Genomic DNA, 226,034 nt, shown 5'->3' on the forward strand with positions numbered 1-226,034 from the left:
TCGCGGCGGTCGGCACGAAATGGATCGAAACGCTGATGCCTCCGGTCGTCACCGGATCGATCGTCTGCGTGATCGGGCTGAATCTCGCGCCGATCGCCGTGAAAGGCGTGAGCGGCAGCAACTTCGATTCGTGGCTGGCGCTCGTCACCGTGCTGTGCGTGGGCGGCGTCGCGGTGTTCGCGCGCGGCATGGCGCAACGGCTGCTCATTCTGATCGGCCTCGCGATCGCGTACATCATCTACGCCGTGCTGACGAACGGCATGGGCATGGGCAAGCCGATCGATTTCTCGGTCGTCTCGAACGCGGCGTGGTTCGGCATGCCGCACTTCACCGCGCCCGTTTTCAACGCGCAGGCGATGACGTTGCTCGCGCCCATCGCGATCATTCTCGTCGCGGAGAATCTCGGCCACATCAAGGCGGTCGGCGCGATGACCGGACGCAGCCTCGACAAGTACATCGGCCGCGCGTTCATCGGCGACGGCCTCGCGACCATCGTGTCCGGCTTCGCGGGCGGCACCGGCGTGACGACTTACGCGGAAAACATCGGCGTGATGGCGGTCACGAAGATCTATTCGACGCTCGTCTTCGTGATCGCGGCGCTCTTCGCTATCGTGCTCGGCTTCTCGCCGAAGTTCGGCGCGGTGATCCAGACGATTCCCGGCCCCGTGCTGGGCGGCGTGTCGATCGTCGTGTTCGGGCTGATCGCGGTGACGGGCGCGCGCATCTGGGTCGTCAACAAGGTGGACTTCTCGGATAACCGCAATCTGATCGTCGCGGCGGTGACGCTCGTGCTCGGCGCGGGCGATTTCACGCTGAAGCTCGGCGGCTTCGCGCTCGGCGGAATCGGAACCGCCACCTTCGGCGCGATCATTTTCTACGCGCTGCTGCGGCGGCGCGGATCGGGCGTGGTCTGATCCTTCTGCATGAACTCCGAAGCCCGAAGCCCCGGCACGGGCTTCGGGCGAATCAAGCCGCCATTCCCCGCTTGCGATTGACCATCGCCGTCTCCGACAGATCGATCTCGCGCATCAGCTTGTTCAACGTCTCGTCGTTGATGGCCTGATCGCTACGCAATCGCAGCAGTTCCGCGCGCTCGGCCCGCAGCGCGGCCATCTTGAGCCGCGTTTCCACGATCTCGCTTCTCTTCGCCGCCACGCGCGGCGCTTCGTCGTCGCCGAGCGATTCCAGCCGCCGCCGATACATGTTCATCACGCGCGCGGTCGAATCGGCGCAACGCGCGGATGCCGCTTCGTCCATTTGTTCGATGAGCACGTCGTGCGTATCGTCAATCGCGCGAATCGCCGCCTGCGCCGCGCGGCGGCGCGCCATGCGTTCCTCGGCGGCGTGCGGATTGCGCTCGCGTTTCGCGCCGCGCAGCATCACCGGCAAGCCGACGACGGCCACGAGCAGCGACACCAGAATCACCGCCGACGCGATGAAGATCGCGAGATCGCGGCCGGCGAGCGGCGCGCCGTTGTCGAGCGTGACCGGCAGCGACAGCACGCCCGCGAGCGTGACCGCGCCGCGCACACCGCCGATGGTCGTCATCGCGAGCGTGCGAACGCCGGGCGCGGCGCTCTCGATCCCCGACTTCGCCGCGCTGCGGCTCGCGAACCATCGCAGGCAATAGACCCACACGAAGCGCAGCGCATACAGCGCGATGACCGTCGCGAACACATAGCCGATCAGCATGCCCACGCGCGCGTTGCCGTCGCGATGCGCTTCGACCAGCGCCCGCCCGATGATGTGCGGCAACTGCAGCCCGAGCAGCAGGAACACCATGCCGTTGAAGACGAACTCGATCATCGTCCACGTGCTCGTCATGCGCACTCGCACCGAACTCGGAATGCTGGCGCGCAGGCTCTGGATGTTCATCATCATCCCCGCCGACACCGCCGCCAGAATGCCCGAGCAGCCCGCGCGCTCGGCGATCACATACGCGGCGAACGGAATCAGCACGGTGAGGATGACGCCGGCGGCGGGATCGTCGTCGTCGGAAATCCTGATGAGACGCGCCGGAATCTCCGTGACGGCATAGCTGATCGCCGCGCCGATCACGAGCCCGCCCGCCGCGATGATGACGAAGCTGATCGCCGCCGCCTGCAGCGAAAACACGCCGGTGAGCGCCGCCGCGATTGCGAACTTCAGCGCGACGAGACCCGACGCGTCGTTCATCAACGCTTCGCCTTCCAAAATGTGCATGAGGTTCGGCGGAATGCGATTGCGTCCGGCAATGCCCGTCAGCGCGACGGCATCGGTGGGTGAGAGCACGGCCGCGAGCGCGAACGCGACGGGCAGCGGCATTTCCGGAATCAGCCAGTGCAGGAAGTAGCCGAGCGCGCCCACGGTGATGAACACGAGCCCGAGCGCGAGCATGAGAATGGCGCGGCGCTGCATGTACAGCTCGCGCTTCGGAATGCGCCAGCCGTCCGCGAACAGCAGCGGCGGAATGAAGAGCAGCATGAACAGCTCGGGATCGAACGTGACGTGCAGCCGGAAGCCCGGCCACGCGAGCATCGCGCCGATGGCGATCTGGATCAGCGGAAGCGGCAGCTTGACCGGCAACAGCGAGAGGCCGACGCCCGACAGCGCCACGATCATCAGCAGGATGAGAACGGTAAAGACGATTTCCATGCGGGCAATGAGAAACACGGCACGCGCGCGGCGACCGTTTCGCTTTTCAATACGGGATGAGGCAAAAGTTTAGCCGCTCATTTCGCCGATGACATGCCCAGCGGCGCACCGATGCGGTGCGCATGCATGCGCAGATCGCTTGCCGGCGGTGCATGCGGGGCGCAAAACGCCTACGAATGCGATGCCGTCGCGAGCATGGACATTGCTTTATCCCCATCCACGGGACACGAGACTCCCGGCTTCATCACCGAGGGCTGTTCATGAAGACCACATCGAGCGGGACCGGCGCGGGGCCGGTGCAACGGATCGCCATCGGGCGCGCGCAGGCGAGGGCATCGACATGGTGATCGCCAATCCCGAGAAAACGACGATTTCCGCGCGCAGCTTCGAACTGGGCGTGATGTCGGGCCTCGACCGCTATTCCGTCGAACATGGTGAATGGACGCTGTCGAGCGTGTTCCAGCCGGTGTTCAGCCTTTCGCACATGCGCGCGGTCGGCTACGAAGGGTTGCTGCGCGCACACGATGCGCTCGATCGTCCCGTGCCGCCCGTCGATGTATTCGGGCAAGCGGCGCGCGTCGGCGAGGCGTTGCAGATCGACCGGCTCGCGCAGGCGCTGCATCTCGAGAACTTCAAGATGCTCGGCGCCGAAACCGAATGGCTTTTTCTCAACGTGCATCCCGGCGCGCTCACGGAGCCGTATCACGCGGCCGCGCTGCTGGCGAACCTCAAGCGCCTGCATATCGAGCCGCGACGCGTCGTGCTCGAAGTGCTGGAGCAGAGCGCCGAGGACATCGAGCGGCTCGCGCAGGCGGTGCAGCAGTTTCGCGATCAGGGCTTTCTCATCGCGCTCGACGACTTCGGCGCGGGGCATACGAACATCGAGCGGATCTGGCAGCTCGATCCGGATATCGTGAAGCTCGATCGCGTGATGCTCTCGCACGCCGGCCACAATGTTCACGCGCCGCTGTCCGAACGCACGATCAAGCAGCGGCGCAACATGGAGGCGGTGCTGTCGGGCATCGTTTCGCTGCTGCACGAGGCGGGCAAGCTCGTGCTGATAGAAGGCGTCGAGACGGAGCACGAAGCGCAGCTTGCGCTCGCGAGCGGCGCCGACTTCGTGCAGGGCTTTTTCTTCGCGCGGCCGCATCCCGGTCTGGCCGATGGCGCGCACGCGCAGACCATCATCAGCGATCTGACCGAGCGATACCGCCAGCAAACCGAAGCGCGCGAGCGGCGCGTCGCGACGCGGCTTCAGCCCTACGTGCGCGCGTTCGAACGCGCGGCGGAGCGGCTCGCGGCGGGCGAACCGCTCGACGAAGTCTGCTGGAATTTCCTCGCGCTCGACAACGCCGCGCGCTGCTTTCTGCTCGATCAGAACGGCCGGCAGTCGGGCCGCAACGTGGTGCTGCGCGCGGATCGCGCCGCGCACGAAGCGCGATTCCTGCCGCTCGTCGATGCGCAGGGTGCGAACTGGCTGCGTCGTCCGTACTTTCGCGCGGCGCTCGGCGATCCCGAGCGCGTGCACGTGACGAAGCCGTATCTGTCGATCAACGAGGCGATGCCGTGCGTCACGCTGTCCGTCGAAACGCGCTCGGGCGGCAAACGCTGCGTGCTGTGCGGCGACATCGACTGGCTCACGGACGACGAAGTCTGATCATTTCGCGACCACCACCGGAATGCCTTTAAGCGACGACGCGCCCTTCATCGTATCGATGGCGGCGTGCACCGCATCGCCCGTCGCCGCTTCGATGCCGAGCCGCGCGGCGATATCGCGTTCGCTGCGCTTGACCATAGCGACGTTCGCGAGCTTCACGTGACCGTAGCCGCGCACTTTCTCGAACAGCGCGGCGAGTGCTTGCACGTCCTTCGCGTTCGTCGCGTTCGCGGCGTCGAGCGTGGTGAGCGCGCGTTGCATCGTGAGTTCATAGTCGCGCGCGAGTTGTCGTTCCATGCGGCGTTCGAGCGTCTTGCCGAACGGATCGAGCGCCGTGCCGCGCAGCGCGCGCATCTTCGTCAACGCGCCGAACACGGGCCACATCCACTGGCCGAAGGTCTTCTTCTTCGGCACGCCGCCGTGCGACAGAACCGGCGGCGCGAGATTGAACTTGACGGTGTAATCGTCGCCGGGCGCGCCTTCGAATTGCGCGGCGAGCGCGGCGCGAAACGCCGGGTCCGCGTGCAGGCGCGCGACTTCGTATTCGTCCTTCACCGCGAGCAGCTTGTAGAACGTGATCGCGATGGCGCGCTTCACGTCTTCATTCGCCGATGCCTTGTCGAGCAGCGAACGATACCGCTCCACGTACTTCGCGCCGCCATAAGCGAGCAGCCGTTCCTCGCGGTCGCGGATGAGATCGGCGAGCGGCATCTCGGCCATCGCGATGCGCTTCGGCTGCGCGGATGCCGCGAGCGCATCGAGCGCGTTCATGTCCGCCGCCGCGAGACGGCCGATCGCGAACGCCAGCTTGTTCGCCGATACCGCGACGTTGTTCAGCTCCAGCGCACGCATCAGCGCGCCGAGCGACACCGGCACGAGGCCGAGCTGCCACGCGAAGCCGAGCATCAGAATGTTCGCGCCGATGGTGTCGCCGAGAAAACGCGCGGCGAGCGATTGCGCGTCGCACGTGCGCAGCGCATCGGCGGCGTTTGGGCCGGCGGCGTGGCGCATCTTGTCGACGAGCGCATCGGCGTGAAGGTTCGCGTCGGGATTCTGCACGAACGTCGCGTTCGGAATCGCGTGCGTGTTCACGACGATCTTCGTGCGATCGTGCCGCACCGTCTGCAACGCTTCCGGACTCGCGCCGACGACCATGTCGCACGCGAGCAGCAGATCGGCCTGCTGCGTGTCGATGCGAACCTGGTTCAAGAGCGCGTCGGTGGCGGCGAAACGCACGAACGACAGCACCGATCCGCCTTTTTGCGCGAAGCCCATGAAATCGAGCACGGACGCGCTCTTGCCTTCCAGATGCGCCGCCATGCTGATGAGCGCGCCGACCGTCACCACGCCCGTGCCGCCGACGCCCGTCACCAGAATGTCGTACGGCGCCTGGTCGAGATGCGCGCGCGGCAGCGGCAACGCATCGACGCGGCGCGCGAGTTCGGCGGGATCGAACGCATGGCCTTCGGCCTTTTTCAGCTTCGCGCCTTCGAGCGTGACGAAGCTCGGGCAGAAGCCGTTCACGCACGAATAGTCCTTGTTGCACGACGACTGGTCGATGCGGCGTTTTCTGCCGAGTTCGGTTTCGACCGGTTCGACGGACAAGCAATTCGATTGCACGCCGCAATCGCCGCAGCCTTCGCACACGGCTTCGTTGATGAACAGGCGCTTGTCCGGATCGGGAAACTCGCCCTTCTTGCGGCGGCGGCGCTTTTCCGCGGCGCACGTCTGGTCGTAGATCAGCACGGTCACGCCCGGCGTGTCGCGCAGGCGGCGCTGCACGGCGTCGAGTTCGCTGCGGTGATGGAACGTCGTGCCGTTCGGAAATTGATCGTGATGGCCGTCGTATTTCTCGGGTTCGTCGCTGACCACGACGAGCAGCGCGATGCCTTCCGCTTCCACTTGCCGCGCGATCTGCGGCACGGAGATGCTGCCGTCGACCGGCTGGCCGCCCGTCATAGCGACGGCATCGTTATAAAGAATCTTGTACGTGATGTTCGCCTTCGCGGCCACGGCCTGACGGATCGCGAGAATGCCCGAGTGGAAATACGTGCCGTCGCCGAGGTTCTGGAAGACGTGCGGCGTTTTCGTGAACATCGAATGCGACGCCCAGTCCACGCCTTCGCCGCCCATCGGAATGAGGCCGGTCGTGTCGCGCTCCATCCACGACGCCATGAAGTGACAGCCGATGCCCGCCTGCGCGACCGATCCCTCCGGCACTTTCGTCGATGTGTTGTGCGGGCAGCCCGAGCAGAAATAGGGCGTGCGCTTCACGGCATCGGCGATATTCGAGAGGATTTGCGGCGCGACGAGATCGACCACTTTCTCGCGCCGGTCGAGCGCCGGCTTGTGGCGCGCGAGCCATTGCGCGAAAACCGGCAGCACGCGCGACGGCCGCAGCTCGCCGAGCGCGGACAAGAGCGGCGCGCCGTCTTGCGTCGTTTTGCCGATGACGACGGGCCGCGCGCCGTCCACGCGGTTATAGAGATGATCCTTGATCTGCTGCTCGATGACCGGCCCTTTCTCCTCGATCACGAGCACTTCGCTCAAGCCCTCGACGAAGCTTTCGAGCCGCGTGGTTTCGAGCGGAAACGACAGCCCGACCTTGTAGATGCGCACGCCCGCACGGTCGAGATCATCGACGGTGAGTTCCAGCCGGCGCAGCGCTTCCATCAGATCGAGATGCGCCTTGCCGCACGTCACGATGCCGACGTTCGCACGCGGACTCGGCGCGATCCACTTGTCGATGCTGTTCGCGCGCGCGAAGTGGCGCACCGCGTCGAGCTTGGCGTGAAGGCGCGCTTCGATCGTCAGGCTCGGCAGATCGGGCCAGCGGTTGTGCAGCCCGCCCGCGGGCGCGACGAAATCTTCCGGCGCTTTCCAGAGCGTTTGCAACGCGTCGAGATCGACGGTCGAGCCGGATTCCACCGTCTCCGAAATCGCCTTGAAGCCGATCCACGCGCCCGAGAAGCGCGAGAGCGCCCAGCCGTACAGCCCGAATTCGAGCATGTCCGCGACGTTCGACGGATTCACCACCGGCATGTGCCACGCGATCATCGCCTGATCGCTCTGATGCGGCATCGACGACGACACGCAGCCGTGGTCATCGCCCGCGACGACGAGCACGCCGCCGTGGGGCGACGAGCCGTACGCGTTGCCGTGCTTCAGCGCATCGCCCGCGCGATCCACGCCCGGCCCCTTGCCGTACCACATCGCGAACACGCCATCGACGGTGCGCTCCGGATCGCTCTCCACGCGCTGCGTGCCGAGCACGGCCGTGCCGCCGAGTTCCTCGTTGATCGCGGGCAGAAAGCGCACATCATGCGACGCGAGTAGCTTCTTCGCTTTCCACAATTGCTGATCGACCATGCCGAGCGGCGATCCGCGATAACCGCTGACGAACCCGGCCGTGTTGAGATTCGCGGCGCGATCGAGCGCGCGCTGCATCAGCACGAGACGCACGAGCGCCTGCGTGCCGGTCAGGAAGATGCGCCCGCGCGTGGCGCTCAGGTTGTCGCTCAGTTGATAGTCGGAAAGGGCGGTGCCAAGCGTTGAAGCGGGGACGCGTGCGTTCATGGGCGTGTCTCGTTTTTAGTCTGTGAGGCAATACGCCATTCTTCGCCGACGATATCGGAATGTTTTTGCGCACTCGCTCCCATTCCGCCTGCATGGAGAAGCCACGCGATGTTTTTTGAGATAAGTGGGAGAAATCTTCTCGATCCGGCGCCGCTCCACGTAAACCCGGAGCCGATCCGCGCGCGTGGCGGCACGGTTTGGGACTAACCTGATCGACCGGAACGACGAGGAAAAGAGGATGTCGATGAAGCTCTTCTACTGGCCGAAGACGCGCGCCTTTCGCGCGCTGTGGATGCTCGAGGAAATGCGCTTGCCCTATGAACTCGCGCTCGTGAACATTCGCGCGGGCGCGCAGAACGACAGCGCGTTCTCCCGCGTCAATCCGATGTCGAAGCTCCCCGCGCTCGAAGACGGCCTCGTGCGCGTGGCCGAATCCGGCGCGGTGCTGCTGTATCTCGCGGACCGCTATCCGCAAGCGCGGCTCGGCGTGCCGCTCGCCGATCCGGCGCGCGGACGTTTCCTGCAATGGATGTTCTTCACCGGCTCATGCCTGGAACCCGCGATGGCCGAGCGCATGACCGGCGCAGAGGGCAACACGGTGAGCTTCGGTTGGGGCGATCTCGGGCGCGTCGAGCACGCGATCGAAAGTGCGCTCGAAGAAGGTCAGTGGCTGCTCGGCGAGCAGTTCACGGCGGCGGATCTGCTTCTGGCGAGCACGCTGCAGATCGGCTTTCTCGCGCGGCTGATCGAGCCGCAAGGCGTGCTCTTCGATTACGTCGAACGGGCGGTGGCGCGCGACGGCTACGAACGCGCCGCGGCGATCGATCATCGGGAAGCCGAACGGCTCGGCCTCAAGGCGCACGCAAAGCCGGCTGCGGATTAAGGGAACGCGCGCGGCTTCGGAATGCCCGCGCCGGCTTCGATGTCCGCGACCGCCCGCCCGCGCGCAAGATCGACGGCTTCGGCCGCGCTCGTCAGGCCATCGTCGCCGCCGACGGTCGTCCATGCCTTCACGGCGTGGTCCAGATGGCGAATCTCGTACTCGGCGTCCCAGCGCGCGCCCTGAAGCTCGATGGGTCTCACGTGGATCGAATAGACGCCGTAAAGGAAGACCTGTTCCGCCATGATGCCCTCCGATGCGTTCGGCCTGCGTTCTTCCGTTCTTCCGTCCTGCCGCTTACAGCTCGATTTCCCCGAGAATGCGATGCGCGAGCGCCCGCGCTTCGTTCAGCGCTTCGTGCTCGTTCTCCGACGACGCCTCGACTTCGTAGAGCGTCGCGTCGGTCGCTTCGCCGTCGTCGCGGGCAAGCGAGACGAGGCCCTGGAACTTGCCGTCATCGGTGGCGCGCACGCCGATCGTCGCCGTATAGATGCCTTTCGTGTACGTCGTGTCTTCCATGATCGATTCGCCTCGAGCCAGGAACGTAAACACAAAATTCATGCTAGCACGCAGATATGCGAAGCGTATGACGGCTGCGCGGCGGCTTTATCCGGCTAACAGTTCCTCGACTTCCGCGAGCGTCGGCGAATGCGCGCCCGAGTGCCGGCACGCCGCCGCGCCTGCCGCCAGCGCGAATTTCAGATGATCGGGCCACTCGCCGTGGCGCGACATGAGGCTGTAAAGCAGACCGCCGATGGACGCATCGCCCGCGCCGACCGTATCCGCCACTTCCACCGACGGCGGTCGCGCGCTGTAGCTTTGATCACCCGCGAAGAGCGTGGCCTCGGACGAGCCGCGCGTGACGAGCACGGTGGCTTGCGGATTCATCGCACGGATGCGCGCGAGCGCCTCCTGTTCGGGAATGCCGCGAAACAGCATGTGCAGGTCTTCGTCGGAGACCTTGATGAGGTCCGCCAAGCCGGCCATCTCGCGCAGGATCGGCTCATAGCCGTGCTCCATCAGGTTGCGGTAATTCGGATCGAAGCTGATCTTCACGCCGTGCTCGCGCAATTGCGCGGCAAGCGCCGCGAGCGTGCGCCCGAGCGGCTGGCGCACGAGACTGATGCAGCCGAAATGCGCCCACTTCACGCGCTCCATCCAGCCTTGAGGCAGCTTCGCCGGATCGAACGCGAGGTCCGCGCCGTTCTCGCCCATGAAGTAATAGGTCGGCGGCTGCGTCTTGTGCACGATGGCGAGCAGCGGCGGCCGTTCCACGCGCTGCATGAAGCGCATGTCGAGACCGGCGGCGGCGCTCGCTTCCCAGAGATCGTCGGAGAAATTGTCGATGCCGAGCGATCCGGCGCACGCGGTCGGCACGCCGAGCCGGGCGACCGCGCGCGCGACGTTCCAGCCCGCGCCGCCCGGACGCGACAGCCAGCTCGACTCGCCGGTGCGGATCATGTCCGTGAGGATGTCGCCGGCGGAAACGAATTGCGGGAAAGTGGTTTGATCGGTCGCCATCGTGTTCACCGTGCGTTGTGCGAGGAGCCGAGCGCGTTCAGCACTTCGTAGCACGCGCCCATCGTGTGGTAGTCGGTCTTGCCTGCGGGACTTTTTTCGTCGCTGTACTTGCGGTTGTCGCACGTGAGAATGCGATACCACGCGCCATGCTCGTGGTCGACGAAATGCGCCCAGCTATAGCGCCAGAGTTCGTCGTAGCAGTCCCAGAAGCGTTCGCTGCTCGTGCGCGCGCCGAGCAGCGCGGCGGCGGCGAAGCTCTCGGCCTGAACCCAGAAGTACTTGTCGTGATCGCAGATGCTGTCGTCGGGTCCGAAGCCGTAGTAGAGGCCGCCGTGACGGTTGTCCCACGCACGGCAGAAACCGGCGTCGAACAGTTCTATGGCGCGGGAGGCAAGCCACGGCAACGCGCGATGCCGTTCGAGAATCAGCAGCAGCTTCGCCCATTCTGTCTGATGTCCCGGCTGAAAGCCCCACGGACGAAAGATGTTCGAACTGTCCGATTCGTTGTAATGCCAGTCCACGGACCAGTCGCGATGGAAGTGCTCCCACACGAGCCCGTTCGACAGCCGCGCCTGACGCAGCGTGATGTTGCCCGCGATTTTTTCCGCGCGATCCAGATACAGCACGTGGCCGGTCGCTTCGTAGGCGGCGAGCAGCGCTTCGGTCGCGTGCATGTTCGCGTTCTGCCCGCGATAGTCCGAAAGCTGCCAGTCGGGCGTGGCTTCGTCGGCGTAAAGACCGGCGTTCGCGTCCCAGAAGCGGCGCTCCATCAGCGCGAAGGTTTCGTCGATCATCGGCCGCGCTTCGTCGATGCCCGCCATTGCCGCATGCGCGCACGCGAGCAGCACGAACGCGAGGCCGTAGCAATGGCGCGTGCCGTCGAGCGTGCGCTTCTGGCCGTCGCGCCACTCGATCTCCCAGTCGTAGCCTTCGTGTTGGGCGTCCCAATGGGCGTCGCGCAGGAATGTGAAGGCGTGGCGCGCGTCGTCCTGATGACGCGCGTCGCCGAAATGGCGATACGCCATCGCGTAGTTGAAAACGAAGCGCGTGCTGCTGACGAGATGGCGCGTGGTGCGGTCGTAGACGGCGCCGTCGTCCTTGAAGAAATGGAAGAAGCCGCCGGAGGGATCGCGGGCGGTCGGCGCGTAGAACGCGAGCGTGTCGCGCACATGCGAGAGCAGGAACTCGCGGCTGCGGAAGTCGATGGCCTGCTCGCTTGCGGCGCTGGCGACGGCGGCGGGTGGGGCGGTCAGGTTCATGGCGTGCGGATGTCCTCTTTCGTGCCCGAGCTCGCGCGAGCGATGAAATCGACGCTCATCAGCGAATCGGCCTGGGCAGGCGGGTTCGGGTGATCTTCGAGCAGCAGCTCGACGCCTCGCCGCCCGAGCGCTTCCTTGTCCACGGTCACGGTCGAAAGCGGCGGCGTGCTGTGCGCGGCGGCGGGGATGTCGTCGAAACCGACGAACGCGATGTCCTCCGGCACGCGCAAACCGTGCGCGAGACAGACGCGCATGGCGGCGAGGGCCGCTGCATCGTTATAGGCGAAAACAGCGTCGGGCAGCGGATTCGATTGCACGCGCGCCTCGGCGATCAGGCGTTCCATCGCGTCGGCGGCGGCGAGGTCGGCGGGCAGGCCGGCTTGCGCGGTGATTTCGAGCGTGGGATCGAAGAGCAGGCCGGCGTCGAAATACGCCTTGCGATACCCGAGCGCGCGCTGCGCGATGCTGTGATGCGCGAGCGATCCGCCGATGAACGCGATGCGCCGCCGCCCTGTGGCGAACAGATGCCGCATGGCAAGCGACGCGCCTTTCACGTTGTCGATGTTGACGGAGCGAAAGCCGGGCGCGCGAAGGTCGATCAGCACGATGGGCCGTGCAAGCGACTGCAGATGCGCGAGCAGTTCCGGCTCGACGAAGCCTGCGACCGCGATGGCGTCGGGCGCGTGCAGCCGCATCTGCTGCGCGAGGTCCTGCGTCGGACCGGCGGTGAGCACGGACGGCACGAGCCGGCGTTCGCGGCACGCCTCTTCGAAACCGTGCAGCACCTGCGAAAAGAACGGGCTGACCGCGAAGTTGTTGTGCTGACGGTGCAGCAGGAACGTGACGCGGCGAATGCGGGTGCGCAGTTGCGCGGAGTCATAGCCGAGCCGCTGCGCCACTTCGACGACGCGCTCGCGCGTGGCTTCCGACAAGCCGGGCTGGTTTTTGAGCGCGCGCGAAACCGTCCCGATCGAGACGCTTGCCGCGCGGGCGACATCGCGGATGGTAGTGGCCATCTGGGTGTTCTCTGTCCTGAAGCCGGAGCGCGCTGTTTATCGCGCGCGTGGGGTTCGCTTGATTCGCGGGATTGTATAGTAAAAGAACGCGGAATCGCGCTGACAACGGACTAGAGAAAACCAGTAAGTGTTTGTGTTTTGACAGCTTTTAACGTTCGTTTGATGTTTAGTAAAACACGAGAAACAACGTCATTTTTCCGGCTCGACCGCAAGCGGGGAACGCCGCGCTTCATATCAACACGACTTCGTAGCTTCGCGTCAGGCGCGCCAGCACATGCTCTGCAAGCACGGGCGCTTGACCCGTCGCCTTGTCCGGTTCGAGCTGACTCCTGAAGGCCTGCACCGCGCGCAGCTTCCGGGCGTGCGTCGCCTCGTCGAGCAGGATGCGGCGGGCGCGGCTCCACGGCACGCGCGAATCGTCCGGCGACGCCCAGTGCCACGTGCACACCGGTACTTCGACGAACGGCAGCCCGAGCGCATCCGCCGCGAGACACGCCGCGCGCCCGACCGCTTCGTGATCCGGATGTCCGTCGTAGCGCCACGGAGCGAAGACGATGTCATCGGGCTGCAGGCATTTGGAAAGGCCGCCCAGCAAGCCCGGCTCGATGCGCTCCGCCGCGCCATCCGGAAGACCGAGGCGCACCACCTGAACCTGCCGCAGATTGAGCCGCTGCAAGGCCTCGCGCGTTTCGAGCGGCCGCGCGGCAGCCAGGCGTTCCGGCGACCATTCGGTCGAGTGCGGATGGCTGGCGGCGCCGTCCGTCACCGCGACGATCAGCACGTTGCGGCTCCATTCGGACAGGCGCGCGAGCAGCCCGCCCGTGCCGAGCACTTCGTAGCCCGGATGCGGTGCGATGACGACGGCGCGTCCACCGAACGGCACCAGTTCCGCCGGTCCGACTTCGGGTAGCGCGCCGAGACCCGCCCAGCCTTGCCAGGTGGCTTCCGGCGTGCCGCTGCCGGACATCGCGCGATCGTGCGCACCCGTTTCGACGCGTTCGTCATGACGCCTGGTGCCGCGAGTCCTCATGATTGCCATGTCGTGCTCCCGGCTTCGTTGGGGCGCGTGGGGCGCACGAAGCGATGAAAGGAGTCATCGCCGGGAACGTCACGATCACGGCGATCGCAAGCAAAAACGCGCTGCGCAAATGATGTCGCGCGAGGTTGAGTGAACGAGGCAATCGGCATGATGCGGAGCATTCTCGGAAGAAGAGTTTTTGTAGGAGTCGCGTTGGCTCGTGTCATGAACCGAAGTGTGGCAAGGGCCATTCCCGAGCGCCATTCGTCCGAACGGCATAGGAAAAAGCGTCGGACGGAAGTCACGCGAAGTCGGCACGATGCTGCGAACGAGCATGGAAATTGGCCTATGCCATTCGGCCGAATCGACGGCTCATTGCCGATGCGTTCAAATGACAAAAAGGCCGCACGAGGCGGCCTTCGGATGAAGCGGAGGAAAGAACGATGCTGCCGGTTTCAGCGGCGCGCAGGAGCGCCGACGCCCTTGCTGCCACGTACCGGCTCGGCCATGGTCTTGCGCGAGCCCCAGCGCTGGGCGAGCACCGCGCAGACCATCAACTGGATTTGGTGGAACAACATGAGCGGGAGGACCACCGCGCCTACCGAGTGCGCCGCGAAGATGACCTTCGCCATCGGAATGCCCGAGGCGAGGCTCTTCTTCGAGCCGCAAAAGATGATCGTGATCTGGTCGGCGCGGCTGAAGCCGAGCCGTTTCGCCGCGAACGCGGTGATCAGCAGCGCCACCGCAAGCAGCACGATATTCACCGCAACCAGGCCGCCGAGCGCGGACAGCGGGATCGAATGCCAGATGCCTTCGTTGACGGCTTCGCTGAATGCCACGTAGACGACGAGCAGGATCGATCCCTGGTCGACGAACTTGAGCACGGCCTTGTGGCGGTCCACCCATTTGCCGATGGCCGGACGCAGCAACTGGCCCGCGACGAACGGCACCAGCAGTTGCAGCACGATATTGCCGACGGTATGCCACGGCGAACCGCCGGCGCCGGCGTGGTCGCTCACCATCAGGCTGACGAGCGCGGGCGTGATGAAAATGCCGAGCAGGCTGGAAGCCGACGCGCTGCACACGGCCGCCGGCACATTGCCCTTGGCCATCGAGGTGAAGGCAATCGACGACTGAACCGTCGAGGGCAGCGTGCACAGGAAGAGAATGCCGGTATACAAAGCGGGCGTGACGAGCGGACTCAGCACCGGCCTGAGCGCCAGGCCGAGCACGGGAAACATAACGAAGGTGCTGATGAGCACGAGCAGGTGAAGCCGCCAGTGCGTCGCGCCGGCGAGAATCGCCTCGCGGGAGAGCTTGGCGCCATGCAGAAAGAACAGCAGCCCGATGGCGACATTGGTGATCCAGTTGAACGCCACAGCCGCGCCGCCCCGGCAGGGCAGCAAGCTCGCGATGATGACGGTGCCGACGAGCGCCAGCGTGAAGTTGTCAGGAAGAAATTTTGGCCGTGCCATCAGAAGGATCTCGCACTCGGGCGGTTGCCGGGCGGCGCGTCGGTGCGACCCGCCGCTGCATCAGGGAAAACCATGATTTTCGCTCGCGTTCGATTGAATTGGCAAATTCATTTCTTCGATCGATTGATTCCATTTCCGCATGAACTGCACGGACGACGGAAATCAGCGCGATCAGCAGCAACTTTTGGTCCTCGTGGGGCCGTTGAAGAAGCACTGTTTTTCTTCTTATGATTTGCTGCCAATTCAGGACCGCGAAATAAAAAAACTCTGACGTAACATGGTGTTACAACCATGAGCGTGGCCTAACACTTTTTGGCTCGACGGTTCATGCGCGGCGAAATAAATTGTGGATACTCCGGTCGGCGGACCGCGCATCGTCCGATGCTGCGCCCGCCCGGCTCCAACAACGGCCGGTGTCACGCGTTATCGGTCCCGGCTGTTCGGCGTCGGTTGCGCGGGGAAAGACTCGTGTTGGATGCAGGCAGTTTCGACATGGCGCTCACTGGCATTCGCAAAACCACTCGGCTTCTCGCTTGTACCGCGCTCGCTGCGCTGGCGGCGGCGGGATCGCTCGCGCTCGCGGGTCCGCGAGTGGAATGGCTGTCGCCCGCGGTGTACGCGGATTCGCCGGACAATCGCCAGTCGCTGCACTACACGCCGGTCGCCGCGAAGGACGGGCTCACGCCCATCAGTGCCGAAGTGCGCCCCGGTCCGCAGGCCGAGCAGGCCGCGCCTTTCCGTGGCGCGGGATCGATCCGTGCCGACATCACGCGCTACAACCAGGAGCGCAGTCTGCCGCGTCCGCAAGGCCGCCCGTCGGATGACGGTCGCGCGCCCGCCAATTCGAACTTCCGCAACTGAGCGCGTCGGTGGCCGCGTAAGCGAACATCGGCCATAGCCGCTGAAAAGCAGTTATCCAAAAATAATTGGCGCGTCCAGCGCGCGTGTCACGGTGACGTAATCTCGCCACAGTGACGCATCACATTTCCCCTTAGACATTCCCCTCTTTTTTGCGCGCAAGGACAATGCGGCCTTCGGCTGATTGCGTGTATCCAGCAGTTTCCAAACTCCTTTCATCGCGTCCAGCGGCCCGCCGGCTCGAATGCTCCGGTGCGGTCCGTCACGTCGCTGCGGCGCGTGAACAGGAAAGCGACCGGCGGCGTCATCGGCGCCCATGCCCCGGAGTACCGGAACCGCTATACCCGCGATAACCAGAAACATTTTTGACCGGATAAATGGTCCGTAAAGATGGTGCCGCCTCACAAGCGCAACGCCCTCGCCCAGAAGCCCATTACGCCGGTCAGACGAGGCGAAGCAATGTCCCTCGCCCGCCACGCTTTTAATTTTTGACAAAGACAGGAGAGTTCATGAAGCCAACCGTCAACCGTGCGACGCAGAAATCGGTGAAAGCAACGGTCAAAGCGACCGCCGTCGCAGCGATGATCGGCTTTTTCGCGGCAGGCGCCGCGCACGCGCAGTCGAGCGTTTCGCTGTACGGCCAGGTCGACGAATGGGTCGGCGCAACCAAGTTTCCGGGCGGCGAACGCGCGTGGAACGTGAGCGGCGGCGGCATGTCGACGTCGTACTGGGGCATGAAGGGCTCGGAAGATCTGGGCGGCGGCTACAAGGCGATCTTCACGCTCGAGAGCTTCTTCCGCGCGCAAAACGGCCAGTACGGCCGCTTCCAGGGCGACACGTTCTTCGCCCGTAACTCGTATGTCGGCATTCAAGGCCCGATCGGTACGTTCACCGCCGGCCGCCTGACCACCCAACTCTTCGTCTCGACGATTCTGTTCAACCCGTTCGTCGATTCGTACGTCTTCTCGCCGATGGTCTACCACGTGTTCCTGGGCCAGGGCACGTTCCCGACCTACACGACCGACCAGGGCGTGACGGGCGATTCCGGCTGGAACAACGCGGTCCAGTACACGACGCCGGACTTCAACGGCCTGTCGGGCAGCGCGATGTACGCATTCGGCAACAACGCGGGCGATGGCCGCTCGAAGAAGTACAGCGCGCAGTTCCTGTACTTCCACGGCCCGTTCGCGGCGACCGGCGTCTACCAGTACGTCAACTTCAACGCGACGCCGGGCGACCTGCCGACGTCGAACGCGTTCGTCACGCCGGGCTTCAAGAGCCAGAGCGTCGGGCAACTGGGCGCATCGTTCGACATGAAGTACGTGAAGTTCTTCGCGCAGTACATGTACACGAAGAACGACATCGACAACGGCTCGTTCCACGTCAACACGGGGCAGGGCGGCGTGACGGTGCCGGTCGGCCCGGGCACGGTGATGGCCTCGTACGCGTACTCGCGCAGCAACGGCGGTCTGGACCAGACGCACAAGAGCTGGGCGGTCGGCTACGACTATCCGCTTTCGAAGCGCACCGACGTCTACGCGGCTTACCTGAACGACAAGTACACGAGCCTGTCGACGGGCGATACGTTCGGCGTCGGCATCCGCGCGAAGTTCTAAGCGCGCAGGGCCGGTTCGAACGAAAACACCGCGTCGAGTACGCGGTGTTTTTTCTCGTCGATCACAAAAGCATTCAGCGGATCCCGAGCCGCTTCTTCGTGTCGTCGTATTCCTGTTTCAGCCGCGCGACGAGCTCCGCCACGCTCGGCACGTCGCTCATCAGGCCGACGCCCTGGCCCGCGCCCCAGATGTCCTTCCACGCCTTCGCCTTGCTCGACCCGTCGCTGAAGTTCATCGCGGTCTTGTCGGATTCGGGCAGCGCGTCCGGGTCCAGCCCCGCGTTCACGATGCTCTGGCGAATGTAATTGCCGTGCACGCCCGTGAAGAGGTTCGTGTAGACGATGTCCGACGCGTTCGCATCGACGATCGCCTGCTTGTAGCTTTCGAGCGCGTGCGCCTCGCGGGTCGCGATGAAGCGCGTGCCCATATACGCGAGATCCGCGCCCATCGCTTGCGCGGCGAGAATCGAGCCGCCGTTGGCGATGGAACCGGACAGCACGATGGGCCCGTCGAAAATGCGTCGCACTTCGCCGACGAGCGCGAACGGCGACGTCGTGCCCGCGTGCCCGCCCGCGCCGGCCGCGACGAGAATCAGGCCGTCGACGCCCGCATCGAGCGCCTTCTGCGCGTGTCGCAGATTGATGACGTCGTGCAGCACGATCCCGCCATACGAATGCACCGCGTCGATCATTTCCCTGACCGGCGCGCGCAGACTCGTGATGAAGATCGGCACCTTGTGCTCGACGCACACGCGCACGTCATGTTCGAGCCGCGCGTTCGACTGATGCACGATCTGATTCACCGCGATCGGCCCGACCACGGCGTCCGGATTCGCCGCCTTGTGCTCGACGAGCGATGCCTGAATCTGCGTGAGCCATTCATCGAGCAATTCGGCCGGGCGCGCGTTCAGCGCGGGAAATGATCCGACGATGCCCGCCTTGCACTGCGCGAGCACGAGTTCGGGATAGCTGACGATGAACATCGGCGAGCCGATCACCGGCAACGCGAGGTTTTGCAGGACGGCAGGAAGGGCCATGCGCGAGTCTCCTGATTGTTTTCCGCGGCGCTCTTATTCGATGCAATGCAAGGATGCACCCGCGCATCGAATCAGAACGATCGTTCGATTATAGGCATGGCGCATGGCGCTTCGAACCCGGCAAATCCCGAGGAAGTCCTCGGTTTCGGGCGATCACCGTCGCCGAAGCCGTTGCGATGCGAACGCCGCGCCTACAATGAGCCGAACGCCACAACAAGAACACATCATGTCTTTTGGAGACTACGCGCCGTTTCGCATTGAAACCACGGAGTCGGGCGTCGGCATTGCCGGGGTCAAGGGCGGCGACGGTCCGCCGCTTCTGCTCCTGCACGGCCATCCGCAGACACACGAAATCTGGCACAGATGCGCCGACGTGCTCGCGCGCCACTTCACCGTGATCGCCACGGATCTGCGCGGCTACGGCGCATCGTCGAAGCCTGAGAGCGACGAGCATCACACGCCGTATTCGAAGCGCGCGATGGCCGCCGATCAGGTCGCGGTGATGCGTCACTTCGGCTTCGAGCGATTTCTCGTCTGCGCGCATGATCGCGGGGCGCGCGTCGCGCATCGGCTGGCGATGGATTTTCCCGATGCCGTCGATCGCCTGATGCTGCTCGACATCGCGCCGACGCTCGCCATGTACGAAGCGACGGACCGCGCATTCGCGACCGCGTACTTCCACTGGTTCTTCCTGATTCAGCCGTCGCCGCTGCCGGAACTGCTGATCGGCGGCAATCCGGACGCGTATATCGACCGCGTGATGGGCAACCGTCACGCGGGTCTCGCGCCGTTCGCGCCGCACGCGTTGCAGGCTTACCGCGATGCGCTGGCGCAGCCGGGCGCGGTCTTCGCGATGTGCGAGGACTATCGCGCGTCGGCGAGCATCGATCTCGAACACGATCGCGCCGACCTCGAACGCGGCCTGCGGATCGCGTGTCCGTTGCGCGTGCTGTGGGGCGAGGAAGGCGTGATCGAGCGATGCTTCGACGCGCTCGGCGAATGGCGGCGCGTTGCCCGCGACGTGAGCGGCCGCGCGCTGCCGTGCGGGCATTACATTCCCGAGGAACAGCCTGACATGCTCGTCGACGAGATGCTCGCGTTTTTCAGGGCGGATGCGTCCTGAAAGCGGAATCGGTAAAGACGACGCGCGGTCATCGGCTATTTAGCTAGCCGTTAAATTTCTGTAGGGAAAGCACCGATGCACGCACGATAGCGTCGGGTTAGGATGAATCTCGACGTTGATCACGTCTATGTTCGCCGCTTGCCGTAGCTGACAAGCGGCTTTCTTTTTGGCGCTTCACGCGGCCGCTATCACGCCGCCGTTCACCGTCACCGCGCCGCTCTTCGCCAGTTCCCCGACCAGTTTTTCCAGCAACGCGCGGCGCTCGTTCGGCGCGGCGAGCGCATCGGCGGCGGCGCGCATGGCGCGGGCATTCGTCGTCATTTCGAGAAGCGCGTCGAAGCTCATGGCGCGCACGTCCATCAGCTTGAACACGATCAACACCTTCAGCGCATTCTTCGCGTTGCGCGCGGGATCGGCCTGCAAGTAATCGAGCCGCGACGACGCGACATCCAGCGCCCGCGCGACATCCGAAAACGGCGCGCCGTGGCCGGGAATCACGATGTCGATATCGAGCCGCGCGATCAGATCCAGCACCGCGCGTTCTTCCGCGAAGCCGCTTTCGCCTTCCAGTTCCGGAAAGATCACGCCGAAGCCGTTTTCCCACAAGGCGTCGGCGCTGATGAGAATGCGCGCGTCGGCGCAATAGAGCATGAGCGAATGCGGATCGTGGCCCGGCGCGCCGAGCACGGACCATGACAAGCCGCCGAGCGCGAGCGCCGCGCCGTTTTGAATCGTGCCGCTGAAACCGAAGCGCTCGCAGCGCTGGCCGGTGGCGTCGAAGGTCAGCGCGTCTTCGTTCCAGTCGCGAACGGCTTGCGCCTCGCCGGACGGAATCAGCGTTTTGCACGCGTACGTGGCCTGAAGCAACGCGTTGCCGCCGCAATGATCCGAATGCAGATGCGTGTTCACGATCAGATCGAGCCCGCGCGCGCCGAGCTTTTGTCGCACGAGCGCGAGCGTTTGCGGCGCGTGCGCGACGTAACCCGTATCGACGAGCGCCGCGCCTTCTTCGCTCATGAACAGCACGTTGTTCGACGAGAGCCAGCCGCGCTCGAACACGGTCATCGATTCGGGCAGCGCGTTCATGGTGCGGCGTCCTTCGGCATCACGACGATCGTCGCCGTCGCCTTCATCACCGTTTCGCCGAACTGGTTGCGCGCGCCGCCTTCGAGTTTCACGAGATCGCCGCGCAGGCTCGCTTTCCATTTCGCGTCGATGACCTGCCAGCGCATCGTGATGACATCGTTCGCCTTCACGGCGCGCGTGAGCTTGATGTTGAACTCCAGCCCGAGCGGCTGCGCGTACTGCGAGAAATGCGTGGCGATCAACGCCATCAGATGCGCGGTCGGCTGCGTGCCCGAAGCGATCAGCGCGCCGAAACGGCTCGCGCGCGCGTAGGCGTCGTCGTGATGCAGCGGATTGCGGTCGTCCACGAGCGTCGCGAAATGGCGAATGGAATCGGGCGGCAGCGAAAGTGTCGCTTCGAACGATTCGCCGACGGTCACGATGCGCGCGCCCAGCCGACGGCTTTCGACGCGCGCAAGCACGGCGCGTTTCGCGTCGTCGTCATATGCGGACCACGCGGCGATTTCGTCGATGGTGCGGAAACAGCCGTCGCAGAAGCCGGTTTCCGCGTTCATGCGGCAGACATCGACGCACGGCGACGCCACGCCGTTCATCACGACGCCGTTTCGCGCAACGCGACATCGACCACCGGCGCGCCCGTCAACTCGACCAGCTCGCGCGGCGACAGGTTGAACACCGCATGCGGATGCCCCGCCGCGGCCCACAGGCTGTCGAGCGCGAGCAGGTCTTCGTCGATCAGCGTGACGGGCGCGACCGCGTGACCGATCGGACAAACGCCGCCAATCGCGTAGCCGGTCTTCTCGCGCACGAACTTCGCGTCCGCGCGGGCCAGCGCGCCGACCCGCGCCGCGACCTTCGCTTCGTCGACGCGATTCGCGCCGCTCGCGATCACGAGCACGGGCGCGTCGTCGTCGCGGCGTCGAAAGAGAATGGACTTCGCGATCTGCGCGATGGCGCAGTCGAGACCGGCCGCCGCTTCCGCCGATGTCTTGCCGGTCTCCGGCAGCATCACGACCGGATGCGGATGGCCGCGTTCCTTCAGCAGCAGCGCGACGCGGCGCGCGGATTCGGGGAGGGCGTCGATAGGAGTGGGTTCGATCATCGGTTGTCCTTTGTCATGCACACGCGTCGCCGCCGCGCTTTTTCGCGAGCAGCGCCTTGCCCGCACGCGATGCGCTCGGCTTGCCGATCGCGCGCGAAATGAAATCGCCGATCTCGACGAGTTCGTCCAGATTCACGCCGGTCTGGATGCCCAAGCCGTTCATCAGATACACGACGTCCTCGGTCGCCACGTTGCCCGTCGCGCCTTTCGCATACGGACAGCCGCCGAGGCCCGCGACCGACGCGTGAAAAATCTCGATGCCTTCGAGCAGCGCCGCATAGATGTTGCCGATGGCCTGGCCATACGTATCGTGAAAGTGGCCGGAAAGACGCTCGCGCGGGAACACCTTCGACGCCGCCGCGACGACTTCGCGCGTGCGCGCGGGCGTGGCGACGCCGATGGTGTCCGCGATGTCGATTTCATCGCAGCCGAGCGCCTTCATGCGCTCGACGACATCGACCACGGACGCGACGCTCACTTCGCCCTGATAAGGGCAGCCGAGCGCGCACGAGATGCTGCCGCGCAGCCGCAAGCCCGCTTCCTTCGCGGCTTTCGCGACCGGCTCGAAGCGCGCGATGCTTTCTGCGATGCTGCAATTGATGTTCTTCTGCGAGAACGCTTCGCTGGCCGCGCCGAAGATCACGATTTCATCGGCCTTCGCTTCGAGCGCGCCTTCGAAGCCGCGCATGTTCGGCGTCAGCACGGAATAGATGGTGCCCGGACGACGCTCGATGCCGGCGAGCAGCGCGGCGGCGTCGGCCATTTGCGGCACCCATTTCGGCGATACGAACGACGTCGATTCCACATTGACGATGCCCGCGCCCGCGAGCCGGTTCACCAGCTCGATTTTCGTTTCGGTGGGCACGAACGTCTTTTCGTTCTGCAGGCCGTCGCGCGGCCCGACTTCGACGATCTTCACTTTCGACGGGATCATGCTTGTCTCCTTCTCATTGAATGCGCCCGCGTTTCAATAGCCGCGCTTGAAATCCACTATGCCGCTGATCGTTTCGCCGCGCGCGAGCGCTTTGATCTTCGCGGCGATCTGCACGATGCTCTCTTCGCGCAAGGTTTCCGCCGAAATATGCGGCGTCACGCTCACGCGCGGATGCCGCCAGAACGCATGTTCCTTCGGCAGCGGTTCGGTGTGAAACACGTCGAGCATCGCGCCTGCGATCTGGCCGCTGTCGAGTGCGCCGATGAGATCGGCATCGACGAGATGCGCGCCGCGCGCCACGTTCACCAGATACGCGCCGCGCGCGAGCTTGCCGAACGCGCGCGCGTTCAGAATGCCTTCGGTATCCGGCGTATGCGGCAGCAGGTTGATGAGCATATGCGCGCCGTCGAGGAAGGCATCGAACTGATCCGGGCCCGCGTAGACCGCGACGCCTTCCAGCTCTTTCGCCGTACGGCTATAGCCGCGCACCGGCACGCCGAGCGCCACGAGCGCGCGCGCCACTTCGCCGCCGAGCACGCCCAAGCCCAGCACGCCGACGATGAAATCCTTGCGCGCATGTTGCGTGCGCTTCTCCCAGCGGCCTTCGCGTTGCAGCGCCTCGTATTCGTCGAACCGGCGCATGTAGCGCAGCACCGCGTACGTCGCGTATTCGACCATTTGCTGCGCCATGCCCGTGTCTTCGAGACGCACGAGCATCGCGCTGGGCGGCAGCGTGCCGGGTTCCTTGCGTTCGACATCGAGAATGGCATCGACACCCGCGCCGAGATTGAACACGGCTTTGAGATCCGGCCGGTTCGCGAACAAGTCGCGCGGCGCGCGCCAGACGACCGCGTAATCGGCGGGCGCGGTATCGCCCGGTTGCCACACGCGCACGTCCGCTTCCGGCAATTCGCGGGCAAAGCCGCGCAGCCAGGCATCGGTGTCGGTGTTCTGTTCGTAAAAGATGATCTTCATGCGGCTTCTCGTCGAGCTTATTTGGCGAAGAGCTGGCCGATGTCGTTGAACGCCTTGAATTCCAGCGCGTTGCCGCATGGATCGAGGAAGAACATGGTCGCCTGTTCGCCGACTTCGCCCTTGAAGCGGATGTGCGGCTCGATGATGAACTTCGTGCCCACGCCCTTGAGCCGTTCGGCGAGCGCGTGCCAGTCGCTCATCGACAGCACGACGCCGAAGTGGCGCACGGGAACGTCGTCGCCATCGACGTCGTTCTTCGCGGCGGGCCGCGCCTCGTCCGGCGACAGATGCGCGACCAGCTGATGACCGAAGAAATCGAAATCGACCCAGTCAGGCGAGCTGCGGCCTTCCGGGCAGCCGAGCAGTTCGCCGTAGAACGCGCGGGCGTTCTCGAGGCTCGTGACGGGAAAAGCGAGGTGGAACGGTTGCAGCGTGCGTTGCGTTCGCGAATGATCCGCGTGCTCGAAGCGGTCGGCGGATTCGTCGGGCAGATCGGACATAACGGCCTCCGTGTGGTGTATCGGCACATTCTACGGTGCCTGCTTGCGGCGTTCACGTCGCGCATATGGAAATGACGATTGAATCGTTCGCGCGCGGCGTGCGTCACGGGACAATGACGCCTGAACAGAACGCGGCGCGCGAGGCAGCCATGAACACTATCGACGATCCGATCCGGCGGCCCTTGCTCGTCACCGTGCCGGGGCTGCACGGCAGCGAGGGCGCGCACTGGCAAAGCTGGCTGGAGCGTCAGTACGTGGAGGCGTCGCGCGTGGAACAGGCCGACTGGGACGCGCCGCATCTCGATACGTGGGCGAGCGCCGTCGAAGCGCGGCTCGATGCGTTGCAGCGGCCCGTGGTGCTGGCCGCGCACAGCTTCGGCTGCCTCGCGACGGCGCATGCGCTTTCGCGCGGGCGTCTGGGGAATGTGCGGTCGAAGGTCGTGGGCGTGCTGTTCGTCGCGCCCGCGAGTCCGGCGAAGTTCCGCCTGGCCGGCCGCTTCGAGCCGATGCCGCTTGCGGTGCCCTCGATACTCGTCGGCAGCGAAACCGATCCGTGGATGCCCGTCGATCACGCGCGCGATCTCGCGCAGCAGTTGGGCAGCGCGTTCGTGAATTTCGGCGATGCCGGGCATATCAACACGGCGTCGGGCTACGGCCCGTGGCCACATGCGAAGTATCTCGTCGATACGCTCGCGCATTGGGCGCCGCCCGTCGAACTCGGCGCGGAAGACGTGTTCCTGCGCGAACACGCGTACGGTTGATGCCTCTCGCGTTCGGTGTTCGCTTCGATCACACTCGATGGCCGCGTTCGCGCGGCCTTTCGCATCTTTACTGCAATCGTTTTTCGGGGAAATACATGGCGGCATACAGGAAGTTCGCGCTCGCGGCGAGCGTGGCGATGTGCATGGCGGCGGGCGTCGCGCATGCCGAGACCACGTTGCTCAACGTCTCCTACGACGTGACGCGCGAGCTGTACAAGGACATCGACGCGGCCTTCGTCGCCGATTACAAGAAGCGCACGGGCGAAACGGTGTCGGTGCGCCAGTCGCATGGCGCATCGAGCGCGCAGGCGTTATCGGTGATGCAGGGTCTTCAGGCCGATGTCGTCACGATGAACCAGCCGAACGACATCGACCTGCTCGCGGAGCGCGGCCAGCTCGTGCCGGCGAACTGGCGCACGCGCCTGCCGAACGCCAGCGCGCCGTACACGACGACGATGGTTTTCCTCGTGCGCAAGGGCAACCCGAAGAACATCAAGGACTGGAGCGATCTGGCGCGGCCCGGCGTGCAGGCGATCATCGCGAATCCGAAGACATCGGGCAACGGGCGATATACGTATCTCGCGGCGTGGGGCTACAAGAAGCAGCAAGGCGCGACCGATGCGCAGGCGCAGGACTTCGAAAAAGCGATCTTCCGTAACGTGCCGGTGCTCGATACGGGCGGACGCGGCGCGACGACGACGTTCACGCAGCGCGGGATCGGCGATGTGCTGGTGACGTTCGAGAACGAAGTCGGACTGATTGAGAGCGGCGCGGGTGCGAAGGATTTCGATGCGGTGTATCCGTCATCGAGTCTGGTGGCGGAGCCGCCGGTATCGATCGTCGACAAGGTGGTGGACAAGCGCGGCACGCGCAAGGAAGCGCAGGCGTATCTCGACTTTCTTTATACGGCACAGGCGCAGGAGATCATCGCGCAACATCACTTGCGGCCGCGCAACGCGGACGTGCTCGCGAAACATGCAAGCGAGTTCAAGCCGCTGAAGACGTTCACGGTGGAGCAGATGTTCGGGAGCTGGCAGAAGGCGCAGCAGACGCATTTCGCCGATGGCGGGACGTTCGATCAGGTGGTGGTGGATAGAAAGTGAGTCGGCGTAGCGGTCGGTAGTTGGCGAGGGCAAATAGATAGGCGTGTCCTCGCCGCCGACCCTACCGAATCGTGCGTCCCCTGTTATCGCTCATAGAACGTCGTGGATGATTCGGGCCCTGCAGTCATCGAGTGATTTCTCGTCGTTTCGCATCACGCCGTAGGCATATCTGCAATAGACGGCGAGTTCGTCGCGAACATCAGGCGCTAACGCGTTGATGGGCAACGGATCGCCTTCATTCGCAAAAGGGTTGATGAATTTCCTTCTCAACGTCAGGCCCTTCTTGATGAAGTAGATCGCATGTTCGTCGTGGTCGATATACGAATAGTAATAGCCCACACCGAGCCATAGCCAGAGCAACAGCAATGTTGTGACGCTTAGGAGCAAGGCCACTGCCCTTCTTTTCATAAGCGATTATCCTCGCGGCGCACTTAGCGATAGCTCCGAACGCAGCAGCTTGACAATGTCCATTCCAAGATTGCCCGGGCAAGCTCGCCCTTTATGCGTTGCGATCTGTTGATACTCTCTATGCCCGCCCAGCCGTTCGACGTTGAAAAACTCCATGAGCACGGAACACAAGGCACGGCACGCCATAACCTGGGCGTGCGTGGGCTCGTCGTGCCAAAGAACCGTCCGGTCGGTGACGATTCCGCCGATATTTCTGAGCTTATCGATGAATGACAGGCGACCGTATTCCTGCTGGTACGCCTCGCCTGCCTGCACGAGGTTGGCTAGGAAAACGATCCCGATCTTGCCGGTGTTATCGCCCGCAACGTGTTCGCCGGTGAATCTGATATCCCGTGCCTCATAAATCTCTCCCTGACACGAGATTGCATAGTGATACCCGGCGTCATTGAATGGCGGGCTTCGGCCCATGTCCTCCGCCTGTACGCGTTGCATCTCCTGAATGGACGGCGCACCGCACGAGTAACTGCGGCCCGCGTGATGCAGAACGATATCGTGGTAATCCCAATGGCTTTCGCGCAACACACCTCTCGGCGGTATGGCATGCCATGAGGAGCGCTCGATCAGGCTGTAGCCACTTCGGGCGAGCGCCGTGATTATTGCTTGGCGAGTCGCGCCCCGGTTATTCACCGCGATCGAGATTGCCGAGGTACGGCTGCTCTCGGACGAAGTGCGGGTTTTCGTCCAATGACTGATGTTGTAATCCGAAGCCAATTCAACCTCCTTGCGCGGGAATGAGATTGCGCTTCGGCGATGAAAATATGACGTGTATATCGATGTCATGCGGGTCGTTGGTCTCGACCTTGGCGTAGCCATTCGCGTCCGTCTTGCATGCCTGTTCGACACCCGCCACTACCGCGATGATCTCCTGATTGCACAAGGGAAGAGCGGTTGCGCTGTCTGTCACGTAGAACCAGCTTGCGCAATTCTCGCTTTGTTCACTTGGAGGGACGACTGTCTGTGCAACACTCTCCGCGCTTTTCTTGGCGTCAATTACACCGAGGCTCTCAGCCAGATCGTCATACCATGCCTCGCCCGCAAGTTGCGCGAATATGCGTGGATTTTGCGGACAACCGCAGACGATCAGATCGCTGTCTAGCGCAATCTCACTGCCGCCAATGGTCATGCGACGCGGACCGCCGTCTTTGGCGATATAGCCCGTCGTTCGACAGATTGGGCAGTAGGCGGCCCCGTTGATAAGCGCGGCCTGGTGTCCGGCATTGCCGAACGTGAAGATCGGCCCATTTTGATAGCAGACTTCGCCACCATTGCTCAGTTTGTCGCCGGCAACAGCAATTCGGCGCATCATGACAGTAACTCGAACAACTGTTCGTTATGCTTATTTTGCCATGTATCGCTATCCTTGAATTCGAACGCTTACGCGTGTTGATCGGAATCGTCAGGATACGAGAGCAGAGGCAGTCTGCACATCAAGCGCCGACCGGAAAGCGCCGAAATTGACAAACAATGACAACGTCCGGAAGTAGCGGCAGACGGGCTTCGGCGGCATGCGAGTTTGATCGACCGCGCGCGGCGTGGAGTGCGCGGTTGACGCCAAATATAAGGGAGCCCGCAACCAACGCGAGCCCCTTCAACCCCTTACCCCGCGCTCACCCCATTCGCCGCTTCCGCCCGCATCCCCAGCCGGTCGATCAGCTTCCTGTCCGCTTCCGCTTGCGGATTGCTCGTCGTCAGCAACTGATCGCCGTAGAAGATCGAATTGGCGCCCGCAGCAAAACACAGCGCCTGCAACGCCTCATCCATTTGCTCGCGTCCCGCCGAGAGACGCACCATTGCCTTGGGCATCGTGATCCGCGCCACCGCGATCGTCCGCACGAATTCGAACGGATCGAGCGCCTCGGTGCCCGTCAGCGGCGTGCCCGCCACCTGCACGAGATTGTTGATCGGCACCGATTCCGGATACGGCTCCATGTTCGCCAGTTGCGAGATCAGCCCCGCGCGCTCGCGACGCGATTCGCCCATGCCCACAATCCCGCCGCAGCACACGTTGATGCCCGCATCGCGCACATGTTCCAGCGTGTCGAGGCGATCCTGATACGTGCGCGTCGAGATGATCTGGCCGTAGAACTCAGGCGACGTATCGAGATTGTGGTTGTAGTAATCGAGGCCCGCATCGCGCAAGGCCGACGCCTGATGCGCCTCCAGCATGCCGAGCGTCACGCACGTTTCCATGCCCATCGCCTTCACGCCGCGAATCATCTCCTTGATCGGCTCCAGATGACGATCCTTCGGATTGCGCCACGCCGCGCCCATGCAGAAGCGCGTCGCGCCGTTGGCCTTCGCGGTCTCGGCGGCCTTCAGCACGGCATCGACTTCCATCAGCTTGTCGGCCTTCACGCCGGTCTCGTGATGCACCGACTGCGGACAGTACGCGCAATCTTCCTCGCAGCCGCCCGTCTTGATGGACAGCAGCGTGGACAACTGCACCGCGTTCGGATCGAAATGCTCGCGATGCACCGTCTGCGCGCGATACAGCAAATCGTTGAACGGCAGCTCGTACAGCGCGACGACATCGGCGACGCGCCAGCGCGCGGGCGTCTGCGGCGGCGTCAGAGTTTGAGTGGCGATTTCGGCAGTGATGGTCTGCGTCATAGGTGTTCAGTCCTTGAGTTGAAGCCGGTCGAAGAGAAGGCGCGCGTCGAGATGATCGGCGGCGCGCGACGCATCGGCCGGCGCGATGTGAGGGATGACGCCAAGCATCGGCGCATCGATACGTTGTAGAAGCGTGCGAATGTTTTCGTCGGGATAAAGCATGTCGGGATCGACGCGATTCGCGACCCAGCCCGCGAGCTCGAGCCCGCGCGACGCGATCGCCTCCACGGTCAACAGCGCATGGCTGATGCACCCGAGCCGCATGCCGACGACGAGCACCACCGGCAGATTCAGCGCGACGGCGAGATCGGCGGTGTCGTGCGTATCGTCGAGCGGCACGCGAAAGCCGCCGACGCCTTCCACCACGACGATATCCGCCTGCGTCACCGCGAAGCGATGCGCCTCCACGATGCGCCCGATATCCAGCGACACGCCTTCGCGCGCCGCCGCGATATGCGGCGCGATCGGCTCGCGCATCATGAACGGCGTGCGAATCTCGGGCGGCAGCGCGACGTTCGCGGCGGCATCGAGCTGATCGGCGTCGTCGTTGTGCAGCACGCCGTCGCGAACGGACGCGCCCGAAGCGATCGGCTTCATCGCCGCGGCGCGCAGGCCCGCGCGCGCGAAGCCGTGAAGCAGCGCGGATGAAACGAACGTCTTGCCGATCTCCGTATCGGTTCCGGCGACGAATAGCGATAAAGCGGTCATAGCGTGATTAAAGCGTACTCAAAGCGTGATCGAGGCGCGCGAGGTCTTCGTCGCTGTGCGCGGCAGAAAGCGAAATGCGCAAGCGCGACGTGCCCGACGGCACCGTAGGCGGACGAATCGCGGGCACCCAGAGCCCTTGTGCATCGAGCGCGGCGGCGAGCGCGACGGTTTCATCGTTGCCGCCGATCACGAGCGGCTGCACCGCCGTCTGCGAATCGACCGGCAGCCAGCGCGTGCGCTTGAGCATCGCGCGCGTGGTGTCGATGAGCGACGCCAGATGCGCGCGCCGTGCATCGCCTTCATCGCTTGCAATGATGCGCACGCTCGCCGACACCGCATGCGCGACCGCCGGCGGCGACGCCGTCGTGAAGATATACGGCCGCGCGCGCTGCACGAGCCATTCGATGACCGTCGCATGCGCGCAGACGAACGCGCCCGCGACGCCCGCCGCTTTTCCGAGCGTGCCGACGTACACGAGATGCGGCGAGCGCAGCGCGTAATGCGCCAACGCGCCGCGCCCTTGCGGGCCGAGCACGCCGAAGCCGTGCGCGTCATCCACGACGAGCCACGCGCCGTACTTCTCCGCCACCTCGACGAGGCGCGCGAGCGGCGCGATATCGCCGTCCATGCTGAACACCGAATCGGTGACGATGAGCTTCGTCGCGGTCTGGTCGCGCGAGGCGTCGAGCATGGCGTCGAGCGCGTCGATGTCGGCGTGCGGATAAATCTGCGTCTCGGCGCGCGAAAGGCGAACGCCGTCGATCAGCGACGCATGATTCAGCGCATCCGAGAACACGAGCGTGCCGCGCCCGGCGAGTGTCGTCAGCACGGCGAGGTTCGCCATGTAGCCGGTGCTGAAGTAGAGCGCGCGCGGATCGTCGACGAAGCCGCCCGAGAACGCCGCCAGTTCGTCTTCGAGCTGCGCGTGCGCGCGCGAATGGCCGCCGAGCAGATGCGATCCGCCGCTGCCCGCGCCGTACAGCGACGCGCCTTCAGCCAACGCCGCGCGAATCGATTCGTGCGCGGCGAGGCCGAGATAGTCGTTGCTCGCGAAGCCGATCATCGCGCGGCCATCGACGGTCATGTGCGCGGAATTCGCGCCGTCGATGGTGCGGCGGCGGCGGCGCAAACCGCGCGCGTCGATATCGGCGAGGCCCTGTTTCAGCGCGTCGAACAGCACGTCCGATGTGCGCGTCATGCGGCCTCCGCGAGCGTCGCGTCGAGCGTGTCGCGCGTGCGTTGTGCGAGCAGCGCGAGTTCGTCGTCGGAGAGAATGTACGGCGGCATCAAGTACACCGTCGTGCCGATGGGACGCATCAGCAGCTCGCGTTGCAGCGCGTTCGCGAAGAAGCGGCGCGAGAAAGTCTTGTCGGCGATATCGACATCGAACGCGAAGATCGTGCCGCGCTCGCGCAGATTCTTCACGCGTTCGTGCTTGCCGAAGTGCGTCCGCAACGTCTCGCCCAGCAGCGCCGATTTACGCCGATTCTCTTCCAGCACCTTCGCGCTTTCGAAGAGATCGAGCGTGGCCAGCGCCGCGCGGCACGCGAGCGGATTGCCCGTGTACGAATGCGAATGCAGAAAGCCGCGCGTCACGTCGTCGTCGTAGAAAGCGGCGTAGATCTCGTCGCGTGTCAGCACGATCGAAAGCGGCAAGTAACCGCCGCTGATGCCCTTCGACAGACACACGAAGTCCGGCCACACGCCCGCCTGCTCGCACGCGAAGAAGGTGCCCGTGCGTCCGCAGCCGACCGCGATTTCATCGGCGATCAGGTGCACGCCGAATTCGTCGCAGAGCGCGCGCAATCGCGTGAGATACGACGCGTCGTACATCGCCATGCCCGCCGCGCACTGCACGAGCGGCTCGACGATGACCGCGGCAAGCTGCGTCGCGCGTTGCTCGAAGAGCGCGCGCATCGCGGCGATGGCTTCGTCCACGCCCACCGCCGCCGGCGATGCAACCACGTGCGCGTGACGGATCAGCGGGTCGTAGGCGTCCTTGAAGAGCGCGACATCCGTCACGCCGAGCGCGCCGATGGTCTCGCCGTGATAGCTGTTCGCGAGGCACGCGAACTCGCGCTTCTCGTTCTGGCCGCGATTGCGCCAGAAGTGGAAGCTCATCTTCAACGCGATCTCGACCGCCGACGCGCCATCCGACGCGAAGAACGCGTGGCCTAACGTGCGCTGCGTCAGCGCGGAAAGCCGCTCGGCCAGTTCGACGGCGGGCGCGTGCGTGCAGCCCGCGAGCATCGCGTGTTCGAGCGTATCGAGCTGATCTTTCAGCGCGCGGTTGATATCCGCATTCGCGTGGCCGAAGAGATTGACCCACCACGAACTGATGGCGTCGAGATAGCGGTTGCCCGCCGGATCGTAGAGCCACGCGCCCTTGCCGCGCGCAATCGGCACGAGCGGCACGCGCTCGTGATGCTTCATCTGGGTACACGGATGCCACACGGCGGCGAGCGAGCGCGCAACCCAATCTTGATTCGCTTCTGTGTTCAAAAACGGCTCCCAGGCCCGCGGGTGACGCGAGCCGGTACATCGGTCAGGCCGCAGGGCCTGCGCATTTCGAGGAAAGACGCGCGAGACATCGCGCGCTCCAATTATCCCGAAAATGTCCGCGCGCTTCCCTTTTCGACGGACTTTTGCGACGCGCATGCGCGCGCATCGGATGAGCGAAAACGCGATGTCGCGCGCATCGTCGGCGAACGCGACGCCTATGCGAACCATCCCGCCGCAAGATGCGAAAACGCCGGCGCGCGGGCCGGCGTTTGCGTTTTCCGTTGGTCAGCGTTCAGCGCGATGCCGTCTGCGTGTCGGCGGAGGGCGCGCCCTTCCAGACGACGGCGTCATCGACCGCGTAGAGGCGGCACGGATCGCTGCTTTGCTTCTGGCATCCGGCGATGGCGACGGACATCGGATCGTCGCCGCCTTCCGCCCACGACCACGCGCCCGAATCCGACACGGCGAACGCGCGGCTCGAATACTGGCTCAGGAAATTGCGATACCCGGCGCGTCCGCCTTCGTCGATGAACGGCACCGACTGCACCGAATCCAGGCTCGCGTAGCCCGACGCCTGCGGCGCGCGCGGCTCGGCGACCTGATACTGCACGGACGTCGGCATGCCGATCTGCGCGAGGAACGCCTTCACGCGCGGCCACCAGACCTGCACGCCGTCGCGATCGCCGACGAGCCGATGCGCGTCGCTCTTGTACGTGCCGAAGTCGACCATGCTCGCGCGCGCGCCGTGCGCGACGAACGCGTCGTACATTTGCGCGGAGAGATTGCCTTGCCAGACCGAGTCGTTGTCGCCGTAAAGCCACAGCGACGGCAGGCGCACGTGTTCGCCGTAAGCGCCGAACGCGTTGACGAGATTCTTCTGCCAGCCCGCGCATTCGTCCTGACGCAGCCCGCCGGAGAAATTGATGAGACCGCGCACGCCGGGCGCGGACATCGCGTCGCGCGCGCCGTAGGCGATGGACGTCAGCCCGCCGTGCGACGTGCCCGCCACGACGATATGCGTCTTGTCCACATACGGCTGCTGGCTCATGTACGCGACGGTGGCGGCGACATCGCGCGCCTGCGCGAAGCCGTTCGCTTCGACGTTGCAGCCGCGGCCGGCGTAGTCGCCGCCCGAGCCGGCGAAGCCACGACGATTCGGCACCACGACGACATAGCCGTGACGCACGAACTCGCGTGCGAGCGCGACCGGGCGGTTGCGCGGCTGCGCGTGGGCGTCGCCGGGAAGCTTGCCGTGATTGAAGACGATCATCGGGAACGGGCCCGCGCCGTCCGGCTTGAACACGGTGGTTTCGAGCGCGATGTCGTCTTCCGGCACGCCGATGACCGTCTCGTTCAGCCCATTGGCGACGACCGGCAGGCTCGGATCGAGCGCATCGGGAATCTGTCCGAAGACGGGAGCCGTGAGGCCCTCGGATTGACGCACGCCGCCGATCGGTTCGGCGCGCACGGCGGACGTGACCAACGCCGTCGCGAGCGAGCACAACATGCTGCATCCGACCAACCAGTTTCTGATCGCCATCCGTGAACTCCGACTGCATCCGATCGATGTTGATGTGCGTCGCCCCGGACTGTTGCCTGATCGAAGTCACAAACCTGTCGCGCTGCTCGCGGAGAGCAGTATCGAATGCTGGTTTCGGGAGTCATGCCCCAAAAAGGCACGACGAATGGCTTCAAACGGGCAATGCAGGCATTAAAGCGGGGCAACGCTCTTTACCAGTGCGCGAGAATGACAACGCGCTGGCGTAAAGAGAGATTACCCGTTCAAAATTGCACTGCACAATAAAGGAAACCCCGTAACCGCTTAATCTGAAAGGAGAAGTTCAGGAAATAAGTACCGCCGCGAATCGCGGTTATATTAAGAACATATTTACTTTTCTTTTATTTCTCCGTCGATATAAACCCAGCGGCCATTGGCATCGCGCGTAAAGCGGCTGGCTTCATGCAGACGATGAGCGCGTCCGTCCACCTTGTATCGCGCGACGAAGTCCACTTCCTCGTGATTCGCGTCGATCGCCGTGTGGCGCTTGATCTGCAGGCCGAGCCAGCGCGTGCCGGTGTCGGAGGCATCGAGGTCGGGCGGGCAGGTTGCCGCGTCCCACGTCGCGCGCAGGTACGCGGTATCGCCGAGCACGTAGGCGGTGTAGCGCGAGCGCATCAGTTCCATCGCGTTGGCGGGCGCTGCGTCGCCGTCGATGAAACGCCCGCAGCAATCCTCGTAGCGCGGCGCCCGCGCATTCGCCTTCTGCGCTGGCGACGCCCCGCCGCACGGGCATTCCACCGGCTTCATGCATCGACTCCCGGCATCGCGACATGACCCGGCTGGCTGCGCACGCGATCCAGCCACGCGCGGATCGCCGGATAGCGCGACAGGTCGAGACCGGCTTCATCGGCGACATGCGTGTACGCGAAAAGCGCGATGTCCGCGACCGTGTATCGCTCGGCGACGAAGAACGTGCGCGCGGCGAGATGCTGCTCCATCACGTCGAGCGCGCGATACGAACCGGCGGTTTTCTCGGGCAGACGCGGATCGTCGGGCTGCTTCAAAAACTGCCGGATGAAGCGCGCGACGGCCACGTACGGCTCGTGACTGTACTGCTCGAAGAACATCCACTGCAGCACTTGCGCGCGTTGCAGGCGGTCGTCGGGCATGAGCGGCGTGCCGTCGGCGAGATAGCAGAGAATGGCGTCGGATTCGGTGAGCGTCGTCGTCTCGTCGATGCACAGCACCGGCACCTTGCCGTTCGGATTGAGCTTGCGGAAGGCGTCGGTGCGCGTGGCGCCGTGCATCATGTCCACTTCATGCCAGACATACGGCAGCTTCAGTTGTTCGAGCGCGAGACGCACCTTGTAGCAGTTGCCGGACGCCGAAACGCCATGCACGTGATAGGTCATTCGGATGTTCCCGGTCGTATTGGTCGAATAAGTCGATGCGTCACCAGTCGAGCTTCGTGCCGTCGTACTGGATGAAGCGGCCGTTGAAGTCGTCGCGCAACGCACGCGCTTCCGCGATCACCGCGCGCATGCCGGTGACGCTGCGCGCGACGTCGATGGCCGCCGACGGCCCGCCCATCTCCGTGCGCACCCAGCCCGGATGCAGCGCGATGCACGCCGAATGCCGCGATTCCAGCGAAGCCACCTTCAGCGCCGAATTGAGCGCCGCCTTGCTCGCGCGATACAGCCAGCCGGTCGTGCCGCTCGCTTCGCTGATGCTGCCCATCTTGCTCGACACGACGGCGAGCACGCCGTGCGCCGCGTCCGTGAGCGGCAGCAGCACGGGGATGAGCTGCATCGGGCCGCGCACGTTGGTGTGCATGACGGCGTCGAAATCGTCGCTGCTGATGGTTTCCACGCTTTCCGTGCGCGGGCCGTACACGCCCGACACGATGATCGCGACATCGAGCCGCTCTTCGTCGAGCTGCCACGCGAGCGCGGCGATCTGCTCCGGCTGCGTCACGTCGAGCGAGAAGGTTTGCGCGCCGAGCGCGTCGAGCGTGGAGAGCGCGGCCTTGTCGCGCGCGGTGGCCAGCACGCGCCAGCCGTCGCGGCAATATTCGCGTGCGAACTCGTGGCCGATACCGCGTGATGCGCCGATGATCAGGGCGGTTTTCATGCGTTGTCCTTTGTGGATGGCTTCAGATCAGTTCGATGCCCATCGCCGTCGCTTCGCCCCCGCCGATGCACAACGACGCCACGCCGCGCTTCAACCCGCGCTTGCGCAACGCGCCGATCAGCGTGACGAGAATCCGCGCGCCCGACGCGCCGATAGGATGCCCGAGCGCGCACGCGCCGCCGTTCACGTTGACCTTGTCGTGCGGCAGGTCGTGTTCGCGCATCGCGGCCATCGTGACGACGGCGAACGCTTCGTTGATTTCGTAGAGATCGACATCGTTCGCGCGCCAGCCGTTCTTCTCGAAGAGCTTCGAGATTGCACCGACCGGCGCGGTCGTGAACAACGCGGGCTGCTGCGCGAACGTGCTGTGTCCGGCGACGCGCGCAACCGGCGTCACGCCGAGGCGCTTGGCGGTGGATTCGCGCATCATGACGAGCGCGGCCGCGCCATCCGATATCGACGACGAATTCGCCGCCGTCACCGTGCCGTCCTTCGCGAACGCGGGCTTGAGCGTCGGAATCTTGTCGATGTTCGCCTTGAACGGCTGCTCGTCGCGCGCGATGAGCGTATCGCCCTTGCGGCCTTGCACGGTGACCGGCGCGATTTCCCATTGGAACGATCCGTCCTCGTTCGCGCGTTGCGCGCGGCGCAGCGATTCGACCGCGAACGCGTCCTGCGATTCGCGCGAGAACGCATACGACGACGCGCATTGCTCCGCGAACGTGCCCATCAGGCGGCCTTTGTCGTAGGCGTCTTCGAGGCCGTCGAGGAACATGTGATCGAGCACCTGACCGTGCCCCATGCGCATGCCGCCGCGCGCCTTCGGCAGCAGATACGGCGCGTTCGTCATGCTTTCCATGCCGCCCGCGACGATCACGTCCGCCGATCCCGCGACGAGCATGTCGTGCGCGAACATCGCGGCGCGCATGCCGGAGCCGCACATCTTGTTGATCGTCGTGCAGCCGGTGGAAAGCGGCAGGCCCGCGCCGAGCGCCGCCTGACGCGCGGGCGCCTGGCCTTGTCCCGCGGGCAGCACGCAGCCCATGATCGCTTCGCCGACCTGCTCGGGCGCGAGGCCCGCGCGTTCGACTGCCGCGCGAATTGCCGACGCGCCGAGCTGCGGCGCGGTCAACGTGGCGAAATCGCCCTGAAACGCGGCCATCGGCGTGCGTGCCGCCGAAACGATGACGACCGGATCGCTCTGTGTCTCACTCATGTTTTAGCTCCTTGATGACGCCCTGAATGACGGCGGGAATGGCGCCGAGACGCGCCGCATCGGACGCGATGACGTCGTTCTCCGCCGCATGTGCGCCTTCGCGCGTCAACGCCGCGAGGCACGATTGATACGTCGGGTCCACTGCTTCCTGCGCACTGATCATCATGCCCATGTTGCGCAGACGGCCGTCGTGGACGCCGTAGGTCCAGCCGTGAACGGTGAGGTCCTGCCCGCGCGCCCAGGCGTCGTTGACGACGGTGGTGCGGCACACGTTGAGCGTCTGCTCGATCGTGTTCAGTTCCACGAGCCGGCGATGCCGCGCTTCGCCCATCGGCCATTCGTCGAGCAGCGCGGCGTGTTTCTCGCGCACGTCTTCGACGTGACGCAGCCAGTTATCCGCGAGTCCGACGCGCCGCCCGACGAGCGCCGCGCCCACGCCCGAGCAGCCGTAATGGCCGACGACCATGATGTGCTTCACCTTCAGGAGATCGACGGCGAACTGGATCACGGACAGCGCGTTCAGGTCCGAGTGCACGACCACGTTCGCGATATTCCGATGCACGAACACTTCGCCCGGCGGCAAGCCGATGATCTGGTTCGCGGGCACGCGCGAATCGGAGCAGCCGATCCACAGATATTCCGGCGCCTGCTGATGCGCGAGCCGCTCGAAGAACTCCGCGTCCTCCGCAAGCTTGCGCGTGACCCAGCTCTGGTTGTTGTCGAAGAGATGGGCGAGGGGATGAGCGGCTTCGTTGTTTCGGTCAGTCATGGTGATGTTCGTATTGCATGTTTCAAAGGATGCACCGCATGGCGCACGTCATGCGGCGCGCGCGGATGCCTTCTCGAAGCGTTCCGGATAGCGGATGCAGAATCGGATGGCTCCGTCGTAGGGAAAAAAGTCGGCGAGTTCGCCTCGTTGCAGTTGCTCCTTGTGACGCTGCCACAGCGCAGGGTCGAAGAAATCCGCGTGATGGCGCATGAACGCTTCGCGCACGCGCGGATCGCCGAGCAGGAACGTGCCGTATGTTTCCGGAAAGATATCGTGCGGACCGACGGTATACCACGGCTCGCCCGACAACTCGTCTTCCTCGTTGCGCGGCGGCGGCACGCTGCGCACGTTGCATTCGGTCAGATATTCGATCTCGTCGTAATCGTAGAACACGACGCGTCCATGCCGCGTCACGCCGAAATTCTTGTAAAGCATGTCGCCGGGGAAGATGTTCGCCTGAATCAGCTGCTTGATCGCATCGCCGAATTCCTTGATGCCGTGATCGATGTCGTCCGCATTGCCGTTCTGCAGGAAGAGATTGAGCGGCACCATGCGCCGTTCGATATAGACGTGCCGGATCACGAGCTTGTCGCCTTCGTATTCGATCATCGAGGGCGCTTCCTTCTCCAACTCGCGGATGAGCGCGTGATCGAGCCGCGCGACAGGCAGCGCGACGCTCGAATATTCGAGCGTATCGGCCATGCGGCCCAGCCGGTCGTGTCGCTTCACGAGCAGATACTTGTCCTCGATCTTCGCGCGCGTGGTGTCTTTCGGCGGCGGAAACGAATCCTTGATGAGCTTGAACACATAGGGAAACGACGGCAGCGTGAACACGATCATCACGAGTCCCTTGATGCCCGGCGCGATGATGAACTGATCGCTCGAATGTTTCAGGTGATGCAGCAGGTCGCGATAGAACAGGTTCTTGCCCTGCTTCTGCAGGCCGAGCGACGTGTAGATTTCCGCGTTCGGCTTGGCCGGCATGATGGTGCGCAGAAAGTGCACATACGCCGACGGCACTTCCATGTCGACGAGAAAGTACGAATGCGAAAAGCTGAAGATGATGAGCAGCTGTTGACGCTCGACGAGCACGGTATCGAGCGCGAGCAGGCCGGGCTTTGTATGACGGATGGCGATGGCGAACGGCAGCAAGGAATCGCCATGAATGATGCGTCCGACGATATACGCCGCCTTGTTGCGAAAGAAGAGCGACGACAGCACGTGAATCTGGAAATTCGGCGCGGGCGCGAAGTCGCCGAATGTATCCTTCAGCGATTGCATCACGCATTGCACGTCGCGCGTGAGGTCTTCGAACGGCGGCTGCAACTGAAAGTTCGTGACGATGCGCTCGAGCGTCGCCGCGAGGCCGTCCTTCTCCGGGTAATACGCGCGATACGTCGGCTTCGCGGCGGGCTCGTCGTTCTCGATGTATTCGGTCGAAATGGCCGGACGCACGAAGATGAAATCGTTGTTGAAGTATGAGCGATGCAGGATCTTGCAGCACACCGAGTTGAAGAACGTCTCGGCGCACTCCGGCTGCCGATGCGTCGTGAGCAAGCCGATGTAATGGAGCTTGATCTGCTGCCAGACGTCGTCGTCGATATTCTCCGCGTCGTACTCGTCTTCGAGACGCGCCACGCATTCCGCGACGCGTTCGTCATACGACGTGATGCGTTCGCGCGCGAGCTGCGACATCGCGCGCCAATCGCCCTGCTCGAAGAGCGTCTTCGCACGGACGGCGGCTTCGCGGAACACGCAGTAGTGCCGGTCGAAACCTTCGAGCAGCGTCTGCGCGACATCGAAGCCGATTTGCGACGAGAGCAGCTTGGGAAAGTGGTTCATGTCGGCTCACATCATGCGGCTTTCGAGCGGCGCGCGCGTTTGTCGATGCCCGCCGCGAGCAGCGCGCGGCCTTGCTCTTCGTAAGCGGCGAGTTCGTCGAGCGTCGTGTTCAGGTCTTCGAGCTGGCGTTGCAGCACTTCGCGATGCGCGGCGATGGTGTCGATGAACGCGCGAAGCTGCGTGGCGGTGCCGGTGGGGGAATCGTAGAGATCGAGCAGCGCGCGAATCTCCGACAGCGTGAAGCCGAGCCGCTTGCCGCGCAGCGTGAGCTTGAGGCGCGTGCGGTCGCGCGAGGAATACACGCGGCGCAGGCCGTTCGCGCCTTCGCGTCGCGGCGCGAGCAGGCCCTGATCTTCGTAGAAGCGGATGGCGCGCGGCGTGACGTCGAACTCGCGCGCCAAATCGGTGATCGTGTAATGCGTGGGCTGGGTCATCGGAAAACCGCCATGCGCCGGCGCGCGTGCAACGTTAGAATGACGTTTACGTTAGCGTCAACTCCGCCCGAATGCAACGCGGCGAGACCGCACTGCCGCGCGACCGCCATCCACCATCCAAAGGCACCGATGAACGCACTCGAACATCAGCTCGATTATGTATTCGCCGACGAATTGCCCGAGCCGGGCGGCGTGAAGGAAGTCGCTCCCGGCGTCTATTGGCTGCGCATGCCGCTGCCGTTCGCGCTCGATCACATCAACCTCTGGCTCTTGCGCGATGAGATCGATGGCGTGCAGGGCTGGACGGTCATCGATTGCGGCATTGCGAACGAAAGCATTCGCGCGAACTGGGAACGTGTGTTCGATACCGCGCTCGACGGTCTGCCGGTGCTGCGCGTGATCGTCACGCATTGCCATCCGGATCATCTCGGTCTTGCCGACTGGATTTGCGAGGGCGGCGACAAGCGGCGCTGGAACGTGCGTCTGTGGATCTCGCTCGGCGAATACGCGATGGGCCGCGTGATGGCCGCGGGCGATGGCTCGAACGCGGGCGGTGAGCGCGCCGCGGCGCATTTCGCGGCGCACGGCATGACCGACGAAGCATCGCTCGATGCGTTGAAGAAGCGCGACAGCTATTACCCGACGCTCGTGCCGTCGATGCCGCGCGAGTTTCGCCGTATCCGCGATGGCGAGCGTGTGCGCATTGGCGCGCGCGAATGGGAAGTGGTGTCGGGATACGGCCATTCGCCGGAACATAGCGCGTTGTATTGCGCATCGGACAAGCTGCTGATTTCCGGCGACATGGTGTTGCCGCGCATTTCGACGAACGTGTCCGTGTTCGCCATCGAGCCGGAAGGCAATCCGCTTGCGCTGTATCTGGAATCGCTCGGGCGATACGAAACCATGCCCGCCGATGTGCTCGCGTTGCCTTCGCACGGCAAGCCGTTTCGCGGGGTGCAGACGCGCATCGGGCAATTGCGGGAGCATCATCGCGCGCGGCTCGCGGAAGTGCGCGAGGCGTGCGCCGAAAAGCCATGCAGCGCCGCCGATATCGTGCCGATCATGTTCAAGCGCAAGCTCGACATTCATCAGATGACGTTCGCGCTCGGCGAAGCGCTCGCGCATCTGAATTTGCTTTGGCTCGATGGAACGCTGAAACGTCAGACCGGCGACGATGGCGTGATTCGCTTCGCGCCGGCCTGAGGTCACTTACTGCACGGAAACCGCCCCGAAGTTCTGCCGCCCGAACGGACTCACGTTATAGCCGCTGACATTGGCGCGCGTGAGGGCCGCTGCGGTCGGATAGACGAGCGGAATCCACAGCGCCTGATCGTGGATGATCTTCTGCGCATCCACATACGACTTCGTGCGCTTCGCGACATCGGGCGTGGCCTTGCCGTCCGCGATCAGCTTGTCCAGTTGCGGATCGCAGAAGCGCGCGAAGTTGATGCCCGACTTCACCGCGTTGCAACTGAAGAGCGGCGAAAGATAGTTGTCCGGATCGCCGTTGTCGCCGGCCCAGCCCATGAACAACATGTCGTGCTGACCCTGCTTCGCTTCCTTGATCAGCTCGCCCCATTCGATCACCTTTACTTGCGCCTTCACGCCGATCTTCGCCAGATCGGCCTGCAGCAACTCCGCGCCCGCCTTCGGATTCGGATTCAGCACGCTGCCGTTCGGACGCACCCAGATCGTCGTTTCGAAGCCATTCGGCAAGCCCGCATCGGCAAGCAGCTTCTTCGCGCGATCCACCGAATACGGATACGCCTGCACGTTCTTGTCATAACTCCAGGTGTTCGGCGGATACGGATTCACCGCAGGCGTCGCGGTGTTGTCGAACACGGTCTTCATGTAGGTCGTGCGATCGAACGCCATGTTCAGCGCCTGACGCACCTTCGGGTTATCGAGCGGCTTCTTCTGCGTGTTCAGCGCGACGAACGCGGTCATGAACGCAGGCGTTTCGCTGACCTTGAGCGACTTGTCCTTCTTTGCGTCGAGCACGTCCTGCGGCTTCGGCGACAGCGCGATCTGGCATTCGCCCGCCTTGATCTTCTGCGCGCGCACGGACGCATCGGGCGTGATGGCGTAGATGAGGCGATCGATCTTCGGCTTCGGTCCCCAGTACGAAGGGTTCACGTCGTAGCGGATGACCGCGTCTTTCGTATAGCTCTTGAGCACGAACGGCCCGGTGCCGATGGGCTTGCTGTTGATATCCAGCTGCTTGTTCGCCTTCAGCAATTCGTCCGCGTATTGCGCCGAATAGATCGATGCGAATCCCATCGTGAGGATAGGCACGAAGGTCGCGTTCGGCTCGTTGAGTTCGAACTTGACGGTCTGGTCATCCACTTTGCTCACGGCCTTGATGAGCTTCACGAGACCCATCGACTGCGCATGCGGAAAGCCGCTTGCGCCCGCCACCTTGTGCCACGGATTGCTGTCCGACAGCATGCGCTCGAACGTGAAGACGACGTCGTCCGCATTGAGCGGGCGCGTCGGCTTGAAGTAATCGGTCGTCTGGAACTGCACATTCGGCCGCAAATGGAACGTGTACGTGAGCCCGTCGCTCGATACGTCCCACTTCTCGGCAAGCGACGGCGCGACCTTCTTCGCGGCTTCGTCGTACGAGACGAGCGTGTTGAAGATGACGTCGGCGGAAGCGTTCGTCGTCACGAGCGAATTGAACTGCACGACATCGAAACCATCCGGGCTCGACTCGGTGCAGACGGTGAGCGGCTTGGCCATCGCGAGCATCGGCGCGGCCATGAAGACGACAGCGAATGCGGCTGTAAAGCGGTTGAGGCGCATGAAATCTCCCGTGACTCTCGGTCACACATCGGTGTTCTTGTTGCTTGAATGGCGTCAGACGCGCGATGCGAGCAAGCACCGCGCCTGCGCGCGTAGCTTATCCAACGAAACAATCGGCGACAACGAAGCATTGCGCATACCGGTATGCCATCGCGTGGCGGCATCGGCTTGCCGAAGACGGCGCATCACGCTACACTGCCCCGGTCTTTGGGGAGTAGCCTTCCTTCCGTCGCGAAGGAGAACGCGTCAACATCCTCGGCTCTACTGCCGTGGCGCGTTCGACCGGTCCGGTTTGGCGAGACCATTGATGCGCCATGCCGTTCCTGGCCGGACGGGCGTCGCGCATCATGGTTCGCTGACGTCCGGCCGTGGAATCATCGTCGTGTCCCCACAATCAAAACATTCATTCCTGATCCGCGCCGGCGTTCGCGCACGCGTGCTGCCCGAGTCTCGTCGTTCGATGCGGGGTGCCGCATGACAATGCTCTTCATCGAACTCGCGTTCATGCTCGCGATCATCCTCGTCGCATCCGAGCTGTTCACCAACGCGCTCGAACATCTCGGCGAGCGGCTCGGCATTTCGGAAGGCGTGACCGGATCGCTGTTCGCGGCGGTCGGCACGGCGCTGCCCGAAACCACGGTGCCGATCATCGCGCTATTGGGCGGCACCGCGAGCCGCGCGGTCAACGAAGAAATCGGTGTCGGCGCGATTCTCGGCGCGCCGCTCATGCTCGCGACGCTATCCACTTGCCTGATGACGCTCGCCATCATGAAATCGCGCGGCTTGCGCGGCGTCATCATGCCGGAGCGCACGGGCTTCACGCGCGACCTCAACTTCTTCCTCGTGGCATTTCTGATCGCGGCGGGCGCGATGTTCGTCCCGCATCACGCGTGGCAAGTGCGTGCGCTATTCGCGGTCGGTCTCGTCGCGCTGTACGTGATCTACGTGATCGCGACGTTCCGCGCATCGGCGAATCTCGTCGATAGCGGCCACGGCACCGAAGCGCCCGAAGCGCTTTTCATTTCGCGCGTGGGCCTGAAGACCAGTCTCGGCTCGATCATGCTCCAGTTCCTGATCGGCATCGTGCTGCTCGTCGGCGGCGCGAAGGGCTTCATTCATGGTGTGGAAGGCGTGTCGCAGGCGCTCGGCGTATCGGCGCTGCTGCTGTCGCTCATCATCATTCCGATCGCGACGGAGCTGCCCGAGAAGGTCAACAGCATTCTGTGGGCGCGAAGAGGGAAGGACACGCTCGCGTTCGGCAACATCACCGGCGCGATGGTGTTTCAGGGCACGTTGCTGCCCGCCATCGGCATCATGCTGACGCCGTGGGAGCCGCGTATCGAAGTGCTGACCGGCGTGTTGATCACGCTCGCGGCGGCGGCGTGGCTGCGCTTTCATGCGCGCGGCAATGGCGTCGCGCTGTGGGCGCTGCTCGGCAACGGCGTGCTGTATGCGGCTTATCTGACGCTGACGCTCGGACGCTGATTTCCAACGTCCGCGCCGAAAAGAAAAATGCCCGCGCAAGGCGGGCATCGAGGTCGAAGCAGCGCGTCATGACATCGACGCGTTGTTCTTGTTGTTGATTGTTTATCGGCGTCGATCCGAAGAACTTTAGAACCGCGCAGCCTGTTGATAACGCCCGGCGGCCTGCGCGTGTTCCATCGACCGGCGATATCCCGTCGAGAGAATCGTCTGCGCGGCTTGCGACCGTTCCATTGTCGATTCGATGCTTGCCTGAATCCTGCGGATGGTCGCGAGCGATTCCGCCGGCTGATCCGCCTCGAACGCCATGACGAGCGGCGTGCGTGCTTGCGTGAGTTCGGCGGCGCGCGGCCAGTCCTGCGCGTCCACGGCGGCTTCGATGGCTTCGGTCAGCGCCCATGCGCGCTGAATCAGCTCTTGCTGGTTCATGTCTCGTCCTTACGCCTTGTTCGTCGCCATTGCGCCCGCGCTGTTCGTGCCGCCGAAGAGGGCGGTCAGGTAGCTCGATTGCGTCGACATGCTCGACATCAGCGTATTGAGCGCGGTGAACTGCGCGTTGTAGTCCGTCGTGAGTTGCTGGGTGTACGCGGTCAACTGCGTTTGCTGATCCGAGATGCTCGTGAGATCGTCGTTGAGCGCGGTCGTGCGTGTGTCGATGATGCCGCCGGTCGCCAGGAATGAGGTCAGGCTGTTGTTCAGTTGCGCGGCGACGCCGTTCGTCGAATTGAACAATGACGCCACGGTGCCTGCATTGTTGGTCAGCGCGTTGGTAAGCGCCGTCTCATCGGTCTTCAGCGTGCCGTCCGGTTGTAGCGTGATGCCGATCGACGCGAGATTGACCGCGCTCGTGCCCGAGCCGATCGCCTTGCTGATCGTGCTCGAAATCGTGTTCTTGATCGTATTCATCATCGAGTCGCCGAGCAGCACGCCGCCTTGCGATCCGGCTGCCTGCGTCGAGTCGTACGATGTCAGGGACGACGCCGTGCTGATGAAGTTGTTGTACGCGGTGACGAAACCTTCGATGGTCGTTTTCTGGCCGCTCACATCCGGAGATACGGTGAGCGTTTGCGTGGTGCCGACCGAGGCCGCCGAAAGCGTCATGCTCACGCCGGAAAGCGCGCTCGTGATCGTGTTGCTTGCGCTTGATACAGCAGTGCCAGCGATCGTGAGGTTGGCGTCCTGGCCGACCGTGCTCTGCGTCCAATTCGCGGAACTCGCCGCATTGAGCGATGTCGGGGCCGACACCGTCGTGCCGCCGGAAGTCGTCGAATTGATCGTGGTGACCGCGAGCTTGCTCAGACCGTTGTCCACGGAGCCCGAGGCCAGCGCCACGCTGACGTTGATCCCGTTCGACTGACCGGTGGACGACGAGCGAAGCACGAGGTGGGCGCCATCGGTGCCGTTGACGATGGTGGCCGTGACGCCCGGATTATCGGATGCCGAATTGATGGCCGAGGCGATGCCGGACAGCGTGTTGTTGCTGCTGCCGACGTTGATCGTGCTCGTCTTTCCGTTCATGGAAAGCGTCAGCGAACCGGTGCCGAGCTGAGTCGTGGCGTTGAAGGCGCCTGAGGTGATCGACTGCGCCGTGGCGATGTTTGTGACCTTGACGGCATAGCTGCCGCCCACCGCGCCGGTGCTTGCCGTTGCTGTAAGACCCTGTCCATCGGCGCTGGCCGTAAAGGTCGCGAGGGTCGTGCCGTCTGCGAGCGAGGAGACCGAGCTTTGCAGCAGCGACAGCACGGACTTGAGCGTGCCGATGGCGGTGAGCTGCGTGTTCTCGGTGGTCTTTTTGTTGTTGAGCGCGTCGGTCTGCCCGGCGACCTTCGCGTTGACAATCGCGCTGACGAGCGAGTTCACGTCCATCGTCGATTTGGTCGAGCCGCTGATGATCGACTGCGCGGCCTGCTGGACCGCGCTGTTCGGATCGACAGTGGAGGCCGTTGTCGTGGCTACGGTGGTCATGTGTACTCCGGTCGTTGCGTGGCGCGATCGTTCGAAATTGGGCGGGAGTCGTCATCTCCCGAAAACGCGCATAGGGAGACAAGCTCCCCGTGCGCTGACTGCTTTGATGCTTTGTTGCCTCCGGCGCGCACGGTGCTGACGCGCGCCGGTTACTGCGTCGGCGATGTTGCTTAGCCGAGGAGCTTCAGAACTTGCTGGGGCATCGAGTTCGCTTGGGCCAGCACCGAAATACCAGCTTGTTGCAGCACTTGAGCCTTCGACAGGTTCGCGGTTTCCTGCGCGAAGTTCGCGTCGGTGATCTGCGATTGAGCGGACGAGAGGTTCGTCGACTGAGCCGTCTGCGTAGCGGCGACAGAGCTGAAGCGGTTCTGCACCGCACCGAGCGTTGCCTGGACGCTGTTCACCGTTTGCAATGCGTTATCGATCGACTCGATCGCCATCGAAGCGCCGTCAGTTGCCGTCAGGTCGATGGCCGAAACGGCCGGGACCGCACTGTTGTTCGCGATGCTGGCGGCTTGCGTGCTGTCGGCCGGCGGGACGCCGGCGTTGGCCGTCGCCGAAAGGCCCGTGATCTTGCCAGCAGTAATCGCGAAGACCTTCGTCGGATCAAAAGTTCCGGCCGGGGTGTCGGTCGTCAAGGCCAGCTTCTGGTTGTTCTGGTCCGTGTAGGAATAGCCGCCCTTACCGTCCGCGATCACGTTGATCGAGGTAATCGCGTGCGCGGTCGTCGTGTTGGCGGTATCGTCAGCGCCGGTGTTGTCGAGCGCCAGATTCGTCAGCGTGCCGAGCGTGGTGCCGGCTTGCGGGTTGCCACCGTTCGTACCCGAGTTCAGCTTGGCTGCCGACATGTTCTGGGTAAGGTCGACAGAGATCGACTGACCGACATTCGCACCGATCTGGAAGGACTTCACGCCGGCCGAGCCGTCGAGCACGTTCGTGCCGTTGTAGGTCGTTTGCGAAGCGATACGGTTCACTTCAGCGATACGCTGCGTCACTTCCTTCTGCAGCGAGGCGCGGTCGCTCGACGACAGCGAGCCGCTCGAAGCCTGCACGGCCAACTGGCGGATACGCTGCAGGTTGTCCGAGATCTGCGACAGACCGCTCGATGCCGTCTGGGTCATCGACACGCCGTCGTTCGCGTTCGACACACCCTGGTTCAAGCCGTTGATCTGCGAGGTCATGCGCGATGCGATCGCTTGACCTGCTGCATCGTCAGCCGCGCTGTTGATGCGCTTGCCCGACGACAGGCGGGTGATGGCCGACGACAGTGCGCTTTGCGTGCCGTTGAGGTTTTGCTGGGCAACCAGCGAGTTGATATTGCTATTGATACCGATCATTTGTTCTCTCCTGGGAGACTGTATCTGGCTTTGGCTAATGGCACCGAGTGAGTTGCCTGGCGGTCCTGCGCTCGGTGATAGCCGGCCGCCTACTTGTGGTTATCGGGCCCCTCGAAAAAAACTTGAGGGCTCGCGCAAACGATTCGTGTAACGAAACTCGAATGAATCCCGGGCCGCCTTGTCAGGCAAGGCCTCGCAATCACGCGTATGCTTTTTGATCCACCTCTCAGCCACACGGAGCACCCATGCAAACCCGCAGCATCGGCACATCGGATCTCAAGGTCGCGCCGCTCGTCTTCGGCGGCAACGTCTTCGGCTGGACCGCCGACGAGCGCACGTCGTTCTCCATCCTCGACGCCTTCGTCGATCACGGCCTCAATTTCGTCGATACCGCCGACGTCTACTCCGCGTGGGTCGACGGGCATCAGGGCGGCGAATCCGAAGCGATCATCGGCAAGTGGTTCAAGGAAAGCGGCAAGCGCGACAAGATCGTGCTCGCCACGAAGGTCGGCATGCTCGGCTCGCGCGCGGGGCTGTCGGCGGCGAACATCGCGGCGGCCGTCGACGATTCGCTGCGGCGGCTCAAGACCGACTACATCGACGTCTACTTCTCGCATCTCGACGACGAGAAGACGCCGTTCGACGAGACGCTCGACGCGTATCAGAAGCTCATCAAGGCGGGGAAGGTGCGGGTGATCGGCGCGTCCAATTACAAGGGCGCGCGGCTGGAAGAAGCGCTGAAGGTCGCGAAGGATACGGGGCTACCGGCGTATCAGATTCTTCAGCCGGAGTACAACCTGTACGACCGCGAAGGCTACGAGACGGATCTGGAACCGGTCGTCGAGAAGCACAGGATTGCCGTGGTCACGTATTTCAGTCTCGCGAGCGGGTTTCTGTCGGGCAAGTACCGGTCGAAGGCGGACACGACGCAGGCGGCGCGCGGCTCGCGCGTGGAGAAGTATCTGAACGATCGCGGGCTCAATATCGTCGATGCGCTCGTCGAAGTCGCCACGCGCAACAGCACGACGCCCGCGACGGTCGCGCTGGCGTGGATCATCGCGCGGCCGAGCGTGACCGCGCCGATCGCGAGCGCAACTTCGGTGAAGCAACTGGAGAGTCTCGCGGCCGCGACACAGCTTCAGCTTTCCTCCGACGACATCAAAACCCTCGACGAAGCCAGCGCCTGGCAAAAATAAATCTGTTGCATCAAAGGCTTGGCGTGCTTCCAAGAGTTGGCAGGGGCGCGGTGTTCTGGTAACATCGCGCCCGAATCGAGAAATGTGCCCGATTTTTTTGCCTTCGCCGCTGAAAATGACAACGTCAACCAGCCGCGGCGAACGGCTCAGAAATGCGCGTTCAGGAAACTCCCGCGAACACGCATGCCGCTCCCGCGGCCGAATCTCAACTCTCTCTTTTCCGGCCTCCGTGGCCGCTTTGCTCGTGTCCGCCGCGCCGCGCCTCGTTGTGCTGTGTCGTGTCCGGCGGACGATCGGAGTGCCGGCGCGCAGCGGATTTCCGTTGCGCACTTAGAAATACGTTTAGCAGACAGGATTTACATGACCACTATCGTCCTCAAAGAAAACGAGCCGTTCGACGTCGCCATTCGCCGCTTCCGTCGCACGATCGAAAAGAACGGCCTGATCGCGGAACTCCGCGAGCGCCAGTCCTACGAAAAGCCGACCACCGCACGCAAGCGCAAGAAGGCTGCGGCTGTTTCGCGTCTGCGCAAGCGTCTGCGTAGCCAGATGCTGCCGAAGAAGATGCACTAAAGCGTCTTCTTCCGGGCTTGAATTTCTGCCCGGAAAGGCAAAACGGCGGTGCGACCCGTGAGGGCGCACCGCCGTTTTTCATTGTGCGTCGAAAAGCTTCGTTCGACGCTTCAGACGAACGCGTGCCGTCTGCCCAGCGCTGCGAGCAAATGCGGCCACTCGTCGACGCTGGCGTCGTCGTGGACTTGCTCCAGTTCGATCAGCAGATCGATGACGTTAGGATCGTACGCATTCACATTCGACGCATACAGCGCACGCAGCAGCTTGCCGTCCTGCGCATGCCGATAGTACGAAATGCCGACGCCTTCGAGATCCGTCTCGTAGACGTCGTCCCTCACGAGCGATCCGATCGCGCATTTTCGGCCATGCGCGCTACGCAGCCGGCACGAGCCGTTGTCGTCCTCGGACACCGCGCGCTGCGCCAGCAAATGTTCGCGGACGCGTTCGTAGATGTCCTTCGGGCTCAACATTCTGCTAGGGCTCAACATACGGCACCCGTAGGCTTACGCAGCCGTTTTCAGAAGCTCGGCCGAGAGGCCGAATTGCCGTGCGATCGAAGTCAGGCGTTCGCGCCATTCCCATTTGCCGAAGACGTCGTGAACGTTCTGCAGGCAGGACAGCAGCTCGACGGTGTTGGGATCGAACACGTTGATGCGCGCGCGCAGCAGGGCGCGCTTGAGCGCCACGACGCCGACATCCATGTACGCCGGCACCGCTTCGGGCGGCTTGGCGATATAGCGGATGGGCACGCCTTCCATCGCCGTGACATAGTCGCGCGGCTTGATGTAGCTGCCGACCGGGCAGCCGCCGCAGTATCCGCGATAAGCGCCGCCGCCCTGGGGCAGCAAAGCGGCTTGCCCCTGCGCGAAAAGATGCTGTACCGCGTTATCGAAAATCTCCTGATGCGTCAGGAAGTTCAAGCTTTTCATGATCTTTCTCCCCTGCGCCCCTGCGCAGCGGCCATGCGTTGAATTTCGAGCAACCTGCACCTGCGGCGTACGGGCGGCGCATTCGCCGTCCGCCAATGCTTCGAGCACGATGGTTTTCCCGGCCTTGGACACCGCGACAACTTCGGGCGTCCTGTACTCGCGGCGGATCTCTCCACTCAATGAACGATCCGCACACCGTCAGTTATAACGGCTCGGCTCGGTAAAAAGGTGCGGCAGCGCACGCGAAGACGCCATTTTTACACGACACGCACGATCGTGCAGCGCCGCAAAGACACCCATTGCGCTTGACCGCGCGCGGTTTTCGCCTTGCTTCACTGCAATAAAGTGCCTTCTATCAGGATTTTCCCTAAGTAACGCTGTTTCGCGCTCTGAACGTTGCCAAAAAGCAAAAATCTTCCGCTTCGGTTTCAGCTCAGTGCTAGGCCTTCGCCGCCGTTTTCCGCTTGGTCTTTGGCTTCGCGCGCGACAGGCAGTCGGCCGCATGATCGTTGACCAGTCCGGTCGCCTGCATGAAGGCGTAGCAGATGGTCGTGCCGACGAACTTGCAGCCGTACGTTTTCAGCGCGCGGCTCATGGCGTCGGATTCGGGCGTCGATGCCGGCGTGGGATGGCTCGCGTCGCGCGGGGTATCGATCGGCTTCCCGCCGACGAACGACCACACGAAGTCCGCGAACGAGCCGTGCTCGGCCTGGATGCGCTGGACGGCGCGTGCGTTGAGGACTGCGGACTGAATCTTCGCGCGGTTGCGCACGACTCGCGCGTCGCCGACGATCCGCTCCATGTCGGCCTCGGTGAAGCGCGCGACCTTGTCGATTTCGAAGCCCGCGAACAATGTGCGATAACCCTCGCGCTTGTTCAGGATGGTCGACCACGAAAGGCCCGCCTGCGCGCCTTCGAGCACGAGCATTTCGAACAGATGGCGGTCGTCGCGCGAGGGCACGCCCCATTCGGTGTCGTGGTAATGCGCCATGGCTTCGGTGGTGGCCCAGGCGCAGCGGGTCGGTGCGGTGTCGGTCATTGGGAATCCTCGTTTTTTTGATCGCGTCAGCATAGCCGAACGGCGATGCCGCGCCACTCTGCCATTCGGCTAATTGGCGCGCCGCGCCCGCGCCGTTATGCTTGCGGCCATGACTACACTTTCGCACACGGAATTCAACGGCTTCCTGCTTGGCGTCGATGGCGGCGGAAGCGGCACGCGCGTCGTTCTCGCGGACGCACAGGGCGTCGAACTCGCGCGGGCGAGCGGCGGGCCGTCGGGACTCGGGCTGGGCGTCGAGCGGGCGTGGCGGTCCATCGAATACGCCTGTCGGCGCGCGTTCGATGCCGCCGCGCTTCCTTTCGACTGGCGCGCCTGCTCGCTCGGCTGCGGCCTGGCGGGCGTGAACAACGCGGACTGGCTCACGGCATTTCTCGGCGCGGCGCCGCCGGTACACGCGCTCAGCGTCGAGAGCGACGCGTACACCACGGTCATCGGCGCGCACGCGGGCGAGGCGGGCGTGGTCGTCGCGCTGGGGACGGGCAGCATCGCGGCATCGCTCGACCGGGAAGGCGTGTGCCGCATCGCCGGCGGATACGGCTTTCCGAGCGGCGACGAAGCCAGCGGTGCGTGGCTCGGCCTGCGCGCGGTGGTGCATCTGCAACGCGTGCTCGACGGCCGCGCACCCGCCGACGACTGGTCGCGCGCGCTGCTCGCGCTCACCGGCGCGACGGATCGCGACAGCCTCGTCGTGTGGCTCTGCGCGTCGAACCAGACGGCCTACGCAACGCTCGCGCCGAGCGTCTTCGAGCACCGCGAGCATCCTTTCGCGGCGCAATTGCTGAACGAAGCGGGGCGGGAAATAGAGCGGCTCGTCGCCGCGCTCGACCCGGCGGGCGCGCTGCCGGTTGCGCTCTGCGGGGGGCTTGCTGCGCCTTACGAACCGTTCGTGCGGATGCCGCTGCGCGAGCGCCTTCGCGAACCACGCGCCGATTCCGCGACGGGCGCGCTGGAACTGGCGCGGCGGGCATCTTCATCGGCGGGCGCGGCGGCGCGCGGTCCGCAATGAAGCCGCGATAAAATAGCGGGCTTCGCGCGCTCACACAGGGCAGTCATGTATTCGGTCATCGCAACTGATCTCGACGGTACGCTTCTCAACAGCGACCACCAGCTCGACCCCTTCACCGCCGACACGCTGCGTACGCTCGATTCGCGCGGCGTGCCGGTCATCATCGCGACGGGGCGGCATTATCGCGACGTCGCGGGCATACGCGACCTGCTCGGCGTCGACGCGTACCTGATCACGTCGAACGGCGCGCGCGTGCATGCGCCCGGCGACGAACGCATCTATTCGCGCGATCTCGCGCCCGCCGCCGTGCGTCGTCTGGTGCAGCCTGATCTCGCGGGCGCGCACGGGCGCGTGATCGTCAACCTGTTCGCCGACGACGCCTGGCTCATCGACCGTCACGCGCCCGAGCTGCTCGTGTTCCATCAGGATTCCGGCTTCAAGTACGAAGTGATGGACCTGCGCGAGCATGACGGCGAGAACATCGCAAAGGTGCTGTACATCGGCGAGCCGGCGGACCTGAAGCACACCGCCGCGAATCTGGAGCGCGAATTCGGCGATTCGCTGTACGTCACGTACTCGCTGCCGGACTGTCTGGAAGTGATGACGTCGGATGTTTCGAAGGGCCGCGCGCTGCGCTACGTGCTGGAGCGGCTGGATGTGGACCCGGCGCAGTGCGTCGCGTTCGGCGACAACATGAACGACATCGATCTGCTGGAAACGGCCGGGCATCCGTTCATGATGAACAACGCGAATCCGGACCTCATGACGCGGCTGCCGCACGTGCCGCGCATCGGCAATAACTTCGAAGCGGGCGTCGCGCATCAGTTGCGCAAGCTGTTCGATATCCGCGACGAGATCGCCTCGCCGCGGTAGTTCGTCACGAAGCGGCCGGGGCCGGCCGCTTCACCTCGACTGAAGCGCGCTCAACCGCGATGGCCCCAGTTGTTCCCCCGGCCATGATCCCAGCCAGCGTGATTCCAGCGCCCGTCGTCGTGGCGGTAATCACCGCGCCAGCGCGGTTCCTCGTGACGCCAGACCGGCGAGCGATACATCGGCGCAGCGGGCCGCACGTACACGGGCGCGGGAGCCGCATAGACCGGCGAGCCGAGCGAAACGCCGACGCGAAGATCGGTATGAGCCTGAGCCGCTCCGACCGCGCCGATGACAAGACCGGTTGCAACGAGCATTTGGGTGGCGATGCGCTTCATTGTGTTTCTCCTGGAAGGCGACGTCGTGTGTCGCATGAGTCCAATGTAAGCGCCCGCTGTCTTACACGCTTCGACGACTTGTTACTGTGTGCAAGCCGCGCGTAAGGGCGATGCCGCTGGCCGCTAAGCCGCGAAAGCCTTATGCGGCGGGGCTTTGCCGATGACAGCCGACCGGCGCGACGAAAATAATAAGCAGGCTGCGTAATCGCGCATTACATCTGTCGCGTGCTTTTAATACGCCGTGCGCAATCGGGCGCCGAAAAAGCAAAACGGGCGCACGAGGCGCCCGTTTTTGTCGACGGCGTGCAGCGGTTTATCGCGTGACGGCGCCGACTCCGCGCGTTTGAGACTCGGAAGTCAGCAGCGGATACAGCGCGCCCGCGATGATCGCGCCCACGATCGGCGCAATCCAGAACAGCCACAGCTGATCCAGCGCCCAACCGCCCACGAAGAACGCCTGGCTCGTCGAGCGCGCCGGGTTCACCGACGTGTTGGTGACCGGAATCGAGATCAGGTGGATCAGCGTCAGGCACAGGCCGATGGCGATCGGCGCAAAGCCCTTCGGCGCGCGGTCGTCGGTGGCGCCGAGGATCACGAACAGGAAGAAGAACGTCATCACGACTTCGCAGACGAGCGCGGCGAACATCGTGTATTGACCCGGCGAATGGTCGCCGAAGCCGTTGGCTGCAAAGCCGCTCGCGACGAGATCGAAGCCCGGCGCGCCGGCCGCGATCAGCTTCAGCACGAATGCGCCGAGCGTCGCGCCGATCACCTGCGCGACGATGTACGGCGCGAGATCGCGCACGGGAAAGCGTCCCGCGACCGCGAGGCCGATGCTCACCGCCGGGTTCAGATGGCAGCCGGAGACGTGGCCGATGGCGTAGGCCATGGTGAGCACGGTGAGGCCGAAGGCGATCGAAACGCCCACCAGCCCGATGCCGACGTGAGGAAAGGCTGCTGCCAGAACGGCGCTTCCGCAACCGCCCAGCACCAGCCAGAAAGTACCGAAAATTTCAGCGCCGAGACGCTTCGACAATTGCATGATCCTGCCTCGTGAAAAGATGAACGACCATTGATTTGACGCAAGAAACTTGAGCGTTTCCGCGCAGCGCAGTTTAAGCGCGGCTCATTAGGTGAACTGTCAAAATTGGTCGATGGTCGCGCGTTTCACGGGCGGCGCAGGAAGGTTCGGATTTGTCTGTGTCGGCTGTCCGGAAAAGAAAAATGCCGCCTGATGAGGCGGCATTTCGGGGGCAAAGCAGGGCGAAGCGCTTAGCCGATCGCAACCTGACGCAGGACCGGGCGTTTCGCGGCCTGGAGCATCGCGGTGTAGGTATCGACGTAGTTCTGCGCCATGGTCTTCGCGCTGAAGCGGCGCTCGAACTGCGCGCGGATTTCCGTGCGCGACAGCTCGTCGATCCGATGCAGCGCGCCCACCGCGCCGTGAACGTCCTCGCAGATGAAGCCGGTCACGCCATGATCGATGACTTCCGGCACGGAGCCGCGATTGAACGCGATCACCGGCGTTCCGCACGCCATCGCTTCGATCATCACGAGGCCGAACGGCTCGTTCCAGTCGATCGGGAACAGGAGCGCCTTCGCGCCCGACAGGAACTCCGGCTTCTGCGCCTCGTTGATTTCGCCGATGAATTCGACGTGCGCCTGCGACAGCAGCGGCTCGATCGTCGACTTGAAATAGTCCTGATCGGCCTTGTCGACCTTGGCCGCGATCTTCAGCGGTAGGCCGCTTTGCGCCGCGATCTTGATGGCCAGGTCCGCGCGCTTTTCGGGGCAGATCCGGCCGAGAAACGCGAGATATTCGGGCTTCTTGTGCGGCTGCGGCGTGAGCAGGTCGTCCGGCAGGCCGTGATACACCGTGTTCAGCCAGTTCGCCTGCGGCAGCGGGCCGCGCTGGTTGTCCGAAATCGAGATGACGTTCGCTTTCGTGAAGGTATCGAAGATCGGCTGCAGCTCGGGCAGATCGAGACGGCCGTGCAGCGTGGTCACGAACGGCGTGTCGAGCTGCGAAAACAGCGGGAACGGCATGTAGTCGAGGTGAAAGTGCAGCACGTCGAACTCGTGGGCGCGGCGGCGGACCGTTTCGAGCAGCAGCATGTGCGGCGCGAGCGCATCGCGGATGGTCGGGTCGAGGCGCAGCGCGCGCGGCCACGCGGCTTCGAGCGTCGCCTTGGTTTGCGAATCGCCGCTTGCGAACAAGGTTACATCGTGGCCGAGATCGACGAGCGCATCCGTCAGATAAGACACCACGCGCTCAGTGCCGCCGTAGAACTTCGGGGGGACTGCTTCGTGCAACGGTGCAATTTGTGCGATTCGCATAACGTGGTTCTCCAGTGTGGGCCGCGATCGGCGGTTTGCGCCTCTGGCCCTTGCAGAGCAGTGCCGGAGCTTCGCTTCTAACGCAACTCCGGGCCATGCAAAGCTTTCGTGTGGACATGCGGTGAAGCCGGTCGAACAGTTGACGCATGCCTTTCGGACGGGCGGCCGGCGCGAAGTGAGTGGGTTGCTTCAGGCTGCCCAGAACAGGTTCCGGCTCTCGACCGGGTTATCCCTTACGTTCATTATCGGGATCGAGAGCGGCATTTCACGTCATTTTTCAATCGCTTAACCTTGTTACAGCGCGAAACACCGACTGTTACGAAGTCAAAAATTGCACCGTTCGCGGTGCCGGGTACACAGATCGACCGCGCGACGCGAGCGGCGAGGCGTTCCGTAGCACGTGGCGTTCCCGGTCCGCCAGCCTAAAGTCCGGACGATTCGCGCCGATAAAGCCTTTGCCGACGCGCAACTGACTCGTGTTGTGTACGAATTTTTCCTACACGATTTCGGGCGAAAATCCGTCGGCGAGTCGGTGTGTCCGTCCGATAGGCGCGCGAGCCGCGCCGGGCGACAATCGGGCCGACACATTATGCGGGGCCGGATTCGCCGGTTTTTTTTGGCGCATTCGAGCAAACGTTTCCCGCGCGGCCTGACCAGCCAAGAATCGACTCGGGGAAAAGATGACGGCCACGAAATTCGGCGATAGCGCAGGCATGAGCGCAGCCACCGGCGCGTGTACAAGCACGGGCGCGCTCGCGGAAATTCGCGAGGTGAATCTGTCGTATTTGCTGCTCGCGCAAGCGATGCTTCGCGAGGACCGCGATACGGCGATGTCCCGGCTCGGCCTGTCCGAGCACGTCGCCGATGTCGTCGCGTCGCTTACGCCGGTGCAGGCGGTGAAAGTGGCGTCGTCGAGCCATCTGCTATGCCGCTTCCGGTTCGACGACCACACGATCCTTTCATCGCTCGCGGACAAGGGCAAGCGCGCGGCGCTCGCGCAGGCCGCCGACGCGGCTGTCGCGCAAATCGGCTGATAAGCGGCTGCACAATTTCTTCAGACGCGGCGTCCGTCCGCGCCCCGGGCCTGCCCGCGCCGCGCCATTGCGCCGCACGCGCGGCGGCCTCCCGCCCTCAAAGTTTTCCTCCCCGATGCCGTAAACAACCTTAACCGCGCACTCACGCCGGTCATCCGCATCAATATCGAGGACTCGCCCGTGCTGATTTTCGTTGGAACGCTCGTGACATTGCTGTCCGTTTTCGGCGGTTACGCGCTCGAAGGCGGCCACCTTGGCGCGCTCGTGCAGCCCGTCGAAATCCTGATGATCGTGGGCGCGGGCATCGGCGCATTCATCCTCGGCAACGGCATCAAGACGATCAAGGCGACGCTGCTCGTCATTCCCACGCTGTTCAAAGGCTCCAAGTACAACAAGGACGTGTACATGGAACTGATGGGCCTGCTCTACGTCCTGCTCGCGAAGGCGCGCAAGGAAGGCACGCTCACGCTCGAAGCCGACATCGACGATCCGAACAAAAGCCCGATCTTCAGCCAGTACCCGAAGATTCTCGCGGACCATCACATCGTCGAATTCCTCACGGACTATCTGCGCCTGATGGTCGGCGGCAACATGAACGCGTTCGAAATCGAAAGCCTGATGGACGAAGAGATCGAGACGCATCACGTGGAAGGCGAAGCGCCCGCGCAGGCGCTGCACAAGGTCGGCGACGCGATGCCCGCGTTCGGCATCGTCGCGGCGGTGATGGGCGTCGTGCATACGATGGCGTCCGCCGATCAGCCGCCCGCGATTCTCGGCGAGATGATCGCGCAGGCGCTCGTCGGCACGTTCCTCGGCATTCTCATTTCGTACGGCTTCATCGGGCCGCTCGCGAACATCGCGGAGCAGCGCGTCGCCGAGCAGACGAAGATGTTCCAGTGCATCAAGGTGACGATCCTCGCGAGCCTGAACGGCTACGCGCCCGCGATCGCCGTCGAATTCGGCCGCAAGGTGCTGTTCTCGACGGAGCGTCCGTCGTTCTCCGAACTCGAAGAGCACGTGCGCCGAGTGAAGGCGAAGTGACGGCATCATGAGCGAAAAAGACCGTCCGATCTTCATCAAGCGTGTCGTCGGCAGAGGCGCGAAAGGGCATCACGGCGGCGCGTGGAAGCTCGCTTACGCGGACTTCATGACCGCGATGATGGCGTTCTTCCTGCTGATGTGGCTGCTTTCGTCGACGTCGCCGGTGCAGCGGCGCGGCATCGCCGAGTACTTCAACATGCCGCTCAAGGCCGCGATGGTCGGCGGAAAAACCGTCGGCATGGATTCGAGCATCATCACGGGCGGCGGGCGCGATATCTCCAGCCCCGAGCCGGGCACCATGCGCATGAGCGACCGCACGCCGCGCACCGAACCCGACGACGAAGCGCTCAAACAGGCCACCACCGAACTCGAACGCCGCGAACAGGTGCGGCTGCACGACCTGCAAGTGAAGCTGATGGCGGCGATCGAGGCGAACCCGACGCTGCAGCAGTTCAAGCAGCAGATTCGCATCGAATCGACGCAACAGGGCTTGCGCATCGAAATCGTCGATACACAAAAGCGCCCGATGTTCGCGCTCTCCAGCGACACCGTGCAGCCGTACATGCGCGACATCCTGCGCGAAATCGGCCGCACGCTGAACGACGTGCCGAACCGCATCGTCGTGCAGGGACACACCGACGCCGTGAAGTACGCGGGCGGCGAGAAGGGCTATAGCAACTGGGAACTGTCGGCGGATCGCGCAAACGCGTCGCGGCGCGAATTGATCGCGGGCGGCATGGACGAAGCGAAGGTGCTGCGCGTGCTCGGCCTCGCGTCGACACAGAACCTCAATCGCAAAGACCCGCTCGATCCCGAGAACCGGCGCATCAGCGTGATCGTGCTGAACCACAAGTCCGAAGCGGCCATGCTGCGCGACGACGGCGCGCCCGGCGCGGTGTTCGACAACGCGCCCGCGGATGCATCGAACGCGCCGGAAGCCGGCTCGCTCCTCAAAAAGCTCGCGCACTAAGCGAAATAGCTTTCAAAAAACGCTCAAGACTGCGCACGTTTTGGCCGTCATCACGGCAAGACCGCGAGAGACACACATGATCAAGAACATTCTGGCAATCGACGATTCCGCCGCCATGCGGCAAATCCTCTCCGCCACGCTGACGACAGCGGGCTACGAGGTGACCGTGGCGTCGGACGGCGACGAAGGACTCGAATGGGCGCTCGCCGAGCGCTTCGATCTCGTGCTCACGGACCATCACATGCCGAAGAAGAGCGGGCTCGATCTGATCGTCGAATTGCGGGCAAATCCCGCGTACAGGGCGACGCCGATTCTCGTGCTCACCACCGAAGACGGCGAGCCGTTCAAGGACGCGGCGCGGACGGCGGGCGCGACGGGCTGGATCGAGAAACCGCTCGATCCGGACTTGCTGACCGAAGTGGTCGCGGCGATCGCGGAAGCGCAGGAACACGAGCAGCACTGAAGCGGCAAGAAAGCAGCGGCGCAAAAACAGAACACACACAGCATTCTCGCGGTGAACCAAGCATGACACTCGACATTACCCAGTTCTATCAAACCTTCTTCGACGAAGCCGATGAACTGCTCGCGCAGATGGAGCAACTGCTGCTCGTTCTGGATATCGCGAATCCCGATCCCGAGGACCTCGCGGCGATCTTCCGCGCGGCGCATTCGATCAAGGGCGGCGCGGCGACGTTCGGCTTCACGGCGCTCACCGAAACGACGCACATCCTCGAATCGCTGCTGGACCGCGCGCGCAACAACGAACTCGTCCTGCGCCGCGACATGATCGACACGTTCCTCGCGACGAAAGACGTGCTCTCCGACCAGCTCGCCGCGTATCGCGCGAGCGCGGAGCCGGATGCCGCCGCCGCCGCCGCGATCTGCGCGAAGCTCGAACGGCTGAAGAACGAAGACGCGGGCGATGCGGCGGCAGCCGTCGCGGAACCGGCGCCGACGCACGCAGAAACGCAATTGCAAGTGCAAGCGCAAGCCGAACCGGCCTACGAAGGCCCGAACGCGCCGCCCGCGCATGTGCTCGCGCAGGCTATCGAAGCCATCGAAGACGACGGCAACTGGGACGGCGCGTTCGAGATCGCCGACGGCGCAAGCGAAGCCGCGAACGCAACGAATGCAGGAACCGCAGCCAGCGCATCGGCGGCGGAAGTTGGACCCCACCTGAAAATTACGCTACGGGGGGTGGGCGAGAAGGACCTGGCGACTTTGACCGAGGAGCTGGGGAACCTGGGCAGCATCGTCGGAGAAAAGAAGACGGACGCCGAACTCGTGCTTTGGCTCGATTCGGACGTCAGCGCCGACGACATCGTGGCCGTGTGCTGCTTCGTGATCGATGAATCGCAAATTGCGATCGGCCGGGGCGATGCGCAGGCCAGCGCGCCGGTACAACCGGAGCAACCGGAGGCATCGGAGCAACACACGCTACACGCACAGCCGGCCGTATCGCAGGCGCAGGACGCGCCCGCATCCGCGGCTCAGCACAAAGAAGAAGCGGCGAAGGCGGCGGCGCAAGTCGCTGCCGCCATCCCGTCATCCGCCGCGCAAAAGAGCGCATCGGGCGACGCCGAGAAGAAGGCGCGTCCGCAAGCTGCGGCATCGGCGGAAGGCAGCTCGATTCGCGTCGGCGTGGAGAAGGTCGATCAGCTCATCAATCTCGTGGGCGAACTCGTCATCACGCAGGCGATGCTCGCGGAAACCACGAGCGCGTTCGATCCCGCATTGCACGACCGTCTTTTCAACGGCATGGCGCAGTTGGAGCGCAACGCGCGCGACCTGCAAGAGGCCGTCATGTCCATCCGCATGATGCCGATGGACTACGTTTTCAGCCGCTTCCCGCGACTCGTGCGCGACATTGCCGGCAAGCTCGGCAAGGAAGTGGAACTCGTCACGTTCGGTCAGGCGACCGAACTCGACAAGAGCCTGATCGAACGCATCATCGATCCGCTCACGCACCTCGTGCGCAACTCGCTCGATCACGGCATCGAGACCGTCGAAACGCGCCGCGCGGCGGGCAAGCCCGCGACCGGGCAGCTCGTGCTGTCGGCGGCGCATCACGGCGGCAACATCGTCATTGAAGTGAGCGACGACGGCGCCGGCCTGCGCCGCGACAAGATTCTCGCGAAGGCGCAGAAGCAGGGCATGCAGGTTTCCGAATCGATGAGCGACGAAGAAGTGTGGCAGCTCATCTTCATGCCGGGCTTCTCGACCGCCGAACAGGTGACCGACATTTCCGGACGCGGCGTCGGCATGGACGTCGTTAAGCGCAACATCCAGTCGATGGGCGGCCACGTCGAAATCATGTCGCGCCAGGGCGCTGGCACGACGACGAAGATCGTGCTGCCGCTCACGCTCGCGATTCTCGACGGCATGTCGGTGAAGGTGGGCAACGAGATCTTCATTCTGCCGCTCAACTTCGTGATGGAGTCGCTGCAACCCGCCGCCGACGACATCTACACGGTCGCCAACGGCGAGCGCGTGGTGCGCGTGCGCGGCGAATATCTGCCTCTCGTGGCGCTGCATTCCGTGTTCGACGTGGAAGGCGCGCGCACGGAGCCGACGCAGGGAATCATCACGATCCTGCAAACGGAAGGGCGGCGCATGGCCATGCTGATCGACGAACTCGTCGGCCAGCAGCAAGTGGTCGTGAAGAACCTCGAAACGAATTACCGCAAGGTGCACGGCATTTCCGCCGCGACCATCCTGGGCGACGGCAGCGTCGCGCTGATCGTCGACGTGGCCGCGCTCAACCGCGAATCGCGGGCGCAGCACTCGCATACCCATTAAACATATCGACCGACTTTGGGGATTCTCATGGCAGACATCCAATCGAATCAAGCAACGTCTTCGCGCCGCGATGCACAGCACGCCGAAGCAGCCGGACAGGAATTCCTCGTGTTCACGCTGGGCGCGGAGGAATACGGCATCGACATTCTGAAGGTGCAGGAAATTCGCGGCTACGACAGCGTGACGCGCATCGCGAATGCGCCCGCGTTCATCAAGGGCGTGATCAATCTGCGCGGCATCATCGTGCCGATCGTCGACATGCGCATCAAGTTCAACCTCGGCCGCGTCGAATACGACAACCAGACGGTCGTCATCATTCTGAACGTCGCGCATCGCGTGGTCGGCATGGTGGTGGACGGCGTGTCTGACGTGCTCACGCTCACGCAGGAACAGGTGATGCCCGCGCCGGAATTCGGCGCGACGCTCACGTCGGAATATCTGACCGGCTTAGGCACGGTGGATGGCCGCATGCTGATCCTGATGGATATCGAAAAGCTCATGACCAGCCGCGAGATGGAGTTGATCGACTCCGTCGCCGCCTAAAGCAAGCAAGCAAGCAAGAAAGCAAGCAAGCGCTCGCACGCATCGCGCGCCAAGGAAGAAAGCCATGCTCAAGAAGTTGTCGATCCGCACGACGCTCACGCTCGTCGGTCTGTTGTTCGTCGGTTGCGCGGCCATCATCGGCGCGCTCTCCCTCGTCGGCCTGAATACCACGAGCGCCTCGCTCGCGTCGCTTGCCGACGAGGACATGGTCGCGATGCGCGCGCTCTCGGAGACGTCGTCGTATCTGCTGCGCGCGCGCGTCACGCTGGATCGCGTGCGTTCGCTCGACGAAGCGGGCAACGAAGCGGAAGCGAAGAAGGCGCTGGAGCGCGGCCGTTTCCTGCTCGGCAAGAGCGAGGAGAACTGGAAGGTCTACCTGAACACGAACAAGCCGATGCTGCCGAAAGAGACGCTCGACGCGCTCGTCACCCAGCACGACACGCTCGTGAAGACCGGCGTCGAGCCCGAGTTCGCCGCGATCGCCGCGAACGACATGGCCGCGTATCACGCTATCGCCGACACGAAGATCAGCCCGATGTTCGTCGCGTTCGATCAGGCGGTCACGGCGGCGGTGGCGTTCCAGCAGAAGCACGCGGAAGAGTCGCGCGCGAATGCGTCGTCGCAGAACGGGACGCTCTTCATGGTCATCGGCGGGATGCTCGGCTTGTCGGTGCTGATTTTGATCGGCACGCGCTTCGCACTCGGCGCGCTCGTCGTCAATCCGATCAACGAAGCCGTGGATCACTTCGAGCGCATCTCGCGCGGCGACCTCACGAAGTCCGCGCATTGGAACAGCCAGAACGAGATCGGGCGTCTTTTCGAAGGCATCGAACGCATGCGCACGAATCTCACGACGATGGTCGGCGCGGTGCATCGCGGCGCGGAATCGATCGATGTCGGCGCGCACGAAATCGCGAGCGGCAACACGGATCTGTCGCAGCGCACGGAAGAGCAGGCGGCGTCGCTGCAGGAAACGGCGTCGAGCATGGAAGAGCTGACGAGCACGGTGAAGCAGAACGCGGACAACGCGCGTCAGGCGAGCCAGCTCGCGGTGAACGCGTCGGATATCGCGTCGCGCGGCGGCCAGGTCGTCGAGCAGGTCGTCGATACGATGAACGCGATTGCATCGAGTTCGAGCAAGGTCGTGGACATCATCGGCGTGATCGAAGGCATCGCGTTCCAGACGAACATTCTCGCGCTGAACGCGGCCGTGGAAGCGGCACGTGCCGGCGAAGAAGGGCGCGGATTCGCGGTCGTCGCGGGCGAAGTGCGCTCGCTCGCGCAACGCAGCGCGGCGGCGGCGAAGGAAATCAAGGCGCTCATCGGCGATTCTGCCGACAAGGTGCAAAGCGGCTCGGAACTCGTGACGCGCGCCGGTGAAACGATGGGCGAGATCGTGCAGGCCGTGCGCCGCGTGACCGACATCATGGGCGAGATCAGCGCGGCGTCGGAAGAGCAGTCCGACGGCATCGAGCAAGTGAATCGCGCGGTCACGCAGATGGACAGCGTGACGCAGCAGAACGCGGCGCTCGTCGAAGAAGCGGCGGCAGCGGCGGCATCGCTCGAAGAGCAGACGCGTCAGTTGAAGGACGTCGTGGGGCAATGGCGCATCGAAAACACGTCGATGACGACGGCGCGCCCGAGCGCATCGGTGGCGGCGGCGCGGCTTGCGCCTGCGGCGCCCGTGGTCGCGAAGGAAACGCGCATCGAGCCGGTGTCGGTGGCGTCGGCGTCGGCGTCGGTTCCTGCCGCGAAGCCGGTGAAAGCGCCGGTCGTCGCAAAAGTTTCGCAAGAGCCTAACGTCGCGCCGGAAACGGCCGTTATCAAGGATAAGAGCCGCGATGCAAGCAAGCCCGCAAGCGTCGCGAAACCCGCACCGCGCGCAAGCGCGCCGGCAGCCGCCGCGCCGCGCGCCAGGGCCACCACCGCCGATGACGGCGACTGGGAAACCTTCTAAGCATCACGGCTCGACACGGCCACGCGCGCAACGCCGCGTGGCCAGCAGTTAGCAAAACCCGGCGCACGGTGAAGAGTCGAGCGTCGAGCAAGCGTCGACGACGGCGCCAGTCAAGCACGAGACATCATCATGGCAACGCCGAACGCACAGAAGGCACGCGTCGAACTCGCCGGAGGCGTACGCGGTCCCGAAGTGGAGCGCGACTTCGAATTCACCGTGGCGGATTTCGCCCGCATCCGCGAGCTGATTCATCGCCGCGCGGGCATCTCCCTGTCGGACCACAAGCGCGACATGGCCTACAGCCGGCTCGCCCGGCGCCTGCGCGCATGCGGTCTCGACACGTTCAAGTCGTATCTCGACCGCCTCGAATCGAACGATGAAAGCGCCGAGTGGGAAGCCTTCGTCAACGCGCTGACCACCAACCTCACCGCGTTCTTCCGCGAGTCGCATCACTTTCCGATTCTCGCGGACTTCGCGAAGCGCCGTCAGCAGCCGGTGTCGGTGTGGTGCTCGGCGGCATCGACGGGTGAAGAGCCGTATTCGATCGCGATGACGCTCGTCGAAGCGCTCGGCGAGCAGGCCGCGCGCCACTGCACGGTGTTCGCCAGCGACATCGACAGCCAGGTGCTCGCCAAGGCCGACGCCGGCGTGTATTCGCTCGATCAGGTGAAGTCGATGCCGGTCGAACGCCTCAAGCGCTTCTTCCTGAAGGGCAAGGGCGCGCAAACCGGCCTCGTGAAAGTGCGGCCCGAATTGCGCGCGATGGTGAACTTCGGCCGCGTCAACCTGACCGATTCGCGCTACGACGTGAAAGGCCCGTTCGACGCCATCTTCTGCCGCAACGTGATGATCTACTTCGACAAGCCGACGCAAGGGCAAGTGCTCTCGCGCTTCGAGCCGCTGATGAAGCCGGGCGGCTTGCTGTTCGCGGGCCATTCGGAGAACTTCACGTATGTTTCGCAGGCGTTCAGGCTGCGCGGTCAGACGGTCTACGAACTGACGCGCGACACGAAGCCTGCCGCCGCCAAGCCCGCGCGCGCGCTGGCCGGAGAGCCGGCATGAGCGGACTGCCGATCGCGTCGAACCTGTATTTCGACAATCATTTCCAGAAGCCCGGCGTGAAGCTCCTGCCGAACGAGTTCTACATGACGAGCGAAGACATGGTGCTCGTGACGGTGCTCGGCTCGTGCGTAGCGGCGTGCATCAACGACCGCACGGCGGGCATCGGCGGAATGAATCACTTCATGTTGCCCGACGACGGTTCCGATCCGTCGCACGCATCGTCTGATTCCATGCGCTACGGCGCATACGCGATGGAAGTGCTCATCAACGAGCTCATCAAGCGCGGCGGACGGCGCGAGCGTTTCGAAGCGAAGGTCTTCGGCGGCGGCGCGGTGCTCGCGGGCATGACGACGATCAACATCGGCGATCGCAACTCGGAGTTCGTGCGGCGCTATCTGGCGCTGGAAAAGATTCGCATCGTCGCCGAGGACTTGCAGGGCATGTATCCGCGCAAGGTCGCGTTCATGCCGCGCACCGGCCAGGTGATGGTCAAGAAGCTCAAGACGCAGCACGATCCGGTCGTCGTCGAACGCGAGCAGGCGCTCGTCGAGCGCACGCCGGAAGAGCGCGCCGACCGCCTCGCGCGGGCGCGTGCGCGCGTCGAGCTGTTCAACGTCGATCGCACGAAGGCCACGGCCCAGGCGACGGCCAAGCCGCGCGTCGAATTGTTCGGTGCGTCAGGCGCTGTGAATGCAAACGCGACGACTGCGGCGGCGGCGCGCAAGCCGCGCGTGGAGTTGTTCGGCGCATCCAGTGCGCTGCGCGGCATCAAGGCGGCGGAGGAAGCATGAGCGCTATATCGAACGCAACGAAGATCAAGGTGCTGTGCGTCGACGATTCGGCGCTCGTGCGCAGCCTGATGACCGAAATCATCAACTCGCAGCCCGACATGCACGTGTGCGCGACCGCGCCCGATCCGCTCGTCGCGCGCGAGCTGATCAAGCAGCACAACCCGGACGTATTGACGCTCGACGTCGAAATGCCGCGCATGGACGGCCTCGACTTCCTCGAAAAGCTGATGCGCCTGCGGCCGATGCCGGTCGTGATGGTGTCGTCGCTGACCGAGCGCGGCAACGAAATCACGCTGCGCGCGCTGGAACTCGGCGCCGTGGACTTCGTGACGAAGCCGAAAGTCGGCATTCGCGACGGCATGCTCGATTACGCCGAGAAACTCGCCGACAAGGTGCGCGCGGCGTCGCGGGCGCGCGTGCGGCAAACGACGCATGCGGCCGTCGCATCGGCGCATGCCGCGCCCAAGGCCGCGCCGAACTTCAACAATCCGCTCCTTTCGACGGAAAAGCTCGTGATCGTCGGCGCATCGACGGGCGGCACCGAAGCGATCCGCGAAGTGCTCGTGCCGCTGCCGCCCGATGCGCCCGCCGTGCTGATCGCGCAGCACATGCCGCCCGGCTTCACGAAGTCGTTCGCGCAGCGTCTGAACGGGCTGTGCCGGATCACGGTGAAGGAAGCCGAGCACGGCGAGCGCGTGCTGCCGGGTCACGCGTATATCGCGCCGGGCCACTCGCATCTGGTGCTCGCGCGAAGCGGGGCGAACTACGTCGCGCATCTTTCCGATGCCGCGCCGGTGAACCGGCATCGTCCTTCGGTGGATGTGCTGTTCCGCTCGGCCGCGCAGCACGCGGGCAAGAACGCGATCGGCGTGATTCTGACCGGCATGGGCCGCGACGGCGCGGCGGGGCTGCTCGAAATGCAGCAGGCGGGCGCATACACGCTCGCGCAGGACGAAGCGAGCTGCGTGGTGTTCGGCATGCCGCGCGAAGCAATTGCAATGGGCGGCGCGAGCGAAGTCGCGCCGCTGTCTGAAATGAGCCGCCGCGTGATGGCGCGGCTGGCGTCGATGGGCGACCGCGTACAGCGCGTCTGATTTTTTCGATTGAATGTGCGGCGTCGCCGCGTTGAAGAACACAAGGGAGTAGTGATGGACAAGAACATGAAGATCCTCGTCGTCGATGATTTTCCGACGATGCGCCGTATCGTTCGCAATTTGCTGAAGGAACTGGGCTATTCGAACGTCGACGAAGCGGAAGACGGCGCGGCGGGCCTCGCGCGTCTGCGCGGCGGCGGCTTCGACTTCGTGATCTCCGACTGGAACATGCCGAACCTCGACGGCCTCTCGATGCTGCAGCAGATCCGCGCGGACGCGGCGCTGTCGCATCTGCCGGTGTTGATGGTCACGGCGGAATCGAAGAAGGAGAACATCATCGCGGCGGCGCAGGCTGGCGCGAACGGATACGTGGTCAAGCCGTTCACGGCGGCCACGCTCGACGAGAAGCTCACCAAGATTCTCGAGAAGATGGCGAAAACCGGGAGCTGATCGTGAACGATCTGACCACTGAATTCTCAGCAGCGACTGTCGAGAGTGATGGCGATCAGTCGAGCGACCGCATCCTTGCCCGCATCGGCCAGCTGACGCGCACGCTGCGCGATTCGATGCGCGAACTCGGCCTCGACAAGCAGCTCGAAGCGGCGGCGGAAGCCGTGCCCGACGCGCGCGATCGACTGAAGTACGTCGCGACGATGACCGAGCAGGCGGCGGACCGTGCGCTCAACGCGATCGAACTCGCCAAGCCGATGCAGGAAGCGATGCAGCGCGAAGCGCAGGCGCTCGACGCGCGCTGGGCGCAATGGTACGGCGCGCCGCTGCCGCACGGCGAAGCCGGCGAACTGCTCGCGCAGACGCGCAGCTTCCTGCAAAGCGTGCCGGAAAAGACCCAGGCGACCAATGCGCAACTGCTCGAAATCATGCTTGCGCAGGATTTCCAGGACTTGACCGGACAGGTCATCAAGAAGATCACGGATGTCGTGCATCTGATCGAGCAGCAATTGTTGGGCGTTCTGCTGGAAAACATCGCGCCGGAGCGCCGCGAGCAGTTCGCGGCATCGGCGGCGGCGCTGGTGTCGGCGAGCGGCAGCCCGGAATCGTTGTTGAACGGTCCGCAGATCAATCCGCAGGGACGCAGCGACGTCGTGCAGGATCAGTCGCAAGTCGACGACCTGCTCGCAAGCCTCGGCTTCTAAAGCCCCGCTGCGCCGCAGCAATAAGGCGGAGCGCATCTTCCGATGCGTTCCGCCTTGTCGCGTCCGGACCGCGGGTAGGGCCGGAAGATCGCTGCTTTTCGCAAAGTATCTATCGACGCGGAACTTTCCTGCTCCTTACGATTCCACTATCAGCCGCCGCCAACACGCGATGCCCAACCGGAGCACGCGCCGGCGGGTTTGGCATACTGATGGCTATAGCATCGTCACCGATGCGCAAAAAGCGGCGCGCGCGCCGCTCCATCGTGACGGGCGCGCCGCCTGAAGAGCGCGGCGGCGCCCTCGTCAGCACAATCCACAGGAATCGACAGGAGGCCCAGTGAAGGCACTGAAGCAACCCCGTCATGGGCATCTCAAGGCGTCGTTGGCGCTCGTCGCGGGCGTCATCGGCGTCTGCGCCGTCGCCCCGGCGCACGCCGGACTCGGCAGCGAGCCCTTGACCGCGCCGCAGGGCGCGACCACCGAACAATCGGTCGTGCACGCCGCGGCATCGGGTGCGTCGGCATCGGCGGCATCCAATTACACCGTCCGCACGACGACGCTCGCGAGCGGTACGGTCGTCAACGAATATGTGTCGTCGGCAGGCACGGTGTTCGGCATTTCTTGGCGCGGACCGCGCATGCCGGACCTCTCGACGCTGCTCGGGACCTATTTCCCGCAGTATCAGCAAGGCTTGCTCGCGCAGCGCGCCGCGCGCGGCGGACGCGGACCGGTGAGTGTCCAGGACACGGGCCTCGTCGTGCGTTCGGGCGGCCACATGGGCGCGTTCTCAGGCAGCGCGTATCTGCCGCCATCCTTGCCCGCCGGCGTTTCCGCCAGCGACATCCAGTAAGCGACCGGAGAATCCGATATGCGTAGAACGACACTCGGCCCCGGCGCGGCTTCCTCCTCGCGCGCCGGCAACGCAGCCCGCTGGCTCGGCGCGCTGTTTCTTGCGCTGACGCTCGCCGCGTGCGGCGGCGGCAACGACAATCACAACAGCTCGAGCGGCGGTTCCAGCGGCGGCTCGTCGAACACGGCGAACGCGCAGCCCACTCCCGTTAACGGCACGAACGCCGTGCCCATCAGCGTCGATGCGGGCGTCGCGGGCTTCGTCAACATCCCGAACGTTTCGGTCAAGGTTTGCGCGCCCGGCACGAATGTTTGCCAGACCATCGACCATATTCAGCTCGATACGGCCTCGTTCGGCCTGCGCATCCTGAGTTCGGCGGCGCAGTCGGTGCTCGGCAGCCTGCCGACGGTGCGCGCCGCGAACGGCGGCCAGCTCGCCGAATGCGCCGGTTTCGCGGACGGCTATACGTGGGGCACCGTGCGTCAGGCGGACGTGCGCATCGGCACGGAACTGGCGAGCGCCGTGCCGGTGCAGGTAATCGGCGATCTGGATGCATCGGCGGCGCCGCAAGGCCTGAACGGCTGCCCGTCCGGCAACGACGAGAATTCCACCGCCGATATCGGCGCGAACGGCATTCTCGGCATCGGCCCGGCAACCTACGACTGCGGCACGAACTGCGCGACGACCGCGCTCAACAGCATGTACTTCTCGTGCGCGAACGGCACGAACTGTACGGCGACGACCGTGCCGGTGGCGCAGCAGGTCACCAATCCCGTCACGAAGTTCGCGGTCAACAATAACGGCGTGATCCTGCAACTGCCTCAGGTTCCGGATACCGGAGCCGCGAGCGCGAGCGGCACGCTGGTATTCGGCATCGGCACGCAGGGCAACAACACGCTCACGGGCGTGACGAAGCTCGGCACCGACACCTACGGCGACCTCTCGGGCACGTATAAGGGCGCGTCGGTCCAGGCGTTCTTCGATTCCGGATCGAACGGGCTGTTCTTCCAGGACAACTTCCCGCTCTGTTCGAGTTCGAGCGTGTTCTATTGCCCGAGCTCCGAACAATCGCTTTCGGCGACGGTGAAGGGCAGCGAAGGCAATACGGCGACCGTTCCGTTCAGTATCGTGAACGCGCGCACGCTGACCTCGGGCGGCGGCAAGTACGCGTTCAACAGCCTGGGCGGCCAGTTGGGAATGAGCGGCTCCTTCGATTTCGGCCTGCCGTTCTTCTTCGGGCGGCACGTTTTCGTCGGATACGACCTGCCGGGCAGCTCGCCGTACGTGGCGTTCTGAACCATCGCGCTGGCCGGCGCTGCATCGGCTGGTCAGCGTGATGCGCATAAAAAAATCCGGCCATGCGGCCGGATTTTTTTTTACGCCTGCGGACCGCTCATTCCGTCGCCCGAGGCTTGCGCGGCGCGCGCTCGAACGCGGCGTCGTAGAGCCAGCGCGGCAGCACGTGCAGCAGCATGCCGACGACGCGCATCTGCCACGGAAACGTCGCGTAGCGCACTTTGCGCGCGATGGCGTCGGCGGTTTTGGCGGCGAAGCGGTCGGCGTCCATCAGAAACGGCATGCGATACGGATTGTGCGCCGTCATTTCCGTGCGCACATAGCCCGGCGCGATGGTCACGACCGCGACGCCCTGCGGCCGCATCTCCACGCGCAGCGCTTCCAGATACTTCGCCGCCGCCGATTTCGACGCGCTGTATGCGCCCGATCCCGGCAGCCCGCGCACGCCCGCGACGCTTGCAATGCCGACGAGCGTGCCGCGCCGCGCGGCCGTCATCGACGCGACGAACGGCTCGAACGTCGCCACCATGCCGAAGTAGTTCACGTCCATCACCGCGCGGAACGTCTCAAGTTCGCCGTGGCCGGTGAGCGCGCCCTGGCTGATGCCCGCGTTCGCGATCACGACGTCCGCCGCACCGTGCTCCGCGATGAAGCGGCGCGCGGCATCGGCGATCGCTTCGGGATCGCGGACATCGGCGGGATAAATGGAGATGGATGCTTGGGGATGACGCGCGGCGAATGCCGCGAGAGACTCGACGCGCCGCGCGACGAGGCCGATCACGGCCCCGCGTTTCACGTATTCCTCGGCCAGTGCCTGACCGATTCCACTCGACGCGCCGGTAATGAAAACCTTCAACGGAACTGCATTCATACCGGCCTTGAACCTTTACATCTTCTTGTTGCGCACTTGCTGGACGAGGAAGTCCATGACCTGCGTCGTGCCCGTCAGGCTGTTGGTCTGCGCCGGGCCGGTCACGTATTTGCCCTGCACGATGACCGTCGGCACGCCGTCGATCTTGTAGTCCTGCAGCAGCTTGGCGTCGCGCTGCACGTCGCTTTGCGTCGAGAACGAGTTGTACGCGTCCATGTACTTCTTCTTGTCGACGCCTTGCGTCGCGAGGAAGTCAGCCTGCGCTTGCGGCGTCAGCAGGTAGTTCTTCTTCACGTGGATTTCGTTGAACACGGCGGGCGTCACCTTCTCCTCGACGCCGAGCGCGACAAGCGCGTGATACATCTTCGAATGCGGAATGAAGTCGTCGCGGAACGCCACCGGCACGCGCTTGAACACGACATCCGGACCCTGCTTCTTTTCCCACGCTTCGATATACGGCTCGAATTCGTTGCAGTGCGGGCAGCCGTACCAGAAGAACTCGATGACTTCGATCTTGCCCGCCTGTGCGCCGACCGGCTGCGGCGCCTGAAGCACCGTGTAGTCCTTGCCGGCGGCAGGAGCCGCGGATGCCACGCTCGCCACGCTCAACGACGCGGCGGCGATGCCGAGGGAAAGGGCGATGGCGCTGAACAGTTTTTTCATGATCGTTTTGGAGCGAAGGAGCAAGGTGAGAGGCAGCGTGGCCGGTGCGTAGAAGGCCCATCAGTGGGACATACGACGCTTAAACCACGCTTAAACCACACTTAAGCCAGGCCGCGCTCGGGACGTACGCGCGGCCTTCGTGCAGCTTATTGCTTCGAGAAGCGGATCACGGCGGTATCGACGCCCGCGTCGGACAGACGCTGACGCGCCGTGTTCATGTCCTCGAACTTCGCGAACGGACCGATACGCACGCGATAGTACGTCACACCGCCCGCGTCGCGCTGCGTGACCTTCGATTCGAAGCCCTGGAAGCCGAGACGCGCACGCTGCTGCTCGGCATCGGATTGCGTCTTGTACGCGCCGACTTGCAGGAAATAGCCGGTGTTCACGTCGCCGGGAGCGGGCGGCGTGGTCTTGGCGGTGGTGCTCGGCGCGGAGCCGGCCTTGGGCGTGGCAGCGGTCGACGAACTCGTCGAGCCGTTCGTGCCCGGCGCGGGCTGTTCAGGCTTCTTCGCGATGGCCGCGCTGCCGCTCTTCGGCGCGGAAGCGGTCGTGCCCGCGCTGGGCGGCACTTCGACGATCTGCGGCTCGTCCAGCATGCCCGACGATTGCGTCTGATTGTTGCTCTGGCCGGGCGCGGTGTTCGGCGGCGTGGGCTGGGCGGCTTGCGGGACCGGCTGGCCGGGCGACTTGCCTTGCAGCGGACGATTCGGATCGTACGGTTGTGCGGCGGGCGCGGACGAGCTTTCCGACGGCGGCGGCGCGACCTTCGCGACGAACGGCGTCGGCGCGCGCGTGATGTAAAGCGCGACGATCACGGCGATCGCGAGTCCGACGATCAGACCCAGCACGATGCCGAGAAAGGTTCCCCCGGTTTGCTTCGATTGCGACTGCTTCGACGTGCGGCGTGGTTTTGCCATCGTATGAATCACCTGCAAAAAGTCTTCGAGTTGGCCGACGATTATAGCGGTCGCGTCATGCGAGCCCGCACCATCCTTGCGTCCGCGCACGCCGAAGCGTCATAAAGTTACAGGCGCGCGCGAACCGGGCGAAATGCGCTTACATCTTCTGGGGAGCGGACACGCCGATGGTCGCGAGTCCGTTTTCGAGCACCTGCCGCGTGGCCGCGAGCAGCGCGATGCGCGCGGTGCGTTCCTGCTCGTCGTCCACCAGCACGCGCTCGGCATTGTAGAACGAGTGAAATTCGCCAGCGAGGTCGCGCAGATAGAACGCGACGGCGTGCGGCGCGAGTTCTTCGGCGGCGTGCGCGAGCATCTCGGGGAACTCGGCGAGCTTGTTGAGCAGCGCCATCGCGCGGTCGCTCGACAGCGGCGAGAGATCGGCCTTCGCCGCCTGCGCGACATCGCCGGCGTAGCGTTCCTTCCAGTCGCCGAGGATCGTGCAGATGCGCGCGTGCGCGTATTGCACGTAATAGACCGGGTTCTCGTCGTTCTGCTTGAGCGCGAGGTCGATGTCGAACACGAACTCCGTGTCCGCCTTGCGCGAAATCAGGAAGAAGCGCACGGCGTCGCGGCCGCGGCGGATCATGTCTTCGTCGAGTTGATCGGGCGCGGCTTCGTTGCCCGGCGTCATGCCGCCCGACCATTCGATCAGATCGCGCACGGTCACGTAGCTGCCCGCGCGTTTCGAGATCTTCACTTCCTGGCCGTCGCGCATGACGGTCACCATCTTGTGCAGCACGTAATCGGGATAACCCTTCGGAATGCCGATGCCGAGCCCTTGCAGCCCCGCACGCACGCGCGCGATCGTGCCGTGATGGTCCGAGCCCTGAATGTTGATGACCTTGGTGAAGCCGCGCTGCCACTTCGTCACGTGATACGCGACGTCCGGCACGAAGTAGGTGAACGTGCCGTCGGACTTGCGCATGACGCGGTCCTTGTCGTCGCCGTCATCGGTGGTGCGCAGCCACAGCGCGCCTTCCTGCTCGTAGGTCTTGCCGGCATCGATCAATGCCTGAACCGTTTGTTCGACGCGCCCTTCCTTGTACAGCGACGACTCCAGATAGAACTGGTCGAACTTCACGCCGAACGCGGTCAGGTCCATGTCTTGTTCATGGCGCAGATACGCGACCGCGAAATGACGAATGGCTTCGAGATCGTCGACGTCGCCGCTGCCCTTCACCGGCTCGCCGTCCTTCGCCGCGACGGTCGCGCCCGCCATGTAGTCGCGCGCGATATCCGCGATGTACTCGCCGTTGTACGCCGCTTCCGGCCATTCTGCGTCGCCGGGCTTGATGCCGCGTGCGCGCGCCTGCGTCGAAATGGCGAGATTGCCGATCTGCACGCCCGCGTCGTTGTAATAGAACTCGCGATGCACGTCGTAGCCTTGCGTGGCGAGCAGGTTCGAAAGTGCGTCGCCGAGCGCGGCCTGACGGCCGTGGCCGACGTGCAGCGGACCCGTCGGATTCGCCGACACGAATTCGACGAGCACGTGCCTGCCCGCATCGCGCTGTGAGCGGCCGAAGGCGGCGGCTTCGTCCAGCACCGCCGGGATCACGTCTTGCTTGGCCTTCGCCGCAAGCCGCAGGTTGATGAAGCCTGGCCCCGCGACTTCCGCGTGATCGACGAGACCCTGAGCCTGCGGATGCGCGATCACGGCATCGACGATCTGCTGCGCCAGCTGACGCGGATTCGCGCGCAGCGGCTTGGCGAGCTGCATCGCGACATTCGACGCCACGTCGCCGTGCGCCGCGACCTTCGGTCGTTCGAGCACGATCGCGGGCGCGACGAAAGCGGCTTCGCTCGCGCCGAGCGTGGATTGCGCGACCTGCTTGACCGCGTCGGAGATAAGCGTTTCCAGGGTTTCTTTGTGTGCGGGCAGCATGCTGATGTGATCCAGTGAAGCGGGTGCGGATGCGATAGAGGAAGGCGAAGCGAGACGCCGTGTGACGCGGCTTCTCAGCCGGGGGCCACGTGACGAACGACGCGAAACGATGCGAAACGGCGCGCAATTCGGGCGTGAGACATAGCTAAACCGGGAGTTTAGCAAATGCTAAACTGTCTAAAGAGGGTGGCTGTCAGCGAAGAACAGGCTCGTCGGCGCGCTTGCAACGTGGTTTGCATCGAAGACCGGCTGTCATCCAACAAAAGGAAAAGGACCTTCCCATGCTGATTACATTCAAGACCATGGCTGCACCCGACGTCCTGATGCTCGATAACCTGGCGGAGTATCTGCTCGGCATCATCGGCAAGCAACTGACGGCGCGGGGTGTCATTACGCCGGACGAACTGCCCGCGGCCATTCAGAAACTCGAAGCGGCTATCGTGACCGACAAGAAAGAGCGCGCCGAGCACGACGGTCATTTCCACGAAGGCGAAGCGGGACACGACCCGCATGAGATTCCTATCGGACTTGCGCAGCGCGCGTATCCGTTCCTCGACATGCTGCGCCTCGCGCAGAAAGAGAAGAAGGACATTCTCTGGGGCGTGTGAAATTCCGGGTCACGTACCGGGTCACGTTCCTTGTGACGTCCGAACGATCGGAACGCTTCATGGCATAAAGAAAAACCCGCATCGGCAACGTCGATGCGGGTTTTCTTTTTACGATGAACCATTCGCTTACTGCGACTGGCCGCCTTCGGCCGGAGCCGGTTTGGCCGTCGTGGGCTTGCGGGGCTTCTTCGGCTTCTTCTTGTGCTCCGTTTGCGGCGGCGAGTACGACGATGCCTCGGTGCTGCTGGCCTGTGCGAAGGCCGAACCCGACGCAGCGAGAACAGCCGCGGCGATCAGAACGGTTACGGCGGACGTCATCTTCTTCATGCGACTTTCTCCGTGACGAAAAGAATGCGTGGCCGTCGTCGTGACGGCCTATCGCGGGTACCAGTCTACGGAAATCAAAAACTTCCCGCCGAAAGCGTGCCTGTTGTCCGCTATCAGTCGGCCGATATAGTGCTTCGACGCACTTACCGCAGCGGCGCGAGCGCCCGTTCCGCATCCGACGACGATATCGCCATGCGTTGCGCGAAACTCTGAAGCTGATCGTCGCCGATCTTGCCGACCGAGAAGTACGTACTTTCCGGATGCGCGATATAGAAGCCCGACACGCTCGCGGCCGGCAGCATCGCGAGCGATTCGGTCACGCTCATGCCGAGTTCGTCCGCCTGAAGCACTTCGAACATATCGCGCTTCACGAGATGGTCCGGACACGCCGGATAACCCGGCGCGGGGCGGATGCCCGTGTACTTCTCGGCGATCAGCGCTTCGTTGTCGAGCGTTTCGTTCGATGCGTAGCCCCACAGTTCGCGGCGCACGCGCGCGTGCAGCGCTTCGGCGAAGGCTTCCGCGAAACGGTCGGCGAGCGCCTTCAGCATGATCGCGCTGTAGTCGTCGTGATCGGCTTCGAACTGCTGTTCCTTCTTGTCGACGCCCAGGCCCGCCGTGACCGCGAACAGACCGATGTAGTCCGCCACGCCCGATTCCTTCGGCGCGATGAAGTCGGCGAGCGAGCGGTTCGGGCGCATCACGCCATCGACGACCGGCCGCACGCTTTGCTGACGCAGATTGCGCCACGTCATGGCCACTTGGGAGCGCGATTCGTCCGTGTAGATTTCGATGTCGTCGTCGTTGACCGTGTTCGCCGGCAGCAGCATGACGACGCCGTTCGCCGTGAGCCAGCGGCCCTGGATGATGCGCGAGAGCATCGACTTGCCGTCCGAGAACACGCGCCGCGCCGATTCGCCGACGATCTCGTCGTTCAGAATCGCCGGATACGGGCCCGCCAGATCCCACGTCTGGAAAAACGGCGCCCAGTCGATGTAATTCGCCAGTTCCGCGAGATCGTAGTTCTTGAACACGCGGCGTCCGATGAAGCTCGGCTTCTTCGGTGTGTACGCGTTCCAGTCAATCTTCGTCTTGTTCGCGCGCGCTTCGGCGTACGTGACCATCGGCAACGCTTTCTTGTTCGCGTGCTGATGGCGGATGCGCTCGTAGTCGCTCTTGAGTTCATCGAGATACTTCGCCGCGCCTTCGTCCGACAACAGGCTCGACGCCACCGACACCGAACGCGACGCATCCGGCACGTACACGACCGGCCCCTCGTAATGCGGCGCGATCTTCACGGCGGTATGCACGCGCGAAGTCGTTGCGCCGCCGATCAAGAGCGGCGTCTGCTTGCCGCGGAAGTATTCGTCGCGCTGCATTTCGGACGCGACGTAAGCCATTTCTTCGAGGCTCGGCGTGATGAGCCCCGACAGCCCGATGATGTCCGCGCCTTCTTCCTTCGCCTTCTGCAGGATGGTCGCGCACGGCACCATCACGCCCATGTTGACCACTTCGAAGTTGTTGCACTGGAGCACGACCGACACGATGTTCTTGCCGATATCGTGCACGTCGCCCTTGACGGTCGCGATGACGATCTTGCCCTTCGAGCGCACGTCCGCGCCGGCATCGGCCATGCGCTTTTTCTCTTCTTCGATGAACGGAATGAGATGCGCCACCGCCTGCTTCATCACGCGCGCCGACTTCACGACCTGCGGCAGGAACATCTTGCCCGCGCCGAACAGGTCGCCGACGATGTTCATGCCGTCCATCAGCGGACCTTCGATCACGTTGATCGGACGGCCGCCGGCGGCGTCGATCTTCTGACGGACTTCCTCGGTATCCTCGACGATGAAATTCGTGATGCCGTGCACGAGTGCATGCGAGAGCCGCTGCTCGACCGGCTGATTGCGCCATTCGAGATTCTCTTCCTTCTTCGCCGCGCCGGTCTTGAACCTGTCGGCGATTTCGAGCAGACGGTCCGTTCCGTCTTCGCGCCGATTGAGCACCACGTCTTCCACGCGATCGCGCAACTCGGCGTCGAGATCGGCATACACGCCGAGCTGGCCCGCGTTCACGATGCCCATGTCCATGCCCGCCTGGATCGCGTGATACAGGAACACGGTATGGATGGCTTCGCGCACCGGGTCGTTGCCGCGGAATGAGAACGACACGTTCGACACGCCGCCCGAAACCTTCGCGTGCGGCAGATTTTGTTTGATCCAGCGCGTCGCGTTGATGAAATCGACCGCGTAATTGTTGTGCTCTTCGATGCCCGTCGCGATCGCGAAAATGTTCGGGTCGAAGATGATGTCTTCGGGCGCGAAGCCGACTTCGTTCACGAGGACGTCGTAGGAACGCTTGCAGATTTGCGTCTTGCGCTCGAAGGTATCGGCCTGGCCTTGTTCGTCGAACGCCATGACGACGGCGGCCGCGCCGTAGCGGCGAATGAGGTTCGCGTGATGGCGAAACGCGTCTTCGCCTTCCTTCAGCGAGATGGAATTGACGATGGCCTTGCCCTGCACGCACTTGAGGCCCGCTTCGATCACCTCGAACTTCGACGAGTCGATCATGATCGGCACGCGCGCGATGTCCGGCTCCGAGGCGATGAGATTCAGAAAGCGCACCATGGCGGCTTTCGAATCGAGCATGGCCTCGTCCATGTTGATGTCGATGACCTGCGCGCCGTTCTCGACCTGCTGGCGCGCGACGGCGAGGGCTTCGTCGAACTGGCCGTTCAGGATCATGCGCGCGAACGCCTTCGAGCCGGTCACGTTGGTGCGCTCGCCGACGTTGATGAACAGCGATCCGTCGGTGACGTTGAACGGCTCGAGGCCGGAGAGACGCATCGTGTGGTCGGTCATTTTCTTGTCTCTTTGATGTCAGGCAGCATCCCGATACTGCGACGGAAACGCGCGCGGCTTCACTTGCGCCAGCGCCTTCGCGATCTCCGCGATATGCTCCGGCGTCGTCCCGCAGCATCCGCCCGCGAGATTCACGAGCCCCGCTTCGGCGAATTCCTTCAGCAATCCCGAAGTCACATCCGGCGTTTCATCGAAGCCCGTATCGCTCATCGGATTCGGCAAGCCGGCGTTCGGGTAGCAGGACACGTAGGTATCGCAGAGCTTCGCCAGCTCTGCGATGTACGGACGCATCAGCGCCGCGCCCAGCGCGCAGTTCAGGCCGAACGTGAGCGGCTTCGCGTGACGCAGCGAGTTCCAGAACGCCTCGACCGTCTGCCCCGAGAGAATGCGCCCGGAAGCATCGGTGACGGTGCCCGAAATCATGATCGGCACGCGTTCGCCCGTGTCCTCGAACAACTCGTCGAGCGCGAAGAGCGCGGCCTTCGCGTTCAACGTATCGAAGATGGTTTCCACGAGGAATAAATCGCAGCCTGCATCGAGCAGCGCCTTCGCCTGCTCGTAGTAGGTGTCGCGCAACTCGTCGAACGTGACGTTGCGCGCGCCGGGGTCGTTGACGTCGGGCGAAATGCTCGCGGTCTTCGGCGTCGGTCCGATCGCGCCCGCGACGAAGCGCGGCTTGTCGGGCGTGGAGAAGGCATCGCAGGCTTCGCGCGCGAGCTTTGCCGATGCGAGATTCATCTCCGCCGCCAGCGCTTCCATGCCGTAATCGGCCTGGGCCACGCGCGTCGCGCCGAACGTGTTCGTCTCGATGATGTCCGCGCCCGCCGCCAGATACTTGTCGTGAATCTCGCGGATGATCTGCGGCTGCGTGATCGACAGCAACTCGTTGTTGCCCTTGATGTCGCGTCCGTAATCCTTGAAGCGCTCGCCGCGATACGCGGCTTCATCCAGCTTGTAACGCTGAATCATGGTGCCCATCGCGCCATCGAGGATGAGGATGCGTTGCTGCAAAAGCGCGGGCAGCGCGGCGCCGCGCGTGTAGGCGCGCGCGGGCGACCTGGCGCCCGACGGACTCGGATTGGCGTTCTGGTTCATGACGGACAGGCCCTGTACCGGATGTGAAATAGTCCGTCATTGTAGCCGCAGCCACGCCCAATCGCTGTGCGCGCCGGCCTGCCGGCAGGGCGCGATGGCACGCGATTGCAAGAAAAAAAGAACCCCGCCGATAAAGGGACGGGGTCTTTCTGGCGTGTCGCACGTTTGCCTTGCTGCATGGCTTGCCCGATCGCCGGCAAGCGGTGGCGGCGCGAGCGCGTGAAGCCGCGCCCGCGCGGTGAATCAGTGAAGCACGACGGGTTGGGTCATCAAGATATCGAACTGGCCGAGGAATTCGTCGACATCCTCGAGCGAAGGTTCTTCCTCGATCAGCTTCTGCACATGCTCGCGAAACTTCTCCGCGAGCGCACCGTCGATGAAGATCTCCCGTTGCGTGTTCTTGTCGACGATTTCGTAACCGCCCGACATCATCGCGAGATGATTGTCCTGCGGCGGAAATTCGACGACGCAATAGTTAGGGCTGTTGTAGATCATTTGCATGGCGACACTCCTTATTCCTGTTGCTCCGGGCAAACCTGCATCTTAAGTGGAGCGACGGGGTGGGAATTCAAGGGGTGGCCTCGACGTGATGCCGTTTTATCGAGGCTTAGTTCTTTTGATACAGGCTCAGGCAGCCGCGCGCAAGAACGCATCGAGCAATGCGCAAAAACGCTGGGATGCCTCGACCGGAGACAGATGTGCCGCCTTCAGTAATTCGAATTGCGCGCCCGGCACCAAGTCCGCGATCGCTCTGGATTCAGCATGCGGCGTGCCATTGTCCTGTTCACCGGCAACGACAAGTGTTCGTTTTCCAATCGATGCAAGGCCGTCGCGCGCATCGAAACGGCTGATTGCAAGGGCCGCGCGCGCGAAACCTTCGGCGGGCGTGTGCGCAATCGTTTCGCCGATCTGCTCCACGACTTCCGGATGCGCCTTGCGAAACTCGGCCGTGAGCCAGCGTTCGAGCGTGGGCTCGACGATACTGTTTGTCCCGTTTTCACGCACCGAAGCGACGCGCTGCATGAACGTCGGGCGCGCGTCTTCGCGAATGAAGGCCGGTGCGCCGACCACGGTCAACGTATCCACTTTGTCGGCATGGTTGATGGCGAACTTCTGCGCGACCATGCCGCCAATGGACAAGCCGACGACATGCGTCGACGGTGCGCCGAGCTTGCCGAGCAGTTCCGCGAGATCATCGGCGAGATCGTCGATGGTGAAGTCGTCCGGCGACACCGCCGTGTGACCGTGGCCGCGCAGGTCGTAACGTAACACTGTGTAACCATCGCGAAAGTAGCCGGCCATCTGGTCCCACACAGACAGATCACCCGCCAGTTGATGGATGAACGTCAGCCAGGGACCGCCGCCTTCGTTGTCCAGCACGTACCGTGTGTCGATGCCCTTGATGTTCAACTGCATATCGGCTCCGTGAGAATTGCTTCTACGCGTGGGATGTCCTGAACACTGCAACGCGCCGCCGTCAGGGCCGGGTTTCCGGCCCTGACGGCGGGTGCAGTTTCGTCTGACGCATCTGTCGTGCCCGGCGCTTGCGGCGAGCCTGCCGCGGACGGCAGGCGGAGGTTGCCGGCCCACAGCATTTCGATCTGCATGCCGTTCGGCTCGGTTTGCAGAATCCGCACCGGCAGCCAGCCGAGCGCGGGCGCGAGCCAGACATCGAGCTTGCGGCGGTCGCCTTCGCGGCGCGGCAGGCGCGTGAAATGGCGCGCGGTGACGAATCCGTCGCGGGCTTGCACGGTTTCGTCGCCGACGGTTTCCATCGGCCAGATTTCGCTGCTGTCGTTGTCGGCGACGCTGAACTGGCGCGTGACGCCGGGTTTGTAGACGTCGGGCGCGCCGCGCACGAGGCTCGCCAGTTGCATGACGACGCTGAAACGGTCCTGCGCACCGTCGGCGAGCGGCTGGCTGTTCGGCGTACGCGTGTAGACGATTTGTTTCGTTTCGCGATTGAAGATGGCGATATCGGCGGCACGTCGGCCGCGTTTTTCCGAATATTGTTCCGGCGCGATGCCGAAGCCATCGATATGACCCTTGCTCGAATACACGTAAGGGCCGACGAACGGCAGCGGAATCGACACGACCATCTCGTAATGCTGGCCGTCGTTGGTCCAGTGGATCGTGCCGGTTTGATTCATCACGCCGTTCACGAGCGTGTCATAGCGCAAGTCGCCGGTCGGCGGGACGCTGAATTTATCGCCGGAAGAAGCTGCCGGGGGCTGCGAAGCGGCCGCCGGTGCCGATGCGTTCGCAGGCGCGCCCGAAGCCGCGACCGTCGACGATGCAGTAACCGGCGCATCGGGCTGCGGCGTCGCGGCGCTGAGAACCGGCGAGGGCTGCGGTTGCGGCGCGGGGCGTGCGGGCTTCGACGGGGGCTTGGCTGGCGCGGCCGGCGGCACGGGGGTCGGAGGTGCAACCGGCTTCGGCGTCAGCAATTCCACCTGCACGGGCGGCTTCTCCACCGCCGTTGGATTCGCGGGCTGCTTCGCCCGCTCGATCCAGCGCATCGCGCCGACATGCAATCCGGCGACGACGAGCGCGGCCAGCAGCCATCGCCCCCAGCGGCGAGGCGCGGTGGTCGTGGGCACGGCATGAGGCGGCTCGCCCGACGCGGGACGAGGACGGCGATTGTCGAACAGAGGCATCGAAACGGAAGAAGTTTGAACGCGCGTGGCGAACGGGAAACGGTTATGACACGCGCCGGGGAAACGATGTTCCTCAGCGCGCGGGCGCGTCGCTGGCGCGATATCCCAGTTCGTACGACAACCCGCGCGCGCACTCGCGCAGTGCGGAATCGATTTCACCGCCCCAGCGCGTATCGAACGCGCCTTCGTGGCCGAGCGCGATCAGCCCGAGCGCGAGTTCGCCGGTCGAATCGAAGACCGGCGTGCAGAACGCGTGAATCGTCGGCAGCAGCATGCCTTCGACGCGCGCCGCGCCGTGCACGCGGACATCGGCGAGAAGCGGCTCGATATCGGCCATCGTTTGGCGGGTGGCAGCGAGTTCGCGCTCGAGCATCGGCTGTGTCCTGCTGCGCGGCAAGTACGCGGCGAACAGCAGGCCGGTCGCGGATGACAGCAGCGGCATGACATCGCCCAGTTTCAGCGATGCCTTCGCCGGATAGCTCGACTCCATCCAGTGCACGACGGTCGGCCCCTGATTGCCCCACACCGCGATGCCCACGGTCTGGTCGAGCCGGTCGCGCAATTCGGCCAGCGCGATGCGCGCGAGCCTCACGCCATCGACGCGCGCGAGCCGCGCCAGTCCCATCTGCAGCGCGAAGCCGCCGAGTTCGTATCGGCCGGAAAGCGGGTCCTGCGACACCACGCCGAGCCGCACGAAGCTCACCAGATACCGATGCGCTTTCGCCGGACTCATGCCCGCGCGCTGCGCGAGGTCGCGCAGCATCATCGCGCGCGGCTCGTGAGTCAGCACGTCGAGCAGCCGGAAGCCGACTTCGATCGACTGGATGCCGGAGCGCGCTTTCTCGGCGGAAGCGTCGATGTCGTCGTCGTCAGCGGTGGCGGGCAGGTTCGAAAGCATGAAAGCGTAGGGATCGGCCAGATGTTGGCGCGGTAATGGGCGATTCACCATCGTAAAATAGATTTCCCTTAACGTCATCTCAGTCACCGACTCCGCTTTATGAAACTCGCCACGCTGAAGGACGGCACGCGCGACGGCCAGCTCGTCGTCGTTTCGCGCGATTTGCGCACGGCAGTGATCCCCGATGGAATCGTCACCACGCTGCAACGCGCGCTCGACGACTGGGCCTTCTACGCGCCGCAACTGATCGAGCTTTACGACGCGCTGAACCAGGGCCGCGCGCGCAACGCGTTTTCGTTCGATCCGAAGTCGTGCATGGCGCCGTTGCCGCGCGCGTTTCAATGGGCCGACGGCTCGGCGTATGTGAATCACGTCGAACTCGTGCGGCGCGCGCGCGGCGCGGAAATGCCGCCGGAATTCTGGACCGATCCGCTGATGTACCAGGGCGGCAGCGACGACTTCATCGGGCCGACCGACGATATCGTGTGCGCGTCGGAATCGTATGGAATCGATTTCGAGGCGGAAGTCGCCGTCATCACGTCGGATGTCGGCATGGCGCCCACGCCCGACGAAGCGCTGAAAAGCGTGCGCCTGCTGATGCTCGTCAACGATGTCTCGCTGCGCAATCTCATTCCCGCCGAACTCGCGAAGGGCTTCGGCTTCTTCCAGAGCAAGCCCGCGACCGCGTTCTCGCCGGTGGCCGTGACACCCGACGAATTGGGCGATGCGTGGCGCGAAGGCCGCGTGCATCGGCCGATGATCGTGCACTGGAACGGCAAGAAAGTCGGCCAGCCGGAATGCGGCGTGGACATGGTCTTCCACTTCGGCCAGTTGATCGCGCATGCCGCGAAGACGCGCAATCTGCGCGCGGGATCCATCGTCGGCTCGGGCACGATCTCCAACAAGGACGCGACGCGCGGCTACTGCTGCATCGCCGAGAAGCGGTGTCTGGAGACCATCGAGCACGGCGCGGCGCAGACCGCGTTCATGAAGTTCGGCGACAGCGTGCGCATCGAGATCTTCGACGAAGCCGGCAGGTCGATCTTCGGCTCGATCGATCAGGCGGTCGTGCAGCTGGAGCATTGAAGCCCGAGCGATAAAGCCGCAACGGGTTTCGCCCGATGCGTCGGCGGCATGCGTCACCGTACACTTGCCGGGCGTCGCGGCCCGCCGGCCGCACGATCAGAACAACACTAAAAGGAGACGTTGATGCGCGGTGTGAAGTGGATGGCGGCAGCAGTTTCGTTGGCTTTGGCGACGGCATCGTTCGGGCAAACGGCGCACGTGAAGATCGGCCTCGTGCTCTCGCTGACGGGACCGGCCGCGTCGCTCGGCATCCCCGCGCGCGATACCGTCGCGCTCCTGCCGAAGGAAATGGGCGGCAAGCCCGTCGATTACATCGTGCTCGACGACGCCTCCGACACCACGCAAGCCGTCCAGACCACTAAGAAGCTCATCAGCGAAGATCAGGTCGATGCGATCATCGGCTCGTCGATCACGCCGAACTCGCTCGCGATGATCGATGTCGTCGCACAAGGGCAGACGCCGATGATCTCGCTCGCGTCGTCGTCGAAGATCATCGAACCGGTGGACGACAAGCGCCGCTGGGTCTTCAAGACGCCGCAGACGGACGCGATGATGGCATCGGCCATTGCGGAGCACGCGAGCAATCACGGCGTGAAGACGCTCGCGTATATCGGCCAGGCCGATGCGCTCGGCGAGACTTTCTACGCTGAAGTCGCCAAGTTCGCGCAGCTTCACAAGATCAACGTGGTGGCGAACGAGCGCTTCAACCGGACCGACCCGAGCGTGACCGGTCAGATTCTCAAGATCCTCGCCGCGAAGCCGGATGCCGTGGTCGTCGGCGCGGCCGGCACGCCCGCCGCGCTGCCGCCGAAGACGCTCGCGCAACGCGGCTACAAGGGCCTCGTCTATCACAATCACGGCGTGGGCAACCGCGACTTCCTGCGCGTGTGCGGCGCGGATTGCAACGGCACCTTCCTGCCGACGAGCCCGGTGCTCGTGGCCGCGCAGTTGCCCGACGATCATCCGGCCAAGCGCCTCGCGCTCAACTACATCAAACTGTACGAAGCGAAGCAGGGCGCGGGAACGGTGTCGGCGTTCGGCTCCTACACGTGGGATGCGGGCATGTTGCTCGAACGCGCGGTGCCCATCGCGATGAAAGCGGGCGCACCGGGTACTCCCGCGTTCCGCGCCGCCTTGCGCGACGCCCTCGAAGGCACGAAGAACTTCGCGGACACGAACGGCGTCGTCAACATGACGCCTGGCGATCACATCGGCCTCGATCAGCGCGCCCGCGTGATGGTCGAGATACGCGACGGCAAGTGGCTCTATCAGCCGCGCTAATCACACGCGCGATCCAACGCGAACGAACATGAGCGATCTCTCCCTTTACTCCGGCTACACGTCGCTGCAATTGCGCCGCCACGCGCACGGCGTGCTCGAGGTGGTGATGCCCGGCGCGGGCGCGAACAAGAGCGGCCTCTCGACCGCCGACGCCAACATGCATCGCGAACTGGCCGATATCTGGCGCGACATCGATCGCGATCCCGAGACGCGCGTCGCGCTGATCCGCGGCGAAGGCAAGGGCTTTTCGGCGGGCGGCGATCTCGCGCTCGTCGAAGAGATGGCGAACGACTTCGACGTGCGCGCGCGGGTCTGGCGCGAGGCGCGCGATCTCGTCTACAACGTCATCAATTGCAGCAAGCCCATCGTCTCCGCGATGCACGGGCCGGCGGTCGGCGCGGGGCTCGTCGCCGGGTTGCTCGCGGATATATCGATTGCGTCGAAGTCGGCGCGCATCATCGACGGGCACACGCGGCTCGGCGTCGCGGCCGGCGATCACGCCGCGATCGTGTGGCCGCTGCTGTGCGGGATGGCGAAGGCCAAGTACTATCTGCTTCTATGCGAGCCGGTGAGCGGCGAGGAGGCGGAGCGCATCGGGCTGGTGTCGCTCGCGGTGGAAGAGAACGAACTCATGCCGAAAGCGATCGAAGTGGCGAACCGGCTCGCGCAGGGATCGCAGACCGCGATCCGCTGGACCAAGTACGCGTTGAACAACTGGCTGCGCACGGCGGGGCCGACCTTCGATACATCGCTCGCGCTCGAATTCATGGGTTTCGCGGGGCCGGACGTGCACGAAGGCATGCGGTCGCTGCGCGAGCGCCGCGCGCCGGATTTCCCGGGCGGCGCGCCGTTTTGAGAGAGACCGTGGTATCCACGAATCGCGATCAACCAACGAACAGGAGAGTCGAATGACCGACAACACAGGCGGCACCCCGCCGTTTTCGATTCCCGGTTTCCCCGGATTCGGCCAGGCCGACATGATGGGCAAGATGTGGGAAATGATGCGTCTGAACCCGTTCGCCGCCGCGATGCCGGGCGGCGGGCAGGGCGTCGGGCCGTCGCTGTCGATGATGTCCGACATGCTCGCGCCGCTCACGAACATCGAGGAACTCGACAAGCGCGTCACCGACATGCGCGCCGTCGAGCAATGGCTCAAGCTGAATTTGAACATGCTGCAATCGGCGATTCAGGCGCTCGAAGTGCAGCGCGCGACGCTCGCGACGCTGCGCTCGTTCGGCGCGTTCGCGCAGTCGTCGATGGAAAGCGCGAAGAACGCGGCGGCCGATACCTCCAAGACCGCAGGCTGGCCGATGGGCGGCGCGGCGAAACCGGACGAGCCGAAGCAGGCGGCGAGTCCGGAGCCGTCCGCCGCAGGCGACGACGCGCAGCAACCGGCTGCCAGCCTGCCGCCCGGTTTTGATCCGAGCGGCTGGTGGAACGCGCTGCAGTCGCAGTTCAATCAGCTCGCGCATCTCGCGATGCTCCAGCCGGGCATGACCGGCGCGACGGGCGCGACCGGGGCGCAGGACGTATCGGCGGATCAGGCAGAACAGGCGGCGGGAACGGACGAAGCGAACGGCGCCGCCGAAACCGACGACGACAAGCCCGCCGCAGCGAAAAAAGCGGCTGCACGCAAGACGCCGCCGCGCAAGAAAAGCGAGTGAGCGGCTGCGTTCGGCGACATCGCGCCGAACGTCGAACAGATGGAAATTGCGCCCGGTGACTGAGAAGTCACCGGGCGCTTTCGTTATCGGCGCGACGAGAAGATGAAAGCGCGCGATCGCGCGGCTATGTGCGCCACGCCACGTGCGAAACCGCCAATTTCTGTCTATGATTAAGCGGCTACTTACTGGCGGTTTGTCCACCTGATGGGTCAGGCATGCTCCGTGCAGCAATAGCGGTGTGTATTCACCTTTCTTTTTGTCCATGACAAATTCATCGGATCAAGACCGCGTGCCTGAGGAAGACTCCGACGACGCGGAACGAGCAGACGCGCCGGCCGAAACGCCGGCGCCGATCGCGTTCGGAACCGGGCTGACGGGCATCGGCATTGGCGCGATCGCGCAGGAAATCGGCCTCACGAAGGACACGCTGCGCGTCTGGGAACGACGTTACGGCTTTCCGCAACCGATGCGCTCGCCCGGCGGCGAACGCCTGTATCCGCAGGAACAGGTGTCGAAGCTGCGGCTCGTCAAGCGCCTGCTGGACGCGGGGCATCGGCCGAGCAAGGTGCTCGCGCAGCCGATCGAACAATTGCAGCAACTGGCGGCGGAGTCCGGTATCGGGCAGGACGCGCCGGACGCGGAGCTGGATCAGATGGTCGCGTTGCTGCGCAACGGCGCTTACGAGGACTTTCGCTTCGGACTGCTGAAGCGCGCCACGCGCGACGGACTCGAGCGCTTCGTGCTGGACGTGGCCGCGCCGCTCGCGGCGCGCATCGGCAATGCATGGGCGGTCGGGACGCTGCAGGTCTATCACGAGCATCTTTTCAGCGAGGCGCTGCAGGTGACGCTGCGCAGCCTCATGCGTCCGCTCTCCGATGCGGTGCGCGGGCGCGGCAACCGTCCGCGCGTGCTGCTCACGACGCTCTCCGGCGAAGGGCACGGTCTCGGCATCCTGATGGCCGAAGCGATGTTCACGCTTTCAGAATGCCAGTGCATCCAGCTCGGGCTGCAGACGCCGCTGCACGATATCGTCAGCGCGGCGGCGGCGCACGACGTGGACATCGTCGCGCTCTCGTTCACTTCGGTGCTGCCGGCGCAGGTCATCCTCACGAGCTTGTCGGAGTTGCGCGGCATGTTGCCGCCGCACGTGCGCATTTGGGTCGGCGGCAGCAGTCCGACGCTGCGCCGCAAGGTTCATGAGGGCATCGAATGCATCGCGGGCCTCCCGCCGATCGAGGAAGCTGTCGCGGCTTGGCGTTCGGCCTCCGTGCTATTATCGGACGGCTTGCCGGCGCAGGCCGGGACGGCGAGCTGAAGCGGGCTCCCGGGCGGTACGGCATGCGCCGTGCTGCGTTCAGGCGGCTTGCGCGAACCGGCGCATCACGCCGGTGTCACATGCATGGAGCATGCTGCCGGACCCGCGCTGCAGGACGGCGCGACGAAAGCCCTGGTCCTACCTCAGGCACAGGTTTCGCTCATCACCCACGGTAGACAGGACGCACACAACGCGGTGCATTCGCACGCTGCATGGGTATGTCACGCGCGAATCGTGTTGCCGCGGCGCTGAATAGGGCGCTTCGTCGCCGGTTTTTGTCTGTGGCCGTCCGAATCCCGCGTAAAATTGAAAGCTTGGTTGCTCGCGCGCCGCGGTTTCGCGCACGCACGGGCCGAGAGTCATATAGATATAACGTCGCATAAGTGGCATCAGGGGTGGACTATGAACACCATGCTTTATCCGGAACTTTATAAATCGCTGGAATCCGTCCGTTGGGATATGGAGAAGGACATCCCATGGGACAAGTTCGATGCGTCCCTGCTCTCCGACGAGCAGGCGAGGACCATCAAGATGAACGCGATCACCGAATGGTCCGCTCTTCCCGCAACCGAAATGTTTCTGCGTGACAACCATCACGACAGCGACTTCTCCGCCTTCATGAGCGTGTGGTTCTTCGAAGAGCAGAAGCATTCGCTGGTGCTGATGGAATATCTGCGCCGCTTCAGGCCGGAACTGGTGCCGACTGAAGAGGAATTGCACGCCGTGCGCTTCGAGTTCGATCCGGCGCCGCCGCTCGAAACCCTGATGCTGCATTTCTGCGGCGAGATTCGCCTGAACCACTGGTATCGCCGCGCGGCGGAATGGCATACAGAGCCGGTCATCAAGCACATCTACGAAACCATTTCGCGCGACGAAGCCCGTCACGGCGGCGCTTATCTGCGCTACATGAAGAAGGCGCTCGTGAATGCCGGCGATACGGCGCGCGCCGCGTTCGCGAAGATCGGCGTGCTGATGGCGTCCGCGCGTCGCACGGAAAAGCCGCTGCATCCGACGAACCTGCACGTGAATCAGGCGCTTTTCCCGCGCGATACCGTGCAATCGCGTTTGCCGGACCCCGAATGGCTCGAGCGCTGGCTGGACGATCAAATCCGCTTCGACGACAGCTGGGAGAAGAAGGTCGTCGAACGCATTCTGCATAACCTGTCCATCCTGTTCGAGCGCTCGTTCGCGACCGCCCAGGAACTGAACCGCTATCGCAAGGAAGTGGTTCAGCGTCTGCAGGCTGTGCCGGGCGGTTCCACGGAACAGCAGCCGGCCTGAACATCGGGACATCGGCATTGAAGGAAAGCGGCCCGCCAGCCTGAAACTGGCGGGCCGCTTTTTATTTGCTTTACCGTTCGATGCGCCCGCCAGCCGCGATGCCGCGAATCGCCGTGGCACAATGCGCGCTCTCGAACCACTGCAACGAGCGTCGTCATGGCCGCCATTTTCGAACGCAAGATCACCACGCGCGACGCGCTCGCCGCGCTCCGCCCGACGCTCGCCGGGCCGGTCGTATTCACCAACGGCGTCTTCGACATCCTGCATCGCGGACACGTGACCTATCTCGCCGATGCGAAAGCGCTCGGCGCGACGCTGATCGTCGGCGTGAACAGCGATGCTTCCGTGCGCATGCTCGGCAAGGGCGATGACCGCCCGATCAATCGCGAAGACGATCGCATGGCGCTGCTCGCGGCGCTGGAAAGCGTGGACTGGGTCGTGAAATTCGAAGAGCCGACGCCGCTGCAACTGATCGACGCCGTGCATCCGGACGTGCTCGTGAAAGGCGGCGATTACGACATGGACAAGCTGGCGGAGTCGGCGCTGGTGCGCGGATGGGGCGGCAAGGCGCTCGCGATCGCATTCGAGCATGACCGCTCGACGACCGCGCTGCTCAAGAAGGTCCGCGCGCAGTCCTGACTTTTCCTGCGCGCTTCACTTGCCGAGCGGCGACGTCTGGACTTTCGCACCCGGCGCGGGACCGCCCACTTGCGGTTGATCGGCGGCTTCTTCCGGATGAAGCGGGCGCATGGTCAGCGTTTCGGGCCGCACCTGCTGCATCAAATGCTGCGGCTCGCGCGCGCCGGCCGCGGGCAGCGGACCGAACATGCCGTGCACGAGCGCGAACATCAAAAGGTTGGCCAGGGTCAGGATGGCGATTAGCCAGCGCAGCATTCTCGGGCTCCGTCAGTCAATCAAAGTCGGGATAAATGATGTGCCGCCGCGTCCCGCGCGATGAGCGCGAGGCCGGACAGCACGAGCGAATCGTGGCGCGTGTGCGCAACGTCGAGCGCGCCCGCGATTTCATCGGCTGCGCCGCCGCCCAGCACCAGACGGACATCGGCTTGCAAGTCGTCGCGCAGATCGCGCCATGCGCGTTCGATGAGGCTCGCTTGCGCGAGCAGGCAGCCGGACGACAGAGCGGCGGCGGTATCGGTGGCGAAGAGGCCGTGCGGCTTCTCGCCCGCGCCGTGCAGCGCGCGACGCGCGGCGGTGGCGTCGAGCGTCGGCAATTGCGCGGTGCGGCTGCCGAGCGATTGCATCATCAGCGACCAGCCCGGCGCGATCAAGCCGCCCGTGAAGACGCCGTCGGCGCGCAGGGCTTCGAGCGTCGTCGCGGTGCCGAACGTGGCGATGAGCACGTTTTCGCCGGGATATGCGGCCCGCGCGCCGATCAATCCGGCCCAGCGGTCGCTGCCGAGTTTCTCCGGCTCCGTGTAGCCGTTGGTCACGCCGCATTGCCGGGCGCTGGCGCGAATAAAGGTGCGCGGCGACGCGGGCCAGCGTGCGTCGAGAAGACGCTCGATCCGCGCCTGAACCGACGCGCCCGCCACGTTCGATATCCACGCGCTCGCGCAATCCGGCAACGACGACCATGCGGCGAGCGCCGGGTCGGCGTGATCTGCTGCATCGCGTTCGTGCTCGAGCGCGCCGTTGGCCATCGCGACGCCGTTTTCATCGACGAGCGACCACTTGATGCGGCTGTTGCCCGCGTCGATCAGAAGCATCGGCGCGTGGCTCACGGACGCTCCCGCGCGAGGCGCAACGTCAGTTCGCCGGTGGCGACGGTGCGCGGACCTTCGGGCGCGTCGATGAGCAACTGGCCGCTGTCATCGACGCCCGATGCCACGCCGCGCGTGACTTCCTGTCCCTGGTCGATCAGCACGACTTCGCGGCCGGCGTACGCGTGCGCGTCGGTCCAGCGCTGGCGGAACGGCTTGAAGCCTTCGGCTTCGAAGCGGGGCAGGGCGGCATCGAGCGCGTTGAGGAGGGCGGCGAGCGTATCGGTGAGATTCGCGTCGGGCCACGCGCGGGCGAGCGCGGCGGGCGTCGTGCCGGGAACGGCGGACGCGGCCTGGCGGTTGGCGTCGTCGACCTGAGCGGCGAGCTGCTCCGCGCCGTGCAGATTGATGCCGATGCCGATCACCACCGCCGTCGCGCCCGGCGCGGTCCACGCGGTTTCGATGAGGATGCCGGCGAGCTTGCCGTCGTCGAGCAGCACGTCGTTCGGCCACTTGAGCGCGGGCCGCGCGGACGGCGAGAGCGGCAGCCGCGCGAGGGCATCGAGCACGGCGACGCCGACGGCCAGGCTCAGTCCCGAAAGCCCTTCGATAGGACGCTGCAGCACATAGCCGACGGACATCAGAAGCGCGTTGCCCGGCTCGGCGAGCCACGCGCGGCCGCGCCGTCCGCGGCCCGACGTCTGCGAATACGCGACGCGCACGAGGCGCGCGGCGCAATCGCCGGGCGCGGTGTCGCGTGGGGCGGCGCGCAGGCGTTCGATGAGATCGGCGTTCGTGGAGCCGGTTTCATCGACGATCTCGATGCTCCAGTCGCGGGCGGGCCGCTCGGCGAGCGTCGCAAGCCGGTGGCGGTCGATGCGCCAGGGGGCGTCGGGGGCGAAAGCGGGGGAGGGGTTCATGGCGGCTATTGTAGCGGGGCGCTATTTCGGTGATCGCGCGTGGGCTGGTGCAGGGATCAGGCGAGGGTGATGAGGAGGTGGCATTTCCGCACAAGCGGAGGAAACTCGGCAACGGTGGAACTCAATCGTAAGGCGATCTGCGGGGGCGCTGAAGCAACTGTAGAAACTCACACCCTGTGATTTTTCGCGGCCGTTTTTCTCCCCACGCTGGGGACAACAAACTTTGACGCCACCGATTCGTCATATAAAACATTAATCTCGATACTCTCATCTCCTAATGGAAATAAGGAGTCGAGAGGCGCGCATGACGTTTAGATTCGGCGATTGGCAACCTTCCTACAACACATTGGACGTGCCGTTGAAAAGCGGCTGGCGATGCACGCTTGTCCCACGCTTGCAATGTGGCACGGAACTCTGGTTCCTCAAGGGTGATGCCCGTAAGACAATCCAGGAAGATCGGATTGCGTTCGCTCGCTACTTCCGTCCGAATCTCGATCTGCGCACGATCCCAGGCGGGGACGCTTTACGCATCATCCAGCGTTTTCTGCGCACTTTCCTCAGGGTCGCTCACTGGAATCAGCCAACATCGAATGAGGAGATCGAGCGATTCTTTCGCAGGGCTGTACGCGATGAAGCGTTGATTCCGGTGGTAAATCGAGGATGGCGCCTGGCGCCGCGGTTTGACGTGCCTCCCGACGCGCCGCAGCGCTGGCCGAGGCAGGTTGGCCTCCAATCCATGCCGCGCGATCCCGACTACATTCCGATCCGCCAGCGTGGGGCGGCGGCGAGCGCAGGGTCGTTGGGCAGTGACGCCGTTGCGACTGAGCCAGACAGGGGCAGTCTTATCATTGACAGCGGCGGCGGGAGCAGCAGTGAGTTCGACTGGCACGACGCGGTGGAAAATGCGGCCGGAGCGGTTCTTGGAGGAAGCAGTTCGGATGACGATAGCTCGTTCGCAATGAGCCTCGAAGACGGATCGGCGCTTGAGGCATCCCCGTTTGCGTATTCTGAAGATCAGCAGTTGGGCAATGTGTTGGATATCGCGGCGAGAGGCGTGAGCGAGTCCGACGAAGCGGACTGTTTTTCCCTTTACGAGCGAGACCTTCGCATGTGCGATGTCGCGCGCGCCATGTACCAGGATCCGCGATCGGTCGCGCTATGCCAGCAGCGCGCATTTGAGAACTACCAAGCCTGCCGAGGATATTGAATGAACAACCAACCTCAAGCCTCCATCGTCTTTTACGACGAGGAGACCAAGCAACTCAAATTCATCACTGTCCACCGGCGCGACGTGCAGGCCGCGATCGATAGGGAGGTGGCCCGCTCTGGCGGAATGACGATACCGCCGACGGCGGAAGACGGCAGCAATGAGCCGCTCACCGACGAGGATGCTCGCAGGCTAGGCGGCATGGCAATGCTGATGCAGGCATACGACTATCCTGAATTCAGGGCAAGGCTCAAGCTAACTATGGCCGAGCGGGTCAATTGGAATCCAGCAGGCAGGCCTTCTGATGACAGTCTTTGATGTCATCAAAAGGAGATTGGTGGCACAACGACCGAGCCACGCTGCGCCGCGATCTTCCACGGTGAGGATGACAAGCGATTCAAACCTTCACTGTCAGACGGGAGGCGCCCGACAAGTTGCGTACGAGCCGGCTTGTGAAGCCATAGTCAATAGAGGCGCCGGCGGCACGCTAGACGACGAGTTCGCGCGCAAGCTGGCGGCGTTTCTCGGACCGATCCTGCTCAGTCCAGCCCCCATCCCCGCCCCGCCATACAACCTTCGTTACAATGTCCTCTCCCACCCACCCTCGCCCCAACACCCTTGAACTTCGACACGCCGCCGCGCCTGCGAGTGGAAGCCGGTCAGCAAGGCAAGGTCGTCCGGCTCTCGGGCCAATGGACCGCGCTCGCGCTCGCGCGTGACCGCGCCAAAAGCGGCGTCACGCGGCGGCTGCGCGCCATCGGGCGGGAAGCCATCAGCCAGTGGGATCTGCTGTCGGTCGAGCGGCTCGATTACGTCGGCGGCCAGGCGCTCTGGCGCGTCTGGGGGCGCAAGATGCCCGCGACCGTCGCGCTGTCCGATACGCAGCGCGAAATCTTCGAACGCGTCGCGCTGCTCGACGCCGAGCGCGAAGAACCCGAACCCGTCGATCGCATCGATCCCGTCACCCGGCTCGGACAACTGATCTTCGCGTTCCTCGATCATCTGCACGGCGGCCTCTCGATGTTCGGCGGCTTTCTCATCGATCTCGTCTCGATCGTGCGGCGTCCGAATCGCACGCCGTGGACGGAAATCTCCGCCAACATCTACAGCGCCGGCGCACAGGCGCTCGCGATCACCGCGCTCGTCGCGTTCCTCATCGGCATCGTGCTGAGCTATCTCTCCGCGCAACAGTTGCGCATGTTCGGCGCGAACCAGTACATCGTGAACATCCTCGGGCTTTCCGTGATCCGCGAGCTCGGGCCCGTGCTCTCCGCGATCCTCGTCGCCGGGCGATCCGGCTCCGCGATCACCGCGCAGATCGGCGTGATGCGCGTCACCGAAGAACTCGACGCCATGCAGGTCATGGGCATTCCGCACGGTCTGCGGCTCGTGCTGCCGCGCGTGCTCGCGCTCGGCGTCGCGATGCCGCTGCTCGTCATGTGGACGAACATCATCGCGCTTCTGGGCGGCGCGCTCGCGGCGAAGCTCGTGCTGTCCATCGACATCGCGTACTTCATCCGCTCGCTGCCGTCCGTCGTGCCGATCGCGAATCTGTGGATCGGGCTCGGCAAGGGCGTCGTGTTCGGCATGCTCATTGCGCTCGCCGCGTGTCACTTCGGCTTTCGCATCAAGGCGAATTCGCAAAGTCTCGGCGAAGGCACGACGACCTCCGTGGTCACGTCGATCACCATCGTCATTCTCGCGGACGCCGTGTTCGCCATCCTCTTCCAGAACGTGGGACTCTGACTCATGTCGACGACGCTCGCCACCGCCGTGCGCCACCAGCCGCCGCCCGTGATCGCGGAGCCGGTCATCGAAGTGCGCGACGTCACCAAGCGCTACGGCAAGACGGTGATCCACGAGCATCTCGACTTCGACGTGCGGCGCGGCGAAATCGTCGCGCTGCTCGGCGGCTCGGGTTCCGGCAAGACCACGCTCGTGCGGCAGATTCTCGGCCTGGAATCGCCGACATCGGGCACGATCCGCGTGCTCGGCGAGGAATGGGCGCGCATGGACGAGGAAACCGCCAAGATGCTGCGCACGCGCTCCGGGATGATGTTCCAGCAAGGCGCGCTGTTTTCGTCGCTGTCGGTGTACGACAACATCGCGCAGCCTTTTCGCGAACTCGGCAAGATTCCCGAGGATCTGATCCGCGAGTTCGTGATGCTCAAGCTCGAAATGGTCGGCCTCTCGTGCAAGCACGCGAGCAAGATGCCGTCGGCGCTGTCGGGCGGGATGGTCAAGCGCGTGGGCATCGCGCGGGCCATCGCGCTCGAACCCGAACTGCTGTTCCTCGACGAACCCACGGCCGGTCTCGATCCGAAGGCATCGGACGAATTCGTCGATCTGATCGCGACGCTGCATCGCGCGCTCGGCCTGACGGTCGTGATGGTCACGCACGATCTCGATACGATGGTCGCGCTATCCACGCGCGTCGCGGTGCTCGCGGACCGGCGCGTGCTCGTGGCGGCGCCGGTCGAAGAAGCGGTGGCGGTGGATCATCCGTTCATCCGCGAGTATTTTCTGGGGCGGCGCGGCCGGCGCGCGCTCGCCGCATTGCCGCCCGAGCGCCGCGCGAAGCTGCCCGCCGTCGCGCTCGACGACGCCACGCTCGCTCTCCGGTAACGTCGCGTTAGCCCGCGAGGAGAAAGGAACCCGCCGATGGAAAACAAATCACACGCGTTCTGGACCGGGCTTTTCACGATCGTGCTCGTGCTGGCGATCGCGTTCGCGGCGTTCTTCTTCAACGTCGATCGCACCGTGCGCGTGCCGTACGACCTGATCGCGCGGACCAACGTGACCGGTCTCTTCACCGATGCCGCCGTGCGTTATCGCGGCCTCGGCGTCGGCAAGGTGCAGTCGATCCGCTTCGACAAGTCGCATCCGGGGCAGATTCGCATCCGCATTCTCGTCGATCAGAACGCGCCGATGACGCATTCCACCTTTGCGACGCTCGGCTTTCAGGGCGTGACGGGCATCGCGTTCGTGCAGCTCGACGACACGGGCCGTGACACGACCGCGCTCGCGTCGTCGCCGCAGCACGTCGCCGAAGTGCCGATGCGCCCCGGTCTCTTCGAGCAGTTGCAGGAACGCGGCGATGTCATCCTGCGGCGCTTCGAGCGCCTTTCGGACGACGCGGACAAGTTCCTTTCCGACGACGTGCGCAACCAGTTGATGGACACCGCGAAGAGCCTGCAGGGCGCGGCGGACGGCATCGCGTCGCTGGCGAGCCAGGTGTCGCCGACGACGGCGCATCTGCCGCAGACGCTGCAGCAGATCGACCGGACGCTCGCATCGACGAATACGCTCATCCAGAATCTGAACCGCGAGAACGGGCCGTTCGTGACGAACCTGAACAAGGCGGGCAACGCGGCGCAACAGGCGGCCGGCGCGCTCGCGGACATGAACGAATCGCTGCGCGAAGTGACGGCGCGCGTGGGCTTCGAAACGCTGCCGCGCCTGTACTCGTTCACCGACGACCTAAGCAGCGCCGCGCGTTCGGTCGACCGCGCCGCCGACACGTTCAGCACGAGTCCGCGCAGCGTGCTGTTCGGCGCGCCGTCGATGCCGCCGGGGCCGGGCGAGCCGGGCTTCGCGTGGCCCTCGAAACCGGCGCATTGAGAGGAATTTCATGGCACACACAAGGCTGAATCCTGGCGCAGCGCTCGCGCTTTTCGTCATGGCGATGCTCGCCGGCTGCGCGTCGAACGCGACGGTCGCGCCCGACGCGCGTTTCGACCTCGGCGCGCCGCCTCTGCTGACCGACGCATCCGCGGCGCAGAAAGCGATGCCGCCCGTCAAGGTGCTCGCGGTCGGCGCGTCGCGCAATCTGGAAACCGACGCGTTCATCTATCGCATGAGTTACGTCGACGCGCAGCGCACCGGCAGCTATTCGACCAGCCACTGGACGATGCCGCCCGCGCAACTCCTGACGCAACGCCTGCGCGCGGCGCTCTCGGCGCGCGGCCCGGTGCTGACGGGCGCCGATCCGGTGCGCGCGGCGCTGCTCGAAGTGGAGCTGACCGGCTTCGAACAGGTCTTCGATGCGCCCGGTCAAAGCCACGGCGCGGTGTCCGTGCGCGCGACGCTCACGCAGCAGGGCCGCGTGGTCGCGCAGCGCGCGTTCGCGGCGAGCGCACCCGCGCCGAGCGCCGATGCGTCCGGCGGCGCGCGCGCGCTCGCGGCGGCATCGGACGATCTGATCGCGCAACTGAGCGCGTGGCTCGACGCGCAACCGCTCACCGCATCGCGATGACATCGACATCGCACTTTCACGCAACCTCGCTCGAACGGAGGCGCTCGGGCGGCTCATGACGATCAAGCAATGGCAGCGCCGCCCGTCGGCGTTTTCGCGGCAGGCGCTCGGCGCGTACGCGGCGCTCGTCGTGTACGGGTCGCTGTATCCGTTCTCCGGCTGGCGATCGCTCGGCATCGGGCCGTTCGCGTTTCTCACCGATCCGCTCCCGCAATACCTGACCGCGTTCGACGTGGTCACGAACGTGCTCGGCTACATGCCGCTCGGCGCACTGATCGTGCTGGCGCTGTATCCGCGCTGGCGGGGATCGGCGGCGGTGTGCGCGGCGTTCGTCGGCGGCGCGCTGCTTTCCGGCACGATGGAAGCCATCCAGACGTATCTGCCGACGCGCGTGTCATCGAATCTCGATCTCGCCGCGAATGCGCTCGGCGCGCTCGTCGGCGGCGTGCTCGTCGCGCCCGCGACCAGCGCGCTGCTCGATCGCGGCCTGCTGCGACGCATCCGCTTCACGTGGTTCGAGCGGCACGCGGCGTATGTGATCGGCTTGTCGGCGCTGTGGCCGTTCGCGGCAATGTTCCCCGCGCCCTATCTCTTCGGCGGCGGCGACCTGCCGCGCGTGCTGTGGGACAGCCTCGATCCGGCGATGCAGGACGCGATCCTCGTCTGGACGCCCGCCGCGTGGGACATCGAAAGCTGGCCGGACCGGCTCGGCGCGCTCCTGCCCGACGATTCGTGGGAAGCGCTCATCACGTCGTCGAATCTGTTCGCCGCGCTCGTGCTCGTGACGCTGCTCACGCGCGAGCGCGCGCCGCGCATCCGGCTGATGATCGGCCTGATCGCGGCGACGCTCTTCGCGAAAGCGGGCGCGTCGTTCCTGCAATCGCGCGCCGGACTGACGTTCGACTGGGCCACCGACGGCGCGCTCGAAGGCATCGGCATCGGCACGGTGGCGGGCGTGCTCTCGGTCGCGCTGCCGCGTGCGCTGCGGGCGGCGCTCGCGGGCGTGGCGCTCGTCGCCGGACTCGCGCTCGTCAATCTGCTGCCGGTGAATCCTTACTTCGATATCGTGCTCGCCGACTGGCGGCAGGGGCGCTATCTGCACTTCAACGGGCTGCTGCACTGGCTCGCGTGGGTGTGGCCGTATGCGGCGCTCGGCTGGCTCGCGTCGGCGGCGGAGCGCGCGTGGGTCATGCGGCGGCGGGTGACGGGCGGCGGCGCGCGCGAGTAGGCCGGCGGCAGCCCGACACATCGCTCGCTATAATCGACCGACACTCTTTCGCCCGGCTCCCTCGACGCTCATGGACTCCTTCTACAAGTACCACGTGTTCTTTTGCCTGAACCAGCGCGACGCCGATGCCCCGCGCCCGAGCTGCGCCAATTGCAACGCGCAGGCCATGCAGGAGCACGCGAAGAAGCGCGTGAAGAAGCTGGGCCTCGCCGGCGAAGGCAAGGTGCGCATCAACAAGGCGGGATGTCTCGACCGCTGCGAGCTTGGGCCGGTCGTGGTCGTGTATCCGGAAGGCACGTGGTACACGTATGTCGATGAAACCGACATCGACGAAATCGTGGATTCGCATCTCGCCAACGGCAAGATCGTCGAACGTCTTCTGATCGATCAACCGGCTTAACGAACGCCGCATGAACGCGCAAACAGAAAAATTCCTGATCGACGGTCCCGCCGGCAAGATCGAAGTCGCGCTCGACCGCACCGACGCCGCGCCGCGCGGCATCGCGCTCGTCGCGCATCCGCATCCGCTCTTCGGCGGCACGATGGACAACAAGGTCGCGCAGACGCTCGCGCGCACCTTCGTGCAACTCGGCTACACGACGTATCGCTCGAACTTTCGCGGCGTCGGGCAGACGCAAGGCGAGCACGACAACGGCATCGGCGAGCGCGAAGACCTGCTCGCGGTCATCGGCCACATGCGCGCGCAGCCCGGCCAGAGCGACGTGCCGATGGTGCTCGCGGGCTTTTCCTTCGGCACCTTCGTGCTGTCGCACGTCGCGAAGCAGCTGCTGGAAAGCGGCCAGGCGATCGAGCGCATGGTGTTCGTCGGCACGGCGGCGAGCCGCTGGGAAGTCGCGACGGTGCCGGAGAACACGCTCGTCATTCACGGCGAAACTGACGACACCGTGCCCATCGCATCCGTCTACGACTGGGCGCGGCCCCAGGAACTGCCGGTCGTCGTGATTCCCGGCGGCGAGCACTTCTTCCATCGCAAGCTGCACATCCTGAAGCGCGTGATCGTTGATGCATGGCGCTGAAGGTTCGCGCGTGAATCGAATTTGAAAGATGCGCGTAGGCGTCGCCCGAAAAACGTGAATTTGCGCGAAAAGCAGGCAGATTCGCCGCAAGCCGGCTTCGGGCCGCGCGTATAATGGCGCAGAATTTTTTTCGCCGCCCATTCGCTTTTCTCGTATTGCAAATGCGCTGCGGCGAAAGCCCGCCTCGAGCGCCGGCGTGCGTGCCGGCCAACGCGACGTTCTAAAACAAACGTTTGAGAACCGATGGCGCGGCCGTCTGTCGAATGAGCGCTCTTCGCCGCGGCACCGGAAAGACCGTCTTTCCGGCTCGCCGGACCATGAGGCGAAGCGCCCGACCGGCATCGACGGTCTGCCTGTTCAACCCGCGCTTCGCCAATTTTCGGATCATCCCGGGCGGAGCGCCGATGCATTTTCTGCCGACCGATCCTATGCGCTTTTTCCCTTCCGGCTTTTCTGTTCCTTCCGTTTCTGTTTCCGCTCCCGCATCTGCTGTCAGGCTTCGCGCATTGAAGGCGGCCATCGTGCTGCCCGCCGTGCTCGCCGCCGCGAGCGCGTTCGCGCAAGTGCCGCCGCCCGCGGTCACCGCGCGTTCGTGGGTGCTCGTCGATGCCACCAGCAATCAGGTGCTCGCGTCGGGCAATCCCGATGAGCGCGTCGAACCGGCATCGCTCACCAAGCTGATGACCGCCTACCTCGTCTTCGACGCGCTCAAGGCGAAGAAGATCAACATGGACCAGACCGTCATGCCGAGCGAGGCCGTGCGCCGCGTGAAGACGGACGAGTCGCGCATGTTCATCGAGGCGAACAAGCCGGTCACGGTGCATGACCTCGTGTACGGCATGATCATCCAGTCGGGCAACGACGCGGCGATCGCGCTCGCGGAACTGGTCGGCGGCAGCGAGGCCAACTTCGTCAATCTGATGAACGGCGCGGCGCAGCGCATCGGCATGAAGCACACGCACTATGCCGACGTGAACGGCATGCCCGATCCGCAGCACTACACGACCGCCGGCGATCTCGCCGTGTTGTCCACGCGTCTGATCCGCGACTTCCCCGAGTACTACAGCATCTTCTCGGAGAAGGAATTCACGTATAACAAGATCAAGCAGCCGAACCGCAACCGCCTGTTGTGGCTCGATCCGACCGTCGATGGCCTGAAGACCGGCCACACGAAAGCCGCCGGCTACTGCCTGATCGCGACGGCCAAGCGCTCGCTCGTCGGAACGCCGGACGCGAGCCGCCGTCTCGTCGCGGTCATGATGGGCGAGCCGAAGGAATCGGCGCGCGTGCAGGACAGCCTGAAGATGCTGAGCTACGGCTACACGGCGTACGACGCGCTGCGTCTCTACAAGGCGAATCAGGTGATCGAATCGCCGCGCGTGTACAAGGGCGCGACGGACACCGTGCAGGCAGGCGTCTCGACGGATCAGTACATCACCGTGCCGAAGGGTCTCGGCGACAAGGTCAAGCCGACGATCACGCGCAACGATCTCCTGATCGCGCCGATCAAGAAGGGCCAGCAGGTCGGGTCCGTCCGCATGATGGCCGATGGCAAGGAAGTCGCGCAGTTCCCGCTGGTCGCGCTGCAGGACGTGCCGGAAGCGGGCATTTTCGGCCGCCTGTGGGACTCCGCGCTGCTGATGTGGCAGAAGCGTAAGTAATCGCGTTGGTTCGAACGGAGCGGTATCGATGACCTCGACTCAGGCCGATGAATTCAACCCGACGGTCTATCTGAACGGCGATTGGGGACCGCTTTCCGAAGCGCGCATTCCCGTGCTGGATCGCGGTTTCATCTTCGGCGACGGCATCTACGAAGTCGTGCCGCTCTACGCGCAAGCCGGCGGCGCGCGCCTCCCGTTCCGGCTCGCGCAGCATCTTGCGCGGCTCAATCGCAGTCTCGGGAAGATCCGCATCGAGAATCCGTTCGACGACGCCGGCTGGCGCGCGCTGATTCAGCGTGCAATCGACGCGAACGCCGGCGAAGGCGATGCCATCGTCTATATTCAGGTCACGCGCGGCGTCGCGAAGAAGCGCGGGCACGCGTTTCCGGCGGGCATCGCGCCGACCGTGTTCGTGATGCAGAGCCCGCTCGTGCTGCCGAGCGACGCGAGCCGCGCGCAAGGCGCGGTGGCCGTGACCGCCGAGGACAAGCGCTGGCTGCATTGCGACATCAAATCGACATCGCTGCTCGGCAACGTGCTCATGGCGCAGCACGCGGCGGAGCACGACGCGCTCGAAACCATCCAGTTGCGCGACGGCTTGCTTACCGAGGGATCGTCCTCAAATGTGTGGATTGTTGCAGGCGGCACGCTGCTGGGCGCGCCGCGCGGGCCGCGCATTCTGGAAGGCATCCGCTACGGGCTGATCGAGGAACTGGCGGCCGAGGCGGGCATTGCCTTCGAGGAACGCGACATCACCGAGGCCGAGCTGCGCGCCGCCGATGAAATCATGATCAGCTCCGCGACGAAGGAAGTCATGCCGATCACGACGCTCGACGGCAAGCCCGTCGGAAGCGGCCGCCCCGGCCCGGTCTATGCTGCGCTATATGACGCCTACCAGCGGGCGAAGGCGCGTGAGTTCGCGAGTCAGGCGAGCCGCGCCGGTTAAGGAGAAAGCCATGTCCGATTCCACGAATTCCCCGACCAGCTCCGACGATCTCTTCAACTTTCCCTGCGATTTCCCGATCAAGGTGATGGGCAAGTCGCATCCGGAGTTTCAGGAGACGATCGTCACCGTCATCCGCGAGTTCGACGGCGAATTCGACGCCACGCGCGTCGAAATGCGGCCGTCGTCCGGCGGCAACTACACGGGGCTGACCTGCACCGTGCGCGCGCAGAATCGCGCGCATCTCGACGACATCTACCGCGCGCTCACCGGGCATCCGATGGTCAAGGTAGTGCTTTGAGATTGCCTGCGGGCGCATCGCACACGGCGGGCGTGCGCTCGTAGAGCAGCCGGAACTGCTCCGCTTCCGCGAAAATCCACTCACGAAACGCCTGAACCCTCGCCGTCGCGAGCAATTCGGGCGGACACACGAAGTAATAGCTCCACGGGCTCGGGCCGTCCACGTTGAAGAGGCGCACGAGCCTTCCCGCGATGATTTCCTGCATCGCGAGCGAGCGCCGCACGAGCGCGATCCCCTGGCCATCGATGGCCGCCTGCAGCAAATTCGACGAATCCTCGTACAAGACGCCGCGTTTCGGCTCCGGCAGGTCCGGCAGGCCGGCTGCGTCGAACCACGGACGCCAGAGTTCGTCGCTCGAACGCAGCATCGGCATGGTCGCGAGATCGGCCGGCACGCGCGGCAGCACGCCGCCGTTGAAGCGCGGCGAGCACGCCGGGAAGAACACTTCGTCGAGCAGCGGCTCAGCGTGCACGCCGGCGTATTTGCCGAAGCCGAAGCGAATGGCCAGATCGACGTCGTCGCGGCTGAAGTCGGTGAGCGAACTGGTCGACAGCAATTCGAGATCGAATTCCGGGTGCCGTTCGATGAACCCGCCCACCCGCGACGTCAGCCAGCGCGCGGAAAACGACGGAATCGTCGAAACGACGAGCCGCCGGTCGCGGTCGCCTGCACGGATGCGTCGCGTGGATTCGGCGAGCGCGACGAGCGCCGCGCGCACGTCCGCCGCGTACTGACGGCCACGGTCGGTCAGGCGCACGCGCTTGCCGTCGCGGGCGAAGAGCGTGACGCCGAGTTCGGCTTCCAGCGCGCGAATCTGATGGCTCACTGCGCCGTGCGTGACGAAAAGCTCGTCGGCGGCGCGCGAAAAGCTCTCGTGACGCGCGGCGGCTTCGAAGGCGCGCAGCGCGTTGAGCGCGGGAAGCTGGCGAAGGTCCATGTGGATGGTCGCGTGTTCGTTTGTCAATCCGGCTCACATAGCAGTGAAAATTGATCGTTTTGCTCGATGCCTTGCCACGCCTAGGATTGTAGTCATCGAAACGTTCCCTTGGCGGAGTCGATCATGCGAGAAATATCAACAAGCGTCACGTTTGAAATCAGGCCGGGCGAAACGGTGCCGATGCGCATCGCGCGCAGCACGCGGCTCTCGGTGCACGGCGGTCCGGTCTGGGCCACGCGCAGCAACGACATCGAAGACTACTGGCTCGCGCCGGGCGACCGGCTGAAACTGCGCGAACGCGAGCGGCTCTGGCTCTCGGCGGAAGGCGACAAGCCCGCGTGCGTCGTATTCACGATGCTCCCGCGCCGCGACGAACGCGCGATTCGCTGGCTGTCTTCGAGCATCGAACGTCTTGTGCAGCGCTTTCGCGCCGGATGGCGCACCGTCTGAGCCAACTATTCGCATTTGCCATCGCAGGCATGCGAATTCACCATCGGCGGGCATGGGGCTATTTCGGTAAACTACCGGCACCATGTCCGCCACACCGCTCGCAGTTCCACAAGAAATCGACGACGCGCCCGACACCGTGCTCGACGCCGGTGAATTCCCGGTCGCGTTGCGCTGGCGCGGCCTCGAGCCGTACGCCCAAAGTTTCGACGCGATGCGCGCGTTCACCGACGCCCGCACGCCCGAGACGCCCGACGAAATCTGGCTCGTCGAACATCCGCAGGTTTTCACGCTCGGTCTCGCGGGCGATCCCGCGCATCTGCTGCTCGCCGACAGTGGCATTCCGCTCGTCAAGGTGGATCGCGGCGGACAGATCACGTATCACGGGCCGGGGCAGATCGTGGCGTACCTGCTGCTCGATCTGCGCCGCCGCAAGCTGATGGTGCGCGAACTCGTGCGGCGCATCGAGGAAGCCGTGATCGAAACACTCGCGACGTATAATCTCGCGACCGACCGCAAGGCCGGTGCGCCCGGCATTTACGTGGCGCAACCGTCGGCGGATGCGGCGCGGCAAGGCGCGAACGTTCGTCTGCACGAACTGCATCGGGGCGCGAAAATCGCCGCGCTCGGGCTCAAGATCCGCAACGGCTGCAGCTATCACGGCGTCAGCCTCAACGTGAAGATGGATCTGCGGCCGTTCCTCGCGATCAACCCGTGCGGCTACGCGGGACTCGAAACGGTCGACATGGCGACGCTCGGCGCCGCCGCCGACTGGCGCGACGTCGCACTCACGCTCGCCGAAAGGCTGGCGCACCAGATAGACGGCTCGCAGGGCGCCGCCGCTCAACCGCAAGACGGCGCGAGCCGTTTAGCTGCATCTACCGGATCAACCGAATGACTGACGCAACCGCAAACCTGGCCGGCGACGCCGCTTCATCGGCGCTCAATTCCGCTGCCGCTCCCGCCGCCTACGACGCAACCGCGAAGCAAAAGGCGCAGGCGAAGACATCGCGCATTCCGATCAAGGTCGTGCCGATCGAAAAGCTCAAGAAGCCGGACTGGATTCGCGTGCGCACCGCGACGGGCAACTCGCGCTTCTACGAGATCAAGCAGATTCTGCGCGAGCACAACCTGCATACGGTGTGCGAAGAGGCGAGCTGCCCGAATATCGGCGAATGCTTCGGTAAGGGCACGGCGACGTTCATGATCATGGGCGACAAGTGCACGCGCCGCTGCCCGTTCTGCGACGTGGGCCACGGCCGTCCCGATCCGCTCGATCCCGAAGAGCCGATCAACCTCGCGCGCACCATCGGCGCGCTGAAGCTGAAGTACGTGGTGATCACGAGCGTGGATCGCGACGACCTGCGCGATGGCGGCGCGGCGCATTTCGTCGAATGCATTCGAAACGTGCGCGAGCATTCGCCGGAAACGCGCATCGAGATTCTCACGCCGGATTTCCGCGGACGACTGGATCGCGCGATCAACATCCTGACCGCCGCGCCGCCCGACGTGATGAACCACAATCTCGAAACGGTGCCGCGTCTTTATAAGGAAGCGCGTCCGGGTTCGGATTATCACCATTCGCTGAAGCTGCTGAAGGACTTCAAGGCGCTGCATCCGGAAGTCGCGACGAAATCCGGGCTGATGGTCGGTCTCGGTGAAACCGAAGAGGAAATCCTCCAGGTGATGCGCGATCTGCGCGCGCACGACGTCGACATGCTGACGATCGGGCAGTATCTGCAGCCGTCGGAGCATCATCTGCCGGTGCGGGCTTACGTGCATCCGGATACCTTCAAGATGTACGAGGAAGAAGCGTACAAGATGGGCTTCACGCACGCGGCGGTCGGCGCGATGGTGCGTTCGAGCTATCACGCGGATGTGCAGGCGCATGGGGCCGGCGTGGTTTGAGGCGGCGCTCCTTCGCGTTCAAGAAAAAAACCCACGGCGACGTGGGTTTTTTTTCGGGCGCGCGCGTTGGCGATGCTTCGTTCAAGCCGTCCGAAAGGTCGGACGGCCGCATTCCGGATTTCTGGAAACCCGGATTGATCGAGCCGCGATGTCGATGAAAGTAGCTTAAAAATCAATTGGTTAGCCTAGAATCAAACCTGGCATCGCCCTTGCAATAATGAAGCTACGGCCCGCGAAGCCGCATATAAAAGTCAAGGAGACACGCCAGATGAACACCTTCGCATCCGACCGTCCCTGAATCCGTCGACGTAGCGGCTCTCGCCTACGCGACGCGATCCGACGTGCACGCCCTCACGTGCAACGACGCTTTGCCCGCTCTTCGTGGCTCGCCGCTGGCGCTCTTTTGCCAACTGCCTGTTTTTGCCTGGAACCATCGTGAAGAAACCTTTCTATAAAGTCCTGTACGTGCAGGTGCTCGCGGCCATTGCCATCGGCATCGCGCTCGGGCATTTCTATCCCTCGCTCGCCACCGATATGAAGCCGCTCGGCGATGGCTTCATCAAGCTCATCAAGATGGTCATCGGGCCGATCATCTTCTGTACCGTCGTGACCGGCATCGCCGGGATGGAAGACATGAAGAAGGTCGGGCGCGTCGGCGGCAAGGCGCTGCTGTACTTCGAAATCGTGTCGACGTTCGCGCTCGTGCTCGGCCTCATCGCCACGCACGTGCTGAAGCCGGGCGTCGGCTTCAACGTCGATCCAGCCACGCTCGACCACAAGGCGATCGACTCGTTCGCCGCGAAGGCGCACGGCCAGAGCACGGTCGACTTCTTCATGCACATCATTCCGGACACGCTCGTCTCCGCGTTCTCGCAAGGCGAAATCCTGCAGATCCTGCTGATCGCGCTCCTGTTCGGCGCGGTGCTCGCGCATCTGGGCGAGCGCGGCAAGGTCGTGACGTCGTTCATCGAAGGCCTTTCCAGCGTGCTGTTCGGCATGGTCGGCATCATCACGAAGCTCGCGCCCATCGGTGCGTTCGGCGCGATGGCGTTCACCATCGGCAAGTACGGCATCGGCTCGCTCGTGCCCATGCTGAAGCTGATCGGCACGTTCTATCTGACGTCGATCGTGTTCGTGCTCGTCGTGCTCGGCGCGATTGCGCGCATGGTCGGCTTCTCGATCCTCAAGTTCGTCGCGTACATCAAGGAAGAACTGCTGATCGTGCTCGGCACGTCGTCGTCGGAAGCGGCGCTGCCGCAACTGATGCTGAAGCTCGAAAAGCTCGGCTGCTCGCGCTCGGTCGTGGGTCTCGTCGTGCCGACCGGCTATTCGTTCAACCTCGACGGCACCAACATCTACATGACGATGGCCGTGCTGTTCATCGCGCAGGCGACGAACACGGACCTCACGTGGGGCCAGCAACTGACGCTGCTCGCGGTCACCATGCTGACCTCAAAGGGCGCGAGCGGCGTGACCGGCGCGGGCTTCATCACGCTGGCGGCGACGCTGGCCGTGGTCCCGACCATTCCGCTGTCGGGCATGGTGCTGATTCTCGGCATCGACCGCTTCATGAGCGAGTGCCGCGCGCTGACGAATATCGTCGGCAACGGCGTGGCGACGGTCGTGGTGTCGGCGTGGGAGCGCGAACTGGACCGCAACAAGCTGCGCGCCGCGCTCAGTCACGGCGGCGACGACACCGAAGCGAAGACCGTCTAACCTTCTCTCGCCGATAAAGCCATGCAACGCGCGGCGAAGCATCGATCGGCGGATGCTTCGCCGCACGCGCCCAAACCGGCGTATCCGGAAAACGCGTATGCCACAATGACGGATTCTCAATCGCGGGAATCTGCTCAAGTGACGCGCCGCATCCTCGTGTTCTTCGCGCTCGTCGCGCTGCTCACGGCGTGCTGCGCGCTCACGTGGCATATCGCGTGGCAGCGCGGTATCGACGATTTGCGGCGCAACGCCGCCGCCCGCGTCGATCGCACCACGAGCACGCTCAAGAGCACGCTCGACCGCTACGAATACCTTCCCTATCTGCTTTCGCGTCATCCGTTCGTGCAGGACGTGCTCGCCACGCCCGACGCGCGCAACGTCGATCGCGCCAATCGCTATCTCGAAGACCTCAACCGCCGCGCGCACGCCACCGCGACGTATCTGATCCGCGCCGATGGCTTTTGCGTCGCCGCGAGCAACTGGCGCGAGCCGGACAGCTTCATCGGCGTGGAATATCACTTCCGGCCGTATTTCGTCGATGCCGTGAAAGGCGGCGTCGGACGTTTCTTCGGACTCGGCACGATCTCGCTCGAACCGGGCTATTACATCTCGCAGCCGGTGTATCGGGAAGGCTCGCACGACCTGATCGGCGTGGCGGTCGTGAAGCTGAATCTCGAATGGCTGCAAGGCGCCGATGCCTCCGAGCCGCTGCTCGTCACCGACGATCACGGCGTGATCTTTCTCTCGTCGGTGCCGTCGTGGAAATATCACACGGTGCGGCCGCTGCCGCAGAGCGTGGAGGCGTCCGTCTATTCGACACGCCAGTACGCGCAGCAGCCGATTACGCCGCTGCCGATGTCCGTCGTCGAAACGCTCGAAGGCGGCGCGCAGATCGTGCGCGTCGGCGGCGGGATGAACGCGCCGAGCTTTCTCGCGACGCGCCGCTCCATCGGCGAGCCGGACTGGCAACTCATCACCATGGCGCCGCTCGACAGCATCGAAAGCGCCGCGCAGACGGCAGTCGTCGTGACGGCACTCGTGTTTCTCTCGCTGTGCCTGCTGGCGTTCTACTGGCGCATGCGACGCGCGCGGGTGCGCGAGATGATCCGCAGCCGCGAGCTGTTGCAGACGGCGTATGCGGAACTGAATCAGCGCGTCGCGGAGCGTACGGCGGATCTCTCGCAGGCGAACGCGCAACTGACGAAGGAAGTGAATGAGCGCACGCGCGCCGAGCAGGATTTGCGCGCCGCCCACGACGAACTCATTCAGGCGAGCAAGCTCGCCGCGCTCGGGCAGATGGCCGCCGGCATCACGCATGAACTGAATCAGCCGCTCGCGGCGCTGCGCAGTTTCTCGGACAACACGCGCGTCTTGATCGATCGCGGCGATCAGGCGGCGGCGCGCGAAAATCTCGAAGCGATCGCGGCGCTGACCGAGCGCATGGGCAAGATCACGAATCAACTGAAGCTCTTCGTCGCGAAGGCGCGGCCGAAGAATGCGCGCACGGACGTCGCCCGCGCGCTGCGCAACGTGCTCGCGATGCTTCAGCCGCGCCTCAAAAACGCCGCGCTCGACATCGCGCCCGAACTCGACGGCGACGCCGCGCCCATCTTCGTGCGCTGCGAGGACTTGCGGCTGGAGCAGGTGTTCATCAACCTGATCGGCAACGCGCTCGACGCCGTCGCTTCCTGCGATGCCCCGCGCATCGTCATCGGCATGGATGCGCGGCAGGACGCGGTGGAGATCGTGGTGCGCGACAACGGCCCCGGCATTCCCGCCGACGCGCTGCCGCGTCTTTTCGAACCGTTCTTCACGACGAAGGAAACGGGCCACGGACTCGGGCTCGGGCTGGCGATTTCATCGGCGATCGCGCGGGATTACGGCGGCACGCTCGTCGCGCGCAACGTGGCCGAGCCGATCGTCGCGCACGGGCCGGAAGGCGGAACGCAGGCCGACGCGGATCGCTGGCAAGGCGCAGAATTCGTGCTGACGCTGCGTCGCGCTTAGCAACATGAATCGAGGCAAGACCATGACCACCGGTTTGCAGGTGATCTTCATCGAAGACGACGAACTCGTGCGCCGCGCGAGCGTGCAGAGCCTGCAGCTCGCGGGCTTCGACGTGACCGGCCACGGCAGCGTGGAATCCGCCGCGCGGACGATCGACGCCAATTTTCCCGGCGTGATCGTCAGCGATATCCGCTTGCCCGGCGCGAGCGGCCTCGACCTGCTCGCGCAGTGCCGCGAGCGCGCGCCGGACGTGCCGGTGCTGCTCGTCACCGGTCACGGCGATATTTCGATGGCCGTCCAGGCGATGCGCGACGGCGCGTACGATTTCATCGAGAAGCCTTTCGCCTCCGAACGGCTTGTGGAAGCGGTGCGCCGCGCGCTGGAACGTCGCAAGCTCGTGCTCGAAAACCAGGCGCTGCGTCGCGAACTCGCGGAGCAGAGCAGCGTCGCGCCGCGCATCATCGGACGCAGCCCGGCGATCGAGCAGGTGCGCCGGCTGATTGCGAACGTCGCGCCGACGGACGCGTCCGTGCTCATCAACGGCGATACCGGCGCGGGCAAGGAACTGATCGCGCGCAGCCTGCACGAAATGTCGCCGCGTCGCGACAAGCCGTTTATCGCGGTGAATTGCGGCGCGCTGCCGGAACCGATGTTCGAATCAGAAATGTTCGGCTTCGAGGCGGGCGCGTTCACGGGCGCGCAGAAGCGGCGCATCGGCAAGCTGGAACACGCGTCGGGCGGCACGCTGTTTCTCGATGAGATCGAGAGCATGCCGCTTTCGCTGCAAGTAAAGCTGCTGCGCGTGCTGCAGGACGGCGTGCTGGAGCGGCTCGGTTCGAACCAGCCGGTGCGCGCGAATCTGCGGGTGGTGGCCGCGGCGAAGGGCGACATGAACGAGCACGTCGCCGACGGCACGTTCCGGCGCGACCTGCTGTATCGGCTGAACGTGGTGACGATCACGCTGCCGCCGCTGAACGAGCGCCGCGAAGACATCGTGCCGCTTTTCGAACACTTTCTGCTCGATGCCGCCGTGCGGTACGAGCGGCCCGCGCCGCTCATCACCGACCGCCAGCGCGCCGAGCTGATGCAGCGCGACTGGCCGGGCAACGTTCGCGAGCTGCGCAATGCGGCGGACCGGATGGTGCTGGGCGTGATCGACGACATCGGCGCGTCGGCCGACACGACGACGCAATCGCTCAAGGAGCGCACCGAGCAGTTCGAGCGCGCGGTCATCGGCGAAACGCTGGAGCAGTGCGGCGGCGCGGTGGCGGTGGCGGCGGACCGGCTGCAAGTCGGCAAGGCGACGCTCTACGAGAAGATCAAGCGATACGGCCTCGCCGCGAAGGGCGATTCGGAGCGCTAGAAACGACAACGCCCGCCGAAGCGGGCGTTGTTGCTCATGCGGGCGCGCTCAGGCGGCCGAGCCGAGCGCCTTGTCGAGCAGCGCGTCGAGTTCCGCGAAGGTCGGCTCGCCAACGTAGCGCTTCAAAATCTTCCCGTTCTTGTCGACGACGAACGTGGTCGGCGTGAGCTGGACGTTGCCGAACTGCTTCGCGGCGCTGCCGTCGTCCATCGCGACCTTGAACGGCAGGTTGCGCGTCTGCGCGTAATTGGCGACGTACATCGGCGCGTCGTAGTTCATCGCCACGGCGACGAACTCCAGGCCGCGCCCCTTGAACTTGTTGTACGTGTTGATCATGTCGGGCATTTCCTTCATGCAGGTCTCGCAGCTCGTCGCCCAGAAATTGACGAGATAGACCTTGCCCTTGAGATCGCCCGACGTCGAAACCTTCTGTCCCGACAGCAACGTGAACGTGGCGTCCGGCACGCGCTGCTGGCCGCCGAACGCGAAGTAGCCGGTGCACGCGATCACGCCGGCGATCAGCGCGGTCACGATGTAACGCAGCGGACTCTTGCCGCGCGTGGAAGTCGCTTCGGTGGTTTGGGACATAGGAACCTCGGGTTGCAGACTGGAGCGCCGCGACGGGCGCAACTGCAAAGAAATGTGGCATGTATTCTACGCCAATCGCGCGGCCAAGCGTCATAGCGGCCCGCCTATACCGGCAGCCAGGGAAGGGCGGCCGCCGGGGCGCGATAATGATGCTTTTCCAGGCATCGAACACTTATGAAGTCGGTTTTATTCCTCGTCACCGCGACGGTGCGCCGTTTTGTCGCGCCCCGCGTGCTCCTTACGTCGCCGGCTGCGGCATTGCGCGCGGCGGTGTGCGCCTCGGTGGCTTCCGGTGCGCTCGTCGCCTGCACGCCTGCCTACGACTGGCGGACCATCCAGAACAACGACGACGGCTACGAAGTCACGCTGCCCGCCAAGCCGCGCGCGGCGGAGCGCAAGATCCAGATCGGCGGCCAGCCGATGACCATGCGCATGCAAACCGCCGAAGCCAACGACGCCGTGTTCGCCGTCGGCACCGTCGTCCTCCCGAGCGCCGATCCGGCGTTGCAGCGCGCGGCGCTCGACTACCTCGAATCGGGTCTGGCGCGCAACGTGAACGCCCACCCCGACGCCCGCGCGACGCAGATCGAACTGGCCGCCGGTGGTCGCGTGCTCGGCAGTGAAATGCGTGTCACCGGGCAGAGCGGCGAGAAACGCGAGGCGCGGACCATTCAGGCGCGTTTCGTCGCGCGCGGCGCGCATGTCTATCAAGTGGCCATCGTCTCGGACAAAACGCCGCCCGCTGAGCAGGCCGATCAGTTCTTCACGTCCTTCAAGCTCTTTTAGAGGGAATGTTCGAATTAAGTTAACGCCGACTTAAACACGTGCCTTCGGCAGGTTTACGCAGTGAAGGTTCCTTCGAAGCAATCGCATCTAATTCACGGATTTATCAGCGCTTTTTCCACTATCCACACTATCTGTGGATAACTTTGTGGAAAAAAGTGTGCGGTAGGCATCAAATGCCCGAATCGCGCGGTTCCGCTTACTTTGCCTTATCTCTCGGCAAGTTAATTAGTTCAATAAAATCAATGGTCTGCGAAATCGGTGCGACGAGGGCGTTTGTTCGGGTGAAAAGCGCCCGCGGATCGCCTCGGTGTGTATAAGTCAAGTCTTGACAAGCATATTTTCCGCCGCGCGAATCAGGCAATCGACAAGGCGCGGCGATACTGCACCGCTTCCGCGACATGCGCGGCCGTCGGCGTATCGGCCCCGGCGAGATCGGCGATGGTCCGCACGACTTTGAGGACGCGGTAATAGGCCCGCGCCGACCAGCCGAAGCGCTCTCCGGCCGATCGCAACAGCGCTTCGCCGGTCGCTTCGGGGCGGCAGACGTCGTCGGCTTCGCGGCCGTCGAGTTCGCGATTGGTCTTGCCTTGCCGACGCAACTGCACGTCGCGCGCCGCCGCCACGCGCGCGGCGACTGTCGCGCTCGATTCGCCGCGCTTCGCCGCGCGCGCCGACAGTTCCGCCGGCGAAAGCGCAGGCAATTCGATCTGAATGTCGATGCGGTCCATCAGCGGACCGGACAGCTTACGCAGGTAACGGGCTGCGATTTCGGGCGAACATCGGCATCGGCCGCCGGGATCGCCGCGCCAGCCGCACGGGCAGGGATTCATTGCGGCGACGAGTTGGCAGGCGGCGGGAAAATCCGCTTGTTGTGCGGCGCGCGAAATCGTGATGCGGCCCGCTTCCAGCGGCTCGCGCAGCGTTTCGAGCACTTTGCGGTCGAACTCGGGAAGCTCGTCGAGAAACAGCACGCCCAGATGCGCCAGCGTGATTTCGCCGGGCTGCGGCGGATTGCGTCCGCCGACGAGTGCGACCGAACTCGACGAATGATGCGGCGCGCGAAATGGCCGCTGCCGCCATTGACTAGGCGTGAAGCCGATCGAACTCGCCGACAGGATCGCGGCGGAGGTCAGGGCTTCGTCGTCGTTCATCGGCGGAAGAAGGCCGGGCAAGCGCGCCGCGAGCATCGACTTTCCCGCGCCGGGCGGACCGACCATCAGCAGGTGATGCCCGCCCGCCGCCGCGACTTCGAGCGCCCGCCGCGCGCCCGGATGGCCGATGACATCCGCGAGATCGGGCGACGGCGCGGTGCGGTCGTCCGACAGCGTGGCGGCATGCAACGGCCTGAGGCGCGCATCGGGCACGCCGTTGAGATGGGCGCACAGCGCGCGGAGATCGTCGGCGCCGTACACGTCGATGCCCGGCACCAGCGCGGCTTCAGCAGCGCTCGCGAGCGGAACGTAGATGTCGGGGACGCGCGCGTCGGACGTGGCGTACTGGCGCGCCGCGCCGCAGACCATCGCGAAGGCGCCGCGCATGGGCCGCAGCGCACCCGTCAGCGACAACTCGCCCGCGAACTCCCGATGTTCCAGCGATTCGGCTGGAATCTGCCCGCTCGCCGCCAGAATGCCAAGCGCGATGGGCAAGTCGAAGCGGCCCGATTCCTTCGGAAGATCGGCGGGCGCGAGATTGACGGTGATGCGGCTGACGGGAAAGTCGAAGCCGCAGTTTTGAAGCGCGGCGCGCACGCGTTCACGGCTTTCGCGGACTTCGAGATCGGGAAGGCCGACGATGGAAAACGACGGCAACCCGTTGGCAAGATGGACTTCTACGACGACTTCCGGCGCGCGCCCAGGCGCGGGCGCGCGGCTGCGTACCACGGCAAGCGACATGATTTCACCTGAATCGGCGCGGACGAGAAGCCGCGCCGGCAATAAGACTAGGACTTCACGGCTCGCCGGCCGGGTACCAGAAGAGAAGCGGGCGCGTTAGTCCTGCGCCGTCGCGCCGTTATTTGTGAGCCGCTGCTCCAGTTGCGCGACACGCTTTTCCAGCTCTTCCAGACGCGCACGCGTGCGCACGAGCACTTGCGTCTGCGTATCGAATTCTTCGCGCGTGACGAGATCGAGCCTGGAGAAGCCCTGCGAGAGCATGGCCTTCATGTTTCGTTCGACGTCCTTCGCGGGCGAATTCTTGAACAACTCGCTCATTTTCTGCTGCAGGTCGTTAAAAACGTCGTTGGGCTGTTTCATGGGTTTCTCCCTTGTGCACAAATATTGTGCATTCGTTGTTAGGTCAGTGCCCCGAAAGATTCCATGTTCGAACTTGGTGCGAGGACGCAGCGCTCCGAAGCACGGCGGGGCAGTTCCAAAGGCGACGCGATTTTAGCGCCGACGCCACGCCTCGCTCGCCGTCCCCGCCCTTTTTACGGGACCTTCCGACCACTCTAGCAACGAACCTGCCCCGCCGCCAGCGCGCGGACGCCGCGTTAGCCATTCGGCAGAGGGTTCGCGGCGATCTTTCGTGAAATCGCGCAAAGCCGCGTCGTTATTGGATTGGCATACGAGTTGCATAAGTGGCGCGACCTTTTCTGCACGCTTTTTCACCGAACGGCACGCGGAAGGATCAGCAAACCACAGCGAGGGATACATGAAGCTCATTACCGCAATCATCAAGCCGTTCAAGCTCGACGAAGCGCGCGAAGCGCTGTCGGCCATCGGCGTCTCGGGCATCACCGTGACCGAGGTGAAAGGCTTCGGCCGTCAGAAAGGGCACACGGAGTTGTATCGCGGCGCGGAATACGTCGTCGACTTCCTGCCCAAGGTGAAGATCGAGGCGGCCGTGTCGGACGACATCGTGGATCAGGCGATCGAAGCCGTCGAGCGTGCTGCGCGCACGGGCAAGATCGGTGACGGGAAGATCTTCGTGACCGCGATCGAACAGGTCATTCGCATCCGCACCGGCGAGACCGGCGCGGACGCGCTCTAAGAAAAATCGGCGATAAGAGGAACCAAAAGAATGCGCAACTTCTTGATGTCATTGTTGGTGGCGACCGCGCTTGCCGGCGCGAACGTCGGCACCGCTCTCGCCCAGGACGCGTCCGCTCCGGCCGCCGCCTCGGCACCCGCGACCGACGCCGCCTCGACGGCGAGCGCACCGGCCAGCGCCAACACGGCGATGGCTTCGTCGGCGGAAGCCGCATCGGCGGCCGCGGCTGCATCCGGCGCTTCGGACGCTGCGCCTGCCGCGCCGACCGAACCGTTCATGGTGGATTCATCGAAGATCAGTTCCGGCGACACCGCGTGGATGCTGACCTCCGTCGCACTCGTGCTGTTCATGACGATTCCCGGCCTCGCGCTCTTCTACGCCGGCATGGTCCGCAAGAAGAACGTGCTCGCCACCGCGATGCAGAGCTTCGCGATCTGCTGTCTCGTGACGATTCTCTGGACGGTGGTCGGCTACAGCATCGCGTTCACGCCGGGCGGTTCGTTCATCGGCGGCTTCTCGCGCGTGTTCCTGCACGGCCTGGCCTACATCAAGGGCGACAAGGCGACGACGCTGTCCGTCAGTCACCTCGCGTCGACCATTCCGGAGTCCGTGTATTTCGCGTTCCAGCTGACGTTCGCGATCATCACGCCGGCGCTCATCACCGGCGCGTTCGCCGATCGCATGAAGTTCTCCGCGATGCTCGTCTTCATGGCGCTGTGGTCGCTGATCGTCTACTCGCCGATCGCGCACATGGTCTGGGAACCGACCGGCTGGCTGGCATCGGCGGGCGTGCTCGACTTCGCGGGCGGCACCGTCGTGCACATCAACGCGGGTATCGCGGGCCTGATGTGCTGTATCGTCCTCGGCAAGCGCGTCGGCTATGGCCGCGAAGTGATGGCGCCGCACAACCTCGTGCTTTCGCTGATCGGCGCATCGATGCTGTGGGTGGGCTGGTTCGGCTTCAACGCGGGTTCGGCGGTCGCGGCTGACGGCCGTGCCGGCTTCGCGATGCTCACCACGCAGATCGCCACCGCGTTCGCCGCCTTCGGCTGGATGTTCGCGGAGTGGATCACGAAGGGCAAGCCGTCGGTGCTCGGCATCATTTCGGGCGCGGTCGCGGGTCTGGTGGCGGTGACGCCGGCGTCGGGCTTCGTCGGCGTGACGGGCGCGATCGTGATCGGCATCGTCGCGGGCGTGGTCTGCTTCTGGTCGGCGACCTGGCTCAAGCACAAGTTCAACTACGACGACTCGCTCGACGCGTTCGGCGTGCACGGCGTCGGCGGGATCATCGGCGCATTGCTGACCGGCGTGTTCGCGGTGAAGGACATCGGCGGTTTCGACGGCAGCCTGCTCGTTCAGGCGAAGGGCGTGCTCGTCACGCTGGTCTACTCGGGCGTCGTCAGCTTCATCCTGCTGAAGGTGATCGACATGGTCATGGGCCTGCGCGTCACCGAAGAACAGGAACGCGAAGGTCTCGACGTCACGCTGCATGGCGAACACGTCGAATAAGGCGTTCAAAGCATTCGCCGCGACGGGCGCGCGGGCTTCGGCCCACGCCCGCGCGGCAGACAGAACGAGCGCAGCGACTTGGCCCGCCTTCGATGGCGGGTTTTTTTTGCCCGCGCGATCTGCCGCATTTTCGTCGAGCGGCGCGTGGATTCGGATTGGCGGCCGGGCGGCGGGAAACCTTGGTAATTGGCGGCCCATCCCCAGTTAGGCAAAACAATTGCTCTACAATCTTTCGTCTATCTTGGCCGTTGCCCGCGCTTAACGCGCAAGGCCGGTCCCATGCAAAGCTGTTCGCGAGAAATCAATGGTTCCGCATTTAGTTACGGCGTTGAATGGTCCTCTGCTCGATCTCGAGCGGAAAATCCTGGAAGCCACGCCTGCCATCGAGCGGTGGTTCCGTCTCGAATGGCAAGAGCACACGCCGCCGTTTTACTGTTCCGTCGATCTGCGCAACGCGGGTTTCAAGCTCGCGCCCGTCGATACGAATCTGTTCCCCGGCGGCTTCAACAACCTGCCGCAGGAAGTCCTGCCGCTCGCCGTGCAGGCGGCGATGGCGTCGATCGAAAAAATCTGCCCGGATGCCAAGAATCTGCTCGTGATTCCTGAGCGGCACACGCGCAACGCGTTCTATCTGGAAAACGTCGCGCGGCTCGCGGCCATCATGCGGCAAGCCGGGCTCAACGTCCGCTTCGGCACGCTCGATGAAAACATTCACGGCCCCGTGACCATTCCGCTCGCCGACGGGCAGAAGGTCGTGCTGGAGCCGCTCGAGCGCACGCCGCGCCGTCTCGGCCTGAAGAATTTCGATCCCTGCTCGATCCTGCTCAACAACGACCTTTCGGCGGGCATTCCGCCGGTGCTCGAGAACCTGCACGAGCAATATCTGCTGCCGCCGCTGCATGCGGGCTGGGCGGTGCGGCGCAAGTCGACGCACTTCTCGTGCTACGACGACGTCGCGAAGAAGTTCGCGAAGATGGTCGAGATCGATCCGTGGATGGTGAATCCGTACTTCGCGCACGTGGAAGGCGTGGACTACGAAGCGCGCACGGGCGAAGAAGCCCTGGCCGACGCCATCGACGGCGTCATCAAGAAGATCGCGAAGAAGTATCGCGAGTACGGCATCAGCGAGAAGCCGTACGTCGTCATCAAGGCCGATGCCGGCACGTACGGCAAGGGCGTGATGACCGTGCACGACGCGAGCGAAGTCGCCGCGCTCACCAAGCGCGAGCGCGTCAAGATGAACGACGCGAAGGAAGGGTTGCAAGTCCACGACGTGATCGTGCAGGAAGGCGTGCATACGTTCGAGCGCGTGGAAAATGCGGTCGCGGAGCCGGTCGTTTATATGATCGACCGGTACGTGGTCGGCGGGTTTTATCGCGTGCACGACTCGCGCGAGCGCGATCAGAACCTCAACGCGCCGGGCATGCACTTCGTGCCGCTCGGCTTCGAGCACACCGCGCTGCCCGACACCCACGCAAAGCCCGGCGCGGCGCCGCCGAACCGCTTCTACATGTATGGCGTGGTAGCGCGGCTCGGGCTGCTCGCGGCATCGGTGGAACTGGAAAAGACGGACCCTGAAGCGATCCAGGTCTGAGCGCATAATGCCGAGCCATCCGCGGTGCAAAGCCGCGGACTACGTCTCTACCCACGCGAAAACACATGGACATCCTCTTTATCGCCGACCCGCTCGATCGCTTCAAGATCTACAAGGACACGACCTACGCGATGATGGCCGAAGCCGCGCGCCGCGGTCACGCGCTCTACGCCTGCGAGCCGCAGCATCTCGCGTGGACGGGCGGCGCGGTCGAGGCGAACGTTCGCCGCATCACGATCGTCGGCGATGAAGCGGACAGCGCCCGCTGGCCGTGGTTCCAGGCGGCAGGGCAGGAGAACCGCTCACTCGCGCAATTCGATGCGGTGCTGATGCGCAAGGACCCGCCGTTCGATCTCGAATACGTGAACGCGACATGGCTGCTGGAAATGGCCGAGCGCGGCGGCGCGCGCGTGTTCAACAAGCCGCAGGCCATTCGCGACCACTCGGAAAAGCTGGCTATCGCGGAATGGCCGCAGTATGTCGCGCCGACGCTCGTCACGCGCGATTCCGCCCGTCTGCGCGCTTTCCACGCCGAACATGGCGATGTCATCCTGAAGCCGCTCGACGGCATGGGCGGCATGGGCGTGTTCCGCGTGAAGGCGGACGGCATGAATCTCGGCTCGATCATCGAGATGCTGAGCGAGGACGGCGCGCGCATGGTGATGGCGCAGAAGTTCATTCCGCAGATTTCGGAAGGCGACAAGCGCATCCTGCTGATCGGCGGCGAGCCGGTGCCGTATTCGCTCGCGCGCATTCCGCAAGGCGGCGAAGTGCGCGGCAACCTCGCGGCGGGCGGCCTCGGCCGTGCGCAGCCGCTGAGTGCGCGCGATCGCGAAATCGCGGAGACGCTCGGACCCGTGCTCAAGGCGCGCGGACTGCTGCTCGTCGGACTGGACGCCATCGGCGACTATCTCACCGAAGTCAACGTCACGAGCCCCACGTGCTTCCGCGAGATCATGGATCAAACGGGCTTCGACGTAGCCGGCATGTTCATCGACGCACTGGAGCGCGCCGCTGGCTGACCTCGCCGCCCCCGTCAGCCGACGCCTTTGGCGCGGTGCAAAACGCTCGCCGCCGGCACTGTTACAATCAACTTCCCGGCGGCTTGCATCTGGGGCTGGATCACTTTCAGCAGAGGAAACGGGAGTTGATTTCCCGACCGCCCGGACGCACATACGACTTGCACCACGCGACGCTCGCGCGCTTTCGAGCGATCTCTGACGTTTCGTCCACAGAGGCAGCAATCCTGACATGGCTGGCATTCTGATCATCGCGCACGCACCGCTCGCTACCGCGCTCCGCGAGTGCGTCGCGCATATTTACGGCGGCTTGCCCGCGCGCATCGGCGTCATCGACGTGATGCCCGACTGCGATCCCGTGGAAGTCCGCGCATTTGCGCGCTCCGAAATCGATCGTCTGAAGGAAGACAACGGCGCGATCGTGCTGACGGACGTGTTCGGCGCAACGCCCGCGAATATCGCCGCGAGCCTGGCCGATACCGACGTGCGCATTCTGGCGGGCGTCAACCTGCCGATGCTCGTGCGCGCCGTCTGTTACCGCGCGACGCCGCTCGACACGCTCTCCGAAAAAATTCTGCAAGGCGGCTCGAAAGGCATTCAGGAACTGGATGCCTCCACGCCGCTCAATCCCTGCGCACTCGCGACGAAAGCGGCCGGCTCGCCGGATCCGGCCTCCTCCGCGAGCGCCGATCTGGCCGCCGTGAAAGCCGCCAGTCACTGACGCCGCTTCATTCATCCACTAGCGTTCCGGAGCATCATGCTGCAACAAGAAACAACGATCGTGAACAAGCTGGGGCTCCATGCACGGGCGTCGGCCAAGCTCACGCAACTCGCGGGGAGTTTTCAGTGCGAAATCTGGATGAGCCGCAATGGCCGCAGGATCAACGCGAAAAGCATCATGGGCGTGATGATGCTGGCGGCGGGCATCGGCAGCACGGTGACGATCGAAACCGAAGGCAGCGACGAAGCCGAAGCCATGCAATCCATCCTGGCCCTCATCGCCGACAAGTTCGGGGAAGGGCAGTAAATCCGTCATCCGCATGAATCACCGAGAGCCGCGCATCGACGCGGCTTTTTTGTGCCTTGCTTAAGCGTCGATCGCGTGATCGGTGAAAGGGTCCGTAACCGGCACGGTGCGCGCGCGTTGGTCCGTGCAGGGACTTTGGAATACTGAGAACTTATAATGGCCTGCGTGGCCAGGCGCCCCGCGCTTTCTGGGAGAAGCGCGGATACATCACAACTAGAGGAGGTGCGCGTGTCTTTCACGCTGCATGGAATTCCCGTCTCACGAGGCATCGCCATCGGGCGAGCGTATCTCATTGCGCCGGCCGCGCTCGATGTCGCGCATTACCTGATCGAACCGGATCAGATCGATGCTGAAATCGAACGCTTCCGCGCGGCGCAGGCCGCGGTCGCCGCCGAACTCGAAGCGCTCCGCGAAGATCTCGCCGCCGACGCGCCCAGTGAAATGGGCGCCTTCATCAACGTCCACACGATGATCCTGAACGACGCCATGCTCGTGCAGGAAACCATCGACCTGATTCGCACGCGCCGCTACAACGTCGAGTGGGCGCTGACCGAGCAGCTCGAGATTCTCGGCGGCTATTTCGACGAAATCGAGGACGAATACCTGCGCGAGCGCAAGGCCGACGTCGAGCAGGTCGTCGAGCGTTTGCTCAAGGCGCTCGCGGGCGCGCCGACGGCCGCGTCGCTGGTCGTTCACACGGCCGCAAGCAACGGGCATAACGAGATGATCGTCGTCGCGCACGACATCGCGCCCGCCGACATGCTCCAGTTCAAGACGCAGGCGTTCAAGGGCTTCGTCACCGATCTGGGCGGGCGGACGTCGCATACGGCGATCGTCGCGCGCAGCCTCGGCATTCCCGCGTCGGTCGGCGTGCAGCAGGCGAGCGTGCTGATCCGCCAGAACGATCTGATCATCGTGGACGGCGATCATGGCATCGTGATCGTCGATCCGGCCCCGATCGTCCTCGAAGAATATTCGTATCGGCAGAGCGAGAAGCTGCTCGAACAGCGCAAGCTGCAGCGCCTCAAGTTCTCGCCGACGCAGACGCTCTGCGGCACGAAGATCGAACTGTGCGCGAACATCGAGTTGCCGGACGACGCGCAAGTGGCCGTCGAAGCCGGAGCGATGGGCGTCGGCCTGTTCCGCACCGAATTCCTCTTCATGAATCACAAGGACCGCCTGCCGGAAGAGGACGAGCAGTTCGAGGCGTACAAGCGCGCGGTCGAGCTGATGAACGGCAAGCCGGTGACCATCCGCACGATCGACGTCGGCGCGGACAAGCCGCTCGATTCGATGAGCGCCGGCGATGGCTACGAAACCGCGCCGAATCCGGCGCTGGGCTTGCGCGCAATCCGCTGGAGCCTGTCCGAGCCGCAGATGTTCATGACGCAGTTGCGCGCCATTTTGCGTGCGTCGGCGTTCGGGCCGACCAAAATTCTGATTCCGATGCTCGCGCACGCGCAGGAAATCGATCAGACGCTCGACCTGATTCGCGAGGCGAAGCGCCAGCTCGACGACGCGGGCATCGCGTTCGACCGTCAGGTGCAGATCGGCGCGATGATCGAGATTCCGGCTGCCGCCATCGCCGTGCGATTGTTCCTGAGCCGGCTGGATTTTCTGTCGATCGGGACGAACGACCTGATTCAGTACACGCTCGCGATCGACCGCGCGGACAATTCCGTCGCGCATCTTTACGATCCGCTGCATCCGGCGGTGCTGAACCTGATCGCGTACACGCTGCGCGAAGCGAAGCGCGCGGGCGTGCCGGTTTCGGTGTGCGGTGAAATGGCGGGCGATCCGTCTGTCACGCGCTTGCTGCTCGGCCTCGGGCTCACCGAATTCTCGATGCATCCGAGCCAGTTGCTTGTCGTGAAGCAGGAAATCCTGCGCTCGAATCTGAAAGCGCTCGAAAAGCCCGTGGCCGATGTGCTCGCGGCCTACGAGCCGAACGACTTGCAGGCGGCGCTCGTCCGGCTGCAGAAGGCCTGATCTATCGTGGGTGACGCGCGCCGCAGACTGGGCAATCCGGCTGCCGCGCGATCTTCATCGTGTTCCATTCCATGCGCAGCGAGTCGAGCATCATGAGCCGGCCCGCGAGCGTCTCGCCGAATCCGCCGATCACGCGCAGCGCTTCCGCCGCCTGCATCGCGCCGATGATGCCGACGGTCGGCGCAAACACGCCCATCGTCGAACACGCGACTTCCTCGAACGCCTGATCCGGCGGAAACACGCACGCATAGCACGGCGACGCGGGCGACCGAAAGTCGAACGTGCTGATCTGGCCGTCGAAGCGCAGCGCCGCGCCCGAGACGAGCGGCACGCCATGCGCGACGCACGCCGCGTTGATCGCGTGGCGCGTCGCGAAGTTGTCGCTGCAATCGAGCACGACGCTCGCGCGCGGCACGTTCGCATCGAGCCAGGCGGCGTCGGCGCGCGCGTTGATCGCGGCGATCTCGATATCCGGATTCAGCGCGTTGAGCGTCTGCCGCGCCGATTCGACCTTCGCCTGCCCGACCGATCGCGTCGCGTGCACGATCTGCCGCTGCAGATTCGTGAGATCGACGGTATCGGCATCGACGAGCGTGAGCTTTCCGACGCCCGCCGCCGCGAGATACATGGCCGCCGGCGCGCCCAGCCCGCCCGCGCCGACGATGATCGCGTGCGCATCGAGAAAGCGCTGCTGCGCTTCGATGCCGATTTCATCGACGAGAATGTGGCGGGAATAGCGAAGGAGTTGGTCGTCGTTCATCGAGCTTGCGCGGGAATGCGCCGATGTGGCTTCGAAGGGAACGCCGGAAAGACGGCGCGCTTGAACACGACATTCTAAGCGCGCGAAGCGGGGATGCGGCTTCGCGGCGCGATGCCGCGAAGCCGTGCTGCGGAGTTACTTGGTTTGCTGCGCGGTCGGCGACGAAGCCGGCACCGTGCCCGAAGCCGGCGACGATCCCGGCGCGGCGGGCACCGCGGGTTGCGCGACCACCGGCGCCGACGCCGAACGCGGCGGCTTGTTCTGCGCGAGCTTGCGCTCGGCGAACGACTTCGACTCGACGACCTGCTTGCCTTCCAGCTTGTTCAGCGCCTGCTGGAGCATGAAGTCGTCGTTGCTGCCGAATTCCACGGGCTTGCGCTCGCGGTCCTTGCGGCGCTGCTCGGGTGTCTTCTTGTCGTTCTGCTCTTCGAGCAGACGCAGTTGCTCCAGACGATCCTGCTCGCGCTGGTCCTGTTCCTTCTTCTCGTTCGGATCCTGCGTGTTCGCGAGGTGATTCGAGTAATCCACTTCGCGCGTCACGAGCGCGTCGTCGGGATCGCCGTCCGCGTACTGATCGACCGGCACGTCCGGGCGCACGCCCTGGTTCTGGATCGACTTGCCGCTCGGCGTGTAGTAGTACGCCGTCGTCAGGCGCAGCGCGGTGTCGGCGGTCATCGGGCGGACCGTCTGCACCGAGCCCTTGCCGAACGTGGTCTTGCCGACGATTAGCGCGCGATGATGATCCTGCAGCGCGCCCGCGACGATTTCCGACGCCGACGCCGAATACGCGTTGGTCAGCACGACCATCGGCACCTTCTTGAAGATGTCGGGGACGCTCTTCAGCGGGTCCTGATCGAAGGACGGCAGGCGATAGTTGTCGTAGGTATCGCGGAAAGTCTGCTTCGCGTCCGCAATCTGGCCGTTCGTCGACACGACGACGGCGTTATCCGGCAGGAACGCGCCCGCCACGCCGACCGCGCTTTGCAGCAGGCCGCCGCCGTTGTTGCGCAGGTCGAGCACGAGGCCCTTCAGGTTCGGCTGCTGGCGCGCGAGGTCCTGCAGCTTCGACGCCAGATCCGGCACCGTGCGTTCCTGGAAGCTCGTGATGCGGATATAACCGTAGCCCGGCTCCGGCACCTTCATCTTCACCGACTGCACGCGGATGAGGGCGCGCGTGACGGTGAGCGGGAACGTGCGGTCGTCGCTCTTGCGGAAGATGGTCAGCGTGACCTTCGTGCCCGGCTCGCCGCGCATTTGCTTGACGGCCTTGTCGAGCGTCATGCCGCGCACCGGTTTGTCGTTGATGCGCGTGATGAGGTCGCCCGGACGGATGCCGGCGCGGAACGCGGGCGTGTCTTCGATCGGCGAAATGACCTTGATGAGCCCGTCTTCCGACGAGATTTCGATACCCAGGCCGGCGAAGCGGCCCTTCGTCTGTTCCTGAAGCTCTTCGTAATCGGTCTTGTCGAGATAGGACGAGTGCGGATCGAGGCTCGACACCATGCCCTTGATGGCGGCGGTGAGGAGCTTTTTATCGTCGACGGGTTCGACGTATTCGTGCTTGATCTGCCCGAAGACTTCGGCGAAGAGCCGCAATTGATCGAGCGGCAGCGGCGACGATGCGGCTTGCTGAGCGGATGCGGAAATCTGCAAGGTGGCGAGCGCGCCGGCGGTAACGCCTACGGCGATCAGGCCGAAGTTTTTCAGGTTCTTTCGCATAAAGGGTGCGTTCGGAATCGAATGAGCAGCATCGTGGGTGACGGGCCAGTATACCCGCTCCCCTCCAAAGAGGACTTAAGCGCAACTTAAATGCCCGAAGCGCTGCCGGACGACGGCGTTCGATGAAGAACGCCCGGACGGCGGTTCGCTCGCCGCCGCCGCCAAAGCGCCACGGGCGCCCGCGGCGGGCGCCCGTGAACCAACTGCTTCTATCCGGCAGACGACCTTAGCCGGCCTTGCCCTGCTTGGCGACCGCTGCCTGCGCGGCCGCGATGGCGTCCGCGTCGCCGAGATAATAGTGCTTGATCGGCTTCAGGTTTTCGTCGAGTTCATAGACGAGCGGCACGCCGTTCGGAATGTTCAGCCCGACGATGTCCGCGTCCGAAATCTCGTCCAGATATTTCACCAGCGCGCGCATGGAATTGCCGTGCGCGGCGATGAGCACCTGCTTGCCCGCCTTGATGGCCGGCGCAATCGACTCGTTCCACACCGGCAGCACGCGCGCGACCGTGTCTTTCAGGCATTCGGTGAGCGGCAACTGCTCGCGCGGCACCTTCGCATAGCGCGGGTCGTTGTACGACGCGCGTTCGTCGGACGGATCGAGCGCGGGCGGCGGCGTGTCGTAGCTGCGGCGCCAGACGAGAACCTGATCGTCGCCATATTTTTTCGCGGTTTCCGCCTTGTTCAGCCCCGCGAGCGCGCCGTAATGGCGCTCGTTCAGGCGCCAGGAATGGACGACCGGGATATACATCAGGTCCATTTCGTCCTGAACGTGCCACAGCGTGCGGATGGCGCGCTTCAGCACCGACGTGTACGCGATGTCGAACGTGTAGCCGGCTTCGCGCAGCAGCACGCCGGCCTGGCGCGCTTCGCGGTTGCCCTGCTCGGTGAGGTCGACGTCGACCCAGCCGGTGAACCGGTTTTCCTTGTTCCACGTCGATTCGCCGTGGCGGATGAGCACTAGCTTGTACATGTTTGATAGGTCGGTCAGTTGAGAAAGCGGGCGTGCCGATGGGTACTCCGTGATACTGCCATCGCGCGTGGAGTGCCGCCATCGGCCGGATGGCCTAGGCCATCGCGGGAAACGGTTATTTTATAATGGCGCGATTGCCCTCATTTTCCTTTCTTCCTTTCTCTCTATCTTTCGGCGGCCCTAGACGTGAAGTTTTTCACTGATTACACGAATCTCGCACTCATCGTGATTGCGCTCATCTCCGGCGCACTGCTTTTGTGGCCCGCCATCACGCGTCGCGGACGCGGCGGAATTTCCGCAGCCGAAGCCACCACGCTGATCAACCGGCGCAATGCCGTCGTCGTCGATATCCGGCCCGCCGCGGAGTTCGCGAAGGGCCATCTGCCGTCGGCGCGCAATATCGAGGCGGCGGAGCTCCAAGCAAAAATCGGCCAGATCGCGAAGAATAAGAGCAATCCGGTCGTGCTCGTGTGTCAGACCGGACAACAGTCGCAGCGCGCCAGCCGCACCGTCGCGGACGCTGGCTACGCTGAGGTCCATGTCTTGCAAGGCGGAGTCGATGCCTGGCAGAAGGCAGGAATGCCGGTCGTAAAACAAGGAGCCGTCAAGTGAAGAAAGTCGTCATGTACAGCACCCAAGTGTGCCCGTATTGCCAGATGGCCGAACGTCTTTTAAAGTCCCGCGGGGTCGAAAGCATCGAGAAAGTGCTGATCGATCGTGAACCGGGCCGCCGCGAGGAAATGATGCAGCGCACCGGACGCCGCACCGTGCCGCAGGTTTATATCGGCGAAACGCACGTGGGCGGCTACGACGATCTTTCCGCGCTCGACCGCAAGGGCGGTCTCGTGCCGCTGCTCGAGTCGGCCTGACATCACCACACGCTGCCCGGACACGCGCCGGGCCACCGATTCATCCAGGAAATTATTATGTCCGACGAGAACAATCAGCCGTTTTTCAACATCCAGCGCATTTACCTGAAGGATATGTCGCTCGAGCAGCCGAACTCGCCCGCCATCTTCCTCGAACAGGAAATGCCGTCGGTTGAGGTCGAAGTCGACGTGAAGGCCGACCGTCTCGCGGAAAGCGTCTTCGAAGTGCTGGTCACGGGCACGGTCACGGCGAAGGTCGCCGACAAGGTCGCGTTCCTGATCGAAGCGAAGCAGGCCGGTATCTTCGATATCCGGAACATTCCCGCTGAACAGATCGATCCGCTCGTCGGCATTGCATGCCCGACCATCCTGTTCCCGTACTTGCGCTCGAACATCGCGGATGCGATCACCCGCGCCGGCTTCCCGCCGATCCACCTCGCGGAAATCAACTTCCAGGCACTGTACGAGCAGCGTCTCGCGCAACTGGGCGGCGCGCAGGAAGGCGCGGCGAACGGCGCGACGCACTGAGCGTCATCCCTCTGTCCTGACTCTGCCGACCGGAGCCGAGCATGAAAGTAGCCGTTCTCGGCGCCGGCGCATGGGGTACCGCACTAGCGGGCCACCTCGCGACACGGCACGACACGATGCTTTGGGCGCGCGACCGCGCGCTCATCGATTCTCTTTCCCAAAGCCACGAAAACACGCGTTATCTCGCGGGCGTCCGCCTGCCCGAGACGCTCGCGTTCGAAGCCGACCTCGGCGTGGCGCTCGCGCATGCCGCCGCAGCGGATGCGCTGTGCGTCGTGGCCACGCCCGTCGCCGGGCTGCGTGCGCTTTGCCGCGCGATGCGTCAGGCGGGCGTCGTGCCGGCGCATATCGTCTGGCTCTGCAAAGGCTTCGAGGCGGACACGCAATGTCTGCCGAACGAAGTCGTCGCGGCCGAACTGCCCGAGCACGCGAGCAACGGCACGCTGTCGGGGCCGAGCTTCGCGCGTGAAGTCGGGCAGGGCTTGCCGGTCGCGCTGACGGTGGCGAGCGCATCGGCGGAACTGTGCGCGCGCACGGTCGCGGCGTTCCATCACGGCGCAATGCGCATCTATACCGGCGACGACGTGATCGGCGTCGAAGTGGGCGGCGCGGTGAAGAACGTGCTCGCCATCGCCACCGGCATCTCGGACGGCTTGGGCCTCGGGCTGAACGCGCGCGCGGCGCTCATCACGCGCGGACTCGCGGAAATGTCGCGGCTGGGCGTGGCGCTCGGCGGTCGCGCCGAGACGTTCACCGGTCTCACGGGCCTGGGCGATCTCATCCTCACCGCCACCGGCGATCTTTCCCGCAACCGCACCGTCGGCATGCAACTGGCGAGCGGCCGCACGCTCGACGAAATCCTCGCCGCGCTCGGTCATGTGGCCGAAGGCGTGCGATGCGCGCGCGCGGTGCTCTCACTGGCGCAGTCGCGCGGTATCGAAATGCCGATCACGCATGCGGTATGCCGCGTGCTCTTCGAGAACGTCGCGCCGCGCGATGCGGTGCAGGCGCTGCTCAATCGCGACGCCAAAGCGGAGTAGCGCAGCGTTCCTTCGGAGGTGCGCGATGGTCAAGCTGGAAGCCGTAATCGCGGATATCACCACGCTCGAAGTCGATGCCATCGTCAACGCGGCGAACAAGTCGCTGCTGGGCGGCGGCGGTGTCGATGGCGCGATCCATCGCCGGGCCGGACGCGGGCTTTTGCGCGAATGCGAAACGCTCGGCGGCTGCGAAACCGGCGACGCGAAGATCACCGGCGGCTACGATTTACCGGCGAAACACGTGATCCACGCGGTCGGGCCGCGCTGGAACGGCGGCAAGCGCAACGAGCCCGAATTGCTCGCAGGTTGTTATCGGCGCTCGCTGGAACTCGCGCACGAAGCCGGCTGCAAGTCGATCGCCTTCCCGGCGATCAGTTGCGGCATCTACCGCTTTCCGGTCGAAGCGGCGGTGAAAATCGCGGTATCGACGGTCAATGAAACGCTGCCTCGCACGCCATCCGTCGAACGCGTCATCTTCGCCTGTTTTCAGGACGCAATGCTCGCGCTCTATCTCGCGGAACTCGCGGCTCACGCGGATCAGGCGCCGCCTTCGAAGCCGGCCTGACGCCACGCTTCGAACGTCACGATCGCCACGGTATTCGACAAGTTCAGACTGCGATTGCCCGGCCGCATCGGCAGGCGCACGCGCTGTTGGGTTGCGAACCGGTCCAGCACGTCGGGCGCGAGTCCGCGTGTTTCGGCGCCGAACACGAACCAGTCGCCCGGCTGAAACGCGTGATCGAAGAACGGCGTCGAGCCGCGCGTGGTGAACGCGAACATGCGCGCCGCATCCGGCGATTCTTTCGCGATGAACGCATCCCAGTTCGCGTGCACGTTCATTTCGGCGTACTCGTGGTAATCAAGACCGGCGCGGCGCATTTTCGCGTCGTCGAGCGGAAAGCCGAGCGGCTCGATCAGATGCAGTCGCGCGCCCGTGTTCGCGCACAGGCGGATGACGTTGCCGGTGTTCGGCGGGATTTCGGGTTCGACGAGTACGACGTTGAACATGAGTTTCTTGGCTAAAAAGTTAATCTTTCGGCGTGCGCAGCGCGACGAAGTTGGTGGCGCGCCGCGCGCCTGCGAGTTTGAGCGTGCGGGCGAGGGCATCGAGTGTGGCGCCGGACGTCATCACATCATCGACGACGCCGACATGCTTGCCGCGCACATCGCCCTCGACGACGAACGCGCGCGCGACATTGCGCCTGCGCGTATCGACATCGAGCCGCGATTGCGCCGCAGTGTGAATCGCACGGCTGACGAGCGCGGCATCGGCTCGCACGCCCAAGTGCCGCGCGAGCGGATGGGCGATCGCCCACGCCTGGTTGTAGCCGCGCGCGACGAGCCGCTTGCGCGACAACGGCACCGGCGCGATGACATCGGGCGTCGGCAGGCCGCTGTCTTCGAACAGCGCGTGCAGATGGCGCGCGAACGCCGCGCCCGCCGCATGACGCGCGCGAAACTTGAGTTCGACGGCGAGCGTGTCGAGCGGCGCGCGATAGTCGGCGATCGCGATGGTGTCGTTGAACGCGGGCGGGTTGTCGAGGCACGCGGCGCAGTGCAGCCGCACGTCTTCGCGATCGCGCCCGGCGAAGGACGCCGCGAGCGGCATCGCGCAGGTGGCGCATCGGAAGCGCGGCTCGTTCCAGTACTGCTCGTCGCATCCGCCGCATAAAAGTTGCTGCGACACATTGCCGCATAACGCGCACTGATTCGGCAGTGCGACGTCGAGCATCCTGCGCGCCATCGACGTCAACGCGCGTGCGCGCACCGCCGCGAACCCGGAAAACGGCGGCAAATGGCGGACGAGTTTCATGACGGAGCAAGCATAAAAAACCGGCGGCGCAGCGCGCGGAAAGGCGCGAAGGCGCCGTCGCATGGGCCTATTTCGAGACGACCGAGTATACTTCGCACTCTTCGCGAACAGATCGTCATGTCCCCCACGTCCTCCAAAACTAGCCGACCGGCCTATGATCCGCGCCGTTTGCGCGAGATTTTCGACCGTCGCGCCGCCGCTTTCGACGAAGTCGCCTTCCTGCCGCGCGAAATCGCGGATCGCATGCGCGAGCGTCTGGAGTACATCAAGGTCGCGCCGGTTCGCGTCCTCGACGCGGCGTGCGGCGTGGGCTCGGACCTGGGGCCGTTGCGCGAGCGGTTTCCGGAGGCGTCGGTGCTGGGCATCGACATTTCCTCCGCGATGCTCGCCCGCGCCCGCTCGGCCGAAGCAGAAGGCGAAAGCAGCCCCGGGTGGCGCCGCTTTCTGCCCTCGACGCTCGCCAAGGCGTTCGGCGCGCGCGGCCCGCAGCTCGCGCAGGCCGATTTCGCGGCGCTGCCGTTCGCAGGCGGCGCGTTCGAACTGCTCTGGTCGAATCTCGCGCTGCACTGGCATTCGCGCCCGGACGTCGTGCTGCCCGAATGGCAGCGCGTGCTGAAGGTGAACGGCTTGCTGATGTTCAGCACCTTCGGTCCCGATACCCTGCGCGAGCTTGCCGCCGCCTATCGCGAAGCGGAACGCACGCTCGGCCTCGCGCCGATGCCGCACACCATCGATTTCGTCGATATGCACGACTTAGGCGACATGCTCGTCGAAAGCGGCTTCGAGATCCCGGTGATGGATCAGGAAGTGCTGACGATTACCTACCGGTCGCCGGAATCGCTGCTTGCGGATGTCGCGCGCTGGGGCGCGTATCCGTTCGAGCGCGCAGCAGGCGAGCGGGCCGATGGCGGCGCGCAAGCCTTGCGCGGCGCGGTTCACGCGGCGCTGGAGGCGCTTCGCCGCGACGACGGCACGATCCCGCTGACCTTCGAAGTCATCTACGGCCACGCTTGGAAAGCGGTGCCGCGAACGACGGCGGAAGGACATGGCATCGTGCGGCTGGAAGACATAGGACGGGGGCCGAAAAGGAACCGGTAGCAAGTCCTCGGTGAATTGGTGACAAGTTGGTGAGTGGCATCGCGGCGGCCGTAAAGAGGGCGTTTGTTATGTCAGAAATTAGCGCCCGAAGGACATGTGAAAAACTGCGTCAAATGGGCGCAGAGGCTTGTCGCGCTTAGCTTTGCGACGCTACGACCCTTGCTTGTGGATGCCACCCAACCCGCCTATAATGCGTCAGTTTGTCGCCCGGACTGACACAAATTTGGGCGAAATCCGAGCAAATGTATGTGATTGCGTGCGGATGGATGGAGGCGGCGATGCAGGTGAGTCAAACGCTGACGGAATCCGAGCCGGTTATCAAGGACTGGCTGATGAAACGCAACTGCTCGGTGTCGCCGCGTCAGTTCGTGTGCTTCTATTTGTCGCTTGCGCTGTTTTCCCTGGCCATCGCGACACCGCTTTTTCTGAATGGCGCCTGGCTGGTGCTGCCGTTCACCGGAGTCGAATTGACGGTCGTGGCCGTCGCGTTTCTGATTCATGCGCGACACGCCGTCGATTACGAAAGAATCCGGCTGTATCAGAACCGGTTGTTGATCGAGCAGATGAACGCCGAAGAATTGACGCAGTTCGAGTTCAACCCGCGCTGGGTGCGCGTTGAACCGGGTGCGACGCCGAGAGAGCCGCTTACGATCGTGTCGCGCGGTCAATCGGTGAAAATCGGGCTACACCTTGCACAGCATCGTCGCAGGCAATTTGCTGCCGAGTTGCAGACGTCACTGAGACGGCTCGCCTGAAGAGGAACGGGCGACACAGCGCGATGCCCACGGGGGTCGAGGGTTTGAATGGAAATTTTGGGTAAGGATGCTATGAAAACAATCAAGCGAGCCCTCGCGGGCGTGCTGGCGGCAGGCGCACTGCTGAACGCCGGCGTAGCCCTGGCGGTCAACGACAGTCCCGGCGGTCCTGCTGTGAACGAAATCAACTTCCAGCCGCCTGTGACGAAGATCGCCGAGGAGCTCTACGGCCTCCATATCTTCATGCTCATCATCTGCACCGTCATCTTCATCGGCGTGTTCGGGGTGATGTTCTATTCGGTCGTGAAGCATCGCAAGTCGAAGGGCTTCAAGCCGGCGCATTTTCATGAAAGCACCACGGTCGAAATCATCTGGACGATCGTGCCGTTCATCATCGTCATTCTGATGGCGCTGCCGGCGACCAAGGCCGTCGTCGCGATGAAGGACACGACCAATGCCGACCTCACCGTCAAGGTCACGGGCTACCAGTGGAAGTGGGGCTACGACTACGTGAAGGGCCCGGGCGAAGGCATCAGCTTCCTTTCGACGCTGGCCACGCCGCGCAGCGAAGTCAACGGCCAGGCGCCGATTTCCGATCTGTACCTGCAAGCGGTCGATAACCCGCTCGTCGTGCCGGTCGACAAGAAAATCCGCATCATCACCACCGCGAACGACGTCGTGCACTCGTGGTACGTGCCGGCGTTCGGCGTGAAGCAGGACGCGATTCCCGGCTTCGTGCGCGACACGTGGTTCAAGGCCGAGAAGGTGGGCACGTATCGCGGCTTCTGTACGGAACTGTGCGGCAAGGAGCACGCGTACATGCCGGTGGTGGTCGAAGTGATGTCCGCCGACGACTACGCAAAGTGGGTCGATGCGCAGAAGAAGAAAATGGCTTCCGCCACCGACGATCCCAACAAGACCTACACGATGGACGAGCTGAAGACGCGGGGCGCGCAGGTCTACGCGTCGAACTGCGCGGTCTGCCACCAGCCGACCGGCAAGGGCGCGGGCCAGTTCCCGGCGCTCGACGGCAGCAAGATCGCGAACGGTCCTATCGCCGATCACGTGAGCATCGTGCTGCACGGCAAGGGCGCCATGCCGCCGTGGCAGTCCACGCTGAACGACGTCGAAATCGCATCGGTCGTCACGTACGAACGCAACACGTGGGGCAACCACACCGGCAACGTGCTGCAGCCGAAGCAGGTCGCGGACGCGCGCAACGGCAAGATGCCGGAAGGCGGCGGCGCGGCGACGGCAGCGGCGAGCGGCGCGGAAGCGGCATCGGCGGCAGCACCGGCTGCGGCTGAGGCAAGCGCACCGGCGGCATCGGGTGCAGAAGCGACGCAAGCCGCTGGCTTGCCGGCCAGCATCTATTTCGAGACGGGCAAGAGCACGCTGCCCGCCGACGCGAACAACGCAGTGCAAGCCGCGGCAGCGTACGCGAAGGCCCATCCGGACGCGAAGATCGCGCTGTCGGGCTTCACGGACGCATCGGGCGGCGCCGACCTCAACGCCGATCTCGCCAAGCAGCGCGCGCAAGCCGTCCGCGATGCGCTGAAGGCGGCGGGCGTCGCGGAAGAACGTATCGTGTTGAAGAAGCCCGAGTCGATCACGGGCGGCGCCGATGCGAAGGAAGCACGTCGCGTGGAAATCAGTCCGGCTGCTTGACATGTCTCGTGCGCGCTTCTCCTTCGCGTGATTCACGCAACGGAGAGGCGGCCGGGGAGCCAAGTGCCACGAGTATTCGCTTTAGGAGATGATTGTCATGTCTAGCATCGGACACGATGTAGCCGCGGGTCACGACCACGCGCACGACGACCATGCGCACGAGTTGCCGCATGGTTGGCGCCGGTGGCTTTGGGCCACCAACCACAAGGACATCGGTACGCTGTACCTGTTGTTCTCGTTCATCATGTTCCTCTCCGGAGGCGTGATGGCGCTCGGCATCCGTGCCGAGCTCTTCGAGCCGGGCCTGCAGATCATGCGTCCCGAGTTCTTCAATCAGCTGACCACCATGCACGGCCTCATCATGGTGTTCGGCGCGATCATGCCGGCGTTCGTCGGCTTCGCGAACTGGATGGTGCCGCTGCAGATCGGCGCATCGGACATGGCGTTCGCGCGCATGAACAACTTCAGCTTCTGGCTGCTGCCGGTGGCGGCTGTCCTGCTCGTCGGCTCGTTCTTCGTGCCGGGCGGCGCCACCGCCGCGGGCTGGACGCTGTACGCGCCGCTCTCCACGCAGATGGGCCCCGGCATGGACTTCGCGATTTTCGCGGTGCACATCATGGGCGCGTCGTCGATCATGGGCGGCATCAACATCGTCGTGACGATTCTGAACATGCGCGCGCCCGGCATGACGCTCATGAAGATGCCGATGTTCGCGTGGACGTGGCTCATCACCGCGTACCTGCTGATCGCCGTGATGCCGGTTCTGGCGGGCGCGATCACGATGGTGCTGTTCGACCGTCACTTCGGCACGTCGTTCTTCAACGCGGCGGGCGGCGGCGATCCGGTCATGTACCAGCACATCTTCTGGTTCTTCGGTCACCCCGAGGTGTACATCATGATCTTGCCGGCGTTCGGGATCGTGTCGCAGGTGATTCCGGCGTTCTCGCGCAAGCCGCTCTTCGGCTATAGCTCGATGGTGTACGCAACCGCATCGATCGCGATTCTGTCGTTCATGGTCTGGGCGCACCACATGTTCGCCACCGGCATGCCGGTGACGGGCCAGCTCTTCTTCATGTACGCGACGATGCTGATCGCCGTGCCGACGGGCGTGAAGGTGTTCAACTGGGTCGCGACGATGTGGCGCGGCGCGCTGACGTTCGAAACCCCGATGCTCTTTGCGATCGGCTTCCTGTTCGTGTTCACGATGGGCGGCTTCACGGGCCTGATCCTGTCGATGGCGCCGCTCGACATCCAGATGCACGGCACGTATTACGTGGTGGCGCACTTCCACTATGTTCTGGTGGCGGGATCGCTGTTCGCGCTGTTCGCGGGCTGGTACTACTGGTCGCCGAAGTGGACCGGCTGGATGTACAACGAGATGCGCGGGAAGATCCACTTCTGGGCGTCGATGATCACGTTCAACGTCACGTTCTTCCCGATGCACTTCCTGGGTCTCGCGGGCATGCCGCGCCGCTATGCGGATTACCCGGCGCAGTTCACGGACTTCAACCAGATCGCGACGATCGGCGCGTTCGGTTTCGGTCTCGCGCAGGTGTACTTCCTGTTCGCGGTCGCGCTGCCGACGTATCGCGGCGGCGGCGAGCACGAAAAGGCCAGCGACAAGCCGTGGGACGGCGCGCAAGGCCTCGAATGGACTGTGCCGAGCCCGGCGCCGTTCCATACGTTCGAGAATCCGCCGACGGTCGAGTAAGTCGTTTCATCGTGCTGCAAGGCTTCCGCGCGAAGCCTTGCAGCCAGCCAGTGTCAGGAAAGCATGGCCCCGAATCCACAAAAAAGACGTTCGCCCGAGGAAATCCGCGCGGGCAACAAGCGGCTCGGTCTCATCATGGTGCTGATTGCCGCCGTCTTCTTTCTGGGTATCGTCGTCAGGCAATACCTGTTGTCGCGAGGATAACGTGTCCACTCAGCAGGAAGATCCGCGCATCGACCGCTCCTTCAACCGGTCGATGCTGTTCAAGCTCTTCGTCGTCGCCGCGATGATGTTCGGCTTCGGCTTCGCGCTCGTGCCGATGTACCGCGCGATCTGCCAGATCACCGGCATCAACAATCTCGTGCAGCGTGACGTCGGCGCGCGCGAGGCGAAGAACACGCAGGTCGATGCGAGCCGCACCGTTTCCATCGAATTCGATGCCAACGCGCGCGGACCGCTGCAGTTCAAGCCGGAACAGTCGAACCTGGACATTCATCCGGGCGAGGTCATGACGGTGATGTATCAAGTGACCAACGAGCAGGGCCGCACGGTGAAGGCGCAAGCCATCCCGAGCTACGCGCCGAAGCAGGCCACCGAGTACTTCAAGAAGATCGAATGCTTTTGCTTCACGCAGCAGACGCTCGAGCCGAACGAGACGAAGCGCATGCCGGTGGTGTTCGTCGTCGATCCGAAGCTGCCGAAGGACGTCAAGACGATCACGCTGTCGTACACGTTCTTCGAACTGGACGCGCCGAAGTCGGTGGCGAAGGGATCGTGATCGTCATGAACGCCCAAACGCCGCGCAAGGGTGGTTTCCTCAAGCTCGTGAAGGCCGTGTTCTGGTCGTTCTTCGGCGTGCGGCGGCGCTCGGACCTGGAAAACGATGCAGCGCAGCTCAACCCGCTGCATTTGATCGCGGCGGGACTGATCGGTGCTGTGTTGTTCATCGTGGTGCTTCTGGTGATCGTGCGGGCGGTGGTCGGCTAGAGCGGCAGACGGAAAAAGCGGCGAGCGGCGCTTTGAGCGCAACAACGTCGCAATAGAAAATTCAAGCAACTGGATCGAAGTGGAGAATCAACAATGAGCGGTCAAAACGAGAGCCCGTACTATTTCGTGCCGCATCCGTCACGGCATCCGATCATGGCTGCCTGCGGCTTGCTGGTGATGCTGTCCTCGCTGGCGGCGTGGATCAACGGTCATTCGTTCGCGCCGTTCACCACGCTGCTCGGCCTGCTGTTCCTGCTGTTCGTGCTGTGGCACTGGTTCGGCGACGCGATCTCCGAATCGGAAGGCGGCATGTACGGCAAGCGCGTCGACGTGTCGTACCGCTGGAGCATGAGCTGGTTCATCTTCTCCGAAGTGATGTTCTTCGGCGCGTTCTTCGGTGCGCTGTTCTATGCACGCGCCATCGCGCTGCACGAACTCGGCAGCCTCGATTACAAGCTGATCTGGCCGGACTTCTCCGCCGTGTGGCCGAACAACGGCCCCGCCGCGCTCGTCCCGCACTTCCGCGCGATGGTGCCGTGGCCCCTGCCGACCATCAACACGGCGCTGCTGCTCTCGTCGGGCGCGACGCTGACGGTGGCGCACCACGCGCTGCGCGAAGATCATCGTCGCAAGGCGATCGGCTGGCTCGCCGCCACCGTGCTGCTCGGCGTGATCTTCCTGTTCTGCCAGGGCTACGAATATTTCCACGCGTATAACGAGCTGAATCTGACGCTCGCGTCCGGCGTGTACGGTTCGACGTTCTTCCTGCTGACGGGCTTCCACGGCTTCCACGTGTTCCTGGGCGGCACGATGCTGGCGGTCGTCATGGTTCGCCTGATTCGCGGGCACTTCACCGCGGAGCACCACTTCGCGTTCGAAGGCGCCGCGTGGTACTGGCACTTCGTGGACGTCGTGTGGCTTGGGCTGTACGTCGTCGTGTACTGGCTGTAAGGCATTCGCGCGGGCGGCTCCGGCATGCCCGCGCGCAGCAGTCGAGCAGTGAAAGCGCGCCGCCCTCGGTCTTCCGGGCGGCGTTTTGCTTTGAAGCGCGTGATGAATCGCGGCTGAACCGAAGGGGCGGAAAACTGTCCCGCGACAATACGCCCCGTATTGGAGAACCTTCGCGGCGGGTTATCGTCCGAGGGGGATGCCCGTCGATTGAATCCAGCCCATCCAGTGCGCGAACAGGATGAAGAGGAACAGCGAGATGGACAGCCCGACGCGCATCGCGAGCGACCACACCATCCGCTTGGTTTTGCCACGGTCGGTCATCATGAAGTACAGGGCCGAACCGAGGCTGCCGAGAATGAGGATGAAAGCGATGGCGACGATAATGTGCATGAAACCAGCCGGCAATGTTGCTCAAATTGCCCGTATAACGCATTGAGCAGTATGGAAAAGAGTCATCTCATTATCTCACTCGACGCATCGCGCCGCGCGGCGTGCCACGTTTTCCCCTGGTCGCGGCAAGCATGAAAATCCGCTTCTGGCCCACGGTCCTGATTCTCATCGTCGTCGCGGTGACGGTTCGCCTCGGATTCTGGCAGCGCGACCGCGCGCATCAGAAAGAGGCGCTGAATGCACACATCGTCGCATTCGAGAACGCGCCGGCGCAGCGCGTGACCGTCGATCCGATTCCGCTCGATACGGTCGAATTTCATCGCGTCGAGGCGCGCGGCGAGTTCATGCCCGAGCGCGTCGTCTATCTCGATAATCGTCCGTATAACGATCAGCCCGGCTTTTATGTCGTGATGCCGCTTAAACTCGAGGGCGGCGGCTACGTGCTCGTCAATCGCGGATGGCTGCCGCGCAATCTCGCCGACCGCACCGGCATCGAGCCGTATGAGACGCCGAAGGGCGTCGTCGATATTCAGGGCATTGCGCGCGCGAATCCGTCGCAGGCGTTCGAACTGGGCAAGGGCGGATCGGCGGCGCATCAGCCAATCCGGCAGAACCTGAACATCCCCGCGTTCGCAAACGAAACCGGCCTCGCGTTCCAGCCGTTCGTGATCCAGCAAACGAACGACACGCACGACAGGCTCGTGCGCGACTGGCCCGCGCCGACGCTCGGCGTCGAACGCAACTACGGCTACATGCTCCAGTGGTGGGGAATGGCAGCGGCGGCCGTGGGCTTCGGCCTGTATGCCGCGCGCCGCGCCGCGAAGAAAGACGACGCGGACGGCCAATCGCCCGACGACGACGAAGCCGCAAACCACGCCTGAATCCAATCTGACATTAACCGATGCCTTCTCAACGCCCCACGACCGCCGCCGGCAAACCGCCTACGCGCCAACGCACGCCCTCGAAAGGTTCATGGACCAACGGCCGCTGGATGCTCGTGCTGCTCGCGCTCGTGTGCGCGGCGCCGGTCATCGCGTCGTATCTCATGTATTACGTGTTCAAGCCGGCGGGCGGCACGTCGAGCTATGGCGCGCTGATCGACCCGCAGCGGCCCATTCCGTCGCAACTCGTCGTCACGGACGAGAAAGGGCAGACGCTTCCGCTCAAGTCGCTGGAAGGCAAGTGGCTCATGATCACCGTCAACGGCAGCGATTGCGACGAACAATGCGTGACGCGCCTCTACTACATGCGACAGGTGCGCGTGCTGCAGTCGGCCGAGCGCGACCGCGTAGTCAACGTCTGGCTGCGCACCGATGACAAGCCCGTCTCCGATGTCATCGAGACCGCGTATCCGCAACCGGACACGCGCATGCTGATCGCCGATCCGCGCGCCGTCGCGGACTGGCTGCCGGTCGCGGACGGCACGAAACTCACGGATCACATCTTTCTCGTCGATCCGAACGGCAATCTGATGATGCGCTTCCCGAAAAATCCCGATCCGAAGAAGATCAACGCGGATCTGGCGAAGCTCTTGAAGTGGTCGCGGATCGGCTAAAACGCGGGTTGAAGGTGAAACATGAGTTATGTATTGCAACTGGGGATGATCGGCCTGTGCATTGCGCTGCTGCCGCTTTCCTATGTCTGGGTGAAGGCCGACGACGACAAGTTCAGAAAGCTCGTCTGGCTCAGCACATTCCTGACGCTCGATCTCATCATGTTCGGCGGCTTCACGCGCCTGACCGATTCCGGCCTCGGCTGTCCTGACTGGCCGGGCTGCTACGGCACGTCGTCGCCGTTCATCGCGCATGCGCAGATTTCTGCCGCGTATCAGGCCATGCCGACCGGCCCCGTGAGCATGGTCAAGGCGTGGATCGAGATGTTGCACCGCTATTTCGCAATGGCGATCGGCGTGTTGATCATCGCGCAGGTCGTCATCGCGTGGACGGCGCGTATCAAGCGGCGTCCGTTGCACGTTTCGCCGTGGTGGCCGACCGGCATTCTGTTGCTGATCTGCCTGCAGGGCGCGTTCGGCGCGTGGACCGTCACGCTCAAGCTGCAACCGGTGATCGTCACGACGCATCTTTTACTCGGACTTGCGCTCCTGGGCACGCTCGGCTGGCTCGCGGCGCGCATGACGCCGATCCCATCGCTGGATTCCGCCGCCGCGCGCTGGATGCCCGCCGCGATGTTCGGGCTGGCGCTGCTCGCGGTGCAGATCGCGCTCGGCGGCTGGGTGAGCACGAACTATGCTGTACTGGCCTGCACGGACTTTCCCCTTTGCAATGGCCAATGGATTCCGCCGATGAACTTCGAGCACGGCTTTCACCTGTGGCGCGCACTCGGCATGACGGGCGACGGCGACGTGATTTCGCAGGACGCGCTCGTCGCGATCCACTGGACGCATCGCACGTTCGCGGTTGTCGTCGTGTTGTATCTGCTGTGGCTGGCCGCGAAACTGCGTCGCTTCGAGTCGCTGCGCAAGCCGGCGAACGGCGTGCTCGCGGTCATCGTCATTCAGTTTTTGACGGGCATGTCGAACATCGTGCTGCAATGGCCGCTGCCTATCGCGGTCGCGCACAACGGCGGGGCGGCGATCCTGTTGCTGCTGCTCGTCATGCTAAACTTTCGAATCTCTTCCAGCCGTCCCGGCCGCGCCGTGCTCCCTGCACGCGACGTCGTTTCAGCGTGATGGCCCATGCACATGGATAGCACCACACTCAATTCCCCCCTCGGCAGCCGCGTCTCGCAATACATCGCGTTGACCAAGCCGCGCGTCACGCAACTGGCCGTGTTCTGCGCGGTCATCGGCATGTTCCTTTCAACGCCCGGCATGGTGCCGTGGACGAAACTGATCGGCGGCGCGGTAGGCATCTGGCTGCTGGCCGGCGCGGCGTTCGCCATCAACTGTCTCGTCGAGCAGAAAGTCGATGCGAAGATGCGTCGCACCGCGTGGCGTCCGTCGGCGCGCGGGCAGATCACCAGCACGCAAATTCTCATCTTCTCGGCGGTGCTGGGCGGCATCGGCATGTGGACGCTGTACAAGTTCACCAATCCGCTGACGATGTGGCTCACCGTTGCGACTTTCGTCGGCTACGCGGTCATCTATACGCTGCTGCTTAAACCGTACACGCCGCAGAACATCGTGATCGGCGGCGCTTCCGGCGCCATGCCGCCGGCGCTCGGCTGGGCCGCCGTGACGGGCGCGGTGCCCGGCGACGCGTGGATTCTCGTGCTGATCATCTTCGTATGGACGCCGCCGCATTTCTGGGCGCTCGCGCTGTATCGACGCAAGGACTACGAAAACGCCGGCCTGCCGATGCTTCCCGTGACTCACGGCGAGAAGTACACGCTGCTGAACATTTTCCTATACACCATCGTGCTGTTCGCCGTCACGCTGATGCCATTCATCTCGGGCATGAGCGGCGTCGTTTATCTCGTGAGCGCCATCGCGCTCGGCGCCGTGTTTCTCGGCTACGCGTGGAAGCTGTATCGCACGTATTCGGACGCGCTTGCACGCAGCGCCTTCCGCTATTCCATCGTCTATTTGTCGCTGCTGTTCGCCGCGCTGCTGGTCGATCACTACGTTCGCACGGTGATCGGCGCATGATGGCGGCGGTTCGACGCTTCCTCGCGTTGTTCGCGTGCGCGGTGCTGCTGTGCGCGTGCGACAAGGCGCCCGATTTCAAGAATCTGGATATCACCGGCAACAAGCAGTTCGGCAGCGACTTCTCGTTGCCGGATACGACGGGCAAGACCCGCACGCTCGCCGACTTCAAAGGCAAGGCGGTCGTGCTGTTCTTCGGCTACACGCATTGCCCGGACGTTTGCCCGACGACGCTCGCCGAGCTTTCGCAGGCCATGCAGCAACTCGGCGACAAGTCGAAGGACGTGCAAGTGCTGATGGTCACCGTCGATCCCGCGCGCGACACGCCGGACTTGCTCGGCCAGTATGTGAAGGCGTTCAACCCGTCGTACATTGCGCTTCGTCCCGACGACGCGCAGCTCCAGAAGGTCGCCAAGGATTTTCGCGTGTACTACGCGAAGGCCGCGGGCAAGACGCCGGCAGACTACACGATGGACCATACCGCCGCGAGCTACGTGTTCGACAAGGACGGCAAGCTGCGGCTTTTCGCTCGAGACGGGCAGGGCGTCGAGCCGTGGGTGCACGATCTGAAGCTGCTGACCGACTGATTCGACTGATCGGCAAGCACAACGAAGCGGCCCTTGGGCCGCTTTTTTTACGTCGCGGATGGCTCCGGCAGTTGAAGCCCCGGCGCGAGACGCGTCGCCTTGAACTCGGTGATGTCGTAATGCGCGAGCTGCTCACGCGCGAACGGGTCCTCGGCGAGGATAGCGTCGAGCCGGTCGCGATCGATGCCCGACGCGATAATCACGCCGCCGTCGCGCGGCACCTTCGGGCCCGCCATCACGAATACGCCCGCCGCGAAGTAACGTTCGAGGAACATGCGATGCTGCTCCAGTGCATCGTCGATCTCGGCGAGCGCGCCGGTGTAACGCAGGTTGATCACGTACATGTGAACGGCCCCAATGAAGTTCGCATGTCGCGATTCTAAGCCGCGCCGCCAGGGATATTCACATAAGGAAACCGTATTTCCGACCGCACCAAAGCTGTGCGAAGATCCCGATTCGGCCGCGCGCCCATTGGTCGGTCGCTAAGCCGGTATCAAGGCAATCCCGCAGTCAACGCATCTGAAACAGGAACACCATGCAGCGCAGAAACATGCTTAAAGCCTTGGCCGCCGTCGTGGCGTCCGGCGCGTTCGTCGCGAGCTTCTCGGCCCAAGCCGACGACAAGGTCATCAAGGTCGGCACGATCAGCGGTCCCGACGCGCAAATCTGGCAAGTCGTGCAGAAGGTCGCCAAGCGCGAAGGGCTGAACGTGAAAGTGATCGAATTCAACGACTACGTGCAGCCAAATGCCGCACTCGACGCCGGCGATCTCGACGCCAACAGCTTCCAGCATCAGCCGTATCTCGACAGCCAGATCAAGCAGCGCGGCTACAAGATCGTCAACGCGGGTCTGACGTACATTTCGCCGCTCGGCGTGTATTCGAAGAAGCTCAAGTCGCTCAAGGATCTGCCGCAAGGCGCGAAGGTCGCAGTACCGAACGATCCGTCCAACGAGAATCGCGCGCTTCTGTTGCTGCAATCGCAAGGCGTCATCAAGCTGAAGGCCGGCGCGGGCACGAACGGCAACAACGCGACGCCGCTCGACGTTGCCGACAATCCGAAGAAGATCAAGCTCGTGGAACTCGACGCAGCGCAATTGCCCCGCACGCTCGCCGATGTCGATGCCGCCGCGATCAACACGAACTTCGCGCTTGCCGCCGGCCTGCAGCCGACCAAGGATGCGATCGCGCTCGAAGACGTGCACAGCCCGTACGCGAACCTGATCGCCGTGCGCGCGAAGGACAAGGATCAGCCGTGGGTGAAGAAGCTGGTCGCCGCGTATCAGTCCGACGACGTGCGTCAGTTCCTGAAGAGCGAATTCAAGGGCTCGGTCGTGCCTTCGTTCTAAGAGCGGGCGTATAGCTTGATTGGTTCACGCAACGGCGTCCTTCGGGACGCCGTTTTCGTTGATGACCATGACGTTGTCGCGCCATCAGTCCGCGTAGATGCGCCGCAACTCCCGCTCCCAGACGACGCCTGTTTCGTCGTCTTGCCGGAGCTTGAACCCGGTTCGCATGAAGAGGGCGCACAGATCTTCGCGGGCGTCGTCGAGCCGGCAGGCAACGCTCTCATAACCCGCACCCTGCGCGAAATTCGCGCATGCGGCGACGAGTCGCTCGCCCAGACCGCGCCGCCGCGCGCCCGGCTCCACGAACAGCAATTCGATTCGCGCCTGATTTTCGGATGCCGCGTTCAGCAGCGCCGCACCGACACGCGCGGCGCCTTCCTGCTCGGCCACCCAGCACGCGATGCGCGGCGTGTTCATCTGCATGGCGCTGAGAAACCGGGCGATGACGGTAGCCGCGTGCGTCTCGTTGGAGAGGCTCGGCTCCTCGCTCGCGTCGAGCAGGGCGTGCCGCTCGATCCTCCAGCCGAAGTCGCCGCAACGCGGGCTGCGCAGCCGCGTGGAGAGGTCGCTGGCCGTGGGCGACAGCAGGCGCTCGATGTCCGCCATGGCCGACGACAGTTGCTCGATCTCGCCCGGCGCCAGCCGATTCAACAGCGATGCCGTTTCCGACGACACGTGGAGATCCAGCTCGTCGACCTTGGCTTTGGCCTCGGACGTCATGGTGAGCAGATGCGCTCGCCCGTCCGATTCGTTCTTGCGCCGCACCACCAGCCCCAGCTTCTGGAACTTCGTGATGAGCCGGCTGAGATAGCCGGTATCGAGCCCGAGATTGCGCGACAGATCGGCGGCGGTCTGCGCGCGATCGTGCGCGAGCTCATGAAGAATACGGACTTCCGTCAGCGAAAAATGGCTCTTGTGGAGCCGCTCATGGAACGCGCCCGCATGACGCGCGTAAAACCGGTTGAAGCGCCTGACGGCTTCAACAGCCCGACTCGGATCAAAACAGCCCATCTGCCTTTGCTCTCTCAGAAAATCTGGTTTTTAATTAATTAGTTGCGATTCCGAACTAATGTTCCCATTGTGCCAAAGAAAGCACGATCGTGCGAATACGAAATTGCCCGATTTTAGGTGGCTTGACAAGGGACCAGACCAATTGGATGTCACTGGTGTGCGATGCGGGTAAGTCCCAATGGTCAGCGTGTTGCGAAGGCACTCGCTAAACAATCTGTAACTTATTGATTCAAAGCAATATTTATGGTTCGGAATGCGCCGGGCGGCAAGCATTGACTGGTATTATGTTGGTTATATAATGGGCTCCACTTCGAAGCAACGAAGGGCTGTTCGTGCATGCAAATTTACGATTCAACGCCCTTGCTGAAAGCGTCGCAACGTTTTATCTGTAAGCGGCATCACCCTCGCCTCGGACGTACCGCGGGCCGGTGCTTATGGACGGTTGCCGCTGTGTTCGCCTGTGTTCGCCTAATGCCTGAACGACGACCGACACTCGTCGCACAACTGCATCGCCGGGCCGCGTCGAGCCTTGCATCGCGCAACCTGCACTATCCGAAGAGAGCAACGAAGACAACAAGAGGACCAAGAGAAGCCGTCCGCACGGATCGCGCGCATCGAGTCATCGCGCGGGACAGCCTGCTCGCAGCAGGGCGCGGACGGCCCGGAACCTCATCACGCATTGCGTACTTCCAGAGAACTTCATGCTGAAAGGAAACATACTGACGACCGACGGATGGATCCACGGCTCCGTGCATGTCGAGAACGGCCGCGTGACGGCGCTCGAAGGCCATATCGCCGATCCGTCGACCAATGACGCGCCCTTTATCCTTCCGGGCTTCATCGACCTTCACGTGCACGGCGGCGGTGGCCGCGACATCATGGAAGGCGGCGACGCAGCCGATACCGTCGCCCGCGAGCATGCGAAACACGGCACCACGAGCCTGCTCGCCACCACGATGACCGCGCCGCGCGACGAACTGATGGACGTCGTCGCGGGCCTCGGCGAAACGGCGAAGCGCCGCGCGGCGAACGGCGCGCGCGTGCTCGGCGTGCATCTCGAAGGTCCGTACATCAATCCGGGCAAACTCGGCGCGCAGCCGGACGCAGCCGCCGTCGCGGTGCGCGACGAAGTGCTGAAGTTCCTCGCGCTCGCGCCGATCCGCGTCGTCACCATCGCGCCGGAAATCTCCGGCCATCTGGAAGTCATCGCCGAAATGGCCGCGCGCGGCGTGCGCGTGCAACTGGGCCATTCGCTCGGCACGTATGACGACGCCGTCAACGCGCTCAAGCACGGCGCGCGCGGCTTCACGCATCTCTTTAACGCGATGTCGCCGCTGCATCATCGCGATCCCGGCATGGTCGGCGCGGCGCTCGCGCATGCGGAGTACGCCGAACTGATTCCCGACCTGCTGCACGTTCACCCCGGCGCGATCCGCGCCGCGATGCGCGCAATCCCGCGTCTGTACGTCGTCACCGACAGTACTTCGGCGGCGGGCATGCCGGACGGCGAATATCGCCTCGGCAGCCAGCACGTCACCAAGTGCATGGGCGGCGTGCGTCTCGCGGACGGCACGCTCGCCGGCAGCACGCTGACCATGGATCAGGCGCTGCGCAATCTCGTCTCGCTGGGCATTCCGCTCGCGGACGTTTCCAACCGCTTGTCGCGCTATCCCGCCGACTATCTCGGGCTCGAAGACCGCGGCCGCATCGCGCGTGGCGCATGGGCCGATCTCGTCGTGCTCGACCGGGACTTCGCGCTGACCGCCACGTATGTCGAAGGAGAATCGCTTGTCGAATATGCTCAATGAGGCGCTGGAATCCGCGGATGTCGTCGCGGCCCAGCTCGCCGATACCTCGCGCATCGAAGCGCTCGCCGTAAAGCTCGCGGAGCAGCCGCGTCATGTCGCGTTGACCGTCGCTCGCGGCAGCTCGGACCATGCCGCCAGTTATTTCGCAAGCCTGACGATGAGCCGCATCGGCGTGCCGGTCGCGTCGCTGCCCATGTCCGTCGCCACGCTGCAGCAAGCGCCGCTGCGCGTGTCGGGCCAGCTCGCGGTCGCGTTTTCGCAGTCGGGCAAGAGTCCCGATCTCGTCGGCACCATGCAGGCGCTGCGCGACGCCGGCGCGTTCACCGTCGCGGCCGTCAACGTGCCGGGCTCGCCGCTGGAAACCGCGTGCGAATGGTACTTGCCGCTGCTCGCCGGACCCGAGCTTTCCGTCGCGGCCACGAAAAGCTATATCGCGATGCTTTCGCTGTCGGCCATCGTGATCGCTCACGTTCAGCGCGACGTCGAATTGCTCAACGCGCTGAAATCGCTGCCGGATGCGCTGCGCGCCGCAGGCAAGCTCGACTGGACGCGCGCCGTCGATGAACTGAAGAGCGTCGATCGCATGATCGTGATCGGACGCGGGCTCGGGCTCGCCATCGCGCAGGAAGCGGCGCTGAAGCTGAAGGAAACGTCGGGCATTCAGGCCGAAGCGTTTTCGAGCGCGGAAGTGCGTCATGGCCCGATGGAAATCATCGACCGCGACTATCCGCTGCTCGTCTTCGCGCCGCGCGGACCGGAGCAGGCGGGTCTGATCCAGCTTGCCGCCGACATGCGCGCGCGGGGCGCTCGCGTGCTGCTCGCCGCACCGGACGACGTGCCCGAGGCCGAGTTGCCGCTCGTCGCCACCGACCACCCGGCGCTCGATCCGATCGCCGCGATCCTTTCGTTCTACGTGATGGCCGCGGGTCTGGCCGCCGCGCGCGGGCGCAATCCCGACGCGCCGCGCCACCTGAACAAGGTCACCGAAACCCACTGAGTGAGAAAGACGATGCGCCGTGCCGAGCAGTCTCTGCTGAATCATTCCACCGATAACCCGAGCGACGTCGTGCTGCTCGCTCCGTTCACCGGTCCCGTCGTTGCGCTCGCCGACGTGCCCGATCCCGTGTTCGCCGAAGGCATGTTCGGCGACGGCATCGGCATCGATCCGCTCGACAACGTGCTCGTTTCGCCTTGCGACGGCACGGTCACGCATCTCGCGCGCACGCATCACGCGGTCACGCTGCGCACGGCGCAGGGCGCGGAAATTCTCGTGCATATCGGTATCGATACGGTCGAACTCGGCGGCAAGGGCTTCACGCCGAAGGTCGAGCAGGGCGCGACGGTGCGCGCCGGTCAGCCGCTGATCGAATTCGACGCCGATTTCGTCGCGCGCCACGCGCCGAGCCTCGTCTCGGTGATCGCGGTCGCCAACGGCGATGCGTTCGATGTCGTCGAGCGCGCCGGGCGCGGCGTGCTGAACGCGGGCGCGCGGTTGCTCGTGCTGCGTGCGAAGGACGGCGCGGCGGCGCAGGCGGCGCGGTCGTCGTCGAACGTCATCAACGAAGCGCGCCGCAGCGTCACGCTGGCGCACGCGGGCGGCTTGCATGCGCGTCCGGCGGCGCGGGCGCGCGAAGCGGCGCGCGGTCTCGACGCGAAGGTCGAAGTGCGCTACGAAGGCCGCAAGGCGGCGGTGGAAAGCGTCGTCGGCTTGCTCGGTCTGGGCGCGGGCGAAGGCGCGACGATCGAACTGGTCGGCATGGGCGGGCAGGCGCAGGAAGCCGTCGATGCCGTCGCCACCGAATTGCTGCGCGCCGCGCAAGGCGAAGTCGAAGAGACGCCGGCGCGCGTGAAATCGCCGGCGCCGGTTGCCGTGGCGCGCCCGTCCGCGCAGCCGCTGCCGCCGAACACGCTCGCGGGCGTGTGTGCTGCGCCGGGCATCGCGGTCGGCAAGCTCGTGCGCTGGGACGACCAGGAAATCGTGCCGGAAGAAAAGGCGAGCGGGCCTTCGGCGGCTGAAAGCCGCGCGCTCGATCGCGCGATCGCGCAAGTCGACACCGAATTGCAGGAAACCGTGCGAACCGCGTCGCAACGTGGGGCGGTCGGCGAAGCGGGCATTTTCGCGGTGCATCGCGTGCTGCTGGAAGACCCGACGCTCGTCGATGCGGCGCGCGATCTCATCAGCCTCGGCAAGAGCGCGGGCTTCGCGTGGCGCGAGTCGATTCGCGCGCAGATCGCGTTGCTCAACAACGTGCACGACGCGCTGCTCGCCGAACGCGCCGCCGATCTGCGCGATATCGAAAAACGCGTGCTGCGCGCGCTCGGGCTCACGAACACGGCGGCGCGCGCGCTGCCCGACGAGGCCGTGCTCGCGGCCACCGAATTCACGCCGTCCGATCTGTCGTCCATCGACCGGACGCGCGTCACCGCGCTCGTGATGGCGCGCGGCGGCGCGACGTCGCACGCGGCGATCATCGCGCGGCAGATGGGCATTCCGGCGCTCGTCGCGATCGGCGATGCGCTCCACGCCATTCCCGAAGACACGCAAGTGGTCGTGGATGCGTCGGAGGGCCGGCTCGAACATGCGCCGACCGCGCTCGATGTCGAACGCGCGCGTCATGAGCGCGACCGGCTCGCGGGCGTGCGTGAGGCGAATCGCAAGATGTCGCAGCAGGCGGCATCGACGCGCGATGGGCGTCACATCGAAATCGCCGCGAATATCGCGACGCTCGACGACGCCAAGGCCGCCGTCGAAAACGGCGCGGACGCGGTCGGCTTGCTGCGCACGGAACTGCTGTTCATCCATCGTCAGGCGGCGCCGACGGTCGCGGAGCACGCGTCGAGCTATCAGGACATCGTCGATGCGCTGGCAGGCCGCTCGGCCATCATCCGCACGCTGGATGTGGGCGCGGACAAGGAAGTGGACTATCTGACGCTGCCGCCGGAAGAAAATCCCGCGCTCGGCCTGCGCGGCATCCGTCTCGCGCAGGTGCGTCCGGATCTGCTCGACGACCAGTTGCGCGGCCTTATCGCCGTGAAGCCGGCGGGCGCGGTGCGCATTCTCCTGCCGATGGTCACGGACGCCGGCGAACTGCAGCGCCTGCGCGCACGGATCGACGAACTGGCGCGCGAAGCGGGCCGCACGGACCCGGTCGAAGTGGGCGTGATGATCGAAGTGCCGTCGGCGGCGATGCTCGCGGACCAGCTCGCGAAGTACGCGGACTTTTTCTCGATCGGCACCAACGATCTCACGCAATACACGCTCGCAATGGACCGCTGCCAGCCCGATCTCGCCGCGCAGTCCGACGGCCTGCATCCGGCGGTGCTGCGGCTCATCAAGGCGGCGGTGCAGGGCGCGGAGAAGCACGGCAAGTGGGTCGGCGTGTGCGGCGCGCTCGGCGGCGATCCGCTCGCGGTGCCGCTGCTCGTCGGCCTGGGCGTGACGGAATTGTCGGTCGATCCGTCCGCGGTGCCGGGCATCAAGGCGCGCGTGCGCAATCTCGATTACCAGCTTTGCCGTCAGCGCGCGGAAGACGTGCTCGCGCTCGAATCGGCGCAGGCGGTCAGGGCGGCGAGCCGCGAAATCTGGCCGCAGGACTAACGTACTCAACCGCAGCAAAAACTTCACGCAGTAACGACAAGACCTATATTTTTGGAGAACCCGATGGACGCCAACCCGTTTGCAAAGATGCAGCGCCTAGGCCGCGCCCTGATGCTGCCGATTGCCGTGTTACCGGTGGCCGGCCTGCTGTTGCGGCTAGGCCAGCCCGATGTCTTCAACATCAAGATGATCGCCGACGCCGGCGACGCGATTTTCTCGAATCTGCCGCTTCTGTTCGCCATTGGCGTGGCGGTGGGCTTCGCGAAGGACAACAACGGCACGGCGGGCCTCGCCGGCGCGATCGGTTATCTGATCGAAACGGCCGTGATGAAGGACATCAACGACAAGCTCAACATGGGCGTGCTGTCCGGCATCATCGCGGGGATGGTAGCGGGCTACATGTACAACCGCTTCAAGGACATCAAGCTGCCCGAGTACCTGGCGTTCTTCGGCGGCAAGCGCTTCGTGCCGATCGTCACGGGCGTCGCGTGTCTGTTCCTCGGCATCGCGTTCGGCTACGTGTGGCAACCGGTGCAGTTTGGCATCGATACGGCCGGCAACTGGCTCACGACGGCCGGCGCGCTCGGCACCTTCGTGTTCGGCGTGCTGAACCGCATCCTGCTCGTCACGGGTCTGCATCACATCATCAACTCGCTCGCGTGGTTCGTGTTCGGCTCGTTCACCCCGCCCGATGGCGGCGCGGTGGTGCACGGCGACCTGCATCGTTTCTTTGCGGGCGATAAAACCGCGGGCGGCTTCATGACCGGCTTCTTCCCGATCATGATGTTCGGTCTGCCGGCCGCGTGTCTCGCGATGTTCCACGAAGCGCCGAAGGAGCGCCGCGCGGTCGTCGGCGGCCTGCTGTTCTCGATGGCGCTCACCGCGTTCCTGACGGGCGTGACCGAGCCGATCGAATACAGCTTCATGTTCCTCGCGCCGGTGCTGTACGGCATCCACGCGGTGCTGACGGGCCTGTCGCTCGCGATCTGCTCGGCGCTCGGCATCCACCTGGGCTTCACGTTCTCGGCGGGCGCGATCGACTATGTGCTGAACTACGGCCTGTCGCAGCGCGGCTGGATGGCGATTCCGCTCGGCCTCGTGTACGGCATCGTGTATTACGGCCTGTTCCGCTTCTTCATCCGCAAGTTCAACATGGCGACGCCGGGCCGCGAGCCCGCCACGACCGACGCTCAAACCGACGCAACGCCGGTCGGCGGTTTCGCTCCGGGTGCAGCGGTGCCGGCTGCGGCGAACACGCGCGCCGCGAAGTACATCGCGGCGCTGGGCGGCGCGTCGAACCTGTCGCTCGTCGATGCCTGCACGACGCGCCTGCGTCTTTCGGTGTTGGATGCGGAAGCCGTGTCGGAACCGCAGTTGAAGAACATCGGCGCGCGTGGCGTGCTGAAGCGCGGCAAGACCAGCGTGCAGGTGATCATCGGGCCGGAAGCGGACCTGATCGCGGACGAAATTCGCGGCGAACTCGAACATTCGTCGACGCGCGGTGCGACGCCGGCTTCGTCGGCGCCGGCGCAGCCTGTGGTCGCCGCCGGTGCAGCCGGCGCCGCAAGCGTGGCGGATCAGACGGCCGGCCCGCTCGATCCGGATCCGCTGCGCTGGATCGCGGTGTTCGGCGGCGCGACCAACGTCGTTTCGCTCGATGCCGTCGCGCAGACGCGCCTGCGCGTGGTGGTGCGCGATCCGTCGGCGGTGGATCGTCAGCGTTTGTCGCAACTGGATGTCGCGTGGGTGTCGGCGGATACGTTCCATATCGTCGTCGGCGCAGCGGCGCAGCGTTACGCCACGCAAATGGCGGCGCGGCTGTCGGGCAACGGCGGCGGGACCGCACCGATGCCGGCTTGATGCCAACCGGTTGCTGAGAGAAGCGGCGCTCCTGCTCGGAGCGCCGTTTTTTTTGCGAGGACGATCAGCGATCAACCGCCGCAAAAACAAAAGCCCGCTGTCAAAAGACAGCGGGCTTCAACGTTCCGCTACAGCCTTAACGCAACGTTACGCGTAGTCGTGCAGCGCCGAGCGCATCTTCTTCATCGCGCTCGCCTCGATCTGGCGAATACGCTCCGCCGACACGCCGAACTCGTCGGCCAGTTCGTGCAGCGTCTTGCCGCCCGATCCGTCGTCCTGCACGTCCAGCCAGCGAGCCTTGATGATGCGGCGGCTACGCTCGTCCAGCGACTCCAGCGCGGTCGAAAGGCCGTCGCTTTGCAGCTTGTCGAACTGGCGCGAGGCGATGACGTTCGTCGGCTCGTTGTGCGAATCCGCCAGATAGGCGATGGGCGCGAACGCTTCCTCACCGTCGTCGACCTGGCCTTCGAGCGCGATGTCGCCGCCCGACAGACGCGTTTCCATCTCCGCGACTTCCTCGCGCTTCACGTTCAACTCGCTCGCGAGACCTTCGATCTCGTCCGGGGTGAACGCGGCGTGGCCGGTCTTGTGGCTGCGCAGGTTGAAGAACAGCTTGCGCTGCGCCTTGGTCGTGGCGACCTTCACCATGCGCCAGTTGCGCAGGATGTACTCGTGAATCTCGGCCTTGATCCAGTGCATGGCGTACGACACGAGGCGCACGTTTTGCTCGGGGTCGAAGCGCTTCACGGCCTTCATCAGACCGATATTGCCTTCCTGGATCAAATCCGCGTGCGGCAGACCATAGCCCAGATAGTTCCGGGCGATCGACACGACGAGACGCAGGTGCGAAAGCACCAGTTGCCGCGCCGCGTTGAGGTTGCCGTGCTCGCGAAATTCGGTGGCGTACTGACGTTCCTCTGCCGGCGACAGCATTGGAATGCGGTTCACTGCTTGTATGTATGAATCGATGTTGCCGATCTGGCCGGTCAGCATCGACGACTGTGCGTACGTCAGCGCGCCTGCCGAAGATGCCTTGGCAGGCGCCGAGCCCACTACATTCGGAAGGGTCATCGCATTGGTCACGCTCATAAGCTCCTTATCAACGATTTGTCCGCAGCCACGACGGCGGCGGCAAGTCAGACACGATATTAGCACTCCGCTTCAATGAGTGCTAAGTGTTAGAGGGCGGACAAGTGTGAGAGTTCCCACGAAACTATCGAGTTCGTGAGGTCAATAGGCGGGCAGCGCCGGAGGAGAGCGTCAATGTTACCGATGTCAGCGTTGATATCTAACTAATTACCGCATTTATGCGGCTCAGCTGAGAATTGTTCAAATAAATGGGCCTGCAATCAGGGATTGTGCAAATATGTGGCAATCCACATACAATCTGCCGATCCCGCTTCGCGGCTGTGGAACTCAACCCTCATATGGGGCGCTCATGCAGAAAAGCAAAGGTGGCTGGCGCAGTTTGTTGTCCAACGGCGCGCTCGCGCTTTCGCTCGGTGTTGTTTCGGCGGCCGCGCACGCTGACCGCTTCGGCTTGCAGATCGCGGGCGGCGTGGCGGACCGCGATATCAAGAAGGCGGATCTCGGCGTCGTCTGGGATCCGAACCTGACCTGGTGGGAAATCGGCGGGTTCCACTTCACGCTGCTCGGCGAAGGCCACGTCTCTTACTGGCACTCGACGGAAGACCACGCCGTGAATCCGAACATCTGGGAATTCGGCTTGACGCCGGTCGTGCGCTTCGTCAAAAGTTCGGGCTACATCCGGCCGTTCATCGAAGCGGGCGTCGGCGTGCGGCTGCTTTCGCATACGCGCATCACGGAAAACTTCACGGTGTCGACGGCGTTCCAGTTTGCCGACATGGTCGGCGTCGGCGCGATCTTCGGCGCGAAACAGAACTATCAGGCGGGCTTTCGCTTTCAGCATCTGTCGAACGCCGGTATCAAAGAGCCGAATCCTGGTATAAATTTCAGCCAGCTATATCTGCAATACAACTTCTGACGAGGCGCCGGCGCATCGGTTCCTTGGCACAAGGGGATTCGACAGATGCCCGCAAAAACCATTGAGGTCATCCGCGGCCTCGAGCGCGATCGCTTTCGAGCCATGGTCGAAGGCGATGGCGCGGCGCTCGAAGCGTTGCTGGCCGAGAACGCCAGCTACGTGCACACCAACGGCAAGCGCGAGACGAAACGTCAGTTCATCGACGCGATCACCGCCGGCCGCCGCCGTTATCGCCAGATCGAGATTCAGTCGCAGGATGTCGTCGCCGCCGGCCGCGACAGTTGCCTCGTGTCGGGGCGCGCGCTGATCGAAATGGAGTCCAAGAACGGCGCGCTGCTGTTTCCGGTGGCTTACACCGCCATTCACGTCCAGACGGACGGCCAATGGCTGATGCTCGCGCTCCAGGCGACGCGCGTGGCGCTCGAATAGCCGCCACGCACGCCGCGCCGGTCACGCCTCGACCGGCTCGTCGTGCCGCACATCCGCCACGATCCGCTTCGATCGGTTCACCGCGCTCACGACCGCATCGACGACCGCGAGCGCCGGATTCGCGTGAACCGCGACGCCGAAGCGCGTCGGTTCATCGGCGACGCGGCAGCCGACGAACACCGCCGTATCGCCGCTTGCCGTCACCGTCGATTCAAACCAGTTCACGCTCGCTTCCACGCCGAAACTCGACGCGACCGCCTGCGCGTAATGTTCCTCGCTCGCGGCGGCGGACGCGGGCGGCATCGCAATATGTCTGCCCGAAACCACTATCGTCGATGCGTCCACCCGCGACACCGCGCCGCCCGCATCGAAGTACTCGCGTTTGAAGAGCGCGCAGATCGCTTCGCCGCTGATTTCCTCGCCGGATGCGTCGGCGAGCGCCTGCACCGCGTGACTGAATTCGATCTGCACGCGGCGCGGCGGCGTGAAGCCCAACCCGCGCTCGAGCAGATAGGTCGCGCCGCCCTTGCCCGACTGGCTGTTCACGCGAATCACGGCGTCGTAGCTGCGGCCGAGATCGGCGGGATCGATCGGCAAATACGGGATGCCCCACACCGCGCCGGGCGTGCGCTGCGCGAAGCCCTTGCGGATCGCGTCCTGATGCGAGCCCGAAAACGCCGTGAAAACGAGATCGCCCGCATACGGATGGCGCGGATGCACCGGCAACTGATTGCATCGCTCGACGACGCGGCGCACCGCGTCGATGTCGGAGAAATCGAGGCCCGGATCGATGCCCTGCGTGTAAAGATTGAGCGCGAGCGTGACGAGATCGACGTTGCCCGTGCGCTCGCCGTTGCCGAAGAGACAGCCTTCCACGCGGTCGGCGCCCGCGAGCAGCGCAAGCTCCGCTGCGGCGACCGCCGTGCCGCGATCGTTATGCGGATGCACCGACAGCACGATGCAATCGCGATAACCCATGTTGCGGTCCATCCATTCGATCTGATCGGCGAACACGTTGGGCGTCGCGGCTTCGACGGTCGCCGGCAGATTCACGATCATCTTGTGATCGCGCGTAGGACGCCACGTTTGCGCGACGGCATCGCAGACCTCGCGCGCGAACGACAGCTCCGTCATGCTGAACGTCTCGGGCGAGTACTGATAGATCCAGTGCGTCTCGGGCCGCGCCGCCGCGCATTCCTTGATGATGCGCGTGCCTTCCACCGCCAGCGCCTTCACTTCTTCCTTCGACTGATTGAACACGATGCGCCGGAACGATGGCGCGATCGCGTTGTAGAGATGCACGATGACCCGGCTCGCGCCTTCCACGGCCTCGAACGTGCGCTCGATCAATTCGCGGCGCGATTGCACGAGCACTTCGATGGTCACGTCGTCGGGAATGCGCTTCTCGTCGATCAGCTTGCGCACGAAATCGAAATCCGTCTGCGACGCCGACGGAAACCCCACCTCGATCTCCTTGAAACCCGTCGCCACCAGCATCTCGAAGAATTCGAGCTTCGCGGCGATGCTCATCGGCTCGATCAGCGACTGGTTGCCGTCGCGCAGATCGGTGCTCATCCAGATGGGCGCTTTCTCGATCGTGCGATTCGGCCAGCGGCGGCCCTGCAGACGGACTTGCGGGAACGGGCGGTATTTCTCGGCGGGGTTCGGCATCATGATCGTCGATCTCTCTTGGAACAGTCTGCGTAGCGCCTGCGAGAGGCTCCGTGGCCGGCGGCTGGCCGGCTGCGGCGCGATGCACGCATCGCAACGCCGCGCGCACGATCCCATTGCGCACCGGCGACGGTGACGCCTGTGACCAATGTGAACGTGCGCGAAGCAGCGTGCATTTGACCCTCGCGTTTTCGATTCGCGGGATGTGCGAACGAAAAGCTGACGACTACAAGTGGTAAGGAAAGGAACTGCGGGAACGGCTGGCAGGACCGCGCGCCTGGCGACGCACGGCGCTACGTCTGGCGACTTACGCTAGACGTAGCGATAGGGGCCGCGCTAGGCGGCCCGAAATAATTCGGAGGGAGGAGAGCTGGGTGAAGCGCATTGGGCCACTTTAAACCAGCGCAGAAGAACGTGTCAAACGGGTGCTTCGTTTTTTCGGAGTTTCAGACCGGCCTGCGCACGACATCCGCGATCACTTCCACCTGACGCCCGACCGCCGGCGGCACCGGAACGTCGCCGCGCATCACGTCTTCGATCCAGCGCGCGGTCGTCGCGGCATCGAGCGATTCGGGCAGCTCGATAGCGGGCGCATCCGCCTGCGAACGCTCGGGCGCGACGAGCGTCTCGACGTGGCCGTCGTGGAACCAGTCGACCTGAACCTGACGGCGCGTGTCGGCCACCGCTTCGCCTTCCGTGCCGCGGGCAAGCAGCGCGCCGCCTTGCGCGGCATCGGGATGATCGGTGAAGAGGTCGGTCAGGCTGTCGCGATATTCCGGATGCGTGTAGTTCACGAGCCGCAAGCCCGGCTCCGCGAACGGCTGCAGGATCTTGACGAGCGTATGCGTCGAATTGCGCACGCCCATGATCCGGCGAAGCGCGAGCAGGCGCGCGAGCTTCGGCGCAAGCGATGTGATCGGCGCAAAAGCGAGCCGGCGCGATGCGAGGCTGTCCTCGATTTCATCCGGCGATGCCGCGTGCGGAATGCCCAGCTCGGCGAAGATCGCGGCGCTCGTCACGCGGCCCGGATCGTCGACGACGCCGTGCACCAGCACCGGCACGCCTTCGCGCGCGAGCAGGAGCGCGAGCAGCGGCGTCAGGTTCGGCTGCTTGCGCGCGCCGTTGTAGCTCGGAATCGATACGGGGCGCGCGTGATCGCGGCCTTCCTGCACGTGCAGTGGCTCGAACGATCGATGCGCGGCCGAGAGCATCGCGGCAAGCTCGGCGGCGGTCTCGCCCTTCACGCGATACGCGAGCAGCACCGCGCCGAGTTCGAGATCGGAGACGCGGCCATCGAGCATGGCTTCGTACAGCGCGTAGGTATCGTCGCGGGACAGCGCGCGGGCGCCGTTCGGCCCGCGACCGATTTCCTTGATGTAGCGCGCGCAGGCGAAGGGAGGGGCTGGGGTATCGTTCATCGGAAGCATGCGCAAACGGGCGTTCAGTTCCGAGGTCGTGAGCGTCGCGTCGCTAGGTTGAGAGTCCGGAAAGGACACTCAGTATCGCATCTAAATGCCGCTTGCAAGACTCGGCGGCCGTTTCGACGGCGCGCAATTCGTGTGGCGAATCGTGTGGCGAGCTGTGGCGCGCGCCGTCCCGAAGGATCGCCGTAAGCCGCGCGGAAGCTCGCGAAGTCCCGCCGCGCAAGGCCCGCCACGAAACGCCCGCGCGCGTTACACTCGCTCTTCGCGCCGGCTGCTTTTATCGCGAGCCGGCAATCGAATAACAGCAACTTCGTTGCGTGACGGAAGGCGGCGCAGGGCATCGCGCGCGCTTTCCCGACAGGAGATCAGGATGAGCTACGTGTTTCCCCCGGCGCCCGCTGCGGCGGTGCCGGTTGCCGGTTCGGACCAGCAGTTTGCCGTGCGCCGAATCTACTGCGTCGGACGCAACTACGAAGCGCACGCGCGCGAAATGGGCCACGATCCGGATCGCGAGCCGCCGTTCTTCTTCAGCAAGCCCGCCGATGCCGTTCTCTACGTCGCACCGGGTGCCACCGGCGAAATGCCGTATCCGTCGCAGACGAAGAACCTGCACTTCGAGATGGAGCTTGTCGCGGCCATCGGCAAGCAAGGCAAGGACATTCCCGCCGACAAGGCGCTCGACTACGTGTACGGCTACGCGCTCGGCCTCGACATGACGCGCCGCGATCTACAAGCCGAAGCGAAGAAGCTCGGCCGCCCGTGGGATACCGCGAAGGGCTTCGATCACTCCGCGCCGATCGGGCCGATTCATCCGGTATCGAAGGTCGGGCATCTGGAAAAGAGCGCGATCTGGCTGACGGTCAACGGTGAAGAGAAGCAGCGCTCCGATATCTCGCAACTGATCTGGTCCGTGGGCGAGACGGTAGCGTATCTGTCGACGCTCTTCGAACTCTTCCCCGGCGACCTCATCTTCACCGGCACGCCCGAAGGCGTCGGCGCGGTCGTGAAGGGCGATCTCATGAAGGGCGGCGTGGACGGCATCGGCGAATTCTCCGTGCGCCTGGTGTGAGGCCGGATCGACGATGAAGCTCTACAGCTACTTTCGCAGTTCGGCGGCGTATCGCGTGCGTATCGCGTTGAATCTAAAGGGACTCGGCTACGAATACGCCGGCGTGCATCTGCTGCGCGACGGCGGCCAGCAACTCAAGCCGGAATATCGGACGCTGAATCCAGATGGCATCGTGCCAACGCTCGTCGACGGCGACGACGTGCTGACGCAATCGCTCGCGATCATCGAGTATCTCGAGGAGACGCATCCGGAGCCGCCGCTGCTGCCACGCAATCCGTCGGATCGCGCGTTCGTGCGCTCGGTCGCGTTGGCAGTCGCGTGCGAAATCCATCCCGTCGACAATCTGCGCGTGCTCAAGTACCTGAAGCATCAGTTGAAAGTGCCCGATGAAGCGAAGGACGCGTGGTATCGGCACTGGATCGAGACGGGCTTCGCATCGCTCGAAAAGCGGCTTGCGGGCGATCGTCGCGTCGGCGCGCTGACTTTCGGCGATACGCCGACCATCGCCGATCTGTGCATCGTGCCGCAGGTGTTCAACGCGCGGCGGTTCGACATCGACCTGTCGCCGTATCCGACGATCGAGCGCATTGCCGACAACGCGAATCAGATCGACGCCTTCCAGCGTGCTGCCCCGGCGCAGCAGCCCGACGCCGAATGACGGCGGCAGTGGCGGCTGGAGCGCTCCCGAGTTACCTGTCGGGCGCGGGGCTCGGGGCGAGCCTCATCATGGCGATCGGCGCGCAGAACGCGTTCGTGTTGCGGCAAGGGTTGAAGCGGCGGCACGTGGGCATCGTCGTGACGATCTGCGCGTTCATCGACGTCATGCTGATCGCGTTCGGCGTCGGCGGCATGGGCGCGCTGATCGCGCGTGCGCCGTTTCTGCTCGAAGTGATCCGCTGGGCCGGCGCGGCGTTCGTGTTCCTCTACGGCTTGCGCGCGTTTCTCGCGGCATGGCGCGGTCCGGGCCACCTCGATGCGTCCAACGGCGATTCGCAAACGGCGCTCAGCGCGGCGTCGACGGTGCTGGCGCTGTCGCTGCTGAATCCGCACGTTTATCTCGATACGGTGGTGCTGCTCGGCGGTATCGGCGCGCAACGCGGCTGGCCGGGCAACGCGTGGTTCGCGGCGGGCGCGATGTGTTCGTCGATCGTCTGGTTCACCGCGCTCGGCTTCGGCGCGCGCTTTCTGGAACCGTGGTTCCGGAAGGACGTGTCGTGGCGGGTGCTGGATGTGATCGTGGGCTGCGTGATGTGGTGGATCGCGGCGGCGCTGGTGTTCTCGCGATAAAAAAGGGCGTCTGCACGACGCCCTTTTAGTTTGCTTGCTAGCCGAGCAGCGCGTCGGCGAATTCCTCGGCGCTGAACGGTTGCAGGTCCTCGACTTTCTCACCCACGCCGATGAAGTACACCGGAATCGGCCGCTGCCTCGCGATGGCCGCGAGAATGCCGCCCTTCGCCGTGCCGTCGAGCTTGGTCACGATGAGACCCGTGAGGCCGAGCGCGTCGTCGAACGCCTTCACTTGCGCGAGCGCGTTTTGCCCCGTGTTCGCGTCGATGACGAGCAGCACTTCGTGCGGCGCATCCGGCATCGCCTTCGCGATCACGCGGCGCACCTTGCGCAGCTCTTCCATCAGATGCAGTTGCGTCGGCAGGCGCCCGGCGGTGTCGGCCATCATCACGTCGATCTTGCGTGCGCGCGCCGCGCCGACGGCATCGAAAATGACCGCGGCTGCATCGCCGCTTTCCTGCGCGATGACCGTCACGTTGTTGCGCTCGCCCCAGACCGTCAGCTGTTCGCGCGCGGCGGCGCGGAACGTGTCGCCGGCGGCGAGCAGCACCGACTGATTGAAGCTCTGCAGATGCTTCGCCAGCTTGCCGATGCTCGTCGTCTTGCCGACGCCGTTCACGCCCGCGATCATCATCACGAGCGGTTGCGCGCGGCCGAGCATCAGCGACTTCTCGAGCGGACGCAACAGGTCGACGAGCAGCGCGCGCAACGCCGCCTTCACCTGCGACGCGTCTGTCAGGCGCTCCGCGCGCACCTTTTCGCGCAGCGATTCGAGCAGGAATTCGGTGGCATCGACGCCGGCATCGGACATCAAGAGCGCGGTTTCCAGCTCTTCGTACAGGTCTTCGTCGATCTTCGCGCCGACGAAAATGCCCGTCAGGCTCGAACTCGTCTTCGACAAACCGTGCCGGAGCCGCGACATCCACGATTTCTTCGCGGCGGCGTCCGGCAGCGGCGGCGGCACGATCTCTTCGCTCGCCTCATCCGTTTCGGGACCGCGCACCCATTGCGACTGCGTGCGGCCTTGCCAGTAAGGCTTCGGCGCATCGTCCGCTGCGGGCGCAGGGATGGCTTCGGCTTCAGGTTCGGCGGGCGGTGGCGTTTCCGCTGGAATCGCGGCATCGACGGCCGGCTCGCGGTCCAGCTCCGCCTCGATGACGGGCGGGGACGCTTCTTCGTCCTCGGCGGCTTCCGGCGTTTCTTCGGCAGACGTGTCGAGCGGCTCGTCTGCCGGCTTTTTGAATCGTTTGAAGAAGCTGAACATGGATGTGTGGCGATGGAGCGCGCGTCATTCGATGGCCCCGCGTGCGCCCGGACGAGCGCCGCGCGCGATGCCCGCGCAGGAAGATGGAAGCCGGCTATTTTATCAGGCGTGGCCTGATGCGCTTGTGCGCTATCCGCCTGTGGTAACGTTGGCTTCCATGCTGGCTCTCATTCACGCGCTGCCGGCTTGTTCCTGGCGGCGCGCGCCGAATTCATCATTCTTCTCATGTCCCGTTCTTCCGCACCACGCCCGCCCGCATCCGCCGCTTCGAACCGCGCACCGTCGCGGGGCGGCAAGCCGCATACGATCCGCATCATCGGCGGAAACTGGAAACGCACGCCGCTGCCCGTGCTCGATCTCGATGGCCTGCGCCCCACGCCCGATCGCGTGCGCGAGACGCTGTTCAACTGGCTCGGCCAGGATTTGAACGGACAACGCTGTCTCGATCTCTTCGCCGGAAGCGGCGCGCTCGGGTTCGAAGCGGCGTCGCGCGGAGCGTCGCGTGTGCTGATGGTCGAGCGCAGCGGACGCGCCGCCGCGCAACTGAAGGCGAATCAGGCGCGGCTCGATGCGCGCAATATCGAGATAGCCGAGGCCGATGCGCTGCGGCTCGCGGCCGGTCTCGCGCCGGGATCGTTCGATGTCATCTTCCTCGATCCGCCCTTCGGCGACGAAGCGCTGCTCGCGCGTGCGCTGGAACTCGCCGCGCCGCTCGCCGCATCCGATGGCGCGATCTACGTGGAATGCGGCAATCCGCTCGACCCGGACGCCATCGATGCGCTGGCAGGCTGGACGCTCGCACGCGAAGGCAAGGCGGGCGCGGTTCACTATCATTTGCTGCGTCGGCAAAATGAGGAATAATGCGCCTTCCCAATCTGGCGCGCCGCGGGGTAGGTTGCGTCAGCGGTTGCCTGCTTCGGACGGGCAAACGAGGGAATGACGGCCGCAGCCAGCGGCCCAAGGTAAATAGAAGAGGAGAAGCTCATGGTTGTCGCCGTGTACCCGGGAACGTTCGACCCGCTGACGCGCGGGCATGAAGACATCGTGCGGCGCGCATCGAGCATTTTCGATACGCTGGTCGTCGGCGTGGCCGACAGCCGTGCGAAGAAGCCGTTTTTCTCGCTGCAGGAGCGTCTGGATATCGCGCATGACGTGCTCGGGCATTATCCGAACGTGCAGGTGAGCAGCTTCACCGGGCTTCTGAAGGACTTCGTGCGCAAGAACAATGCGCGCGTGATCGTGCGCGGCCTGCGCGCCGTCTCCGATTTCGAGTACGAGTTCCAGATGGCTGGGATGAACCGCTATCTGCTGCCCGACGTCGAGACGATGTTCATGACGCCGTCCGATCAGTATCAGTTCATTTCCGGCACCATCGTGCGCGAGATTGCGCAGCTCGGCGGCGACGTCAGCAAGTTCGTGTTTCCGTCGGTGGAAAAGCGGCTGATGGACAAAGTCGCCGGTGCCATGCAGAAGGATCCAGCGGCGCCCTGACCCGGCGCGGCATGGGATCGGCGGCGGATGGTTCGCCAGCCGCCGATTGCCAGCCGGGGCCGTGACGCAATCCGGCGAACAACGCGTGGCCGACGTTTTCACTCATGTCTAATCTGCGCTCGCATGTCCTCCTGGTGCTCGGCACCGCGCTCGTGTTCGTGTTGTCCCTCTGGATCAATGAGGAGGTCTTCACGCATACGGAGTTCGTGCGAGGCGTCAACTGGATCTATCTGCCGTCGGGGGTCAGGCTTCTCAGCACGCTCCTGTTAGGCGGCGACGGCGCCCTCGGACTGCTCCTGGCAAGCTGGCTCGTCAACTTCTTCTACTTTTTTCCTCACGATCCGATTCGCGCATTCGCTGGCGGAATAATCGCGACGATCGCGCCGTATGCCGTTTATCGGCTCGCGCGAGAGTGGTTCGGCCTGAAGGCGTCGCTCGCGAATCTCACGCCGCGACGCTTGCTTCTGCTCGCGGTGGCGTATTCCGTCGCGAACCCGCTGCTGCATCACATCTGGTTCGCGTTGCGCGGAGATTCGCAGAATCTCGTCGAAGGATTCTTCCTCATGTTCATCGGCGATCTGCTCGGCGCGCTCATCGTTCTTTATGCGTCGAAACTGGTGCTGACGCTGGTGTCGCGACGAATCGGAACGGACGCGTCCGAACGCTGACATTCCAGGCGCACGGCCACCGCGAAAATGCTGCCGGCGTTATAATCTCTTGTTTTTAAACGGAAAGCCGGTAGCAGCATGTCCCTGATCATTACCGACGAGTGCATCAACTGCGACGTCTGCGAGCCCGAGTGCCCGAACGACGCCATTTCGATGGGCACGGATATCTATGTCATCGATCCGAACAAGTGCACCGAATGCGTCGGCCACTTCGACGAGCCTCAGTGCCAGCAGGTTTGCCCGGTGGAATGCATTCCGCGCGACCCGGCGCACGCCGAAACGCCCGAGCAGTTGCTGACGAAGTATCACGCGCTGATGGCGGCGAAGGGCGCGTAAGCGCTTCGCGGCACTATCCGATAAGCGCCGTCAAAGCCGCGACGAGCGCATCGCATTCGGCGTCCGTGCCGATGGAAATGCGCAAATGCTGACCGACGCGCGGCAGTGCGAAGTGACGCACGAAAATCTCCTGCTTCTTGAGCGCGGCAGCGAGCGCGGCGGCATCGTGGGCCGGATGCTTCGCGAACACGAAGTTGGCTGCCGACGGCACCACATCGAATCCCAAACCCTGCAACTGCGCGGCGAGCCTTTCGCGGCTTGCCACCACCTTCGCGCAGCTTGCCTCGAACCACGCCCGATCTTCGTATGACGCGAGCGCCGCCGCCTGTGCGAGGCGATCGAGCGGATACGAATTGAAGCTGTCCTTCACGCGCGTGAGGGCGTCGATCAAGGCGGCATCGCCGAACGCGAAGCCCACGCGCATGCCCGCGAGCGAGCGCGCTTTCGATGTCGTCTGCACGACCAGCAGATTCGGATACGCGTTCACAAGCGTCACCGCCGATTCCGCGCCGAAATCGACATACGCCTCGTCGATGATCACGGGCGCATCGGGATTCGCCTTCAGCAGCGCTTCGATATCGGCGAGCGGCAATGCGCGGCCGGTCGGCGCGTTCGGATTCGGCAGCAGCACGCCACCGTTCGGCGCGCGATAGCCGTCGATGCGAACGGCGAAATCGTCATCGAGCGGAATCGTCTCGTACTCGATGCCATACAGCTTCGCGTACACCGGATAAAAGCTGTACGTGATATCCGGAAAGCGAATGGGCGCGTCGTGCTTCAGCAGCGCCTGGAACGCGTGCGCGAGCACTTCGTCGGAGCCGTTGCCGGCAAAGACCTGTTCGACGCGCAAACCGTGATGCGCCGCCACCGCCTCGCGCAGCGCGCGCGCCGTCGGGTCCGGATACTTCCGCAGCGACGCGCCGTCGTCCCCGAGTTCGCGGCGGATCGCATCGACCACGCGCGGCGACGGCGGATACGGGTTCTCGTTCGTGTTCAGCTTGATCGGATGCGCCAGCGCGGGCTGCTCGCCCGGCACGTAAGGCGTCAGGCGGTGAACGATATCGCTCCAGAAACGGCTCACGGTCGGCTCCAGGTTCGGTGATCAGGAATTGCGATGCAGGTTCATCATCGCGCGTTCGGTCTCGCCCGCGACGACGAAAGGCATGACGGCCAGCGCGCGCTCGATCGACTGATCGATGACATCCTGCTCCTCGCGTCGCGGCGGCTTCAGCACGAAATTCGCGACATCGGGCTTCGCGCCCGCGCGCGCACCTTCGGGAATCAAATCGCGCGGATGCCCGATGCCGATCCGCAAGCGCCAATATTGCTGCGACGACAGATGCGCGGAAATGTCCTTCAGCCCGTTATGTCCGCCGCTGCCGCCGCCGAGCTTCATCTTGACGGTGCCGGGCGGAAGATCGAGTTCGTCATGCGCGACGAGAATCTCGTCCGGCAGAATCTTGAAGAACTGCGCCACCGCGACGACCGATTGCCCCGAGCGGTTCATGAACGTCTGCGGCTCCAGCAGATGAATTTCGTGGCCGTGCAGACGGCCACGGCCGTAGTGGCCGTGAAAGCGCCGCTCGTCGCGCAGCGTGGCGCCGGCGTCGCGCGCCAGTTGGTCGATGAACCAGAAGCCCGCGTTGTGACGCGTCGCGGTGTATTCGGCGCCCGGATTGCCGAGGCCGACGATCAGCTTGATCATGTCGAATCATCGCGAGCCGCGAGCCCGCTTCGTTTAGTGCGAAAAAAACCCGCCGGGGCTTGCACACCGGCGGGTCGCTTCGACCGTTCGAGGAACGGATCGAGAGGATACTACAGCGTGCTTACAAAGCCGCTCGTGCAGGCACTCAGGCAGCCGGCGTTTCGCCAGTCGCGTCAGCAGCCGCGTCGGACTGCTTCGCAGCCGGAACGGTCGCCGATGCCACCACCGGGTTTTCCGCCTCGACGTGCGCGGTCAGCGCGACGCCCTTCGGCAGCACGATGTCCTTCGCGTGCATCGTCTGGCCCGCTTCGATCTTGGCCAGATCGATTTCGAGGAACTCAGGCAGATCGCCCGGCAGGCATTCCACTTCCAGTTCCGTCGCGACGTGCGAGATGACCGCGCCCGCGAGCTTCACGGCCGGATTCGTCTCTTGATTCATGAAGTGCAGCGGCACCTTGGTGTGCAGCTTCTTCGTCGCGTCGACGCGCTGGAAGTCCACGTGCAGCACGAGCTGCTTGAACGGGTGATATTGCACATCGCGCAGCAGAACTTGTTGCGAGCTGCCGGCGACTTCCAGGTCGAGAATCGACGAATGAAAAACTTCCTTCTTCAGGGCATGCCACAGGGCGTTGTGGTCCAGTTCGACCAGTTGAACGTCCGAAGCACCACCGTACACGATACCCGGGGTCTTGCCCGAGTTACGCAGGCGGCGGCTCGCACCCGTACCTTGCTTGCTACGCTCGAAAGCGACGACTTTCATATTCGACTCCTCTATCTGCCCGCGACCAGGCAGGGAAACCGGGATCATTGAAATGTCTGATCCCCATAACAAACGGCGCGAACCTTCGTCCGTTCGCGCCGATCAAGCAAAAACGCGAAGCTCGAGCCTCGCGTTCCTTGCCAATTCTTTTAGCCTTCGGCGAAGAGCGACATGACCGAGTCGCCGCGCCGGATGCGGGAAAACGTCTCCGCGAGCAGGCCCGCGCTCGACAGCGGCCGAATCTTCGGGCACGCGAGCGATTCCGCAGACAGCGGGATGGTGTCGGTCACGACGAGCTCATCGAGCTGCGAAGCCGTGATGCGCTCCGCCGCGCCGCCCGAGAGAACCGGGTGCGTTGCGTACGCGAAAACCTGCTTCGCACCGCGATCCTTCAGCACTTGCGCTGCCTTGCAGAGCGTGCCGGCGGTATCGACCATGTCGTCCATGATGACGCAGGTGCGGCCTTCGACTTCACCGATGACGTTCATCACCTCAGCGACATTCGCCTTGGGACGGCGCTTGTCGATGATCGCGAGATCCGTGTTCATCTGCTTGGCGAGCGCACGCGCGCGCACCACACCGCCGACGTCCGGCGACACGACCAGCAGGTGATCGTGGTTCTGCTTGCGCAGGTCGCCGAGAAGAACCGGAGTAGCGTAGATGTTGTCGACGGGGATGTCGAAGAAGCCTTGAATCTGGTCGGCGTGAAGGTCCATCGTGATGACACGATCGACGCCGGCGATTTCCAGCATGTTCGCCACGACCTTCGCCGAGATGGCCACTCGCGCGGAACGCGGACGGCGATCCTGACGCGCATAACCGAAGTAGGGGATAGCTGCGGTGATCCGGCCTGCGGATGCGCGCTTGAGCGCATCGACCATGATCATCAGTTCCATCAGGTTATCGTTCGTCGGTGCGCAGGTGGACTGCAGAACGAATACGTCCTTGCCTCGAACGTTTTCCTGAATCTCGACCATGATCTCGCCGTCGGAGAAACGGCTGACCATCGCTTTGCCGAGAGGAATTCCAAGGATTTTGACGACTTCCTGTGCAAGCGCGGGATTTGCGTTGCCAGTAAAAACCATCAGGCCGTCACTGCTCATCGTGCACCTGTCTGCGGCTGGAGGCGAGAGGAAATGCTAGAGAAAGAATGGCAGGGGAGGAAGGACTCGAACCCTCGCATGCCGGAATCAAAATCCGGTGCCTTGACCAACTTGGCGACTCCCCTACACTTAACTTTGAATCTTGCCGGGAAGTGTAGGACATACCCGACAAAACAAAACCTATGACGCGAAAGCGAAGAGAGGATGAGAATCCAGACTGCCTGTTACCACGCTTTTCCAGCTTGCCGGCAGCTTGGCTTGCGCCATCTCTGCTTCGGCTCGGCTGGGGAAAGCAGCAAACACGCTTGCTCCGGACCCTGTCATTCGCGCTGGTGCGAGATTGGAAAACCACTCGAGCACCTTAGCAACTTCCGCATACTTTCCTGCAACTACAGCCTGCATGTCGTTTCGACCGAAGCTGTCTGGCCAGTTTGTGTCTGACCTTTGCTGTGCAAGAAAGTCCGTTATTTTGACGACTTCGGTGTCCCTTGTCAAGGCCTTTTCCGAAAAAATCGCTGCGGTCGGAACGTGAACGTTGGGAGTGACTACCAGGAAGAAACGTTTCGGCAATTCCACCGCCTGAAGCGCTTCACCTACTCCTTCCGCAAATGCATTTTGCCCGAAGACAAAAAACGGCACGTCCGCGCCGAGTTGCAGGGCGAGATTCTGCAGAGTTTCACGCGAAAGGTCAACTCCCCATAGACGATTCAACGCCAAAAGAGTGGTCGCAGCGTCGGAACTGCCTCCGCCAAGCCCTGCGCCCATCGGCAAACGCTTGTCGATCTCGATCTGCACACCGTAGCGGCTGCCCGTGTGCTGCTGAAGCAATCGCGCGGCCCGCACGACGAGATCGTCGTCCTGCGCCACGCCGGGGACGTCCGTAACGCGCGTGACGATGCCATCGTCGCGGCGCGTGAAATGCAGCACGTCGCCCCAATCGAGCAACTGGAACACGGTCTGCAGCGCGTGATAGCCATCCGGACGGCGGCCCGTGATGTGGAGGAACAGGTTCAGCTTCGCGGGCGCGAGGCAGTCGCGGATCGAATCGGTGGAGGACATGCAGAAAGCGGCAATAAGGCGTTATTGGTCGAGCACGAGCTTGATGTCGAGCGGCGGTTCGTTGCGCGTCAGGTTCAGGCGCTTGACGCCCACGGCAGGCGCATCGGCATAGGCCAGATAGTCGATTGTCCAGCCGTCCTGTCTGATTTCCTTAGGACGACCATTATTCGATTCCGGGTCCAGCGTCGTCTCTGCGCGCGAACTCGGCGCGGCCGAAGGTTGCAGCCAGTACCGCAAGCCTTCGACCGGCAACGCGAAGCCGAGCGTGTTCTGCATCAGATCCGACACGTTCTCCGCATTGACCGGCTGACGATTCGGCAGCTCGAGCGTGGCAAGCGACGGCGACGATGTCACGATCGCCATTGTCTGCCCGAGCGGATTGCGCAACTGGAGCGTGACGGTGTCGCCCGTTTCCTGCCAGTCGAAGTTGCCGTAGGCGTTGCGCTGCACGCCGTTCTGATCGTTGTACTGAACCGCGAAGCGGCCGTGATAAGCACGGCTCGTTTGCGTCGACAGTGAAGTCGATGCAGCCGACGTATTCGGAACGCGCGGCTGCACCGCGCAGCCGGACAACACAAACGCGGCAGCCGCCGCGAAGCCGAGCGCGCTGCGGCGAACGAGGCGGCCGCGCGCGCCGGCGATGAAATCGAATGCCATCAAAGATCGTTTACCTGAAGTCGTTTGAGCGTTTTGACGAGCGTATCGTTATCGGGTTCGAGCTTCTGCGCCTGACGCCACGTCGCGCGCGCCTGATCCTGCTGCCCGGACTTCCACTGCACTTCGCCGAGGTGCGCGCCGATTTCCGCGTTCGGCTGAAGGTTATAAGCATTCTTGAGAATCTTCTCGGCCTCGGCCGAATTGCCCTGACGGAAGCGTGCCCAGCCGAGACTGTCCATGATGAACGCGTCGTTCGGCGCGAGCGCCACGGCCTTCTCGATCAATTGCACGGCTTCGTCGAGGCGCTGATTGCGATCGACCAGCGAATAGCCGAGCGCGTTGAACGCCTGCGGATTGGTCGGCTGCGTGCGCATCAGCGTGCGCAACTGCGTTTCCATCACGTCGAAGTGGCCGTTCTTTTCGGCGGCCATCGCGTAGTCGTAGACGAGGTCGGGATCATCGGGGAATGCGGCGACCGCCTTCGCGAGATTCTCCTCGGCTTCCTTGTAGCGGTGCGCCTCGAAAAGAATCGCCGAATCGGTGCGGGCGAGCAGCGCCAGATCGCGCGGATCCGAGCTTTGCAGGCTGCCGATCAGCACGCGCGCTTCATCCACCTTGCCTTGCTTCGCGAGCAATTGCGCGCGCGTGACCTGCGCGGGCAAATACTGCTGGCTCGTGCGCGGAATCTTGTCGAGCCACTGGCTCGCGGTCGCTTCGTCCTTCTGTTCCAGCGACAGTTGCGCGAGATAGATGTACGCCTGGCCCGGATCGCCGTTCGGCGAGTTTTCCGCCGCCTTCGCGTACTGGTTCAGATAGTCCTTCGCCTTGTCGAACTGCTTCTTCTGTATGTTGATGAGCGCGAGCGCCATCAACGGCGTCAGGTCTTTCGAATCGTTCTTGCGCATGATCTCGAACTGCTTCTGCGCGTCGTCGAGCCTGTCGGACGACAGATACAACTGGGCCAGCGCGAGCCGCGCGTCATGCGATTTCGGATTCTTGTCGAGATACTTTTCGAACGAAGCGATGCCCTCGGCGCGTTCCTGCGGCCCCATGCGGGCAAGCGTCAGCGCAGCGGGCAGATAGTCCGGACGAAGCTGAAGCGCCTTTTCGAGCGATGCCTTCGCGCCCGGCTGATCGTCCGCGAGCAATTGCTGACGCGCGAGCGCGAGCTGCGCTTCCGGGCGATCCTGATCGTTCGCGGTGAGGTCCTTCAGCACGTTCAGCCCGCCGACGCGGTTCGGCCCGCGCGCGAGCAAGCTCTGCAGCGAGAGAATCGCTTCGCCGCGCTGTTCCGGCGCAACCTTGGCGAGTTCGCGTTCGAGCGTCGGCTTCGCGTCGTCGGGCTTGCCTGACACGATCAAAAGCGAAGCGCTTAGCTGCGCCGCGCGTTCCGAATGCGGCGCGAACTGCTGCCAGAGTTGCGCGGACGTGAGCGCATCGTTCGGGCTTTGCGCGGCGATGGCGATTTCCGTCGCACGCTGGGCGAAGCGCGGATCGTGCGTGTCGCGGGCGAGCGAGAGATACGTCTGATAAGCGGGCGCGGGCTGGCCGCGCTGCAGCGCGACTTCCGCCGCCAGGACCTGGAACACGATCTGGCTGGACATCGCGACATTCGGCAGGTCTTGCTGCTCGGCGCCGCTCACCGGCGCGGTGATGGCGTCGGCGGCGGATGCGGCGGCGGAATCGTCGTCGGTCGGAACAGGCGTGGCGGCCGGCGCCTGCGCGTAGGCGGGCGCAAACGCGAGTGCGGCCATGGCAAGCGCCACGGCACCGGCAACGCGCGACATTGGCATGGCGAACGATTGCGTCAAGCCGGTCTGACGCTTCGTAAACAGCTTCATGACGAACGAGTTCATGGAAATCCAGACGATGTTTCGGTCGATTGTAACGCGGTGGCTAAAATACCGGCACACTCGCCCCAGCAAGTCTCTCTCCAGGAAAAATGCCAGAACTGCCGGAAGTGGAAGTCACCCGCAGGGGAATCGAACCCTACGTGGCGGGAAGGCGCGTCGAACATGTCGACGTGCGCACGCCGGCGCTGCGCTGGCCTATTCCGGCGCATCTCGCGAAGACGCTCGGGCATCTGAAAATCGACAGGGTCGAGCGGCGCGGCAAGTATTTGCTGTTCGAAACGGCGGAAGGGTGGCTTATCGTCCATCTCGGCATGACCGGCACGCTGCGCGTGTTGCGCAACGTGCCGCGCCCGCCGGATGCCGCGAAGCATGATCACGTCGATCTGATTTTCGACGACTTTATTCTTCGCTTTCGCGATCCGCGCCGCTTCGGGGCGATTCTCTGGCACCCGCGCGGCGACGGCGACGTGCTGAATCATCCGCTGCTCGCGAGTCTCGGCGTCGAGCCGTTCTCGCCGGAATTCTCGGGCGCGCTGCTGTTTCGTGCGACGCGCGGGCGCAAGGTGTCGGTGAAACAGGCGCTGCTCGCGGGCGATATCGTCGTGGGCGTCGGGAACATTTATGCGTCCGAGAGCCTCTTTCGCGCGGGCATCCGGCCGACGACCGCCGCCGGGCGCATCTCGCTCGTGCGTTATGACCTGCTCGCGGACGCGGTGCGCGCGACGCTCGCCGCGGCCATCGAAAAGGGCGGCAGCACGCTGCGCGATTTCGTCGGCAGCAACGGCGAGTCGGGTTACTTCCAGCTCGACTATTTCGTCTATGATCGCGCGGGTCTGCCGTGCCACGTCTGCGGGACGGCGATCAGGCAAATCGTTCAAGGACAGCGGTCGACGTACTTCTGTCCGCGCTGTCAACGCTAATCCCATGCTCGCACTCAAAGATTTCTCCAGCCGCCTGATCGCGTGGCAACGCATTCACGGCCGTCACGACCTGCCGTGGCAAAACACGCGCGACGCGTATCGCATCTGGCTTTCGGAAATCATGCTGCAGCAGACGCAGGTCTCGACGGTCATTCCGTACTACGCGCGCTTTCTGGAACGCTTTCCGACCGTGACGATGCTCGCCGACGCGCCCATCGACGATGTCATGGCGCTATGGGCCGGCCTCGGCTATTACTCGCGCGCGCGCAATCTGCATCGCTGCGCGCAGGCCGTCGCGTACGAGCATGGCGGCGCGTTTCCGCAGACCGTCGACGAACTCGCGGAACTGCCGGGCATCGGCCGGTCGACGGCGGCGGCGATCGCGTCGTTCGCATTCGGCGCGCGCGCCACGATTCTCGACGGCAACGTGAAGCGCGTGCTCGCGCGCGTGTTCGGCGTCGAGGGTTTTCCGGGCGAGAAGCGCGTGGAGAACGCGATGTGGACGCTGGCGGAATCGCTGTTGCCCGACGCCGCCGACAAGGCCGACGTCACCGCCTACACGCAAGGCCTGATGGACCTCGGCGCGACGCTCTGCGTGCGCGGCAAGCCGGATTGCGCGCGTTGTCCGTTCGCACCGGATTGCGTCGCGAATGTCGAAGGTCGGCAGCGCGAATTGCCGGCGGCGCGTCCGAAGAAAGCCGTGCCGACGCGCAAGACGTGGATGCTCGTGCTGAAGGACGGCGACTCGATCCTGCTCGAAAAACGGCCGCCGACGGGCATCTGGGGCGGCTTGTGGAGTCTGCCCGAAGCGCCCGACGAAGCGGCGCTGGCGGCGGTTGCGCACAACCTTGGCGGCGAAGCGCATCTGGAACGCCTCGCCCCTTTGTCGCACACGTTCACGCACTTCAAGCTGGAGATCGAACCTCGCCTGGGGCAGGCGCGCGGCGCGCCGCAGGAGGCGATGGATGCCGGCACCGTGTGGGCGCCGCTGTCGCGCATCGATTCGTTCGGCGTGCCCGCGCCCGTGCGCAAGCTGCTGGACGCGCTGACCGGCTCGCTGATTTGAGCGCTACAACAGCTGATGATGCTGCATGTAGTGATGCACCACGTCGATGCGCGCGCCGGCATCGAGCAGTTCCATCAGCTTCTGACGGGCGCGCATGGGAATCGGCAGGATTTCAGCGAGACGGTTGGAGACCCACGTCGGATCGTCGAACAGGAACGGCTCGACGAACGGAAGGTTCTGCGGCTCGCGCGCCTTGATCGTCTCGATGATGCGCTCCAGCACTTCCGCGCACGCGCCGAACTTCGCGAGCACTTCGGCGCCTTGCAGCGGCCGGTCTTCCCCGTATAACTCCGCCGTGCCGACCAGCAGATTGCTCGGCTCCACGCGATGCGAAAGCAGCCGGAAGCGCTCCGTGCCGCGCGCCTGCACGAGCAAGAGGCCGAAGGTATCGACATCGCATTCGGTGATTTCCGCGAGACAGCCGACGCTTTCGGGCACCGAAGGATCGCCCGGAGACGCGACTTCATGTCCGCTCTTCAGCAGGCACACGCCGAACGGCGTGCCTTCGCGCAGGCACGCTCGCGCCATGTCGAGATAGCGCGCCTCGAAAATCTTGAGCGGCAGCATGCCGCCGGGAAACAGCACGGTGTGAAGCGGGAACAGCGGCAGATCGGCTAGAACGGGATTCGAAGACATCGCGCCCCTCCAGGGGTGGATCGCCGGCGCGGCGATCAGGTTCGCGTGTGGGTCGCGCTGTCATCCACGGGGATGGGCGCATCACGATGCCGCACGATCACGTTTGCCTCTTCGCGAAAGCGCGCGGCGAGCGCCTCTGCGATGTACACCGAACGATGCTGCCCGCCCGTGCAGCCGATCGCGACCGTCAGATAGCTGCGGTTGTCGTCGCGAAAACGCGGCAACCATTTGCCGACGAACCCGCCGATATCGTCGATCATCTCGCCGACCAAGGGCTGCGCCGACAAATAATCGATGATCGGCTGATCGAGTCCGGTGAACGGGCGCAACTCGCGGTCGTAGTACGGATTCGGCAGCGTGCGCACGTCGAAGACGAGATCGGCGTCGAGCGGCACGCCGCGCTTGAATCCGAACGATTCGAACATCAGCGTGAGATCGGCGGCGTCCGTTTCGACGAAGCGCTTCACCCACGCGCGCAGCACGTTCGCGCGCAGGTTGCTGGTGTCGATCTGATGGCCGTATTCGGCGAGCCCCGCGACGAGTTCGCGTTCGCGCTCGATGGCTTCGCCCAGCGAATTCAGCACGCCGACGCTCGCGTCATGCACCGGCGGGCCGGACAGCGGATGGCGGCGGCGCGTTTCCGAAAAGCGTTGAATGAGGGACTGCGTGCTGGCGTTGAGGAACAGCACGCGCAGGTCGTAGGCGCGCGCGAGGCTGCCGATGATCGCGGGCACTTCGTCGAGCGAAAGGCTCGAACGGGCGTCGATCGCGACGGCGAGCCGTTGCTGTCCTTCGCTCGCGAGATAGGCGGCGAGTTCGGGCAAAAAGCGCGGAGGCAGGTTGTCGACGCAGTAGTAGCCGCCGTCTTCCAGCGCGTTGAGCGCCACGGACTTGCCGGAGCCGGAAATGCCGGTGATCAGGATGATACGCATGGGAATGTGCTCGTTCGCTTTATCTTAGCACCGGCATATGATCCGAATCGGGCGCGGGCCTCAGATCAATTTGCCGGGAAACTGGCTATCCGGGTCCTGCATCGCGAGCCGCTGGCGATCCATGAAATCCCGCAAGGTATCGATGCCGCGCAGCTGCAGGATCGTATTGCGCACGGCCGCTTCGACCAGCACCGCGAGGTTGCGGCCCGCCGCCACTTGAATGGTCACTTTGCTGATCGGCAGGCCGAGCACATCGACCGTCTGGCTTTCCAGCGGAAGCCGCTGGAATTCGCCGTCGGGGCGGCGCACGAGCTGCACGATCAGCTTGAGCTTCATCTTCCGGCGCACGGCGGTTTCGCCGAAGATCGTCTTGATGTCGAGCAGGCCGAGGCCGCGCACTTCCAGCAGATTCTGCAACAGCGGCGGACAGCGTCCTTCGACGAAGTCCGGGCCGAGGCGCACGAAATCCACGGCGTCGTCCGCAACGAGACCGTGGCCGCGGCTGATGAGTTCCAGGCCGAGTTCGCTCTTGCCGAGACCGGAATCGCCGGTGAGCAGCACACCCATGCCGAGAATGTCGATGAACACGCCGTGCAGCGTCGCGCGCGGCGCGAGAATGCGCGACATGTACGCGCGCAGGCTGTCGATGACCGCCGCCGCCGACATGCGCGTGGTGAAGAGCGGCGTCGACGATCGCGTGCAGCGAAGCACGAGCTCGGGCGGCGCGCCCACTTCGCCCGCGACGACGAGAAACGGCGGCTCGAGCGCGATCAGCTCGGCCATGTGACGCGAGCGGTCTTCGTCGGACTGGCGCTGGTAGTAGTTGATCTCGGCGTCGCCGAGCACCTGAATGCGGTTCGGGTGAATCAGGTTCAAATGGCCGACGAGATCGGCGCTGGATGTCGCGTTCGCGACCGTCTCGCTCGAAAAGCCCCGTTCCCAGCCTTCATGCCCCGTGAGCCAGCTGAGCTTCAGAGCGGCGGCGTTGTCGTCGAAAATGCTTTGGGCGTTGATGCTGGACGTATCCATGAGGCCGGAACTCCGTTGGAAGCCGGGAGCAGCCTTCGCGTGTCGGAGCGGTTTGCTTCGATTCGCCGCATGGCGCTGCTTTTGACCGATTGTGCCGCAGAAGCACCGCCTGCGCGAGACGACCGTTACGCCTCGAGCGGCGCGCGACGCGCCGGAAGGCGGTTTGCCGGGATCGATGCGGCGATTACGGTTGCCACTGCGTGAGGACTTGATAAAGCGCCTCACGGTTTTCTTCTTTGTTCAGACGCTCGCGCGCCTCGCTGTCGGAGAGCAGTTGCGCGATCTCCGAGAGAATTTCGAGATGCTGCTGCGTGGCCTGTTCGGGCACGAGCAGGAAGATCAGCAACGAGACGGGCTGACCGTCCGGCGATTCGAACGCGACCGGTTCGGCCAGGCGCACGAAGGCGGCGAGCGGCTGCTTCAGCCCCTTGATCCGGCCGTGCGGAATGGCGACGCCTTCGCCGAGGCCGGTCGAGCCGAGGCGTTCGCGAGCGAAGAGGTTGTCGGTAACGGTGCTGCGGGCGATGCCGTTCTGGTTCTCGAAAATCAGGCCCGCTTGCTCGAATACACGTTTCTTGCTGGTAACGGACAGTCCGAGAACGACGTTCTCGATGGGAAGAAATTTGGCTAAACGATTCATGTTGGCAGGCTGATGCGTGGCCTGATAGCTCCTCATCGTGGCTGCTGTCTGAAAGCGCTCACGGCGATGGTGAAACGGAAGATGCGCTTGCGGCGTTCCCTGCAGCGTTGCTGTTCGGCGACCCCATAATAACCGGGCCATTATAGAACAGGCCAAAGCGCGATGGTGCGGCGCGCCATGAGCGTGTCACTGCAATGAAATGTGCAGCACAAAGCACAAAGAATCAAGGCTTTGTGCCACGCCACCGTGAAAAGTGCAACAAAAAAGCCGCCGATTGGCGGCTTCCTTCGGGTGCCTGTCTGAGGCGGCATCGCCGGATTCGAGGAACTCTTCGAATCGAGCCGCCATTCAAGGCGCGCTCGCCGGTTTTGCGCTAGTCAGATTCGCACGGGTTTGTCTTCGTCAGCCTCAGGGCGACGGCGCTTCGGTCTGGTGAACCTCTTCGCGATACTTCACGGATTCGTGGGCGTGGCCCTGAATTTTGTCCTTGTGCCGGATGACCTGCCGATCCAGCTTGTCGACCATCAGGTCGATCGCCGCGTACATATCAGCGTCACAACTCTCGATGAAGATGTCCTTACCCTTCAGGTGAAGATTGATTTCCGCCTTGTTGCGCTTTTCCTTTTCCCTACTATGAGTGTCGACCGAGAGGACAACGTTGCCATCCATCACTTGATCGAAATGACGGAGGACCCTGTCCAGCTTCGTGATCACAAACTCGCGCAACGCAGGCGTCAATTCGAGGTGGTGTCCACTGATCTTCAGATTCATAGTTGCTCTCCAAGCTAATGGCCGTTGAACCACGGCGGCTTGCCCGATACCGGTCGGCGGGCGCCCGTTCCGTGTGCTTGTCTGAAGAAGCGCAAGGAGCGGGCCGCGCGGCCGGCTCGTACTCGCTCGCGCGATACGGCCGGTAAAAATCCGCCACGACATGCGGCGGATCACAGAGACGGGATCAAAGAGACTTGCGCAGATTCACTGCGGGGATTCGCAGCGCTTCGCGGTATTTGGCAACGGTGCGCCGCGCAACCACGAAACCCTGTTCCGCCAGCAGTTCGGCGATGCGGCTGTCTGAAAGAGGAGTTTTGGGATCTTCCGCTCCTATCAGTTGCTTGATGAGGGCACGGATCGCCGTGGACGACGCCGCGCCTCCTGTGTCGGTTGAAACGTGCGATCCAAAGAAGTACTTAAATTCAAGCGTCCCGAAGGGAGTGAGCATGTACTTCCCGGTCGTCACACGCGAAACCGTCGATTCGTGCAAGCCCAGCGTATCAGCAATCTCCCTCAAAACCAAGGGGCGCATGGCGATTTCGCCATGTGCGAAAAAGTTCTTCTGACGCTCCACGATTGCTTGCGCCACGCGAAGAATCGTCTCGAAACGTTGCTGAATATTCTTGATCAGCCAGCGCGCTTCCTGGAGCTGTTGACGCAGCGAACCGCTGCCCGGATCGCCGCGATTGTTGCGCAAGATGTTCGCGTACAAATGGTTGATCCGAAGCTTCGGCACGATTTCCGGATTCAACTCCGCCGTCCATCCGCCCGTGGTCTTGCGCACGAGGATATCCGGCACCACGTAATCCGCTTCGCTCTTGCCGTACGCGGCGCCCGGAAACGGCTCCAGCGACTTGATCAGCGAATGCGCGTCCCGCAGCGCGTCGTCGCTGGCCTTCAACTGCTTGCGCAGACGCGTGAAGTCGCGCGCGGCGAGCAGTTCCAGATGATTCGTGACGATTTCCAGCGCCAGCGTGCGCGTGGGTGAGGCATCGAGCCGCAGCAACTGCAGCTTCAGGCATTCCGACGCCGATCGCCCGCCCACGCCCGGCGGGTCGAAGCTCTGCAGCAAGGCGAGTGCCGCGCTGAGTTCGTCGACATCGACTTCGAGCTCGTCCGGCAAATCCGCCTGGATTTCATCGAGCGACGCGGTCAGATACCCATCTTCGTCGAGCGATTCGATCAGAAACGTGATGAGCGCGCGATCACGCTGATTCGCCTGCGTCATGCGAAGTTGCGCGGTCAGGTGATCGCGCAGCGTGGTCGTGGATTCGTGGATTTGCAGCGGCGGGAGATCGTCGTCGTCGGAGGCGTTGTTCGAGCGGCCGTAGTCTTCGAGATTCCACGAGCTGGAATCCGCGCCGCCGTCCGAACTCATGCCGTTGTATTCGTCGACGCCCTGCGGCTCGCTGTTCTCCGAACGCTCGGAGCTCGACGAACTCGAACTGGAGCCGTTGCTCATCATCGGCTCGGGCGCGGCGTTGCCCGAAGCGGGGGAAGTGATGAGCGAACCGTCCGCGGCGACGCGCAGCGGACTCGCGATCCAGTCGTCTTCGTTCTCGAGCAGCGGATTTTGCGCGACGGCCATTGCCACTTCCTGCTGCAATTCGAGCGTCGACAACTGCAGCAGCCGGATGGACTGTTGCAGTTGCGGGGTCAGCGCAAGATGCTGCGATAGGCGGAGTTGGAGGCTGGCTTTCATGGCAAAGTTTTATTCATTGTAGAGAGTTTGCCACGCGCGCGAAACCTCGCAGCGAATCCAAAAAAGCGCGTGCCGCCTCGAAGGGCGGCACGTAAGTTTTGCTGTTTTCCTTCGATGCGACGCGGTAATCGGTCGCTAGTTCGCATCGTTCAGGCGGGTGTCACATGCGGAAGTGTTCGCCGAGATAGACGCGCCGGACGCTTTCGTTCTCGATGATTTCGTTGGGCGCGCCGGCCGCGAGCACGCTGCCGTCGCTGATGATGTAAGCGTGGTCGCAGATGCCGAGCGTCTCGCGCACGTTGTGATCCGTGATCAGCACGCCGATGTTGCGCTGCTTCAGAAACTTCACGATCTTCTGAATTTCCAGCACGGCGATCGGATCGACGCCCGCGAACGGCTCGTCGAGCAGAATGAAGCTCGGATTCGTCGCGAGCGCGCGCGCGATTTCCACGCGCCGCCGCTCGCCGCCCGACAGCGAAAGCGCCGGATTTTCACGCAGATGCGCAATCTGGAGTTCGTCGAGCAATGCTTCCGCACGCTCGGCGATGACGTCCTTCGACAGCCGCTTGCCCGCCGCGTCCGTCTGCAATTCGAGCACCGCGCGGATGTTCTGCTCGACGGTCAGCTTCCTGAACACGGACGCTTCCTGCGGCAGATACGACAAACCGAGGTGCGCGCGTTGATGGATAGGCAGCAGGCTGATGGACTTGCCGTCGAGATCGATTTCGCCGGCATCGAGCGGCACGAGGCCGACGATCATATAGAACGATGTCGTCTTGCCCGCGCCGTTCGGGCCGAGCAGACCGACGACTTCGCCGCTTTTCACGTCGAGCGACACGTCCTTGACCACCGTGCGCGAGCCGTAACGCTTCTTCAGATTGCGGACGACGAGCGAGCTCGACTTGCCGTCCGGCTTGGCTTGAGGCGTGGCGGAGGCGTTCACTGCTGCGGCGTTCCTTGAATGGTGTTCGACGGTGCGAGGGTGGCGGGCGACCCGTTCAGCGGCGCGGCGCCGCCCGAGCGCGGCGCGAGCATCGCGCGCACGCGGCCGGACGGATTGCCGGGGCTCGCGACGTCCTTGCCCGCCGATGCGGTGTAGAAGTCCTTCTGGCCGTCATACGTGATGACGCTGCCGCGCACTTCGTCCTGAACCGTGGTCAGCCCCTGCAGGCGGCGCACGACCGCGCGCGTCGTGAGCTTCGTGAAATCGTTCTTGCCGTCGTAGTCGATACGCACGGCGTTGCCTTCGATGTACTCGTTGACGTTGTCGCGCTTCTGGCGGAAATACGAAAGCGTGTTGCCGGTCGACGTGCCCGTCGCGTACTGATAGCCCTGCGGATCTTGCGTCACTTCGACGCGATCGGCCTTGATGATGATCGTGCCTTTCGTCGCGACGACGTGGCCGGTGAAGACGTTCTTCTGGTTGAGATCGTCGTAGGACATGTTGTCCGCTTCGATGTTGAGCGGCTTGTCGCGGTCGGCCTTTTCGGCGTGGGCGGCGGGCGCGAAGCCCGCGAGGGGCAGCGCGACGAACGCGGCGACGGCGGCGGACAGCGCGGCTCGCATCACCCGCTTGGCGCGGTCAGCGCGATGCGCGAGCGTTGCGCGCACGGGGCCGCCATCGGGACGAGGGAAGCTTTGATTCATGCAGTCACAGTTCGGATGGATTGCCCGGGATCGCGTTACTTAGAAGCGCCGCCGTTGATATCCGAGGCGGCGATGGCGCCGCGCACGTTACCGAAGAGCTTCATTTCCCGGGTGACGTTGTTGTAGTTCATGCCGTTGGCGGTGATCACCGACGGACCGCGCTGAAGTTTAACCGGCTTTTCCGTTTCGATGACATCGTCGTTCACCAGCACGCGAAAATGCTGCGAATCCGCCTGCATCTGCGGATCGCCGAAACCGGCGGCGCGGAGAATGCGCGCATTGTCATACAGATCGACGATGGATACGTCGCCGTTCACCGTGCCGCGCTCGGCGGTGGCCGTCACGGTCGGCTTCTGCGGCTGGAACATGCGCATGGCCGGCAGCGTCAGGTCGCTGTTTTCGTCGTCCTCGTAATGGAGCATCGATTTCGCCGTCAGGCGATATTGCGTGGTGCCGGTCGTATCGAGTTCGGAGACGGAAAAGTTGTCCGCGAAATAGTCGGGCGTATGGCGCTTCGGCTGCTCCGGCGCCTCGGGCGCGGAAGGCAGCGTTGCCTGCAGCAGCCAGTAGGTGATGCCCGCGAGCGCCGCCATCGCGAGAAGCGGCACGAGCGAGGTCAGGCGTCGGGTCTGCGGCATCGCGTCAGGCTCCGAGCGCGGCGGCGAGCGCCGCGTCGTAGCGGCCTTGCGCGCGCAGGATGGCGTCGCAGACTTCGCGCACCGCGCCGTGTCCGCCGCGCGCCGCCGCGACGAAATGCACGCGCTGGATGACTTCGCCATGCGCGTTCGCTGGCGCCGCCGCGAAGCCGCAGCGGCTCATCACGGCGAGGTCGGGCCAGTCGTCGCCCATGTAGCCGGCTTCGGCTGCCGAAATGCCGGTCTTCGCGAGCAGTTCCTCCAGCGCGACCGTCTTGTCTTCGACGCCCTGATACAGATGCGTGATGCCCAGTTCCTTCGCGCGCGCCGCGACGATGCCCGACTGCCGCCCGGTGATGATCGCCGTCTGCACGCCGATGCGCTCCAGTTGCTTGAGGCCGTAGCCGTCGAGCGAATTGAACGACTTCATCGTGTCGCCGTCGGCGGTGAAATACAGGCTGCCGTCGGTGAAGACGCCGTCGATATCGAACGCCATGAGCCTGATGCGGCTCGCGCGCTCGGTGCCGGGGGAAGGCTTCTGCGTCATCAAATTACCTTCTTGGAGAAGAGGTCGTGCATGTTCAGTGCGCCGATCAGCGTCGCGTTCGCGTCGACGACCAGCATCTGATTGATGCGATAACGCTCCATCAGTTCCACGGCCTCGACGGCGAGATGATCGGGGCCGATCGTGCGCGGATTGCGCGTCATCACGTCGGCGAGCTTGAGCGAACGGAAGTCGCCGTCGCGTTGCAGGATGCGGCGCAGGTCGCCATCGGTGAAAATGCCTTCGACATGACGATTCTCGTTGACCACGGCCGTCATGCCCATGCGCTTGTCGGTGATCTGGAAGAGCGCATCCGATACGGTTGCTTCCAGCGGCACGACGGGCACTTCGTCGCCGACGCGCATCACGTCGCGCACGTAGGTCAGAAGCCGCCGGCCGAGCGCGCCGCCCGGATGCGAGCGCGCGAAGTCGTCGGGGCCGAAGCCGCGTGCGTCGAGCACGGCGACCGCGAGCGCGTCGCCGAGCGCCATCGCGGCGGTCGTGCTGGCCGTGGGCGCGAGATTCAGCGGGCACGCTTCCTTTTCGACGCGCGCGTTGAGATGCATGTCCGCCAGTTGCGCGAGGCTCGATTCCGGCCGTCCCGTAATGGCGATGAGTTTCGCGCCGAGGCGCTTGATGAGCGGCAAAATGGCGACGAGCTCTTCGGTTTCGCCCGAATTGGAGAGCGCGATGAAGATGTCGTCGGCGGTGACCATGCCGAGGTCGCCGTGGCTCGCTTCGGCCGGATGCACGAAGAACGCGGGCGTGCCCGTGCTGGCGAGCGTCGCGGCGAACTTGCGCGCGACGTGCCCCGACTTGCCGATGCCGGACACGACCACGCGTCCGCGGCAGCCGAGCAGCACTTCGACTGCGTTCGTGAAATGGTGGTCGAGAAGGTCTGAAAGCCCGCGAACAGCGTCGGCTTCGATCTGGATTACGTTGCGAGCCAGCGCCAGTGCCCGGTCGCCATTGATTTTCGCTATCATTCGCGGAGTATACCAAAGGCGTTTCTTCGCCGCGCCGCACGGAGCGTGGCGCGCGGCCTTCTCTCCGCCCCCCGCAACCCCTGGCGACAGGGGCTTTTCAAGACGCCGATCGCGCGACGAGCGCGTTTCGGAAAACTGACGAACGAGGACGCTGGACGGATGACCTCTCCGCTGGAATTGACGCTGCTGTTGCTGCTGTGTTCGGTGGCAGGCGTCGTGATATTTCGCTTCTTCAACCTGCCGCCCATGCTCGGCTATCTGGCGGTTGGCATCATCGTAGGTCCGCACGCCGCCGGTATCGCGCCCGATGCCGAGCAGGCCCAGCATCTCGCCGAATTCGGCGTGGTGTTCCTGATGTTCTCCATCGGTCTCGAATTCTCGCTCGCCAAGTTGCGGTCGATGCGGCGCATCGTCTTCGGCCTCGGCGCGAGCCAGGTCGGCGCGACCATCGTGCTCGCGCTGCTGTTCGGCTGGATCGCGCATTTCTGGATGCCGATGTCCTGGCAGGCGAGCTTCGCGCTCGGCGGCGCGCTGTCCATGTCGTCGACGGCGATCGTCAGCAAGCTGCTCGCCGAGCGGCTGGAACTGGAATCGGAGCACGGCCGAAACATCTTCGGCGTGCTGCTGTTCCAGGATCTCGCGGTGGTGCCGCTGCTCATCATCATCGCGGCGTTCGCCAACGGCAATTCGTCGCAGCTCGCGATGTGGCTCGGCATCGCGGCGGTGAAGATCGTCGTCGCGTTGACGGTGCTGCTCTTCATCGGCCAGAAGTTCATGACGCGCTGGTTCGATCTCGTTGCGCGCCGCCGCTCGCAAGAGCTTTTCATGCTCAACCTGCTGCTGGTCACGCTCGGCGCGGCGTACATCACCGACAAGTTCGGGCTGTCGCTCGCACTCGGCGCGTTCATCGCCGGGATGCTGATCGCGGAAACGCCGTATCGGCATCAGGTGGAAGAGGACATCAAGCCGTTCCGCGACGTGCTGCTCGGCCTCTTTTTCGTGACGACCGGCATGCTGCTGAATCCGCGCGTGATCTGGGAGCATCCGTTCCTCGTACTCGCGTTCTTCGTCGTGCCGATTCTGCTGAAAGCGGTCATCGTGACCGGACTCGCGCGCGCGTTCGGCTCGCCGCCGGGCGTCGCAATGCGCACGGGCTTGGGCCTCGCGCAGGCGGGCGAGTTCGGCTTCGTGCTCTTGAACCTGATTCTGGACTCGCATCTCGTCGATCCGACCATTCTCCAGGCGCTGCTTTCCGCGATGCTGCTTTCGATGCTCGCCGCGCCGTTCATCATTCAGAACGCGGATCGGATCGTGCTGCGGTTGTCGTCGACGGAATGGATGCTGCAATCGCTGCAAATGACGAAGATCGCGACGCAAAGCCTGAAGCAAAGCGGCCACGTGATTATCTGCGGTTACGGGCGCGCCGGGCAGAACCTCGCGCGGATGCTTGAGCAGGAAGGCATTTCGTACGTGGCGCTCGACCTGGACCCGGATCGCGTCGCGGCGGCGGCGGCGGCGGGCGAATCGGTCGTATTCGGCGATGCCGGGCGGCGCGAGTCGCTGCTCGCGGCGGGCCTGAATCGCGCGGCGACGGTCGCGATCACGTACGCGAACACGCCGTCCGCGATGCGCGTGCTGCACAACATCCACGAACTGGCGCCGACGCTGCCCGTGATCGTGCGCACCGTCGACGACGCCGATCTCGAAAAGCTGACGGCGGCGGGCGCGACGGAAGTGATTCCGGAGATCGTCGAAGGCAGCCTGATGCTCGCGTCTCACACGCTCGTGCTGATGGGCGTGCCGATGCGCCGCGTGGTGCGCCGTGTCGAGGAAATGCGCGACGCGCGTTACAGCCTGCTGCGCGGCTACTTCCACGGCGCCGACGACGTCGACGACGACGATGGCCACGAGCAGGTGCGGCTACAATCCGTACCCATCGACGAAAAATCGGACGCCGTCGGCCACTCGCTCGACGATCTCGGGCTCGTCGGCAATGGTGTCGAGGTGACCGCGATCCGGCGTCACGGCATCCGGGGCGTCGAACCCGACCCCGAAACGAAGTTGCGCGCACACGATATCGTCGTGCTGCGCGGGCTGCCCGAAGTGCTGGCGCTTGCCGAGGAACGGCTCTCGCGCAACCGGCGGGCGGCGTAATCACCACTTGATCCAGGCGGCGCGCGGCCTCACAGCGCGGGTTTCACGGAGAAGTCATGTCCCATATCTCTTCGAGCGCCTCGTCCGATGCCGCTCGCTTCATCAAGGAACGCGTGCGCACGGTCGAGGACTGGCCGCAGCCCGGCGTGCAGTTTCGCGATATCACGCCCGTGCTGCAGGACCGCCGCGCGTTGCGTACGCTGATCGATCTTTTCGTGCAGCGTTACATCGACGCGAACGTGAATGTGATCGCCGGCATGGATGCGCGCGGTTTCATCATCGGGCCGATTCTCGCGTACGAACTGAGCCTGGGCTTCGTGCCGATCCGCAAGAAGGGCAAGCTGCCGTATAAAACTTTGTCGCAGTCGTATGAACTGGAGTACGGCAGCGCGACCGTCGAAATTCACGAGGATGCGTGCAAGCCCGGCGATCGCGTCGTGATCGTCGATGATCTCGTCGCCACCGGCGGCACGATGATGGCCGGCAAGATACTGCTGGAGCGGCTCGGCGCGGAAGTCGTCGAGGCGGCGGCGATCATCGATCTTCCCGATCTCGGCGGTTCGAAACTGCTGCGCGACGGCGGCCTGCCGCTCTTTACCGTGTGTGAATTCGCTGGACACTGACATGCCGAACTTCCTGCTTTTCCTCGCGACATCGATCGCGATCACCATCGCGCCCGGCCCCGACAATCTGCAAGTGCTCGCGCGCGGCATCTCGCAAGGACGCCTCGCGGGCGTGGTCGCCGCACTCGGCTTCGCGTGTGGCGTGATTTTCCATACGACGCTCGCCGCGCTCGGCGTCGCCGCGTTGCTGCGCTCGTCGCCGCTCGCGTTTCAGGCGGTGAAACTTGCGGGCGCGGCGTATCTCGTGTGGATCGGCATAAAGGCGCTCCGCAGTCACGGACTCGCGACCGCGCACGAACGTCCGCGCCAGCCGCTTTCCACGGTGTTTCGCCAGAGCGTGATCGGCAATCTGCTGAATCCGAAAGTCACGCTGTTCTTCATCGTGTTCCTGCCGCAGTTCGTCGATCCGCACGGCTCGCAAAGCGTCATGCTGCAAATGTTCGAACTCGGCGCCTTGTTCATGTTGCAGACCGTCGTCGTGTTTTCGATGTTCGGCTTCGGCGCGGGCATGATCGGCGCGTGGCTGAAGCGCCGTCCGCGCGTCGGCGTGTGGCTCGATCGGCTCGCGGGCGTGACGTTCATCGCGCTCGGGCTTCGCGTCGCGTTGAAGGATTGATCCATGACGTTGCCCGCGATCATCGCCGCCCGCCGCTTCGACGCTTCCGCGCACGCGCCGTTCTTTATCGGCGATGAACGCGTCGGCTGGATCCGCAAGACGGACGTCGCGTTGCTCGCGCGCTGGCCGGACGTCTTCGATATCGGCGCGGATGCCGTGCAGCTAAGCCGCTCGCTCGACGCAGTCGATGCGCGCACGGCCGCGCTCGCGGCGGTCATCGGCTCGCTTCATGCCGACGGCAAGATCCCCGGCTGGCGCGACGAGATCTACGCGATCCGCAATCACTTCGACGCCGCGCCGCTCGCGTTCATCGAGCGCGCGGCTTCGCGCTTCTTCGGCACGATGACGTACGCGGTGCATCTGAACGGCATCGTAAAATATCGAGATAGCGCGCCGCAGTTGTGGATCGCGCGCCGCAGCGAAACGAAGGCAACCGATCCCGGCATGCTCGACAACGTCGTGGCGGGCGGCATCGGCTGGGGAATGGGTATCGAGCCGACGCTCGTGAAGGAATGCTGGGAAGAGGCCGGCATGAGCGCGGAACTGGCATCGACGGCCAGGCCGGGCGGCATCTTCCATGTGCTGCAATCCGTGCCCGAAGGCACGCAGGCCGAGCAGCTCTTCGTCTATGACGTGCTATTGCCCGAAGACTTCGTGCCGCGCAATCAGGACGGCGAAGTCGGCGAGCACCGCCTCGCGCGCATCGACGAGGTCGCGCGCTGGATAGAAGAAGGCGAGCTGACCGTCGACGCGAGCCTCGCCACGCTCGATTCCCTGCTGCGCCATCGATGGATCGACGAGGACGCGTGCGAAGGAATCGCCGCGCTCCGTGAGCCGCCGCAGCACTGAACAAATGAATAAGCAAGGAGTGACCGGTTCATGTCGACCGAACATAGTTTCATCCTGAAGTTGTCGTGCCCGGACCGTCCGGGAATCGTGCATGCCGTGTCCGGTTTCCTGTTCGATCTCGGCGCGAACATTCTCGATTCCGCGCAGTTCGGCGACAGCCGCACCGGCGAGTTCTTCATGCGGGTTCATTTTCAGGAGGTGGGCGGCGATCCGGGCCTCGACGCGCTGCGCCGCTCGTTCGCCGCGCTCGCCGATGAATTCGGCATGCAATGGGAATTGCACGACGCATCGGTGAAGCCGCGCGTGGTCATCATGGTGTCGAAGATCGGCCATTGCCTGAACGATCTGCTGTTCCGCTATCGCACCGGCCAGTTGCCGATCGAGATTCCGGCGATCGTGTCGAATCACAAGGATTTTTATCAGCTCGCCGCGAGTTACGACATTCCGTTCCATCATCTGCCGCTCATGAACGCGACGCCGGGAGGCAAGGCCGCACAGGAAGCGCGCGTGATGGAGATCATCGACCAGCACGAGACGGATCTCGTCGTGCTCGCGCGCTACATGCAGATTCTGTCGCCCGAGATGTGCGACAAGCTCGCCGGCCGCGCGATCAACATCCATCATTCGTTCCTGCCGAGCTTCAAGGGCGCGAAGCCGTACTACCAGGCGTTCGATCGCGGCGTGAAGCTGATCGGCGCGACCGCGCATTACGTGACGACGGATCTCGACGAAGGTCCGATCATCGAGCAGGAAGTGGAGCGCGTGGACCACAGCATGACGCCGGATCAACTGACGGCCATCGGCCGCGATGTGGAATGCGTGACGCTCGCGCGCGCGGTGAAGTGGCACGTGGAGCATCGCATCGTGCTGAACGGAAGCAAGACGGTCGTGTTTCGCTAAAGCGCCCGTCGCCGGATCGGTTCAAAAGAAAACCCGCTGGTTTCGCAAGCCAGCGGGTTTTGTTTTTGGCGCGGGTCAACGCTCACACGAGCCGCAAGTAGATCAGCTCGCGCTTGATGTAGGCATAGAAAATGGGCGCGGCGATCACGCCCGGCAGGCCGAATGCGGCTTCCATCGCGAGCATCGCGAGGAGCAGTTCCCACGCGCGCGCCTCGATTTGTCCGCCGATGATCCGCGCGTTCAGGAAGTATTCGAGCTTGTGGATGACGATGAGAAACCCGAGCGACGCGACCGCCGTGCCGAACGACACCGAAAGCGAGATGCCGACGATGATCGTGTTCGAAATGAGATTGCCGATCACCGGCAGCAGCCCGACGATGAACGTGATCAGCACGAGCGTCTTCGAGAGCGGCAGGCGTTCGTGGAAAATCGGCAGCGCGACCAGCAGATAGAGCGCGGTGAACATTGCGTTGATCGCGGAAATCTTGATCTGCGCGAACACGATGCGCCGGAACGCGTCCGAGAAGCGCGAGACGCGCGTGACGAGCGCCGTCGAAAGCGGCAGACGATGCGTGTGCTTCGGCACGCCCACCGCGATGATCGCGCCGATGATCATGCCAATCAGAATATGCCCGAAGCCGCGCGCCATCTCGCGTCCGCCTTGCTGAAGCTGCTCGGCGTGCCTGTGCATGAGGTCGGCGGCGCGTTCCTTCATCTGGCCGGCATCGACAGGAAGGTAACTCGCGATCCAGTCCGGCACGCGCAGCCGCGCATGCGAGGTGATCGTCATCAGCTGATCCAGCAGCTTCTGCATGCTGGGGACGTCGCGTTCGAAATGCTCGATGGTCGCGACGGTCGCGCCCGTCAGCCCGCCGATGATGATCGCCGATATCAGAACGACCGAAATCAGCCGCGCGCCCTTGCTCATCACGTGACGCTCGATGACCGGCGCGATCATGTGCACGAGCTGGAACACCAGCATGCCCGCGAGCAGCGCGCCGAGCAGCTTCAGGTGCAGCACGAGGAACATCGCGAGGAACGCCACGATATAGCTGCCGATCTCCACCGCCGGGAGCTTGGGCATGCTCATGTCGCTCGTCAGCCTGACGGGGCGCGCGGGCAAATCCCGTACGCGTCGCTCCTCGTTGGCCGCTTCGTTGCGCTTCGCCATGACTGCGTTCCCTTATCGCTGCTGGATGCTACGGTTGTACGTGCCGCGGCGCGCGGCTTTCTATATGGTGCCGCACGCCGCCGGCGTCACGCCGCCGATTTCGGACGCTGCAGCAAGGGCGCCAGATACCTGCCGGTAAAGCTCGCCTTCGACTTCGCGACCTGCTCCGGCGTCCCCTGCGCGATGATCTGCCCGCCGCCCGCGCCGCCTTCCGGACCGAGATCGATGACCCAGTCGGCGGTTTTGATCACGTCGAGATTATGCTCGATGATGACCACCGTGTTGCCCTGATCGCGCAGCCGGTGAATCACTTCGAGCAAGAGCGCGATGTCGTGGAAGTGCAGGCCGGTCGTCGGTTCGTCGAGGATATAGAGCGTCCGACCGGTATCGCGCTTGCTCAGTTCCAGCGAGAGCTTGACGCGCTGCGCCTCGCCGCCCGAAAGCGTCGTCGCCGACTGGCCGAGCCGGATATAGCCGAGACCGACATCGAGCAGCGTCTTCAGCTTGCGCGCGACCACTGGCACCGGCTTGAAGAACTCGTGCGCGGCTTCGACCGTCAAGTCGAGCACCTCGCTGATGTTCTTGCCCTTGTACTGGATGTCGAGCGTCTCGCGGTTGTAGCGCTTCCCGTGGCACACGTCGCAAGGAACGTACACGTCCGGCAGGAAGTGCATCTCGACCTTCAGCACGCCGTCGCCCTGACAGGCTTCGCAGCGTCCGCCCTTCACGTTGAACGAGAAGCGGCCCGCCTCGTAACCGCGTTCCTTCGCGGCCGGCACGCCGGCGAACAGCTCGCGGATGGGCGTGAACAGGCCCGTGTACGTGGCCGGATTCGAGCGCGGCGTGCGGCCGATCGGCGATTGATCGACGGCGATCACCTTGTCGAAGTGCTCGAGGCCTTCGATCGATTCATACGGCGCCGGCTCCGTCGACGAGCCATACAAATGCTGCGCGACCGCGTGCTGGAGCGTGTCGTTGATGAGCGTCGACTTGCCCGATCCGGAAACGCCGGTCACGCACGTCAACAGTCCGACGGGCAGATCGAGCGTCACGCGCTTCAGATTGTTGCCGTGCGCCTCGACGATGCGCAGCCGCCGATCGTCCGGCGTGTTGCGCTTTTCCGGATAACTGATCGTGCGCTTGCCCGACAAATATTGCCCGGTGATCGAGTTCGGGTCTTTCTGCACCTGAGTGGGCGTGCCCTGAGCGACGATCACGCCGCCGTGCTCGCCCGCGCCCGGCCCCATATCGACCACATAATCCGCCATGCGAATCATGTCCTCGTCGTGCTCGACGACGATCACCGAATTGCCGATATCGCGCAGATGCTTGAGCGTATCGATCAGGCGGTCGTTGTCGCGCTGATGCAGGCCGATCGATGGTTCGTCGAGCACGTACATCACGCCGGTCAGCCCCGAGCCGATCTGCGACGCGAGCCGGATGCGCTGCGCCTCGCCGCCCGAAAGCGTCTCGGCGCTGCGTTCCAGCGACAGGTAATCCAGCCCGACGTTATTCAGGAACGACAGCCGCGCGACGATTTCCTTCACGACCTTGTCGGCGATTTCGGCCTTCGCGCCTTCGAGCCGCAGCGTCTGGAAGTAGCCGAGCGTGTCTCGCAGCGGCCAGCCGCTGATCTCATATATGCCGCGCGCGTGATCGCCCGCGCCGACTTTGACGAAGCGCGCTTCACGTCGCAAGCGCGTGCCGTCGCAGGTCGGGCACGGCTGATTGTTCTGATATTTCGCGAGTTCTTCGCGCACGGCGGCGGAATCCGTCTCGCGATAACGCCGCTCCAGATTCGGGATGATGCCTTCGAACGCATGCTCGCGGACCGACGCGCGCCCGCGCTCGTTGATGTACGAGAACGGAATCGACTGCTTGCCCGAGCCGTACAGCAGTGTCTTGCGCACTTTTTCCGGCAAGTCCTCGAACGGCGCTTCGATGTCGAAGTCGTAGAACGCCGCGAGGCTTTGCAGCATCTGGAAGTAAAACTGGTTGCGCCGGTCCCAGCCCTTGACCGCGCCCGCCGCCAGCGAAAGCGACGGATGCGCGACCACGCGCTTCGGATCGAAGAACGTGATCTGGCCGAGGCCGTCGCATTCGGGGCACGCGCCCATCGGATTGTTGAACGAGAACAGGCGCGGCTCGAGTTCGGGCAGCGAATACGAGCAGATCGGGCACGCGAACTTCGAGCTGAAGAGCTTCTCGTGGTCCGTGTCCATTTCGAGCGCGATCGCGCGGCCATCGGCCAGGCGCAGCGCCGTTTCGAACGATTCCGCGAGTCGCTGCTTCATGTCCGGCCGCACTTTCAGGCGGTCGATCACGACGTCGATCGTGTGCTTGTCGTTCTTCTTGAGCTTCGGCAGCGTATCGACTTCATAGATTTTCGCGACGCCTTCGTTCGCCGTGCCGCCGCCCGAGCGGATGCGAAAGCGGATGAAACCCTGCGCCTGCATTTCCTCGAAGAGCTCCGCGTGCTCGCCCTTGCGGTCGGCGACCACGGGCGCGAGGATCATCAGCTTCGTTTCTTCGGGCCGCGCGAGCGCGGCGTCGACCATTTGCGAGACGCTTTGCGCTTCGAGCGGAATCAGATGGTCGGGACAATACGGCGTGCCGACGCGCGCGTACAGGAGACGCAGATAATCGTGAATCTCGGTGACGGTGCCGACCGTCGAACGCGGATTGTGCGACGTCGCCTTCTGCTCGATCGAAATGGCCGGCGACAGCCCTTCGATCAGATCGACATCCGGCTTTTCCATCAATTGCAGGAATTGCCGGGCATAAGCCGAGAGACTTTCGACGTAGCGGCGCTGGCCTTCGGCGTACAGCGTATCGAACGCGAGCGACGACTTGCCCGACCCGGACAACCCCGTAATCACGATCAGCTTGTGACGCGGCAAGTCGAGACTGACGTTCTTCAAATTGTGGGTGCGAGCCCCACGAATGCGAATTTCTTCCACGAGTTTGTTCCGGCGGGGAGCGGGAAAGGAGTAGGGCCAAACCTGCTACTATAACGACTTTTGCAGGGTGCGGCGCCCGCGCGCCGGGTACCGCGGACGGGCGCCTGAGAGCAGGCGCGCCTCGAGCCGTCCGTCTCATATAGTGCCGTTTCGAGCAAGAACAAGCCGGCCGCGCCTGGCGTCCAACAGGCCGGGCGAGACGCGACCCTCATCCATATCCCGTTTCTGATGTCCAATCCGTCTGCCACGTCCACACGTCTCTCCGCGCCGGAGTTGCGCGCGACCGTGTCGCTCGCTGCCATCTTCGCGCTGCGCATGCTCGGTCTGTTCATGATCATGCCGGTGTTTTCCATCTACGCGAAAACGATTCCCGGCGGCGACAACGTGCTGCTCGTCGGCATCGCGCTAGGCGCGTACGGCGTCACGCAGTCGATGCTCTATATTTTTTACGGCTGGATCTCCGACAAACTCGGGCGCAAGCCGGTAATCGCGTTCGGGCTGCTGGTCTTCGCGCTCGGCAGCTTCGTCGCGGCGATCGGGCACTCGATGGCGTGGATCATCGCCGGACGCGTGATTCAAGGGATGGGCGCGGTGTCGTCGGCGGTGATCGCGTTCATCGCGGACCTGACGCAAGAGGAAAATCGCACGAAAGCCATGGCGATGGTCGGCGGCAGTATCGGCGTATCGTTCGCGGTGGCGATCGTCGGCGCGCCGATCGTGTTCCACTGGGTCGGCATGAGCGGACTTTTCACGGTGATCGGCGTGCTGTCGATCGTCGCGGTCGGCGTGGTGCTGTGGATCGTCCCCGATCCGCCGATGCATCCGGTCCACGTCAAGGCGCCATTCGCCGAAGTGCTTCACAACGTCGAATTGCTGCGTCTGAACTTCGGCGTGCTCGTGCTGCACGCGACGCAGACCGCGCTCTTTCTTGTCGTGCCGCGCATTCTGGAGGCGGGCGGGCTGCCGGTCGCGTCGCACTGGAAAATCTACCTGCCGGTCATGGCGCTCGCTTTCGTCATGATGGTCCCGGCCATCATCGCCGCCGAGAAGCGCGGGAAGATGAAAGCGGTCATGCTGGGTGCAATCGGGCTTATCCTGATCGGACAGTTGTTATTGGGCGCCGCTCCCCATACGCTATGGTCCGTGGCCGCGATTCTTTTCGTGTACTTCCTGGGCTTCAACGTGCTCGAGGCGTCGCAGCCGTCGCTGGTGTCGAAACTCGCGCCGGGCACGCGCAAGGGCGCGGCGGCGGGCGTGTACAACACGACTCAGTCCATCGGGCTCGCGCTCGGCGGGGTCATCGGCGGCTGGCTTCTGAAGGCGGACGGGCCGAGCGCGGTGTTTTTCTCGTGTTCGGCGCTGGTGCTGGCGTGGCTCATCGTGGCGGCGTGGATGAAACCGCCGCCGCGCAAAGCCGGACGTGCGGCTTGAAAAAACTTTCAATCATTCGAATTTGAGTCAGCGCGGTACTTTTCGAGCTTTCCTCGGCGGAAAGCCCAGTTCGAAAAGCGCCGTACGGCTGACAGTAGGCAAGGATCAAACCGGAGAAATCATGGCATCTGTCAACAAGGTCATTCTCGTAGGCAATCTGGGCGCGGACCCGGAAACGCGCTACCTCCCGAGCGGCGACGCCGTGGCAAACATTCGCCTGGCAACGACCGACCGCTACAAGGACAAAGCGTCCGGGGAAATGAAGGAACTCACGGAGTGGCATCGTGTTTCCTTCTTCGGGCGGCTCGCGGAGATCGTCAACGAATACCTGAAGAAGGGTTCGTCCGTTTATATCGAGGGACGCATTCGCACGCGCAAATGGACCGATCAGTCGGGGCAAGAGCGCTATTCGACTGAAATCGTCGCGGATCAAATGCAGATGCTGGGCGGGCGCGGCGGCGCGAGTTCCGGCGACGACGGTGGCTACAGCCGCAGCGCACCGATGGATCGCTCGGGCGGCGGCGGACGCGCGCCTGCGGGCGGCGGCCGTGCGAGCGGCGGTGGCGCGGGCGGCGGTTCGAGCCGTCCGAGCGCGCCTGCGGGCGGCGGTTTCGACGACATGGACGACGATATCCCGTTCTGAAGCAGACATTTGCTTGGACTTACAAATGGGTCTCCGGTCATTGGCTGGAGACCCATTTTTTATGTCTCGTGTAATCGTCGTTGAGAATTGTCTGTTGTGCCGAATTATGCTGCTATTTAGCAATTAATCAATTTAGTTCTAATCGGACTTGTCCTATGGGCGCGGCTTTTTTCGTGCCATACGTTTCATGAGTTAAACCGGGTCAAGCGGAAGCGAATTATTTGCCTAGAGTCATCTGAAATTGATTGAGGCAAATATTCCTTGCGATGTTATTGCAGCAAATCGGTGTGTCTCGCCGCCGGTAAATGACAATGCGAACCGTCTGAGTTAATTAGGCTTTCGCTGCCGGGCTTGCCGCGAGATAATCGCCCAATATCACATATAGCCGGGGGTCATTTGAAGCTTCGCGTAGTATTGGCTGACGACCATCCCTTCGTACTGCTTGGGATGAAGGCGCTGTTTGACGCCGATGATGGACTGGACGTGGTCGGCGAAGCGACGAACGCAAGCACCTTGCTCGTTCAGCTCGCGAAGACTCCTTGTGACGTATTGGTCACCGATTTCGCCATGCCCGAACCCGGGCTGAGCGCCAACGACGGCTTGCGGCTCATTCGCAAGGTCAGGCAGGACTGGCCGGACGTCGGCATCGTGGTTCTGACGAGCGTGAGCAATGTCGCGATTCTGCGCTCCATCTTGAACGCGGGCGCGATGAGTCTCGTCAACAAGGCCGAACCCATCGAACTCGTTCCCGGCGCTGTGCGCCATACGAGCGTCGGGCGCCGGTATGTCAGCGCGTCTTTCGTCGCCGCCCTCGCCGAGGCAGGCACCGAGGCGGACTTTTCACCCGAGCCGCCGCGCCTTTCGCCAAGGGAACTCGAAGTGGTGACGCTGTTCGCAAAGGGCCGATCGATTACCGAGATCGCCAAGGAACTCGAGCGCGACGTGCGCACCATCAGTCGTCAGAAGCGCGACGCGATGAATAAGCTCGGTGTACGAAACGATCCTGGTTTGTTTGCGTTTGTAAGGGCTCAGGGACTCGGCTGAATCTCCGGGTGCGTCATTTTGATTTAGGATGCATCTTATGTCTTTTGAGGTTTCAATATCCGATGCTTGTGACTCGGGATCTAGGTCAGATTTGAGTTTGCACAACGCGTCGGGGTATGAATCGATGGTATCGGGGAACGGAAGCCAAGTCTTCTCGCACAGAAACATGACGAGATTGGCCATAGCGGACGACCATCCGCTCGTTATTCTTGCAATCGAACGGCTCGCCGCTAATTTTCCGAACGCGGAAGTGGTCAGTCGAAGCGCGGATTCGACGCAACTGGAAGAGTCGCTTGCCCGGAACGAATGCGACGTCGCCATCATCGATTTTTACATGCCGGGCGGCCGCTACGGCGACGGCGTCGAACTGATCCAGCATATCGCGGCCTGCTATCCGGGGGTCCGCATCGTGGTGCTGTCGCGCGCCGATAACGCCGCGCTCGTCAAACAGGCGCTCGAAGCCGGCGCGCATGCTTTCCTCAGCAAGGAAGACCGGCTCGACCTGTTGTACGTGGCCATCGTCTCGGCCATCGCGAACGAAACCTATCTCGGGCCCGCCATTCGCCGCACGCTCGCCGAGGCCAACGTCGAAAGCCGCGCGCGCTTCATTCGGCAACGCCTTACGGGGCGCGAGCTGGAAGTCATCGAGCGCTATGCGCGCGGCGCGAACGTCACGGAAATCGCGAAGGAATTGAACCGCAGCGTAAAGACAATCAGCGCGCAAAAATGCGCCGCGATGAGAAAGCTCGAACTTTCCACGGACGCGGATCTATATCGCTTTATCGCAGACAGCGATTTGAGTTGAAGGAGGAAATTGTAATCAGGCAGGGATACCGGCCTTCGGGAGGCGGCAGGTAAAACGAGGTTCAGACTTCCTCGGTAATAAAGATAAATCAATAAGAATATGCAAATAAAAGCAGCGCTTAGGGCCATCGTTGCGGACGACCATTCCGCAGTAGTAAAAGGAATCAAAACGTTTTTGGAAAGAGACGGCACAATCGAAGTCGTCGCTACCGCCGAAAATACACTTCAATTGGCCGAAGCGCTTCACTCGTCGCCATGCGATTATATTTTCACGGACATCGGAATGTGCGGCATGGACGGCGAGAGCAATTCCATCGCCTTTCTCAGACGTTTGTCTCGGCAGGAAAAACGCCCCAAGGTGATCGTCGTGACGATGATTTCCCACAGCCGCATGCTCGCGGGGCTGCTCCAATTAGGAATCGATGCGATCATCGACAAGCGCGATTCCCTCGAATCCCTCTTCGAAGCGGTTTCCGTCACTCGAAACGGCGGCCGCTTCCTGTCGCCATCGGCTGCGCAAGCCGTGAGCTGTCTGCCGGATAACGCTCCCGCGCGCGCCGGCGTGCTAAGCAGGCGGGAATGGGAGGTGTTCCGGCTCTACGCGAGCGGCCTTCTGATTCGAGATATCGCCAAACGCTTCGGCCGAAGCAGCAAAACCATCGCCACTCAGAAACGCAGCGGCATGCGCAAGCTAGGCCTCGAAACGGAGGCCGAACTCGTCGAATATCTGCGGCAAATCGGCCTTGTCTGAACGCGTTGAATGCCTACTTTTCAGCATAACTTAAGACGCATTTAAGACGTCTCCGATTTTCCTCGCCTACACCGAAGGTCAGACTCTTAAGGTTACCGTCGAGACGATTTTCGACGGTCCGCCGTGATGAGAGAGTCGAATTGAAATCGTTGCTGACGCGCTGCTGGTTCCTGCTTTGTGTTCTCCTGCCTCCGGTGTGCTTTGCAGTGACGGCCCATGCCGAGACGCCGGATAGCCATTGGACCATCGGCGCGCTTCGCTTGCTGCCCGTGCTCATCGGCGTGGCCGCGATTCTCGGCGTGACGCTGCGCGCCTACGTTCTTCTGCAGCGCGAAGTGAAGCGTCGCATCGTGATCGAACAGCGCCTCGCGACCCAGCTCAGCTTTCAGCAAACGATGATGGAAGTGGTGCCGTATCCGCTCGTCGCGAAAGATATGAACAATCGCTACATCGCCGTGAATCGCGCATTCGAGGAGGTGCTCGGCGTGCGGCGCGAGCAGATCATCGGCCGGACTAGCCTGGAAGCCGCCCCGTGGGGCGAGGCGAATAGCCGACGCTTGAACGATATCGCCGCGGCCACGCTCGAAACGGGCAGGCGGCACGAGGTCGAAGCGGAGTTCGTGGACAATCACGGCCGTTCCCGCTGTGGCCTCTTCTGGACCGGTGCATTCGCCGCGTCCAATGGCGAGCGCGCGGGCGTCGTGGGAACGATGATCGACATCACCGATATCCGCGACGCCGAATTGCGCGCGCGCCGCACCGAACAGCGGCTTCACGACGTCACGCGTTCCTTGCCTGCGGTCGTGTTCCAGTTGCGTCGCGCAGGCAACGGGCGATACAGCCTTCCCTACCTCAATGGCGATACCCGGCAGTTGCTCGGCCTCGATCTCGCCGCGTTCGCCGACGAACCGATCAATGTCCTGAGTCACGTCGATGCCGACGACAGCATGCGCCTGCTCGCGGAAATCGAAGCATCGTCGCGCACGCTCGAGCCGGTGCATACCGAATTCCGCGCGACCGTAAAAGGCGTGACGCGCTGGATTCGCGCCGATCTGGTCGCGCATCGGGAGGATGCGGGCGCGGTCGTCTGGAGCGGCTATTGGGCCGACGCGACCGTCGACCATGCGCGGGCCGAAGAACTGGCGCGCGCGCGGGACGCGGCAGAAGCGGCGTCGCGCGCAAAGGACGACTTCCTCGCCATGATGAGCCACGAAATTCGCACGCCGATGAATGGCGTGCTCGGGCTCGTCGAAGTGTTCGAGAATACGCCGCTGAATCCCGATCAGTCGCAGATGCTCGGCATGATTCAGGACTCGGCGAGCGCGCTGCTGCAGATTCTCGACGACCTGTTGGACTACACCAAGATCGAGGCGGGCCGCTTGACCATCGAATCGACACCGATAGACCTGCGCGAACTGGTCGACAACTCGGTCGGCCTGCTCGCCGGGCGCGCGCACGAGAAAGGCTTGCGCGTGCGCGTGGATGTGGCGCCCGAAGTCGCAGCCAGCCTTCGCGGCGACAGCGTGCGTCTGCGTCAGATTCTCTTCAATCTGATGAGCAACGCGATCAAGTTCACCATCAAGGGCGAAGTCTCGCTGCACGTGCGCGCGGTCGAAGAGACGGCTTCCGGGCAAGTGATCGAAATGCGCGTGACGGATACGGGAATCGGCATCGATCCGGAAGTGCAGGACAAGCTGTTCGAGCCGTTCGTGCAGGCGGAGACGTCGATCACGCGGCGCTTCGGCGGAACCGGCCTCGGGCTCACCATCTGCAACCGGCTCGTCGCGTTGATGGGCGGCACGCTCACGCTTCGAAGCGAAGTGGGCGTCGGCACGTCGATGACGCTGCGGCTCACGATGTCCGTCGAAACGCAGCAGTACCACATGGAGGGCTTGCGCGGCAGGCGAGGCATCGTGGCGGTCGACGACGACGCCGTCGCGAAGGCGCTGACCAACTACGGCAAGGCGCTCGGCGTGGATCTTGAGCGCATCGCGCCGAACGATCCGCGCCTGCGTCTGCTCGATACATTCGACGGCGTCGATCTCGTCTTCTTCAGCGACACGCGCAACGATGGCCTGCCGCTCGGCTCGCGGGTGATCCACGTGACGGAGAAGCCGAAGCCGACGGGCTATCGCATTCTCGACGACGACATCCGCGTGAGCGTGAACCCGCTGTCGTGGCGCGGCCTCGGCGCGGCGTGCGTGGCTGCGCTGACCGGCATGCCGCAGGTCGCGGTGAATGCGACGCTCGGCCGGGAAGCGAAACTGGAGGCGCCCAATCGCGATGACGCGCTACGCAGCGGACGGCTCGTGCTGGTCGCGGAAGATCATCCGGTGAATCAGGAACTGATCCGGCATCAGCTTTCGCTGCTCGGCTTTGCGTGCGATGTCGTGCATGACGGCGTCGAGGCGCTCGCGGCCCTGGAGACTACGCGCTACGGTTTCCTGATCACCGACTGCCACATGCCGAACATGACCGGCTATGAACTCGCGCGGCGCGTGCGGGCGAAAGAGAAGGGCACGTCGCGTCGCTTGCCGATTCTCGCCATCACCGCGAGCACCTATTCGAGCGAGCTGGCGAAGTGCCGCGAAGCCGGCATGGACGATTGCCTGATCAAACCGACGCGTCTCGCCACGCTGCGCGAGCATTTGAACCGCTGGAAAGCGCCGCAACGTCCCGAACACAGATGCGAAGCGCAACGCCACAATCCGCTCGCGCTCACGAATGCCGATGCCGACGACGCGCTCGACATCAGCGGCATGGCGCAGCTATGGGGAAGCGAAAAGACCGTCAAGGCGTTGCTCGATGCATTCGTTGTGTCTTTCAGCGACGACCTCAAGACGCTCGAGCAACTCCTGGAGCGCGGCACCACGGATCATTTGCGCGACTGGCATCATCGCGTGATGGGAGCGGTGAGCGTGCTGCAGTACCGGCCTTTGATCGAAGCGCTCGAAGCGTTCCGTCGCGATCTGCCGCAAAAGTGCCTGGAAACCCGGCGGCGCGAAGGCCGCGCATTGATCGCGCGATGCACGCAACTGCTGGAGCGCATCGAGGCGCAAGGCGCGTCGATTACGTGACGTTGGCGGGCGTGATCCCGCTTGAGTCGGATATCGCGACGAGGCCCGCTTCGGCGGGCGCGCGATCGCGGAAATACGCGAGCGCGAAATCCACGAACGAGCGCGTCTTCGCGGATACATGCCGGCGGCCCGGATAGACGATGGACACCTGTTTGTCGGCATCCTTGATCGTATAAGCCGGCAACAGGCGCACGAGCGCGCCGGCTTCGATGTCTTGCGCCACATAGCTTTCCGGCAGCACGGCGATGCCCATGCCCGATATCGCCGCCTGACGCAGCATCGGCGAACTGTTCACCGTATAGGCCGGATCGAGCGATACCTCCTCTTGCATTCCCGATGGCCCGATGAACGTCCATGTCGAACTGTGAATATCCGTCGATGGCGCGAGGAAGTCGTGCTTTGCAAGCAAAGCGGGACGCGCAGGCGCGCCGCGCCGCTTCAGATATTCCGGCGATGCGACGAGCGCCGCCGCGACTTTGAACAACGGGCGATTGATGAGCGTGCCGCTGCTGACGAGATGCGGCACGACGATGCCAGCATCGAAGCCTTCGTCGACGAGATCGACCGGACGATGCAGCAACGTGAGCTTCAGTTTCACGTTCGGATAGCGCTCGCGGAACGCGCGCAGCATGGGCGTCAGCTCCAGCAATGAAAAGGACGCCGATGCAACGAGCTTGAGTGTTCCGGACGGATCGACGGAACTGTTCGCTACTGTCGCTTCGATTGTCTCGACCTGTTCGATCACCGCGCGACAGCCATCGGCGTAGGCCTTCCCCGCTTCGGTCAACGACACGCTGCGTGTCGTGCGATTGAGCAGGCGAGTGTTCAGATGCGTCTCGAGCAGCGAGACATAGCGGGTGACGACTGCGTTGGAAAGATCGAGCGCCGCGGCCGCGCGACCAAAAGATTCGGTTTCAGCGACTTTGAGGAAGACGCGCATCGCTTGGAGTTGATTCATGGACAGACAACTTTGAGCGATGGACAGGCGCTCGTTTCCTTGAGTTGAACGAGCGGAAGAACGCCGCTCTCGCGTGCGCGATGGTAGACAGCTTTCGGGTGCAAGGTAATCGGAGAACTCTGACTCTTGCAGCGTGTGGTTATCAGGCCACTGTCGCATGTCCGCAACTAAGGGCGGAAAAAGCAGGCTTGGGCAACTTTCTAGTGCTGCGGTAAGTGCAAGACGCCTAAGCGTTTACTCATATTGAAATTCGATTTTTTGAATTGTTCGAGAAGGCTTTTGTGGGTTCCTGGGGTGGTGGCTGCAAAAAGGCCGGTCATACACTTTGGGCTGCCGAATATCGGTGAAAGGCATACGGCGGGGCTTCGATCCCGGACGTGTCGAGACGCCGCGAGCAACCCTATCGAGTCATATGACTCTTTCAAAGGAACACACATGAAAAAGACTCTGATTGTAGCGGCCATCGCCGCATCGTTCGCCACTGCCGCGAGCGCGCAGAGCAGCGTTACGCTGTATGGCTTGGTCGATGCCGGCTTCACGTTTGTGAACAATGTGCAGGCTCCGGAAAGCGCGGATCACTACAAGAACAGCTCGTGGAGCATGAGCGGCGGCAACGTCAACATGAGCCGCTGGGGCCTGCGTGGCGTGGAAGATCTGGGCGGCGGCCTGAAGACCGTCTTCACGTTGGAAAGCGGCTTCGACGTTGCTAACGGCGGTAGCCTGGGCGGTACCGGCTTCGGTCGCCAGGCTTACGTTGGTCTCTCGACGAACGCAGGCACGGTCACCCTCGGCCATCAGACCGACTCCGTGACTGACTACCTCGGCCCGTTGAGCGCAAGCGGTTCGTGGGGCGGCACGTACTTCGCACACCCGGGCAACCTGGACAACCTGAACGGCGACCTGTTCCGCGAAAACAACTCGGTCAAGTTCCAAAGCGCTAACTACGCTGGCCTGACGTTCAGCGGCCTGTATGCATTTTCGAATGCTGCCGGCGGCTTTGCCGCAAACCGTGCTTACAGCCTGGGCGCGGGCTATGCCAACGGCGGTCTGAAGCTCGGCGCTGCATACATGCAAGCGAACCTCCAGAACTACGCTGCGACCTACGGTAGCGCGATCACGGGCGTCACGGTCGATGTGCCGAACCTGGGCACCAGCCAGATTGCCGAATTTGGTATCGATCGTCATCGCACGTTCGGTGCAGGCGGCAGCTACTCGATCGGCGCGCTGACGTTCGGCGCGCTGTGGACGCAGACGCGTGAGGACAACTTCGCGTCCAACGTTGGTTCGAACATCATCAACAACTATGAAGTGAACGGCCGTTACGCACTGACGCCGGCGCTCTCGCTCGGTGCGGCTTACACGTTCACGAACGCGAAGTTCACCGAGTCCGGCTCGAGCGATTCGACCCGCGTCCGCTTCCACCAGTTCGGCGTGCAGACGGACTACGCTCTGTCGAAGCGCACCGACATTTATGCTGAAGGCGTGGTTCAGATCGCTAGCGGTTTGCCGGAAGGTGTGATGCCGAATGCAGGTATCAGCGGCGCGCCGGGCGGCGCATCGTCGAGCAGCCGTCAGGTTCTCCTGACGACGGGTATCCGTCACCGCTTCTAAAGCGGGCTGAGCAGTACGCAGTTGTAGTGAGCTAGCAAGGAAAGGGCGCCGCGAGGCGCCCTTTCTGCTTGGTGGCCAGCGCCCGGAGCAAAAAGCGCGTCGTCTACGAATGCACTACCATGACCATGCAGCCGGCTCCCGCCCCGCAGCCCGACGCGCGTCCCGGTTCGCAAGAAACGGAAAAACGGAGAATCGGAAATGATCTCGACATGCAGACCACATGTCCGCTGGACCGCGATCTTGATCTTCGCGCTCTTCGCTTCGGCATCGGCTTCGGCTCATGCCGATGTCGTCGCGCTCAAAGCGAACCTTCAGCCATCCAGCGAAGTGCCGCCGAGAGTGAGCAAAGGCCACGGCACGCTCGACGCCACTTTCAACACCAATTCCAGACAACTGACGTGGACCGCGACCTACGCCGATTTGTCCGGCCCGGTCACGATGGCGCATTTTCACGGCCCCGCGCCGGTCGGCCAGAACGCGAAAGTGCAAGTGCCCGTCGACAAGCAATCGCTCGCCAGCCCGATGAAAGGCCAGGCGACGCTCACCGAGCAGCAGGTGACCGACCTCATGGCCGGCCAGTGGTACTTCAATATTCATACGCAAGAAAATCCGACTGGCGAGCTACGCGGCCAGGTGATGCCGTCGAATTGAGATGAGCTGGCAAAGCGCGCTCGCGTGCTGGGCGGTTCGGCGTCGCATGCGGCCGGAAACGGCGAAGCCCGTCATCGATGTGGATCGCGCCCGCGCATACACCGCACGCCGCATCTGGTCGCCGGGCGTGCCGAAAGGCTGGCGCCTCGAGATTCGCGACGACGGCGAAAGGCTGCGCACCGCCGCGCCGCGCTGCACGATCCTCTACCTGCACGGCGGCGGCTACTACTTTTGCTCGCCGCGCAGCCATCGTGCGATCAGCTTCGGTCTCGCCGAACGCGCGCACGCCGATGTCTTCTCGCTCGATTACCGGCTCGCGCCCGAACATCGATTCCCGGCTGCGGTCGACGATGCCGTCGCCGCCTATCGCGCGTTGCTCGCAGATGGCGTCGCGCCCCGATCGATCGTCATAGCGGGCGATTCCGCGGGCGGCGGTCTCGCGCTCGCGACGCTCCTTGCGCTTCGCGATGCCGCCGACGCGCTGCCCGCCGGCGCCGTGCTCTTTTCGCCGTGGACGGACCTGACGTGCAGCGGCGCATCGATGCAAGTGAACGAAGGCCGCGATCCCATGTTCCACGCGGCCGTTTTCCCGAAAGTCGCGTCGCAATATCTCGGCGATGCCGACGCCACGCATCCTTACGCGTCTCCGCTTTTCGGCCGCTTCGAAGACTTGCCGCCGCTCCTGATCCAGGTCGCCGACACCGAACTCCTGCTCGACGACTCCACGCGCGTCGCTGATGAAGCGCGGGCAGCGGGCGTCCGCGTCGATCTGCAAATCTGGCGCGGCGTGCCGCACATCTTTCAGATCTGGTCGCCGTTCATGCCCGAAGCGCGGCACGCGCTGACACGCGCCGCGCAATTCATCGGCGACATCACGTCGAAGCCGGCGGAGACTCAACGTCCGCCCATCACCTCGATCGTCTGATACGCGCGCTCGACCGCCGCCGTTCCGTACTGCCGCTCCAGCCGACGCACGGTGAAGTGCCCGTGCGCCATCTGCTGGAAGTGGTCGATGAACACCGTGTTCACCATCGCGCCGAGCACCGCGCCGATCGCCGGGACCGATTTCGCGGCGACCTGCTCGCTGACCTGCACCGAGAACCGCGATGCGATCGTCTGCAGGAACTTGAGCAGCGCCGTCGATCCGTGGCCGGCGAGCCCTTTCGTCGTGATCTCGCTCGTCGCGCGCGATACCGACTGCGCGAGCGCCCCGCGCACGATGAAATAACCGAGATCGGCGTTGTCGTCGTCACGGCGCGTGCCGCCCATGCCGAGCACCATCAAGCATTGGAGTTGCGTATCCACGCGATGCACATCCTCGCCCTCGCTGCGCGCGATATCGCAGATCGAGCGAAACATCAGCGTGGTCGTCACCGGAAGCTCGACCGGCAGCGCGAACAGTCCGAACGCGCCGCCCGCCGCGCCGGTGGTCGCGACGGCGAGTTTGTGCAGCAGATTGCTCGGCTTGTCGGGCGGCGGCGCGAGGAGCGATCCGGCGGACGCGCCCTTGCCGAGTGTCCGCAGCGCGATCTGCAGACATTTCTTGAGCGCGAGTTGCGTCGCTTCGTCGATTTTTTCCTGAGCCGCGCCGGGCAGACGGCCCATGAGCTTCTCGATCGGCGCGCCGATGACGCTCGCGAGCTTCATCGTCAGCGTCGGACTTTCGAGCGCTTCCTTGGCGCGGGAGAGGGCGGCGAAGTCCTCGGGCGTGAGCGGTGAAGTGATGATCGGCGTCGGTTCCATGCGATGTTTCTTGTATCGAAATGAGAAGTTGACCACGCAGCTTAGAGCGCAACCCCGTGCTATGATTCCCTTTCCGTTGACTAGTCAACAATTGTGCGTACAAAAGATGGCCGTTCATACAGCCGCGCATCATTCCAGCGGACAGGTTCTGCCGTTCCGCGAATCGCTCATGGCGATGCTGGGCATTTCCTTCGTCACGATGCTCGTCGCGCTTGATCAGACGGTTGTCGGCACCGCGTTGCCCACCATCGTCGCCGAACTCAAGGGCTTCGATCTGTATGCGTGGGTCGCGACTTCCTATCTTCTGACATCCGTCATCACCGTGCCGATCTTCGGGCGGCTCGGCGATTACTACGGCCGCAAGCCGTTCGTGATCGCGTCGATCGTGGTGTTCACGGTCGCGTCCGTGCTGTGCGGACTCGCCAACAGCATGATGTTCCTCGTGCTCGCGCGCGGCTTGCAGGGCATCGGCGGGGGGATGCTGGTGGGCACTGCGTTCGCGTGCATCGCCGATCTCTTTCCCGACAACGTCGTGCGTCTGCGCTGGCAAGTGCTGATGAGTTCGGCGTTCGGCATTGCGAACGCGGTCGGGCCGTCGCTCGGCGGTTTTCTCACGCAATACACCGGCTGGCGCTCGGTGTTCTACGTCAACCTGCCGGTGGGCGTGTTGTCGCTGTTTTTCGTGTGGCGCTTTCTTCCGCATCTGCGGCATGTCGCGCATGAAGGAAAAATGCGGCTCGACTGGCCCGGCGCGGCGCTGATCGCGGTGGCGCTCGGCGCGCTGCAATTGTTCGTCGAATTGCTGCCGAAGCATGGGATCAGCGTCGAAACGCTCGCGTTGCTGGCGGCGAGCGTCGTGGCGGCGTATGCACTGTGGAAGTGGGAAATGCGTTGCAGCTACGCAATCCTGCCGATCGACATGTTCCGCAACCGGAGTCTCGCCGCGCTCTTCACGCTCGCGATCATGGGCGGCTTCACGATGTTCTCGCTGCTCTTCTACGCGCCGCTGCTGTTCCAGGGCGGATTCGGCATGTCGCCGAAAGACGCGGGCATGATGATCACGCCGCTCGTCGTGTTCATCACCATCGGCAGCATTCTGAACGGGCGTATCGTGACGCGGCTCGCGAACGCGAACCTGATGCTCTATATCGGCTTCAGCCTGCTCGCCGTGTCGTGCCTCGGCGTGGTCGTCGCGAGTCACACGATGCCGCGCGCGCTGCTGCTCGTCTTCATGCTGCTCGGCGGCCTGGGCCTCGGCTTCGTGATGCCGAACCTCACCGTGTTCGCGCAGCAGACAGCGGGCCGTCAGCATCTCGGCATCGCGACCGCGCTATTGCAGTCGCTGCGCATGATCGGCGGGATGATCGGCACGGCGCTGACCGGCACGCTCGTGAGCCATCTGTATGCGAGCGGCGTCGGCCTCGCGCTGGAGAAGGACGGCGCGACGCGCTGGCTCGGCGATATGGCCGATCCGCAAATTCTCATCAACCATGAAGGCCAGCGGAGCGTGCTCGCGCAGTTGGCCGCCGCCGGCCACGACGGCGCGATGCTGCTCGAGGCCGCGCGCGAGTCGCTCGTCGCGGCGATCCACATTGGTCTCGCGGTCGCGGCGGTGGTCGCGGTGCTGTCCGTGTGGCAATCGCGCCGCGTGCCGCCCGTGCGCTTGAAAGGCCCGCAGGAACCGGTCATTCTCGCCGAATGACGATTGAAGGAAGCACAAGCATGAACGAACAGGATCGCATCGCCGTGGTGCAACAGTTTGGACGGACGTATCGCGCGTTCATGTCGGCGTTCGAGTCGGCGGTCGGCCAGCCGATGCCGCGCTGGCGCATCCTGCTCGCGCTGCACGAGCACGGGGGCGCGGCGTCGCAGAAGATGCTGGTGGAGCGGCTGCGTGTCGATCCGGGCGCGCTGACGCGTCAACTGAAAACGCTGGAAGCGCTCGGCTGGGTCGTGCGCAGTGTCGATGCGCGGGACAATCGCGTTTCGAATGTCGCGCTCACGGCGCAGGGCCGCGCGGCGACGGAAGAAAGCCTGCCGCGCCGCAGCGCGTTCCTGCACGACACGATGGCCGCGATGCCCGACGACGCCATCGAAGCGCTATCCGGCGCGCTCCACATGCTGGAAGCGCGCATTCAGGAAGTGGCCGCGAACACCGCGAACAATGCAATCAACGCGGCCACCGTCGACGACAAGGCTTAGAAGAACGTCTCGATCACTTCCGTCACGCGATATTTCGGATCGACGACGAGCACCTGACGCCACTTGTCGAACGTGAGACACGGGTGCGAAATGTCGAAGGCGATCATGTCGCCGACCTTCACGTCGTCGCCCGGCTTGATGCGCAGATATGCGTGCTGATCCATCAGGCCGAACACTTCCCAGCCTTCGTCCGCCGACACGTCGCGCGGCGCATCCGTGCCCGGCCGATAATGCTTCGCCGGCTCTGGCATGCCCGCATCGAACGCGGAGTCCCGCTTGCCGAGGCCGATGATCGCGCGATCCGGCTCCGGGATCGACTGCACATACGCCCACAATTGCAGCGCGGGCTTCAGCCCCTGGCCCATCTTCTTCGCGATCGGGTTGCGCGCGAAAATCTCGTTCTGCGCTTTCTTGTAGATGCCGACGTCGTGCGTCAGATAGCAGCCGGGGCGCAGCACGACTTCGATGGCATCGCTGTTCGCCTTCGCGAATTCGTCGGCAACGACGTCGTACCACGCCGATCCCGCGCCTGACAGAATCGCCGGCTTGCGCGCGATCTTGCCTTCGTCGCTCAGCTTCCGCGTGATGTCGACCGCGCTTTTCAAGAACTCGCGCACCTTCGATTCGTCCTGCAGCACGCCTTCGTACAGTTCGACGCCCGCGAGTTCGATCGTGCCCGGCCAGCGCGCGATGGCGGCGAGCACGGCTTCGCGCTGCGCATCGTCGCGCACGCCGGTGCGTCCGCCCGGCACGCCGAGTTCGATCAGCACGTTCAGCTTCTTGCGCACATCGGTGAAGAACGCGCCGAGCTGATCGACGCCATCGGCTGAATCCACTAAACAGAAAAACTCAAAGTCGGGATCGGTGAGCAACTCGGCGATCATGCCCATGTTGCGCTTGCCGACGAGCTGATTCGCCATCAGCACGCGATGCACGCCGCCCCGATATGCCGCGCGCACCTGATGCGCCGTCGCGAGCGTGATGCCCCACGCGCCGGTATCGAGCTGGCGGCGAAAGAGCTGCGGCGCCATCGTGGTCTTGCCGTGCGGCGCGAGCTTCACGCCGTACTCGCCGACGAAATCCTGCATCCACCTCAGGTTGTGTTCGATGCGGTCCGCATACAGCACGGCGGCGGGCAGACTCACGTCCTCTTCGAGCAGATTCCATTGAAGACGCGCCGCGTCCTTCAACTGGATGCTCGTGCCCGGCACCATGCCGAGACCCTTGCCGAAGGGGTCGATCGTCGCGTTCTGATAGTTTGTAACTTTCATGTGCTGCTACTCCATCGTCCGTTTAGATGCACTTCTGCCGATGCTTAATGACGTCCTGGTTGACGGCACTATGGTACCCAAAGTAGCATCGTCGATGGAAATGTTATTTAGTAACACGCGTACAGCGTAAACCCGACTACACGATGAACGGCCCCGCCGATCCGCTCACTTTCGATATCGTCGCCCGCATTGCCGAGCGCGCGCCCGAGTTGCGCAGCGCCGAGCGCAAGGTCGCCGCGCTGATCCTCGACGATCTCACGGGCGCGTCGCGGGCGAGCATCGGCGCGCTCGCGGACAAGGCCGAAGTCAGCATCGCGACGGTCACGCGTTTCGCGAAGGCGGTCGGCTGCGCGGACGTGCGCGAGTTGAAGCTGCGGCTCGCGCAGGCGGCGGCGGTCGGTCAGCGCTTCCTGAAACGTGAGCCGGACAACGGCGACGCCGCACCCGATTCGCTCGCCGCGCGCATCTTCGACGAAGTGCAGGCGACGCTCGCGCAGAACCAGGGCGCGCTGCGCGCAGCGCCGATCGCGGAAGCCGCCGACGCGCTCGCGGCCGCGTCGATGATCTACGTGTTCGGCATGGGCGGCGGCTCGACCGCGCTCGCCGACGAAATGCGCTTTCGGCTCGTGCGGCTCGGCCGCCCGGTGGCGTCGTATCAGGACGGGCTGCTGCAGCGCATGGTGGCGGCCACGCTCTCGAAGGAACAGGTCGTCGTCGCGCTTTCCGTGACCGGGCAGACGCCGGAAATGGTCGAAAGCTGCCGGCTCGCGCGCGAGTACGGCGCGCGCGTCATCGCGCTGACCGCGCCGGCATCGCCGCTCGGCGCGCTGGCGGACTGGCTGATTCCGGTCATCGCCATCGAAACGGACTTCATCTACAAGCCGTCGTCGTCGCGCTACGCGATGATGATGGCGCTCGATCTGCTCGTCACCGAACTGGCCGTCAAACAGGCCGACCGCAGCCGCGAACTGCTGCGCCGCATGAAGCACGCGCTGGACGCGCATCGCGGCGGCGGCGAGCGTCAACCATTGGGAGATTGATCATGGAGAGAGCCGATACGCTGATCGTCGGCGCGCGGGTGATCGACGGCACGGGCGCGCCCGCCGTCGAACGCGATGTCGCGGTGCGCGACGGACGCATCGTCGCGATCGCGGAGCCGGGCGGCTTGTCGCACTGGACCGCCGACCATACCTTCGACGCGCGCGGCAAGGTGCTCGCGCCCGGTTTCATCGACGTTCACACGCACGACGACACGCACGTCATCCGCTCGCCGCAGATGATGCCGAAGATCACGCAGGGCGTGACGACGGTGATCGTCGGCAATTGCGGGATCAGCGCGTCGCCGGTGACGCTCAGAAGCGATCCGCCCGATCCGATGAACCTGCTCGGCGATGCATCCGCGTTCAGGTACCCGACGTTCGCCGCGTATGTCGATGCCGTCAACGACGCGCGTCCGACCGTGAACGTCGGCGCGCTGATCGGCCATACGGCGCTGCGCAACAACCACATGGACCGGCTCGACCGCGCCGCGACCGCCGATGAAATCGCCGGCATGCGCGCGCAGCTCGAAGAGGCGCTCGATCACGGCGCGCTCGGGTTGTCGAGCGGGCTTGCGTACGGATCGGCGTTCAACGCGCCGCCCGAGGAAGTCGAGGCGCTGGCCGAGCCGCTCGGCAAAGCGGGCGCGCTCTACACGACGCACATGCGCACCGAGTTCGACGCGATCCTCGACGCGATGAACGAAGCGTACGGCGTCGGCCGCCATGCGCGCGTGCCGGTGGTCATTTCGCATTTGAAGTGCGCGGGGCCGTCGAACTGGGGGCGCAGCGTGGAAGTACTGAAGTCGCTGGAGACGGTGCGCGACGGACAGCCCGTCGGCTGCGATTGTTATCCGTACAACCGCAGTTCATCGACGCTCGATCTCAAGCAGGTGACCGGCGATATCGACATCACGATCACGTGGTCGGAGCCGCATCCGGAGATGGCGGGCAAGCTGATTCGCGAAGTGGCCGATGAATGGAAGGTGAGCCAGCAGGACGCCGCGAAGCGCTTGCAGCCGGCGGGCGCGGTGTATCACAACATGTCGGAGGACGACGTGCGGCGCATTCTCTCGCATCCCGCGACGATGGTCGGCTCCGATGGCTTGCCGAACGATCCGCTGCCGCATCCGCGTTTGTGGGGCGCGTTTCCGCGCGTGCTTGGCCACTATGCGCGCGATACGGCGCTCATCACGCTGGAAGAGGCGGTGCGCAAGATGACGAGCCTGTCGGCGCGGCGCTTCGGATTGAGCGAGCGGGGCGAGGTGAGGGAGGGATTCCACGCGGATCTCGTCGTGTTCGATCCCGAGCGTGTGCGCGATGCCGCGACGTTCGCGAAGCCGCAACAGGCGGCGGAGGGCATCGACGCGGTGTGGGTGAATGGCGTGTTGACGTATCGCGAGCAGGCCGTGACGGGTGCGCGCGCGGGACGTTTCGTGGCGCGGGGCGCGGCATCGAAGGTGGATGCGGCGGGCGCGTTTTGATGACTTATTGCGTTTGAAGAGGAGTGGAAAGATGAAGCGTTATGGCGTGGAAGGCGGCAAGGGACAAGGCGGCGCGCATATGCCGTTCGCACGCGCGGTCGAAGCCGATGGCTGGCTGTTCGTGTCGGGCCAGACGCCGATGCAGGACGGCGAGGTGATCAACGGCGGCATCGTCGAGCAATCGCACAAGGCGATTCAGAACGTGATCGCGATTCTGGAAGAAGCGGGGTACGGCACGGAACACGTCGTGCGCTGCGGCGTGTGGCTGGACGATCCGCGCGATTTCGCGTCGTTCAACAAGGTGTTCAAGGAGTACTTCGGCGCGAATCCGCCGGCGCGGGCTTGTGTCGTGTCGTCGATGGTGATCGATTGCAAGGTCGAGGTGGATTGCGTGGCTTATAAGAAGTAGGGGTGTAATGTCGTTGGGGCTCTGCTTCAAAAGCAAGCAGAGCCGCATCGTTCATTCACTGCCGCGCCAACCGCGCATTATCCGGCATCGGCAAATTGAAGTTCGTCCGAAACGGATTGATATCCAGCCCGCCGCGTCGCGTATAACGTGCATAAACCGCGAGCCTTTCCGGTTTGCACTCGCGCATGATGTCCATGAAAATGCGCTCGACGCATTGCTCATGGAAGCCGGTATGTTCGCGATAAGAAACGATATACCGCAGCAATCCCGCGTGATCGATCTGTCCGCCGTAATAGCGAATCTGCACGCTGCCCCAATCCGGCTGTCCCGTCACCGGGCAATTCGATTTCAACAGATTCGAAAACAGCGTCTCGTCGACAGGCGCTTCATCATGCGACGCCTTCAGCAACGACGGATCCGGCGCATAAACATCGCAGTCGAGATCGAGCCGGTCGAGCGACAAACCATCGAATTCTTCCATCGCCAGCTTGCCGAAATCCGCCGGCGCGGTGAGCTGCACCGAAACCGTCGCGCCGCAAATCGCGGAGACATCGCGCTTGATGGCGGCGCGCACGTCGTCGATGGAATCGAACGCTGTCTGCGCGAACGATCCAAGATACAGCTTGAACGACTTCGATTCCACGATATTCGGCGAATCCGCCGGCACGAAGAACGTCGCGACCGCGAGCTGCGGCTTGCCGCGCCGGTTCAGCCACGACAGTTCGTAAGCGTTCCAGATGTCCGTGCCGAAGAACGGCAGCCGGTCCGCGACGCCGATCGCATCGCGCGCGCGCTTGCGGTCGATGGGGAAGAGCAGCGCGGGATCGTACTGTTCGGTGTAGTTGACGGCCTTGCCGAGCGGAGATTGTTCGGGTGTCATGATGCGTTCGCTATGCCGCTGGGAACGTGGCCGGTCGCAGTCACGACACGAGCCGATTCGCAGTGGCGAATTTGATCGTCGAAGAAAAAGTCGGGTTCGAATTCCCGCAGGAATTCGCCCTTGTCGAGACCGCCCAGGAACATCGCTTCGTCGATTTCGATGTCCCACGCCATCAGCGTCCGGATCGCGCGTTCGTGCGCGGGAGCGGAGCGCGCCGTGACGAGCGCGGTGCGAATGTGCATCGACGACGCCTTCTCGTTGTCGTCGGCAATGCGTTGCAGCTTGTTCAGCGCAGCGAGCAGCGGCTTCAGCGGCCCGCCCGGCAGCGGCAAATCCTTCTTGTCGATTTCATGGCCGACGAACGCCGACAAACCATCGGCCTGAAACACGCGCTCGGCTTCGTCGGAGAAGAGCACGGCGTCGCCGTCGAACGCAATGCGGATTTCATCAGCATAACGGCTCGCGGCGCGCGGCGTTTCCGGCAGCACGCGCGCGGAGGGAAAGCCGGCGGCGAGCGCGTCGCGGACATCGTCAGGATTCGCCGACAAAAATAGCGACGCGCGCAGCGGTTTCAAGTACGCAAACGGCGATCGGCCGCGCGTGAACACGCCGCGCTCGATCGCAAGTCCATGCTCGCGGCACGAATGGAACGCGCGCAGGCCGCTGATCGGATCGCTGCGCGACAGAATCACCACTTCGACGCGCTGTTCATGCGCGTTCAGCGCAAGCAGCTTGCGAATGAGCCCGAACGCGACGCCCGGTTTCGCGGGCGTTTCGAGCCGCGTGCGCTGCAGCGCTTCGTAGCGCGCGAGATCGCCCATTTCGTAGACGCGGTTCTCCTCTTCGAAGTCGAAGAGCGCGCGCGACGAAATCGCGACGACGAGCTTGTCTTCGAGCGTGAAGGCCATCGGCGCGCGCCCTTTAAGCGAGGAACAGCTTGTAGACCGGATTCGAGCCTTCGTCCCACCACGGATAGCCGAGCGTCGCGAGGAAGCGCTCGAACTCGGCGTTGTCCGACTGCGGCACCTGAATGCCGACGAGAATCGAGCTGTAATCCGCGCCCTGATTGCGATAGTGGAAGAGGCTGATGTTCCAGTCCGGCGCCATCGACGAGAGGAATTTCATCAGCGCGCCCGGCCGCTCGGGGAATTCGAAGCGCAACAGGCGCTCGTCCTGCGCGAGGGGCGAATGGCCGCCCACCATGTAGCGGATGTGCTGCTTCGAGAGTTCGTCGTGGGACAGATCGACGGTTGCAAAGCCATGCTCGATGAACGACGACATCATCTGCGCCGTCTCGCCGCGCGACTTGATCTGCACGCCGACGAAGATGTGCGCGGCGCGCGCATCCGCGATGCGGTAATTGAACTCGGTCACGCTGCGATCGCCGACGAGTTCGCAGAAGCGCTTGAAGCTGCCGCGCTCTTCGGGAATCGTCACGGCGAACACGGCTTCGCGCGCCTCGCCGACTTCCGCGCGCTCCGCGACGAAGCGCATGCGGTCGAAATTCATGTTCGCGCCGGACGTGACGGCCACGAGCGTCTTGCCCTCGATGCCTTCGCGCTCCGCATACAGCTTCGCACCCGCCACCGCCAGCGATCCGGCCGGCTCGAGCACGCTGCGCGTGTCCTGGAAGACGTCCTTGATCGCGGCGCAGAGCGCGTCGGTATCGACGGTCAGCACTTCGTCGAGCAGTTCGCGGCACAGGCGGAACGTCTCTTCGCCGACGAGCTTCACCGCCGTGCCGTCCGAAAACAGGCCGACTTCCGTGAGCGTGATGCGTTCGCCCGCCTTGATCGAGCGGCCCATCGCGCAGGAGTCCTCGGTCTGCACGCCGATTACCTTGATCTCCGGACGCACGGCCTTGACGTACGCGGCGACGCCCGCCGCCAGTCCGCCGCCGCCGATCGGCACAAAGATCGCGTGAATGGGGCCCTGATGCTGACGCAGAATTTCCATCGCGACGGTGCCTTGCCCGGCGATGACATCGGGATCGTCGAACGGATGCACGAAGGTCAGGCCGCGCTCTTGCTGTAGCTCGACGGCGCGCGCGTAGGCGTCGCTGTACGATTCGCCCGCCAGCACCACTTCGACCGTCGGGCCGCCGTGCGTGCGGATCGCATCGATCTTGACTTGCGGCGTGGTCGTCGGCACCGCGATGACCGCGCGGCAGCCGAGGCGCGCCGCCGAGAGCGCCACGCCCTGCGCGTGATTGCCCGCCGACGCCGTGATCACGCCGCGCGCGAGCACGTCGGCGGGAAGATTCGCCATCTTGTTATAGGCGCCGCGAATCTTGAACGAGAACACCGGCTGGTTGTCCTCGCGCTTCAGATAGACGGAGTTGCGCAGGCGCGCCGACAGGTTGCGGGCGGGCTCCAGCTCGCTTTCACGCGCGACATCGTAGACGCGCGCGGTGAGCACTTTCTTCAGGTAGTCGGGATGGTTCATGCGGAAAATCGTGAGGCGAGCCGAAACGGCGCGAATTCGGGGCGAAAACATCAATGATAGCCGCAAAGGGACGCATTTCCGGCTTTGCGGATTTCCGACCGTCCGCCCGGTCGATGAAAAGCACGTAAATGCGCGGATCGGCGTCCAAAAAAGGCGCGCAAATGCCCCTTCTGACTGATAGCGCCCGCGAACGGCGTTTTTCGCGATGGGTTAGAATTTCCTTTTACAAATCAGCAATCAGGATCGGCAGATGCACTGGCAGCTTCGGATCGATACTCTGGCGCACGTTCCCCGCGAGCATCACGCCGCGGCCGAGCGGCACGCGCGCCATACGCGATCGTGGCGTTGATCTTGGGCACATCGAAGGCGTCGTCGTGAGCCTCGCCGTGTCGCCGTTACCCCGGCACATTCAGGCGATTCACCCGCTTTCGCAAGAAAAGTCTTATTCGAAAATCTGCGCCCCCACGCGCATCGTCGGCGTTTCCGTTTCCCGAAGCGCACACGCCGAACCACCGAACCGTCGAACATGAACGCACCTCAAGCCTTCGATCCGAATGGCGCCCATGCCGCCTTGGCGCTCGATATCGAACCCCGTCTGCGCGAAATTCCGTATAACTACACGTCGTTTTCCGATCGCGAGATCGTCATGCGCCTGCTCGGCGACGAAGCCTGGGCCGCGCTCGACGAACTGCGCGCGGAACGCCGCACGGGCCGCTCGGCGCGCATGCTGTATGAAGTGCTCGGCGATATCTGGGCCGTGCGCCGCAATCCGTATCTGCAGGACGACCTGCTCGACAACCCGAAACGCCGCGCGCTGCTCGTCGAAGCGCTGAATCACCGGCTCGCGGAAATCGAGAAGCGCCGTCGCGCGGACCTGTCCGAGCACAGCGACGAAGCCGGCAGCCGCGAGCGCGCCGAGCGCGTGCAACTGCTGGTCGCCGCTGCGCGGCGCGCCGTCGATGACTTCGCCGCCGAGTTCGACCGCATGGCCGATCTGCGCCGCCGCGCATCGCGCGCGCTGGGCAGAGAGACGCAAAAGGACAACATTCGCTTCGACGGCCTGTCGCGCGTATCGCATGTGACGGACGCGACCGACTGGCGCGTCGAGTATCCGTTCGTCGTGCTGACGCCGGACACCGAAAGCGAAATCGCCGGGCTCATCAAGGCGTGCTTCGAACTCGGCCTCACCGTGATTCCGCGCGGCGGCGGCACCGGCTACACGGGCGGCGCGATTCCGCTCACGCCGTTTTCCGCCGTCATCAACACGGAAAAGCTGGAGCAGCTCGGGCCGGTCGAGATGACGGATTTGCCGGGCGTCGATCACAAGGTCGCGACGATTTTCTCCGGCGCGGGCGTCGTCACGCGGCGCGTCACCGAAGCGGCCGAGCAGGCGGGCTTCGTGTTCGCCGTCGATCCGACTTCGCTCGATGCATCGTGCGTCGGCGGCAATGTCGCGATGAACGCGGGCGGCAAGAAGGCGGTGTTGTGGGGCACGGCGCTCGACAACCTCGCGTGGTGGCGCATGGTCGATCCGGAAGGCAACTGGCTCGAAGTCACGCGCCTGGATCACAACTGCGGCAAGATTCACGATGTCGAAGTGGCGCGCTTCCGGCTCGACTGGTTCGACGGCAATCGCGCGCCGGGCGAAAAGCTGATCCGCACGGAAAGCCTCGATATCGCCGGCCGCACGTTCCGCAAGGAAGGGCTCGGCAAGGACGTGACCGACAAGTTCCTGTCCGGCCTGCCGGGCGTGCAGAAGGAAGGCTGCGACGGGCTCATCACGTCCGCGCGCTGGATTCTGCACAAGATGCCCGCGCATACGCGCACCGTCTGCCTCGAATTCTTCGGCCAGGCGCGCGACGCGATTCCGAGCATCGTCGAAATCAAGGACTATCTGTTCGAAACGTCGAAGCAGGGCGGCGCGATTCTCGCGGGCCTCGAGCATCTCGACGAGCGCTATCTGCGCGCGGTCGGTTACGCGACGAAGAGCAAGCGCAACGCGTTCCCGAAGATGGTGTTGATCGGCGATATCGTCGGCGACAACGCCGATGCCGTCGCGCACGCCACGTCCGAAGTCGTGCGCATGGCGAACGGCAAGAGCGGCGAAGGCTTCGTCGCGGTGAGCGCGGAGGCGCGCAAGCGCTTTTGGCTCGACCGCTCGCGCACGGCCGCCATCGCCAAGCACACGAACGCGTTCAAGATCAACGAAGACGTCGTGATCCCGCTCAATCGCATGGGCGAGTACACGGACGGGATCGAGCGCATCAACATCGAACTGTCGATCAAGAACAAGCTGCAACTGCTCGACGCGCTCGAAACGTTCTTCCGCAACGGCAAGCTGCCGCTCGGCAAGAGCGACGACGCGAGCGAGATTCCGAGCGCCGAACTGCTCGAAGACCGCGTGCAGCAGGCGCTCGATCTACTCAAGCGCGTGCGCGACCGCTGGAGCTTCGTCGGTGACAAGCTCGACATGTCGTTGCGCGAGGCGCAGCACTATCTCGTCGGCCTCGGCTACGAAGCGCTCGCCGAGAAGTTCGCCGATCGCGTGGACGTGCAGCCGGATGCGAACGTGTTCCATCTCGCACAGGACCGCACGCTGCGCATTTCGTGGAAGCAGGAAATCCGCGGGGAACTGCGCCAGATTTTCAACGGCGGCGAGTTCAAGCCGATCCTCGACGAAGCGCAGGCCATCCACAAGCAAGTGCTGCGCGGCCGCGTGTTCGTCGCGCTGCACATGCACGCGGGCGACGGCAACGTGCACACGAACATCCCCGTCAACTCCGACAACTACGAGATGCTGCAGGACGCGCATCACGCGGTCGCGCGCATCATGAAGCTCGCGCGTTCGCTCGATGGCGTGATCTCGGGCGAGCACGGCATCGGCATCACGAAGCTGGAGTTCCTGACCGAAGAGGAAATCGGCGATTTCCGCGCGTACAAGAAGCGCGTCGATCCGCAAGGGCGCTTCAACGCGGGCAAGCTGCTCGAAGGCGCGGACCTGCGCAACGCGTACACGCCGTCGTTCGGGCTGATGGGCTACGAGTCGATCATCATGCAGCAGTCGGATATCGGCGCAATCTCCGATTCCATCAAGGACTGCCTGCGCTGCGGCAAGTGCAAGCCGGTGTGCGCGACGCACGTGCCGCGCGCGAACCTGCTCTACAGCCCGCGCAACAAGATTCTCGCGACGTCGCTGCTCGTCGAAGCGTTCCTGTACGAAGAGCAGACGCGGCGCGGCGTATCGATCAAGCATTGGGACGAGTTCAACGACGTCGCCGACCATTGCACCGTCTGCCACAAGTGCGCGACGCCGTGCCCGGTGAAGATCGATTTCGGCGATGTGTCGATGAACATGCGCAACCTGCTGCGCAAGATGGGCAAGAAGAAGTTCAACGCGGGCAACGCGGCGGGCATGTTCTTCCTGAACGCGACGAATCCGCAGACCATCAACCTCGCGCGCACCGCGATGATGGGCGTCGGCTACAAGGCGCAGCGTCTCGGCAACGACCTCATTAAGAAGCTGGCGAAGAAGCAGACCGCGAAACCGCCCGCGACGGTCGGCAAGCCGCCGGTGGTCACGCAGGTGATCCACTTCATGAACAAGAAGATGCCGGGCAATCTGCCGAAGAAGACGGCGCGCGCGCTGCTGGATATCGAAGATAACAAGATCGTTCCGATCATCCGCAATCCGCAAACGACGACCGTCGATTCGGAAGCGGTGTTCTATTTCCCCGGCTGCGGTTCGGAGCGCCTGTTCTCGCAGGTCGGCCTCGCGACGCAGGCCATGTTGTGGGAAGCGGGCGTGCAAACCGTGCTGCCGCCGGGTTACCTGTGCTGCGGCTATCCGCAGCGCGGCTCGGGTCAGTACGACAAGGCCGAGAAGATCGTCACGGACAATCGCGTGCTGTTCCATCGCGTGGCGAACACGCTGAACTATCTCGATATCAAGACCGTGGTCGTGTCGTGCGGAACGTGTTACGACCAACTCGCGGGCTATGAATTCGAGAAGATCTTCCCCGGCTGCCGGATCATCGACATTCACGAATTCCTGCTCGAGAAGAACATCAAGCTGGAAGGCGTGAAGGGCACGCGCTACATGTATCACGACCCGTGCCATTCGCCGATCAAGACGATGGACCCGGTCAAGCTCGTCAACGACCTGATGGGCGCGGAGCACGACGGCTACAAGATCCAGAAGAACGATCGCTGCTGCGGCGAATCGGGCACGCTCGCGGTCACGCGTCCTGACATTTCGACGCAAGTGCGCTTCCGCAAGGAAGAGGAAATCCGCAAGGGCGCGGCGAAGCTGCGCGGCATTCCGCTCGTGGCCGAGGCCGGATCGAACGCGATCAATCCGATGAACGCATCGGCGGGATCGGCGGGCGCGGCGCCCGGCTCCGTGCTCTCCGCAGGCGATGGCGCGCAGACCAACGGCACGGACGTGAAGATTCTCACGAGCTGCCCGTCGTGCCTGCAGGGGCTGTCGCGCTACAACGAGGACGCCAACGTCGAGGCGGACTATATCGTCGTGGAAATCGCGCGCAAGACGCTCGGCGAAAACTGGATGGAACAGTATGTCGAACGCGCGAACAATGGCGGTATCGAGCGCGTGCTGGTGTAATAGCGGAATCGATGTTCGATTTCGTTAGAGGGTCGCGATGGACTGTGTCTTTTGCCGTGAAGACGGCGGCGAAGTGCTGTGGTCGGACGACGCATTGCGCGTCGTCCTCGCCGATGAACCCGACTGGCCGGGCCTGTGCCGCGTCGTCTGGGGCGCGCACGTCGCCGAAATGTCGGACCTGTCGGACGCGGACCGCGCTCGCGTGATGGCCGCCGTCAACGGCGTGGAACGCGCGATGCGCCGCGTGCTCGTGCCCGAGAAGATCAATCTGGCGAGCCTCGGCAATCAGGTGCCGCACGTTCACTGGCACGTCATTCCGCGCTTCACCAACGATTCCCGTTTTCCTCTGCCGATCTGGGCGCCGCGTCAGCGCACGGTCTCCGAGGCGCAACTTTCCAGGCGCCGCGCGCAGGCGACGCTCTTGCGCGAAGCGATCCGCAACGAGCTGAATCAGGCGTTCGGCCACCATTAATTTCACGAGGCAAGGCTCATCATGAGCGGACTGACATCGACGACGCCGATTCCCACCGGCGTCGTTCTGCATTCGAAATCCCGCGTTCTGGAACTGCAGTACGACGGCGGCGAGTCGTATCGCGTGCCGTTCGAACTGCTGCGCGTCTATTCGCCCTCCGCCGAAGTTCAGGGCCACGGCCCCGGCCAGGAGACGCTGCAGACGGGCAAGCGCGAGGTGAGCATCATCGGCGTGGAGCCGGTCGGGCATTACGCGCTGCAGCTCAATTTCTCCGACGGCCATAACACCGGCATTTATTCGTGGGACATCCTTTACGATCTCGCGACGCGTCAGGACGACCTCTGGCGCGACTATCTGGCGAAGCTGCAGGCCGCCGGCGTCGACCGCGATGCGCCGATGGCGGCGAAGGCGTCCGGCGGCCACTGCCACTAAAAGAACGAATATGGACGAATGCGGCATAAAGCCGCAGAGCCGGCGCGGCGATTGCGCAGGCTGACAACGAACAACAGGCGAGGAAAGAGCGCTATGAGCAAGACCCACTTCGGATACGAAACGGTCGACGAGCAGGACAAGGCGAAGAAAGTGGCGGGCGTGTTTCACTCCGTCGCGAGCAATTACGACTTGATGAACGACCTGATGTCCGGCGGGCTGCACCGTATCTGGAAGCATTTCACGATCGGGCAGGCAAAAGTGCGCTCGGGCTACAAGGTGCTGGATATCGCGGGCGGCACCGGCGATCTGGCGATGGCCTTCGCCAAGCAGGCCGGCGAAACCGGCGAGGTCTGGCATACGGACATCAACGAATCGATGCTGCGCGTGGGGCGCGACAGGCTGGTGGACAAGGGCGTCATCACGCCGACACTGCTGTGCGACGCGGAAAAGATTCCGTTTCCGGACAATTATTTCAATGTGATTACAGTGGCGTTCGGCTTGCGTAACATGACCCACAAGGATCGCGCGCTCGCGGAAATGCAGCGCGTGCTCAAACCGGGCGGGCGGTTGCTGGTACTGGAATTCTCGAAAGTGTGGGAACCGCTGAAGAAGCCGTACGATATCTACAGTTTCAAGATTTTGCCGTGGCTTGGCGACAAAGTGGCGAAGGACGCGGACAGCTACCGTTATCTGGCCGAATCCATTCGCATGCACCCGGACCAGGAGACGCTCAAAACAATGATGGAACAAGCGGGCCTGGATCGAGTCGAATATTACAATTTGTCAGGTGGCGTGGTAGCGTTACACGTCGGGACCAAATTTTAGTGTTCCACTCTCGAAAGGATTCGAAATGTCCGATACGCGCATACCCCAAACCCGGGGTTTCCTGAGCATCTTCTTCAGGAAGGCCGGAGTCGTGGCGCTGGCTGGTGTCATCGCGGCTGGCGCAATCTTCGCGGAAACGGCGGAAGCCAAACGCATGGGCGGCGGCCGCAGCATGGGCCGTCAGTCCGCCACCGCTACGCAACAACATCAGGCGACGCCGCCGTCGCAGTCGTTCGGCCAGAATCAGCCGGGACAGGCCGCGCAGGCGCAACGTCCGCAGCCCGCGCCGGCGGCGCCCGCCGCGCAGCCGGCGCGTAATCGCTGGCTCGGGCCGATCGCCGGTCTCGCGGCTGGCCTGGGCATCGCGGCGCTGCTGTCGCATTTCGGCCTCGGCGAAGCCTTTGCCGGCGCCATGGCGAACATGATCATGATCGCGCTGATCGTGCTGGCGGCCGTCATGCTGTTCCGCTTCATCATGCGCAAGCGTCAGGGCAACAACTCGACGCCGGCTTACGCGGGTGCGGGCTCCGCTTCGCCTCACAGCGGCCCGTCGACGCGCACCGGGCTGAATCATGAGCCGCCGCGCGTGGCGCAGCCGGGCGGTTTCGGCGGCAGCTATATCGATAACGCCACGACGCCCGTGACACCGGCGAACGTGCCGGCCGGCTTCGATACCGACGCATTCGTCCGCAACGCGAAGGTTTACTTCGTGCGCCTGCAGGACGCGTGGGATCGCGGCAACGTCAACGACATCCGCGAATTCACGACGCCGGAAATGTTCGCCGAAGTGAAGCTGGACATCGATGCGCGCGGCAGTGCGCCGAATCGCACGGACGTGGTTCAGCTCAACGCCGATGTCCTCGGCGTCGAAGATCGCGCGAACGAGTATCTCGCGAGCGTGCGCTTCCACGGGCTGATCCGCGAATCGGAAGGCGCGGCGGCGGAGCCGTTCGTCGAAATCTGGAACCTGTCGAAGCAGAAGTCGGGCAACGAAGGCTGGCTGCTGGCGGGCATTCAGCAGGTGAGTTGATCGGTCGGTCGCTGGCCGCGACGCGCACATCGCGCCGCGGCCGGCGTGCTCCTAAGGATCGCCTTGTCGAAATACTGAACACAGACCGTGAGCCGCGCCGCCTGCGCTGCTTAAAACCGTAGAATAGAACCCGCGCGAGCTGCCGCTTGCGCGGGTTTTTTCATCTCAGAGCCGATGACGAACGCATACGAATCCTCCCGTCCCGCCACGAATCCCGCCTTCAAGACCGCGTCCAGTGCGTTCGCGGCCGTCGTCGATCATCTGCTCGTGCGCGAGCCGTGGGCGCGCGAGCGCGTGAAGCCGTATGCCGGCAAGTGCGTGAAGCTCGTATGCGGACCGGTTTCGATCGCGCTCGTCGCGCAAGCGGACGGCCTCTTCGCTGCGACGACGGAAGCGGACGCCGCGCGCTTCGACGTCTCGATCTCGGTGCCGCTCGACGCGCTTCCCGCGTTCCTGCAGGGCGGGCAGGCGGCCGTGATGAAGCACGTTCGCATCGAGGGCGATGCCGAATTCGCGACGACGCTCGCGAAGCTGGCCGAACATTTGCGGTGGGACCCGGAAGAGGATCTCGCGCGCGTGATCGGCGATGCGCCCGCGCATCGTGTCGGCCTCATCGCGCGGACGGTTCAGGAGCAGGCGCGGCGCACGAGCCGCAATCTGCTGGACACGGTCGCCGAATATCTGCTCGACGAGCGCCCGCAACTCGTGCGCAAGAGTGCGCTCGATGCGTTCAACGCGGAGCTTTCGCGTGCGCGCGATGCGCTGGCGCGCGTGGAGAAGCGCATCGAGAAAATCGAGCGAAGCGAACAGGCAGTCCAATCACGACCCACGGCTCGCGGCGCTTCAGCGCGGACCGGCGGCGAATCCGTAAGCGACTCGCACGAATAACGAGCTGAAGCGAATCCCGACCATGCGTTTTTTGCGTTTTCTCAAGATTTTTTTCACGATTGTCCGCTTCGGCCTGGACGAACTGGTAATGAGCGGCATCAACGACCGCCGCGTGCGCTATCTCATGCGCATCACGACGTTCGGCCGCCGCTTCGATATCGAACGCGGCATTCGCTTGCGGCTCGCGCTGGAAAGCCTCGGGCCGATCTTCGTGAAGTTCGGACAGGTGCTCTCGACGCGGCGCGACCTCCTGCCGGTCGATATCGCCAACGAACTCGCGAAGCTGCAGGATCGCGTGCCGCCGTTCGATTCGAACGTGGCGGTGTCGATCATCGAGAAGTCGCTCGGCGCGCCGATCGAACAGCTTTTCGACGACTTCGAGCGCGTGCCGGTGGCGAGCGCGTCCATCGCGCAAGTACATTTCGCGAAGATCAAGCACGGCGAGCACGCGGGCAAGCCCGTGGCGGTCAAGGTGCTGCGGCCCGGCATGCTGCCCGTGATCGATTCCGACCTCGCGCTGCTGCGCGACATCGCGATCTGGGCGGAACGCCTTTGGCCCGACGGCCGGCGGTTGAAGCCGCGCGAAGTCGTCGCCGAATTCGACAAATATCTGCACGACGAACTCGATCTCATGCGCGAGGCCGCAAACGGCAGCCAGTTGCGGCGCAACTTCGCCGGACTCGATCTGCTGCTCGTGCCCGAGATGTACTGGGACCTTTCCGCGCCGACGGTGCTCGTCATGGAGCGGATGGTCGGCGTGCCGATCAGCCAGGTCGAAACGCTCCGCGCGGCGGGCGTCGACATTCCGAAGCTCGCGCGCGAGGGCGTCGAAATCTTTTTCACGCAGGTGTTTCGCGACGGCTTCTTTCACGCCGACATGCACCCGGGCAACATCCAGGTCAGTCTCGATCCGGCCACCTTCGGGCGATACATCGCGCTGGACTTCGGCATCGTCGGAGCGCTCTCGGACTTCGACAAGAACTATCTCGCGCAGAACTTCCTCGCGTTCTTCAAGCGCGACTATCACCGTGTCGCGACGCTGCATCTGGAGTCAGGCTGGGTGCCGCCGAGCACGCGCGTCGAAGAACTGGAAAGCGCGATCCGCGCGGTGTGCGAGCCGTACTTCGATCGCGCGCTGAAGGACATTTCGCTCGGACAAGTGCTGATGCGGCTCTTTTCGACGTCGCGCCGCTTCAACGTCGAGATTCAGCCGCAACTCGTGCTGCTGCAAAAGACGATGCTCAATGTCGAAGGACTCGGCCGCTCGCTCGATCCGGAACTCGACCTCTGGAAGACCGCGAAGCCGTATCTCGAGCGCTGGATGAACGAGCAGATCGGCTGGCGCGGCTGGTTCGAGCGCCTGCAGATGGAAGCGCCGCAGTGGAGCAAGACCATCCCGCAACTGCCGCGGCTGATCCATCATCTGCTCGCCGAGCGCCACGACGCGCCGCGAAGCAGCAACGACGACACCATGCGGCTGCTTCTCACCGAGCAGAAGCGCACGAATCGGCTGCTGACGACGCTGCTCGTCGTCGGGCTGGTCGCGATCGCGGGCGCGGGCGTCGTCATCGCGGAAATGTGGATGGGCCATCTATGAGCGCTTGGCGCAGGGAGCTTCCATGAGCGATCCGACGTTCAATAACCGCGATCCCGATTCGCCGGGTTTCTGGGACGAGCGCTTCGATCAGCGCTTCACGCCGTGGGATCAGGCGGGCGTGCCGGACGCGTTCGAATCGTTCGTGTCGGCGCTTCCGGTCACGCAGGCCACGAACGTGCTGATTCCCGGCTGCGGCAGCGCATACGAGGCGTCGTATCTGGCCGAGCGCGGCTGCACCGTGCGGGCGATCGACTTTTCGCCGAGCGCCGTCGCGGCGGCGCGCGCGCAACTGGGCGCGCATGCGGATGTCGTCGAGCAGGCGGATTTCTTCGCATATCAGCCGCCGTTCGCGCCGGACTGGATCTACGAACGCGCTTTTCTCTGCGCGCTGCCGAGGCATCGCTGGGCGGATTACGCCGCGCGCATGGCCGCGCTTCTGCGACCGGGCGCGCTGCTCGCCGGCTTCTTTTTCATCGGCGCGACGCCGAAAGGGCCGCCGTTCGGCATCGAGCGCGACGAACTTCACGCGCTCCTCGGCCCGCATTTCGAACTGACCGACGACCGTGAAGTGACCGGTTCCATTCCCGTGTTCGCCGGCCGCGAGCGCTGGCTGACATGGCGGCGCGCTTGAAACAGGCGGGCACCGTCCTCACCTTGCGAAGAACCGTACGGCTTCAACGCGCCCAAAAAGCGGGCCGATGCCGGTTTGCGGCTATAATTCAAGGCTTTGCAAGCGTCGACAGATCATTGTAGGAAGAGTGCCATGCCGATTTACGCATACCGCTGCGCATCCTGCGGCCACGAAAAAGACGTGCTTCAGAAAATGAGCGATGCACCGCTCACGCAATGTCCTGCCTGCGGCAAGGACGCCTTCTCCAAACAGGTCACCGCGGCTGGTTTCCAGTTGAAGGGCTCCGGCTGGTATGTCACCGATTTCCGGGGCGGCAGCAACGGCGGCGCCAAGTCGGATACGGCGGCGTCGAAATCCGGCGAAACGGCTGCCGCGAGCAACAGCGCGAACGCGGGCGCGGCATCGTCGTCCGAGGCATCGGCGCCTGCAAGCACGGCGCCTGCTGCTGGGTCGTCGGCGTCTCCGGCATCCCCGGCATCGTCGGGCGCGGCCTGACGCCTGAACGCCGGGCGCGTCGCGCGGCTCTATCCGCTACTCATCGGACGGCCGCGCATACCCACGCACGCTAGAACCGCGACGAACGCGATAACCGCGCCCAGCCCGCTCAACCGTCCGCAGCGACCTTATCGACTACAACGTGACCACGAAAAAGACTACGCTCAAATCCGTGTTCCTCACCGGCCTGCTCGTGTTGGTGCCGCTCGCCATCACCCTGTGGGTGCTCGGCCTCGTGATCGGAACCATGGACCAGACGCTGCTGCTCTTGCCGTCCGCGTGGCAACCGGAGCGCGTCTTCGGCTTCCATCTGCCGGGCCTGGGCGCGGTGCTGACGCTGGCGTTCATCTTCATCGTCGGCTTGCTCACGCAGAATTTCATCGGGCAGAAGCTCGTGCTGTGGTGGGACGCGATCGTTCGTCACATTCCCGTCGTCGGCCCGCTTTATACCAGCGTGAAGCAGGTGTCCGACACGCTGCTCTCGTCGAGCGGCAATGCATTCCGCAAGGCGCTGCTGATCGAATATCCGCGCAAGGGCTCGTACACCATCGGCTTTTTGAC

222 protein-coding genes, 1 tRNA gene, 2 pseudogenes and 1 riboswitch (2 of these 226 running past the window's edge) are annotated in these 226,034 nt (G+C 64.0%); of the genes and pseudogenes, 125 read left to right on the forward strand and 100 right to left on the reverse strand.

All coding sequences use genetic code 11. The annotated features are described in order from the left end of the window. Positions 1-914: the 3' portion of a solute carrier family 23 protein gene (locus AWB72_RS01610; RefSeq protein WP_040053184.1), read on the forward strand. The gene continues 388 nt to the left of window position 1, outside the view; 914 of the gene's 1,302 nt are visible here — the last part of the coding sequence; the start codon falls outside the window, past its left edge; it ends in the stop codon at positions 912-914. Positions 915-966: 52 nt separating this feature from the next. Here AWB72_RS01610 and AWB72_RS01615 read toward each other — a convergent pair whose 3' ends face one another. After that, positions 967-2,634: a Na+/H+ antiporter gene (locus AWB72_RS01615; protein ID WP_040053183.1), complete on the reverse strand. Its 1,668-nt coding sequence runs from the start codon at positions 2,632-2,634 to the stop codon at positions 967-969. Positions 2,635-2,974: 340 nt separating this feature from the next. Between AWB72_RS01615 and AWB72_RS01620 the strand changes: the two genes are divergently transcribed. Beyond that, positions 2,975-4,291, forward strand: a complete 1,317-nt coding sequence (locus tag AWB72_RS01620; protein WP_040053182.1) for an EAL domain-containing protein — start codon at positions 2,975-2,977, stop codon at positions 4,289-4,291. On the opposite strand, the gene AWB72_RS01625 is transcribed toward AWB72_RS01620, so the two are convergent. Continuing rightward, positions 4,292-7,867: an indolepyruvate ferredoxin oxidoreductase family protein gene (locus AWB72_RS01625; RefSeq protein WP_087127782.1), complete on the reverse strand. Its 3,576-nt coding sequence runs from the start codon at positions 7,865-7,867 to the stop codon at positions 4,292-4,294. A gap of 244 nt (positions 7,868-8,111) precedes the next feature. Here AWB72_RS01625 and AWB72_RS01630 point away from each other — a divergent pair, with 244 nt between their 5' ends. Continuing rightward, entirely contained in the window at positions 8,112-8,750 is a 639-nt protein-coding gene (locus AWB72_RS01630) for a glutathione S-transferase family protein (RefSeq protein ID WP_040053282.1), read from the forward strand. Here AWB72_RS01630 and AWB72_RS01635 read toward each other — a convergent pair. The 8 genes from AWB72_RS01635 to AWB72_RS28400 form a co-directional block, all read right to left on the reverse strand. Next, positions 8,747-8,992 (reverse strand): hypothetical protein, encoded by a 246-nt coding sequence (locus AWB72_RS01635; RefSeq protein WP_040053180.1) that lies wholly within the window; start codon positions 8,990-8,992, stop codon positions 8,747-8,749. The two genes, AWB72_RS01630 and AWB72_RS01635, sit on opposite strands and share 4 nt — an antisense overlap. A gap of 52 nt (positions 8,993-9,044) precedes the next feature. Continuing rightward, on the reverse strand, positions 9,045-9,266 hold the full coding sequence (locus AWB72_RS01640) for a hypothetical protein (protein ID WP_040053179.1): 222 nt from the start codon (positions 9,264-9,266) through the stop codon (positions 9,045-9,047). Between the two features lie 87 nt (positions 9,267-9,353). Then, complete coding sequence (locus tag AWB72_RS01645) at positions 9,354-10,268, reverse strand: carbohydrate kinase family protein (RefSeq protein WP_040053281.1); 915 nt, start codon at positions 10,266-10,268, stop codon at positions 9,354-9,356. Between the two features lie 5 nt (positions 10,269-10,273). Beyond that, positions 10,274-11,527 (reverse strand): AGE family epimerase/isomerase, encoded by a 1,254-nt coding sequence (locus AWB72_RS01650; protein WP_040053178.1) that lies wholly within the window; start codon positions 11,525-11,527, stop codon positions 10,274-10,276. Continuing rightward, positions 11,524-12,543: a LacI family DNA-binding transcriptional regulator gene (locus AWB72_RS01655; RefSeq protein WP_040053177.1), complete on the reverse strand. Its 1,020-nt coding sequence runs from the start codon at positions 12,541-12,543 to the stop codon at positions 11,524-11,526. Before AWB72_RS01655 ends, AWB72_RS01650 begins: the two co-directional genes overlap by 4 nt. 229 nt (positions 12,544-12,772) lie before the next feature. Next, complete coding sequence (locus AWB72_RS01660; protein ID WP_040053176.1) at positions 12,773-13,582, reverse strand: PIG-L deacetylase family protein; 810 nt, start codon at positions 13,580-13,582, stop codon at positions 12,773-12,775. 434 nt (positions 13,583-14,016) lie between these two features. After that, complete coding sequence (locus AWB72_RS01665; RefSeq protein ID WP_040053175.1) at positions 14,017-15,036, reverse strand: bile acid:sodium symporter family protein; 1,020 nt, start codon at positions 15,034-15,036, stop codon at positions 14,017-14,019. Next, the gene (locus tag AWB72_RS28400) at positions 15,011-15,217 is read right to left on the reverse strand and encodes a hypothetical protein (RefSeq protein ID WP_143754568.1); all 207 of its coding nucleotides are present in this window, start codon (positions 15,215-15,217) and stop codon (positions 15,011-15,013) included. The genes AWB72_RS01665 and AWB72_RS28400 overlap by 26 nt, the downstream gene beginning before the upstream one ends. 287 nt (positions 15,218-15,504) lie before the next feature. Between AWB72_RS28400 and AWB72_RS01670 the strand changes: the two genes are divergently transcribed. Together AWB72_RS01670 and AWB72_RS01675 are read left to right on the forward strand one after the other, a co-directional pair. Beyond that, entirely contained in the window at positions 15,505-15,897 is a 393-nt protein-coding gene (locus tag AWB72_RS01670) for a hypothetical protein (RefSeq protein ID WP_244285504.1), read from the forward strand. Positions 15,898-16,403: 506 nt separating this feature from the next. Beyond that, positions 16,404-17,510: a porin gene (locus AWB72_RS01675; protein ID WP_040053173.1), complete on the forward strand. Its 1,107-nt coding sequence runs from the start codon at positions 16,404-16,406 to the stop codon at positions 17,508-17,510. A 73-nt stretch (positions 17,511-17,583) separates the two neighbouring features. Here the strand turns inward: AWB72_RS01675 and AWB72_RS01680 are convergent, their stop codons facing one another. Further along, entirely contained in the window at positions 17,584-18,546 is a 963-nt protein-coding gene (locus AWB72_RS01680; RefSeq protein WP_040053172.1) for an NAD(P)H-dependent flavin oxidoreductase, read from the reverse strand. Between the two features lie 226 nt (positions 18,547-18,772). Between AWB72_RS01680 and AWB72_RS01685 the strand changes: the two genes are divergently transcribed. Then, complete coding sequence (locus AWB72_RS01685) at positions 18,773-19,669, forward strand: alpha/beta fold hydrolase (protein WP_040053171.1); 897 nt, start codon at positions 18,773-18,775, stop codon at positions 19,667-19,669. A 174-nt stretch (positions 19,670-19,843) separates the two neighbouring features. Here AWB72_RS01685 and AWB72_RS01690 read toward each other — a convergent pair whose 3' ends face one another. From AWB72_RS01690 to AWB72_RS01715, 6 genes are read right to left on the reverse strand one after another with little or no spacing between them, the layout of a single operon-like run. Then, positions 19,844-20,755, reverse strand: coding sequence for an MBL fold metallo-hydrolase (locus AWB72_RS01690; RefSeq protein WP_040053170.1), 912 nt, complete (start codon positions 20,753-20,755; stop codon positions 19,844-19,846). Further along, a complete protein-coding gene (locus AWB72_RS01695; RefSeq protein WP_244285526.1) occupies positions 20,752-21,309 on the reverse strand; it encodes a DUF1289 domain-containing protein in 558 nt (185 codons plus the stop codon). The genes AWB72_RS01690 and AWB72_RS01695 overlap by 4 nt, the downstream gene beginning before the upstream one ends. A 38-nt stretch (positions 21,310-21,347) precedes the next feature. After that, on the reverse strand, positions 21,348-21,857 hold the full coding sequence (locus tag AWB72_RS01700; protein ID WP_040053169.1) for a YbaK/EbsC family protein: 510 nt from the start codon (positions 21,855-21,857) through the stop codon (positions 21,348-21,350). A gap of 13 nt (positions 21,858-21,870) precedes the next feature. Beyond that, a complete protein-coding gene (locus AWB72_RS01705; protein ID WP_040053168.1) occupies positions 21,871-22,791 on the reverse strand; it encodes a hydroxymethylglutaryl-CoA lyase in 921 nt (306 codons plus the stop codon). Between the two features lie 33 nt (positions 22,792-22,824). Continuing rightward, positions 22,825-23,766 carry a 2-hydroxyacid dehydrogenase gene (locus AWB72_RS01710; RefSeq protein WP_040053167.1) on the reverse strand — a complete coding sequence of 314 codons (942 nt, stop codon included), beginning with the start codon at positions 23,764-23,766 and terminating at the stop codon, positions 22,825-22,827. 17 nt (positions 23,767-23,783) lie between these two features. Beyond that, positions 23,784-24,266, reverse strand: a complete 483-nt coding sequence (locus tag AWB72_RS01715; protein ID WP_052450123.1) for a VOC family protein — start codon at positions 24,264-24,266, stop codon at positions 23,784-23,786. A 149-nt stretch (positions 24,267-24,415) separates the two neighbouring features. On the opposite strand from AWB72_RS01715, the gene AWB72_RS01720 reads away from it, so the two are divergent. Together AWB72_RS01720 and AWB72_RS01725 are read left to right on the forward strand one after the other, a co-directional pair. After that, positions 24,416-25,027: an RBBP9/YdeN family alpha/beta hydrolase gene (locus tag AWB72_RS01720; protein WP_040053278.1), complete on the forward strand. Its 612-nt coding sequence runs from the start codon at positions 24,416-24,418 to the stop codon at positions 25,025-25,027. Positions 25,028-25,122: 95 nt separating this feature from the next. Beyond that, complete coding sequence (locus tag AWB72_RS01725) at positions 25,123-26,130, forward strand: sulfate ABC transporter substrate-binding protein (RefSeq protein WP_040053166.1); 1,008 nt, start codon at positions 25,123-25,125, stop codon at positions 26,128-26,130. A gap of 90 nt (positions 26,131-26,220) precedes the next feature. Here the strand turns inward: AWB72_RS01725 and AWB72_RS01730 are convergent, their stop codons facing one another. From AWB72_RS01730 to AWB72_RS01800, 15 genes are all read right to left on the reverse strand, one after another. Beyond that, on the reverse strand, positions 26,221-26,538 hold the full coding sequence (locus AWB72_RS01730) for a hypothetical protein (protein WP_052450122.1): 318 nt from the start codon (positions 26,536-26,538) through the stop codon (positions 26,221-26,223). A gap of 6 nt (positions 26,539-26,544) precedes the next feature. Further along, positions 26,545-27,309 (reverse strand): peptidoglycan recognition protein family protein, encoded by a 765-nt coding sequence (locus tag AWB72_RS01735; protein WP_040053165.1) that lies wholly within the window; start codon positions 27,307-27,309, stop codon positions 26,545-26,547. 1 nt (position 27,310) lies between these two features. Further along, a complete protein-coding gene (locus AWB72_RS01740) occupies positions 27,311-27,904 on the reverse strand; it encodes a PAAR domain-containing protein (RefSeq protein ID WP_052450121.1) in 594 nt (197 codons plus the stop codon). Between the two features lie 290 nt (positions 27,905-28,194). Continuing rightward, positions 28,195-29,208 (reverse strand): biotin synthase BioB, encoded by a 1,014-nt coding sequence (bioB, locus tag AWB72_RS01745; protein WP_087127784.1) that lies wholly within the window; start codon positions 29,206-29,208, stop codon positions 28,195-28,197. A 6-nt stretch (positions 29,209-29,214) separates the two neighbouring features. Continuing rightward, positions 29,215-29,916 carry a dethiobiotin synthase gene (gene bioD, locus AWB72_RS01750; protein WP_040053163.1) on the reverse strand — a complete coding sequence of 234 codons (702 nt, stop codon included), beginning with the start codon at positions 29,914-29,916 and terminating at the stop codon, positions 29,215-29,217. A gap of 7 nt (positions 29,917-29,923) precedes the next feature. After that, positions 29,924-31,114, reverse strand: coding sequence for an 8-amino-7-oxononanoate synthase (gene bioF / locus AWB72_RS01755; RefSeq protein ID WP_040053162.1), 1,191 nt, complete (start codon positions 31,112-31,114; stop codon positions 29,924-29,926). Next, positions 31,111-32,418 carry an adenosylmethionine--8-amino-7-oxononanoate transaminase gene (locus AWB72_RS01760; protein ID WP_040053275.1) on the reverse strand — a complete coding sequence of 436 codons (1,308 nt, stop codon included), beginning with the start codon at positions 32,416-32,418 and terminating at the stop codon, positions 31,111-31,113. Before AWB72_RS01760 ends, bioF begins: the two co-directional genes overlap by 4 nt. A gap of 292 nt (positions 32,419-32,710) precedes the next feature. After that, complete coding sequence (locus AWB72_RS01765) at positions 32,711-33,958, reverse strand: dienelactone hydrolase family protein (protein ID WP_040053161.1); 1,248 nt, start codon at positions 33,956-33,958, stop codon at positions 32,711-32,713. 348 nt (positions 33,959-34,306) lie between these two features. Further along, positions 34,307-34,726 (reverse strand): YchJ family protein, encoded by a 420-nt coding sequence (locus AWB72_RS01770; protein ID WP_040053160.1) that lies wholly within the window; start codon positions 34,724-34,726, stop codon positions 34,307-34,309. Next, positions 34,723-35,331, reverse strand: a complete 609-nt coding sequence (locus AWB72_RS01775) for a glutathione S-transferase family protein (protein ID WP_040053159.1) — start codon at positions 35,329-35,331, stop codon at positions 34,723-34,725. The genes AWB72_RS01770 and AWB72_RS01775 overlap by 4 nt, the downstream gene beginning before the upstream one ends. A gap of 40 nt (positions 35,332-35,371) precedes the next feature. Beyond that, positions 35,372-36,049, reverse strand: coding sequence for an SDR family oxidoreductase (locus AWB72_RS01780; protein ID WP_040053158.1), 678 nt, complete (start codon positions 36,047-36,049; stop codon positions 35,372-35,374). Positions 36,050-36,071: 22 nt separating this feature from the next. Continuing rightward, positions 36,072-37,265, reverse strand: coding sequence for an acetyl-CoA C-acetyltransferase (locus AWB72_RS01785; protein ID WP_040053157.1), 1,194 nt, complete (start codon positions 37,263-37,265; stop codon positions 36,072-36,074). Further along, positions 37,258-38,034: a carbonate dehydratase gene (can, locus tag AWB72_RS01790; protein ID WP_040053156.1), complete on the reverse strand. Its 777-nt coding sequence runs from the start codon at positions 38,032-38,034 to the stop codon at positions 37,258-37,260. Before can ends, AWB72_RS01785 begins: the two co-directional genes overlap by 8 nt. A 48-nt stretch (positions 38,035-38,082) precedes the next feature. Further along, positions 38,083-39,876, reverse strand: coding sequence for a bifunctional isocitrate dehydrogenase kinase/phosphatase (aceK, locus tag AWB72_RS01795; RefSeq protein ID WP_040053155.1), 1,794 nt, complete (start codon positions 39,874-39,876; stop codon positions 38,083-38,085). 11 nt (positions 39,877-39,887) lie between these two features. Further along, on the reverse strand, positions 39,888-40,310 hold the full coding sequence (locus AWB72_RS01800) for a MerR family transcriptional regulator (protein WP_040053154.1): 423 nt from the start codon (positions 40,308-40,310) through the stop codon (positions 39,888-39,890). Between the two features lie 129 nt (positions 40,311-40,439). Here AWB72_RS01800 and AWB72_RS01805 point away from each other — a divergent pair, with 129 nt between their 5' ends. Then, positions 40,440-41,513: an MBL fold metallo-hydrolase gene (locus AWB72_RS01805; RefSeq protein WP_040053153.1), complete on the forward strand. Its 1,074-nt coding sequence runs from the start codon at positions 40,440-40,442 to the stop codon at positions 41,511-41,513. A gap of 6 nt (positions 41,514-41,519) precedes the next feature. Here AWB72_RS01805 and AWB72_RS01810 read toward each other — a convergent pair whose 3' ends face one another. Continuing rightward, positions 41,520-43,115: an ABC transporter substrate-binding protein gene (locus tag AWB72_RS01810; protein ID WP_040053152.1), complete on the reverse strand. Its 1,596-nt coding sequence runs from the start codon at positions 43,113-43,115 to the stop codon at positions 41,520-41,522. A gap of 197 nt (positions 43,116-43,312) precedes the next feature. After that, a riboswitch (yybP-ykoY riboswitch) is annotated at positions 43,313-43,485 on the forward strand. Between the two features lie 104 nt (positions 43,486-43,589). Here AWB72_RS01810 and AWB72_RS01815 point away from each other — a divergent pair. Next, on the forward strand, positions 43,590-44,600 hold the full coding sequence (locus tag AWB72_RS01815; RefSeq protein WP_087127787.1) for a sodium:calcium antiporter: 1,011 nt from the start codon (positions 43,590-43,592) through the stop codon (positions 44,598-44,600). A 126-nt stretch (positions 44,601-44,726) separates the two neighbouring features. Here the strand turns inward: AWB72_RS01815 and AWB72_RS01820 are convergent, their stop codons facing one another. The 3 genes from AWB72_RS01820 to AWB72_RS01830 all read right to left on the reverse strand — a co-directional run bounded on the left by AWB72_RS01820 (position 44,727) and on the right by AWB72_RS01830 (position 47,899). Beyond that, positions 44,727-45,026, reverse strand: coding sequence for a hypothetical protein (locus AWB72_RS01820; RefSeq protein ID WP_040053150.1), 300 nt, complete (start codon positions 45,024-45,026; stop codon positions 44,727-44,729). Positions 45,027-45,035: 9 nt separating this feature from the next. Beyond that, entirely contained in the window at positions 45,036-46,562 is a 1,527-nt protein-coding gene (fliD, locus tag AWB72_RS01825; protein ID WP_040053149.1) for a flagellar filament capping protein FliD, read from the reverse strand. A gap of 170 nt (positions 46,563-46,732) precedes the next feature. Continuing rightward, the gene (locus AWB72_RS01830) at positions 46,733-47,899 is read right to left on the reverse strand and encodes a flagellin (protein WP_040053148.1); all 1,167 of its coding nucleotides are present in this window, start codon (positions 47,897-47,899) and stop codon (positions 46,733-46,735) included. 245 nt (positions 47,900-48,144) lie between these two features. On the opposite strand from AWB72_RS01830, the gene AWB72_RS01835 reads away from it, so the two are divergent. Then, a complete protein-coding gene (locus AWB72_RS01835) occupies positions 48,145-49,095 on the forward strand; it encodes an aldo/keto reductase (RefSeq protein ID WP_040053147.1) in 951 nt (316 codons plus the stop codon). Positions 49,096-49,455: 360 nt separating this feature from the next. Next, positions 49,456-49,668 (forward strand): 30S ribosomal protein S21, encoded by a 213-nt coding sequence (gene rpsU / locus AWB72_RS01840; protein ID WP_035942296.1) that lies wholly within the window; start codon positions 49,456-49,458, stop codon positions 49,666-49,668. Between the two features lie 110 nt (positions 49,669-49,778). Here rpsU and AWB72_RS01845 read toward each other — a convergent pair whose 3' ends face one another. From AWB72_RS01845 to AWB72_RS01855, 3 genes are all read right to left on the reverse strand, one after another. Further along, positions 49,779-50,138 (reverse strand): hypothetical protein, encoded by a 360-nt coding sequence (locus AWB72_RS01845; protein WP_040053146.1) that lies wholly within the window; start codon positions 50,136-50,138, stop codon positions 49,779-49,781. 33 nt (positions 50,139-50,171) lie between these two features. After that, on the reverse strand, positions 50,172-50,597 hold the full coding sequence (locus tag AWB72_RS01850) for a hypothetical protein (protein ID WP_040053145.1): 426 nt from the start codon (positions 50,595-50,597) through the stop codon (positions 50,172-50,174). A gap of 439 nt (positions 50,598-51,036) precedes the next feature. Then, complete coding sequence (locus AWB72_RS01855) at positions 51,037-51,636, reverse strand: DNA-3-methyladenine glycosylase I (RefSeq protein ID WP_040053144.1); 600 nt, start codon at positions 51,634-51,636, stop codon at positions 51,037-51,039. A gap of 109 nt (positions 51,637-51,745) precedes the next feature. Here AWB72_RS01855 and AWB72_RS01860 point away from each other — a divergent pair, with 109 nt between their 5' ends. After that, positions 51,746-52,663 (forward strand): glucosamine kinase nucleotide-binding domain-containing protein, encoded by a 918-nt coding sequence (locus AWB72_RS01860; protein ID WP_087127912.1) that lies wholly within the window; start codon positions 51,746-51,748, stop codon positions 52,661-52,663. A 45-nt stretch (positions 52,664-52,708) separates the two neighbouring features. Then, on the forward strand, positions 52,709-53,536 hold the full coding sequence (locus tag AWB72_RS01865) for a Cof-type HAD-IIB family hydrolase (protein ID WP_087127788.1): 828 nt from the start codon (positions 52,709-52,711) through the stop codon (positions 53,534-53,536). A gap of 50 nt (positions 53,537-53,586) precedes the next feature. On the opposite strand, the gene AWB72_RS01870 is transcribed toward AWB72_RS01865, so the two are convergent. The 3 genes from AWB72_RS01870 to AWB72_RS01880 all read right to left on the reverse strand — a co-directional run bounded on the left by AWB72_RS01870 (position 53,587) and on the right by AWB72_RS01880 (position 56,208). Next, complete coding sequence (locus AWB72_RS01870) at positions 53,587-53,871, reverse strand: PXPV repeat protein (RefSeq protein WP_087127790.1); 285 nt, start codon at positions 53,869-53,871, stop codon at positions 53,587-53,589. A 313-nt stretch (positions 53,872-54,184) separates the two neighbouring features. Continuing rightward, positions 54,185-54,913, reverse strand: a complete 729-nt coding sequence (gene aqpZ, locus AWB72_RS01875) for an aquaporin Z (RefSeq protein WP_087127792.1) — start codon at positions 54,911-54,913, stop codon at positions 54,185-54,187. Between the two features lie 230 nt (positions 54,914-55,143). Further along, positions 55,144-56,208: a glycosyltransferase family 4 protein gene (locus AWB72_RS01880; RefSeq protein WP_040053140.1), complete on the reverse strand. Its 1,065-nt coding sequence runs from the start codon at positions 56,206-56,208 to the stop codon at positions 55,144-55,146. A 713-nt stretch (positions 56,209-56,921) separates the two neighbouring features. Here AWB72_RS01880 and flhD point away from each other — a divergent pair. From flhD to AWB72_RS01950, 14 genes and pseudogenes are all read left to right on the forward strand, one after another. Continuing rightward, positions 56,922-57,242 carry a flagellar transcriptional regulator FlhD gene (gene flhD / locus AWB72_RS01885; RefSeq protein WP_087127913.1) on the forward strand — a complete coding sequence of 107 codons (321 nt, stop codon included), beginning with the start codon at positions 56,922-56,924 and terminating at the stop codon, positions 57,240-57,242. Between the two features lie 180 nt (positions 57,243-57,422). After that, complete coding sequence (motA, locus tag AWB72_RS01890; protein ID WP_040053139.1) at positions 57,423-58,283, forward strand: flagellar motor stator protein MotA; 861 nt, start codon at positions 57,423-57,425, stop codon at positions 58,281-58,283. 7 nt (positions 58,284-58,290) lie between these two features. Further along, a pseudogene (gene motB, locus AWB72_RS01895) lies at positions 58,291-59,193 on the forward strand (flagellar motor protein MotB); the annotation flags it as partial. A gap of 136 nt (positions 59,194-59,329) precedes the next feature. Then, positions 59,330-59,716 (forward strand): response regulator, encoded by a 387-nt coding sequence (locus tag AWB72_RS01900; RefSeq protein ID WP_087127793.1) that lies wholly within the window; start codon positions 59,330-59,332, stop codon positions 59,714-59,716. Between the two features lie 62 nt (positions 59,717-59,778). Beyond that, a complete protein-coding gene (gene cheA, locus AWB72_RS01905; RefSeq protein ID WP_087127795.1) occupies positions 59,779-62,052 on the forward strand; it encodes a chemotaxis protein CheA in 2,274 nt (757 codons plus the stop codon). 27 nt (positions 62,053-62,079) lie between these two features. After that, positions 62,080-62,595, forward strand: coding sequence for a chemotaxis protein CheW (cheW, locus tag AWB72_RS01910; RefSeq protein WP_040053136.1), 516 nt, complete (start codon positions 62,080-62,082; stop codon positions 62,593-62,595). A 64-nt stretch (positions 62,596-62,659) separates the two neighbouring features. Next, on the forward strand, positions 62,660-64,552 hold the full coding sequence (locus tag AWB72_RS01915; RefSeq protein ID WP_087127796.1) for a methyl-accepting chemotaxis protein: 1,893 nt from the start codon (positions 62,660-62,662) through the stop codon (positions 64,550-64,552). Between the two features lie 129 nt (positions 64,553-64,681). Next, positions 64,682-65,614 (forward strand): CheR family methyltransferase, encoded by a 933-nt coding sequence (locus AWB72_RS01920; protein WP_087127798.1) that lies wholly within the window; start codon positions 64,682-64,684, stop codon positions 65,612-65,614. Next, positions 65,611-66,405: a chemoreceptor glutamine deamidase CheD gene (gene cheD / locus AWB72_RS01925; RefSeq protein WP_087127800.1), complete on the forward strand. Its 795-nt coding sequence runs from the start codon at positions 65,611-65,613 to the stop codon at positions 66,403-66,405. Before AWB72_RS01920 ends, cheD begins: the two co-directional genes overlap by 4 nt. Further along, complete coding sequence (locus AWB72_RS01930) at positions 66,402-67,499, forward strand: protein-glutamate methylesterase/protein-glutamine glutaminase (RefSeq protein ID WP_087127801.1); 1,098 nt, start codon at positions 66,402-66,404, stop codon at positions 67,497-67,499. The genes cheD and AWB72_RS01930 overlap by 4 nt, the downstream gene beginning before the upstream one ends. A 54-nt stretch (positions 67,500-67,553) precedes the next feature. Then, positions 67,554-67,949, forward strand: coding sequence for a chemotaxis response regulator CheY (gene cheY / locus AWB72_RS01935; protein WP_040053132.1), 396 nt, complete (start codon positions 67,554-67,556; stop codon positions 67,947-67,949). 2 nt (positions 67,950-67,951) lie between these two features. Next, entirely contained in the window at positions 67,952-68,653 is a 702-nt protein-coding gene (gene cheZ / locus AWB72_RS01940; RefSeq protein WP_040053131.1) for a protein phosphatase CheZ, read from the forward strand. 337 nt (positions 68,654-68,990) lie between these two features. After that, positions 68,991-69,503: a DUF2844 domain-containing protein gene (locus AWB72_RS01945; protein WP_052450118.1), complete on the forward strand. Its 513-nt coding sequence runs from the start codon at positions 68,991-68,993 to the stop codon at positions 69,501-69,503. Between the two features lie 18 nt (positions 69,504-69,521). Next, the gene (locus tag AWB72_RS01950) at positions 69,522-70,799 is read left to right on the forward strand and encodes a DUF3443 domain-containing protein (protein ID WP_087127803.1); all 1,278 of its coding nucleotides are present in this window, start codon (positions 69,522-69,524) and stop codon (positions 70,797-70,799) included. 97 nt (positions 70,800-70,896) lie between these two features. On the opposite strand, the gene AWB72_RS01955 is transcribed toward AWB72_RS01950, so the two are convergent. The 4 genes from AWB72_RS01955 to argS all read right to left on the reverse strand — a co-directional run bounded on the left by AWB72_RS01955 (position 70,897) and on the right by argS (position 75,177). Next, on the reverse strand, positions 70,897-71,670 hold the full coding sequence (locus AWB72_RS01955; protein WP_087127805.1) for an SDR family oxidoreductase: 774 nt from the start codon (positions 71,668-71,670) through the stop codon (positions 70,897-70,899). 15 nt (positions 71,671-71,685) lie between these two features. Further along, positions 71,686-72,333 carry a thiol:disulfide interchange protein DsbA/DsbL gene (locus AWB72_RS01960; protein WP_040053128.1) on the reverse strand — a complete coding sequence of 216 codons (648 nt, stop codon included), beginning with the start codon at positions 72,331-72,333 and terminating at the stop codon, positions 71,686-71,688. Between the two features lie 146 nt (positions 72,334-72,479). Next, the gene (locus AWB72_RS01965) at positions 72,480-73,253 is read right to left on the reverse strand and encodes an SPOR domain-containing protein (protein ID WP_087127914.1); all 774 of its coding nucleotides are present in this window, start codon (positions 73,251-73,253) and stop codon (positions 72,480-72,482) included. 139 nt (positions 73,254-73,392) lie between these two features. After that, positions 73,393-75,177 carry an arginine--tRNA ligase gene (gene argS, locus AWB72_RS01970; RefSeq protein WP_087127807.1) on the reverse strand — a complete coding sequence of 595 codons (1,785 nt, stop codon included), beginning with the start codon at positions 75,175-75,177 and terminating at the stop codon, positions 73,393-73,395. A gap of 281 nt (positions 75,178-75,458) precedes the next feature. Here argS and AWB72_RS01975 point away from each other — a divergent pair, with 281 nt between their 5' ends. Further along, positions 75,459-75,785, forward strand: a complete 327-nt coding sequence (locus AWB72_RS01975; protein WP_087127809.1) for a DUF1840 domain-containing protein — start codon at positions 75,459-75,461, stop codon at positions 75,783-75,785. 126 nt (positions 75,786-75,911) lie between these two features. Here AWB72_RS01975 and AWB72_RS01980 read toward each other — a convergent pair whose 3' ends face one another. From AWB72_RS01980 to AWB72_RS02010, 7 genes are all read right to left on the reverse strand, one after another. Next, positions 75,912-76,112: a hypothetical protein gene (locus AWB72_RS01980; RefSeq protein WP_040053125.1), complete on the reverse strand. Its 201-nt coding sequence runs from the start codon at positions 76,110-76,112 to the stop codon at positions 75,912-75,914. A gap of 143 nt (positions 76,113-76,255) precedes the next feature. Then, positions 76,256-78,973, reverse strand: coding sequence for a methionine synthase (metH, locus tag AWB72_RS01985; protein ID WP_087127810.1), 2,718 nt, complete (start codon positions 78,971-78,973; stop codon positions 76,256-76,258). A gap of 18 nt (positions 78,974-78,991) precedes the next feature. After that, a complete protein-coding gene (locus AWB72_RS01990) occupies positions 78,992-80,068 on the reverse strand; it encodes a homocysteine S-methyltransferase family protein (RefSeq protein ID WP_040053123.1) in 1,077 nt (358 codons plus the stop codon). A gap of 243 nt (positions 80,069-80,311) precedes the next feature. Beyond that, complete coding sequence (locus AWB72_RS01995) at positions 80,312-80,569, reverse strand: BTH_I0359 family protein (RefSeq protein WP_035967089.1); 258 nt, start codon at positions 80,567-80,569, stop codon at positions 80,312-80,314. A 126-nt stretch (positions 80,570-80,695) separates the two neighbouring features. Further along, the gene (locus AWB72_RS02000; protein WP_087127812.1) at positions 80,696-81,484 is read right to left on the reverse strand and encodes an alpha/beta fold hydrolase; all 789 of its coding nucleotides are present in this window, start codon (positions 81,482-81,484) and stop codon (positions 80,696-80,698) included. Beyond that, entirely contained in the window at positions 81,475-82,725 is a 1,251-nt protein-coding gene (locus AWB72_RS02005; RefSeq protein WP_087127813.1) for a DUF3108 domain-containing protein, read from the reverse strand. The genes AWB72_RS02000 and AWB72_RS02005 overlap by 10 nt, the downstream gene beginning before the upstream one ends. Positions 82,726-82,798: 73 nt before the next feature. Continuing rightward, positions 82,799-83,623: an IclR family transcriptional regulator gene (locus tag AWB72_RS02010; RefSeq protein WP_374728847.1), complete on the reverse strand. Its 825-nt coding sequence runs from the start codon at positions 83,621-83,623 to the stop codon at positions 82,799-82,801. A 99-nt stretch (positions 83,624-83,722) separates the two neighbouring features. On the opposite strand from AWB72_RS02010, the gene AWB72_RS02015 reads away from it, so the two are divergent. The 7 genes from AWB72_RS02015 (at position 83,723) to rfaE2 (ending at position 90,889) form a co-directional block, all read left to right on the forward strand. After that, positions 83,723-84,709: a fumarylacetoacetate hydrolase family protein gene (locus AWB72_RS02015; RefSeq protein WP_087127816.1), complete on the forward strand. Its 987-nt coding sequence runs from the start codon at positions 83,723-83,725 to the stop codon at positions 84,707-84,709. A 141-nt stretch (positions 84,710-84,850) separates the two neighbouring features. Beyond that, the gene (locus tag AWB72_RS02020) at positions 84,851-85,990 is read left to right on the forward strand and encodes an ABC transporter substrate-binding protein (RefSeq protein ID WP_244285529.1); all 1,140 of its coding nucleotides are present in this window, start codon (positions 84,851-84,853) and stop codon (positions 85,988-85,990) included. Positions 85,991-86,018: 28 nt separating this feature from the next. Next, a complete protein-coding gene (locus AWB72_RS02025; protein WP_040053118.1) occupies positions 86,019-86,846 on the forward strand; it encodes an enoyl-CoA hydratase/isomerase family protein in 828 nt (275 codons plus the stop codon). A 52-nt stretch (positions 86,847-86,898) separates the two neighbouring features. Then, positions 86,899-87,654 carry a PhaM family polyhydroxyalkanoate granule multifunctional regulatory protein gene (locus AWB72_RS02030; RefSeq protein WP_087127819.1) on the forward strand — a complete coding sequence of 252 codons (756 nt, stop codon included), beginning with the start codon at positions 86,899-86,901 and terminating at the stop codon, positions 87,652-87,654. A gap of 289 nt (positions 87,655-87,943) precedes the next feature. Continuing rightward, the gene (locus AWB72_RS02035) at positions 87,944-88,969 is read left to right on the forward strand and encodes a MerR family transcriptional regulator (protein WP_244285505.1); all 1,026 of its coding nucleotides are present in this window, start codon (positions 87,944-87,946) and stop codon (positions 88,967-88,969) included. Positions 88,970-89,371: 402 nt separating this feature from the next. Next, positions 89,372-90,250, forward strand: coding sequence for a ferritin family protein (locus AWB72_RS02040; RefSeq protein WP_040053116.1), 879 nt, complete (start codon positions 89,372-89,374; stop codon positions 90,248-90,250). 156 nt (positions 90,251-90,406) lie between these two features. Beyond that, complete coding sequence (gene rfaE2, locus AWB72_RS02045; RefSeq protein ID WP_040053115.1) at positions 90,407-90,889, forward strand: D-glycero-beta-D-manno-heptose 1-phosphate adenylyltransferase; 483 nt, start codon at positions 90,407-90,409, stop codon at positions 90,887-90,889. Positions 90,890-90,904: 15 nt separating this feature from the next. On the opposite strand, the gene AWB72_RS02050 is transcribed toward rfaE2, so the two are convergent. From AWB72_RS02050 to AWB72_RS02060, 3 genes are read right to left on the reverse strand one after another with little or no spacing between them, the layout of a single operon-like run. Continuing rightward, positions 90,905-91,144 (reverse strand): hypothetical protein, encoded by a 240-nt coding sequence (locus AWB72_RS02050; RefSeq protein ID WP_040053114.1) that lies wholly within the window; start codon positions 91,142-91,144, stop codon positions 90,905-90,907. A 20-nt stretch (positions 91,145-91,164) separates the two neighbouring features. Continuing rightward, positions 91,165-91,977: a type III pantothenate kinase gene (locus AWB72_RS02055; protein ID WP_087127822.1), complete on the reverse strand. Its 813-nt coding sequence runs from the start codon at positions 91,975-91,977 to the stop codon at positions 91,165-91,167. 11 nt (positions 91,978-91,988) lie between these two features. Further along, on the reverse strand, positions 91,989-92,891 hold the full coding sequence (locus AWB72_RS02060; protein ID WP_087127824.1) for a biotin--[acetyl-CoA-carboxylase] ligase: 903 nt from the start codon (positions 92,889-92,891) through the stop codon (positions 91,989-91,991). Between the two features lie 304 nt (positions 92,892-93,195). Here AWB72_RS02060 and AWB72_RS02065 point away from each other — a divergent pair, with 304 nt between their 5' ends. The 12 genes from AWB72_RS02065 to AWB72_RS02120 all read left to right on the forward strand — a co-directional run bounded on the left by AWB72_RS02065 (position 93,196) and on the right by AWB72_RS02120 (position 103,523). Beyond that, entirely contained in the window at positions 93,196-94,098 is a 903-nt protein-coding gene (locus tag AWB72_RS02065; RefSeq protein ID WP_143754569.1) for a hypothetical protein, read from the forward strand. Next, positions 94,099-94,416: a hypothetical protein gene (locus AWB72_RS02070; protein WP_087127828.1), complete on the forward strand. Its 318-nt coding sequence runs from the start codon at positions 94,099-94,101 to the stop codon at positions 94,414-94,416. It abuts the gene before it with no gap. Between the two features lie 300 nt (positions 94,417-94,716). Continuing rightward, on the forward strand, positions 94,717-95,844 hold the full coding sequence (locus AWB72_RS02075; protein ID WP_087127829.1) for an MlaE family ABC transporter permease: 1,128 nt from the start codon (positions 94,717-94,719) through the stop codon (positions 95,842-95,844). A 3-nt stretch (positions 95,845-95,847) separates the two neighbouring features. After that, a complete protein-coding gene (locus tag AWB72_RS02080) occupies positions 95,848-96,723 on the forward strand; it encodes an ABC transporter ATP-binding protein (RefSeq protein WP_040053110.1) in 876 nt (291 codons plus the stop codon). Between the two features lie 36 nt (positions 96,724-96,759). Next, positions 96,760-97,719 (forward strand): MlaD family protein, encoded by a 960-nt coding sequence (locus AWB72_RS02085; protein ID WP_040053109.1) that lies wholly within the window; start codon positions 96,760-96,762, stop codon positions 97,717-97,719. Between the two features lie 10 nt (positions 97,720-97,729). Further along, the gene (locus AWB72_RS02090) at positions 97,730-98,353 is read left to right on the forward strand and encodes an ABC-type transport auxiliary lipoprotein family protein (RefSeq protein WP_087127831.1); all 624 of its coding nucleotides are present in this window, start codon (positions 97,730-97,732) and stop codon (positions 98,351-98,353) included. A gap of 55 nt (positions 98,354-98,408) precedes the next feature. Continuing rightward, complete coding sequence (locus tag AWB72_RS02095; protein ID WP_040053107.1) at positions 98,409-99,581, forward strand: VanZ family protein; 1,173 nt, start codon at positions 98,409-98,411, stop codon at positions 99,579-99,581. Between the two features lie 70 nt (positions 99,582-99,651). Continuing rightward, entirely contained in the window at positions 99,652-99,981 is a 330-nt protein-coding gene (locus tag AWB72_RS02100; RefSeq protein ID WP_040053106.1) for a (2Fe-2S) ferredoxin domain-containing protein, read from the forward strand. A gap of 10 nt (positions 99,982-99,991) precedes the next feature. Beyond that, a complete protein-coding gene (locus AWB72_RS02105; protein WP_040053105.1) occupies positions 99,992-100,618 on the forward strand; it encodes an alpha/beta hydrolase in 627 nt (208 codons plus the stop codon). Positions 100,619-101,046: 428 nt separating this feature from the next. Next, positions 101,047-102,279, forward strand: a complete 1,233-nt coding sequence (locus AWB72_RS02110) for a D-alanyl-D-alanine carboxypeptidase family protein (protein WP_040053266.1) — start codon at positions 101,047-101,049, stop codon at positions 102,277-102,279. 28 nt (positions 102,280-102,307) lie between these two features. Next, positions 102,308-103,225, forward strand: coding sequence for a D-amino acid aminotransferase (locus AWB72_RS02115; RefSeq protein WP_087127832.1), 918 nt, complete (start codon positions 102,308-102,310; stop codon positions 103,223-103,225). Positions 103,226-103,235: 10 nt separating this feature from the next. After that, positions 103,236-103,523, forward strand: coding sequence for a DUF493 family protein (locus AWB72_RS02120; RefSeq protein ID WP_087127834.1), 288 nt, complete (start codon positions 103,236-103,238; stop codon positions 103,521-103,523). On the opposite strand, the gene AWB72_RS02125 is transcribed toward AWB72_RS02120, so the two are convergent. Beyond that, positions 103,507-104,460, reverse strand: coding sequence for a transcriptional regulator GcvA (locus AWB72_RS02125; protein WP_040053102.1), 954 nt, complete (start codon positions 104,458-104,460; stop codon positions 103,507-103,509). The two genes, AWB72_RS02120 and AWB72_RS02125, sit on opposite strands and share 17 nt — an antisense overlap. Before the next feature lie 123 nt (positions 104,461-104,583). On the opposite strand from AWB72_RS02125, the gene AWB72_RS02130 reads away from it, so the two are divergent. The 6 genes from AWB72_RS02130 (at position 104,584) to AWB72_RS02155 (ending at position 111,901) form a co-directional block, all read left to right on the forward strand. Continuing rightward, on the forward strand, positions 104,584-104,910 hold the full coding sequence (locus AWB72_RS02130; RefSeq protein ID WP_087127916.1) for a DUF2917 domain-containing protein: 327 nt from the start codon (positions 104,584-104,586) through the stop codon (positions 104,908-104,910). 82 nt (positions 104,911-104,992) lie between these two features. Then, complete coding sequence (lipB, locus tag AWB72_RS02135) at positions 104,993-105,805, forward strand: lipoyl(octanoyl) transferase LipB (RefSeq protein ID WP_244285506.1); 813 nt, start codon at positions 104,993-104,995, stop codon at positions 105,803-105,805. Continuing rightward, positions 105,802-106,815, forward strand: a complete 1,014-nt coding sequence (lipA, locus tag AWB72_RS02140; protein ID WP_040053100.1) for a lipoyl synthase — start codon at positions 105,802-105,804, stop codon at positions 106,813-106,815. The genes lipB and lipA overlap by 4 nt, the downstream gene beginning before the upstream one ends. Before the next feature lie 435 nt (positions 106,816-107,250). After that, on the forward strand, positions 107,251-108,531 hold the full coding sequence (locus tag AWB72_RS02145; protein ID WP_087127835.1) for a dicarboxylate/amino acid:cation symporter: 1,281 nt from the start codon (positions 107,251-107,253) through the stop codon (positions 108,529-108,531). Between the two features lie 21 nt (positions 108,532-108,552). After that, positions 108,553-110,538: a sensor histidine kinase gene (locus AWB72_RS02150; RefSeq protein ID WP_087127837.1), complete on the forward strand. Its 1,986-nt coding sequence runs from the start codon at positions 108,553-108,555 to the stop codon at positions 110,536-110,538. Positions 110,539-110,560: 22 nt separating this feature from the next. Next, positions 110,561-111,901, forward strand: a complete 1,341-nt coding sequence (locus AWB72_RS02155; RefSeq protein ID WP_087127919.1) for a sigma-54-dependent transcriptional regulator — start codon at positions 110,561-110,563, stop codon at positions 111,899-111,901. A gap of 48 nt (positions 111,902-111,949) precedes the next feature. Here the strand turns inward: AWB72_RS02155 and AWB72_RS02160 are convergent, their stop codons facing one another. Next, complete coding sequence (locus AWB72_RS02160; protein ID WP_040053097.1) at positions 111,950-112,489, reverse strand: TlpA disulfide reductase family protein; 540 nt, start codon at positions 112,487-112,489, stop codon at positions 111,950-111,952. 174 nt (positions 112,490-112,663) lie between these two features. On the opposite strand from AWB72_RS02160, the gene AWB72_RS02165 reads away from it, so the two are divergent. Then, entirely contained in the window at positions 112,664-113,275 is a 612-nt protein-coding gene (locus AWB72_RS02165) for a hypothetical protein (protein ID WP_244285508.1), read from the forward strand. Positions 113,276-113,628: 353 nt separating this feature from the next. On the opposite strand, the gene AWB72_RS02170 is transcribed toward AWB72_RS02165, so the two are convergent. Then, positions 113,629-115,167: a YifB family Mg chelatase-like AAA ATPase gene (locus AWB72_RS02170; protein ID WP_087127838.1), complete on the reverse strand. Its 1,539-nt coding sequence runs from the start codon at positions 115,165-115,167 to the stop codon at positions 113,629-113,631. Between the two features lie 96 nt (positions 115,168-115,263). Beyond that, complete coding sequence (locus tag AWB72_RS02175) at positions 115,264-115,527, reverse strand: accessory factor UbiK family protein (RefSeq protein ID WP_040053095.1); 264 nt, start codon at positions 115,525-115,527, stop codon at positions 115,264-115,266. A 397-nt stretch (positions 115,528-115,924) separates the two neighbouring features. On the opposite strand from AWB72_RS02175, the gene AWB72_RS02180 reads away from it, so the two are divergent. The 7 genes from AWB72_RS02180 to ptsP (AWB72_RS02210) all read left to right on the forward strand — a co-directional run bounded on the left by AWB72_RS02180 (position 115,925) and on the right by ptsP (AWB72_RS02210) (position 123,401). Continuing rightward, positions 115,925-116,263 (forward strand): P-II family nitrogen regulator, encoded by a 339-nt coding sequence (locus tag AWB72_RS02180; RefSeq protein WP_014190273.1) that lies wholly within the window; start codon positions 115,925-115,927, stop codon positions 116,261-116,263. Between the two features lie 30 nt (positions 116,264-116,293). Further along, entirely contained in the window at positions 116,294-117,772 is a 1,479-nt protein-coding gene (locus AWB72_RS02185; RefSeq protein WP_040053094.1) for an ammonium transporter, read from the forward strand. A 304-nt stretch (positions 117,773-118,076) separates the two neighbouring features. Further along, positions 118,077-119,366, forward strand: a complete 1,290-nt coding sequence (gene gshA, locus AWB72_RS02190) for a glutamate--cysteine ligase (protein WP_040053093.1) — start codon at positions 118,077-118,079, stop codon at positions 119,364-119,366. 65 nt (positions 119,367-119,431) lie between these two features. After that, positions 119,432-120,388, forward strand: coding sequence for a glutathione synthase (gene gshB / locus AWB72_RS02195; RefSeq protein WP_040053092.1), 957 nt, complete (start codon positions 119,432-119,434; stop codon positions 120,386-120,388). A gap of 229 nt (positions 120,389-120,617) precedes the next feature. Continuing rightward, positions 120,618-121,106 carry a PTS sugar transporter subunit IIA gene (locus tag AWB72_RS02200; protein ID WP_040053091.1) on the forward strand — a complete coding sequence of 163 codons (489 nt, stop codon included), beginning with the start codon at positions 120,618-120,620 and terminating at the stop codon, positions 121,104-121,106. A gap of 36 nt (positions 121,107-121,142) precedes the next feature. Continuing rightward, complete coding sequence (locus AWB72_RS02205; protein WP_040053090.1) at positions 121,143-121,412, forward strand: HPr family phosphocarrier protein; 270 nt, start codon at positions 121,143-121,145, stop codon at positions 121,410-121,412. A gap of 228 nt (positions 121,413-121,640) precedes the next feature. Next, complete coding sequence (ptsP, locus tag AWB72_RS02210) at positions 121,641-123,401, forward strand: phosphoenolpyruvate--protein phosphotransferase (protein WP_208863101.1); 1,761 nt, start codon at positions 121,641-121,643, stop codon at positions 123,399-123,401. Position 123,402: 1 nt separating this feature from the next. On the opposite strand, the gene AWB72_RS02215 is transcribed toward ptsP (AWB72_RS02210), so the two are convergent. The 3 genes from AWB72_RS02215 to gpmA all read right to left on the reverse strand — a co-directional run bounded on the left by AWB72_RS02215 (position 123,403) and on the right by gpmA (position 126,853). After that, positions 123,403-124,161: a HesA/MoeB/ThiF family protein gene (locus tag AWB72_RS02215; protein WP_087127841.1), complete on the reverse strand. Its 759-nt coding sequence runs from the start codon at positions 124,159-124,161 to the stop codon at positions 123,403-123,405. Between the two features lie 135 nt (positions 124,162-124,296). Further along, the gene (locus AWB72_RS02220) at positions 124,297-125,880 is read right to left on the reverse strand and encodes a S41 family peptidase (RefSeq protein WP_040053087.1); all 1,584 of its coding nucleotides are present in this window, start codon (positions 125,878-125,880) and stop codon (positions 124,297-124,299) included. Between the two features lie 226 nt (positions 125,881-126,106). Then, positions 126,107-126,853, reverse strand: coding sequence for a 2,3-diphosphoglycerate-dependent phosphoglycerate mutase (gene gpmA, locus AWB72_RS02225; RefSeq protein WP_040053086.1), 747 nt, complete (start codon positions 126,851-126,853; stop codon positions 126,107-126,109). Between the two features lie 186 nt (positions 126,854-127,039). Between gpmA and AWB72_RS02230 the strand changes: the two genes are divergently transcribed. From AWB72_RS02230 to AWB72_RS02250, 5 genes are read left to right on the forward strand one after another with little or no spacing between them, the layout of a single operon-like run. Next, complete coding sequence (locus AWB72_RS02230) at positions 127,040-127,465, forward strand: rhodanese-like domain-containing protein (protein ID WP_040053085.1); 426 nt, start codon at positions 127,040-127,042, stop codon at positions 127,463-127,465. Further along, a complete protein-coding gene (grxC, locus tag AWB72_RS02235) occupies positions 127,462-127,722 on the forward strand; it encodes a glutaredoxin 3 (protein ID WP_040053084.1) in 261 nt (86 codons plus the stop codon). The genes AWB72_RS02230 and grxC overlap by 4 nt, the downstream gene beginning before the upstream one ends. Before the next feature lie 57 nt (positions 127,723-127,779). Next, positions 127,780-128,250: a protein-export chaperone SecB gene (secB, locus tag AWB72_RS02240; protein WP_040053083.1), complete on the forward strand. Its 471-nt coding sequence runs from the start codon at positions 127,780-127,782 to the stop codon at positions 128,248-128,250. A 41-nt stretch (positions 128,251-128,291) separates the two neighbouring features. Beyond that, complete coding sequence (locus AWB72_RS02245; protein WP_087127843.1) at positions 128,292-129,290, forward strand: NAD(P)H-dependent glycerol-3-phosphate dehydrogenase; 999 nt, start codon at positions 128,292-128,294, stop codon at positions 129,288-129,290. Between the two features lie 25 nt (positions 129,291-129,315). Further along, a complete protein-coding gene (locus AWB72_RS02250) occupies positions 129,316-129,855 on the forward strand; it encodes an O-acetyl-ADP-ribose deacetylase (protein ID WP_087127844.1) in 540 nt (179 codons plus the stop codon). On the opposite strand, the gene trmL is transcribed toward AWB72_RS02250, so the two are convergent. Together trmL and AWB72_RS02260 are read right to left on the reverse strand one after the other, a co-directional pair. Beyond that, positions 129,828-130,298 (reverse strand): tRNA (uridine(34)/cytosine(34)/5-carboxymethylaminomethyluridine(34)-2'-O)-methyltransferase TrmL, encoded by a 471-nt coding sequence (gene trmL, locus AWB72_RS02255; protein WP_087127846.1) that lies wholly within the window; start codon positions 130,296-130,298, stop codon positions 129,828-129,830. The two genes, AWB72_RS02250 and trmL, sit on opposite strands and share 28 nt — an antisense overlap. A 19-nt stretch (positions 130,299-130,317) precedes the next feature. Further along, positions 130,318-131,103 (reverse strand): ComF family protein, encoded by a 786-nt coding sequence (locus AWB72_RS02260; protein ID WP_087127847.1) that lies wholly within the window; start codon positions 131,101-131,103, stop codon positions 130,318-130,320. A 117-nt stretch (positions 131,104-131,220) separates the two neighbouring features. On the opposite strand from AWB72_RS02260, the gene AWB72_RS02265 reads away from it, so the two are divergent. The 8 genes from AWB72_RS02265 (at position 131,221) to AWB72_RS02300 (ending at position 138,273) form a co-directional block, all read left to right on the forward strand. Continuing rightward, a complete protein-coding gene (locus tag AWB72_RS02265; protein WP_040053079.1) occupies positions 131,221-132,201 on the forward strand; it encodes a methyltransferase domain-containing protein in 981 nt (326 codons plus the stop codon). 278 nt (positions 132,202-132,479) lie between these two features. Beyond that, positions 132,480-132,956 carry a DUF2244 domain-containing protein gene (locus AWB72_RS02270; RefSeq protein WP_040053261.1) on the forward strand — a complete coding sequence of 159 codons (477 nt, stop codon included), beginning with the start codon at positions 132,480-132,482 and terminating at the stop codon, positions 132,954-132,956. A 48-nt stretch (positions 132,957-133,004) separates the two neighbouring features. Beyond that, positions 133,005-134,624, forward strand: coding sequence for a cytochrome c oxidase subunit II (coxB, locus tag AWB72_RS02275; protein WP_040053078.1), 1,620 nt, complete (start codon positions 133,005-133,007; stop codon positions 134,622-134,624). Positions 134,625-134,721: 97 nt separating this feature from the next. After that, positions 134,722-136,335, forward strand: coding sequence for a cytochrome c oxidase subunit I (gene ctaD / locus AWB72_RS02280; RefSeq protein WP_040053260.1), 1,614 nt, complete (start codon positions 134,722-134,724; stop codon positions 136,333-136,335). Positions 136,336-136,398: 63 nt separating this feature from the next. After that, entirely contained in the window at positions 136,399-136,539 is a 141-nt protein-coding gene (locus AWB72_RS29060; protein WP_087127849.1) for a cytochrome oxidase small assembly protein, read from the forward strand. A gap of 1 nt (position 136,540) precedes the next feature. Beyond that, positions 136,541-137,113, forward strand: coding sequence for a cytochrome c oxidase assembly protein (locus tag AWB72_RS02290; RefSeq protein ID WP_040053077.1), 573 nt, complete (start codon positions 136,541-136,543; stop codon positions 137,111-137,113). 5 nt (positions 137,114-137,118) lie between these two features. Then, positions 137,119-137,322, forward strand: coding sequence for a DUF2970 domain-containing protein (locus AWB72_RS02295; protein WP_040053259.1), 204 nt, complete (start codon positions 137,119-137,121; stop codon positions 137,320-137,322). A gap of 93 nt (positions 137,323-137,415) precedes the next feature. Further along, complete coding sequence (locus AWB72_RS02300) at positions 137,416-138,273, forward strand: cytochrome c oxidase subunit 3 (protein WP_040053076.1); 858 nt, start codon at positions 137,416-137,418, stop codon at positions 138,271-138,273. A 180-nt stretch (positions 138,274-138,453) separates the two neighbouring features. Here the strand turns inward: AWB72_RS02300 and AWB72_RS02305 are convergent, their stop codons facing one another. Next, positions 138,454-138,663: a twin transmembrane helix small protein gene (locus tag AWB72_RS02305; RefSeq protein WP_035961831.1), complete on the reverse strand. Its 210-nt coding sequence runs from the start codon at positions 138,661-138,663 to the stop codon at positions 138,454-138,456. A gap of 131 nt (positions 138,664-138,794) precedes the next feature. Between AWB72_RS02305 and AWB72_RS02310 the strand changes: the two genes are divergently transcribed. The 5 genes from AWB72_RS02310 to AWB72_RS02330 are packed head-to-tail and all read left to right on the forward strand — an operon-like array spanning position 138,795 to position 142,854. Then, complete coding sequence (locus AWB72_RS02310; RefSeq protein WP_087127852.1) at positions 138,795-139,544, forward strand: SURF1 family protein; 750 nt, start codon at positions 138,795-138,797, stop codon at positions 139,542-139,544. Between the two features lie 20 nt (positions 139,545-139,564). Beyond that, a complete protein-coding gene (locus AWB72_RS02315; protein WP_040053074.1) occupies positions 139,565-140,218 on the forward strand; it encodes an SCO family protein in 654 nt (217 codons plus the stop codon). A 21-nt stretch (positions 140,219-140,239) separates the two neighbouring features. Next, positions 140,240-141,352 (forward strand): COX15/CtaA family protein, encoded by a 1,113-nt coding sequence (locus AWB72_RS02320; RefSeq protein ID WP_040053073.1) that lies wholly within the window; start codon positions 140,240-140,242, stop codon positions 141,350-141,352. Positions 141,353-141,364: 12 nt separating this feature from the next. Continuing rightward, complete coding sequence (gene cyoE / locus AWB72_RS02325) at positions 141,365-142,270, forward strand: heme o synthase (protein WP_040053072.1); 906 nt, start codon at positions 141,365-141,367, stop codon at positions 142,268-142,270. Further along, on the forward strand, positions 142,267-142,854 hold the full coding sequence (locus AWB72_RS02330) for an SCO family protein (RefSeq protein WP_040053071.1): 588 nt from the start codon (positions 142,267-142,269) through the stop codon (positions 142,852-142,854). Before cyoE ends, AWB72_RS02330 begins: the two co-directional genes overlap by 4 nt. Positions 142,855-142,901: 47 nt before the next feature. On the opposite strand, the gene AWB72_RS02335 is transcribed toward AWB72_RS02330, so the two are convergent. Then, positions 142,902-143,198 (reverse strand): YciI family protein, encoded by a 297-nt coding sequence (locus AWB72_RS02335; protein WP_040053070.1) that lies wholly within the window; start codon positions 143,196-143,198, stop codon positions 142,902-142,904. A 191-nt stretch (positions 143,199-143,389) separates the two neighbouring features. Between AWB72_RS02335 and AWB72_RS02340 the strand changes: the two genes are divergently transcribed. Beyond that, positions 143,390-144,202, forward strand: coding sequence for a MetQ/NlpA family ABC transporter substrate-binding protein (locus tag AWB72_RS02340; RefSeq protein ID WP_040053069.1), 813 nt, complete (start codon positions 143,390-143,392; stop codon positions 144,200-144,202). Between the two features lie 84 nt (positions 144,203-144,286). Here the strand turns inward: AWB72_RS02340 and AWB72_RS02345 are convergent, their stop codons facing one another. Beyond that, positions 144,287-144,922, reverse strand: coding sequence for a GNAT family N-acetyltransferase (locus AWB72_RS02345; protein WP_244285530.1), 636 nt, complete (start codon positions 144,920-144,922; stop codon positions 144,287-144,289). 51 nt (positions 144,923-144,973) lie between these two features. Beyond that, positions 144,974-145,213: pseudogene (locus AWB72_RS29295) on the reverse strand (MarR family transcriptional regulator); the annotation flags it as partial. Positions 145,214-145,914: 701 nt separating this feature from the next. Here AWB72_RS29295 and nagA point away from each other — a divergent pair. The 4 genes from nagA to nagE all read left to right on the forward strand — a co-directional run bounded on the left by nagA (position 145,915) and on the right by nagE (position 152,479). After that, positions 145,915-147,021, forward strand: a complete 1,107-nt coding sequence (gene nagA, locus AWB72_RS02350; protein WP_040053067.1) for an N-acetylglucosamine-6-phosphate deacetylase — start codon at positions 145,915-145,917, stop codon at positions 147,019-147,021. Beyond that, positions 147,011-148,018, forward strand: coding sequence for an SIS domain-containing protein (locus AWB72_RS02355; protein WP_040053066.1), 1,008 nt, complete (start codon positions 147,011-147,013; stop codon positions 148,016-148,018). The genes nagA and AWB72_RS02355 overlap by 11 nt, the downstream gene beginning before the upstream one ends. Before the next feature lie 12 nt (positions 148,019-148,030). Then, a complete protein-coding gene (gene ptsP, locus AWB72_RS02360; protein WP_040053065.1) occupies positions 148,031-150,619 on the forward strand; it encodes a phosphoenolpyruvate--protein phosphotransferase in 2,589 nt (862 codons plus the stop codon). Between the two features lie 63 nt (positions 150,620-150,682). After that, on the forward strand, positions 150,683-152,479 hold the full coding sequence (gene nagE / locus AWB72_RS02365) for an N-acetylglucosamine-specific PTS transporter subunit IIBC (RefSeq protein WP_040053064.1): 1,797 nt from the start codon (positions 150,683-150,685) through the stop codon (positions 152,477-152,479). 147 nt (positions 152,480-152,626) lie between these two features. Here the strand turns inward: nagE and rpoH are convergent, their stop codons facing one another. After that, positions 152,627-153,562: an RNA polymerase sigma factor RpoH gene (gene rpoH / locus AWB72_RS02370; RefSeq protein WP_040053258.1), complete on the reverse strand. Its 936-nt coding sequence runs from the start codon at positions 153,560-153,562 to the stop codon at positions 152,627-152,629. Between the two features lie 355 nt (positions 153,563-153,917). Here rpoH and AWB72_RS02375 point away from each other — a divergent pair, with 355 nt between their 5' ends. Together AWB72_RS02375 and AWB72_RS02380 are read left to right on the forward strand one after the other, a co-directional pair. Beyond that, complete coding sequence (locus AWB72_RS02375) at positions 153,918-154,484, forward strand: acyloxyacyl hydrolase (RefSeq protein WP_040053063.1); 567 nt, start codon at positions 153,918-153,920, stop codon at positions 154,482-154,484. Between the two features lie 45 nt (positions 154,485-154,529). Further along, positions 154,530-154,913 (forward strand): nuclear transport factor 2 family protein, encoded by a 384-nt coding sequence (locus AWB72_RS02380; RefSeq protein ID WP_040053062.1) that lies wholly within the window; start codon positions 154,530-154,532, stop codon positions 154,911-154,913. 21 nt (positions 154,914-154,934) lie between these two features. Here the strand turns inward: AWB72_RS02380 and leuA are convergent, their stop codons facing one another. Together leuA and ybiB are read right to left on the reverse strand one after the other, a co-directional pair. Further along, positions 154,935-156,587 carry a 2-isopropylmalate synthase gene (gene leuA / locus AWB72_RS02385; protein ID WP_040053061.1) on the reverse strand — a complete coding sequence of 551 codons (1,653 nt, stop codon included), beginning with the start codon at positions 156,585-156,587 and terminating at the stop codon, positions 154,935-154,937. A gap of 443 nt (positions 156,588-157,030) precedes the next feature. After that, on the reverse strand, positions 157,031-158,002 hold the full coding sequence (gene ybiB, locus AWB72_RS02390) for a DNA-binding protein YbiB (RefSeq protein WP_096030982.1): 972 nt from the start codon (positions 158,000-158,002) through the stop codon (positions 157,031-157,033). A 376-nt stretch (positions 158,003-158,378) separates the two neighbouring features. Here ybiB and AWB72_RS02400 point away from each other — a divergent pair, with 376 nt between their 5' ends. The 3 genes from AWB72_RS02400 to AWB72_RS02410 are packed head-to-tail and all read left to right on the forward strand — an operon-like array spanning position 158,379 to position 160,364. Then, positions 158,379-159,077 (forward strand): fumarylacetoacetate hydrolase family protein, encoded by a 699-nt coding sequence (locus AWB72_RS02400; protein WP_040053058.1) that lies wholly within the window; start codon positions 158,379-158,381, stop codon positions 159,075-159,077. A 13-nt stretch (positions 159,078-159,090) separates the two neighbouring features. Continuing rightward, positions 159,091-159,735 (forward strand): maleylacetoacetate isomerase, encoded by a 645-nt coding sequence (gene maiA, locus AWB72_RS02405; RefSeq protein ID WP_040053057.1) that lies wholly within the window; start codon positions 159,091-159,093, stop codon positions 159,733-159,735. Beyond that, on the forward strand, positions 159,732-160,364 hold the full coding sequence (locus AWB72_RS02410; RefSeq protein ID WP_040053056.1) for a LysE/ArgO family amino acid transporter: 633 nt from the start codon (positions 159,732-159,734) through the stop codon (positions 160,362-160,364). The genes maiA and AWB72_RS02410 overlap by 4 nt, the downstream gene beginning before the upstream one ends. A 37-nt stretch (positions 160,365-160,401) precedes the next feature. Here AWB72_RS02410 and ftsY read toward each other — a convergent pair whose 3' ends face one another. Next, on the reverse strand, positions 160,402-161,628 hold the full coding sequence (gene ftsY / locus AWB72_RS02415; RefSeq protein WP_040053055.1) for a signal recognition particle-docking protein FtsY: 1,227 nt from the start codon (positions 161,626-161,628) through the stop codon (positions 160,402-160,404). 225 nt (positions 161,629-161,853) lie between these two features. Here ftsY and rsmD point away from each other — a divergent pair, with 225 nt between their 5' ends. The 4 genes from rsmD (at position 161,854) to AWB72_RS02435 (ending at position 164,123) form a co-directional block, all read left to right on the forward strand. Continuing rightward, entirely contained in the window at positions 161,854-162,489 is a 636-nt protein-coding gene (gene rsmD / locus AWB72_RS02420; protein WP_040053257.1) for a 16S rRNA (guanine(966)-N(2))-methyltransferase RsmD, read from the forward strand. Positions 162,490-162,612: 123 nt separating this feature from the next. Continuing rightward, positions 162,613-163,119, forward strand: a complete 507-nt coding sequence (gene coaD / locus AWB72_RS02425) for a pantetheine-phosphate adenylyltransferase (RefSeq protein WP_040053054.1) — start codon at positions 162,613-162,615, stop codon at positions 163,117-163,119. 104 nt (positions 163,120-163,223) lie between these two features. Further along, positions 163,224-163,787 carry an MASE1 domain-containing protein gene (locus AWB72_RS02430; protein ID WP_040053053.1) on the forward strand — a complete coding sequence of 188 codons (564 nt, stop codon included), beginning with the start codon at positions 163,224-163,226 and terminating at the stop codon, positions 163,785-163,787. Positions 163,788-163,865: 78 nt separating this feature from the next. Then, positions 163,866-164,123 carry a YfhL family 4Fe-4S dicluster ferredoxin gene (locus AWB72_RS02435; protein WP_040053052.1) on the forward strand — a complete coding sequence of 86 codons (258 nt, stop codon included), beginning with the start codon at positions 163,866-163,868 and terminating at the stop codon, positions 164,121-164,123. A 13-nt stretch (positions 164,124-164,136) separates the two neighbouring features. Here the strand turns inward: AWB72_RS02435 and hisC are convergent, their stop codons facing one another. From hisC to AWB72_RS02475, 8 genes are all read right to left on the reverse strand, one after another. Beyond that, the gene (gene hisC, locus AWB72_RS02440; RefSeq protein WP_040053051.1) at positions 164,137-165,204 is read right to left on the reverse strand and encodes a histidinol-phosphate transaminase; all 1,068 of its coding nucleotides are present in this window, start codon (positions 165,202-165,204) and stop codon (positions 164,137-164,139) included. 21 nt (positions 165,205-165,225) lie between these two features. Beyond that, positions 165,226-165,828 carry an aminoacyl-tRNA hydrolase gene (gene pth / locus AWB72_RS02445; protein WP_040053050.1) on the reverse strand — a complete coding sequence of 201 codons (603 nt, stop codon included), beginning with the start codon at positions 165,826-165,828 and terminating at the stop codon, positions 165,226-165,228. Between the two features lie 145 nt (positions 165,829-165,973). Continuing rightward, on the reverse strand, positions 165,974-166,588 hold the full coding sequence (locus AWB72_RS02450) for a 50S ribosomal protein L25/general stress protein Ctc (RefSeq protein ID WP_040053049.1): 615 nt from the start codon (positions 166,586-166,588) through the stop codon (positions 165,974-165,976). A gap of 149 nt (positions 166,589-166,737) precedes the next feature. Then, a complete protein-coding gene (locus AWB72_RS02455; protein WP_040053048.1) occupies positions 166,738-167,691 on the reverse strand; it encodes a ribose-phosphate pyrophosphokinase in 954 nt (317 codons plus the stop codon). A 48-nt stretch (positions 167,692-167,739) separates the two neighbouring features. Further along, a tRNA-Gln gene (locus AWB72_RS02460) sits at positions 167,740-167,816 on the reverse strand. Positions 167,817-167,871: 55 nt separating this feature from the next. Next, the gene (gene ispE / locus AWB72_RS02465; RefSeq protein ID WP_040053047.1) at positions 167,872-168,750 is read right to left on the reverse strand and encodes a 4-(cytidine 5'-diphospho)-2-C-methyl-D-erythritol kinase; all 879 of its coding nucleotides are present in this window, start codon (positions 168,748-168,750) and stop codon (positions 167,872-167,874) included. Between the two features lie 21 nt (positions 168,751-168,771). Continuing rightward, positions 168,772-169,407 (reverse strand): lipoprotein insertase outer membrane protein LolB, encoded by a 636-nt coding sequence (gene lolB, locus AWB72_RS02470; RefSeq protein WP_040053046.1) that lies wholly within the window; start codon positions 169,405-169,407, stop codon positions 168,772-168,774. After that, complete coding sequence (locus AWB72_RS02475) at positions 169,407-171,263, reverse strand: tetratricopeptide repeat protein (protein ID WP_040053045.1); 1,857 nt, start codon at positions 171,261-171,263, stop codon at positions 169,407-169,409. Before AWB72_RS02475 ends, lolB begins: the two co-directional genes overlap by 1 nt. 86 nt (positions 171,264-171,349) lie before the next feature. Here AWB72_RS02475 and mutM point away from each other — a divergent pair, with 86 nt between their 5' ends. Both mutM and mutY read left to right on the forward strand, forming a co-directional pair. Next, the gene (gene mutM, locus AWB72_RS02480) at positions 171,350-172,180 is read left to right on the forward strand and encodes a bifunctional DNA-formamidopyrimidine glycosylase/DNA-(apurinic or apyrimidinic site) lyase (protein WP_040053044.1); all 831 of its coding nucleotides are present in this window, start codon (positions 171,350-171,352) and stop codon (positions 172,178-172,180) included. A gap of 4 nt (positions 172,181-172,184) precedes the next feature. Beyond that, positions 172,185-173,246, forward strand: coding sequence for an A/G-specific adenine glycosylase (gene mutY, locus AWB72_RS02485; RefSeq protein ID WP_040053043.1), 1,062 nt, complete (start codon positions 172,185-172,187; stop codon positions 173,244-173,246). A gap of 3 nt (positions 173,247-173,249) precedes the next feature. On the opposite strand, the gene AWB72_RS02490 is transcribed toward mutY, so the two are convergent. The 11 genes from AWB72_RS02490 to kdsD all read right to left on the reverse strand — a co-directional run bounded on the left by AWB72_RS02490 (position 173,250) and on the right by kdsD (position 182,768). Next, complete coding sequence (locus AWB72_RS02490) at positions 173,250-173,882, reverse strand: LON peptidase substrate-binding domain-containing protein (RefSeq protein WP_040053042.1); 633 nt, start codon at positions 173,880-173,882, stop codon at positions 173,250-173,252. Between the two features lie 35 nt (positions 173,883-173,917). Beyond that, positions 173,918-174,814, reverse strand: a complete 897-nt coding sequence (gene rapZ / locus AWB72_RS02495; protein WP_040053041.1) for an RNase adapter RapZ — start codon at positions 174,812-174,814, stop codon at positions 173,918-173,920. Between the two features lie 60 nt (positions 174,815-174,874). Beyond that, a complete protein-coding gene (gene hprK, locus AWB72_RS02500; protein WP_008351692.1) occupies positions 174,875-175,843 on the reverse strand; it encodes an HPr(Ser) kinase/phosphatase in 969 nt (322 codons plus the stop codon). A gap of 184 nt (positions 175,844-176,027) precedes the next feature. After that, positions 176,028-176,483 carry a PTS IIA-like nitrogen regulatory protein PtsN gene (ptsN, locus tag AWB72_RS02505; protein ID WP_040053256.1) on the reverse strand — a complete coding sequence of 152 codons (456 nt, stop codon included), beginning with the start codon at positions 176,481-176,483 and terminating at the stop codon, positions 176,028-176,030. 408 nt (positions 176,484-176,891) lie between these two features. Beyond that, positions 176,892-177,254: a ribosome hibernation-promoting factor, HPF/YfiA family gene (gene hpf, locus AWB72_RS02510; protein WP_040053040.1), complete on the reverse strand. Its 363-nt coding sequence runs from the start codon at positions 177,252-177,254 to the stop codon at positions 176,892-176,894. 184 nt (positions 177,255-177,438) lie between these two features. Further along, on the reverse strand, positions 177,439-178,956 hold the full coding sequence (locus tag AWB72_RS02515) for an RNA polymerase factor sigma-54 (protein ID WP_040053039.1): 1,518 nt from the start codon (positions 178,954-178,956) through the stop codon (positions 177,439-177,441). A 160-nt stretch (positions 178,957-179,116) separates the two neighbouring features. After that, complete coding sequence (gene lptB / locus AWB72_RS02520) at positions 179,117-179,899, reverse strand: LPS export ABC transporter ATP-binding protein (protein ID WP_040053038.1); 783 nt, start codon at positions 179,897-179,899, stop codon at positions 179,117-179,119. Further along, positions 179,896-180,603: a lipopolysaccharide transport periplasmic protein LptA gene (gene lptA / locus AWB72_RS02525; protein ID WP_040053037.1), complete on the reverse strand. Its 708-nt coding sequence runs from the start codon at positions 180,601-180,603 to the stop codon at positions 179,896-179,898. The genes lptB and lptA overlap by 4 nt, the downstream gene beginning before the upstream one ends. 35 nt (positions 180,604-180,638) lie before the next feature. Next, positions 180,639-181,241 carry an LPS export ABC transporter periplasmic protein LptC gene (gene lptC / locus AWB72_RS02530; RefSeq protein WP_040053036.1) on the reverse strand — a complete coding sequence of 201 codons (603 nt, stop codon included), beginning with the start codon at positions 181,239-181,241 and terminating at the stop codon, positions 180,639-180,641. 4 nt (positions 181,242-181,245) lie between these two features. Beyond that, positions 181,246-181,785: a KdsC family phosphatase gene (locus AWB72_RS02535; RefSeq protein WP_040053035.1), complete on the reverse strand. Its 540-nt coding sequence runs from the start codon at positions 181,783-181,785 to the stop codon at positions 181,246-181,248. Further along, positions 181,785-182,768 (reverse strand): arabinose 5-phosphate isomerase KdsD, encoded by a 984-nt coding sequence (kdsD, locus tag AWB72_RS02540; protein WP_040053034.1) that lies wholly within the window; start codon positions 182,766-182,768, stop codon positions 181,785-181,787. Before kdsD ends, AWB72_RS02535 begins: the two co-directional genes overlap by 1 nt. Positions 182,769-182,927: 159 nt before the next feature. Here kdsD and AWB72_RS02545 point away from each other — a divergent pair, with 159 nt between their 5' ends. From AWB72_RS02545 to purU, 5 genes are read left to right on the forward strand one after another with little or no spacing between them, the layout of a single operon-like run. Further along, positions 182,928-184,922, forward strand: coding sequence for a monovalent cation:proton antiporter family protein (locus AWB72_RS02545; RefSeq protein ID WP_040053033.1), 1,995 nt, complete (start codon positions 182,928-182,930; stop codon positions 184,920-184,922). Positions 184,923-184,978: 56 nt separating this feature from the next. After that, entirely contained in the window at positions 184,979-185,545 is a 567-nt protein-coding gene (locus tag AWB72_RS02550; protein WP_040053032.1) for an adenine phosphoribosyltransferase, read from the forward strand. 1 nt (position 185,546) lies between these two features. Further along, positions 185,547-186,161, forward strand: coding sequence for a LysE family translocator (locus AWB72_RS02555; RefSeq protein ID WP_040053031.1), 615 nt, complete (start codon positions 185,547-185,549; stop codon positions 186,159-186,161). A 3-nt stretch (positions 186,162-186,164) separates the two neighbouring features. Next, positions 186,165-187,010: an NUDIX hydrolase gene (locus AWB72_RS02560; RefSeq protein ID WP_040053030.1), complete on the forward strand. Its 846-nt coding sequence runs from the start codon at positions 186,165-186,167 to the stop codon at positions 187,008-187,010. A 30-nt stretch (positions 187,011-187,040) separates the two neighbouring features. Continuing rightward, positions 187,041-187,910, forward strand: coding sequence for a formyltetrahydrofolate deformylase (gene purU, locus AWB72_RS02565; protein WP_040053029.1), 870 nt, complete (start codon positions 187,041-187,043; stop codon positions 187,908-187,910). An 82-nt stretch (positions 187,911-187,992) separates the two neighbouring features. Here the strand turns inward: purU and AWB72_RS02570 are convergent, their stop codons facing one another. Further along, a complete protein-coding gene (locus AWB72_RS02570) occupies positions 187,993-189,081 on the reverse strand; it encodes an AI-2E family transporter (RefSeq protein WP_040053028.1) in 1,089 nt (362 codons plus the stop codon). A gap of 86 nt (positions 189,082-189,167) precedes the next feature. Beyond that, the gene (gene uvrA / locus AWB72_RS02575; RefSeq protein ID WP_040053027.1) at positions 189,168-192,041 is read right to left on the reverse strand and encodes an excinuclease ABC subunit UvrA; all 2,874 of its coding nucleotides are present in this window, start codon (positions 192,039-192,041) and stop codon (positions 189,168-189,170) included. 228 nt (positions 192,042-192,269) lie between these two features. On the opposite strand from uvrA, the gene AWB72_RS02580 reads away from it, so the two are divergent. The 6 genes from AWB72_RS02580 (at position 192,270) to AWB72_RS02605 (ending at position 199,791) form a co-directional block, all read left to right on the forward strand. Then, on the forward strand, positions 192,270-193,472 hold the full coding sequence (locus AWB72_RS02580; protein WP_040053026.1) for an MFS transporter: 1,203 nt from the start codon (positions 192,270-192,272) through the stop codon (positions 193,470-193,472). A 121-nt stretch (positions 193,473-193,593) separates the two neighbouring features. Next, a complete protein-coding gene (locus AWB72_RS02585) occupies positions 193,594-194,115 on the forward strand; it encodes a single-stranded DNA-binding protein (RefSeq protein WP_040053025.1) in 522 nt (173 codons plus the stop codon). 351 nt (positions 194,116-194,466) lie between these two features. Then, positions 194,467-195,159, forward strand: a complete 693-nt coding sequence (locus AWB72_RS02590) for a response regulator (RefSeq protein ID WP_280174544.1) — start codon at positions 194,467-194,469, stop codon at positions 195,157-195,159. Positions 195,160-195,325: 166 nt separating this feature from the next. Then, complete coding sequence (locus tag AWB72_RS02595; protein WP_040053023.1) at positions 195,326-195,964, forward strand: response regulator; 639 nt, start codon at positions 195,326-195,328, stop codon at positions 195,962-195,964. Between the two features lie 99 nt (positions 195,965-196,063). Next, the gene (locus tag AWB72_RS02600; RefSeq protein ID WP_040053022.1) at positions 196,064-196,714 is read left to right on the forward strand and encodes a response regulator; all 651 of its coding nucleotides are present in this window, start codon (positions 196,064-196,066) and stop codon (positions 196,712-196,714) included. A 206-nt stretch (positions 196,715-196,920) separates the two neighbouring features. Continuing rightward, positions 196,921-199,791: an ATP-binding protein gene (locus AWB72_RS02605; protein WP_342065322.1), complete on the forward strand. Its 2,871-nt coding sequence runs from the start codon at positions 196,921-196,923 to the stop codon at positions 199,789-199,791. Here the strand turns inward: AWB72_RS02605 and AWB72_RS02610 are convergent. Continuing rightward, positions 199,784-200,749, reverse strand: coding sequence for a LysR family transcriptional regulator (locus AWB72_RS02610; RefSeq protein ID WP_052450109.1), 966 nt, complete (start codon positions 200,747-200,749; stop codon positions 199,784-199,786). The two genes, AWB72_RS02605 and AWB72_RS02610, sit on opposite strands and share 8 nt — an antisense overlap. Positions 200,750-201,184: 435 nt before the next feature. On the opposite strand from AWB72_RS02610, the gene AWB72_RS02615 reads away from it, so the two are divergent. The 3 genes from AWB72_RS02615 to AWB72_RS02625 all read left to right on the forward strand — a co-directional run bounded on the left by AWB72_RS02615 (position 201,185) and on the right by AWB72_RS02625 (position 203,936). Further along, on the forward strand, positions 201,185-202,360 hold the full coding sequence (locus AWB72_RS02615) for a porin (protein ID WP_040053020.1): 1,176 nt from the start codon (positions 201,185-201,187) through the stop codon (positions 202,358-202,360). A gap of 198 nt (positions 202,361-202,558) precedes the next feature. Then, positions 202,559-203,011, forward strand: coding sequence for a CHRD domain-containing protein (locus tag AWB72_RS02620; RefSeq protein WP_040053019.1), 453 nt, complete (start codon positions 202,559-202,561; stop codon positions 203,009-203,011). Position 203,012: 1 nt separating this feature from the next. Beyond that, entirely contained in the window at positions 203,013-203,936 is a 924-nt protein-coding gene (locus tag AWB72_RS02625; RefSeq protein ID WP_040053018.1) for an alpha/beta hydrolase, read from the forward strand. Here AWB72_RS02625 and AWB72_RS02630 read toward each other — a convergent pair. Beyond that, positions 203,906-204,754 carry an EcsC family protein gene (locus AWB72_RS02630; protein WP_040053017.1) on the reverse strand — a complete coding sequence of 283 codons (849 nt, stop codon included), beginning with the start codon at positions 204,752-204,754 and terminating at the stop codon, positions 203,906-203,908. The genes AWB72_RS02625 and AWB72_RS02630 overlap by 31 nt on opposite strands. Positions 204,755-204,860: 106 nt before the next feature. Between AWB72_RS02630 and AWB72_RS02635 the strand changes: the two genes are divergently transcribed. Together AWB72_RS02635 and AWB72_RS02640 are read left to right on the forward strand one after the other, a co-directional pair. Further along, the gene (locus AWB72_RS02635; protein ID WP_040053016.1) at positions 204,861-206,456 is read left to right on the forward strand and encodes an MFS transporter; all 1,596 of its coding nucleotides are present in this window, start codon (positions 204,861-204,863) and stop codon (positions 206,454-206,456) included. A 20-nt stretch (positions 206,457-206,476) separates the two neighbouring features. Then, on the forward strand, positions 206,477-206,956 hold the full coding sequence (locus AWB72_RS02640) for a MarR family winged helix-turn-helix transcriptional regulator (RefSeq protein WP_040053254.1): 480 nt from the start codon (positions 206,477-206,479) through the stop codon (positions 206,954-206,956). Here the strand turns inward: AWB72_RS02640 and AWB72_RS02645 are convergent. After that, positions 206,953-208,227 (reverse strand): amino acid deaminase, encoded by a 1,275-nt coding sequence (locus AWB72_RS02645; RefSeq protein WP_040053015.1) that lies wholly within the window; start codon positions 208,225-208,227, stop codon positions 206,953-206,955. The two genes, AWB72_RS02640 and AWB72_RS02645, sit on opposite strands and share 4 nt — an antisense overlap. A 143-nt stretch (positions 208,228-208,370) precedes the next feature. On the opposite strand from AWB72_RS02645, the gene AWB72_RS02650 reads away from it, so the two are divergent. The 3 genes from AWB72_RS02650 to AWB72_RS02660 are packed head-to-tail and all read left to right on the forward strand — an operon-like array spanning position 208,371 to position 211,157. Then, entirely contained in the window at positions 208,371-209,267 is an 897-nt protein-coding gene (locus AWB72_RS02650; RefSeq protein ID WP_040053014.1) for a MurR/RpiR family transcriptional regulator, read from the forward strand. A gap of 2 nt (positions 209,268-209,269) precedes the next feature. Beyond that, on the forward strand, positions 209,270-210,748 hold the full coding sequence (locus tag AWB72_RS02655) for an N-acyl-D-amino-acid deacylase family protein (RefSeq protein ID WP_040053013.1): 1,479 nt from the start codon (positions 209,270-209,272) through the stop codon (positions 210,746-210,748). A 31-nt stretch (positions 210,749-210,779) separates the two neighbouring features. Beyond that, positions 210,780-211,157 carry a RidA family protein gene (locus AWB72_RS02660; RefSeq protein WP_040053012.1) on the forward strand — a complete coding sequence of 126 codons (378 nt, stop codon included), beginning with the start codon at positions 210,780-210,782 and terminating at the stop codon, positions 211,155-211,157. A 55-nt stretch (positions 211,158-211,212) separates the two neighbouring features. Here AWB72_RS02660 and queF read toward each other — a convergent pair whose 3' ends face one another. The 3 genes from queF to ilvA are packed head-to-tail and all read right to left on the reverse strand — an operon-like array spanning position 211,213 to position 214,482. Further along, positions 211,213-212,037: an NADPH-dependent 7-cyano-7-deazaguanine reductase QueF gene (gene queF / locus AWB72_RS02665; RefSeq protein WP_040053011.1), complete on the reverse strand. Its 825-nt coding sequence runs from the start codon at positions 212,035-212,037 to the stop codon at positions 211,213-211,215. Then, on the reverse strand, positions 212,034-212,945 hold the full coding sequence (locus AWB72_RS02670) for a 5'-nucleotidase (RefSeq protein WP_040053010.1): 912 nt from the start codon (positions 212,943-212,945) through the stop codon (positions 212,034-212,036). Before AWB72_RS02670 ends, queF begins: the two co-directional genes overlap by 4 nt. 13 nt (positions 212,946-212,958) lie before the next feature. Continuing rightward, positions 212,959-214,482, reverse strand: coding sequence for a threonine ammonia-lyase, biosynthetic (ilvA, locus tag AWB72_RS02675; protein WP_040053009.1), 1,524 nt, complete (start codon positions 214,480-214,482; stop codon positions 212,959-212,961). Positions 214,483-215,008: 526 nt separating this feature from the next. Here ilvA and AWB72_RS02680 point away from each other — a divergent pair. The 10 genes from AWB72_RS02680 to AWB72_RS02725 all read left to right on the forward strand — a co-directional run. Then, positions 215,009-219,103, forward strand: a complete 4,095-nt coding sequence (locus AWB72_RS02680; protein ID WP_040053008.1) for a DUF3683 domain-containing protein — start codon at positions 215,009-215,011, stop codon at positions 219,101-219,103. Between the two features lie 37 nt (positions 219,104-219,140). Then, complete coding sequence (locus tag AWB72_RS02685; protein ID WP_040053007.1) at positions 219,141-219,575, forward strand: HIT family protein; 435 nt, start codon at positions 219,141-219,143, stop codon at positions 219,573-219,575. Between the two features lie 21 nt (positions 219,576-219,596). Next, positions 219,597-220,007: a gamma-butyrobetaine hydroxylase family protein gene (locus AWB72_RS02690; protein WP_040053006.1), complete on the forward strand. Its 411-nt coding sequence runs from the start codon at positions 219,597-219,599 to the stop codon at positions 220,005-220,007. A gap of 93 nt (positions 220,008-220,100) precedes the next feature. Next, on the forward strand, positions 220,101-220,832 hold the full coding sequence (ubiE, locus tag AWB72_RS02695) for a bifunctional demethylmenaquinone methyltransferase/2-methoxy-6-polyprenyl-1,4-benzoquinol methylase UbiE (protein ID WP_040053005.1): 732 nt from the start codon (positions 220,101-220,103) through the stop codon (positions 220,830-220,832). A gap of 25 nt (positions 220,833-220,857) precedes the next feature. Next, on the forward strand, positions 220,858-221,862 hold the full coding sequence (locus tag AWB72_RS02700) for a Tim44 domain-containing protein (protein WP_087127858.1): 1,005 nt from the start codon (positions 220,858-220,860) through the stop codon (positions 221,860-221,862). A 174-nt stretch (positions 221,863-222,036) separates the two neighbouring features. Then, complete coding sequence (locus AWB72_RS02705) at positions 222,037-222,750, forward strand: ubiquinone biosynthesis accessory factor UbiJ (protein ID WP_040053003.1); 714 nt, start codon at positions 222,037-222,039, stop codon at positions 222,748-222,750. A gap of 22 nt (positions 222,751-222,772) precedes the next feature. Beyond that, positions 222,773-224,347, forward strand: a complete 1,575-nt coding sequence (gene ubiB, locus AWB72_RS02710) for a ubiquinone biosynthesis regulatory protein kinase UbiB (RefSeq protein ID WP_040053002.1) — start codon at positions 222,773-222,775, stop codon at positions 224,345-224,347. Positions 224,348-224,369: 22 nt separating this feature from the next. Then, a complete protein-coding gene (locus AWB72_RS02715) occupies positions 224,370-224,978 on the forward strand; it encodes a methyltransferase domain-containing protein (protein ID WP_040053001.1) in 609 nt (202 codons plus the stop codon). 132 nt (positions 224,979-225,110) lie between these two features. Next, positions 225,111-225,473, forward strand: a complete 363-nt coding sequence (locus tag AWB72_RS02720; protein ID WP_040053000.1) for an FmdB family zinc ribbon protein — start codon at positions 225,111-225,113, stop codon at positions 225,471-225,473. A 142-nt stretch (positions 225,474-225,615) separates the two neighbouring features. Next, positions 225,616-226,034, forward strand: partial view of a DUF502 domain-containing protein gene (locus tag AWB72_RS02725; RefSeq protein WP_040052999.1) — the 5' portion only. The gene runs 247 nt beyond the window's last position; only the first 419 of its 666 coding nucleotides appear in the window; it begins with the start codon at positions 225,616-225,618; its stop codon lies beyond the right edge, outside the window.

Origin of the sequence: Caballeronia concitans (assembly GCF_001544615.1) — a bacterium.
GTDB classification, from domain to species: Bacteria; Pseudomonadota; Gammaproteobacteria; order Burkholderiales; family Burkholderiaceae; genus Caballeronia; species Caballeronia concitans.

Coding starts and splice junctions, on each gene's coding strand:
- AWB72_RS02430 (WP_040053053.1), top strand. CDS start 163,224: ATGTCTAATCTGCGCTCGCATGTCCTCCTGGTGCTCGGCACCGCGCTC.
- AWB72_RS01900 (WP_087127793.1), top strand. CDS start 59,330: ATGATCAAGAACATTCTGGCAATCGACGATTCCGCCGCCATGCGGCAA.
- AWB72_RS02070 (WP_087127828.1), top strand. CDS start 94,099: ATGAACAACCAACCTCAAGCCTCCATCGTCTTTTACGACGAGGAGACC.
- AWB72_RS02490 (WP_040053042.1), bottom strand. CDS start 173,882: ATGTCTTCGAATCCCGTTCTAGCCGATCTGCCGCTGTTCCCGCTTCAC.
- AWB72_RS02175 (WP_040053095.1), bottom strand. CDS start 115,527: ATGAAACAGCCCAACGACGTTTTTAACGACCTGCAGCAGAAAATGAGC.
- AWB72_RS02435 (WP_040053052.1), top strand. CDS start 163,866: ATGTCCCTGATCATTACCGACGAGTGCATCAACTGCGACGTCTGCGAG.
- AWB72_RS02355 (WP_040053066.1), top strand. CDS start 147,011: ATGCTCAATGAGGCGCTGGAATCCGCGGATGTCGTCGCGGCCCAGCTC.
- AWB72_RS02340 (WP_040053069.1), top strand. CDS start 143,390: ATGCAGCGCAGAAACATGCTTAAAGCCTTGGCCGCCGTCGTGGCGTCC.
- ftsY (WP_040053055.1), bottom strand. CDS start 161,628: ATGTTCAGCTTCTTCAAACGATTCAAAAAGCCGGCAGACGAGCCGCTC.
- AWB72_RS01870 (WP_087127790.1), bottom strand. CDS start 53,871: ATGAAGCGCATCGCCACCCAAATGCTCGTTGCAACCGGTCTTGTCATC.
- ybiB (WP_096030982.1), bottom strand. CDS start 158,002: ATGAACGATACCCCAGCCCCTCCCTTCGCCTGCGCGCGCTACATCAAG.
- AWB72_RS02215 (WP_087127841.1), bottom strand. CDS start 124,161: ATGAACGACGACCAACTCCTTCGCTATTCCCGCCACATTCTCGTCGAT.
- AWB72_RS01800 (WP_040053154.1), bottom strand. CDS start 40,310: ATGACCCAGCCCACGCATTACACGATCACCGATTTGGCGCGCGAGTTC.
- AWB72_RS01975 (WP_087127809.1), top strand. CDS start 75,459: ATGCTGATTACATTCAAGACCATGGCTGCACCCGACGTCCTGATGCTC.
- AWB72_RS02690 (WP_040053006.1), top strand. CDS start 219,597: ATGAGCGGACTGACATCGACGACGCCGATTCCCACCGGCGTCGTTCTG.
- mutM (WP_040053044.1), top strand. CDS start 171,350: ATGCCAGAACTGCCGGAAGTGGAAGTCACCCGCAGGGGAATCGAACCC.
- AWB72_RS01805 (WP_040053153.1), top strand. CDS start 40,440: ATGAACGCACTCGAACATCAGCTCGATTATGTATTCGCCGACGAATTG.
- AWB72_RS01810 (WP_040053152.1), bottom strand. CDS start 43,115: ATGCGCCTCAACCGCTTTACAGCCGCATTCGCTGTCGTCTTCATGGCC.
- AWB72_RS02655 (WP_040053013.1), top strand. CDS start 209,270: ATGGAGAGAGCCGATACGCTGATCGTCGGCGCGCGGGTGATCGACGGC.
- AWB72_RS01980 (WP_040053125.1), bottom strand. CDS start 76,112: ATGAAGAAGATGACGTCCGCCGTAACCGTTCTGATCGCCGCGGCTGTT.
- AWB72_RS01765 (WP_040053161.1), bottom strand. CDS start 33,958: ATGGCGATCAGAAACTGGTTGGTCGGATGCAGCATGTTGTGCTCGCTC.
- AWB72_RS02090 (WP_087127831.1), top strand. CDS start 97,730: ATGGCACACACAAGGCTGAATCCTGGCGCAGCGCTCGCGCTTTTCGTC.
- AWB72_RS02260 (WP_087127847.1), bottom strand. CDS start 131,103: ATGAAACTCGTCCGCCATTTGCCGCCGTTTTCCGGGTTCGCGGCGGTG.
- AWB72_RS02645 (WP_040053015.1), bottom strand. CDS start 208,227: ATGAAAGTTACAAACTATCAGAACGCGACGATCGACCCCTTCGGCAAG.
- AWB72_RS02345 (WP_244285530.1), bottom strand. CDS start 144,922: ATGACGTCCGAGGCCAAAGCCAAGGTCGACGAGCTGGATCTCCACGTG.
- hprK (WP_008351692.1), bottom strand. CDS start 175,843: ATGGATACGTCCAGCATCAACGCCCAAAGCATTTTCGACGACAACGCC.
- AWB72_RS02025 (WP_040053118.1), top strand. CDS start 86,019: ATGAGCGATCTCTCCCTTTACTCCGGCTACACGTCGCTGCAATTGCGC.
- ubiB (WP_040053002.1), top strand. CDS start 222,773: ATGCGTTTTTTGCGTTTTCTCAAGATTTTTTTCACGATTGTCCGCTTC.
- AWB72_RS01845 (WP_040053146.1), bottom strand. CDS start 50,138: ATGTTGAGCCCGAAGGACATCTACGAACGCGTCCGCGAACATTTGCTG.
- AWB72_RS02010 (WP_374728847.1), bottom strand. CDS start 83,623: ATGCTTTCGAACCTGCCCGCCACCGCTGACGACGACGACATCGACGCT.
- AWB72_RS02545 (WP_040053033.1), top strand. CDS start 182,928: ATGACCTCTCCGCTGGAATTGACGCTGCTGTTGCTGCTGTGTTCGGTG.
- AWB72_RS02115 (WP_087127832.1), top strand. CDS start 102,308: ATGACCTCGACTCAGGCCGATGAATTCAACCCGACGGTCTATCTGAAC.
- AWB72_RS02150 (WP_087127837.1), top strand. CDS start 108,553: ATGCAACGCGCGGCGAAGCATCGATCGGCGGATGCTTCGCCGCACGCG.
- AWB72_RS02055 (WP_087127822.1), bottom strand. CDS start 91,977: ATGCTTCTGATCGACGCGGGCAACAGCCGCATCAAGTGGTCGCTCGTC.
- flhD (WP_087127913.1), top strand. CDS start 56,922: ATGAGCGCAGCCACCGGCGCGTGTACAAGCACGGGCGCGCTCGCGGAA.
- AWB72_RS02100 (WP_040053106.1), top strand. CDS start 99,652: ATGGACTCCTTCTACAAGTACCACGTGTTCTTTTGCCTGAACCAGCGC.
- aceK (WP_040053155.1), bottom strand. CDS start 39,876: ATGAACCACTTTCCCAAGCTGCTCTCGTCGCAAATCGGCTTCGATGTC.
- AWB72_RS02635 (WP_040053016.1), top strand. CDS start 204,861: ATGGCCGTTCATACAGCCGCGCATCATTCCAGCGGACAGGTTCTGCCG.
- AWB72_RS02600 (WP_040053022.1), top strand. CDS start 196,064: ATGCAAATAAAAGCAGCGCTTAGGGCCATCGTTGCGGACGACCATTCC.
- rsmD (WP_040053257.1), top strand. CDS start 161,854: ATGTCCCGTTCTTCCGCACCACGCCCGCCCGCATCCGCCGCTTCGAAC.
- AWB72_RS01770 (WP_040053160.1), bottom strand. CDS start 34,726: ATGAAGCCGGTGGAATGCCCGTGCGGCGGGGCGTCGCCAGCGCAGAAG.
- ilvA (WP_040053009.1), bottom strand. CDS start 214,482: ATGAACCATCCCGACTACCTGAAGAAAGTGCTCACCGCGCGCGTCTAC.
- AWB72_RS01695 (WP_244285526.1), bottom strand. CDS start 21,309: ATGAACGCGGAAACCGGCTTCTGCGACGGCTGTTTCCGCACCATCGAC.
- lptC (WP_040053036.1), bottom strand. CDS start 181,241: ATGCCGCAGACCCGACGCCTGACCTCGCTCGTGCCGCTTCTCGCGATG.
- AWB72_RS02720 (WP_040053000.1), top strand. CDS start 225,111: ATGCCGATTTACGCATACCGCTGCGCATCCTGCGGCCACGAAAAAGAC.
- AWB72_RS01675 (WP_040053173.1), top strand. CDS start 16,404: ATGAAGCCAACCGTCAACCGTGCGACGCAGAAATCGGTGAAAGCAACG.
- AWB72_RS01665 (WP_040053175.1), bottom strand. CDS start 15,036: ATGGCACGGCCAAAATTTCTTCCTGACAACTTCACGCTGGCGCTCGTC.
- AWB72_RS02680 (WP_040053008.1), top strand. CDS start 215,009: ATGAACGCACCTCAAGCCTTCGATCCGAATGGCGCCCATGCCGCCTTG.
- nagE (WP_040053064.1), top strand. CDS start 150,683: ATGGACGCCAACCCGTTTGCAAAGATGCAGCGCCTAGGCCGCGCCCTG.
- AWB72_RS02205 (WP_040053090.1), top strand. CDS start 121,143: ATGCTGCAACAAGAAACAACGATCGTGAACAAGCTGGGGCTCCATGCA.
- AWB72_RS02455 (WP_040053048.1), bottom strand. CDS start 167,691: ATGAGCAGTGACGGCCTGATGGTTTTTACTGGCAACGCAAATCCCGCG.
- AWB72_RS01915 (WP_087127796.1), top strand. CDS start 62,660: ATGCTCAAGAAGTTGTCGATCCGCACGACGCTCACGCTCGTCGGTCTG.
- gshB (WP_040053092.1), top strand. CDS start 119,432: ATGGACATCCTCTTTATCGCCGACCCGCTCGATCGCTTCAAGATCTAC.
- AWB72_RS01785 (WP_040053157.1), bottom strand. CDS start 37,265: ATGAGTGAGACACAGAGCGATCCGGTCGTCATCGTTTCGGCGGCACGC.
- leuA (WP_040053061.1), bottom strand. CDS start 156,587: ATGATGCCGAACCCCGCCGAGAAATACCGCCCGTTCCCGCAAGTCCGT.
- hpf (WP_040053040.1), bottom strand. CDS start 177,254: ATGAATCTGAAGATCAGTGGACACCACCTCGAATTGACGCCTGCGTTG.
- AWB72_RS01815 (WP_087127787.1), top strand. CDS start 43,590: ATGACAATGCTCTTCATCGAACTCGCGTTCATGCTCGCGATCATCCTC.
- AWB72_RS02330 (WP_040053071.1), top strand. CDS start 142,267: ATGATGGCGGCGGTTCGACGCTTCCTCGCGTTGTTCGCGTGCGCGGTG.
- AWB72_RS02700 (WP_087127858.1), top strand. CDS start 220,858: ATGTCCGATACGCGCATACCCCAAACCCGGGGTTTCCTGAGCATCTTC.
- AWB72_RS02620 (WP_040053019.1), top strand. CDS start 202,559: ATGATCTCGACATGCAGACCACATGTCCGCTGGACCGCGATCTTGATC.
- queF (WP_040053011.1), bottom strand. CDS start 212,037: ATGACACCCGAACAATCTCCGCTCGGCAAGGCCGTCAACTACACCGAA.
- AWB72_RS01705 (WP_040053168.1), bottom strand. CDS start 22,791: ATGATCCCGTCGAAAGTGAAGATCGTCGAAGTCGGGCCGCGCGACGGC.
- AWB72_RS02515 (WP_040053039.1), bottom strand. CDS start 178,956: ATGAAAGCCAGCCTCCAACTCCGCCTATCGCAGCATCTTGCGCTGACC.
- AWB72_RS02475 (WP_040053045.1), bottom strand. CDS start 171,263: ATGAACTCGTTCGTCATGAAGCTGTTTACGAAGCGTCAGACCGGCTTG.
- cyoE (WP_040053072.1), top strand. CDS start 141,365: ATGGATAGCACCACACTCAATTCCCCCCTCGGCAGCCGCGTCTCGCAA.
- AWB72_RS01775 (WP_040053159.1), bottom strand. CDS start 35,331: ATGACCTATCACGTGCATGGCGTTTCGGCGTCCGGCAACTGCTACAAG.
- lptA (WP_040053037.1), bottom strand. CDS start 180,603: ATGAATCAAAGCTTCCCTCGTCCCGATGGCGGCCCCGTGCGCGCAACG.
- AWB72_RS02410 (WP_040053056.1), top strand. CDS start 159,732: ATGACGGCGGCAGTGGCGGCTGGAGCGCTCCCGAGTTACCTGTCGGGC.
- AWB72_RS01715 (WP_052450123.1), bottom strand. CDS start 24,266: ATGTCCGATCTGCCCGACGAATCCGCCGACCGCTTCGAGCACGCGGAT.
- AWB72_RS01630 (WP_040053282.1), top strand. CDS start 8,112: ATGAAGCTCTTCTACTGGCCGAAGACGCGCGCCTTTCGCGCGCTGTGG.
- AWB72_RS02550 (WP_040053032.1), top strand. CDS start 184,979: ATGTCCCATATCTCTTCGAGCGCCTCGTCCGATGCCGCTCGCTTCATC.
- bioD (WP_040053163.1), bottom strand. CDS start 29,916: ATGACCGCTTTATCGCTATTCGTCGCCGGAACCGATACGGAGATCGGC.
- coxB (WP_040053078.1), top strand. CDS start 133,005: ATGGAAATTTTGGGTAAGGATGCTATGAAAACAATCAAGCGAGCCCTC.
- AWB72_RS02185 (WP_040053094.1), top strand. CDS start 116,294: ATGCGCAACTTCTTGATGTCATTGTTGGTGGCGACCGCGCTTGCCGGC.
- AWB72_RS02015 (WP_087127816.1), top strand. CDS start 83,723: ATGAAACTCGCCACGCTGAAGGACGGCACGCGCGACGGCCAGCTCGTC.
- AWB72_RS01640 (WP_040053179.1), bottom strand. CDS start 9,266: ATGGAAGACACGACGTACACGAAAGGCATCTATACGGCGACGATCGGC.
- mutY (WP_040053043.1), top strand. CDS start 172,185: ATGCTCGCACTCAAAGATTTCTCCAGCCGCCTGATCGCGTGGCAACGC.
- kdsD (WP_040053034.1), bottom strand. CDS start 182,768: ATGATAGCGAAAATCAATGGCGACCGGGCACTGGCGCTGGCTCGCAAC.
- AWB72_RS02315 (WP_040053074.1), top strand. CDS start 139,565: ATGCCTTCTCAACGCCCCACGACCGCCGCCGGCAAACCGCCTACGCGC.
- lolB (WP_040053046.1), bottom strand. CDS start 169,407: ATGGCATTCGATTTCATCGCCGGCGCGCGCGGCCGCCTCGTTCGCCGC.
- AWB72_RS01690 (WP_040053170.1), bottom strand. CDS start 20,755: ATGAACGCGCTGCCCGAATCGATGACCGTGTTCGAGCGCGGCTGGCTC.
- AWB72_RS01725 (WP_040053166.1), top strand. CDS start 25,123: ATGGCGGCATACAGGAAGTTCGCGCTCGCGGCGAGCGTGGCGATGTGC.
- AWB72_RS01620 (WP_040053182.1), top strand. CDS start 2,975: ATGGTGATCGCCAATCCCGAGAAAACGACGATTTCCGCGCGCAGCTTC.
- AWB72_RS02625 (WP_040053018.1), top strand. CDS start 203,013: ATGAGCTGGCAAAGCGCGCTCGCGTGCTGGGCGGTTCGGCGTCGCATG.
- trmL (WP_087127846.1), bottom strand. CDS start 130,298: ATGTTCAACGTCGTACTCGTCGAACCCGAAATCCCGCCGAACACCGGC.
- AWB72_RS01680 (WP_040053172.1), bottom strand. CDS start 18,546: ATGGCCCTTCCTGCCGTCCTGCAAAACCTCGCGTTGCCGGTGATCGGC.
- AWB72_RS01700 (WP_040053169.1), bottom strand. CDS start 21,857: ATGATCGAACCCACTCCTATCGACGCCCTCCCCGAATCCGCGCGCCGC.
- AWB72_RS02650 (WP_040053014.1), top strand. CDS start 208,371: ATGAACGGCCCCGCCGATCCGCTCACTTTCGATATCGTCGCCCGCATT.
- pth (WP_040053050.1), bottom strand. CDS start 165,828: ATGATCAAGCTGATCGTCGGCCTCGGCAATCCGGGCGCCGAATACACC.
- AWB72_RS01730 (WP_052450122.1), bottom strand. CDS start 26,538: ATGAAAAGAAGGGCAGTGGCCTTGCTCCTAAGCGTCACAACATTGCTG.
- secB (WP_040053083.1), top strand. CDS start 127,780: ATGTCCGACGAGAACAATCAGCCGTTTTTCAACATCCAGCGCATTTAC.
- AWB72_RS02335 (WP_040053070.1), bottom strand. CDS start 143,198: ATGTACGTGATCAACCTGCGTTACACCGGCGCGCTCGCCGAGATCGAC.
- AWB72_RS02640 (WP_040053254.1), top strand. CDS start 206,477: ATGAACGAACAGGATCGCATCGCCGTGGTGCAACAGTTTGGACGGACG.
- AWB72_RS01625 (WP_087127782.1), bottom strand. CDS start 7,867: ATGAACGCACGCGTCCCCGCTTCAACGCTTGGCACCGCCCTTTCCGAC.
- AWB72_RS02125 (WP_040053102.1), bottom strand. CDS start 104,460: ATGGACCTTCGCCAGCTTCCCGCGCTCAACGCGCTGCGCGCCTTCGAA.
- AWB72_RS02160 (WP_040053097.1), bottom strand. CDS start 112,489: ATGTCCCAAACCACCGAAGCGACTTCCACGCGCGGCAAGAGTCCGCTG.
- AWB72_RS02535 (WP_040053035.1), bottom strand. CDS start 181,785: ATGACGCAGAAGCCTTCCCCCGGCACCGAGCGCGCGAGCCGCATCAGG.
- AWB72_RS02380 (WP_040053062.1), top strand. CDS start 154,530: ATGCCCGCAAAAACCATTGAGGTCATCCGCGGCCTCGAGCGCGATCGC.
- AWB72_RS01865 (WP_087127788.1), top strand. CDS start 52,709: ATGTATTCGGTCATCGCAACTGATCTCGACGGTACGCTTCTCAACAGC.
- AWB72_RS02170 (WP_087127838.1), bottom strand. CDS start 115,167: ATGTCGCTTGCCGTGGTACGCAGCCGCGCGCCCGCGCCTGGGCGCGCG.
- AWB72_RS02095 (WP_040053107.1), top strand. CDS start 98,409: ATGACGATCAAGCAATGGCAGCGCCGCCCGTCGGCGTTTTCGCGGCAG.
- AWB72_RS02715 (WP_040053001.1), top strand. CDS start 224,370: ATGAGCGATCCGACGTTCAATAACCGCGATCCCGATTCGCCGGGTTTC.
- AWB72_RS01710 (WP_040053167.1), bottom strand. CDS start 23,766: ATGAAGATCATCTTTTACGAACAGAACACCGACACCGATGCCTGGCTG.
- rfaE2 (WP_040053115.1), top strand. CDS start 90,407: ATGGCCGCCATTTTCGAACGCAAGATCACCACGCGCGACGCGCTCGCC.
- AWB72_RS01855 (WP_040053144.1), bottom strand. CDS start 51,636: ATGACCGACACCGCACCGACCCGCTGCGCCTGGGCCACCACCGAAGCC.
- AWB72_RS02295 (WP_040053259.1), top strand. CDS start 137,119: ATGAACGCCCAAACGCCGCGCAAGGGTGGTTTCCTCAAGCTCGTGAAG.
- AWB72_RS02400 (WP_040053058.1), top strand. CDS start 158,379: ATGAGCTACGTGTTTCCCCCGGCGCCCGCTGCGGCGGTGCCGGTTGCC.
- AWB72_RS02030 (WP_087127819.1), top strand. CDS start 86,899: ATGACCGACAACACAGGCGGCACCCCGCCGTTTTCGATTCCCGGTTTC.
- AWB72_RS02085 (WP_040053109.1), top strand. CDS start 96,760: ATGGAAAACAAATCACACGCGTTCTGGACCGGGCTTTTCACGATCGTG.
- AWB72_RS02020 (WP_244285529.1), top strand. CDS start 84,851: ATGGCGGCAGCAGTTTCGTTGGCTTTGGCGACGGCATCGTTCGGGCAA.
- AWB72_RS02040 (WP_040053116.1), top strand. CDS start 89,372: ATGAACACCATGCTTTATCCGGAACTTTATAAATCGCTGGAATCCGTC.
- ctaD (WP_040053260.1), top strand. CDS start 134,722: ATGTCTAGCATCGGACACGATGTAGCCGCGGGTCACGACCACGCGCAC.
- gpmA (WP_040053086.1), bottom strand. CDS start 126,853: ATGTACAAGCTAGTGCTCATCCGCCACGGCGAATCGACGTGGAACAAG.
- AWB72_RS02005 (WP_087127813.1), bottom strand. CDS start 82,725: ATGCCTCTGTTCGACAATCGCCGTCCTCGTCCCGCGTCGGGCGAGCCG.
- lipA (WP_040053100.1), top strand. CDS start 105,802: ATGACTGACGCAACCGCAAACCTGGCCGGCGACGCCGCTTCATCGGCG.
- AWB72_RS01830 (WP_040053148.1), bottom strand. CDS start 47,899: ATGATCGGTATCAATAGCAATATCAACTCGCTGGTTGCCCAGCAAAAC.
- AWB72_RS01650 (WP_040053178.1), bottom strand. CDS start 11,527: ATGAACCTGACCGCCCCACCCGCCGCCGTCGCCAGCGCCGCAAGCGAG.
- AWB72_RS01990 (WP_040053123.1), bottom strand. CDS start 80,068: ATGAACCAGAACGCCAATCCGAGTCCGTCGGGCGCCAGGTCGCCCGCG.
- cheW (WP_040053136.1), top strand. CDS start 62,080: ATGGCAGACATCCAATCGAATCAAGCAACGTCTTCGCGCCGCGATGCA.
- AWB72_RS01995 (WP_035967089.1), bottom strand. CDS start 80,569: ATGCAAATGATCTACAACAGCCCTAACTATTGCGTCGTCGAATTTCCG.
- AWB72_RS02000 (WP_087127812.1), bottom strand. CDS start 81,484: ATGCAGTTGAACATCAAGGGCATCGACACACGGTACGTGCTGGACAAC.
- AWB72_RS02610 (WP_052450109.1), bottom strand. CDS start 200,749: ATGAATCAACTCCAAGCGATGCGCGTCTTCCTCAAAGTCGCTGAAACC.
- gshA (WP_040053093.1), top strand. CDS start 118,077: ATGGTTCCGCATTTAGTTACGGCGTTGAATGGTCCTCTGCTCGATCTC.
- cheD (WP_087127800.1), top strand. CDS start 65,611: ATGAGCGGACTGCCGATCGCGTCGAACCTGTATTTCGACAATCATTTC.
- AWB72_RS02615 (WP_040053020.1), top strand. CDS start 201,185: ATGAAAAAGACTCTGATTGTAGCGGCCATCGCCGCATCGTTCGCCACT.
- AWB72_RS02305 (WP_035961831.1), bottom strand. CDS start 138,663: ATGCACATTATCGTCGCCATCGCTTTCATCCTCATTCTCGGCAGCCTC.
- aqpZ (WP_087127792.1), bottom strand. CDS start 54,913: ATGCAATTGTCGAAGCGTCTCGGCGCTGAAATTTTCGGTACTTTCTGG.
- ubiE (WP_040053005.1), top strand. CDS start 220,101: ATGAGCAAGACCCACTTCGGATACGAAACGGTCGACGAGCAGGACAAG.
- AWB72_RS02580 (WP_040053026.1), top strand. CDS start 192,270: ATGTCCAATCCGTCTGCCACGTCCACACGTCTCTCCGCGCCGGAGTTG.
- AWB72_RS01740 (WP_052450121.1), bottom strand. CDS start 27,904: ATGATGCGCCGAATTGCTGTTGCCGGCGACAAACTGAGCAATGGTGGC.
- AWB72_RS02595 (WP_040053023.1), top strand. CDS start 195,326: ATGACGAGATTGGCCATAGCGGACGACCATCCGCTCGTTATTCTTGCA.
- ispE (WP_040053047.1), bottom strand. CDS start 168,750: ATGTCCTCCACCGATTCGATCCGCGACTGCCTCGCGCCCGCGAAGCTG.
- cheY (WP_040053132.1), top strand. CDS start 67,554: ATGGACAAGAACATGAAGATCCTCGTCGTCGATGATTTTCCGACGATG.
- AWB72_RS01930 (WP_087127801.1), top strand. CDS start 66,402: ATGAGCGCTATATCGAACGCAACGAAGATCAAGGTGCTGTGCGTCGAC.
- AWB72_RS02310 (WP_087127852.1), top strand. CDS start 138,795: ATGAAAATCCGCTTCTGGCCCACGGTCCTGATTCTCATCGTCGTCGCG.
- bioF (WP_040053162.1), bottom strand. CDS start 31,114: ATGACGCGCACATCGGACGTGCTGTTCGACGCGCTGAAACAGGGCCTC.
- AWB72_RS02120 (WP_087127834.1), top strand. CDS start 103,236: ATGTCCGATTCCACGAATTCCCCGACCAGCTCCGACGATCTCTTCAAC.
- AWB72_RS02660 (WP_040053012.1), top strand. CDS start 210,780: ATGAAGCGTTATGGCGTGGAAGGCGGCAAGGGACAAGGCGGCGCGCAT.
- AWB72_RS01835 (WP_040053147.1), top strand. CDS start 48,145: ATGCAAACCCGCAGCATCGGCACATCGGATCTCAAGGTCGCGCCGCTC.
- AWB72_RS01660 (WP_040053176.1), bottom strand. CDS start 13,582: ATGGCAATCATGAGGACTCGCGGCACCAGGCGTCATGACGAACGCGTC.
- AWB72_RS01965 (WP_087127914.1), bottom strand. CDS start 73,253: ATGGCAAAACCACGCCGCACGTCGAAGCAGTCGCAATCGAAGCAAACC.
- AWB72_RS02155 (WP_087127919.1), top strand. CDS start 110,561: ATGACCACCGGTTTGCAGGTGATCTTCATCGAAGACGACGAACTCGTG.
- AWB72_RS02450 (WP_040053049.1), bottom strand. CDS start 166,588: ATGAAAGTCGTCGCTTTCGAGCGTAGCAAGCAAGGTACGGGTGCGAGC.
- AWB72_RS01645 (WP_040053281.1), bottom strand. CDS start 10,268: ATGGCGACCGATCAAACCACTTTCCCGCAATTCGTTTCCGCCGGCGAC.
- rapZ (WP_040053041.1), bottom strand. CDS start 174,814: ATGCGTATCATCCTGATCACCGGCATTTCCGGCTCCGGCAAGTCCGTG.
- AWB72_RS02560 (WP_040053030.1), top strand. CDS start 186,165: ATGACGTTGCCCGCGATCATCGCCGCCCGCCGCTTCGACGCTTCCGCG.
- AWB72_RS02630 (WP_040053017.1), bottom strand. CDS start 204,754: ATGGAACCGACGCCGATCATCACTTCACCGCTCACGCCCGAGGACTTC.
- AWB72_RS02585 (WP_040053025.1), top strand. CDS start 193,594: ATGGCATCTGTCAACAAGGTCATTCTCGTAGGCAATCTGGGCGCGGAC.
- AWB72_RS02130 (WP_087127916.1), top strand. CDS start 104,584: ATGCGAGAAATATCAACAAGCGTCACGTTTGAAATCAGGCCGGGCGAA.
- purU (WP_040053029.1), top strand. CDS start 187,041: ATGTCGACCGAACATAGTTTCATCCTGAAGTTGTCGTGCCCGGACCGT.
- ptsN (WP_040053256.1), bottom strand. CDS start 176,483: ATGAATCGTTTAGCCAAATTTCTTCCCATCGAGAACGTCGTTCTCGGA.
- argS (WP_087127807.1), bottom strand. CDS start 75,177: ATGCTGCCCGCACACAAAGAAACCCTGGAAACGCTTATCTCCGACGCG.
- AWB72_RS02320 (WP_040053073.1), top strand. CDS start 140,240: ATGAGTTATGTATTGCAACTGGGGATGATCGGCCTGTGCATTGCGCTG.
- AWB72_RS01820 (WP_040053150.1), bottom strand. CDS start 45,026: ATGAACCAGCAAGAGCTGATTCAGCGCGCATGGGCGCTGACCGAAGCC.
- ptsP (WP_040053065.1), top strand. CDS start 148,031: ATGCGCCGTGCCGAGCAGTCTCTGCTGAATCATTCCACCGATAACCCG.
- AWB72_RS01960 (WP_040053128.1), bottom strand. CDS start 72,333: ATGAAAAAACTGTTCAGCGCCATCGCCCTTTCCCTCGGCATCGCCGCC.
- AWB72_RS02105 (WP_040053105.1), top strand. CDS start 99,992: ATGAACGCGCAAACAGAAAAATTCCTGATCGACGGTCCCGCCGGCAAG.
- AWB72_RS01950 (WP_087127803.1), top strand. CDS start 69,522: ATGCGTAGAACGACACTCGGCCCCGGCGCGGCTTCCTCCTCGCGCGCC.
- AWB72_RS02705 (WP_040053003.1), top strand. CDS start 222,037: ATGACGAACGCATACGAATCCTCCCGTCCCGCCACGAATCCCGCCTTC.
- AWB72_RS01920 (WP_087127798.1), top strand. CDS start 64,682: ATGGCAACGCCGAACGCACAGAAGGCACGCGTCGAACTCGCCGGAGGC.
- AWB72_RS02250 (WP_087127844.1), top strand. CDS start 129,316: ATGGTCAAGCTGGAAGCCGTAATCGCGGATATCACCACGCTCGAAGTC.
- nagA (WP_040053067.1), top strand. CDS start 145,915: ATGCTGAAAGGAAACATACTGACGACCGACGGATGGATCCACGGCTCC.
- AWB72_RS01720 (WP_040053278.1), top strand. CDS start 24,416: ATGAACACTATCGACGATCCGATCCGGCGGCCCTTGCTCGTCACCGTG.
- AWB72_RS02685 (WP_040053007.1), top strand. CDS start 219,141: ATGGACTGTGTCTTTTGCCGTGAAGACGGCGGCGAAGTGCTGTGGTCG.
- AWB72_RS02050 (WP_040053114.1), bottom strand. CDS start 91,144: ATGCTGCGCTGGCTAATCGCCATCCTGACCCTGGCCAACCTTTTGATG.
- AWB72_RS02375 (WP_040053063.1), top strand. CDS start 153,918: ATGCAGAAAAGCAAAGGTGGCTGGCGCAGTTTGTTGTCCAACGGCGCG.
- AWB72_RS02200 (WP_040053091.1), top strand. CDS start 120,618: ATGGCTGGCATTCTGATCATCGCGCACGCACCGCTCGCTACCGCGCTC.
- AWB72_RS02080 (WP_040053110.1), top strand. CDS start 95,848: ATGTCGACGACGCTCGCCACCGCCGTGCGCCACCAGCCGCCGCCCGTG.
- AWB72_RS02245 (WP_087127843.1), top strand. CDS start 128,292: ATGAAAGTAGCCGTTCTCGGCGCCGGCGCATGGGGTACCGCACTAGCG.
- AWB72_RS02180 (WP_014190273.1), top strand. CDS start 115,925: ATGAAGCTCATTACCGCAATCATCAAGCCGTTCAAGCTCGACGAAGCG.
- AWB72_RS01655 (WP_040053177.1), bottom strand. CDS start 12,543: ATGGCCACTACCATCCGCGATGTCGCCCGCGCGGCAAGCGTCTCGATC.
- AWB72_RS02670 (WP_040053010.1), bottom strand. CDS start 212,945: ATGGCCTTCACGCTCGAAGACAAGCTCGTCGTCGCGATTTCGTCGCGC.
- AWB72_RS02570 (WP_040053028.1), bottom strand. CDS start 189,081: ATGGCGAAGCGCAACGAAGCGGCCAACGAGGAGCGACGCGTACGGGAT.
- AWB72_RS02555 (WP_040053031.1), top strand. CDS start 185,547: ATGCCGAACTTCCTGCTTTTCCTCGCGACATCGATCGCGATCACCATC.
- AWB72_RS01615 (WP_040053183.1), bottom strand. CDS start 2,634: ATGGAAATCGTCTTTACCGTTCTCATCCTGCTGATGATCGTGGCGCTG.
- AWB72_RS02060 (WP_087127824.1), bottom strand. CDS start 92,891: ATGAACCCCTCCCCCGCTTTCGCCCCCGACGCCCCCTGGCGCATCGAC.
- AWB72_RS01780 (WP_040053158.1), bottom strand. CDS start 36,049: ATGAAAACCGCCCTGATCATCGGCGCATCACGCGGTATCGGCCACGAG.
- AWB72_RS01955 (WP_087127805.1), bottom strand. CDS start 71,670: ATGAATGCAGTTCCGTTGAAGGTTTTCATTACCGGCGCGTCGAGTGGA.
- coaD (WP_040053054.1), top strand. CDS start 162,613: ATGGTTGTCGCCGTGTACCCGGGAACGTTCGACCCGCTGACGCGCGGG.
- AWB72_RS02265 (WP_040053079.1), top strand. CDS start 131,221: ATGTCCCCCACGTCCTCCAAAACTAGCCGACCGGCCTATGATCCGCGC.
- can (WP_040053156.1), bottom strand. CDS start 38,034: ATGACTGACCGAAACAACGAAGCCGCTCATCCCCTCGCCCATCTCTTC.
- metH (WP_087127810.1), bottom strand. CDS start 78,973: ATGACCGACCACACGATGCGTCTCTCCGGCCTCGAGCCGTTCAACGTC.
- AWB72_RS02165 (WP_244285508.1), top strand. CDS start 112,664: ATGAAGTCGGTTTTATTCCTCGTCACCGCGACGGTGCGCCGTTTTGTC.
- AWB72_RS02220 (WP_040053087.1), bottom strand. CDS start 125,880: ATGCGAAAGAACCTGAAAAACTTCGGCCTGATCGCCGTAGGCGTTACC.
- cheA (WP_087127795.1), top strand. CDS start 59,779: ATGACACTCGACATTACCCAGTTCTATCAAACCTTCTTCGACGAAGCC.
- AWB72_RS01880 (WP_040053140.1), bottom strand. CDS start 56,208: ATGCGAATCGCACAAATTGCACCGTTGCACGAAGCAGTCCCCCCGAAG.
- lipB (WP_244285506.1), top strand. CDS start 104,993: ATGTCCGCCACACCGCTCGCAGTTCCACAAGAAATCGACGACGCGCCC.
- AWB72_RS01635 (WP_040053180.1), bottom strand. CDS start 8,992: ATGGCGGAACAGGTCTTCCTTTACGGCGTCTATTCGATCCACGTGAGA.
- AWB72_RS02300 (WP_040053076.1), top strand. CDS start 137,416: ATGAGCGGTCAAAACGAGAGCCCGTACTATTTCGTGCCGCATCCGTCA.
- rpsU (WP_035942296.1), top strand. CDS start 49,456: ATGACCACTATCGTCCTCAAAGAAAACGAGCCGTTCGACGTCGCCATT.
- AWB72_RS01860 (WP_087127912.1), top strand. CDS start 51,746: ATGACTACACTTTCGCACACGGAATTCAACGGCTTCCTGCTTGGCGTC.
- AWB72_RS01685 (WP_040053171.1), top strand. CDS start 18,773: ATGTCTTTTGGAGACTACGCGCCGTTTCGCATTGAAACCACGGAGTCG.
- bioB (WP_087127784.1), bottom strand. CDS start 29,208: ATGACGCAGACCATCACTGCCGAAATCGCCACTCAAACTCTGACGCCG.
- AWB72_RS29060 (WP_087127849.1), top strand. CDS start 136,399: ATGGCCCCGAATCCACAAAAAAGACGTTCGCCCGAGGAAATCCGCGCG.
- AWB72_RS02065 (WP_143754569.1), top strand. CDS start 93,196: ATGACGTTTAGATTCGGCGATTGGCAACCTTCCTACAACACATTGGAC.
- fliD (WP_040053149.1), bottom strand. CDS start 46,562: ATGACCACCGTAGCCACGACAACGGCCTCCACTGTCGATCCGAACAGC.
- maiA (WP_040053057.1), top strand. CDS start 159,091: ATGAAGCTCTACAGCTACTTTCGCAGTTCGGCGGCGTATCGCGTGCGT.
- AWB72_RS02270 (WP_040053261.1), top strand. CDS start 132,480: ATGCAGGTGAGTCAAACGCTGACGGAATCCGAGCCGGTTATCAAGGAC.
- AWB72_RS02110 (WP_040053266.1), top strand. CDS start 101,047: ATGCGCTTTTTCCCTTCCGGCTTTTCTGTTCCTTCCGTTTCTGTTTCC.
- AWB72_RS01850 (WP_040053145.1), bottom strand. CDS start 50,597: ATGAAAAGCTTGAACTTCCTGACGCATCAGGAGATTTTCGATAACGCG.